Origin of the sequence: Blastococcus haudaquaticus (assembly GCF_900230285.1) — a bacterium.
Classification (GTDB): domain Bacteria; phylum Actinomycetota; class Actinomycetes; order Mycobacteriales; family Geodermatophilaceae; genus Blastococcus_B; species Blastococcus_B haudaquaticus.
In genome coordinates this window covers 675996-904637 of record NZ_OCNK01000002.1, presented here as the reverse complement: position 1 = coordinate 904637, position 228642 = coordinate 675996, and the positions used below count along the sequence as shown (strand labels likewise).

The window sequence follows — 228642 nt, the reverse complement described above, 5'->3', positions numbered from 1 at the left end:
GACGTGCGCCAGCGGTACGGCACGGCCGGCCGGCCCGAGCGCCGGTTCACCCTCCGCCCGTCCGCCCAGGGGTGACGGGGAGCGGACGCAACGACCGAAACAACCGATAGGCACGTAATGCAGACGTCACCGGGCGGCTCGGCGAAGCTGCCCGCATGACCATCGTCGTGGGCTACGTCCCCACCCCTGAGGGCGAGGCGGCGCTCTCCGCCGCGATCGGCGAGTCGCGCCTGCGCGACGAGCCCCTGCACGTCGTGAACACCTCCCGCGGCGACTCCCTCGTCGACAGCCGCTACGCCTCCGGGGACGCGCTCGCCGCCGTCCGCGCCCGCCTGGAGGAGTCCGGCGTGGTGCACGAGATCGACCAGCACGTCGGCAGCCACGACGCGTCCGACGAGCTCGTGGACATCGCCGACCGGGTTCGCGCCAGCCTCATCGTGATCGGCCTCCGCCGGCGCTCGCCCACGGGGAAGCTGATCACCGGCAGCCAGGCGCAGCGCATCCTGCTGGACGCCCACTGCCCGGTGCTGGCGGTGAAGGCCTCCTACTGAAGGCCTTCTACTGGAGGACGTCGAGGGCGTCGCCGGGGCCGCGGGCCAGGTTGCGGAAGATGGTCTCCAGGCTCCCGGTGAGGTGCTCGGCGATCGCCTCGGCCGCCGCGTCGGCGTCGCCCGCCAGCAGCGCGTCGCACATGCTCAGGTGCTCCTCGACGGACACCTCGATGCGCTGCGGGTCGACGTGCGAGAGGTTGCGCAACCGCGCCGTGTGCGGCCGCAGCTCGGCGATCGTCCGCCGGAGGTGCTCGTTGCGGGTGGCGCCGATGATGGCCCAGTCGAACCGGTCGGCCAGCTCGTAGAACGCCCGGGAACGCGCCTGCGACGGGGCCCGGCGGGCGAGGCGGGCGAACTCGGTCCGCATCGCCGTGAACTCCCGGCGCAGCCCGGCGTCGGCGGCCGCGGCCTCGGTCGCCTGGCGGATCGCGGCGGGCTCGAGCAGCGACCGGAAGTCGAACAGGTCGCGGACGCTCTGCAGGGACACCCGGGAGACGCGCGCCCCCTGGCGGGGGACCAGGTCGACCAGGCCCTCGGCCGCCAGCCGGCGCAACGCCTCGCGGACGGGGGTGCGGGAGGCGCCCGTCCGCTCGACGAGGGACAGCTCCGACAACGGTGTCCCGGGGGCCAGCTCGCCGAGCTCGATCTCCTCCTTGAGCCGGCGGTGGACCAGGTCGGCCTTGCTCACGTCGGTCACGGTGGTCATCGCAGCTCCCCGGCGGGGAACGGGACCCCGGTCGCGGCGCCCAGGTCGTGCAGGTCCGACAGCGACTGGTCGGCCAGGACGACGCCGCCGGCCGCCAGGTTCGCCGCCTCGGCACGGTCCTCCACCTCGCCGGGGTAGAAGACCTCGTCGAAGCCCTGGGCGAGGGGAACCGCCTTGACCTCCTCGATCAGCTGGGAGACCCGCGCCTCGTACCCGGCGCGGTCACCGAAGGCGTCGGGGTCGAGGGCGAGGAACAGGTGCCCGGCGCCGCTGGGGCGGTCGGCCTCGTAGGGCCCGTGCACCCCGGTGCCGACGGCGCTGCCGGTGAGGGCGCCGGAGAGCACGTCCATGAGGAAGGTGATCGCGTACCCCTTGTGGCCGGCCATCGGGAGCACCACGCCCAGGACCCCCTTCGCCGGGTCGGTCGTCGGCGCCCCGTCCGCGTCGAGCGCCCAGCTCTCGGGGATGGCCTCCCCGCGGTTCTTCGCCAGGTATATCTTGCCGCGGGCCACCGCGGTGTTCGCGATGTCGACGGCGACGACGCGGCCGTCGGGGCCGGGTGCCGCGATGGACCACGGGTTGGTGCCGAGCCGCTTCTCCCGGCCGCCCCAGGGAGCCATGGCCGGACTGGCGTTGGTCGTCAGGACGGCGACGTACCCGGCCCGTGCCGCCCGGCGGGTGAAGTACATCGCCGTGCCGAAGTGGTTCGATTTCCGGACGCCGACGACACCGACGCCGTGCGTGCGGGCGCGCTCGACGGCCAGCAGGCGGGCGCGCTCGGTGAGCACCTGGCCGATGCCGTCGCGGCCGTCGAGGAGCACCAGCGGGCCGGTGTCGGAGAGCACCGCCGGGTCGGTGACCGCACGCATCGCCCCGGACCGCAGGCGGGCGGCGTACCAGGGCAACCGCAGGAACCCGTGCGACTGATGCCCCCACAGGTCGGCCTGGACGAGGCTGTCCGCCACCAGTGCGCCGTCGCCTTCGGGTACGCCCAGTGAGGCGAGCACCTGCGTGCCGAACCGGCGCAGGGACGAGGGGGACAGGCGCGACATGGGACCTCCGCTTGACGTGGTGCCGCTAAGTGTATACAGCTTGTATACAGCGACGCGAACAGAGGAGATGGGAATGTTCAGCCTGGTGGTCCAGATGGAGGTCCGGCCGGAGCGGCGGGAGGAATTCCTCGCGGGGATGACGGCGAATGCCGAGGCCTCGGTGCGCGACGAGCCGGGATGCCTGCGCTTCGACGTCTCGGCGGTGACGGCCGACCCGAACCGCTTCTTCCTGTACGAGCTGTACACCGACGCGGCGGCCTTCGAGGCGCACAAGGCGTCCCCCCACTTCGCGCGGTGGCGGACGGTGGCCGAGCAGGTCCTCGTCGGTCAGGTCAACACGCCCGGCGAGCTGCTCGCCACCCACGCTTCCGAGGAGTTCGCATGACCGGTCAGCCCGTCCCGCCGTCCATGGTCCTGCGACCGGAGGAGATCGAGCGCTTCGACCGGGGGAACGGGGTGGTCACGATCCCGTTCGTCGGGAAGTGGAACACCGCGGTCAACCGGGTCACCACCGGGATGACGGTGTTCTCCCCGGGAACGGGCATCCCGCTGCACTCGCACAACGTCGAGGAGACCGTCCTCGTATTCGAGGGCGAGGCCACCGCGGTCGTCGGCGACGAGGAGTTCGAGCTGGTGGCCGGTCAGGCGACGTGGGTCCCCGCCGGCATCCCGCACTGCTTCCGCAACCGCGGCGAGGGCACCATGACCATCTACTGGGTGTACGGCGGCCGGGACGTCACCCGCACCGTCACCGCGACCGGCGAGACGTTCGAGCACCTGTCGGAGAAGGACCGCGGAGCGAGCAGGTCATGAGCGACGTCGTCACCCTCAACCCGGCGACGGGGGAGCGGCTGGCCGAGTACCCCGGCTTCTCGGACGCCGAGGTCGACGCCGCGCTGGGGAAGGCCGACGCCGCCCAGCACGCGTGGGGCGCGCTGCCGCTCGACGAGCGCGCCGTGGTACTCCGCCGGGTGGCGGCGATCCTCCGGGAGGAGATCGACGACCTGGCCCTGTTGGTCACCCGGGAGATGGGTAAGCCGCTGGCCGAGGCGCGGGCCGAGGTCGAGAAGTGCGCGACGACCTGCGACTACTACGCCGACAACGCCGCGACCTTCCTCGCCGACGAGCCGGTGGACACGTCCGCCGACCGCAGCTGGATCTCCTACGAGCCGGTCGGCGTCGTGCTCGCCGTCATGCCGTGGAACTTCCCGCTCTGGCAGGTGCTGCGCTTCGCCGCCCCCGCGCTCATGGCGGGCAACGCGGCTCTGCTCAAGCACTCGCCCAACACCACCGGGTGCGCGCTCGCGGTGCAGCGGATCGTCGCGGCCGCCGGCGCGCCGGAGGGCCTGTTCGGGGCGCTCGTCGTCGCGGAGGCCGACGTCCCCTCCGTGACACAGCGGCTCATCGCCGACCCACGGATCGGCGCCGTGACCATCACCGGCAGCGAGCGGGCCGGCCGGGCGGTCGGCGCCGCGGCCGGGGACGCGATCAAGAAGTCCGTGCTCGAGCTCGGCGGCTCCGACGCGTTCGTCGTCCTCGCCGACGCCGACCTCCCTCGGGTGGCCGTTCTGGCGGCCCGCGGCCGGCTGATGAATGCCGGCCAGAGCTGCATCTCGCCCAAGCGGCTGATCGTCGACGCGTCGGTGGCTGAGGAGTTCACCCGCCTCCTGGTGGCGGAGGTCGAGGCGTTGGTGGTCGGCGATCCCGAGGCGCCCGGGACGCACGTCGGGCCGATGGCCCGCGCCGACCTCCGCGACGGCGTCCACCGTCAGGTGCAGGCCTCGGTCGACGCCGGCGCGCGGCTGCTGACCGGCGGACGCCCGCTCGACGGCGCCGGCGCCTTCTACGCGCCGACTGTCCTCACCGACGTCGCACCCGGTCAGGTCGCCTACGACGAGGAGATCTTCGGTCCGGTGGCCACGGTCATCGTGGCCGACGGGGACGACGACGCGGTCCGGATCGCCAACGACACCCGGTTCGGCCTGGGCGCCAGTGTCTGGACGACCGACCCCGAGCGCGGGATCGAGGTGGCCCGGCGGATCCGCTCCGGCGCGGCCTTCGTCAACGCACTGGTCGCCTCCGATGCGCGGATGCCCTTCGGCGGCACCCGCGCGAGCGGCTACGGCCGCGAGCTGGCCGGCGCGGGGATCCGCGAGTTCGTCAACGTCCGTAGCTGGTGGGTCCTGGACGAGCCCGCCGTCACCGCCCCCGCGTCCGAGTAGGAGAGATGACCACCGAACGCACGTACCGCCTCGGCGTGATGCTCGGCGACGGCATCGGACCGGAGATCGTCCCCGCTTCCGTGCGCGTCCTCGATGCCGCACTGGCCGCCGCCGGCGCCGGACCGGTCGACTGGCACGAACTGCCGCTCGGGGCCTCGGCGATCGAGGAGCACGGCAGCGCCATCCCGGCCGCGACGCTGGCGGCGCTGACCAGGCTGGACGGCTGGCTGCTCGGCCCGCACGACAGCGCCGCCTACCCCGAGCCCTTCCGGTCGCAGCTCAACCCGAGCGGGGCGATCCGCAAGCACTTCGACCTGTACGCCAACATCCGGCCGGCGCGCGGCTTCGAGGGCGGAAAGGCGATCGCCCCCGACACCGATCTGGTGATCGCCCGCGAGAACACCGAGGGCTTCTACGCCGACCGCAACACGTACGCCGGCACCGGGGAGTACATGCCCACGCCGGACGTCGCCGTCTGCATGGGGATCTTCACCCGGCCCGCGGTCGAGCGGATCGCGAGGACCGCCTTCGAGCTGGCGATGCGCCGGCGCCGGAAGCTCACCATCGTCCACAAGGCCAACGTCCTGCAGCTGAGCTCGGGGCTGTTCAAGAAGGTCTGCCTCGAGGTGGGGCAGGCCTATCCCGAGGTGGCGGTGGACGACTTCCACATCGACGCCATGACGGTGCACCTGCTGCGCCGAGCGGCGGACTTCGACGTCCTGGTCGCCGAGAACATGTTCGGCGACATCCTCAGCGACATGACCGGCGAGCTGGCGGGGTCGCTGGGCATCGCGCCCTCGATCAACGCCTCCGACGACCGGTGCATGGCGCAGGCGGCGCACGGCTCCGCTCCCGGCATCGCGGGGAAGGGGCTGGCCAACCCCATCGCCATGATCCTGTCCTCGGGGATGCTGCTCGACTGGCTGGGCACCCGGCACGGCGACGAGCGGCTCACCGCCGCCGCCACGCGGGTGGAGGACGGCGTCAGGGCCGCCGTCCGCGGGGGCGTCGGCACCCGCGATCTGGGTGGCACGGCCTCGACGGCCGAATTCACCGACGCGGTGGTCGCGCAGATCACCACCCGGGCCTAAGGGGTCGGACCGCCGTCGACGGCGAGCCGGCGTGCTGCGACACCGACCACCGCGAGAGCGGCTGCGGTGGCAGCCAGCACGCCGGCCGCGCCGACCCCCGCGGCCACCAGCCCCACCGCGCTCGGGATGAGCACCTGGCCCAGCCGGTTGCCGGTGAGCCGCAACGACATCGCCCGGCCCCGCAGGCCTGCAGGGGCCGTCTCGGCGAGCCACGACATGGTGAGCGGCTGTCCCACGCCCAGCCCGAGACCGAGCACCACGACCAGCGCAGCCATGACGGCCGGGGGCGCCGGGGCGGCGAGGGCCGCCATCGACACCGCGGACATCGCCACGCTGACGATCATCAGCCGCCGTCGGCCGACCAGGCGTACCAGGTGGCCGAGGAAGAACCGCGAGGTCATCGACGAGACGGCCCGTAGCGTGAGCAGGACGCCGATGAAGGCCGCCGCCAGGCCCCGGTCTGCGCCCAGCGCCGGCAGGTAGACGAGCGTGATGTCCACGGCGGCCAGGACGACGCAGCTGATCAGCAAGGCCCGGAGCAGCCCGGGGAGGCGGATCAGCGTCCCCATCCCGCCGGTCTCCGTCGCGCTGCCGGAGTGGTCCCGGGCGGGCATGCGGAGGAACAGCGTGCAGACGACCAGGAGGAGGCCGAGCGCAGTGGCGGTCGCGAAGATGGGCGTGGTGTCGGGCAGCTCGCCGCTCCCGCCGATCACCGTGATCAGCGCCGGGCCCGCGGCCTGCCCCAGGGAGGCGGCGAAGGTGTAGTGGCCGAAAGCGGTGTCGAACCGTCCCGGCCCGGCGGTGTTGGCCACCGCTGCCTGCTGCCCGACCACCGAGAGCAGATGTCCGGTGCCCAGAACGACGCTGCCCAGGACCAGCCCGGCGGCGCCGCCACGCTCGGTCCAGAAGACCGCGCCGGACAGCGCCATGAGCACGGCGCCGACGAGCATCACCCGTCGTTCGCCGAAGCGGTCGGTGGCCTGGCCCGACGGGATCGCCAGCAGCAGCGGGACGACGGCGAACGAGGCGGTCAAGGCCCCGAGCCAGGCCGCCGGGACGTCGAGCTCCAGGGCCCGGTAGGCCGACGTCGGCCGCAGGACGAAGGTGACGACCTGCGTCAGGGTCGAGTGCAGCAACAGGACGGCGAGCAGCTTCCGCCCGGGCCCGCTCACCGGGCGTCCGGCCGGTCCAGGCGCTCCAGCGACCGGGCCCCGAGGCTCGTCTCGACGTGCCGGCGCATCAGGTCGGCGGCAGTGTCGGCATTCCCGTCCCGGACCGCCTCGAACAGCAGCCGGTGCTCGGCGGCGCGCGCCTCGCGTTCCTCGTCGCTGCGACCGGCCTCGAGTCCGTGCCGGCGGTACCGGTCGGTCTTCACCCACAGTCCGTCGAGGGTCTGCGCCAGCAGCGCGTTGTGGGAGGCGAGGTGGATCGCGGCGTGGAACCGGTGGTGGCTCTCCAGCTGGGCGGCCGTGGGACGGCTGTCGAGCGCGTCGAGACCGTCGAGGGCGGTCCTGACACGGGCGAGGTCGGCCTCGGTGCGGCGCTGCGCCGCCAGCCCCGCGGCGAGCGGGTCGAGGCTGCGCCGCAGCTCCAGGAGGTCGCGGGCCTCGGCGGCGTCGAGAGGTCGCACCCGGGCGTCCCGGTGCGCGTCGAGGTCGACCAGGCCCTCCTGCTTCAGCCTGCGCAGGGCCTCGCGCAGCGGAGTCGTGCTGATGCCGATGGTCTGCGCCAGCGACGCCTGGGGGAGCACCGAGCCGGGGGGCAGGTCACCGGACAGAATGAGGTGACGGACGCGGCTGTAGGCCAGGTCGCTCTTCGTGGAGAAGCCGGGTGACCCGGACGGCGGCTCGGACACTGTCCTCCTCGGGTCGCTGCTTATAGGTTATAACCTCCATCTCGACGAGAGCGAGCACCCGTGACGACCTTCGCCACCACCGACCTGTGCGACGAGAACCCGCAGGCCCAGGTCTGCGACCCGGTGTTCCGGATCTTCGGCGGGCGGACGTCCTTCGACGGCCCCGTCACCACGGTCAAGGTGTTCGAGGACAACACGCTGATCAAGCAGGCGGTCGAGAGCCCCGGGAACGGTCGAGTGCTGGTGGTCGACGGCGGCGGCTCGCTGCGCTGCGGTCTGGTCGGCGGCAACCTCGCAGTGTCGGCCGCGACGAACGGCTGGGCCGGCATCGTCGTCAACGGGTGCATCCGGGACGCCGACGAGCTGGCCGAGCAGCCGATCGGCGTGCGTGCGCTGGCCGCCTACCCGCGAAAGAGCGAACGGGGTCTGCACTCCGGCCAGGTCGGCCGCACGGTCGTCTTCGCCGGCGTCACCTTCCGCGAGGGGGAGTGGCTCTGCGCCGACAGCGACGGCATCGTCGTGCTGCCGGAGGCCCCGGCCCCTGCGGGATGACAGACCGCTGCGGGATGACAGCCGCCGCAGGGTGAGACCGCCTAGGCGAGGAACCGGTCCAGGGCCTCCTCGTCGGTGGAGGTGACCCAGAACTCGGCCACGCGACCGTCCTGGAAGTGGGCCAGGTGCCAGCTCATCACCTCGAGGTGGCGGTCGCCCCGATGGGCGGTGACCTTGACCGGCGTCGCGCCGTAGGAGTCGTCGGCCAGGAATGCCAGCGGCTCGATCCGGAGACTGCCCTCGGTGCGCTCCAGCAGCTGGCCGAAGAAGGCGAAGACGGCATCCGGGCCCCGGAACGTCCCGGCCAGCTCGGTGTGACCGCCCTCGTGCCACAGCACGTCATCGGTCCAGAGTCGCCGCAGCGTCTCGAGGTCGCCCTTGCCGAAGGCCTCGTAGCCCTCCCGCATGCGCGCGACGTTCGGGTGCTCGGACATGGGACCTCCTCGGAGCGGCCCCCGTGGGTCCGAGAATTGTCGACCCGTCGTTGGCGGATCCGGAAGCCCTCCCGGCGCCGTCCGCGGTGCGCGCGAGGTCAGCCGCGACGGAGCAGGCGGGCCAGGCGGTGGGTGCGGCCGGCCGTCAGTTCGGGGACCGTCACCGGCTCGGGGGTCTGCGGTGTGGGGGCTGAGGCCGCCGCGGCGCGCTCGTGCAGCCGGACCCGGACGTCCTCGGGGGTGTACGCGCGGCGCTGGCGCTCGTTCCGGGCCAGCACGACGCTCCCGGCCGCGACTCCCGCGAGCCCGGCCACTCCCAGCAGCTTCCAGAGGCGCACGATCCGTAACGTAGCGCCCGTGCCCGACCTCTCGCTCGACGCCGCGGTGGAGCTCACCCGCACCGGCGACGTCTGGGTCTTCCGCGGTCCCTCCCTGGCCGACCGCGCCATCCGCGCCCTGACCAACGCCCCGGTCAACCACGTGGGGATGGCCGTCGTCCTCGAGGACATGCCGCCGCTGCTCTGGCACGCCGAGCTCGGGAGGTCGCTGCCGGACGCCTGGACCGGTGAGCACCAGCGTGGCGTCCAGTTGCACGACCTGCGGGACGCCGTCCTCACCTGGCGCCAGCGGTACGGGCAGAAGGCATGGCTGCGGCAGCTGGTCGGACCGGCCGAGGACGGCGGGGTGACCCCCGCGATGGAGGACGCCGTCCTGCGCACCATCGCCCGCCTGGACGGGCGCCCCTTCCCGACGACGCGCGGCTTGGTGCGCGGCTGGGTCAACGGGCGGCTGCGCAGGCAGACCGCGGCGGAGACCGTGTTCTGCGCGGAGCTGGTCGCCGCCACGTACACCGCGATGGAGCTGCTGCCCGGCGACCGGCCACTCAACTCCTACGACCCGGGCAGCTTCTGGTCCGGTGACGACCTGGAGCTGCTGCAGGGCGCCCGGCTCGGCCCCGAGATCCCGGTCGACGTCCCCGCCGGCTGACCCGGACCGGCCGCAGGCCCGTCGGGGTCAGCCCGGCGCGACGACGCGGTAGGTGGACTGCACCATGCCCCCGGGGAACGTGCGCGTCCCCTCGTGCGCCAGCCGGATGTCGGCGCTCAGCTCGCCGAACGGGGTGTGGCCGGTGCCGATGAGCACCGGTACCCGCGAGAGCGTGAGGTCGGCGACCAGCCCGGCGCGCAGGAACTCGTGCACGGTCCGGCCGCCGTCGACGTAGACGCGGCGGTACCCGGCGGCGGTCACCGCCTCGACCGCCTCGTCGAAGGAGCGGTGCACGGTGATGCGGGGGTCGGCGCCGACCTCGAGCGTCGTGCTGAGCACGTGCACCGGCTTGCCCTGGTACGGCCACTCCCCGAACGGCGCGATGACGTCGTAGGTGGCGCGGCCCATGACCAGCGCGTCGATGCTGCTGACGAACTCACCGAAGCCGAAGTCACCGCCCTCGCCGTCGTCCGGGCCGGCGTTCTCGTCGCCGCCGCCGGTGAGCCAGCCGATGTCGCCGTCGAGCCGGGCGATGAACCCGTCGACGCTCATGCCGAGGAACACATGACCGGTGAAGGAAGCATCCATGCTGCTCAGCGTGCCGGAGGGGTACGACGGTTCAGACCCGTGCGGTCGCGCCGGCGAGCCGGACGACGGTGTCGCCGGGGCGCTCCAGCTCGTCGTGGGTCACGCAGACGACGACCCGGCCGGCGAGGGCGCGGCGCAGGTCGGCCAACAGCGCGGCCGCGGTGGGCGCGTCCAGGTGCGCGGTGGGCTCGTCGAGCAGCACGACGTCGCGGTCGGCGAGCAGCGCCCGGGCGGCCGCGAGCCGGCGTCGCTCACCGCCGGAGAGCGCGGTGCCGCCGGCGCCAACGGCGGTGTCCAGCCCGTCGGGCAGCGTCGCGAGCAGGCCGCCCAGGCCGGTCGCGGTGAGCGCCGCCCGCATCCGCGCCTCGCCGTCGGGGCCGGCCAGCGCTCCGCGCGGGGCCGCGGTCGCCAGGTTGGCCCGGATGGTCGAGGCGAAGACGTGCGCCTCCTGCGGGAGCCAGGCGATGCGCGACCGGAGGTCCTGCCCGGCCAGACGCGCGGTGTCGGTGCCGCCCACCGCGTAGGCCCCGCTGCGGGGGCGGAGCGCCGCCATGAGGACGGCCAGGAAGGTCGACTTCCCCGACCCGGAGGGTCCGCGGACCACGAGCCACCCGTGGCCCGCGCGGGCGACGGCGTCCACCCCGCGGAGCACGTCGGGTCCGCCCGGCCACCCCGCGACGAGGTCGTCGACCGCCACGTCGTCCACCCTCGCCGGGACGGCCAGCGGGGTCGCGGGGTCGACGGGCACCGGTGCGGTGAGGACGGCGTCGATGCGGGCCTCGGCGTCGGCGAGGGCGCCCCGCCGCTGCAGAGCCGTCACCATCCCCGCCAGCGGTTCGGCGAGCGCGAGCGGAGCCAGCGCGACCACGGCCAGCGTCGGGCCGGCGAGGCCCCCCTGCGCGGCGACGGCGGTGGCGAGCACCGCGGCCAGGCCGGTCCCCAGCACCACGAGGCCGGTGCCGAGGGCCGCCGCGCGGGTGCCGGTGCGGGCTGCGGCTGCCTGCCGGTCGGCGAGGAAGTCGAGATCCCCGGCCACGCGATCCGCGAGTCCGTGGGCCCGGAGGTCGGGCACCCCGTGCAGCACCGTCGTCGTCTCGTGGAGCGCCGTCACCCGGAGCGTGCTGTCGGCGCGCGCGGCACCGGCGTCGACCCGGCGGTGCACCAGGACGACGAGGGCGACGGTGCCGGCCAGGACGAGCCCCACCGTCGCGGCCGCCGCCGCGTCGAGCAGGGCCAGCGCCGCGACCGTTCCGACGGTGACCACCCCGGCGACCCGGAGCGGCGGGCGCACGCGGACGGTGAGGTCCTGCAGCACGCCCACGTCGCCGACCACCCGGGCCAGCGCAGAGCCGGGCGTCCGGTCGGCCGCGATGCCCTGGGCGGCGAGCGCCGCCCAGACGCGGACCCGGGTGGCCGCGGCCAGGCGGAGGGCGGCGTCGTGCGCTGTCATCCGCTCCAGCCAGCGCAGCAGCGCCCGGCCGAGGCCGAAGAACCGGACACCGACGATGGCGACCATCAGCGTGAGGACGGGCGGCATCTCCGCGGCGCGGACGATCAGCCAGCCCGACACCGCGGTCAGCGCGATCCCGGCACCCGAGGAGAGGGATCCGGTGAGCACCGCTCGCCGCAGCGCCCCGCGCACCGGCGCCGGGGCGGCCGGGCCATCCTCCGCCGGGACCACCACCGCTCCGCGACCGGCTGACGGCGCCGGGACCGGGGTCGCCACCGTCGGGGACGGGAGCTCGACGGTGCAATCGGCGAGGGCGGCGAGCAGCGGGTCGTGCGTGACCAGCAGGGTGGTCACGGTCCCGCGGAGGGCGAGCAGCAGTTCGGCGACGACGGCACGGGCGTCGTCGTCCAGGTGGGCGGTGGGCTCGTCCAGCAGGAGCAGGCGGGCGCCGCGCCGGATGCGGATCAGCGCGCGGGCGAAGGCCACCTTCTGCAGCTCGCCGGGGGACAGCGACTCCGGGGTCCGCCCGGCCAGCGCCAAGGCGCCCACGCGTCCCAGCGCCTCCACGACGAAGGCCTCGCCGACGATCTCGTCCACGCCGGGGTCCGAGCCCGCGTGTCGGCGCAGCTCGTCGGCGACGGTCGCTCCCGTAGTCCGCGGGAACTGCGGCACGTACGCGACGGCGCCCGGCTGCCCGTGCACCGAGCCCGTGACCCGGGCGTCCGGGTCGGCGAGCCCGGCGAGGACGGCGAGCAGGGTCGACTTCCCGGAACCGCTGGCGCCGCGCAGGGCCACCAGCTCACCCGGGCGGAGGGCGAGGTCGACCGGTGGCAGGGCCGCCGTCGAGCGACCCGGGTAGGCGACGGTCAGTCCCCGGACGTCGACGTCGGCACCGCGCGGGTCGTCGCCGTCGGACGTGCGCGACGGGGGAGGAGCCGGGGCCGCGAGCACCGCCCTGGCCTCGGCGGCGGCGAGCGCGGCATCCTCCGAGGCGTGGTGGGCCGCGCCCAGGGCGCGCAGCGGCGCGAACGCCTCCGGCGCCAGGAGCAGGGCGGTGACGCCGAGGGTCAGCGCCATGTCGCCGTGCACCAGCCGGAGCCCGACGGTTACGGCGACCAGTGCCACCGAGAGCGTGGCGATCAGCTCGAGCACCAGCGCCGAGAGGAAGGCGATGCGCAGGGTCGCGAGGGTCCGGACGCGGTGCGCCTCGCCGAGCCGGGCCAGGGCCGCGGCCTGGTCGGCCGCCCGCCCGAGGCCGACGAGCACCGGCAGGCCACGGACGAGCTCGGCGACGTGGGCGGCGATCCGGTCCAGGGCGCGGGCGGAGTCGGCGGTGGCGGACTGCGTGTACCTCCCGACCAGCACCATGAACACGGGCACCAGCGGCAGGGTGACGGCGACCAGCACCGCCGACAGCAGGTCGGTCCAGGCGAGGACGAGGAGCAGGACCGGGGGGACGACGATCGTCTGCGCCAGCGCCGGCAGGTAGGTGGCCAGCGCCGGGCCGAGCTCGTGCAGCCGCGTCGTCGCCAGGACCGCGGCCGGGCCGGGACCGCCGGCCGCGGCGACGGCGGCGGGGGAGGCGGCCAGCCGGCCGAGCAGGTCACGGCGCAACCGGTCCTCGGCCCGGCGGGCGTCGCGGGCGGCGAGCACGTCGCCGGCCGTGCCGGCGATCGCCCGCAGCGCGGCGCCGGCCGCCGCCAGGACGAGAGGAAGGGCGACCGTGCCCTCGGCGTACCCGGTGGCCCGCGCGACGGCGTGCGCGAGTCCGGCCGCCAGCAGCACCAGCCCGGCGGTCTGCCCGAGCGCCGCGACGGCCGCGCGGACCAGTGCGCCGGTCAGCCCGGGCACCCCCGCCAGCGCTCCGAGCGGGCCCTTCCCGGCCGGCGCGCTCATGCGTGCGCCTCTGCCGGCTCCTCGTGCACGGGCTCGGCGGTCAGCCGCTGGCGGAACACCCAGTAGGTCCAGGCCTGGTAGCCCAGCACCACGGGCAGCCCGATCCCGGCGGCCCAGGTCATCACGGTGAGCGTGTAGTCGCTGACCGACGCGTCCGCGATCGTCACGTCGAACGCCGCGTCGACCGTCGAGGGGACGACGACCGGGTAGGCCGCGCCGAAGATCGTGGCGGCCGCCGAGGCCAGCATCGTGCCCCAGGCGGCGAAGGCCTGCCCCTCGCGCTCCACCCGGATCCGGGCCCAGGCGACGACCACGGCCAGCGCCGCGACCAGCCACAGCACCGCGGTGACCGCCGTCCCATCCCGCAGCTGCACCAGACCGGCCCAGGCCAGCAGCGGCAGCGAGGCCACCGGCGCCCACCGGCGGGCGAACGCGCGGGCGGCCATCCGGATCGGCCCGTCGGTCTTCAGCGCCAGGAACATCGCGCCGTGCACCACGGAGAACGCCAGGACCGCGACCGCGCCCAGCAGCGCCGGCCAGCCCAGTCCGGCGAAGGCACCGCCGACCCGGGTGCCGTCGGCGTCGATGGGCAGGCCGAGGGTGGTCGCCCCGAGCGCGGCGCCGATGCCCAGCGCGGCGATCAGCGATCCGGTCGTGATGACCCAGGTCCAGCTGGAGTCCCAGGCGGGGGTGTGGTGGGAGTGCCGCCACTCGAAGGCGACCGCCCGGATGATCAGGCCGAACAGCACCAGCACGAAGGGCAGGTAGAGCGTGGGCAGCCAGGTGGCGTACCAGCCGGGGAAGGCGGCGAACACCGCGCCGACGGCGGTGATCAGCCACACCTCGTTGCCGTCCCAGAGCGGGCCGATGCTGCGCAGCATCAGGTGCCGGTCCGGGGTGCGCCGGCCGAGCACCGGCAGCAGCGCGGCGACGCCGAAGTCGAAGCCCTCGAGCAGGAGGAAGCCGGTCCAGAGCACCGCCACCGCGGCGAACCAGAGGGTCTGCAGGTCCATGGTCGGGAACTCCTGTGCGGCTCAGTAGGCGAACTGGAGGACGTCGTCGTCGCGGTCGCGACGTGGCGCACCGCGGTCGGGGCCGTCGTCCCCGTCGTCCGGCGGCTCCGGGGTGAACCCGGGGGTGGGGTGGCCGTCGCCGCTGGTCACCCCGCGGCGGACAAAGCGGCTGAGCAGCCACAGCTCGACGACGGCGAGCGCGCCGTAGACGACGGTGAGCGAGATCAGCGACGTCCAGACCTCGCCGGCGGAGATGCCGGGGGAGACGGCCTGGGCGGTGAAGAAGTAGATCTGGTCCTCGACCGGCACGTCCGGGTTCGGGTACACGACGAAGGGCTGGCGGCCCATCTCGGTGAAGATCCAGCCGGTGGCGTTGCCGACGAAGGGCGCGGCGACGGCGAGCAGCGAGCCGTAGACGCCGATCCGCGACGTCGGCACCCGGCCCTTCCGCGTGGCCCACAGCGCGTAGGCCGCGACCGCCGCGGAGACGGCGCCCATGCCGATCATCAGCCGGAAGCTCCAGTAGGTGACCGCGAGGACCGGCGTGTAGTCGATCGGTTCGCCGGCCTTGTCGCCGAACGACGGGTCGTCGGGGTAGGTCTCCCCGTAGGCCGCCGAGTACTCCTCCTGCAGCTCGTTCACGCCGGGGACGGCGGTCGAGAAGTCGCCGTGCGCCAGGTAGCTGAGGATGTACGGGACGGTGATCGAGTGGACGTCGTCGCACTCGTTCGAGCCGAGCTTGCCCCAGGCGAAGATCGAGAAGGACGCCGGCGCCTCGGTCTCGCAGAGCGCTTCGGCGGAGCTCATCTTGAGCGGCTGCTGCTCGTACATGAGCTTGCCCTGCCAGTCGCCGGTGAGCGCCACGAGCGCGAAGGCCGCCAGCGACACCCAGCCGCCGAGCCGGACCGACCGGCGCCACACGGCGTGATCGGTGTCCGTGGTGGGCAGCTGCGCGAGCTTCCGCTTCCGGAGGTGCCACAGGCCGATGCCCACCAGGAGCGCGCCGGCGACCATGAGGGCGGCCACGATCGCGTGGCTGAACGCGGCCAGCGCGGTGTTGTTGGTCAGGACGGCGAGGAAGTCGACCTGGCGCGGGCGCCCGGTGGCGTCGTCGGTGACGACGCCGACCGGGTGCTGCATCCAGGAGTTGGCCGCGATGATGAAGTACGCGCTGACGATCGAGCCGACGACGGCTGCCCACAGTGTCGCGAGGTGCACCTTCTTCGGGATCCGGCCCCAGCCGAAGATCCACAGGCCGAGGAACGTCGACTCGAGGAAGAACGCCAGCAGCGCCTCGAGCGCCAGCAGCGAGCCGAAGACGTCGCCCACGAAGCGGCTGTACTCGCTCCAGGCGAGGCCGAACTGGAACTCCTGCACGAGGCCGGTGGCGACGCCGAGGACGAAGTTGATCAGGTAGACCCGGCCCCAGAAGCGGGTCATGCGCAGCCACTCGGGCTTGTCGGTCCGCACCCACATCGTGTGCATGACCGCGACCAGGATCCCCAGCCCGATGGTCAGCGGGACCATGAGGAAGTGGTAGACGGTCGTGATCCCGAACTGCCAGCGCGCCACGTCCAACGTGTCGAGGTCCAACACGTCAAGGCCTACGACGTCCACGGCCTGTCCCCTCGTCGTCGAGGTCGACGTACTATCGACACGTTCTTTCTACGCCGAGTAGAAGAGTTCTTCTACATCTCGTAGAAGTATCGCGTGTGAGACGGACGACAGGAGGGCGGATGGCCTCGCTCGGGGAGCTGGAGCGCGCCGTCATGGAGCGGCTGTGGGCCGCCGACGGCCCGGTGGCGGCGACCGCGCTGCGCGACGGCCTCGCCGACCGGGGAGTCGCCCTGACCACCGTGCACACGGTGCTGACCCGGCTCGAGCAGAAGGGCTTCGTCGTCCACGACGACGCGCGGCCGCGCGGTTTCTCCGCGCGCAGCACCCGGGCCGACCACGCCGCCGAGCTCATGCACGAGGTGCTCGGTCAGGCAGGGGACCGGGAGGCCGTGCTGGCCCGCTTCGTCGGCAGCGTGAACGCCGACGAGGCGCGCATGCTCCGGGAGCTGCTCGCCGGCGGTCCGGGCACCTCGGCCGACGCCGCCCGCTGACCCGGTAGCCCGTGCTCCCCGCGACCGCGGTCTCGCTGGCCGTGCTCGCGGCGCTGCTCGCGTGGCCGGTGCCGGCGCTGCTCGCCCGTGCGCGCTGGCCACGTCGCGATCCGCTGGTGGCGCTGGTGTGCTGGCAGGCGGTCGGCCTGGCCGGCGGGCTCTCGATCATCGGTGCCCTGCTGGTCCACGGCCTGGCGCCGTGGGGTCACTCGCTGCCCGAAGCGCTCGGGGCGGTGCTCACCGGGCACCCCGCCGGCGACCCCGTCCGCGGTGACCACTGGGTGGCGCTGACGCTCGCCGGTGTGCTGGCGTCGGAGCTGCTCGGGGTGCTCCTGCTGTCCTGGGTCCGCACGACGCGGGCCCGGCGGCGGCACCGGGAACTCCTCGAACTGGTCGTGCAGCCCTCGGCGGACCTGCCGGACACCCGGCTGCTCGAGCACCCCGCACCGGTCGCCTTCTGCATCCCCGGGGCCCGTCCGCTCCTGGTGCTCTCCTCCGGGATGGTCGCGGAGCTGGACGAGGACCAGCTGGCCGCGGTGGTCGCGCACGAGCGGGCCCACCTGCGCGAGCACCACCACCTGCTGCTGTTGCCGTTCGTCGCCTGGGAGGCGGCGCTGCCGGTGCTGCCGGCGGCGGGCCGGGCGCACGCCGCGGTGCGCGAGCTGGTCGAGATGCGGGCCGACGACGTCGCGCTGGCGTCGCTCGCGGGGCGGGTGCCACGCCGCACGCTGGCACGGGCGATCGTGGCCGCCGCCGGTGGACCCGGGGGAGCGGGGGTGCCGGACGGCGCGCTCGCGGTCACCGGCAGCGCGACCGGTGCGCGGGTGATCAGGCTGCTCGAGCCGCCGTCCCCGTTGTCCGCCCCCGCCCGCTGGGCGGCGCTCATCGCTGCGGGGCTGCTCCTGCTCCTGCCGACCGTCCTGTTGCTGGCGCCGGCCTTCTGACTACCGGCGCGGAGCCGCGGCGATGGCGACCGCCGCGTAGGCGGCCGCCAGACCGCCGCTGATCCGCGCGGCTCGTCCGTACCGCGCCGAGGCCACGAAGGGCACCATGCTGGCGGCGTGCAGCAGATCGACCGCCGAGCCCGCCCGCACGAGGCGGGGATCCGGGGCGGCCAGCACCGCGCCGTGCTGCGCGAGCAACCGGGCACCGAGTGCGCGCACCAGCCAGAGGCGTTCCCGCGGGAACGCCGGAGCGACTCTGTCGACGACCTGCAGCGGCCGCGCAGCCAGGAGCACGCCGGTCGCCGCACCCGCGCCGGCCATCAGCCGGGTGACTCTCCGTCGTCCTCGCTCGTCGCCCACCGGTTCCGCCCCTCGTCGTGTCCTCCCCGCACGCTAGTGCTCTGAGTCCGGGGAGACTCAGAGCACTAGCTTCCGGAGAGGGCCTTACGGTCGTCGCGATTCTCGGCCAGCGGGGCGAAGCCGCGCAGCCGCAGGCTGTTGGTCACCACGAACACCGAGCTGAACGCCATGGCGGCGCCGGCGATCATCGGGTTGAGCAGCCCGGCCGCGGCCAGCGGGATCGCCGCGACGTTGTAGGCGAACGCCCAGAACAGGTTGCCCTTGATGGTCGCCAGGGTCCGGCGGGACAGTCGGATCGCGTCGGCGGCCACCCGCAGGTCGCCGCGCACCAGTGTCAGATCGCTCGCCTGGATCGCCACGTCGGTGCCGGTCCCCATCGCCAGCCCGAGATCGGCCTGGGCGAGCGCGGGTGCGTCGTTCACACCGTCGCCGACCATCGCGACCGTCCGGCCCTCGCCCTGCAGCCGCCGGACGACGTCGACCTTGTCCTTGGGCAGGACCTCCGCGATCACGGTCTCGATGCCGACCTCGGCGGCCACCGTCCGCGCCACCGTCTCGTTGTCGCCGGTCAGCAGGATCGGCGTCAGGCCCAGGTCACGCAGCTGCCGGACGGCCGTGGCCGACCCTGGCTTGACCGCGTCGGCGACCACCAGCACCCCGCGGGCGGCACCGTCCCACCCGACGGCGATCGCCGTGCGCCCGGCCGCCTCCGCATCGGCGGCGGCCCGCTCCGAGGCCGGGGAGAGGGTCATCGACCAGTCGGCGAGGAAGCGCCGCCGACCGACGACGACCGCCGAGCCCTCGACGACACCGTGCACGCCGAGACCCTCGGCGTTCGCGAAGCCCTCGACCGGCGGCAGGCTGCCGGTCCGCTCCGCGGCGGCGCGTGCCACCGCCTGCGCGATCGGGTGCTCGGACGCCGCTTCGAGCGCACCGGCCAGCCGCAGCAACCGGTCGGCGTCCTCGCCGTCCGCGGGCACGACGTCGAGCAGGGTCATCCGGCCCGTCGTGACGGTGCCGGTCTTGTCGAGGACCACGGTGTCCACGCGGCGGGTGTTCTCCAGGACCTCCGGACCCTTGATCAGGATACCCAGCTGCGCACCCCGCCCGGTTCCCACCATCAAGGCCGTCGGCGTCGCGAGTCCCAGGGCGCACGGGCAGGCGATGATCAGGACGGCGACCGCGGCGGTGAACGCCGCGGGCAGGCCGGCGCCGGTGCCGATCCAGAAGCCGAGGGTCGCGACGGTCAGGGTCAGCACGATCGGCACGAAGATCCCGGAGATGCGGTCGGCCAGCCGCTGCACCTCCGCCTTGCCGTTCTGCGCGTCCTCGACCAACCGCGCCATCTGCGCCAGCTGCGTCTCCGAGCCGACCCGCGTCGCACGCACGACCAGCCGGCCACCGGCGTTCACCGTCGCGCCGGCCACCGTGTCGCCCGGTCCGACCTCGACGGGCACGGACTCGCCGGTCAGCATCGAGGCGTCGACGGCGGACGAGCCCTCGGTGACCTCGCCGTCGGCGGCGATCTTCTCGCCCGGCCGGACGACGAAGAGATCGCCGACGCCGAGCTGGTCCACCGGGATGCGCCGCTCCGCGCCACCGCGGAGCACCGAGACCTCCTTGGCCCCGAGCTCGAGCAGTGCGCGCAGGGCCGCGCCGGCCTGGCGCTTGGACCGGGCCTCGAAGTACCGACCGGCCAGGATGAACGTGGTGACCCCGGCTGCAGCCTCGAGGTAGATGTTCCCGCTGCCCTCGGTCCGGGCGATCGTGAGCTCGAACGGGTGGGTCATGCCGGGAACGCCTGCGGTGCCCAGGAACAGCGCGTACAGCGACCACCCGAAGGCGGCGAGCGTGCCGAGCGAGACGAGGGTGTCCATCGTCGCGGCGCCGTGCCGCAGGTTGGTCCACGCCGCCCGGTGGAACGGCGCGCCGCCCCAGACGACGACCGGCGCGGCGAGCGTCAGCGACAGCCACTGCCAGTACTCGAACTGCAGCGCCGGCACCATCGCCATCGCGATCACCGGGATGGTCAGGAACGTGGACACCAGGAGTCTGGTGCGCAGTGGCCGCACGGCGTCGCTCTCGGCAGGCTCCTCCGCGCGGACCGGCTGGGGGAGAGCCGCGGTGTAGCCGGTCTTCTCCACGGTGGCGATGAGGTCCTCGGGCGTGACGCCGTCGCCGAAGCTGACCTTCGCCTTCTCCGTCGCGTAGTTCACCGTCGCGGTGACGCCGTCGAGCTTGTTGAGCTTCTTCTCGATCCGGTTCGCGCAGGAGGCGCAGGTCATGCCGCCGATCAGCAGCTCCACGTCGGTGGCGGAGTGGTCGGTGGCGGAGTGGTCGGTCGGGGAGTGGTCGGTGTGGGCGCTCATCCGTGGTCCTCCTCGTGCGCACCGGCGGAGACGGTGAAGGCCGCCGTCCGCACCACGCCGTCGTGCTTGAAGTCCAGGAACAGCCGGTAGTCGCCGGCCGACGGTGCGGTCGTCGTGAACCGGACGTGCGGGCCCGAGGTGGCGGCCGCGCCGTCCGCTTCGTCGACGGGGTGGGCGTGCAGGTAGGCGAGGTCGCCGTCGCGCAGCACCACCAGGTGGCCGAACGCGCCCAGGTAGGGCTGGAGGTCGGTGACCGGCCGGCCGTCGCGGCTGACGCTCAGGGTCAGCTCCGACTCCTGTCCCGGCTCCAGGGAACCGCTGAGGACGACGGTGAAGCCGTCGACCTGTGCCGTGGTGGACTCCGTCGGCAGGGGCGCCGGTGAATACGCGCCGGCGACCGCGAGGTCGGCGCCCAGGGTGAGGTTCTCGCCGAGGGCTGTGGGCGTGAAGTCGGCGAACAGCCGCCAGGCGCCCGGGTCCAGGGCGAGGGGGATCCGCCACACGCCGTCCGGGCCGAGCTCGGGGTGCACGTGCTGGAAGCCGGTGAGGTCGCGGCGGACCGCGATCAGGTGCAGGTCGACGTCGTGCTCGACGTCGTACCGGGTGACGGGCTCGCCGTCCGTGCCGAGGATCCGGAACTCGACGGGGGTCCCCGAACCCGCGGGCAGGGAACGCGCGGCGAGGTCGAGGGTGTAGCCGCGGTCGGACACCGCCAGCCCGGCGGGCAGCGCTGCTGCGTCGGCCTCGTGCCCGCCGTCCTCGTGGGGCCCGGCCGGTTCGGCGCCCATGGCGTGCGCGTCGGCCGGGGCGGCGTCGGCCACCGATCCGACGGGGCCGACGACGTTGCCGACGCCGAGCGCGGCGCCGAAGGCGGCGACCAGCCCGACGGCGAAGCCGACGAGCTTGAGCGGGGTGTTCATGGCATGCCCCTCAGGGAGACCGCGTCAGCGGCCGGCCACCTCGTAGCCGGCCTCCTCGACGGCGGCGCGGACGGCAGCCTCGTCGACCGGGGCGTCGCTGGTGACGGTCAGCCCGCCCGACTCGAGGTCGACGTCGACGCCGGAGACGCCGGGGACCTGGGAGACCTCCTCGGTCACGGCGCTGACGCAGTGGCCGCAGGTCATGCCGACGACGGTGTAGGTGGTGGTGCTCATGGTGGTCCCTCTCGGACGGTTCGAGTAGTGGTCAGGATCGGACGAGCCGCGCGATGGCCTCGGAGGCCTCGCGGATCTTCTCGTCGGCCTCGCGGCCGCCGGCCCGGGCGGCGTCGACGACGCAGTGGCTCATGTGCTCCTCGAGCAGGCCGAGGGCGACCGACTGCAGGGCCTTCGTCATGGCGGAGACCTGCGTGAGGATGTCGATGCAGTACTTCTCGTCCTCGACCATCCGCTGCAGACCGCGGGCCTGACCCTCGATGCGGCGCAGCCGCTTGAGGTAGTCGTCCTTGCGGTGGATGTAGCCGTGCTGGTGGTCGTGGCCGGCGGGTTCCGGGGCGGGCTGCGTCACGCCTGGGAACTATACCCCCCTAGGGTTTATTTGCCCAGTGGTCCGCCGTCCGGGTTCCCGAGGCGCATCCGGGAGACGTCGGTCTGCAACCGGTGCACGTCGGCGCGGGCGGAGGCGAGCTCGTCCTGCAGGCCGACGATCGTCTCCGCCGAGGCCAGGGAGTGGCCGTCGTCGAGGAGGCCGCGCATCCGGGCGGCGAGGTCCAGCTGGGCGCGCGAGTAGCGCCGGTGGCCACCGGGGGAGCGGTAGGGCTGGAGGAAGCCGGCGGAGTCCAGGCTGCGCAGGAACGCCGCCTGCACACCGAGCAGTGCGGCCGCCTGGCTCATCGTGAGCGCCGGGAAGTCGGGGTCGTCCAGCCGGCTCGAGGGGTCGGGTCCGGTCGTCATCGTCGTTCCTCCTGTCGGCCGGTGGAAAGCGCAGGGGCCGGGTCCGCGGACCCGGCCCCTGCGACGCCGTCGATCAGCTCTCGACCGACCTCTGCTCGTGCTGGGAGGACTCACCCTCGATGGTGCGGCCCTCCACCGCGGTGGGTACGTCCGCCCGCGTCACGGTGATCTTCCGGGCCTTCGCCTTCTCGGCGACCGGGATGCTCACCGTCAGCACCCCGTCGTGGTAACTGGCCTCCAGCCGGTCGGTGTCGAGACTGCGGCCGAGCACGAGCTGCCGGGTGTAGCTGCCGAACGGCCGCTCCGCGACGGCCCACTCGGCGTTCTCCAGCTGCGGCACCGAGCGCTCCGCGGTCACGGTCAGCTGGTTGCCCTCGACCGCGAGGTCGATGGAGCCCGGGTCGACGCCGGGCAGGTCGAAGTGGGCGACGAAGTTGTCGCCGACGCGGTAGGCGTCCATCGGCATGCCCGACAAGGGGCGAGCGGTGCTCGAGCCCGTGCGGCCGGTCAGCTGGTCCAGCGCGCGGAAGGCGGCGGACGTGGCGGCGAACGGGTCGTAGGCGGTCAGCATCATGGCTCTCCAACCTCCTGGGTGGGTCTGTCGAGTTCGCTGCCCGAGAGGCGAACCTCTAGTGGCAACTGGAGATTACCTCGATCGGCCGCGGTAGTAAACCCCGCAGTCGTCCGGGCGTGAACTCCCGCCCCGCGGGGCAGTGCCTCTGCGTGGAGGACACCGCCAGCCCAGCCTCGTCCGACGAACCCCAGGTCGGCCACCGCGTCGAGGACGGCATCGCGCGGCTGACGATCGCCGGTGAGCTGATCGACACGGCACGCCGGCCTCTCGTCCGCGTGATCACCGACCTGCTGCTCACCCAGCCGGCGCCGACCCGCGTGGAACTGGACCTCTCCGGCATCACGTTCATGAACTCCGCGGGCATGGCCGTCCTCGTGCAGCTCCAGCGGCTCGCCGCGCCGCGGGGGATCGAGGTCGCGCTGGTGCACCCGACCGCCGCCGTGGTCCGCCCGCTCCAGCTCAGCGGGCTGTGGCACCGCTTCCCCATCGAGGGCGCCCAGTCCTCGTCCGAGGCCGCCGGGTCCTGACCGGTCGGGTGTCGGGCACGCGTCCGGGGCGGGGCCTCCTAGCCTGACCGGGTGCCGCCCAGTTCTCACTCCCACGGTCCCGACCCGGACGCTCCTCCGCCGAGCGCGGAGGCGCTCGCCAGACGGCGGCGTGCCGTCTGGCTGATGTTGCTGGTCCTCGTGCCGGTCGGCCTGGCCACCGTCATCGGGCTGTTCGTCCTCTGGCCCGACGGGGAGCCCACGCGGGCGGAGCAGGTGGCCCAGACCTACTTCCCCCCGGGGACCACCTACCCCGACGGCGAGATCGTGTCGGTGGAGACCTTCGACTGCTCCACCGACCCGACCGCCCCGCCCGCGGAGTGCGCCACCGCCGTGGTGGAGGTGCTGGACGGGGAGGGCGCCGGCGACTTCCAGTCCATCGAGCTCCCGGCCGAGGTGGTCGCCGCCGGGGTCGGGGAGGGCGACGTGCTCGTCCTCACCCGCGACGCCGGCGCCGAGGGCGGCCCGACGTTCTCCTTCTACGACTACCAGCGCGACGCGCCGATCATCGTGCTGGCGGTCGCCTTCGCCGTCGTCGTGGGCCTGGTGGCCCGGTGGCGGGGGCTGGCGTCGCTGCTGGGGCTGGCCTTCGCCTTCGTCGTCCTGCTGAACTTCGTGCTCCCGGGCCTGCTCGCCGACAACTCACCCACGCTCGTCAGCCTGGTGGGGTCGGCGGCGATCATGTTCGTCGTCCTCTACCTCGCGCACGGGTTCTCCGCCCGCACCACCACGGCCCTCATCGGCACCCTGTTCGGGCTCACCCTGGTCGCGGTCATGGGTTCGCTGGCCGTCTCCGCCGCGCGGCTCACCGGCCTGACCAGCGAGGAGACGACCACCCTGCGCACCTACGACCCGACGCTGGACTTCTCGGGACTGGTGCTCGCAGGCATCGTCGTCGCGGGGCTGGGGGTCCTCAACGACGTCACGATCACCCAGGCCTCGGCGATGTGGCAGCTGCACGAGGTGTCGCCGGACATGACCTGGCGCGAGCTCTACGCGCGGGGCATGGCCGTGGGCCGGGACCACATCGCGTCGACCGTCTACACGATCGTCTTCGCCTACGCGGGAGCGGCGCTGCCGCTGCTCCTGCTGTTCGAGGTCTACCCGACGCCGATCTGGACGCTGATCACCAGCACCGCCCTGGCCGAGGAGGTCATCCGCACCCTCGTCGGAGCGATCGCGCTCGTGCTCGCCGTACCCGTCACGACCGCCGCCGGCGCGTTCTTCGCCAAGGCGGCCGACACCGAGGCCGGGGCCGCGACGGAGCGCCGGGTCACCGCCCTGCGCAGCCGCTTCGCGCGATGAGCGAGGCTGTGACCGTGACGACCGATCTCCTGTCCGCCGCCCGAGCAGCCCCGGGGTTCATGCCCGACGACGAAGGCACCGCGCTGTACGACGCCGCCCGCGCCGTCGCCGTCCCGGGGCCGCTGCTCGAGGTCGGCAGCTGGATGGGCCGGTCCGCCCTCTACCTGGCGGCCGCGGCACGCGAGACCGGGCGCCAGGTCGTCACCGTCGACCACCACCGCGGGTCGGAGGAGCACCAGCCCGGGTGGGAGTACCACGACCCGTCGCTGGTCGACCCCGAGGTGGGGCGGATCGACACCCTGCCGCACTTCCGCCGCACCATCGCCGCGGCGGGGGCGGAGGACGTCGTCGTCGCCGTCGTCACCCGGTCGGAGATCCTGGCTCCGCTGTGGACGACCCCGCTCGCGCTGCTCTTCCTCGACGGCAGCCACACCGAGGAGTCCGCCCGCCGCGACCAGGACGCGTGGGTCGCCAAGCTGGCGGTCGGCGGCACGCTCGCCATCCACGACGTCTTCCCCGACCCGGCCGACGGCGGGCAGGCGCCGTTCGGCGTCTACACCCGCGTGGTGGCATCGGGGGATTTCGAGGAGCTGCCGGCCACCGGTTCCCTGCGACTCCTCCGCCGGCTGCGGTGAGCGACCCGCTGGCCGCCGAGCGGGCGGCGGTGCTGGCGCAGATCGCGTCGCTGACCCGCGAGTTCGACGGCGTGGTCGAGGCGTCGAAGGCCTCCAACGCCGACGACGAGCACGACCCCGAGGGCGCGACCATCGCCTTCGAGCGCCAGCAGGTCGTCGCCCTTCTGGACCAGGCGCGACGGCGGCTCGCCGACGTCGAGGCGGCGCTGGCTCACCGGGAGGCGGGGGACTACGGGATCTGCGAGACCTGCGGCCGCCCCATCGCGGCGGAGCGGCTGGCCGCGCGACCGGCGGCGCGCACCTGCATCACGTGCGCTAGCTGACGTACCGGCGCGCGGTCGAGGTGCGCTGCGCGTGCTCGAGCGCGGCGAACCGCGCCTCCGCGTGCGGCGGGAGCACCCGCCGTTCGCGCAGCACCCAGGGGATGCCGCCGATCGCGGCGAGGAGCCCGCGGGCGGTCACCAGGTCCCGCGGCACCGTGCGCAGCAGGTGCAGGGTGCGCCGCAGGGCCGGGCGCAGGGGGCGCCGCAGCCACGTCGTCCACAGCGTGTTGCGGATGCCGTCCCGGCGCCGACGGTGCGGGTCGCGGGCCCGGCTGGCCTGGTGGTGCACCGTGAGCTCCGGCAGGTAGCACAGCTCCCACCCGGTGGCCGCGAGATCGCCGGCCATGAGCTCCTCCTCGCCGCCCAGCCACAGCCGCTCGGAGAAGCCGCCGACCTCGAGGAACGCGTCGCGCCGCAGGACCGAGGCGCCGGCGAGGAAGGAGCCGAGCGCGGGGCCGGGCAGCCAGCCGGCGCCGCGCACGGGCGAGTCGCGCAGCTCGGCGACGATGGGGTCTTCGGTGCCGGCGGGTTCGACGAGGATCCGGGCGGTGACGACGGCGAGCCGCGGATGGGCGTCCAGGACGTCGGCGGCCGCGGTCAGCGAGCCCGGCTCCCACCACGTGTCGTCGTCGCAGAAGGCGACGTAGGGGGTGTCGAGCAGAGCGACTCCGACGTTGCGGCCGACGGCGCCGAGGTTCTCCGGGCTGGCGACCAGCTCGACCTGCGGGAACCGGGTCCGGACGGCGTCGGCGGTGCCGTCGGTCGAGCCGTTGTCGACGACCACGACCCGCGGCTTCTCCGGCAGGGCCAGGAGCCGGTCCAGGGCCTGGACCAGCTCGCCCCGCCGCTGGTGGGTGATGACGACGACGGCGACCCGGTCATCCACCGGAACCTCCGGCGAGGATCCGGAGGTCCGCCCGGACCCGCTGCGGAACGGGGCGCCGGCGCCGGAGCGCGGCCGGGAGCCCGGGGAGCGCCCGGAGGATCCCCTCCCGGCCCGGGCGGCCCGATCGTCCGGCGGCGCGGAGCACAGCCACGACGTCCCGGGCCGGGAGGCGCATGACGGCGGTCAGCAGCCGGCTCCGCCAGATCCCGGCCTGCCGCCGTCCCGGCTGCTGCCGCCGGGTGGAGGGATGGTGGTGCACGGTGACGGAGTCGACGTAGGCCAGGCCCCAGCCCGCTGTTGCCAGGTCCAGCGCGAGGCGCTCCTCCTCGCCGGGGAACCGGATCACGGTGTCGAAGCCGCCGACGGCCTCGAAGGCATCGGTCCGCATGAGTGCTCCGCAGGCGACGAAGCCCAGCAGCGACGGGCCCGGGAGATCCGGAGCCGTGCCCAGGGGGCTGCCGGCCATCTCCGCGCACACCGGGTCGAGGCGCTCCTCCGGTCCGACCAGGATGCGGGCGTTCAGCACCGCCAGTCGGGGATGGGCCCGCATGATCCCCACCGCGCGGGCCAGGTCGCCCGGCGCCCACCACGAGTCGTCGTCGGCGAAGGCCACGAAGGGGGTGCCGGCCCGTGCCACGCCCCGCGTGCGGCCGTGGGCCCCCTCGTTCCGGGGCAGCGCCAGCACGTCGACGGCGGGATGCGCCGCCCGGACGGCGTCCACCGTCCCGTCCGTGGAGGCGTTGTCCACCAGGACCACCGGCGCCTCGTGGCGGGGGAGCGAGGCGAGGAGATCGACCCGTCGGTTCTGGCTGGCGACGACCACGGTGAGGTCGGAGGCGAGGGTCACGGGAGGACCGTGCCCGCTCCTTCCGTCAGCGAACCCGCCACGGGCATGCCGGCCGCCGGGAGGGCGCCCGGATCGGCGAAGAGCCCCGCGGCCGGGGTGGCGCCGGAGAGCGCGTCCGCGGCCAGGACGACGGCGGCGGCGGTCCAGGTGGTCCGCTCCACCGGCCAGCGCGCGTCGTCGGCGAAGACGTACCCCGTCCAGTAGGAGCCGTCGTCGGCGCGCAGGTGCTGCATGGCCGCCACCTGCTCCAGGGCCGCGTCCGGCTGGTCGGCCACGGCGAGGGCCAGCGCCAGCTCGCACGTCTCGGCGCCGGTCACCCACGGCCGGTCGGACACGCACCGCGCGCCCAGCCCGGGCACCACGAACCGGTCCCAGTCCACGGCCAGCCGGTCGCGGGCCGCGGCGCCGGTGACCGCGCCGCCCAGGACGGGGTAGTACCAGTCCATCGAGTAGCGGGCGCGGTCGGCGAAGGCGGCCGGACGAGTCCGCAGCGCCGCCCCGAGGTCGGCGACCGCGACCTCCCAGTCGGGCTGGACCTCGCCCCGGAGGCCGGCCAGTGCGATGCCGCAGCGCAGCGCCTGGAAGAGGCTGGCGTTCCCGGTCAGCAGCGCGGTGTCGTCGGCCGTGCCGTCCGGGCGCAGTGCCCAGCCGATCGCGCCACCGGGCAGCTGCATGCGGGTGACCAGGTCCAGCCCGCGCCTGACCGCCGGCCACAGCTCGGTGACGAGCTGCTCGTCACCCGTGGCCAGCCACGTGTGCCAGGCGCCGACGGCAAGGTAGCCGGCGTGGTTGCTCTCCGCGGCCGGCGCCGTCTCGGTGCCGCCGCGGTACTCCGAGGCCCAGGAGCCGTCCGGCCGCTGCCGCGCGGCCAGCCACCGGTACGCGGCCGCCGCGCGGTCGTGCGCACCGCCGACGTCCAGGGCCATGGCGGCCTCGACCGAGTCCCAGGGGTCCAGCTGCTCGCCGTGCGACCACGGCAGCGCGCCGTCGGCGTCCTGCTGGCCGGCGATCCACGCGACGGTGTCGCGCACCTGGTTCCCGGTCAGGACGCCCGGCAGCTCCGGGAGGGTCCCGATCCGGTCAGCGCGCGGCAGCGGTCTCCCCCCGCTCCGCGGAGGCGGCACCGCCGGCGCCGCTCAGCCCGATCGACGTCGCGGGCTTGTCGGCGTACACGACGAGGCTCTTCCCGATCAGCGGGTCGAGGAACCGCTCGGCCGTCCGGGTGAGCCACGGGCGCTTCGTGAGGTCCCAGACGAGCAGCCGGTGGTAGGCCCGGACCAGGGCGGAGTCGCGGTTCACGCCGACGGCACACTTCAGCCACCAGAACGGCGCGTGCAGGGCGTGGGCGTGGTGGCTCGCGCCGGGGGTCAGCCCGACCGACGCGAGCCGGGTCCGGACGACCGGCGCGGTGTAGATGCGGATGTGGCCGCCCTCGTTGGCGTGGTACTCGTCCGACAGCGCCCAGCAGATCCGCTCGGGCCCGTACCGCGGCACCGTGACGACCGCCCGGCCGCCGGGCTTGAGCACGCGGAAGATCTCGGCCATCGCCGTCACGTCGTCCGGGATGTGCTCGAGCACCTCCGACGCCATCACCCGGTCGACGCTGGCGTCGGGGAAGGGCAGGTGCAGCAGATCCCCGCGGACGACCTCGTACGCGGCGCCCTCCGGGGCCTCGCCGGCCTCGGCGATCGCACCCAGCCAGCGCTTGGTCGTCTCCACCTCGGGGACACCCCAGTCCACGGCCACGACCTTCGCGCCGCGGCGGTAGGCCTCGAAGGCGTGCCGGCCCTCGCCGCAACCCAGATCGAGGACGGTCATCCCCGGGCCCAGGTCGAGGAGGTCGTAGTCCACGGTCAGCACTCTGCGGTCCCCATGCGGTCGGATGTCCCCTTGCGGTCGAGCGTCTCGAGGTACCAGTCGGCCGTGCGCTGGGCCGTCGACCGCCAGGTGAAGGAGTCCAGCACGCGCCGTCGCCCCGCCCGGCCCAGCTGCTCGGCCAGCGACGGGGAGTCGAGCACCTGCTCGAGGGCGGCGGTCAGCTCGCCGACGTCGCCGGCCCTGACCCGGAGCCCGGCCTTCGTGCCGACCACCTCGGGCAGTGCGCCGGCGTCGGTGGTGACCAGCGGCGTCGCGCAGGCCATCGCCTCGATCGCCGGGAGGGAGAAGCCCTCGTACAGCGACGGGATGGCGACCACGGTCGCCCGCTGGAGCAGGTCGACCAGCTCGGCCTCCGGCACGGAGCCGGTGAAGCGGACGGCGTCGCGCAGGCCCAGCCGGTCCAGCGCCGCCTCGGCCGGCCCGCCGGGGCGCGCCGACCCGACCACGGTGAGCCGCACCGGGCGCTCCGTGCGCAGCTTGGCCAGCGCCTCCAGCAGGTGCACGAGGCCCTTCAGCGCCACGTCGGCGCTGGTGATCACCAGGATCGAGTCGGCGTCCCGGGGCTGCCCGGGCGGCGGCGGCCGGAACTCGTCGGGGTCGATCCCCACCGGGATGACGTCGATGCCGTCGGCCGGCAGCCCCATGTGGGTGGCGATGTCGCGACGCGAGTTCTCCGAGACGGTGGTGACGGCGTCCAGCCGCCGGGCCACCCGGGCCTGCATTCCGGTGAACCCGTACCACCGGCGCAGCGTCAGCCGGCGGCGCAGCGAGCGGGTGGCTGCCAGCTCCAGCTCGCGGTCGATGGCGATCGGGTGGTGGATGGTCGCGACGGTCGGGATGCCGGCGCCGGTGAGCCGCAGCAGTCCCCAGCCGAGCGACTGGTTGTCGTGGACGATGTCGAACTCGCGCCGACCGGACTCGTCGGCCCGGGTAAGCAGGTGGCGGGCCGCCCGCAGGCTGAAGGTCATCGGCTCGGGGAAGCCGGCGGTGCACATGGTCGCCCACTCGGCGACGTCGATCCAGTCCCGGAACTCCGAGGGCCGGGGCGTGCGGAACGGGTCGGGCTCCCGGTAGAGGTCCAGGCTGGGCAGCGGGGTCAGGGGCACCCCGTCGTCCAGCTCCGGGTAGGGCTGTCCGCTCAGGACCTGGACCCGGTGGCCCAGCTCGGTGAGCTCGCGGGAGAGGGCCCGGACGTAGATGCCCTGGCCGCCGCTGTGCGGCTTGCTCCGGTAGGACAGCAGTGCGATGCGCAGCGACCGTCCCATGCGCGGGACTCTAGCCAGCGCGGCTCACCGGCCCGGTACCCGCCGGTAACCTGGGCGGCCCGCCACCCGGGCGGGGGAATGGCATGGTGCGGACATGATCCGACACGTCGTGGTGTTCACCTGGTCCCCGACGGCCGACGCGGAGCGCCGGGCGACCACCCTCGAGGCGTTGCGCCGGCTGCGTCAGGACGTCGGCGGGATGACCTCCCTCGTCGTCGCGGACGACGCCGGGCTGTCCGACGGGAACTCGGACACTGTCCTCATCGCCGACTTCCCGGACGTGGAGGCGTACTACCGCTACGCCCAGGACCCGGTGCACCTCGCGGTGATCGCCGAGCACGTGCGGCCGTGGCTGGCCGCACGCAGCGCGGTGCAGTACCGCTTCTGAGCATCGGTCGGGCTCCTGGTGACGGCTGCCCGGGGCGTGGTCGGCCCGGGGATCGCGGCGTGGCCGCACGTCGCTCCTGGCGGAGCTACGTTCGGGGCATGCGCCTGAACTCCCGCACCGTCCGCAGCGCCCTCGCGCTCACCGCCGTCCTCGCCCTCGGTACCGCCTGCGGCGGAGGCGACGAGCAGGGGGAGGAGGCGGCCGCGACCACGGCGAGCTCGTCCAGCGCCGAGGAGACGCCCGCGCCCGACCTCGCCTCCGGCCTCCTGCCCGCCGAGGCGTTCGGCGCCGACGCCACGGTCGTGGCGATCTCGCCCGAGCAGCTGGCCCAGGGAGCGGGGCTGGCTGCGTCCGGCGCGGAGGGCCTGCAGGTCACTCCCGAGGAGTGCGCCGTCGCCGTGGAGGGCACCCAGCCGAAGTTCGAGGACTTCGACGACGTGGCGGCACAGAGCGCCACCGGAGCGTCCGCCACCACCGTCGAGATGCTGGTGCGCGGCGGGCCCACCAAGGACGCCGTCGCCCAGCTGGCCACGGCCGGCGAACGCTGCCCGCAGGCACAGGTCACCTCCCCGTCGTTCGGGCAGGCAATCATCACCTTCGAGCAGCTCCCGGTCGACGATCTCGGGGACGGGGCGGCGCTGTTGCGCTACACGACGGCGGTGAGCGCCCCCGACGGCAGCTCGGTGACCGTCCCGGCGCTCATCGGCGCCGTCGAGGACGGCGACCGGCTGCTCCTCATGATGAGCCTGGAGACCTCCGCACTCAGCGGCGGAGCGGCCGCGGCGCCGGCCGACCCGGCAGCTTTCGCCGACCTGCTCGCGCAGGCCTACGAGGCCCAGGCCGAAGCGCTCGACTGACCCCGCGCGGGCCGTCCACAACCGGGGAGCGCGTCCACAGATCGCCGGGACGCCACCTGCCAGCGCCTCCGCGGGCCGAGGGTCCCGGCATGGACGCACGCACCGGCCCCCCTGCTCCGCCCGGACGCATCGCCGTCCGGCTGTCCGATCTCGGGGAGCTGGCGGCGGCCCTCCCGCACCTGCTGGGCTTCCGGCCGGCCGAGTCGGTCGTGCTGGTCGGCCTCGTCGGCCCGGGCGCGCGCCGGCTCGGGATGACCGCGCGGGCCGACATCCCGCCCGTCGAGGCCGGACGGGCGATGGCCCGGCTGCTGGCCGCCAAGGTGGTCACCGGCCGCCCGGCCGGCGTGGTGGCCGTCGTGGTCTCGGAGGCCGGAGACGCCGAGGTCGGAGACGCCGAGGACGGAGACGCCGAGCAGGGACTGCCGCACCGGGGCTTGATGGGGCACCTGTGCGCCGCGCTGGCCGAGCACGCGGTGCCGGTCCGCGACGTCCTGCTCGTCCGCGGTGGGCGGTGGTGGTCCTACGACTGCCCGGAACGGTGCTGCGCTCCCGGCGTCGGGACGGCCCTCCCGGACGGCGTGACGGAGCTGGAGGTGGCGGCCGTGGCGGCCGGGGTGGTGGTGGAGCCGGACCGCGCGACGCTCGCCGCGCGCGTCGCGCCGCCGGAGGGGCTCGACCGGTCGGCGATGGCCGCGGTGTGCGCGCAGGTCGCCCTCGAGTGCGCCGAGCGCATCCTCGACGGGGGCTGGGACACGGTGACCGGGGAGTCGTGGGCGGCGGTCCTGGAGGCTCTGGCCCGTTGCCGTCCCGGTGCGGTGGTGCGGCTGACCGATCGCGAGGTCGCCCGTGTCGTGTGGGGGCTGCGCGACCGCAGCGTCCGCGACCTTGCGCTGCAGCTCGCGCTGGGGGAGGACGCCCCCGCCGCGGAGCAGCTGTGGACCGAGTGCACGCGGCGGGCGCCGGTTCCGCTCGACGCCGCGGCGGCGACCTTGCTGGCGGTCAGCGCGTGGGTGCGCGGCGACGGGGCGACGGCCGGCATCGCGCTCGACCGCGCCCTGGCCGGGGAGCCCGGCTACGCGCTGGCCCGGCTGCTGTCCGAGGCGCTGGACGCGTGCCTGTCGCCGGACGAGCTGCGCCGGCTCATCCGCTCGGCGGCCGCGGCCGGGCGGTGATGGCCTCAGAGCAGCTCGGGCCGCCGCCACTCCGCACCGAGGACGTGCTGGTCGAGGAACGCCAGCACGGTCGAGTACCAGACCTGGCTGTTGCCCGGGGTCAGCACCCAGTGGTTCTCGTCGGGGAAGTACAGGAACTTCGACGGGACGCCGCGCTTCTGCAGGTCGTACCAGAGGCGCAGGGCCTCGCCGATCGGCACGCGGTAGTCCTTGTCGCCGTGGATGACCAGCATCGGCGTGCGGATGCCGTCGGCGAAGCGGTGCGGGGAGTGCTGCTCGTAGCGCTCCGGCCGGCGCAGCGGGTCGCCCCACTCCTTCTCCCAGAAGTACGCCGCGTCGGTCGTCCCCGTGAACGAGTCGAGATCCCAGAGGCTGGCGTGGGTGACGACCGCCCGGAACCGGTCGGTCTGAGTCGCGATCCAGTTGGCCATGTAGCCGCCGAACGATCCGCCCATGGCCGCCGTGCGGGACTCGTCGATGTCCGGGCGCTCCTCGGCCGCGTCCACCGCGGCCATCAGGTCGGTGTACGGGGCGCCGCCCCACTGGCCCCACCCCCGCCGGACGAACTCCTGCCCGAAGCCCTGCGACAGCGCCGGGTTCGGCAGCAGGACGGCGTAGCCGCGGGCCGCGAGCACCCACGGGCACCAGCGCCACGACCAGGAGTTCCAGCTCATCAGCGGGCCGCCGTGGATCCAGAGGACCAGGGGTGCCGGGTTCTCCGCCGAGGCACTCTCGGGGAGGACCAGCCAGGACTGCACCCGGCTGCCGTCGGCCGCGGTCGCCCGCACCTCGGTCAGGGTGCCGGGCAGCCCGGCCGGCGTGCCCGGGTTGGGCAGCACCGGCGGGTCCTGCAGCGGTGCCTCGGGGTCGAGCCGGACGGGCACCGCGGGGGAGTCGTACGCCGAGCGCAGGGCGTAGAGCGCGCTGCCGTCCGGGGCCACCTGCAGGTCGCTGTAGGCGCCGTCCGCGGTGAGCCGCACCGGCGTCCCGCCGTCGGTGGGGACGCGGAAGACGGCGTGCCGTCCGTCGTCGTCGGCGAGGAAGTACACCGCCGAGCCGTCCGCGCTGAACCGCGGGGCGCTGGGCCAGCGGTCGAAGCCCTCGGTGAGCTCGCGGATCGTCCCGTCGGCGACGTCGACCAGCAGCAGGGTGTAGTCCGGCGGCTCGGCATAGGTGGACAGTCGCTCGCGGACGCACACCAGGGCGCGGCCGTCGGGGGAGAAGCGGATGGAGTGGACGTCGGCCAGCGGGTCGTCGACCAGAGGCCGGGTCCGGTCGTCCACCGTGTCGGTGAGCACGATCCGGCTGCGGCGACCGGCCGGTCCGTCCGGGACGTCCTCCGTGCGCGCCAGCAGCCGGCCGTCGGGGGACAGGGTGAACTCGTCCCCGGCGCCGCTCGGCGGCACGGCGTCCGGAGTGAGGTCCCGGAGCTCGACGGGGTCGGCGCCCGGCTCGTCGGCGGGCAGCCTGCCGGCCCAGAACAGGTGCGCCGAGGCGGGGCCGAGGTCGTGGTCCCAGTAGCGCACCGGATAGGCCTCGTGCAGGACGGCGGACACCCCGGCCTCGCTGCGCTTCTTCCGCCGTTCCTCGTCGGCGTCGGCGGCCGAGCCGCCCGGCAGCGTCGCGGCCGCGACCACCACGTCGCCGCTCCCGGACGCGACCGCCACCCCGGAGATCCCGCCGGGCCGCGTCAGCACCAGGCGCGCCTCCCCACCGTCGGCGGGCAGGCTCCACAGGGCCGGCGTGGGCTCGCCGTCCCCGGTCGCCTCCGGGTCGGGACGGGCGGAGGTGAACAGCAGCGAGCCGTCCGGGGCCCACGTGGGCGAGGACTCGCCGGGGGCGCTGCGGGTGAGCCGCCGCGCCGGACGGACGCCGGCCGGGTCGACCTCCCAGAGCGCGGACTGCCACTTCTTCCGCTGGGCGTCCAGCGTCTGCACCGAGACCGCGAGTCGGGAGCCGTCCACCGAGAGGGCCAGCCCGCCGATGCGGGGGAGGGCCACGAACTGCGCCAGGTCGGCGAACGGGTGGGAACCCTCGTCGACGGGGTCTCCGGGGCGGGGAGCGGACGTGCTCACGGGGCCTACTTCCACGGGGAGGGGAGAGTGCGGCGCGCGGCGGCGGGCCCGCGTCGGCACGGGCGGCCGGCCGCGGGCGGATCGCGGCCGATCAGGGCGTCGGCGGGAGCGGCTCCGACCATGCGGCGAGGAAGGTGGCGGGGTCGACCCGCTCGAGCTCGTCCCGGATGCGGCCCAGCAGATCTCCGGCCAGCAGGGGCTCGCCCGCCGGCACCCGCAGGACCTCGGAGCCGTCCGACCGGCGGGTGACCACGACGTCGTGCACGGACGGCGAGGGGATCAGCTGCAGGAACAGCTCGGAGACCGCGGCACCCGCGAGCCGCGCACCCTGCAGCAGCCGTCCACCGGGTCGGGGCCGGAGGTCGGCGAGGAAGACGTCCGCCGCACGGGGGTCGCCCCCCGCGCGGTCGTCCGGCGGCGTTCGGTCCATCGGTCGGTGCCGCTCAGAGCATCGGCGCCGCTTCGAGCGGCGTCAGCTCCTCGTCGACGGCGCTGACGAAGAGGTGGTGTGCGACCCCCACGGGCAGGGCCTGCCCGTCCAGGCTGACCGTGCCCTCGACGACGCGCGCGGTCATGGTGGCGCCCGGACGGACGCCCAGGTCCGCCAGCACGCGGAGCAGGTCGGTGTTCTCCTGCAGCTGCTCGCTGATCCGGCGGATCACCACCGGGCGGCCCTCCACCGTGGCCGTCGTGCTGAGCAGGGTGAGCGCGTCCAGGACCGGCGACGTCTCCCCGCCCAGCGACTCCTCCCCGCGCAGCGCCTCGAGGCCGGGGATCGGGTTGCCGAACGGGGACACCGACGGGTTGCCGAGAAGCGTGAGGAGCTTGCGCTCGACGGCCTCGCTCATCACGTGCTCCCAGCGGCAGGCCTCCTCGTGGACGTCGGCGTAGTCCAGGCCGATGACGTCGACGAGCAGGCACTCGGCCAGCCGGTGCTTGCGCATGACGGCCGTAGCCAGCTGGCGGCCCTCGTCGGACAGCTGCAGGTGCCGGTCGCCCTCGACCGTCAGCAGCCCGTCCCGCTCCATCCGCGCGACCGTCTGGCTGACCGTGGGGCCGCTCTGGTGCAGCCGTTCGGCGATCCGTGCGCGGAGGGGGGTGATCCCCTCCTCCTCCAGCTCGAAGATCGTGCGGAGGTACATCTCGGTGGTGTCGATGAGGTCGTTCACAGGTACTCCTCCGGGTCGCGGCAAGTCTACGGGGCCGGAGCGTCCGCGCCGGTCAGCCGGACGGGTGGCCGGGGAACCGGCCCGCCCACGGGGCACCCGGTAGCGTCCGGATCTGGGTGGGTGTGGGCTCACGTCCGGCGCAAGTGCTGAGGAGGGGCCGTGAGCGACTCGATCACCGTGGTCTGGGACGACGCACTGCTCGGCTACACGATGGGCGGCGACCACCCGCTCCACCCGGTGCGTCTGGACCTGACCATGCGGCTCGCCGACGGGCTCGGCGTCCTGGCGACCGACCGGCTCGAGGTGCTGAAGCCGGCGCCGGCCGGCCCGGAGCTGCTCACCCTCGTCCACGACCCGGCCTACCTCGACGCCGTCCGGCGGGCGCCCACGGAACCGGGCATCGGCCACGGCCTGGGCACCGCGGACAACCCGATCTTCGAGGGCATGTACGACGCGGCCGCGCTGATCACCGGCGGCAGCGTGCTGGCCGCCCAGCGGGTCCACGAGGGGCACGCCCAGCACGCGGTCAACATCTCCGGCGGCCTGCACCACGCCATGCGCGACTCCGCCGCGGGGTTCTGCGTCTTCAACGACGCCGCCATCGCCATCGCCTGGCTGCTGGGTCAGGGCTACGAGCGCATCGCCTACGTCGACCTCGACGTCCACCACGGGGACGGCGTCCAGGCCGCCTTCTACGAGGACCCCCGCGTGCTCACGGTGAGCATCCACCAGACCCCGCTGACGCTCTTCCCGGGCACCGGCTACCCCGAGGAGACCGGCGACGCGGACACGGCGCTGGGCAGCGCCGTCAACCTCGCCCTGCCCAACGGCACCGACGACTCCGCCTGGCTGCGCGCCTTCACCGCCGTGGTCCCCAGCGTGCTCAAGGCGTTCCAGCCGCAGATCATCGTCACCCAGTGCGGCTGCGACGCCCACCACGAGGACCCGCTGGCCGATCTCGCGCTCACCGTCGACGGGCAGCGCGCGAGCTACCGGGCGATGCACGAGCTGGCCCACCAGCTGTGCGACGGGAAGTGGGTGGTGCTCGGCGGGGGCGGGTACGGGCTGGTGCGCTGCGTGCCCCGGGCCTGGACCCACCTGCTCGCGGAGGTGGCCGGCAGCCCGCTGGACCCGGCGACGGAGATCCCGGCGTCGTGGCGCGAGGACGTCGCGGCGCGCGGACTGCGCGCCCGGCCGCCGACGCACATGACCGAGGGCGGGTACACCGGCTTCTCGCGCTGGGACCCCTTCACCGAGTCGCGCGTCGACCGGGCGATCATGCGCACCCGGCGCGCGTCCTTCCCCTACTTCGGCCTCGACCCGGACGACCCCCGTGATTGATAAAGGACCCCTCTCCCCCCAACCGCTCGCGGGCTCGCAGCGGGCCCCTGACGAGGGGCCGACGGCCGGCGACGAGCGGCCCACCCCACCGCCGCACTGGGAGGCCGACATCGTGGCCGCCGACGGCGGGACGGTGCACCTGCGCCCGATCTGCCCGGAGGACGACGACGGCATCAACGGGCTGATGGAGCGCAGCAGCGACCAGACCCGCTACTACCGCTTCTTCGGGCCCATGAAGCGGCTGTCGGAGAAGGACCTGCACCGGTTCACCCACGTCGACCACGTCGACCGGGTGGCCTTCGTGGTCCTCCTCGGCGAGCAGATCATCGCCGTTGGCCGCTACGACCGGTATCCGGGCACCGACGACGCCGAGGTCGCCTTCCTCGTCGAGGACGCCCACCAGGGCCGGGGCCTGGGCTCCGTCCTGCTCGAGCACCTCGCCGCCGCGGCCCGGGAGCGGGGCATCAAGAACTTCGTGGCCGAGGTGCTCGCCCAGAACAGCCGGATGGTGCGGGTCTTCCAGGACGCCGGCTACAAGTCCGAGCGCTCCTACGAGGACGGCGTCGTCCACCTCACCTTCCCCATCGAGCAGACCGAGGACGCGCTCGCCGTCGCCTACGAACGGGAGCAGCGCAGCGAGTCGCGCTCCATCGCCCGGCTCCTGAAGCCGTCCTCCGTCGCGGTCGTGGGGGCCAGCAACGACGACGGCAAGATCGGCAACGCGCTGCTGCGGCACCTGCTCGACTACGGCTTCGCCGGACCCGTGTACCCGGTCAACCCCGGCGCCCGGCACGTGCGCGGCGTCCCGGCCTACGCCGACATCGAGTCCATCCCCGAGGACCTCGACCTGGCGGTCCTCGCGGTGCCGGCGGACGAGGTGGCCGGCGTCGTGGAGGCCTGCCGCCGCAAGCGGGTGCGCGGCCTCGTCGTCGTCTCCGGGGGGTTCGGGGAGACCGGACCCGAGGGGCGGGACGCCGAACGCCGGCTGGTCGCGGCCGCCCGGGCGTCCGGCATGCGCGTGGTGGGTCCCAACTGCCTGGGCATGGTGAACACCGACCCCGAGGTGCGGCTCAACGCCAGCCTCGCGCCGATGGTCCCGGGCCGGGGGCGGGTGGGCTTCTTCGCCCAGTCCGGAGCGCTGGGCGTCGCGCTGCTCGAGCGCGCCCGCAGCCGCCAGCTGGGTCTGTCCACCTTCGTCTCGGCGGGCAACCGCGCCGACGTCAGCGGCAACGACCTGCTGCAGTACTGGGCCACCGACCCCGGCACCGAGGTCGTGCTGCTGCACCTGGAGAGCTTCGGAAACCCCCGCAAGTTCGCCCGCCTCGCCCGCAGCGTCGGCCGCACCAAGCCGGTCGTCGCGGTCAAGAGCGGGCGGCACGTGAACGTCACGCCGGGCCTGGCCGGCACGTCGGTCGCGGTCCCCGAGCAGTCGGTGGCGGCCCTCTTCGCCTCGGCCGGGGTCATCCGGGTGGAGACCGTGGCGCAGATGTTCGACGTCGGCACCCTGCTGGCCCACCAGCCGCTGCCCGAGGGGCCGCGGGTGGCCATCGTCGGCAACTCCACGGCGATCGGGGTGCTGGTCGCCGACGCCGTCCTCGAGGAGGGGCTGGAGCTCTCGCACGAGGCGCCCGTCGACATCGGGGTCACCGGCAGCCCGGAGGCGTTCCGGGACGCGCTGCAGGCGGCCGTCGACGACGAGACGGTGGATGCGGTCGTCGCCGTCTTCCTGCCGCCCCTGATGGCCGGCTCGCAGGAGTACGGGCCCGCGCTGCGGGACGTCGCCCGCGCGTCGTCGAAGCCGGTCGTGGCGAGCTTCCTGTCCACCGAGGGCATCCCGGACGAGCTGGCCGTGCTCGACGAGGACGGCATGCCGGGGCGCGGGTCGGTGCCCTCGTACTCCACGCCCGAGCGGGCCGTCATCGCGCTGGCCAAGGTCGCCGAGTACGCCCGCTGGCGGCGTCGGCCGGTGGGCGACCTGCCCGAGCTGCCCGACGTCCAGGAGTCCGTGGCGAAGGACCTGGTGCGCTCGGTTCTCGCCGGTGCCCCGTCCGGCCGCGAGCTGACCGACGACGAGCTGATGACCCTGCTCGCCGCCTACGGCGTGCCGCTCCTCGGCACGCGCACCGTCACCGACGCCGAGCAGGCCGTCGCCGCGGCGCGGGACATCGGCCACCCGGTGGTGCTGAAGTCGACCGCACCGTGGCTGCGGCACCGGTCCGACCTGGGCGGCGTCCGGCTGGACCTGGCCGACGACGACGCCGTGCGCACCGCGTTCGCCGCCATCCCGTCCGGTGACCCGGTGATCGTCCAGGAGATGGCGGCGCCCGGCGTCGCCACGGTCGTCGAGATCGTCGACGACCCCTCGTTCGGCGCCCTGGTCAGCTTCGGGCTCGGGGGAGTGGCGACCGACCTGCTGGGCGACCGCGCCTACCGCACGCTCCCGCTGACCGACCTGGACGCCGCCGAGCTCGTCCGGGCGCCACGGGCGTTCCCGCTGCTGGACGGCTACCGCGGCTCCGAGCCGGTGGACCTGGAGGCGCTGGAGAACCTGCTGCTGCGGGTCGCACGCCTGGCCGACGACCTCCCCGAGGTGCTGCGGCTGACGCTGGAGCCGGTGATCGTCGGTCCGCCCAACCCCTGGCACGGTGGTCGGTCGCTGGTGGTCGCCGGCGGCAGCGCCCACGTGGGGCCGCCCACGGCGCGGGTCGACCCGGGCCCCCGCCGGATGCGCAGCCCCGTCTGAACGCGAGAAGGGCCGGTCACCCGCAGGTGACCGGCCCTTCTGTCGTCGTGCCTAGGCGAGATAGTCGCGCAGGGCGTCGGCGCGCTGCGGGTCGCGCAGCTTGGCCATCGTCTCGCGCTCGATCTGCCGGACCCGCTCCCGGGACAGACCGAACTGCTTGCCGATCTGCTCGAGCGTCCTGGGCTGACCGCCGTCCAGACCGAAGCGCATCATGACGACGTCGCGCTCCCGGTCCTCGAGCGTCTCGAGGACGTTGCGGACGTCGCCCTTCATCATCTGGAAGGCGACGGCGTCCTCGGCCACCGCGGCGTCGGCGTCCTCGATGAAGTCACCGAGCCGGGACTCCTCGTCGGCGCCGACGGTCTGGTCGAGGCTGACCAGGTCGCGGCTGTACTCGAGCAGTTCGGTGATCCGCGCCTCGGGCAGGTCGAGCTCGAGGCCCAGCTCCTCGGCGGTGGGCTCGCGCTCGAGCTCCTGGTGCATGCGGCGCCGGGTGCGGACCACCTTGTTGACCTGCTCGGCCAGGTGGACGGGCAGCCTGATCGTGCGACCGGAGTCGGCCATCGCCCGGGTGATCGCCTGACGGATCCACCAGGTGGCGTAGGTCGAGAACTTGAAGCCCTTGGTGTAGTCGAACTTCTCGACGGCGCGGATCAGGCCGACGTTCCCCTCCTGGATGAGGTCCAGGAACGTCATGCCGTGGCCGGTGTAGCGCTTGGCCACGGACACGACGAGCCGGAGGTTGGCCTCCAGCAGGTGCGCCTTGGCGGCCTTGCCGTCGACGGCGAGGATCTTGTAGTCCCGCTTCTTCGCGGGGGTGAGGTCGGGCTTCTCGGCAAGCAGGCGGTCGGCGTAGAGGCCGGCCTCGATCCGCTTGGCGAGCTCGACCTCCTGCTCGGCGGTCAGCAGCGCGGTCTTGCCGATGGTGTTGAGGTAGACGCGCACGAGGTCGGTCGACACCAGTCCGCTGGTGTCGGGCTCCCGGCGCGGTGAGCGCACCCCGAGGGTGTCGTTGGGGGAAGACTGCAGCAGCGTCACGATGGGTCTTCGTCCTTGCCTTCGGTTCGGATGCATCCGCGGCGTCGTCGGTGGCGGCCGTGGGGCACCTAGGCGTGAATGCGGGCGGTTTCCGGCTCGTCCGGACCGGTCCCTGCTTCTTCTGTCCGATGTGGTACGCCCTGCACAACGGTCCCGACCGGCTTCCGTGTTCCGCGATCCGGTCGTTCACAGCAAACCGACAGGGAGTGTCTTCGGTCACTGCGGCATACCCGGGACCGGTCGTCCTCAGACCTCCAGCAGCAGGGTCATCGGGCCCTCGTTGACCGACGACACCTGCATCCGCGCACCGAAGACGCCGGTCGCCACGGTGCACCCGCGCCGGCGCAGCTCGGCGACGACCTCGTCGACCAGCGGCTCGGCCACCTCGCCAGGAGCCGCGTCCTGCCACGATGGGCGACGGCCCTTGCGGGTGTCTGCGTAGAGGGTGAACTGGCTGATCACCAGGACGGGAAGGCCCAGGTCGGCCACGGACACCTCACCGTCCGGCCCCGGGAAGATCCGCAGCTCGTGGACCTTGCGGGCCAGCGCCCGCGCGGCCGCCACGTCGTCGGCGTGACCCACTCCGACCAGTGACAGCAGTCCCGGTCCGATCTCGCCCACGACCGCGCCGTGGACCGTTACAGCCGCTGTACTCACCCTGCTCACCACCGCACGCACCGGACCATTCTCCCTGCGTGAGGCCGGGATCGCGGGGTGCAGGCGCAGCCGCGGGCGGCGTACCGTTTCGGTGGAGGAACCCGCGTGTCGAGCCATCGGCGGCGGCTCCGCCCGCGCCGGCCCCAGTCGGCGGGGAAGAGGGCTCATGGACGTGGATCGGGAGCAGCGAGCTCCGGCAGGCGCCATCACGGTCGAGGACGAGGCCGCCGACCGGCGGGTGCTGTGCCTGCGCGGGGACGTCGACACCGCGGTGGCGACGCGGTTCACCAGCGCCCGGGGGCGGGAGCGGGTCGTGGTCGATGCGATCGACGCCGGTGGCGTGACCTTCATCAGCTCCTCCGGGTTGGCGCTCATGCTGCTCTGCGCGGAGGCGTCCGCGGCCGCGGGGCGCAGACCGGTGCTGCGCAGGTCCTCGCGGCCGATCGACCGGGCTCTGCAACTCGCGGGGATAGACACCGTGTTCCTGCGGCCGGAGGCCGAGGAACCGCCGCGCTGATGGCCCGCCGGGCGGGGACGCGCAGACGCCCCGGCCCGCACGAGGCGGGCCGGGGCGTCTGAGGGCCCAGCGACTACCGCAGGTCGTAGCGGTCGAGCTCCATCACCTTGACCCAGGCGGCGACGAAGTCCCGCACGAACAGCTCCTGGGCGTCGTCGGCCGAGTAGACCTCGACGATCCCGCGCAGGATCGAGTTCGAGTTGAACACCAGGTCGGCCGCGGTCGCCGTCCGCACGACGGTGCCGTCGGCGTCGAGCCCCTCGTACACGCCGTCGGTGTGGGTCGACGTGCGCCACGAGATGCCCAGGTCGAGCAGGTTGCGGAAGAAGTCCTGCGAGAGGACTCCCGGCCGGTCGGTGAACACGCCGTGCGGCGTGCCCCCCGTGTTGGCGCCGAGCACCCGCAGGCCGCCGACGAGCAGCGTCATCTCCTTCGCGGTCAGCTCGAGCATGTACGCCTTGTCGACCAGCAGCGTCTCCGGCGCCAGCTTGCTCCCGGGCGCGATCCAGTTGCGGAAGCCGTCGGCCCGCGTCTCCAACCACCGGAAGTTGTCGACGTCCGTCTGCTCCTGCGTGGCGTCGGTCCGCCCCGGGGAGAAGGGCACCGTCACCTGCACACCGGCGTCGGCCGCGGCCTTCTCGACGGCCGCGCTCCCGCCGAGCACGATCAGGTCGGCGAGCGAGACCCGCTTGCCGGTCTGCTGCTCGAACTCGCCCTTGACCCGCTCGAGCACCGGCAGCACGTCCTGGACGCCCTGGTTGGCCGCCCAGTTGATCTGCGGCTCGAGCCGGATCCGGGCGCCGTTGGCCCCACCGCGCTTGTCCGTGCCGCGGTAGGACGCGGCCGCCGACCAGGCGGTGTGCACCAGCTGCGGGACGGTCAGCCCGGAGGAGAGCAGGCGCTGCTTGAGGTCGGCGATCTCCGCCTCGCCCACGAGCTCGTGGTCGACCGGCGGGACCGGGTCCTGCCAGATGAGGTCCTCTGCCGGTACGTCCGGGCCCAGGTAGCGGACCTTCGGGCCCATGTCGCGGTGCAGCAGCTTGAACCAGGCACGGGCGTACTGGTCGGCGAAGTACTCCGGGTCGTCCCGGAATCGCTCGGCGTAGGCGCGGAGCTCCGGGTCGACCGCGAGGGCCATGTCGGCCGTCGACATCATCGGCGGGTTCTTCTTGCCCTCGATGTGCGCGTCGGGGACGAGCTCCTGCGCCTCGGGGTTCTTCGGCTGCCACTGCTTGGCGCCCGCCGGGCTCTCGACGAGCTCCCACTCGAAGCCGAACAGCATCTCCCAGTAGGTGTTGTCCCAGGTCGTCGGCGTGGGGGTCCAGGCGCCCTCGAGGCCGCTGGTGATGGTGTCCGCGCCCTTGCCGGTGCCGTGCTGGCTGATCCAGCCGAGGCCGTTGCCGTGCACCGGGCAGCCCTCGGGCTCCGGGCCGACCAGCTCGGGGTTGCCCGCGCCGTGCGTCTTGCCGAAGGTGTGGCCGCCGGCGATGAGGGCGACGGTCTCCTCGTCGGTCATGCCCATGCGGCGGAAGGTCTGCTTGATGTCGTGCCCGGAGCCCAGCGGGTCGGGCTTGCCCTTGGGGCCCTCGGGGTTGACGTAGATCAGCCCCATGGTGACGTTGGCCAGCGGGCCCTCGTCGAGGTCCAGCGGGTCGTCGCCGGCGTAGCGCTCGTCGCCGAGCCAGGTGTCCTCCGGGCCCCAGAAGACCTCGCCCGGCTGCCAGTTGTCCTCGCGGCCGAAGGCGAAGCCGAAGGTCGGCAGGCCCATGTCGTCGTGCGCCACGTTGCCGGCGAGCACCAGCAGGTCGGCCCAGGAGAGCTTGCGGCCGTACTTCTGCTTGATCGGCAGGAGCAGGCGGCGGGCCTTGTCGAGGTTGGCGTTGTCCGGCCAGCTGTTGAGCGGCGCGAAGCGCTGCCCGCCCTCGCCACCGCCCCCGCGCCCGTCGGCGATGCGGTACGTGCCGGCCGCGTGCCACGACATGCGGATGAACAGGGGGCCGTAGTGGCCCCAGTCGGCGGGCCACCAGTCCTGCGAGGTCCGCATGACCTGGACGAGGTCGCGCTTGACCGCTTCGACGTCCAGCGTCGCGAACGCGGCCTTGTAGTCGAAGTCCGCGCCCAGCGGGTCGGAGTCCCTGGAGGGCTTGTTCAGCACCGACAGCTCGACCTGGTTGGGCCACCAGTCCCGGTTCGTGCGCGGCCGCTGGTCGGTGTGCGCCTCCGGCGACGGGATCGCCGGGTTCTCGCTCTCGCTGGTGCTGTCGGTCTGGACCTTGTTGGTCTCGTCCTTCACGGGGGGCCTCTCTCAGCGTCGGGGTCGGAGGGCGGATGGGTCAGGCGGGGGTCAGGCGGTGGCGCAGGCGGGGCAGCGGCCCCAGTAGACGACCTCGGCCTCGTCGACCACGAAGCCGGCGTCGTCGGACGGGGTGAGGCAGGGAGCGGCGCCGACGGAGCAGTCGACGTCGACGATGGCGCCGCAGTCGCGGCAGACCAGGTGGTGGTGGTTGTCGCCGACGCGCGCCTCGTAGCGGGCCACCGACCCCTGCGGCTGGATGCGCCGCACGAGGCCGGTGTCGGTGAGCACCCGCAGGACGTCGTAGACGGCCTGGTGGGAGATGGCGTCCAGGCGCGTGCGGGCCGCGCCGATGAGCGCCTCGGTGTCGAGGTGGGGGTGCGCGTGGACGGCGTCCAGCACCGCCAGACGCGGACGCGTGACGCGCAGCCCCACGGCGCGCAGATCGCGTTCCAGTTCTGCCGAGTCGGGCACGAGGGCATCCTCACGCGCCAACCTTGACCTGGTCAAGAATGGTGCTGGGCGAGGAACGGGCTGGTCCGAGGCACGGCCGGGCGTCGTCCCCCGCGTGGTGCTGCGGCACACTTCCCCCGTGCCCGACCTCCGCATCGCCCAGGATCCTGCGGCCGACGCCCTGCTCGGCCGCGACCCGCTCGCCCTGCTCGTCGGGATGCTGCTCGACCAGCAGTTCCCGATGGAACGTGCCTTCGGGGCGCCCCGGCTGCTGGCCGACCGGCTCGGGGTCGACTCCCTGGACGCCGCGCACCTCGCCGGCGCCGACCCGGACGAGCTGACCCGCGTGTTCCAGGGACCGCCGGCCCTGCACCGCTACCCCGGCTCCATGGCCGGACGGACGCAGGAGCTGTGCCGGCTGCTGGTCGAGCGCTACGGCGGCCGGCCGGAGAACCTCTGGGCCGATGCTGCCGACGGACCCACCCTGCTCCGGCGCCTGAACGAGCTGCCGGGCTTCGGTGCCCAGAAGTCGAAGATCTTCCTCGCCCTGCTCGGCAAGCAGTACGGCGTCACGCCGCCGGGCTGGCGCGAGGCCGCCGGCGACTACGGGCAGGAGGGCTCCCGCCGCTCCGTCGCCGACATCACCGGGCCCGAGTCGCTGACCGAGGTCCGCGCGTTCAAGCAGGAGCAGAAGCAGGCGGCCAAGAAGTCCGCGAAGTAGCGGGAGGCAGCAGCGTCGGACCCATCTCGGTGGCACGATGGGTTGTGCACCGTGCACCGCTCCGGGAGTACCCGGGGCGCACGGTCGTGGAGGGATGGAGCCCGTGGCCTCGAGCCAGCAGTTCCCACGTCAGCGCCGGTCGGAGCCCCTGCTCATCACCGAGGCCGAGCCGAGCCTGGCCGAGCAGCACGCGTTCCGGAAGAAGCGGTACGCCATCACCATGGGGATCCGCGCTGTCTTCATCGTTCTGGCCGCGGCCTTCTACCAGGTCGTCTGGCTGATGCTGATCTTCGCCTTCCTCGGGACGGTCCTGCCCTGGATCGCCGTCCTCATGGCCAACGACCGGCCCCCGAAGAAGCGGGTCGACGTGCACCGTTACGACGCCCGGCCCGACCGTGTCCTGGAGAGCCGCCCGACCCGCGTCATCGACGGCTGACACCCCTTCTGCAGATCAGGAGATCGGTTCGCCGGCCGCGAGCGCCTCGGCAGGCGCGGTCATGTGGTGCCGGCCGATCGGGAGCATCAGCGGCCGACCGGACGTGGGGTCCACCACGACCCGGCACTCCAGCCCGAACACCGCGCGCACCGTCTCCTCGGTGAGGACGTGGTCGGGTGCGCCGGCGGCGTGCACCCGACCGCCGGCCAGCGCGACGAGGTGGTCGGCGTAGCGGGCGGCCATGTTCAGGTCGTGCAGGACCATCACGACGGTCGTGCCGCGTGTGCGGTTGAGGTCGGTCAGCAGGTCCAGGACCTCGATCTGGTGGCTCACGTCCAGGAACGTCGTCGGCTCGTCCAGCAGCAGGACGTCGGTCTGCTGGGCCAGGGCCATCGCGATCCACACCCGCTGGCGCTGACCACCGGAGAGCTCGTCGACGGCGCGTTCGGCCAGCTCCGTCGTCTGCGTCGCCTCCAGGGCCGCCGCCACGGCCACGTCGTCCTCCCGCTTCCAGCGCGAGAACATCCCCTGGTGCGGGTGCCGGCCGCGACCGACCAGGTCGGCCACGGTGATGCCCTCGGGGGCGATCGGCGACTGGGGCAGCAGACCCAGCGTCCGGGCCAGCTCCTTGGCCGGCAGCCGGTGCACCGAGCGGCCGTCCAGCACCACCTGGCCGCCGCGGGGGGCGAGCAGGCGCGACATCGACCGAAGCAGCGTCGACTTGCCGCACGCGTTCGCGCCGACGATCGCCGTGATGCGTCCGTGGGGCACGGCCAGGTCCAGGTCCTCGATGACGGCGCGCTCGCCGTACGCGAGCGTGAGGCCCTCGGCGGCGAGCCTGTGCGTGGCGCTCACAGTGCCCCCCGTTCGCGCGTGTGCGGCGGAGCCGCCAGGTCAGCAGAGCCGCTCACAGTGATCCTCCTGCGCGGTTCGTCCGCACGATCAGGTAGATGAGGTACGGCGCCCCGAGCACGCCGGTGACGACGCCGACGGGGAACCGGCTGCCGAGGGCGAACTGGCCGACGAGGTCGGCGACGAGCACCAGCAGCGCGCCGACGAGGGCGGCGGGGACGAGCAGCGAACCGTTCGGCCCGACGATCCGGGCGGCGATGGGACCGGCGAGGAAGGACACGAAGGCGATCGGACCACACGCCGCGGTGGCGAAGGCCAGCAGCCCGACCGCGGCGACGATCGCGAGGACGCGGGTGCGGTCGACGCGGATGCCGAGCGCGGACGCGGTGTCGTCACCGAGCTGCAGCGCGGAGAGCTGCCGCGTCAGCGCGAGCAGCACGGGTGCCAGCACCACGAGCGCGACCAGCGCCGGGACGGTGGCCTCCCACGTGCTGCCGTTGAGGCTGCCGGTCAGCCACCGCAACGCCTCGGCGAAGTCCCACGCCCCGGCCTCGGACAGGACGTAGGAGGTGACGCTCCTCCCCATCGCGGCGATGCCGATGCCGATGAGGATCAGGCGCGTGCCGACCACGCCGTCGGTGAACGCGAGCCCGTACATCACCAGTGCCACACCCAGGGCGGCGAGGATGGCGGTCACCGACACGGCGGTCCCGCTCCAGCCCAGGAAGACGATCGCGAACACCGCCGCCGCGCCCGCTCCCGAGGTGATGCCGATGACGTCGGGGCTGGCCAGGGCGTTGCGCAGCATCGTCTGGAAGGTGACGCCGGCCAGGCCGAAGCTGAGCCCGGCCACGACCGCGAGGACCGCGCGGGGCAGCCGCAGCCGGCCGACGGTGAAGGTGGCACCCGGCACCTCCTGGCCGAGCACCACCCGGATCACGTCGCCGGGCGGGTAGAAGGTCCGGCCGATCATCAGGGAGGCCGCGAACACGACCACGACGAGCACGGCCAGGACGGTGATCACCAGACGCCGGCGGGCGGCCCGGCGCACGCGGTACCGGGCGACCGCGTCGACCGACGACGGCGGCGGGGTGACGACGGCGGTCACAGCTCCCGCACCTTCTGCCGGCGGACGATGTAGATGAAGAACGGGGCGCCGATCAGCGCGGTGATGATGCCGACGTCGATCTCGTCCGGGCGGGCGACGATGCGCCCGAGCACGTCGGAGGCGATGAGCAGGCACGCGCCGGTGAGGGCCGTGAACGGCAGCAGCCACCGGTGGTCGACTCCCACGAGCAGCCGGCAGACGTGCGGGACGACGAGCCCGACGAACCCGATGGGACCGGCGATCGCGGTGGCGGCGCCGCAGAGCAGGACGGAGCCCAGGGCCGCGACACCCCGCGCGAGGACGACGCGCTCGCCGAGGCCGGCGGCGAGCTCGTCACCGAGGGCCAGGGAGTTCAGCGCCCGGGCGGACAGCAGGCTGACGGCGAACCCGACGACGAGGAACGGCGCGACGGACCCCAGGCCGCGGAAGCTGGCGCCGCCGACACCACCGATCTCCCACGACTGGATGCTCTCGGCGATGTCGCCGCGGGGGAGGGCGACGGCGGTGACGAACGAGACGAGGGCGGCCGACGTCGCAGTCCCGGCCAGCGCGAGCTTGAGCGGCGTGGGACCGCCCCGGCCCAGGGACCCGACCGCGTAGACGAACACCGCCGCAAGGGCGGCGCCGAGGATCGCCGTCCAGACGATGGCCGTGGCCGAGGACAGCCCGAGCCACGCCAGGCCGACGACGACGGCGAGCGAGGCGCCCATGTTGATCCCCAGGACGCCCGGGTCGGCCAGCGGGTTGCGGGTGACGCCCTGCATGACGGCCCCGGAGAGCCCGAGCGCCGCGCCGACGACCGCCGCCAGCACCGTGCGCGGGATCCGCTTGGTCACGGCGGCCTCGCCGATGGTCTCCTGCGAGCCGCCCAGGGCGGCGAGGATCTCCGACCACCCCACCGCGCGCGAGCCCACGGCCACCGAGGCGGCCAGGAGCGCGGCCAGGACCGCGACGACGACCAGGAGCCACAGCACGCGGACCGACCCCGGGCGCCGCACCGGCCCCGGGCGCTGCGCGGGGGCGGCGCCCGGGGCCGGGACGGTGTCGACCTGCGTCACCGGGTGGCCGTCATGCAGCCTTGTCAGCTGCCTCGGCGAGCAGGGTGACGTAGTCCTCGAGCACCCACGAGATGGCCAGCGGCGTGGGGTTGGCAGCGGTGCCCAGCGGGGTGTCGGGGAGCAGCACGATCGCGCCGTTGCGGACGGCGGGCATCTGCGACAGCAGCGGGTCCGCCGAGAGCGCGTCGACCAGCTCCTGGTCGCCGTACGTCACGATGATCTGCACGTCGTCCAGCGTGTCGATCTGCTCGGCGCTGATCTCGCCCGAGAACTGCTCCGGGTCGGTCGAGGCCGCCTCGATGCTCGCCGGGGTGGCCAGACCGAGGTCCTCGAAGAAGGCGCTCCGGGTGTCGAACGGCGTGTAGTAGCTGACCTCGCTGAGGTCGGCGGTGTCCACGTGCGTCAGGAACATCGTCGACGCGCCGGCGAGCTGCGGGTGCTCGGCGACGGTGTCCGCGATCTCCTGCTCCAGGTCGGCGACGAGCTCCTCGCCCTCCGCCGCCATGCCCATGCCCTCGGCGTTGATCTGGATCATCTCGCGCCACGGGGTCGCCCAGGGCGCCTCCGGGTAGGCCACGACGGGCGCGATCTCGCTCAGCGTGTCGTAGTCCTCCTGGGTCAGCCCGGAGTACCCGGCCAGGATGACGTCGGGCTCGGTGTCCGCGACCGCCTCGAAGTCGATCCCGTCGGTCTCGTCGAACAGCACCGGCGTCTCGGCGTCCAGCTCCTCGAGCCGCTCGCTCACCCAGGGCAGCAGCCCGTCGCCGTCGTCGTCGCCGAAGTTGGCCGCGGCCATGCCGACCGGGACGACGCCGAGGGCCAGCGGGACCTCGTGGTTGGCCCACTGCACCGTCGCCACGCGCTCGGGCTTGGCGTCGATCGTCGTGGTGCCGAAGGCGTGCTCGATGGTCACCGGGGCGAAGTCGCCGGAGCCGGCCGCCTCGTCGTCGGAGGCCGCGGAGTCCGACCCGCAGGCGGCAAGCCCTCCGGCCAGGAGCGCGGCCGTCGAGAGAGCGACCAGTCGTGATGCGCGGCGCATGGTGTCCTTCCAGGTTCCGGGCGGCGCTGTCCGGGACAGCCCGCCCTGGGCGGCGGACGCCCGCAGGCGTCGCCGTCGCCGTTCGAGTGATTGAGGTGAGGCTTGCCTAACCTAGATCGTCAACGACGCCGGGAACAATCACGATCACGTCACGATGGGAGATGTGGCCCGGATCTCAGCGGGCGCCCGGCCGACGCACGACCTCGGCGGCGCACGCGAGCCCGGCGTCCAGCGCGTCCGCCGGGTCGACCTGCGGATCGGGGAGCCATGCCGCCAGCAGTCCCGCGGCGAAGGCGTCGCCCGCCCCGGTGGTGTCGACGACCTCGGTCGGATGCGCGGGCCGGTGCACCAGGACGTCCCCGGATGCCCACAGCGCGCCGTCGGCCCCGAGGCTCACCGCGACGACGGGGTGCCGCGCGGCCAGCGTCCGCGCCGCGGCCTCCGCATCGGCGCACCCGGTCAGCAGTAGCGCCTCGTCCTCGTTGGGCAGCAGGACGGTGGCGCGGGCCGTGTCGGCCAGCCAGCGGTCCACCCCGTACGCGGTCAGCGGACCGGTCGAGGCCGGGTCCAGCGAGACGGTGCACCCCGCGTCGGCAGCCGCGACCAGCGCCGTGAGGCCGGCGGTCCGGGGGCCCGGGTCCAGCAGCGTGTAGCCGGACAGGTGCAGGTGCTGACCATCCACCGGAGGCGGGACGTCGTCCGGTCGCAGCTGCAGGTTCGCCCCCCGGTCGGCCAGCATGCTGCGCTGCCCGCCGGGCTCGACCAGGCTGACGATCGTGCCGGTGGCAGCACCCGGGACAGTGCGCAGCAGCAGCCCGACCCCGGCGGCGGACAGCTCCGCGGCCAGGCCGAGCGCCGCCGCGTCGTCGCCGACGCACCCGACGAGGGCCACCGGCACGCCCTGCCGGGCGAGGTGCGCCGCGACGTTCGCGCCGGCGCCACCCCCGCGGGTCCGGATCGCCGCCGGCCGGTCCGAGCCCGGTGCCGGCTGCCCGGACAGGACCACGACGACGTCGGTCGCGACGTCCCCGACGACGACGACCCACGGGCGGTCGCTCAGCGGGCCACCCCCGCCAGGGCCGCCGCGATCTGCCCGGCGAGCTCGGCGTTGCGCAGCACCAGCCGCACGTTGACCGCCAGGGTGGCCCCCTCGCTGGCCCGGTGCAGGTGGTCGAGCACGAACGGCGTCACGTCCTTGCCCCGCACACCGGCCTCGTCGGCGGCGGTGAGCGCGCCGGCGATCACGCGGTCGTGCAGCGCGGGGTCGAGCTGCTCGTCCAGCGGCAGCGGGTTGGCGACCACCACAGCGCCGGGGGCGAGCTCGCGACGGGCGGCGAAGACCCGGGCGGCCTCGGCGGCATCGGCGACCGACCAGTCGAGGGTCGACCCGGAGTCCGCCACGTAGAACCCGGGGAAGGTCGTCGTCCGGTAGCCGATCACGGTGACCGACAGCGACTCCAGCCGCTCCAGGGTCGCCGGCACGTCGAGGATCGACTTGACCCCGGCGCAGACGACGACCAGCGACGTGCGCGAGAGCGCCGTCAGGTCCGCCGACTCGTCGAAGGTGTCGACCGACTGCCGGTGGACGCCACCGAGGCCGCCCGTGGCGAAGACGCCGATGCCGGCGGCGGCGGCGAGCAGTGCGGTGCTGGAGACGGTGGTGGCGCCGCTGAGCCCGAGCGCGGCGGCGACGGGCAGGTCGCGGACACCGAGCTTGGCCAGGTCGGGGTCGGCGCAGACGCGGTCGACCTCGGCGGCCGTCAGCCCGACGTGCGGGACACCGTCCAGGACGGCGATGGTCGCGGGCACCGCGCCGCCCGCACGGACGGCCGCCTCGACGTCGTCGGCGGCGGCCCGGTTGTCCGGCCGGGGCAGCCCGTGGGCGAGCAGTGTGCTCTCCAGCGCCACGACGGGCCGGCCACCGCCCAGCGCGTCGGCGACCTCGGGGGAGAGGACGGTTCCGGCGGAAAGATCACGGGGGGAGGGATGCACCCTGTCATCATGGTGGGCGCACTGAAGCCGCCGAGCACGGGAGTGGACCCATGAGCAGCAGCGACATCCTCGAGCGCCCGGACGTCCGCGACGCCGACACCGGCAGCGCCAACGAGGTCTTCCACTACGTGCGGAAGAACAAGATCGCCGAAAGTGCCGTCATGGGCACGATGGTCGAGGCCCTGTGCGGCGAGGTCTTCCCGGTGACCAAGACACCGAAGCCCGGCAGCCCGGTGTGCCCGGCCTGCAAGGAGATCTACAACCAGATGAAGAAGGGGTAAGGACCCCACTGCCCCCACCACTCGCAAGCTCGCGGCGGGCCCCTGCAGCGGGGCCGGCGGTCCGGAGGATCGCAATGTCACAGCAGGCCGAGGCGGCGGGCTTCCCGCTCGAGCTTGGCGGCCCGCCGCTCGCGACGGCGCCGGTCGTGGCGCCGCAGCGGAGCCGGCCAGCGGGCCTGGATGGTGGCGTTCAGCTCCGCCCCGAGCAGCACCGCCATGCCGAAGAAGAAGCAGAACAGCAGCGCCCCGATGGGTGCCGCCAGGGCGCCGTACGGCAGCGCGGTGATCAGGACGTCGGCGACGTAGCTCCGCAGCAGCAGGGCCGCGATCAGGAAGAACCCGGTGGCCAGCAGCGTGCCCGGCAGGTGCCGTCGCCACGGCAGCCGGTTCGGCAGCACCACGTGGTAGAAGCTCGTGAGCGCGAGGAGCAGCCCGATCACGACCACGGGCCAGTAGACGGCGTTGACGAGCGTCGTGCCGGTCGACTGCCAGTCGGCGGGCATGAGGCCCACCAGGACCTCGCGGCCGAGCACCAGCAGCGGCAGCGTGAGCACGGCCATGAACATGCCGACGACGAACAGCCAGAGGGCCTTGAGGCGGGTCCGGATGGGACCGCGCACGTCGCGCTGGTCGTAGGCGATGACGATCGTGTTCATGAAGGTCGCCGTGGCCGACGAGCCGGCCCAGAGCGCTACCAGGAAACCGACGCTGACCACCTCCAGCCGCCCCGAGCCGAGGATGTCCGACAGCGTCGGGGCGACGAGGTCGTCGACGACGTCGTCGGTGAGCACCTGAGCCGAGGCGGCGAGCAGCTGCTCCTCGATCTCGCGGACCGCCTCGCCGCCGATCAGCGAGCCGAGGTAGCCCAGCGAGCCGAGCAGCCCGATCAGCAACGGCGGGACCGAGAGGATCTGCCAGAACGCGGCCTCCGCCGACAGCCCCAGGATCCGGTCCTGCCACGCCTTCGCCAGCGTCCGGCCCAGGACCTCGAGGGGGACGCGCACCGCGGCCGGCCAGCGCGCCAACCGGCCGCCCGGACCCTCGTCGCCGCCGTCGTCCGTGGCCCCGGAGCCCCTGCCCGGGACATGTACGGGCGCGGGCACCACCGGAGGTGCGGCGTCGTCCTCGTCCGTGCCCGGCTCCCCGGCGCGCGCCGGAATGCCACTGGGCAGGACGGTGCTCATCCGCCCAGTGTGCACGTCCGGTACCCCTCGGGCCGTTCTCCCGCGGCCGGAACGGTCGGCCGGTCGCTCGGTCGGGGGACGGGTCAGCCGCCCGGCGTCGCCGGGGGCGCCTCGGGTTCCGGCGCCGCGATGCACCGGATCACCGGCTCGGCGGCGTAGCGGGTCTGGAAGTTCTCCCGCTTCACCTCCGCGCCCGAGGAGAGGTCACGGAAGATCCGGGTCACGGTGATGTCGAAGCCCGTGGACCCGCCCTGGGCCTTGCAGGTGCCGTCGTCCGGCTTCTCCTGGACGACCGGGCTGCGCTGGTTGAACCGGTCGCTGCTGACCGACTCGATCTCGTACCGCTTGGTCCCGTAGAACGTGACGGTGATCGTGCCGGGCGTCCACGCGGTGTCGATGTAGACGCCGGTGTCGCTGTCGTTGCGCCACTTCAGGTCGATCGAGTCGTAGTAGACCGTCGCCTCGCGGCCGGCCGGATACCGGCTGATGTAGTAGCTGTGCGGCTTGTGGAACACGTCCTCCATGCCGGAGAAGAAGACGGCGTTGAACATCGTGGTGGCGAACTGGCTGATCCCGCCGCCCACCGCGGTCGTGAACGTGCCGTTGTTGATGACGCCGGCCTCGACGTAGCCCTGCGCCAGCCCGCGGGGCCCGGTGAAGCCGTTGAGGCTGAACGTCTCGCCCGGCATGACGACCGCGCCGTCGACCTCCTCGGCGACCACCCGGATGTTGGTGCCACTGGCCGCGTTGCCGATGTTGGTGGTGAAGCTGCCGATCTCCTCCTTGATGCCCAGCGCCTGGGCCTCCTCGGTGGTGAAGTCGGCGGGCACCGGTCCGAGCTGGGCGGTGACCGTCCGCGGCTCCGGCTGGGTGAGGACGGGCAGGAGCTGCTCGGCCAGCGTCGTCGGGGCGACGCCCGTGCCGTCGACGGACGGGACGATGGTCACCGCACCGCCGGAGACGTCGAAGCGGGCGTCCTCGGCTCCGCTGCCGAAGACCGCGAGCTCGTCGCCCAGGGCCGTCTGCAGCGCGACGGGGTCCACGGCCACCGCGAGGACGCCGTCCTCCTGCGGGGTGAAGGTCAGCGACGCGGCGATGGCCTCCACCGACACCTCGGCGGTGTCGCTGCTCTCCTGGGTGGACACGGTGACCGGCGCCGAGAGGGCGGGCGTCACGGTCTCGTCCAGGACGCGCTGTGCCTCCGCCCGGTCGACGTTCACAGGCGTCACGTCGACGGGCACGTCGATCGGGGTGCTGGGGTCGGCGCCGGAGCGGAGGGCGGCGAACACGGCCTCGGCGGTGCCGTCGCGGTCCAGCGCGCGGCCGTCGGCCGGCTCCGTCACCGCAGGGGTCGCGTCCTCGATGACGATGGACGCGTCGACGGGCGCCCGGTCGACCTGCTCGGCCAGCGCGTCGATCTGCGCGCCCAGCGCGGTCTCCTCGCCGGTGAAGGTCGGCTCGACGTCGCGGTCGCTGAACAGCGTCGTCACCCGCGTCCACGGGTTGAGCGGCTGGTCGTCGGCGGAGTCGATGGTCGCACCCACGTCGAGCGTGATCCCGGCCGTCAGCGGCGAGAACGGCGCAGTCACGTCGCCGGCGCGCACCTGGTGCTCGGCGTTCACCCGGGGGGCGAGCTCCTCCTCGAGGACCTCGGAGGCAGCGGCGGGGGAGAGGCCCCCGATGTCCACGCCGGCCACCGTGGTCGACCGCGGGATGTCGCCGGAGGCGATGAGCAGGTCCGCGCCGTAGGCGGCGGCGAGGACGACGACCGCGCCAGCCGGGACCAACACCGCCCGACGGCGCCACCAGGGGCCGCGCGGGCCGTCAGCCGGCGGCTCGTCGCCCGGGGGAGGGCCGCTGGGGGTCTGGGGGCCGGACGCGCCGTCCTCGCGGAGGAGCGTCTCCACCGGTGTGGTCGGCAGGGAGGTCTCGTCGTCGGGACGCCCGGCCCCGGACCAGTCGAGTGCCTGGGTGCTGCGGTCCTCGTCGGGGCGCCCGGGGTCGGAGTAGTCGAGCGCCTGGGTGCTGCGGTCCTCCTCCTGGGCGGGCCCCGCGACCGGCTGCGAGCCCGTGTCGGGGGCGCCGAGCAGCCAGTCCCGGGTGACCGGGCGGGTGTCCTCGTGGTCCTCGACCGGTACCGACCGGGTCTGCTGATGCAACGGCTCGGGCGACGGCTCGGGCGACGGCTCGAGGGGCGGCTCGGGCGACGGCTCGGGCGTGGGCCGTCCGCCCGCTCCGTCGGGGCGCATGCGCACGGTCGCGTCGTGCACGTCGTGCACGTCGTGCACCGTGTCGTCGTGCAGCGCGTCGTCGTGCAGCGCGTCGTCGTGCACCGTGTCGTCCGGTGTCGCGGGGTGCTGGGGCATGGGGGATTCCTCCGGTGTCCGTCGACCGGTGGTCCCCGGGAACGACGAAGCCGCCGGCCCTCCCTCCGCGCGAGGCGGGGTGGAGGACGCGGCGGCGTCGTCGTCGTATGAGGCGGTCATCGCGGGCGCGACGATATCCCCTTACTCATGCAGTAACGCGCTGCTCGCCATCCGTGTCGATGATGTCGACGGCAATGTCACGCAGCTTGCTCTCGTACTCACGGGCGTGGTGCCCGCAGAAAACCAGGTCGCTACCGCTCGCGAGAACGACACGAACCTTTGCCAGGGCTCCACAGCGGTCGCAGTGGAACGGGACGACGAGGTCATCGGTGGGCGGGGTCGACGTCAGCGTCTGGGTCATCTGGCTCATCACTCGCTCTCTACCGCACGGACCCGCGGCTGCGGATCGGCCTCCTGCACAGCGCCAGGATGGCCCCTCGGATTCCCGTTCCGACCCGGATCGTCGCGGACTCGCCGAAAGAGATGAGTCCGTAACACGCCGGGCCTGGCGGAGCGGGTTCAGCAGGGGACGTCACTGGGGTGGACTGTGGTGCTGGTCGATCTGCCGGACGGCTGGGTGCCGACCGACCGTGGGTCCGCTGCTGTTCTGACGTGTCCCACGCTACGCCGTCTACCCGACACGTGTCGGCATACACCGGCGCCCGCCCCTCCGGGTGACGTCCGCGACCGAACTGTGACCCGCACGAGTGGGCAGTCGAGGTCGCCGACACGCGCCGACCCGCCGAGGCGGGCGACCACGACTGCTCATCCGGCCGGCGGAGCGGGCGACCGGGACGACGGCGAGGGCCCGGACCGCTGTCGCGATCCGGGCCCTCGTGCGGCCCCGTCCGGAGGCTCGCCCCGAGCGTGCGAGGGGTGAGAGGGACGGGGTCCTTTTTCAGTCCAGGTAGTCGCGCAGGACCTGGGAGCGGCTGGGGTGGCGCAGCTTGCTCATCGTCTTCGACTCGATCTGGCGGATCCGCTCACGGGTCACCCCGTAGACCTGCCCGATCTCGTCGAGGGTGCGCGGCTGACCGTCGGTGAGGCCGAAGCGCAGGCGCACGACGCCGGCTTCCCGCTCCGACAGCGTCTGCAGCACGCTGGTCAGCTGGTCCTGCATGAGGGTGAAGCTGACCGCGTCGACCGCGACGACGGCTTCGGAGTCCTCGATGAAGTCACCGAGCTGGCTGTCGCCCTCGTCGCCGATGGTCTGGTCGAGGCTGATCGGCTCCCGGGCGTACTGCTGGATCTCCAGCACCTTGTCCGGGGTGATGTCCATCTCCTTGGCGAGCTCCTCCGGGGTGGGCTCGCGGCCCAGGTCCTGGAGCAGCTCCCGCTGGATGCGCCCGAGCTTGTTGATGACCTCGACCATGTGCACCGGGATGCGGATGGTGCGGGCCTGGTCGGCCATGGCGCGGGTGATGGCCTGGCGGATCCACCACGTCGCGTAGGTCGAGAACTTGTAGCCCTTGGTGTAGTCGAACTTCTCCACCGCGCGGATCAGACCGAGGTTGCCCTCCTGGATCAGGTCCAGGAACGCCATGCCGCGACCGGTGTAGCGCTTGGCGAGGGAGACCACGAGGCGGAGGTTGGCCTCGAGCAGGTGGTTCTTGGCGCGCTCGCCGTCACGGACGATCCAGTTGAGGTCCCGGCGCATCTGCGGCGAGATCTTCTGGCCCTCCTCCTCGACCTGGCGCAGCCGCTCGGAGCCGTAGAGCCCGGCCTCGATGCGCTTGGCGAGGTCGACCTCCTCCTCGGCGTTGAGCAGCGCGACCTTGCCGATCTGCTTGAGGTAGGCGCGGACGGAGTCGGCCGAGGCGGTGAGCTCGGCGTCCTTGCGGGCCTGCCGGAGCGCCTCGGACTCCTCCTCGTCGTCCCACTCGAAGCCGGCCTCGGCCTCGGGGGCATCCTCCTCGACGGGAGCGACGACGACGCCGTCCTTGCCGGTCACGACCGTCTCGTCGAGCTTGAGGCCCTCGGGGCCGGCATCGACCACGGCGACGGTCGAGCCGTCGGCCGCGACGGCGGTCAGCACGGTGCCCTCACCGCTCCCGGGGGAGGGGACGACGGCCGGCTTGGCCTTGGCGCCGGCGGTCTTCGCCGGGGCCCTCTTCCGGGGCGCCGGCTTCTCGGCCGGATCCGCGGCGGCCGTGACCGTCGTCTTCGCCGTCTTGGCTGCCGCGGCGCTGGTCCGCGGCGCCCGGGTACCGGTGGCGGCTACGGAGCGCTTCGAGGTGCTCGCGTCGGCTGCTTCCGGTGCTGGCTGGTCGGCGGGCACTCAGGTTCCTTCCCGTGCTGGGTTCGTTCCCCGGGGGGCCTTCTGGTCCCTGGGCAGCGGCTCCGGTCGACGCACATGTGCAGCGGTAGAGGTCCCGGCAGACCGGCGCGGCGTTTGGCCGACGGACGGGCAGGGGATCCCTCCCGGCTGGAGGGCGACGGGGTGGGGCTCTCTCATTGTAACGGCGTGTCCGGCGTTCTCCACCGTCCTGGATCCCGCAGCCTCGCTCCGACGAGCTGTTCCGAGGGTTCCCGGTCGGTCACCGGTCCACGGAGTGCATCGACCGCGAGGCGAGCCGACTGAAGGGGCGGGCCCCTCCCGCCACTCGGGCATCACCCGTTCGGGCACGCACGCGCGGCCGTTCTCAGCGATCGGTGCGCTCGTGGGCGGCGAGGGCGGCGCCGACGATGCCGGCGTCGTTCTGCAGCTGGGCGGGCACCACCGGCGTCCGCGTGGACAGCAGCGGCACCCACTTGTGCGCCTTCTTGCTGACGCCGCCGCCGACGATGATCAGGTCCGGCCAGAGCCCGGCCTCCAGCACGTCGAGGTAGCGGTCCACGCGCTGGGCCCACTCGGGGTAGCCGAGCTCCTCGCGCTCCCGCGCGGCGGCCGAGGCGCGGCGCTCGCCGTCCTCGCCGTCCACCTGGATGTGGCCGAACTCGGTGTTGGGCACCAGGTGACCGTCGACGAAGAGGGCGCTGCCGATGCCGGTGCCGAACGTGAGCATCAGGACGACGCCCTTGCGGTCCCGGCCGGCGCCGTACCGCATCTCGGCGATCCCCGCGGCGTCGGCGTCGTTCAGCGTCTCGACGGTGCCCGGGATGAGCTCGTCGAGACCGGCGTCGACGTCGGTGCCGATCCAGCTCTTGTCGACGTTGGCCGCGGTGTGGGCCACGCCGTTCTTCATGACGCCGGGAAAGGTGACTCCCATCCGCCCGGTCCAGCCGAAGTGGTCCACGATCCGGGCCACGGCGGCGTACACCGGGTCGGGCAGCGAGGGCTGGGGCGTCTCGATCCGCAGCCGTTCGCCGAGCAGCTTTCCCTGCTCGAGGTCGACCAGGCATCCCTTGATGCCGCTGCCGCCGATGTCCACTCCGAAGCCCTGCACGCCGACAGGGTAGTCAGAGGACCAGCCTTCCCCCCCACGCCTCGCACGCTCGCCGCGGGCCCCTGAAGGGCTGCCGTTCCAGTACGTCACCGGTCCGGGGTGCGGCAGGATCCACCCGTGAGCGTTCCTCCCGCAGACCCCGCCCACCTGCTGGACCTGGCCGTCGACGTCGCCCAGGAGGCGGCCGCGCTGGTCGCGGAGGGCCGTTCGACGGCCGTCACCGTCGACGTGAAGTCCAGCCCCGTCGACGTCGTCACCGCGGTGGACCGCGCGAGCGAGGAGCTGATCACCGCCCGGCTGCTCGGGGCCCGCCCGGGGGACGGACTGCTGGGGGAGGAGGGCGCCGAGCGGACCGGCACCAGCGGGGTCCGCTGGATCGTCGACCCGATCGACGGAACGGTGAACTTCCTCTACGACCTGCCCGCCTACGCGATCTCCATCGCCGCCGAGGTGGACGGCGAGGTGCGTGCCGGGGTCGTGCTGAACGTGGCGACCGGCGAGCTCTTCACGGCGACCGCCGGTGGCGGGGCCGAGGTGTCCTCACCGGCGCTGGCGCATCCGGTGCGGCTCACCGGCAGCCGGCCGGACTCCCTCGAGCAGACGCTGGTGGCCACCGGCTTCGGGTACCGGGTCGAGCAGCGCCGGGCGCAGGGCGCGGTTGTCGCCCGGCTCCTGCCGAGGGTGCGCGACATCCGCCGCCACGGCAGCGCGGCGCTCGACCTCTGCGCCGCGGCCGCCGGTCGCGTCGACGCCTACTACGAGCTGGACCTCAAGCCCTGGGACCACGCGGCCGGCGCGCTGGTGGCGACCGAGGCCGGGCTCGTCGTCACCGGCCTGGGCGGCCGTCCCTTCGCGGAGCCGATGGCGGTGGCCGCGGCCCCGTCCATCGCCGGTCCGCTGCTGGAGCTCCTGGAGGAGCTCTCCTAGCGGGCCGGGCCGGTCAGCAGTCGGCGGCGGCGGTCGGCGGGGCGAGCGCCGCCGCCACCTCCTCCTCGGAGGCGAGGGTGGTGAAGTCCGGCCCGATGACCACGTCGACCTGGGCGGTGGCGCGGGTGTCGAGGTAGTCGCCGGACTGGGGGACGTAGAGGCGCACGTACTCGGCCGCCTCGTTGCCCCGGGCGCCGTGCCGGAGCTCGCCCACGCCGGTGACCTCGCGACCGCTGGAGTCGTTGGCCACCTCGTCGACGACGAAGCCCCGGGCGCGGAGTGCCTCGGCCACGGTGGTGGCCAGGCCGGAGGTGTCGGTGGCGTTCAGGACCCGCAGGTTGATGGCCGCCGGGTCCAGCCCCGTCGGCGGGGCCGCCTCGGACGCCGAGGAGCAGGCCGCCGCCTCTTCCTCGACCTCCTGTTTCTCCTGGCGCAGCACGTTCCACCACACGCCCAGCGCGGCGAGGGCCAGCACCAGCAGGAAGATCAGCGGCGGGAGGGGGCGCCTGCCGCTACGTGGGCGCACCGGCGGTCGTTCGGTACGCAGCGTCACGGGCACTCCTCGGCGGGACCCGGCGCGTGCCGGGCCAAGAATCGGTCGCCTGGAGTTTAGGGCTGGGAAGGGGCCCTAGATCGCACCGTCGTCCAGCGCGGCGCGTCCCAGCTCCACGCACGGGTCGATGCGTTCCGCGTAGCCGGAGGTGTCCTTGCCCGCCATCGCGCCGGCCGCCGACCGGGCGACGATGCCGGCGATGATCGCGGCGAACTTGAAGAAGGCGAAGCCGACGTACCAGTTGAGGTCGGAGAGGTCGGCCCCGGTCCGCTGCGCGTAGCGCTCGGCGACCTCGGCGCGGGTGGGGAAACCGGGCAGGGTGGTCACCGGGCTCATCGTCGAGGCGCGCTCCTCGCCGGCCTGCGGCCAGTAGACGAACATCATCCCGATGTCGGTGAGCGGGTCGCCGAGCGTCGACATCTCCCAGTCGAGCACGGCCTTGATGCGGCCGGGCTCGGTCGGGTCGAGGAGGCAGTTGTCCAGCCGGTAGTCGCCGTGCACGACGCTGGACCGCTGCGTCGTCGGCACCGTCTCGGCGAGCCGGGCCGCCAGGGCGTCCAGGCCCGGCCGGTCCCGGTCACGGGTGGCGTCCCACTGCTTGGTCCAGCGGCGGACCTGGCGGGCCGCGAAACCCTCCGGCCGGCCGAACTCGCCCAGCCCCACGGCGGCGTAGTCGACCGAGTGCAGGTCGGCCAGCACGTCGACGAGGTTCTCGCCGACGGCGCGCCGCTGCGACGGTTCGTCGGCGTATCCCGCGGGGAACTCCCGGACGACGTGAATACCGACCACGCGCTCCATCACGTAGAAGGGCGCGCCCAGGACCGACTCGTCGGTGCACAGGTGCAGCGTGCGAGGTACCGGGACAGCGGTCGGGCCGAGCGCGGAGATGACGCGGTGCTCGCGCGCCATGTCGTGCGCGGTGGCGAGCACGGCCCCCGTCGGCGGGCGCCGCAGGATCACCGCGTCGTCCGCGCTGCCGTCGGTCGGCGTGACCACGTAGGTGAGGTTCGACATTCCTGCGGCGATGAGTTCGACCCCCACCGAGCGCCAGCGCTCGTCGTCCAGGGCGGAGGCCAGGTACGGCCCGACGACGGCAGGATCAGCACCCACGGGAGTCGACACGGCGGCAGGGTAACCTCTGGCGCTCCGCGGCCCGGGGGCCCGCACGGAACTGGTTTCCGGAGGCGGGCACAAACCGGGGTCGCGCTGCGTTGGGGGGCTCGCCGGACCTTCCCGATCGCCGTCCCCGGACGGCGGACCGGGTCGGACACGGACGGGACGGCCCCCCACCGCGGGAACCGGTACCGGCCCTGTCCGGAGCACCACCGGTCCCGGGAGTCCAACAGCGGCTCCCGGTCACGAACCACCGGTCGCCACCGCGACCGGCCACGACGACGGCGCACACCCCGTGCCGTCGGATGAGCGGGCACGACGCCCGTGCGAACCCCAAGGGAGGGGCACCCCATGGCCACCGACTACGACGCCCCGCGCCGCAACGAGGCCGACGAGCTGGGTGAGGACTCGCTCGAGGAGCTCAAGGCACGACGGGCCGAGGCGCAGTCCGCCTCGGTCGACGTCGACGAGACCGACTTCAACGAGAACCTCGAGCTCCCGGGCGCCGACCTCTCGGGCGAGGAGCTCACCGTCCGCGTCCTGCCCAAGCAGGAGGACGAGTTCACCTGCTCCCGGTGCTTCCTCGTGCAGCACCGCAGCCGCCTCGCCTCGACGCGCGGCGACCAGCTGTTCTGCCGGGACTGCGCATAACGCAACGGCACTCCCGCTGACCAGGCGGGCGACGGAGGGGATCCGATGACGTCGAACGGCCCTCGGACGGGCGCCGCGCGGGACGTCCCGCCGCCACGCCCGGTCGCTCCTGCGCCCGCTGCCGCCGAGGAGACCGGGCTGGGCCGGGCCGCCCGTGCGGTGGCCGATGCCGTCGCCGGACTCGTCGGCGGCACCGGCGCCGGCCCGACGACCGCCGGCCGGACGCCCCACCCGGCGGCGTCGGGCCTGCGCGACGTCGTCGGCGCGCTGGCGTCGGCGGTCGGTGCGGCTCTGGGCGACGCCCGCCGCCCGTCCGCCCCGGCGGACGCACCGGTGGACGGCCGGGCTACGGGCAGCGCCACGCCCGGCGCCCTCCGGGAGGTGCTGGCGGCGGCCGCACCGAGGCTCCCCATCCGCACCGGTACGGAGCTGCGGCGGGCCTACCCCGGGCTCTCCGACGAGGAGATCGCCGATGCCCTCGTCGCGCGGGCTGCGCGGGCCACCTCCGGGATCGGCGCGGGCACCGGCGGCCTCGCCGCCACGCGCTGGTTCGCACCGGCGTCCCTGCTGACGCTGCCGATCGCGCTCGGCGGGGAGACCCTGCTGGTCGCGGGTGTGGAGGTCGTCCTCGTGGGGGAGCTGCACGAGCTGTACGGCCGGCCGGCCGGCGGAGACGCCCGCGCGCGAGCGGCGGCGTACGTGGCGAGCTGGTCGGAGCAGCGCCCGTTCGACGGCCCGTCGACGGCGGGCCTCGGCACCGTGCTCGGTGCCGCCGGGATGCGGGCGCTGCGGACGCAGATCCCGCGGAAGCTGAAGGGCGTCATGCCGTCCGGAGCACCGTTCGTGCTCGGCGCGGCACTCGCCGGACGCTCCAACCGCAGGGCGACGGAGACGCTCGCCGAGCGGATGCGGTCGGAGCTCCGCCCGGGTCGCTCCGACCGCCCCTGAGGGTGCCCCGTGCACGGCCCACCCGGCCCCGTCCAGAGGCCCGCGCCGAGCCTGCGAGCGGTGGCGGGCGAGGGGGTCCCTTATAGGGTCGCTGACGTGCCCGAGCTCCCCCCTCCGACGCTCGACGTGCCGGTCCGCCGGACGTCGCCGCAGGACGCCGTCCCGGCCTACGCCCTCCCCGGTGACGCCGGCGCGGACCTCACGCTCGCCGAGGACGTCGACCTCGCCCCGTTCGAGCGCGCACTGGTCGGGACCGGCGTCGCCGTGGCCATCCCGGAGGGGTACGCCGGGTTCGTGCACCCGCGCTCGGGGCTGGCCCACCGGCTCGGGCTCAGTCTGGTCAACGCTCCCGGCACCATCGACGCCGGCTACCGCGGCGAGATCAAGGTGAACCTCATCAACCTGGACCCCACCACCCCGCTCACGCTGCGCCGGGGCGATCGCATCGCCCAGCTGGTCGTGCAGCCGGTGGTCCGCGCCCGCTTCGTCCCGGTCGACGACCTCCCGGAGACCGAGCGCGGGGACGGCGGGCACGGCTCGACCGGCGGGCACGGGGACACCCCGCCGGCCGGCACCTCAGCGACTCGGGAAGGGCAGGCCTGACATGCCGTTCGGACGGCGGCGCAACCGGATCGACCGCAGCCTGCGCGAGCGCGGGGTGCCCCCGGAGCCGCAGCAGCGCGAACGCGAGGTGGCCGAGACCTCGGGACCGTGGGACTCCGCGGACGCGCCCGAGGACGGCGTTCAGCGCATCGACCTCGGGGCCATCCGGCTGCCCGGCCTCCCCGGCACCGATCTCCGGGTGGAGCTGAACCAGCAGCAGAAGGTGATCGGCGCGACGCTGCGTTCGGGGGAGTCGCTGCTGCAGGTGTCGGCGTTCGCCGCGCCCCGGGCGGGGGGCATCTGGGACAGCGTCCGCGAGGACCTGGCGACGAGCGCGTCCGGGCAGGGCGGCTCCCTGCGCGAGGTGGAGGGGCCGTTCGGTCCCGAGCTGGCCGGCACGATCGTCACCGCTCCTCCGGCCCAGCCCGGGCAGACGACCCCGCCCCAGCCGGTGCGCCGGGCCGCCCGGTTCCTCGGCGTCGACGGCCCGCGGTGGTTCCTGCGCGGCCTGATCACCGGGCCGGCCGCCGAGAGCCCGGAGGCGGCATCGGTGCTGGAGTCGGCCTTCCGGGGCATCGTGGTCGTCCGCGGCGCGGAGCCGATGCCGGTCCGCGAGCAGCTGACGCTGACGCTGCCCCCGCAGGCGGCCGCCCAGCTGGCCGCCCGGCAGCAGGAGGCGGGCCGGCAGGAGGCGGGCCAGCGGGATACGGGGCAGCAGGGCAGCCCCCGGCCGCCCTCGGCGGACTGACCTGACCCGGTGGGGCGACCCGGTGGGATGTCACGGCCCGCACGGCCGACGGCGCCGTACGCTGGGCCCGTGACCGAGCTTGCGAGGTCACGCGAGGACAGAGCACGTCGGCACGTGCCGACGAGCGCCAGCGAGGAGTGCACGTGACGGAGACCCGATCGCCCGGCTGGCTGTCGCGCACGCTGCAACGGCTGGCCGCCGACGACCAGACCATCGACGCGGAGGAACTGCGCGCCGAGTCGGCGAACGCCGGCTGCGAGCCCCTGGTCTCGTGTCGCAAGGGCGTCGTCGTCACGGTGACCGGCCGGTTGAAGTCGGTCGTCTACACGCCCCGGGAGACGGTTCCCACCCTCGAGGCCGAGCTCTTCGACGGCTCCGGCTCGGTCACGCTCGTCTGGCTCGGGCGCCGGCGGATCCCCGGCATCGAGCCGGGACGCACCCTCACCGCCCGCGGCCGGTTCGCCGCCTTCGACGGCAAGCGGGTCATCTACAACCCCTGGTACGAACTCGGTGCCGGCTGACCCCGCTGACGTCGTGGACAGCGCGCCGGGGGAGTCCCCGGCCACCGAGCGATCAGGGGAACCGTCGATGAGCGCACCGGAGGGCCGGGCCGACCGGCCGGCACCCGCCCGCGGGGACGAAGCCGGCGAGCAGGCCGACGCGGCACCGGTCTTCGACCGCCACCTCGTGCTCGAACAGCTCGGCGGCTGGCGCGGGATGGTGGACGCCACCCTGCCGACGATCGCCTTCATCGTCGCCAACTCGCTCGACGGGCTGCGCACCGGCATCTGGGCGGCGCTGGCGGCGGCGCTGCTGGTGTTCCTCCTCCGGCTGGTGCGCCGCGAGAGCGTGCAGCAGGCGATCAGCGGGTTGTTCGCGGTCGGCATCGCGGTCGCCATCGCCGCGTTCACCGGGCAGGCGCGCGACTTCTACGTGCCGGGCATCATCCGCAACGCCGGGCTGGCCGTCGTGCTGCTCGGCTCGGTCGCCCTGCGGCGGCCGCTGGTGGGCGTCATCGCGGAGTTCCTGGCGCCGAGCCACCTCGGTTCCATGGCCTCGCACCGCCACTCCGTCCCGGGTCTGCGCGGCCGGGTGGACCGCGCCCGTGCGGTGCTCAACCCCAGCGCTCGCGACCCCGAGACCGGCCGGGCCACGCCGGACCCGGATCCCGAGCTGCCGTGGCGCGAGGACCCGCGGCTGCTGCGCGCCTACGGCTGGCTGACGGTCCTCTGGGGCGTGGTGTTCCTCGTCCGGGCCGCCGTCCAGTGGTACCTCTACCTGGGCAGCGAGAACAGCGACGCCACCGACCTCGGCGTGGTGTCCCTGCTGCTCGGCCTGCCGGTCACCGCGGTCGAGATCGTCGTGACGCTGTGGGTCGTGTCGCGCCTGCACCGCCACCGCGTCGAGAAGCCCGGCGCCGCCCGGGCCTGACGGGGCCCTACGCCGGGCCGGTGACGTCGGGCGACAGCACCGTCTTGAGCTGCTCCTCGACGTCGGCGTGGGTGACGAACAGCAGCTCGTCACCGGCCTCCAGGGGCTCGTCGGGTGTGGGAGTGATCACGCGCTCGCCCCGCAGGATCGCGGTCAGCACGGTCTCGCGGGGGAGGGGGACCTCGCGCAGCGGCTTGCCGACCCACGGGGTGTCCTCGGCCAGGGTGATCTCGACCAGGTTGGCCGCGCCCTTGCGGAAGCTCATGAGCCGGACGACGTCGCCCACGGTCACCGCCTCCTCGACGAGGGCCGCCAGCACGCGCGGGGTGGAGACGGCGACGTCGACCCCCCACGCCTCGGTGTAGAGCCACTCGTTGCGCGGGTCCTTCACCCGGGCGACCACGCGGTCGACCGCGAACTCGGTCTTGGCCAGCAGCGAGACGACGAGGTTCGCCTTGTCGTCACCGGTCGCGGCGACGACGACGTCGCAGGTGGCCAGCTGCGCCTCCTCGAGCGAGGACACCTCGCACGCGTCGGCCTGCACCCACTCCGCGCCGGGCACCGCACGGGTGCGCACCTTGCGGGGGTCCTTCTCGATCAGCATGACGGTGTGCCCGTTGCCGAGGAGCTCCCCAGCGATCGACCGGCCCACGGCGCCGGCGCCCACGATGGCGACGCGCATCAGCGCTGCCCTCCCTCGGCCGGGCGCTCGACGACCTGGTGCACGCGGTCGGTGATGTCGTCGGTGACGGCGACGACGAGCTGGTCGCCGTCCTGGAGCACCGTGGTGGCCGTCGGGAGCTGGGCCTCGCCGAAGCGGACCAGCCACGCGGCCCGCGCGCCCGAGGCCGCCTCGAGGTCGGCGAGCTTCCGGCCGATCCAGCCCTCGGTGACGGTGATCCGCATCAGCAGGACCTTGCCGGTGGGCTCCCGCCACAGCTCGCTGACCTTGACCGACAGGAGCTCGCGCAGCAGGCGGTTCACCGTCCACGGGACGGTCGCCACGCTGGGGATGCCCATGCGCTCGTAGACCTCGGCCCGCTTGGAGTCGTAGATGCGGGCGACGACGTGCTGGACGCCGAACGTCTCGCGGGCCACCCGGGCGCTGATGATGTTGGAGTTGTCGCCGCTGCTGACCGCGGCGAACGCGCCCGCCGAGTCCACCCCCGCGTCGAGCAGGGTCTGGCGGTCGAAGCCGAGGCCGGTCACCTGGCGGCCGGCGAAGTCCGGCCCGAGGCGACGGAACGCGGCGGGGTCCTGATCGATCACCGCGACGCTGTGCCCGACCTCCTCGAGGCGGCGGGCGATGGCGGAACCGACGCGTCCGCAGCCCATCACGACCACGTGCACGAAGTTCTCCTGTGGTGCTCGTCGCGCGGGCGCCGTCCGCCGCGCGTACCGGCGCGAAGCTACACCTCGCCGACGCCCTCCACGGGGCCGTGCGGGGTGACGTCCCCCTCCCGGGCGGCACGCGGCCTTCCGCTGCGGCCCAGGGCCTGCCGCGTCCGTACCATCGCCGCCGTGCCACGCCTGTCCGACCTCGGACACCTCCCGAAGCGGCTCGTCCTCGGACGCGCCGTGCGCAGCGACCGCCTCGGCGAGTCGCTGCTGCCCAAGCGACTCGCGCTGCCCATCTTCGCCAGCGACCCGCTCTCCTCCGTGGCCTATGCCACGCAGGAGATCCTGATCGTGCTGACACTGGCCGGGACGGCGTTCCTCTACCTGGCGCCCTGGTTGGCCGTCGGAGTGGTGCTGCTGCTGGCCACGGTGGTGCTCTCCTACCGGCAGGTGGTGCGGGCCTACCCGTCGGGCGGTGGTGACTACGAGGTCGCCATGAAGAACCACGGGCAGTTCGCGGGCCTGACGGTGGCCAGCGCGCTGCTCGTCGACTACGTGCTCACCGTCGCGGTGTCCGTGGCGGCGGGCACCGACAACATCATCTCGGCGTTCCCCACTCTCAACGAGCACCGCGTGGCGATCGCGGTGGGGCTGGTGGCGCTGCTGGCGGCGGCCAACCTGCGCGGCCTGCGGGAGTCGGGACGGACGTTCGCCGCGCCGACGTACCTGTTCATCAGCGGCATCCTGGTGCTGATCGCGACGGCGCTGGTGCGCGACTTCCTCACCGACTCCCCGGTGATCGCCGAGAGCGCCGGCTGGACGATCGTCCCGGAGGACGGGTACGGGCAGCTCACCGGTCTGGCGCTGCTGTTCTTCGTGCTGCGCGCGTTCGCCTCCGGGTGCACGGCGCTGACCGGGGTGGAGGCGATCGCCAACGGCGTCCCCGCGTTCAAGCCGCCGAAGAGCAGGAACGCGGCCACCACGCTCGCCCTGATGGGGGGCATTGCGGCCACCATGTTCGCCGGGGTGACCGCGGTCGCGCTGCTGGCCGACGTGAAGTACGCGGAGAACACCTGCGACCTGGTCGGCTTCGCCGGGAACTGCGAGACCGACCCCCAGCGGACCGTCATCGCCCAGATCGCGGCGGCGACCTTCGGCGGGGACACGTCGGTGGGCTTCTTCTACATCCAGGCCGCGACCGCGCTGGTGCTCGTCCTCGCGGCGAACACCGCCTTCAACGGCTTCCCCCTGCTGGGCTCGGTGCTCGCGCAGGACCGTTTCCTGCCCCGCCAGCTGCACACCCGTGGCGACAAGCTGGTCTACAGCAACGGCATCCTGCTGCTGGCCGGCTTCGCGGCCCTGCTGATCGCGGCCTTCGACGCCGACGTCAACAGGCTGATCCAGATGTACATCGTGGGCGTCTTCACCAGCTTCTCGATCGGCCAGTGGGGCATGGTGCGGCACTGGAACCGGGAGCTGCGCCAGGAGACCGATGCGGCGGCACGCGGCCGGATGCGCCGGTCCCAGGCGATCAACGCGGTGGGTGGCAGCCTCACCACCATCGTGCTGGTGATCATCGTGCTGACGAAGTTCACCCGCGGTGCCTGGCTGGTGCTGCTCGTGATGCCGGTGCTCTTCCTGCTCATGCGGGCCATCAACCGCCACTACTCCAACGTCTCCGACCAGCTGACCCCGGACACGGACTCGCGGATGCTGCCCAGCAAGGTGCACGCGATCGTGCTGGTCTCGAAGGTGCACAAGCCGACGCTGCGGGCCCTCGCCTTCGCCCGCGCCACGCGGCCCGACGTCCTCACCGCGCTCACCGTCAACGTCGACGACGCCGACACCCGCTCGCTGCAGGGGGACTGGGAGCGCTACGACATCCCGGTCCCGCTGACCGTCGTGGAGTCGCCGTACCGGGAGATCACCCGGCCGGTGCTCGACTACGTGAAGGCGATCCGGCGGGACAGCCCGCGCGAGCTCGTCGTGGTCTTCGTGCCCCAGTACGTCGTCGGCCACTGGTGGGAGAACGTGCTGCACAACCAGAGCGCGCTGCGGCTGCGGGCCCGCCTGCAGTTCATGCCGGGCGTCATGATCACCACCGTGCCATGGCAGCTGGAGAGCTCGGTCGGCCGGGACGACCTCGACGGACTCGGGTCGGGCCCCGCGCCGGGCGACGTCCGGCGGGGGCTGACCGCCGACGAGGTCGACACCTCCCCGTACGGCTGATCCCGTGACCGACAAGGGACTGGGGTGGTCCGGCAGGGAGTTCGAGGTGACCGTCGGGCCGGTGGCCCACGGCGGTCACTTCGTGGCGCGGCACGAGGGTCGGGTCGTCTTCGTCCGGCACAGCCTTCCCGGTGAGCGGGTGGTGGTGCGGGTGACCGAGGACCGGCATCCCGGGTTCTGCCGTGCCGACGCGATCGAGGTCCTCGAGGCCGCACCCGCGCGCGTGGAGCGGCCCTGTCCCTACAGCGGCCCCGGGCGGTGCGGTGGCTGCGACTGGCAGCACGTCGCCCCGGCCGAGCAGCGGCGGCTCAAGGCCGCCGTGGTGCGGGAGCAGCTGGCCCGGCTGGCGGGGCTCGACGACGTCGAGGTGACGGTCGAGGAACTCGCGGGCGGACCGCTGCGCTGGCGGTCGCGAGCCCGGTTCGCCGTCGACCGGTCCGGCGCCCCCGGGCTGCGGCGGCACCGCTCGCACGACGTCGTCCTCCTCGACGACTGCCCGATCACGGTGGAGCCGGCGGCCGCCGCGGTCCTGCAGCGGCGCTGGCCCGGCGCTGGGGCGGTGGACGTCGCGATCGACTCCACCGGCGCGGTGACGACCACCCGGCTGGACCGGCGGGGGCACCCGACGTCGAGCCGGGTCGTCCGGCCCGGCGGCGAGCTGCCCGAGGAGCCGGTCGGCCGCGCCGAGCGTCGGGCGGGCGGGCGCGACTGGGAGGTCGAGGGCACCGGCTTCTGGCAGGTGCACCCCGCCGCCGCGGACGCGCTCGTCGGCGCCGTCGCGGAGTACGCCGCGGTGCGGGCAGGGGAGACGGTGCTGGACCTCTACGCCGGGGCCGGCCTGTTCGGCGGCGCGCTGGCTCCCGGGGTGGGCACGGAGGGGCGCGTGGTGTGCGTGGAGGCCGATCCCGGCGCCTGCGCCGCGGCGGACGCCAATCTGGCCGACCTCCCGCAGGCGGAGGTGTGGCAGGGCGATGTCGACGCCGAGGGGCTGGGCGAGCTCCTGGACGAGCTGGGCACCCCCGATGTCGTCGTCCTGGACCCGCCGCGGTCGGGAGCCGGGCCCGCGGTCAGCCGGCTGCTGGCCGGCGCGGGTGCGCGTGCCGTCGTCTACGTCGCCTGCGATCCGGCGGCGCTGGCCCGCGACGTCGCTGCGTTCGGCGAGGCGGGGTACCGACTGGCCGGCATCCGCGGCTTCGACGCGTTCCCCATGACGGCGCACGTGGAGGCCGTCGCGCTGCTCGTCCCGGAGCAGCCGACGTCTGTGTGAACGGGTTACATGAACCGGCGAGCGCTGGGTACGGTGCGCGCCATGGCCCGTACCACCGCCTTCGTCGGGGCTGCCGCCATCCTCGCGCTGGGTGGCTTCGCCGCCCTCCCCGATGACGAGCCGAAGTACCTCGGGGACATGCCCTCCTCGCTGGAGCAGCCGGCCGCCGAGCGCCCGCCGGCACCCCGGTCGGATCCCGGCCCCGCGGCCGGCGGGCCCCCGGATCCGGTGCAGGGCCCGACCCCGGTCGTCCCGGAGGCACCGGCAGGGGTCGGCGGTGTGCCGGGGGAGCGGGTGCCCGCCCCGGCCGCCGACACCTCGCTCGACATCCAGGCCGGCAGCAGCGGCAACGGCAGCGGCGCCCCGACGCCGGGCCTGCCCCCGTTCTTCGACGACATCATCGACACCGTCGAGGAGATCGCGAACTGCGCCGTTGACCTGATCCTCGACCTCCCCGACGGGGTCCGGATCGACTGCCTCACAGGGCTGGAGCTGCCCCCGCTCCCCGCCCTCCCCGGAGGCCCGCTGCTGGGCGGGACGACCCCCTGACGACGGGGGCGCTCCACCCGCCGTGGGCGCCCCGATAGATTCGGGGCGTGCCCACATGGGAATACGCCTCCGTCATCACTGCCAACGACGCCGAGTCACAGCGGGCCGGCGTCAGCATCAAGCTCCCCGGCGGACAGTCCGAACGCCAGCAGGGTGACACCAGCTCCGTCCTCAACCGTCTCGGTGCCGAGGGCTGGGAACTGGTGAGCTACCACTCCAGCGGCGCGGGCACGTGGGGTTTCGAGCAGTTCTGGCTCAAGCGGCAATCCAGTTCCTGACCGGGTCGCCGAACGCCGAACCGCCACTCAGAGGCTGCGGACCAGGCCGCCGTCGCAGCGCACCGCGGTGCCGGTGACGTAGCCGGCAGCCGCGCTGCACAGGAAGGCCGCCACCGCACCGAACTCCTCCGGGCGGCCGTAGCGCCCGGCCGGGATGGTGGCCAGGGACGCCGTCCGGACCTGCTTCACCGACGTCCCGGAGCGTTCGGCGGCTGCCTCGTCGAGCTCGGCCACCCGGCCGGTCGCGATCCGGCCGGGCAGCAGCAGGTTCGCCGTCACCCCGTCGGCGGCCACCTCAGCGGCCAGTGTCTTCAGCCACCCGGCGAGCGCCGCCCGCCCCAGATTGGAGGCCGCCAGGTTCGGCAGTGGCGCGGCCACTCCGCTGGAGCCGACCGCGAGCAGCCGGCCCCAACCGCGGTCCCGCATACCGGGCAGCACCGCCGCGACCAGCCGCCGGTGGGGCCGCAGCAGCGCCGCGATCGCGCCGTCGACGTCCTGATCGGTCAGGCCGGCGGCCGTCCCGGGGCGTGGCCCCGGCCCGTTCAGCACCGCGACGTCGACCGGCCCGAACTCCGACTCGGCCGCGGCAACCAGCGACGCCGGCCCGTCGCCGGCGGTGAGGTCGATCTCGACCCCGACGGCCCGCGGCAGCTCCGCGGCGATCCGCCGAGCCTCCGCCCCGCGGCGGCCGGACACCACGACTGCGGCCCCCTCGGCGGCCAGCGCACGGGCCACCGCCTCACCCAGGCCGCCGGTGGAGGCGGCGACCACCGCCGTCCGGCCGGTCAACCCCAGGTCCATCAGGCGGTCCCGGTCGTGGGGTCGTCGAGGGCATCGACCTGGGCGACCAGCTGCTCGCGCAGCGCTGGGGGCATCCCCGGGGACGGCGGTCGCACCGCCGCATCCGCGATCAGCCCGCGGCGCAGCAGGCACTCCTTGCGGATGGCCAGTCCGATGCCCGGCTGCTGTTCAAAGGCGATCAGCGGCAGGTAGGGCGCGAACGCCGTCCGGGCCGCCGCGAAGCCGCCCTCCTCCCAGGCACGGATGCACGCCACCAGTCCCTCCGGGAAGGAGAACCCCGTCATCGCTCCGGCAGCCCCCATGGCCAGCTCGTCGAGCAGGCCGAGGCCGCCGAGCCCGCCGAACACCGGGACGTCCAGCCGCCTGGTGAGCGCGGCGACGGCCGCCGCGGTGGGTGGCGACTCGGCCTTGACCGCCGCGACGAAATCCAGCCCGGTGAGCGCCGAGACCAGGTCCTCACCGCCGATCCGCACGCCACTGGCCACCGGGTAGTCCTGGACCACCACGGCGGCGCCGGTGACGTCGTGCACCTCCTGCAGGTGTGCGCGCAGCACGTCGGCGCCGGCGGAGTGCACCTGCACCATCACGGCCGACAGCCGGTCGCCCGCGACCTCCTGGGCCGCCAGGACCTCGTCCAGCAACGGGGCGGTGGCCAGTGACGTGGCGCCCACGACGAGCGGCAGGCCGACGGCGTCCACCACCGCGGCCAGGACCGCACGTCGCTCGGCCGTGGACAGCCGGGCCGCCTCACCGAACACCCCGAGCACGGTCAGTCCGGTGGCGCCGGCGGCCTCGAGGTGGCCGGCCAGCCGGGCCAGGCTGTCGAGGTCCAGCTCCTGCTGCCGGCCGGTGAAGGGGGTGGCCAGCACCCCCCACACACCCGGCGCGAGTGCGGCGTCCGCCATCGGGGATCAGCCCTCCGCGTCGAAGTACGCCTGGGCGCCCGGGTGCATCGGCACGTCACCGGTGTCCGTCGCGGTCTCGGCGGAGATGTTCTCCGCCTCCGGGTGCACCTGCGCCAGGGCGTCCAGGTTCTCGAAGAGCGCCCGGGTCACCTCCTCGGCGACGTCCTCGGGCATCGCGTCGCTGACCACCAGCAGGTTGGGCACGGCGATCGTGGCGACGTCCTCGGGCAGGCCGTAGGTGTCGGCCGGGATGGTCCCCTCGGTGTAGGCCTCGCCGAAGGTGTCCTGCATCTTGGGCAGCTCCTCGTCCAGCGGCAGCATCTTCACGTCGCCGCCCATCGAGGTGACCAGGTCGGTGATGCCGCCCGTCGGCAGCCCGCCCGACCAGACCAGCGCGTCGATGGAGCCGTCCTTCATGCCCTGCACGCTCTCCGGCAGGCCCAGGCGGAGCTGCTCGATGTCCGAGGCGGCGAGGTCGTTGACCTCCAGCAGCCGCAGCGCGATGTTCTCGGTGCCGGAGTTCGGCGAGCCGGTGGACACCGCCTTGCCCGCCATGTCGGCGATGGAGTCGATGCCGGCGTCGGCGCGGACGAACACCTGGGTGTAGTTGTCGTAGATGCGGGCCAGCGCCTGGACCGACTGATCCTCGCCCTCGAAACCTCCCGCGCCGTTGACCGCGTCGGCGGCGGTGTCGGCCAGGGTGAACCCGATGTCGCTGTCTCCGGCGCAGACCAGGCGGATGTTCTCCGCGGATGCGTTGGTCGCCTCGGCCGTGGCCTCCGTGCCCTCGACGTTCTCCGTCAGCAGGTTGGCCATGCCGCCGCCCAGGATGTAGTACACGCCGGTGGTATTGCCGGTGGCGATCGACAGCCGACCGCCGCCGGCGGGCTCCGCGCAGCCGGGACCCCCGCCCTCGGCGGAGCCACCCCCACCTCCTCCGCCGCCGCCGGCTTCACCGCAACCGGCGAGCGCGAGGAGAGTGGCGGAAGCCAGGGCCAGCAGGGCGGTGGGGCGGGATTTCCTCACGGGGTGACCTCCGAGGTCGGGGTGGATGGGGTGGAGCCGGATGGGCGGGTGGTCTGGTCCGTCCCGTCGTCGGGACCCTGCGACTCGGGCGGCGAGCCGCCCACCCCCCGGCGCCGACGACCGAGCAGGTGCACCACGACCGCCAGCACCAGGGCACCCAGGCCGATGAGCACGGTCGTCGTCTCCAGGTAGAGCAGCAGGACGGCGGCGACGGCGGCCAGCACCCGCTCCGGCAGGCCGGCCGGGCCGAGCAGCCACTTGCCGGTGACGACGGCCAGGGCGGCGACTGCGAGCGCCGACACGGCGGTGGCCAGCAGGACGGTGCCCGCCCCGCCCTGGCCGAGCAGGCCTTGGCCGTTGGTGGTGAGCACGAACGCCAGCGGCACGAGGAAGGCGGGCAGCGTGTACTTGAAGGTCATGATCATCGTCTTGAAGGCGTTGCCGCCGGTGATGGCGGCCGCGGCCACCGCGGCCAGCGCGGTCGGCGGGCTGACCTCGGAGAGCACCGCGTAGTAGAAGACGAACATGTAGGCCTCGGGCGTGGACACGCCCAGCGTGGTGAGCGCCGGGGCGATGATCACCGCCGCGATGATGAACGACGCCGTGACCGGCACCGCCAGTCCGAGCAGGAGGACCGCGATGGCGGCCAGGACGCAGGTGATCAGCAACTGGGCCGTCGGGTTGTCGGCGATCAGTCCGGCCAGGTCCACGATGATCGCGGACAGGTCCAGGCCCAGACCGGTGAGGGTCAGCACCGCCACGATCAGGCCGGCCGCGGCCGTGGTCGCCGCCACGGGCAGCACGCCGGCGGCGCCCTTCGCCAGCGCGTCGAACACGCGGGGCGGTGTCATCCGTCGCCTGCGGTCCAGGAAGGACAGCGCGAACGCGAGCGCCGTGGCGTAGACGACGGCCTTGAACGCCGACTGGTCCAATGCCAGGAGGACGACGATGACGATGAGCGAGCTGAAGTGGTAGCCGAAGCGGCCGAGCAGCCGCCAGAAGCTCTGCCGCTCCATCTGCACCGCCTGCACCCCGAACCGGCGGGCGTCGAACTCCACCGCCAGGAAGATGCCCAGGTAGTAGAGCAGCGTGGGGATGAGCGCGTAGCCGAGGACCTGCAGGTAGGAGACGCGCAGCAGCTCGGCGATGATGAACGCGGCGGCGCCCAGGGTCGGCGGCGACAGGATCGCGCCGATGCCCGCGGCGGCCAGCACGCCACCGGCGGACTCCCGGGGGTACCCGGCCCGCTTGAGGATCGGCCAGGACACGCTGCCCAGGCTGACCGCGGTCGCCGTCCCCGAGCCCGACACCGTGCCGAGCAGGAAGCCGGCCAGGGTGACCGTGCGCCCGGGCGCCGACCGCGAGCGGCGGAACGCGGCGAAGCTGATGTCGAGGAAGAACTGCCCGGCGCCGGAGTACTCCAGCACCGCGCCGTAGATCGTGAACAGGATGATGTACGTGGCCGCGACGTCCAGCGGGACGCCGTAGATGCCTTCGGTGCCCATCACGAAGGCCGAGGTCAGCCGGGGGTAGTCGTAGCCGCGGTGGCCGATCAGCCAGCCGTTGGGGATCAGGTTGCCCAAGAAGGCGTACGCGATGAACAGCAGGCAGATGACCGGGAGGACCGGTCCCACCGTGCGCCAGGTCGCGACGAGCACCAGCGCGCAGAGGGCCAGCCCGCAGATGGCATCGATGTACAGCGGCCGGAACCCGCGGGAGATGTACTCGTCGAAGCCGGCCAGCAGCGGCCAGAGGGTCACGAACAGCGAGACGGCTGCCAGCACCCAGTCCACCGGCCCGGGTCGGTCCGGGCCCTCGCTCCGGCCGCGCAGCACGCGCACGGCCGGGCGGTACAGCAGGAAGGTGAGGGGCAGGACGACGGCCAGGAAGACGATCCGGTACTGCAACGCGGGCACCGGGAAGAACACGTTCCACAGCGCGTAGACCGACAGCAGGGCGGCCACCACGCTGAGGCCGAGCCGCAGCCGTCCGTCGAGGACCCGCGCCGGCCGCTCCGCATCGGCCTCGGCGGGCACGTCCCCGAGCGCGCCCGGGCGCTCCGGCTCCTCGCCCACCGGGGCGGTCGCGGCTGTGGCCGGCCGGCTCTCCCGGTCGGCGGTCGAGCCGGTGGCCCGCTCGCCCGGGCTCGCGGCGTCTGCTCCCTGCGCAGTCACGGTGTGGCCTCCCTCACGTTCTCACCAGGGACCGTGACAGGATCCGTCGTTAGAGCCCAGTGCCGGGCGAGGACTTGACGTTCTCCTAACGTCGCCGGGCCGACCGGACCGGGATCGGAGGTGGGACGTGCGGGTGCTGGTGGTCGAGGACGACGACCGCGTGGCGGCGGCCCTGGGCGACGTGCTGCGCCGCCACGGCGTGCTCGTGCACCGCGTCTCCTCCGGGCAGGCGGCGCTAAGTTCGCACCGGGTCGACCTGGTGCTGCTGGACCTCGGGCTGCCCGACATGGACGGCCTGGCGGTCTGCCGGGCGCTGCGCCGGGTCGTCGACGTGCCCATCATCGCGGTCACCGCCCGGGCCGAGGAGCACGAACGGATCGCGGGACTGCGTGCCGGCGCCGACGACTACGTGGTCAAGCCCTACAGCAGCGCCGAGCTGCTGGCCCGGATGGAGGCGGTGCTGCGCCGCAGCCATCGGGCCGGTTCGGGCGGAGCTCCGGTTGCGGCCACCGCTCCCGATACCGTGGCGCCCGTGCCGGTCATCCGGCTGGGGGCGCTCGAGGTCGATCCGGATGCCCGGCGGGCCACGCTGTCCGGCGCGGAGCTGAAGCTGTCCCGCAAGGAGTTCGACCTGCTCGCCGTCCTGGCCGCCGCGAACGGCGCCGTGTGCGCTCGGGAGGCACTGCTGGACCGCGTCTGGGGAGCCACCCTCTTCGGCTCCACCCGGACGCTGGACGTGCACGTCGCCACCCTGCGCGCCAAGCTCGGCGTCCCCGACCTCGTGGAGACCGTCCGCGGCGTGGGCTACCGGATGCGCTCCGCCGTCCCGCTGCCGTGAGCGGGGGGCTCCTGTGAGGCGCCGCCTCATCGCCCTGTTCCTCGGCCTGGTCGCCCTGGTGCTGCTGGCGGTCGAGGTGCCGCTGGCGGCCGGCTACGCGCAGGCGCGCACCCAGGAGCTGCTGATCGACCGCACCGGCGACACCGCGCGGCTGGCCCGGCTCGCTGCGCCCGCCCTGGCGCGGGACGCGGTGGAGACCCTCGAGCCGGAGGTCCAGGCGTACGCCCGGCTCTACGGGATCCGGGTCGAGGTGCACGGCATCGACGGCGAGGTCCTGCTCAGCTCCGCACCCGGCCGGGCATCGTCGGCGACCGAGAGCCAGGAGCAGGCTCTCGCCCAGGCCCTGGCCGGCCGCCGGTCCAGCCCGCCGCAAACGGTGCTGCCCTGGCGGGCGTCCCCGGTGGCGGTCGCCGAGCCCGTCCTGCGCGGCAGCGAGGTCGCCGGCGCGGTCGTCACCGTCTCACCGGCCGGGCAGGTGGTCCGGGACGTCGTCCTCTACTGGGCGCTGCTGGTCGGGGCCGGGCTGCTCGTACTCGGCCTGGTGGCAGTGGCCACCTGGCCGCTGTCCCGGTGGATCCTGCGTCCCGTGCGCCGGCTGGACGACGCAGTGCACACGTTGACAACCGGCGACCTGGACGCCCGGGCCGAGGTGGGCCACGGCCCCCCGGAGCTGCGCCGGCTGATCACCGACTTCAACCGGATGGCCGAGGGGATCCGCACGTCGAGCGCACAGCAGCGAGCCCTCGTCGCCGACGTCTCCCACCAGCTGCGCAACCCCCTGACTGCTCTGCAGCTCCGGGTGGACGCGCTGGAGACCGGGCTGGTCCCCGAGGCCCGCGCCGACCACCGGCTGGCGATGGAGGAGATCCAGCGGCTCACCCAGGTGCTCGACGACACCCTGGCGATGGCCCGCGCACAGGAGGACCGCAGCGCCATGGTGGCCGTCGACGTGCGCGAATGCGTCCGCGAGCGGTTGCGGATGTGGAGCGACGCGGCCGAGGCCGGCGGCACCGAGATGCAACTGGCCGGCGACGGTTCGTCCTGGGTGCTCGCTCCCGCGGGCGTGCTGGAGCAGGTCCTGGACGCCGTGCTGCACAACGCGCTGCGGTTCACCCCCGGCGGCACCGTCGGGGTCTCGGTCGACCTCGTGGCCGGCGGGCAGGTCGAGCTGCGCGTGGCGGACGACGGGCCCGGTCTTCCGCCGGAGCAGTGTGCCGCGGCGACCCGGCGCTTCTGGCGGGGGGCCGACCAGCAGAACGTGCCCGGCTCCGGGCTCGGCCTGGCGATCGCCAGCACGCTGGTCGAACGCTGCGGCGGCGCGCTCGCCGTCCGCCCGGCCCGGCCGCACGGGTTGCAGGTGGTGATCCGCCTGCCCCGGCTCGAGATGGCAGCTCCGGCACCGGCCGATCGGACCGTGGGGCAGCCGGTGTCCGGCACGTCCGCTCATCCACCGCGGACGCCCGGTTTGGCCGCCCGGTAGTAGGCGGCCGCCCCCGGGTGCAGCGACACCGGCGTCGTGGTGATGGCGCTGCGCTCGTCGAGGTGCCGGGCCTCCGGGTGTGCAGCCACCAGGTCCGCCTGGTGGCCGAACAACGTGGCCGTGACCGCCTCGGCCAGATCGTCGGGCATGTCGGCCCGGACCAGGAGCAGGTTCGGCACGCCGACGCCGCTCACGTCGGCCGACAGCCCGTAGACGCTGGCCCGGATGGTCTGCTCCACGACGTAGGGGGCATGGTCGGACCGCATGCCCACGAGCAGGTCGTCGGTAGGGAGCAGTCGCACGGGCACGGCGTCGACCAGCTCCTGGATGCCCTCCGTGGGCAGCCCGCCGGACCAGAAGAAGGCGTCCAGCCGGCCGCCGGCCAGGGCTTCGGCCGATCTGCCGACACCGAGTCGCTGGGTCAGCGCCGTGCGGTCGTCGGTGACCCCGGCCACCGCCAGCATCCGCAGCGCGGTGAGCTCGGTCCCGGAACCGGGGGCGCCGATCGAGACGCGCAGGCCGGCCAAGTCGGCGACTCGCTGGGCAGGGGAGTCGGCAGGGACGACGACGTGCACCGCGTTCGTGTACAGGCGGGCGATGGCCCGGACCGGGACCGGCGCGTCGAACGGCCCGGTGCCCGCGACCGCCTCGGCGGCGGTGTCGGCGAGCGCGAAGGCGATGTGAGCCCGGCCGTCGGCCAGTTGCCGGATGTTGTCGACGGAGCCGCTGGTGATCGCGGTGGTGACGGAGGTGCCGGGCAGTTCGGCGCCGAGCGCCTCGGCCAGGCCGCGGCCGTAGCGGTAGTAGACACCGGAGGACTCGCCGGCGGCGACGACGAGCGCACCGGGGGGATCGGCGACCTCCGGCCCGGAGGCACAGCCGTTGAGCAGCGCACCGAGCAGCCAGCAGGTGACCAGCACCGCGACCGTTCCAGGGCTGCGCCGCACACAGACCTCCCTGCCGCGCTGCCGGCGTCGTCGCCGACCGGCGACGACCCTAGTCGTGTCGCGGCCTCCTGCGGAGCTCAGCACGCGCATGACGATTCGAACACATGTGCGGCCCGGCGGTCGATCGTCCGGGCGGCGGGCCCACACTGAGCGGGTGGACGTCGCACTGCCCCCGGGCTGGCCGCCGGAGGTCCGGCCGCCGGGAGCCCCGGACTGGGAGCGGACGGCCGTCGCCTGGCTCTTCGACCTGGTCCCGCCCGACTACCGGGCGCACGAGGTGCTGCGCCGCTACCCGGTGCTGCTCGCGCGTTTCGCCGCCGACCACGTCGACGCCGGTCTCGAGGCTGCCCGCAAGGGCTGGCGCACGGTGCGCGTGGAGCTGGCCGACCAGTTGCCCGTCGAGGCCATCGAGGCGGCGATGACCGCCTACGAGCGAGAGGGCACCCGACTGGTGGCAGCAGCCCGCGGGGTCGAGGTCGTGGGTGGGGCGTTGCGCGGCGAGCGCTGGGTACCGCGACTGTGACGTGCATCCGGACGCGCTCCTCGATCCGAAGTGTCGGGAAAGCGCAGTTACAGTTGATCGGCGCCTGCTGAGCAGTGCGCTGCCGACCGAGAGGACACCGCGAGCCGTGCCGCTCCTGCGATCGCTCAAGGGTCCCGAGGACCTCAGGGGCCTGCCCGCCGACCAGCTCCCCGCCCTGGCGGCGGAGATCCGCGACGCCCTCGTCTCCAGCGTCGCCAAGACCGGCGGCCACCTCGGTCCCAACCTCGGTTGCGTCGAGTTGACCATCGCGCTGCACCGGGTGTTCGAGTCCCCGCGCGAGCCGATCGTCTTCGACACCGGGCACCAGTCCTACGTGCACAAGATGCTCACCGGCCGGACCGACGGCTTCGAGCGGCTCCGCCAGCGCGGCGGGCTCTCCGGTTACCCGAGCCGGGCCGAGAGCGAGCACGACTGGGTGGAGAACAGTCACGCGTCGACCTCGCTGTCCTACGCCGACGGGCTGGCCAAGGCCTTCGCCGTCCGCGGTGACTCGCGGCCCGTGGTGGCGGTCGTCGGCGACGGCGCCCTCACCGGCGGCATGGCCTGGGAGGCGCTGAACAACATCGCCGCCGCGCAGGACCGGCCGGTCATCATCGTCGTGAACGACAACGGCAGGTCGTACTCGCCGACCATCGGGGGCGTGGCTGACGCGCTGGCCACCCTCCGCCTGCGCCCCGGCTACGAGGACGCGCTGAACGCCGTCCGGCAGGCCCTGCACCGTGCGCCGGTCGTCGGCACCGCCCTGTACGACGCGCTGCACGCGATCAAGAAGGGCCTCAAGGACGTCCTCTCGCCGCAGGGCATGTTCGAGGACCTCGGCCTCAAGTACGTCGGGCCGGTCGACGGCCACGACATCAAGGCCATGGAGTCGGCGCTGCGCCGCGCCCGCTCGTTCGGCGGGCCGGTGATCGTCCACGCGGTCACCACCAAGGGCTTCGGCTACGCACCCGCCGAGACCGACCAGATCGACGCCTGGCACGCGACCGGGATCTTCGATCCGGACAGCGGCACCAGCACGGTCGCGGCCCGCGACTGGACGACGGCGTTCTCCGACGAGCTGGTGCGCATCGGCGCCGAGCGGTCCGACGTCGTGGCCATCACCGCGGCGATGCTGCACCCGACGGGGCTCGCCGCCTTCGCCGAGCGGTTCCCCGACCGGACCTTCGACGTCGGCATCGCCGAGCAGCACGCGCTGACCTCGGCGGCCGGCCTCGCCATGGGCGGCCTGCACCCCGTCGTGGCCGTCTACTCCACGTTCCTCAACCGGGCCTTCGACCAGCTGCTCATGGACGTGGCGCTGCACAAGCAGCCGGTCACCGTCGTCCTCGACCGGGCCGGGGTGACCGGGACCGACGGGGCCTCGCACAACGGCATGTGGGACATGTCGATCCTGTCGGTGGTCCCGGGCGTGCGGCTGGCCGCGCCGCGCGACGAGTCGACGCTGCGGGAGGCGCTGCGCGAGGCGGTCGCCGTCACCGACGGGCCGACCGTCGTCCGGTTCCCGAAGGGGCCGCCGCCGGTCGACATCCCGGCGCTCGAGCGGCGCGGACCGGTCGACGTGCTGCGCCGGGGGGATCGACCGGACGTGCTGCTCGTGGCCGTCGGCTCGATGGTGCCGATGTGCCTGGCCGTGGCCGAGCGCGCCGCCGACCACGGCATCGAGGTGACGGTGGTCGACCCGCGCTGGGTGCTGCCGGTCGCGCCCGAGCTCGTCGAGCTGGCCGCCGGCCACCGCCTGGCCGTCACCGTCGAGGACGGCGGGCGGGCCGGGGGAGTGGGCACCACGCTGACCCAGGCCCTGCAGGACCGCGAGTGCGACGTTCCGGTGCGGGCGGTGGGCCTGCCGCAGCAGTTCTTCGACCACGGCAGTCGGGGTCAGGTGCTGGCCGAGGCCGGGCTGACCGAGCAGGACGTCGCCCGCCGGATCGCGGAGTGGTCGGCGAAGCTCGGCGAGCGGACCGACGACCACGTCGCCGAGCCCGTGGACGGCGGCCGGTCATGACCATGATCGCCGAGATCCAGGTCGCGCCGTCCCCGCCGGGCACCGCGGAGAACCCGCACGCGCACGTGGAGGCCGCGATCGCGGTGATCCAGGCGTCCGGGCTCCGGTACGAGGTGGGTGCGCTGGGCACGACGCTGGAGGGCGAGGACGACGAGGTCTGGGCGACGCTTCGGGCCGCGCACGAGGCGATGCTCGCCGCGGGTGCCCAGGCCGGGCTGTCGCACGTGAAGGTCGCCTCGGTGAACCGCACCATGGACAGCCTGACGTCCAAGTTCCGCTAGGACACCCACCTGACGAGCGCCGCATCCCCTCGGGGGTGCGGCGCTCGCGTCGTCCTGGCGGGGACTGTTCGCCGTCCTCGTCTTCGGGTCGCCGTCCTCCTGTTGCAACGCGAGGACAGCGGCCTCTCTGTGAGGTCGCCGCCGTTGACATGTGACCATATGGTCACCTATCTTCGCCGCATGGACGACGACCGCGTGTTCAAGGCGCTCGCCGATCCGACCCGCCGTTTCCTGCTCGATCTGCTCTTCGCCCGCGACGGGCGGACGTTGAGCGAGCTCGAGTCGGCGGTGGAGATGACGCGCTACGGCGTGATGAAGCACCTCAGGGTGTTGGAGGACGCCGGCCTCGTCGTCACCCGACGGTCCGGGCGGGAGAAGTTCCACTTCCTCAACCCGGTGCCGATCCGGGAGGTCCACGACCGGTGGATCGACAAGTACACCGAGCGCCAGGTCACGGCGCTCATGAATCTCAAGAAGGAACTGGAGAGCGACCATGACCAGCACTGAGACGGTCCCCGCCGAGCGCGCCACCGCGACGCAGGTGCACCGCATCTTCATCAAGGCGGCGCCGGAACGGATCTGGCAGGCGATCATCGATCCGGAGTGGAACGGCCGGTACGGGTACGGCGCGCCCGCCGAGTACGACCTCAGCCCGGGCGGTGCGTACCGCTCGTTCGCGTCCGAGGCCATGAAGAAGGCGTCGACCGAGATGGGCTACCCGCAGCCGCCCGACGTGGTGGTCGACGGCGAGGTGATCCTGGCCGACCCACCGCACAAGCTGGTGCAGACCTGGCGGATGCTCATGGACCCCACCACCGCTGCCGAGGGCTTCAGCCGGCTCACCTACGACATCGCCGGTCCCGGTCCGGACGGCGTCTGCCGGTTGACCGTCACGCACGAGGTCGGGGGCATGCCGGCGCTGGAGGCGCTGGTCCGCGGCAGCGAGGAGCTGGGTGCGCCCGGTGGCGGCGGCTGGGACTGGGTGCTCAGCGACCTCAAGAGCCTGCTGGAGACCGGGTCCGGCTTCGCGGCCTGAGGGGCGGTGCCGCCGCGACAGCCACCGTGTGGCTGTCGCGGCCGCACGCCGGCTCTCGTCCGCGCCGCACGGCAGCGGACCTCGCGGTCGACCGCGAGGTCCGCTGAGACACCGCGTGGACGACGACGGCCCGGCTCCTTCGACGCTGAGGGGGCCGGGCCGTCGGGCTCTGCGGGCTCCCGGCTAGGCGGGCAGCGAGGCCACGCCGCGCGGCAGGAACCGCTCGCCGGTGACCTTCTCCGAGACGCCGGCCCGGTCCAGGTGGGCGGAGATGCCACCCAGCCAGAAGGGCCAGCCGGCGCCCAGCAGCATGCACAGGTCGATGTCCTGCACCGCCTGCACGACGCCCTCGTCCAGCATCAGCCGGATCTCCTGAGCCAGCGCCTCGACCGCCCGCTGGCGCACCTCGGCCTCGGTCTGGGGTGAGTCGCCGGCATCGATGCCCTCGAGCTCGGGGTCGACGACGCCCGGCTCGCTGTAGACCGAGGACTTGCCCAGCTCGACCATCTTCTTGAGGCCCTCGCCGACGGAGAACCGGTCGGGGAAGGCCTCGTGCATGCGCTCGGCCACGTGCAGCGCCACCGGCGGGCCGACGAGCGTGAGCAGCTCGAACGGCGTCATCGGCAGGCCCAGGGGGTCGAGCGCGCGATCGGCCACGGCGACCGGGGTGCCCTGCTCCACGGATGCGGTGACCTCGCCGAGGAACCGGGTGAGCAGCCGGTTCACGACGAACGCCGGGGCGTCGGCCACCAGCACGCAGCTCTTCTTCAGCGACTTGCCGACCGAGAACGCCGTGGCCAGCGTGGCGTCGTCGGTCTGCTCGGCGCGCACGACCTCCAGCAGCGGGAGTACCGCCACCGGGTTGAAGAAGTGCAGGCCGACGACCCGCTCCGGATGCTCGAGCTTGGACGCCATCTCGGTGACCGACAGGGCCGAGGTGTTGGTCGCGAGCACGCACTCGGGCGAGACGATCGCCTCGACCTCGGCGAACACCTGCTGCTTGACCGACATCTCCTCGAAGACGGCCTCGATGACGAGGTCGGCGTCGGCGAAGACGTCCTTGGACAGCGACCCGGTGACCAGGCCCTTGAGCTGGTTGAGCTTGTCCTGGTTCAGTCGCCCGCGCAGGGCGAGCTTGTCCAGCTCGCCGTGCACGTAGGCCACGCCCTTGTCCACGCGCGCCTGGTCGATGTCGGTCAGCACGACCGGCACCTTGAGCTGCCGCACGAACAGCATCGCCAGCTGCGAGGCCATGAGCCCGGCGCCGACGACGCCGACCTTCGTGACCTTGCGAGCCAGCGACTTGTCCGGCGCGCCGGCCGGCCGCTTGGCCCGCTTGTTCACCAGGTCGAACGAGTAGAGCGAGGCCCGCAGCGGGTCGCTCATCAGCAGGTCGGTGAGGGCGTCGTCCTCGGCCGCGGTTCCGGCGGTGAACGCGTCCGCACCCACTCCGTTGCGGGCGAGGTCGAGCAGCTCCACGGCCCGGACGGCGCCGGGGGAGGCGTTGCGCGTGCGGCCGGCCACGATGGCGCGAGCGCGGCCGATCGCCTCGTCCCAGGCAGCGGTGTCGACCTCGGGCCGGGAGATGGCGACGTCGCCGCCGACGACGCCGACGGCCCACTCGAGCGAGCGCTCCAGGAAGTCGGCCGGCTCGAGGACGGCGTCGGCGATGCCGAGCTTCGCCGCCTTCGGGGCCGGCGTCATCTTGTTCTGCGCCAGGGCGTTCTCGACGATCACCGTGACGGCGGGGTCGATCCCGATCAGGTTCGGCAGCAGTTGCGTGCCGCCCCAGCCGGGCACCAGGCCGAGGAAGACCTCGGGGAAGGCGACCATGGCCGTCGACGAGATGGTCCGGTAGTCGCAGTGCAGCGCCAGCTCCAGGCCGCCGCCGAGCGCGACGCCGTTGACGAAGGCGAACGTCGGCACCGGGGAGTCCTTCAGCCGACGGAACACCCGGTGCCCGGTCTCGGCGATCTCCCGCGCCATCGCGGCGTCGGTGATCGTCGGGACGCCGGAGAGGTCCGCGCCGACGGCGAAGATGAACGGCTTGCCGGTCACGCCGATCGCCACCGGGGCGGGGGAGCGGGCGGCGATCTCGTCGAGGGCGGCGTCCAGCGACGCGAGCCCGCCCGGGCCGAACGTCGACGGGCGGGTGTGGTCGTGCCCGTTGTCGATGGTGATCAGGGCGAACTCGCCCGACAGGCTGGGCAGGGTCAGGAACCGGACCAAGGCCTGCGTGACGACCTCGTTCTCGAAGACTGCGGTGGTCATGGGGTGTTGCCCTCCCAGTTCGGGTTCTCCCAGATCACGGTGGCGCCCATGCCGAGACCCACGCACATGGCGGTGAGGCCGTAGCGGACGTCGGGCCGCTCGGCGAACTGCCGCGACAGCTGGGTCATGAGCCGGACGCCGGAGGACGCCAGCGGGTGGCCGACGGCGATCGCGCCGCCCCACGGGTTGACCCGCTCGTCGTCGTCGGCGATGCCGAAGTGGTCGAGGAAGGCGAGGACCTGGACGGCGAAGGCCTCGTTGAGCTCGAACAGCCCGATGTCGTCGATGGTCAGGCCGGTGCGGGCCAGCGCACGCTCGGTCGAGGGGACCGGGCCGATGCCCATGACCTCGGGCTCGACACCCACGTAGCCGTAGCCGACGAGGCGCATGCCGACGTCCAGACCGAGCTCGAGCGCGACGTCCTCGGCGGCCAGCAGGCAGCCGGTCGCGCCGTCGTTGAGGCCGGCGGCGTTGCCCGCGGTGACGTGGCCGTGCGGGCGGAACGGCGTCTTGAGCGAGCCCAGGCCCTCGAGGGTGGTCTGGGGCCGCGGCGGCTCGTCGACGGTGGCGACGCCCCAGCCGTGCTCGGCCGACCGGGTGGCCATGGTGACCAGCTCCGGCCCGATCTGGCCGTTGGCAACGGCCTTGGCGTACTTCTGCTGGCTGGCCAGCGCGAACGCGTCGGCCCGCTCCTTGGTCAGGTGCGGGAAGCGGTCGTGCAGGTTCTCCGCGGTGGAGCCCATGACCAGCGCGGAGGGGTCGACCAGCTTCTCGCTGATGATCCGCGGGTTGGGGTCGACGCCCTCGCCCATGGGGTGGTTGCCCATGTGCTCGACACCGCCGGCGATGGCGACGTCGTAGGCGCCGAAGGCGATGCCGCTCGCCGTGGTGGTCACCGCGGTCATGGCACCGGCGCACATGCGGTCGATCGAGTAGCCGGGCACCGACTTCGGCAGACCGGCCAGCAGGGCGGCGGTCCGGCCCAGCGTCAGGCCCTGGTCGCCGATCTGCGTGGTGGCGGCGATGGCCACCTCGTCCACGCGGTCGGCCGGCAGCGCGGGGTTGCGGCGCAGGAGCTCGCGGATGACGCGGACGACGAGGTCGTCGGCGCGGGTCTCGGCGTAGATGCCCTTCGGGCCGGCCTTGCCGAACGGGGTGCGCACGCCGTCGACGAAGACGACCTCGCGCAGCGACCGTGGCCGCCGCTCTTCCACTGACAACTGGACCTCCGGAGCAGTTCGGGTCCGGCCCGGAGACGGGTCGGCAGGAGTGAAGTTACCCGTCGGTAACGTCGCGGCCAAGCGCGACCCGACCCCCACGGGTCACGGGCCAGGTCACGGTCCGGCAACGGTGACCAGCTGTGCTTGCGGTCACAGCCGATCAATGGAAAAGATGTGCCGCCGGAATTTCGATGTAACCCCAACAAAAAGGCAGGTCCCCTCTCATGGCGCGACGGAGCACCCTGACGACGGCGATCGCAGCCGCCCTCGTCTTCGGCTTGGCCGCATGTGGCAGCGACGACGGCGGCGACAGCGGCAGCGGCGGAGGCGGCGGTGGCGGCGAGGCCGCCGGCAAGGTCGGCGTGATCCTTCCCGACACCGAGTCCTCGGTCCGCTGGGAGAACTTCGACCGTCCCTACCTCGAGGCCGCGTTCGAGGACGCCGGGGTCGAGTACGACATCCAGAACGCCGAGGGCGACGCCCAGCGGCAGGCCACCATCGCCGAGCAGATGATCACCGAGGGCGCCACCGTCCTGGCGATCGTGAACCTGGACTCCGCCTCGGGCGCGCAGATCCAGGAGCAGGCGGCAGCCGAGGGCGTGCAGACCATCGACTACGACCGGCTCACCCTCGGCGGTTCGGCGGAGTACTACGTCTCCTTCGACAACACCGAGGTCGGTCGCCTGCAGGGCCAGGGCCTGGCCCAGTGCCTCGAGGAGAACGGCGTCACCCAGGGCAACATCGCGTTCCTCAACGGCTCGCCGGACGACAACAACGCCACGCTGTTCTCGGCGGGCGCGCACGAGGAGCTCGACCCCCTGACCCAGTACACCCAGGTGGCCGAACAGGCCGTGCCGGGCTGGGACAACCAGGAGGCCGCGACCATCTTCGAGCAGATGTACACGCAGGCCGGCGGCAACATCCAGGGTGTCCTGGCCGCCAACGACGGCCTGGCCAACTCGGTCATCCAGATCCTGGGGCGGAACAACGCCGCGGGTGCGAACAACGTGACCGGCCAGGACGCCACGGTCGAGGGTCTGCAGAACATCCTCGCCGGTGACCAGTGCATGACGGTCTACAAGTCGATCCGCGAGGAGGCCGGCGCGCTGGCCGAGCTGGCCGTCGCGCTGATCAACGGCGAGGAGGCCGAGACCACCGGCACGGTCGAGGACAGCGAGGGTGGTCGCGACGTCCCGTCGATCCTGCTGACGCCGGTCTCGATCTTCCGGGACAACGTCAAGGACGTCGTCGACGACGAGTTCGTGACGGCCGAGGACCTGTGCACCGGTGAGTTCGCCGACGCGTGCACGGAGCTGGGCATCGAGTAATGGTCAGCGGCTGCCGGGGCGCCCATCATGGGCGCCCCGGCAGTCATCGCTGCGCCCGAACCAGCTCGACCGAGAGGCCCTGTCGTGTCCGCACCGACCGACCGTCCCGAGGACGGCACACCCACCCCGGAACTGACGCCCACCCTGGAACTGCGGGGCGTCGACAAGAGCTTCGGCGCCATCCAGGTCCTGCACGGCGTCAACCTCAAGGTCTACCCCGGCCAGGTCACCGCCCTGGTGGGTGACAACGGCGCCGGCAAGAGCACGCTGATCAAGTCGATCGCCGGCATCCACTCCATCGACGCGGGCGAGATCCTCTTCGAGGGCCGGCCCGTCTCCGTCTCCGGTCCCCGGGACGCCGCCGCCCTCGGCATCGAGATCGTGTACCAGGACCTCGCGCTCGCCGACAACCTCGACGTCGTGCAGAACATGTTCCTCGGGCGGGAGCGCAAGAACGGCTTCGTGCTCGACGAGGTCTCCATGGAGGAGGCCGCCCGCGACACCCTCAGCAAGCTGTCGGTGCGCACCCTCAAGTCCGTCCGCCAGCTCGTCTCCAGCCTCTCGGGTGGTCAGCGGCAGACCGTGGCGATCGCCAAGGCGGTGCTCTGGGAGTCCAAGCTGGTCGTCCTCGACGAGCCGACCGCGGCCCTCGGCGTGGCCCAGACGCGTCAGGTGCTCGACCTGGTCCGCCGGCTCGCCGACACCGGCCACGCGGTCGTCTTCATCTCCCACAACATGGTCGACGTGTTCGAGATCGCCGACCGCGTCGCGGCGCTCTACCTGGGCCGCATGGCCGCGGACATCCCCATCTCCGAGGTCAACCGCAGTCAGGTCATCGAGCTCATCACTGCGGGCCGCTCGGGCACGATCGGCATCGCGCCCGCCGAAGCCGCGGCCGTGGAGGTCTGAGCCATGTCGAGCAACACCATCTCCCAGTCCACCAGCGCCCAGGAGCCCGGCGGCGCGCCGTCCGGCTTCGAGGCCGACCGCTCCGCCGACTCCGTCGGCGGCGCGGCGCGCGCCTACGTCGACCGCGTGCGCGGAGGTGACCTGGGAGCGCTGCCCGCGATCCTCGGCATCGTCGCCCTGGGCCTGCTCTTCTTCGCGCTGCGCCCGGAGACCTTCCTGACGCCGCGCAACATGGCCAACCTGGCCGACCAGGCGGCGCCGATCATCATCCTGGCGATGGGCCTGGTCTTCATCCTGCTGCTCGGGGAGATCGACCTCTCCGCGGGCGTGGTCAGCGGGGTGTGCGCGGCGGTCATGGCCAAGCTGCTCGCCGACGCCGGGGCACCCTGGTACGTGTCCGTGGCGGCGGCGATCCTGACCGGCGTCGTCATCGGCCTGTTCACCGGCAGCCTCGTCGGGCTGGTGGGGATCCCGTCGTTCGTCGTCACCCTCGCGCTGTTCCTGGGCTGGCAGGGCTTCACCCTGCGGCTCATCGGCGAGGGCGGCACCGTGGCGGTGCGCGACCCGGTCATCTCCGCGATCAGCGACAAGAACCTGCCGGTGGTGCTCGGCTGGATCCTCGCCCTGGTGGTCATCGCGCTCTACGCCGCGCTGCAGCTGAATCGGTGGCGCACCCAGAAGGCGAAGGGGCTGGCGCACCAGCCGCTCGCCGTGGTGCTCATCCGCATCGGGGTGATCGCCGCGGTCGTCGTCCTCGTGACGGCGGTGCTCAGCGTCGACCGGGCTCCGGCACCGGGCGTCGTGCTCGCCGGCATCCCGTACGCCATCCCGCTGGTGGTCATCCTGCTCCTGGCGCTGACCTTCCTCCTGGGCCGGACCGGCTTCGGCCGGCACGTGTACGCCGTCGGCGGCAACGCCGAGGCGGCCCGGCGCGCGGGCATCAACGTCACGAAGATCAAGGTGACGGTCTTCGTGATCGGGTCGAGCCTGGCCGCGATCAGCGGCATCGTCGCCGCTGCCCGGCTCGGGTCGGTGGCGCCGGGCTCCGGTGGCGGAAACACGCTGCTGTACGCGGTCGGCGCGGCCGTCATCGGTGGCACCAGCCTCTTCGGTGGCCGGGGGCGTGCCCGCGACGCCGTGCTGGGTGGCCTGGTCGTGGCGATCATCGCCAACGGACTGGGGCTGCTCGGCACCGAGGCGTACCTGAACTTCATCATCACCGGTGGGGTGCTGCTGCTGGCGGCGAGCGTCGACGCGCTGGCGCGTCGGCGTGCGGCGGCGACCGGTCACTGAGGGGGATCGGCCCCTGCCGCCCGCCGTGTCAGTCGCCGGCGGGCGGCAGGACGACCGTCTCCTCCGCTTCTCGGGAGTAGACGAGCCGGACCGTCAGGTCGTCGTCGGCCCGCACACCCTCCGGACGGTCGACCGCGGTCGTCCTCGGGGCCATGTCGGCCGTGCAGGGGTCCCGGTCCGGGAACAGGGGCTCGATCTCGATGCGGATCTCCTGCTCGCCGACGACCGTGACCGTGGTGGGGCCGCTCGGGCAGCTCGAGCTCCCGTAGGTCGTGACGGCCAGGTCGCCGTCGTCGCCCCACGTCACCGGCGGCGGGAGGGGCGCCACCTCGAAGGTCTGCTCGACGCCGGTCGTCGGGCCGGGAAGGCCCACCGGAGGCGGGTCGCCCGCCGGCCCGGCGCAGGCGCACAGCGCGAGCGCGGCGGCCACCGGCACGGCGTACCGGCGGTCAGTCACCGAAGTCCACCGTCTGCCCCATCAGGTCCACCCGGCCCAGTGTGACGCCGCCCGCCGTCACCGCCTCGACCTGGTCGGTGCCGAGCGGGAGGGGAGCGACCACGACGCCGTCCTGGGCGGTGTGCTCGCCGAGGAACACGCGGTCGTCGTCGTAGGTGCGGATCAGCGCCACCTCCGGCGGTCCGACGACCACCAGGTGCGTCGACACCGGATGCCCGCTGGTGGTGTCGAACACCTCGCACGCCACGGCGTGCACCCGCCGCTCGACGGGCGGGCCGGCCGGGAGGATCGCCCGGCCGCAGTACGTGCCCATGCTCGAGCCGTCGGGGTCCTCGGGCATGAGCCACTGCGCCTGCACCACGATCGCGCCGCTGGGCAGCGTGACCGTGACCAGCGCTGCCACGCCCGGCCCGTCCGTGGGGACCGGGCCCACCCACTGTGCGGCGACCGTGGTCTGCATGCCCGAGAGCCCGAGCTCGGCCAGGACGTACTCCGCCGAGTACTCGGCGGCCTGTTGCCCGAGCTCCGCCGGGCGGCCCCGGGGATAGGCGATGGCGGGCGGCTCGCCGGCACCCTCGACGACCACCGACCACGGCATGTCCCGTGCTTCGAGGCGCCCGCCGCGCAGCACCCGGTAGGACGTCGATCCGTCGGCGGCCCGCGGGAACGGGGGGACGCGCGCGATCGCGACGCCGTTCTCCGTGTCCACCTCCCGCCACTCCCGGCTGGTGCTGCCATCGGCGCCGATCAGCGGGCGGGTCGACACCTCGACGACGTCGCCGGGCGCCGCCACGACCACGACCACCCCGGTCCGCGGATCGGTGAGGGCGACCGGCCAGTCACCCGCGATGCCGTTCGGGCCGCTCGCCAGCACCATCTGCTCCGGGGCGGCCCCCGGCGGGCCGGTGAACCAGGCCGCCACCAGCTCGTCGTGCGGAACGACGTCCTCGGGGACGTTCGCCCCGACCGGGGACGTGCGGCCGGCCACCAGCGCCCACCGGCCCCCGGGGACGTCGCCGGCGAAGACCACCTCCCGGGCCTCGACCGGGGGATCGGGCTGGTAGTAGAGGATCGTGCCGTCGGCGGCGCGGACCGGTGCCTCCTCGGTCCAGTCCAGGGCGCGGACGCCGTCGAGGAATGCCTGGTCGTCGGACAGGGAACCGCGGGTCGTCAGGTCGGCGATGTCCACCGTCGGCACACGCGTGAACGGCGGCCCGCCGGGTGCGGCGGACGACGAGACACCCGACGACGCACCACCGGATGACGCACCACCGGACGACGCATCACCGGACGACACATCACCGGACGACACCGCCTTCTCCGGGGAGAGATCGCCGAGCCGCGGGACGGCGATCCCGACGAGCACCAGGCAGCCGGCGGCAGCGAGCAGGTTCCTGCGGGTGCGCCGTCGGCTCTCGCTGCGCTCGGCCACTGCACGGGCGAGTCCGGGTCCGTCCGCCGTCGGCGGCCCGGCGCGGTCGGCGAGGGAGCGGAGCCGGTCGCCCAGCTCCTCCTCGGGCGCCGTCACCGACGATCCCGCTGGTCGCCCGGCACGGGCGCCGCCGCACCGGACAGGGTGCCGCGCAGGCGGGCCAGCCCGCGGGCGGCCTGGGTGTTCACGGTGCTCTCCGAGCAGCCCATGAGCTGCGCCGTCTGCAGCTCGGAGAGGTCCTCGTAGTAGCGGAGCACCACCGTGGCGCGCATCCGCGGCGGCAGGGCGGCCAGCGCCCGGCGCAGCTGGTCCCCGGCGTCGAGCCGGTCGGCCGGTTCGGGAGCGGCGACGTCGGGGAGGCGGCCGGTGGGGTGTTCCCGGCGCCAGGCCCGGCGGCGCCAGCTCGTGTGGGTGGTCACCAGCGCGCGCCGGACGTAGGCCGTGGGCTCCCCACGCCGGCTGATCCGGTCCCAGTGCCGGTAGGTCTTCATCAGCGCCGTCTGCACGAGGTCCTCCGCATGCCCGCGGTCACCGGCGAGGAGGAACGCCAGGCGCAGCAGGCTCGCCTGCTGCCGGCCGACGAAGTCGGGGAAGGACTCCCTGCCCTCGCCCTCGCCGTCCACGCCCGTCCTCTCGCCACCCGCGCCCTCTACACGCAGCAGCGTGCCGGGCGGACCCACAGGTGACCGTCACGATCGGGTAACGACGGTCGAGCGCCGGGCAGCGTGCGAACCAGGAGTCCGGACCGGGCGCCGGCCTAGGCGCGCGAGACGGCGTCGGCGAGGACGGCGAGGGTGAGCTCGACCTGCCAGGCACGCGCCCCGCCGGCCCGGAGCGCCTCGGCGACGGCCGCGCTGTCGCGGTCACCGGGAGGGCTCCACATGATCCGGCGGACCAGGTCGGGGGAGAGGAGGTTCTCCACCGGGACGGAGTGCTTCTCCGAGATCTCGGCCAGACCGGCGCGCGCGACCTGCAGCCGGGTCGCCGCGGCCGGGTCGCGGTCGGCCCAGCGGTTCACCGGCGGCGGCCCGTCCCCGGACTTGCTGTGCGGCGGCAGCTCCGCCTCCGGCACGTCCCGGCCGCGGGTGATGGCCCCGAACCAGGTGGCCACCAGCTTCCGGTTGGCCCGCCCGCGGAAGACGGGGAGTTCCAGCAGCGCGCCCTCGTTCGACGGGTCGGCCTGGACGGCGGCGACCATGGCGGAGTCGGGGAGCACGCGCCCCGGCGCGACGTCCCGCCGACGCGCCATGTCGTCGCGGGCCTGCCACAGCGACCTCAGGATGCCCAGCTGGCGGCGGCTGCGCAGGCCGTGCACACCCGACGTGCGCCGCCACGGATCGGCCTTCGGCGCCGGCGGACCGGCGGCGAGGACGGCCTCGAACTCCTGCCGGGCCCACTCGGTCTTGCCCTGCTCCTCGAGGATCGCGGCCAGCGCGTCGCGGAGGTCGACGAGCACCTCGACGTCCAGGGCGGCGTAGACCAGCCACTCCTCGGGCAGGGGCCGGGTGCTCCAGTCGGCCGCGGAGTGGCCCTTCTGCAACGAGAACCCGAGCAGCGACTCGACGACGGCGCCGAGGCCCACCCGCGGCAGGCCCGCCAGCCGGGCGGCCAGCTCCGTGTCGAAGATGCGCCGGGGCACGAGACCGATCTCGGCGAGGCACGGCAGGTCCTGGTTGGCCGCGTGCAGCACCCATTCGGCATCGGCCACGGCGTCCTGGATGACCGAGAGGTCCGGCAGGGGGACCGGGTCGATGAGGCCGGTGCCCGACCCGTTGCGGCGCATCTGCACCAGGTAGGCCTTCTGGCCGTACCGGTAGCCGGAGGCGCGCTCGGCGTCGACGGCGACCGGACCGGTGCCGGCGCGGAGCGCCTCGGCGTACTCCACCAGCCGGGTGGACGTCTCGATGACCGGGGGAAGACCGTCGCGCGGAGCGAGGAGCGGTTCCGGCGGGGGCCCCTCGGGAACGGCGTCCTCCGCCGGGGAGGGAGTGGGCTCGGTGCTCAGTTGCCGTCCACCTTCTTGCCGGTCCTCGTCGTCGGTCGGGCCGCCGGCCCCGGACAGCTCCGCAGTTCACGGAGCGAGGGGAGGGGCGCCGGCGCAGGGCGCACCGGCTGACGCCACCGATGTTAGAGAGTCTCGCCGCCGATGCGGTCGGAGGGACCCAGGAGGCGCACTCCGGGCGGCGGGAGGCCCGCCGCGTTGCCCAGCACGTCCAGCCATGCCTGCAGGTGCCGGTCGAGCGCGGCGTCCTCCGCCGTCCAGGACGCCCGCATCTCGACGTCGACGCTGTGCTCGGGCCCGGCGAGGTCCCCGAAGCGGGTCGACGCGGTGCGGGTGACGGTGCCGCCCACGGCGTGGTGCCCGGCGCCGGCCTCGGCCAGCGCCTCGGTCAGCCAGCTCCAGGCGACCTCGGAGAACATGGTGTCGTCGACCAGTTCCTCGTCGGTCGCCGCGGACAGGTATCCCACGCAGCGGGTGGTGCCCTTCCACGCGTCGTGACCCTCGGGGTCGTACAGCACGATGAACCGCGCGTTGGCGATCTCGAAGTCGTCGTCGCCGTCCGGGTCCGGCTCGCCCACCCGCGCGGCGACCGCGTGCGCGAACGGCGCCAGCCGCTGGGGGGCCGGGATCTGCTCCAGCACGATCTCGGGGCGGACACGGACGGAGGCGAGCGCGTCCAGGGCGGCACGGAACTCGGCCGGGGGTTCGTCCCCACCCGTGTCCCTGCCTCGGTTCCCGGCGTTCGCCAGGCTGGTCGGCTCCACGCAGGCAGGGTAGGCCGCCGGATAGCACACCGCGCCCGACGCGCCGCAGACGTCCCGGACCGGCGCTCGCGGACGGCACGACGGCGACGCCCCGTCGTCTGGGAGGATCGGCGGTCGTGAGTGCCGCTACCGACCCCATCCGGTCGGCCGTCCCGTCCGACTCCGACCTCGTGCGGGCCGCCCGGGGGCTGCCGGTCAGCCGCACCCCGGTGTGGTTCATGCGCCAGGCCGGCCGCTCCCTGCCGGAGTACCGGGCGCTGCGGGCGGGCACCGGGATGCTCGCCGCCTGCCAGGATCCCGACCTGGTCACCGAGATCACCCTCCAGCCGGTCCGCCGGCACGGCGTGGACGCGGCGATCCTGTTCTCCGACATCGTGCTGCCGCTCGTGGTGGCCGGGGTCGACCTCGACATCAAGCCCGGCGTGGGGCCGGTGATCGCCCAGCCGGTGCGCACGGCGGCCGACGTGGACGCGCTGCCGCTGCTCGACCCGTCGCACCTCGACTTCCTGACCACGGCCGTGCGGTCGCTGGTGGGCGAGCTGGGGCCGACTCCGCTGATCGGGTTCGCCGGAGCGCCGTTCACGCTGGCCACCTACCTGATCGAGGGCGGTCCGTCGAAGGAGCACGCTCGCACCAAGGCGTTCATGTACGCCGAACCGGCTGCCTGGTCGCGGCTGATGGAGCGACTGGCGCTCTCGGCGGCGACCTTCCTGCGGGTCCAGATGGACGCCGGCGTCTCCGCCGTGCAGCTGTTCGACTCGTGGGCCGGCGTGCTGTCGGCCGCCGACTACGAGGCGCGGGTGCTGCCGTACTCGCGCGAGGTGTTCGAGGCGATCGGCTTCCGGGACGTGCCCCGCATCCACTTCGGTGTCGGCACCGGCGAGCTCCTGCCCCTGATCGGGGACGCCGGCGCCGACGTCGTCGGGGTCGACTGGCGGATCCCGCTGGACGAGGCGGCCCGCCGGGTCGGCCCCGGCCGCTCGCTGCAGGGCAACCTCGACCCCGCCGTCCTGCTGGCCGACCGGGCGACCGTCGACCGCGAGGTGCGCCGCGTCGTGGAGCAGGGTCGTGCCGCCCGCGGGCACGTCTTCAACCTCGGCCACGGCGTGCTGCCCGACACCGACCCGGGCGTGCTGACCCACGTCGTGGAGCTGGTGCACGAGCTCTCGGCTCGATGAGCCGCCCCCGTCGGCTGGTCCTCGTCGGTGCCGGGATCACCGGTCTGGCCGCCGCCTTCGAGTGGCGGCGCCGTCGACCCGACGACGAGATCGTCGTCCTGGAGGCCGGCGACCGGATCGGCGGCAAGCTGCACCGGGTCGAGCTGGCCGGGCACTGGTACGACACCGGTCCCGAGGCGGTCCTGGCCCGGGTGCCCGAGGCCGTCCGGCTGGTCGAGGACCTCGGGCTCGCCGACCGACTGGTCGCGCCGGCGACCACGCAGGCGTCGGTGGTGCTCGCCGACGGCCGACACCGGCTGCCCGCCGGGACGGTCCTCGGGGTGCCCGCCGCGGCCGACGGCCTGGAGGGCTTCCTCTCGCCCGCGGGGGTGGCCCGCGTCCGGGCCGAGGCCGATCTGCCGCCGCTGGTCCTGCACGGCGACGTCGCGGTGGGCACCCTGCTCCGCGAGCGGCTCGGCGACGAGATCGTGGACCGGCTGGTGGAACCGCTGCTGGGTGGGGTCTACGCGGGCCGGGCGGACGAGCTGAGCCTCCAGGCGACGATGCCGGCCCTCGCCGCCGCCCTGCCCGCCGCCCGCTCGGTCCTCGCCGCCGCGGCCGCGTCCCGCGACGCGGGCGCGCGCAGCCGGGGGGACGCCGACGGGCCGGTGTTCGCGACGGTGGCCGACGGGATCGGCTCCCTGCCCGAGGCGCTGGTCGTCGCGTCGGGCGCAACCGTCCGGCTGCGGACCCCGGCGCACGGGCTGCGGCGCACGGCGGCGGGCTTCGAGCTCTCGATCGGACCGGCGGCGGACCCTGAGCTGCTGACCGCGGACGCCGTCCTGGTGACCGCCCCGGCGCAGAAGGCCGCCCGGCTGCTGACCGACGCGGCGCCCGGCGCCGTCGAGCCGTTGCAGGGCATCCCGTACGCGTCGATGGCCGTGGTGGCCATGGCCTTCCCGGCCCAGGACGTCGACGCGGGCTCCGGGCTGCTCGTGCCGCCGGTCGCCGGGCGGCTGGTGAAGGGGGTGACCGTCTCGTCGGCCAAGTGGCCGCACCTGGCCGCCGAGGGCGGCCCCGTGCTGGTGCGCTCGTCGGTCGGCCGGTTCCGGGACGAGTCCGAGCTCCAGCGCTCCGACGACGACCTCACCGCGGCCGTCGTCGCCGACGTCGCCGAGCTGCTCGGGCTGGACCGGCCCGAGCCGCTGCAGACCCGGCTGGTGCGCTGGGGCGGCGGGCTGCCGCAGTACCTGGTGGGGCACCAGGGCCGGGTCGACGCCGTCCGCGCCGCCGTCAGCGAGGTCCCCGGGCTGGCGATCGCCGGTGCGGCCTTCCGCGGTGTCGGCGTGCCCGCCTGCATCCGCGACGCGCAGCACGCGGTCGAATCCCTGCTCTAGCCCGGCGGCCCGGACGCGACCGTGCGCGTGGCGATCTGGGTGCGGTTGGCCAGCCCGAGCTTCGTCAGGATGTTCCGCACGTGGGTCTCCACGGTGCGCGCCGAGAGGAACAGCCGCCCGGCGATCTCGCGGTTGGTGAGCCCGGCGGCCACCAGCGACGCGATCTCGCGCTCGCGGACGGTCAGCGGGTCGGCCGCACGCGCCGCCCGGCCGGCCCCCTCGATCAGGAGGGCCGCCCGCCGTGCGGGGCCGGGCATCCCGAGCCGGCGGGCCTCGGCCTGCGCCGAGCGCGCCAGCTCGACCGCCCGCGGCAGGTCGGCGGTGCGGCCGCGCTCCACCAGCGCGGCCGCCAGCCCGACGGAGTCGTTGACGGCAGCCGGCCGCGCACCGGTCCGTGTGTCGACCCGCAGCGCCTCCTCGAAGTGCCCGACCGCCTCGGTCCAGTCACCGCGGACGGCGGCCAGCCGGCCGAGCAGGACCTCCAACGAGCCGCAGCAGTAGACGCCCGCACCGCCGGCGTCCATGGCGAGGGTGGCGACGATCCGCGTCAGTGCTCCGGCCGCCTCCGCGTCGCCGAACTCCTCGACCAGCGGCACGAGCGTCTCGGCCACCCCGGCCGACTCCACGAAGTCCGGCTCGGTCATCCGCGGGCGCAGCTGCGCGTACCGGACCGATGCCTCCTCGCGGCGGCCGCCGACCAGGGCGACGACCGCGCGGCTCGCCTGGACGATCGGTACGTCGTCGGCGAGGTCCATCAGGAGGACCGCCTCGCCGTCCAGGTCCAGCGCTCGCCCCGTGACCAGCGCGTACTGGTAGAGGAACGCACCGGACATGCCTGCGGCGGACAGGTCCTGGGCGAGCTCGGTGGCCCCGACGACCCGGGCCTGCTCGTTGAGTGCGAGCGCCTCCTCGAACCGGCCGTAGAGGGCGGCGACCGACGCCCGCAGCCGCAGGTCGTGCCACCGCACCAGCGGCAGCCGGGTGCGCCGCGCCAGGGCGGTGATGCGGGCGAGCTCGTCCTCGGCCGTCGCCGTGTCGCCGCCCTCCAGCGCCGCGTCGATCCGCCACTTGGCGCCCCACAGCTCGGCCAGCGGCTGCCCGGTGGCGGCCGCGTGGTCGATCGCCAGGCGGCCGAGCCGGAGCCGTTCCTCCCGCGGCAGCGCCGTCGGATGGGCCTTCATGCGGGCACGGACCGCGTCGATGACCGCCAGCGGGTCGCCGCTCTCCTCGGCGAGGGCCAGCGCCTCCGCGGCGTGCGCCGTCGAGGCGCCGACCCGCCCCGCGTCGGCCAGCACCGAGGCCGACTGGGCGAGGAGCCGGGCCCGCAGCGCCGGTCGCGCCGCCGTGTCCGGGTCCGCCAGCGCCCGCTCGCACATGCGCAGGACCGCCGGGGGGAACCCGGGCGCGGCGACGTCCTGCACGGTGAGCGCGGCCGGCGCGAGCAGGTCGGGCCGGCCGCAGGCGGCTGCGGCCTCGGACGCAGCCGAGGCGTGCTCGAGGCTCTCGCCGGACCGGCCCGCCCGGAACTCCGCCGTCGCCAGTTGCAGCAACAGCTCGGCCCGCTCGCCGGGGTCGGGGCCGGCACGGTCGGCGGCGTCCAGCGCCATGGCGAGGAAGCGCGCGGCCTCGTCGAACGCCAGCGAGCGGGTGGCCCACTCGCCGGCACGGCGCGCCCACCGGGCCGCCCGCAGCAGGGTGGCCCGCTCCGAGGCGGCCCGCAGCCAGTGCCCGGCCACGCGCCCTGCCGCCGTCGGGTCGTCGCCGGCCACCTGCTCCAGCGCCTCGGCGGCCCTGCGGTGCCACTCCTCACGGGCGCTCGGGGAGAGATCGGCGTAGATCGCGTCCCGCACCACCGCGTGGGCGAACCTGCGCCGGCCGGGAGCGTCCGGCACCGCCGTCAGGACGCCGGCCCGCACCGCGGCGTCCAGCCCCGCGCGCACCTCGCCCGCCGGCCGGCCGGTCACGGCCGCCACCCGGCCGGCGTCGACCTCCTCGCCGAGGACCGCGGCGATGTCGAGCAGGTCGAGGACGCCGGGCGGCAGGGCCGTGAGCGTCGTCCGGACGAGGTGCCGCAGCTCCGTCGAGCCCTGCTCCGCGGCGCCCTCCCCGGACGCCGCCGCGGGCGCCCGCGCGACCGCCCGCAGGTAGAGCGGGTTGCCGCCGCTGCGCCGGTGGGCGACCCGTACCGCCTCGGCCGGCGCCCGAGGGAGGTACCGCCGGACGTCGTCCTCGGTGAGCGGCGCCAGGGGCACGGCAACGGTGCCGGGCGAGCGCAACAGCTCCGGCAGGATCCGGTCCAGCGGGCGGGCGCCGGGCCCGCCCGACGGATCGCGATAGGTGCCGACGACCAGCAACCGGGAGCGCTGCAGGTCACCGGCCAGGTGCCGCAGCAGCCGCAACGAGGTCTCGTCGGCCCAGTGCAGGTCCTCCAGGACGACGACCAGGCCGTCCGGCTCGGCGGCGTCCAGCAGCGCCTCGGTCGCGGTCGCCACCAGCGCGAAGCGGGCGGCCTCGGGGTCGGCCGACCCCTCGCCGAGCAGGTCGATGCCCGACAGCGCGTGCGCCACGGCGGACCGGACCTCGGGGAGCATGCGGGCGACCCGGCGCCAGGGCCACAGCGGCGGGGCCCCGGGATCGTCGACGCAGCGCCCCCACGCGACGGCGGGCAGGGCGGCCGTCGCCTCCTCGACCGTGCGGGTCTTGCCGATCCCGGCGGGGCCGGAGAGCAGCAGGAGGCCGCCCCGGCCGGCCGAGGCCGCGACGATGCAGGCCGACAGCTGCCCGAGCTCGGCTGCACGGCCGACGAAGGCATCGCCGTCGGCGGGCGGGGTGGCGGTGGCCACGGCGCGGAGTATCCACGCGCACGGGCGTCCTGCGTACCGCCTTTCAGTACCGCACCTCAGTAGCAGCGACCCGTGGTCGTACGGATGTCCGTGCGTCGCCGCCGCCGGATCGTCTCCCGTGCCGGGACCGGGACCGCCGGTCCCCGATCGAGGAGGCATCCCGTGCACGCCACCGTCCATCCCTACCGACGTCCGTCGGACGCCGGGACCGATCCGCAGGACGTCGTCCGCACCGCGCTCGCCGGGAGCCCGGAGCCGGCCGGTGCGATCGTCGTCGACCACCGGGACGGCGACGAGGGCACCCTCGTCGCGCTGTGGCGAGACGAGGCGCAGGCGCCGACCGGCACCCGCACCTACGGAATGGTCGACCGCCTCGACGGCGTCGCCGCCGGTCGCACCCCGCTGTTCGCCATGCTGACCTGGGTCAACTCGGCCGGGGACCCGGCCGTCGCGCGGGCCGCGGAGCGCGGCGGGCGCGAGCGGATCCACCCGGCCGTCCGCGACGTCGACGGCCTGGTCGGCGTGCTGGTGTTCCGGTCGGCCGACGACCGCATCCTGGTCGTCGGGCTGGCGACCGGCATGGAGACCCACACCGAGGTCCAGGCCCGGATCATGCGCGCGCCGCTGCTGCCCGGCGAGGACCCCACCCTGCTGCCCGGCCCCGACCGGGTGGAACTCGGTCGCATCCTGCGGGCCGACATCCCGGCGGAGGTGCCGTCGTGACCGCCACCGTGCGGGCGCCCGCCCCGACGGCCGGTGTGTGGACGGTCTCCGACAGCCGGACGCAGGTCGCCTTCGCCGTCCGCAACCTCGGCCGGCCGGTGCACGGCTCGGTGACCTGCCGGTGGGGCGAGCTGGAGACGGACGGGACCGGCGCGCCCGTGCGGGTCGTGGGGGAGCTGGACCTGGGAACCGTCGACACGGGCATCGCGAAGCGGGACGCCGACCTGCGGAAGCCGTGGCTGCTCGACATCGAGCGGCACCCGACGATGACCTGGGGCGCCGACCGGTTCACCCGGCACGACGACGGCCGGTGGACGGCGGAGGGTGTCCTGCACGTGCGGGGGACCTCCGCGCCGCTGGCTGTGACGGGGGTGGCGGAGGTCCTGCCCGACGGGTGGGTCCGGGTCCGGGCCACCGCGGCGCTCGACCGCAGGTCGGTGGGCATCCGCGCCCCGCGGTTCCTCATCGGGAGCACGGTGGAGATCGACGTCGACGCCTGGCTGAGCTGCCCCTGCCCCGGGTGAGCCGAGGGCACGGCCCGGCGGGTGGTGCAGCCCACCACCCGCCGGGGCATCGCGGCGGCCCGTCCGGTGTTCAGGTGGGTGTGAGTTCCCAGCACGAGTTCCATTCCCACCCGATCGAGTCCTCATCTCCCGTCCGATGCCTGCGGCACCACGTGTCGATGGCTGCCTGTGAGGGCTGCCGCGATGCGCGGACCGCTCGTCTCGAGCGGGAGAAGGAGCTGAGCCGGACGGCGCGCTGACGCTCGTCGTCCGATGAACCCCGCCCCGCATGGTCACCGTTGACCATCGGGGCGGGATCCCCACCCCGCACACCGGGAACGGCCGGGCGGCGGGGGACAATGGCCCCATGAGTGAGCAGGGGACCGATCCGACCGGTGAGCAGACCGAGGAACGCAGCATCGGCAAGCGGGCCAACGAGCTGAACGCCAGCATCCGCTACACGATGTGGTCGGTGTTCCGGCTGGCCCGCCCGCTCGCCGACGAGCAGCGGTCCGCCGCCGCCGACGAGGCCGTCGCCCTGGTCGAGGAGCTCGCCGGCAAGGGCGTCGTCGTCCGCGGCACCTACGACGTCGCGGGCCTGCGCGCCGACGCCGACGTCATGGTGTGGTGGCACGCCGAGACCCCGGACGCGCTGCAGGAGGCCTACACGCGCCTGCGTCGCACCACGGTCGGCCGGCACCTGGACCCCGTCTGGTCGCAGATGGCGCTGCACCGTCCGGCGGAGTTCAACCGCAGCCACATCCCCGCGTTCCTCGCCGACGAGGAGCCGCGGCGCTACGTCTGCGTCTACCCCTTCGTGCGGTCCTACGAGTGGTACCTGCTGCCCGACGAGGAGCGGCGGGACATGCTCAAGGAGCACGGCATGCAGGCCCGCCCCTACCCGGACGTGCGGGCGAACACCGTCGCCTCGTTCGGTCTCGGGGACTACGAGTGGATGCTGGCCTTCGAGGCCGACGAGCTGCACCGCATCGTCGACCTGATGCGCGACCTGCGGGCCAGCCGGGCCCGCCGGCACGTCCGCGAGGAGATCCCCTTCTACACCGGCGTCCGCAAGCCGATCGCGGAGCTCGTCCGCGACCTCGCGTAGCGGCGCCCTCCTGACGGCGCGGCCCTCCTGACGGCGGTGCCGGGGCCGCGTGCTAGCTTCGCCGACGGTCTCGAGTGCCAGCGTCAAGCCCCGGCTCGCTGGCCGGCAACCCTCTCCGTCGCGGGGTGCTCCCGGGTGATGACCTGACCTGGACGAGACGTGTCCCGGTAAGGACGAAGCGGAGGGAAGCCCGGTGGAACCAGCACCGTCCCGCCCGTCCTCTCCAGCGCGTGCCGCCCGGGTGTCCGTTCCTCGTGCCGCGGACCTCGTGGCGCACGCCGTCAAGGAGAGCTCATGAACGACGTCCCCCGCCGCACCGTCCGCCGTTCCGGACCGGTTGCCGCAGCCCTGCTCGCGACGGTGCTGGGGCTGACGGCCTGCGCCGACTCCGGCTCCTCCGGGGGCGGTGAGGGTGGCGAGGAGAGCGCCGGCTCGATCATCGTCATCACGCCGAACCCCGTCGGCGGCAACAACTTCCTCGAGCTCGCCGTCCAGGGCGCGGAGGACGTGGCGGAGGAGAAGGGCCTCGAGCTGGACGTGTTCGAGAGCACCGACCCCACCTCGATCCAGCAGAACGTCGAGGCCGCGGTCCGCGAGAAGCCGGACATCGTCGTGGGTCTGTCGTTCTCCCTGCAGGACGCCTTCGCGACCGTGCCGCTGGACAACCCCGACCAGCAGTTCCTGCTCGTCGACGGCTGCCCCGATCCGCAGCCGGAGAACGTCACCTGCGCCGCCTTCCGTGAGCACGAGGCCGCCTACCTCGCCGGGGTCGAGGCCGGCCTGCTCAGCGAGACCAAGCAGATCGGCGTCGTCGCCGCGCTGGACACGCCCTTCATCCGCCGCTGGGTCGACCCATTCGCCGCCGGCGCGGCCAGCGTCGACGCGACGGTCACCTCCACCCCGCTGTTCGTCGGCGGTGACAACCCCTTCGGCGACCCGGCGCGCGGCAAGGCGCAGGCCCAGGTGCTCGCCGACCAGGGGGCGGACCAGGTGCTGCTCGCGGCGTCCGGCAGCAACGTGGGCGCCTTCGAGGTCGCCACGGCCGGCGGCTTCCAGGCGTACGGCGTCGACGTCAACGAGTGCGCATCCGCGCCCGGGCAGGTCGTGGACAACGTGCTGAAGAACGTGGACGTCGCGCTCGCCGGCGCGGTGACCGAGATCCTCGACGGCAACACCGGCGGCTTCCAGGTCTACGGCCTCGCCGAGGACGGCGTGGGCCTCACCGCCCTGGAGGACGACGTGGACTCCTCCGGCTGCCTCATCGCCGACCGCCCGGACGTCATCGAGCAGGTCCGCGAGGTCCAGGAGCAGATCATCGACGGCACCGTGACCGTGGACGACCCGGCCGCTGGATGACCGACCTGCACCCGGACGACGCGCGCCCGGCCGCGGGGGCGGACACCCCCGCGGCCGAGCTGCGTGGCATCACCAAGCGGTTCGGTCCGGTGCTCGCCGTCGACGGCGTGGATCTCGTCCTCGAGCGGGGGACCGTCCACGCCGTCGTCGGCGAGAACGGCGCCGGCAAGTCGACCCTGATGTCGGTCCTCTACGGGCTGCAGCGTCCCGACGCCGGTGCGGTCCTGCGGAACGGGCGCGAGCTGCGGCTGCGTTCCCCGCTGGACGCGATCGACGCCGGCCTCGGCATGGTCCACCAGCACTTCCGGCTGTTCGGCTCGCTGACCGTGGCCGAGAACGTCGTCTACCGAGCGGAGCCCGGCCGGTGGGGCGTGTACGACCGCCGGGCGGCCGAGCAGCGGGTCACCGAGCTCGCCGGGCGCTTCGGCCTGGACGTCGACCCGTCGGCGCGGGTGGACACGCTGCCGCTCGGGGTGCGCCAGCGCGTGGAGATCCTCAAGGCGCTGCACCGGCAGGCGGAGGTGCTCATCCTCGACGAGCCGACCGCCGTCCTGACCCCGGGCGAGGTGGACTCCCTCTTCGCGGTCGTGCGGTCGATGGCAGCCCAGGGGACCACCGTCGCGCTGGTCACCCACAAGGTCCGCGAGGTGCTCGAGGCGACCGACCGCGTGACGGTGCTCCGCGACGGCGTGGTGTCCGCCCGGCTGGAGACGGCCCGGACGACGGCCGGCGAGATCGTCGAGGCGATGATCGGCCGCGGCCTGAAGCCCGCCGTCAACCCGCGCGGCGCCGTCAGCGGGGAACCGGTGCTCGAGGTGAGCGACCTCCGCCTGGCGGCGGCGCCGGGTGCGGCCGGGGTGCACGGGGTGTCGCTGCAGGTGCGACCCGGCGAGGTCGTCGGCATCGCGGGTGTCTCCGGCAACGGGCAGCGCGAGGTGGTCGAGTCCGTGCTCGGGCTGCGCTCCCCGGACGGCGGCAGCGTGCTGCTGCACGGGCAGGACCTCGCCGGCCTCGGGGTGCGCGAGCGCCGCGGGCGGGGGATCGCCTACGTGCCGGAGGACCGGCCCGGGATGGGTACCGCGGCGAGCCTCTCCGTCGCCGACAACCTGGCGCTGGGCCACCACCGCACCCCTCCGCTCGGGAGCCGGGCGCGGCTCTCGCCCCGCGCGGTGCGCGCCCAGGCCGGTGAGCTGGTCCGCCGGCTCGGGGTGAAGACGGCCGGGGTGAACGCGCCGCTCGCGTCGCTGTCGGGCGGCAACGCGCAGAAGGTGGTCCTGGCCCGCGAGCTGCACCACGAGGCGCCGCTCCTGGTGGTCGAGCAGCCGACGCAGGGTGTCGATGTCGGCGCGGGGGAGGAGATCCACCGGCTGCTTCTGGACTACCGCGCCCGCGGCGGCGCGGTGCTCCTGGTCTCCTACGAGATCAGCGAGCTGCGCGCGCTGGCCGACCGCGTGCTCGTCATGCTGGACGGCGTGGTGACCGCGGACCTCGACGCGGCCGACGCGACCGAGGAGGTGCTGGGCGCGGCGATGGTGCACGCGACCCGGCCCGACGACGGCTCTTCCCGGGCGGGCTCGTGAGCGGGCTCGTCGCCCGGCTCCGGCTGGCCGCACCGGCGGCGCTGGTCCCGCTGGGTGCGGTGGTGGTGGCGCTGCTGGTCGGCGCCGTCGTCATGGCCGTGGCGGGGGTGGACCCGCTGCGCGGCTACGACGCGATGGTCCGCGGCGCCCTGAGCGTCAGCAACATCGACTTCGCCGTCGCCTCGTTCACGGCCATCCTCGCGATGTCCCTCGCCTTCGCCGTCCCCGCGCGCATGGGCGAGTACAACCTCGGCGGGGACGGGCAGCTCGCACTGGGCGGCATCTCCGCCGCCGTCGTCGCGCTCTACCTGCCGGCCCCGGCGATCGTGCTGCTCCCGGTCTGCCTGGTCGCCGGTGCACTGGGCGGTGCCGCGCTCGCCTCGGTCTCCGCGCCGCTGTCCACCCGCGCGGGCGTGCCGGTGATCATCTCGACGCTGCTGCTGAGCGCGCCGGCGGTGGCCCTGACCTCCTACCTCGTCCGCTTCCCGCTGGCCGAGCGCGGCTCGGCGGTGCCGCAGACGTCCCGACTCCCCGATGCCGCGCACCTGCCGTCCTTTCCGGGGACGAGCTACACGAACGCGGGCCTCGTGGTCGTGGTCCTGGTGCTCCTGCTGGCGGTGCGCGTCGACTCCCGCACCCCGGTCGGCTACGAGATCCGGGTGGCGGGCGCCAACCGCGGGTTCGCCGCGTACGGCGGCCTGTCGGTGCCGCGGCTGACCCTGGGCACGCTCGTCGCCGCCGGGGCCGTCGCCGGCCTCGCCGGGGCGATCATCGTGATGAGCCAGCCGTTCCGGTTCATCGACGACGCGCTCACCGCACCCGGCTACACCTTCGCCGGGATCGCGGCCGCGCTGCTGGCCGGCGGGCGGCCGGCGCTGCTGCCGCTGACCGCGGCGCTGTTCACCGTGCTGACCGTCGGTTCGGCCGGCATGGAACGCGACGTCGACGTGCCCCGGCAGCTCGGCCAGGTCCTGCAGGCGGTGGTCATCCTCGTGCTCGCGCTGCGGGTGCTCGCCGCCCGCTGGGTCGCCCGGCGCGCACGCGACGCCGTCGGCGGAAAGGTCTGACCCATGGACGTCTTCACCCTCGCGTTCGTCGCCGCCGTCCTGACGTCGTCCGCGCCCGTGCTGTTCGCCGCGCTGGGCAGTGCCCTGTGCGGGCGGGCCGGCGTCTTCAACATCGCGTTGGAGGGGCAGCTGCTCTGCGGCGCGTTCACCGCGGTGGCGGTCAGCTGGTGGACCGGCAGCGCCTGGGCCGGGGTCGCGGCGGCCGTCGTCACCACGACCGTGTTCAGCGGCGTGCTGGCGCTCGGCGCTGTCAGCTGGCGGGCCGACCCGATCATCGTCGCCGTCGGCATGAACCTGCTGGCTCTGGGCCTGACCGGCTTCCTGCTCCGCGAGCTCCTGGACGCGACCGGCACCTTCGCGCCGACCGGTCTGGCGGGGCTGCCCGACCTCGACGTGTTCGACGGCATCCCGGTGCTCGGCGCGTTGCTGGGTGGGCAGACACTCCTCGTGCCACTGGCACTGCTCCTCGCCGTCGCGGCGTCCCTGTGGCTCAACCGCACCTCGACCGGGCTGCGGCTGCGCGGGGTGGGGGAGCACCCCGAGGCCGCCGCCAGCCTCGGTGTCTCGGTGACCCGCTACCAGCACGTCACCGTGCTGCTGGCCGGTGCGCTGTGCGGGCTGGGCGGCGCGCAGCTGTCGCTGGGCAACGTCACGGCCTTCACCGAGAACATGACCGCCGGGCGCGGCTGGGTCGCCGTCGCCGCCGTCATGCTCGCCGCGAACCGGCCGCTGCTCGTGCTGGGGGCGTGCCTGCTGTTCGGCGCCGCGGAGGCGTGGGGCTTCCGGCTGCAGGGAGTCGGCCTGCCGCAGCAGCTCACCGACGCCGCGCCGTACCTGGTCACGCTGATCGTCCTGGTCGCCTCCCGGCTGCGCGTGCGCCGCCGGCTCCGCGACGTCGATCCCGTGGCGGCCGTCAGCGCCGCCCATCCCGAAGCCGTGGTCCACCCCGAGGAGACTCGTTGACCGGCTCTACCGCACCGCTGCAGGTGGTCGTCGACACCGACACCGGGATCGACGACGCCCTGGCGCTGCTCTACCTGGCCGGACGGCCCGACGTGGAGGTCGCCGCGGTCACCTCGGTCTTCGGCAACTGCAGCGTGGACGACGCCCTGCTCAACATCGGGCTGGTCATGCGCCTGGCCGGTCTCGAGGACGTGCCGGTGGCGGCGGGCGCGGCCGGCCCGGTCGACGGGCGTCCGGCCAGCCTGGCGCCCTACGTCCACGGCGCGGACGGGCTCGGCGACCTCGGACTGGAGCGTCCGTCGCCGGCCGTGGTGGACCGCTCGTCGGCCGAGTACCTCGTCGAGCTGGCGAACTCCGCGCCCGGACGGTACGACCTTCTGCCGCTGGGTCCGCTGACCAACGTCGCGCTGGCGCTGGAGCTGGACCCGCTGGTGCTGACCAAGTTCCGCTCGACCGTGCTCATGGGCGGCTCCGGGCCGTTCCCGCCGCTGGGCGTGGCGCAGATCGTGGACGCGAACGTGAGCAACGATCCCGAGGCGGCGCGCGCGGTGTTCGCCGCGCCCCGCAGCCGGCTGGTCATGGTTGGGGTCAACGTGGGCGTCACGACGGTCGTCGACGAGGCCGCCGTGCAGCTGCTGCACCGCAGCGGGACGCCGGGCGGGGAGTTCACCGCGGCGGTGCTGGAGTCCTACATGGACTTCTACCAGTACGCGTGGGGACGGCGGGTCTCGCCGGCCTGGGACGGACTCGCCGCCGGCCTGCTGGTCGAGCCGCGGTGGATCACCTCCTTCCTCGAGGGGCCGGTAGCGGTGGTCCCCGACGGCCGGCTGTCGCGGGCGCACCTGCTGCGCACCGCCGAAGGACTGCCGGTGCCCTTCGCGCAGGAAGAGGCCCGCACCGCGCCGCGGACGACCGTGGTGACCGGGGTGGACGCCGCCGGCTTCCTGGGCGACTTCCTCGCCGTCCTGGCGGGCACCCGTGGCTGACGCCGGGGTGGTGCTCGAGGCCGCCGACGTCTGGGAGTACCTGCTGTCCCGGGGGCTGGTCGCCCCCGGCAGCAGCGGCACCGTGCGCGAGGTCGGCGACGGCAACATGAACCGGGTCTTCGTCGCCGTCCCCGACGACGGCGGTACCGGTCTGGCGGTCAAGCAGGCGCCCCCGTGGATCCGCGTGCTCGGACCGTCCGCGCCGATGAGCCCCGAGCGAGCGATGGTGGAGGCGCGGGCGCTGGCCACGTTCGCCCGCTTCGCGCCGGAGCAGACGCCCGTGGTCGTCGACGTCGACCCGGAGCGCTTCGCGTTCACGATGGAGGACCTCTCCGACCTCGTCGTGCTGCGCGGCGCCCTCACCCGGGGCGCCCGCTTCGGCGACACCTCCACGCAGGTGGGCGACCTGATCGGGCGGGTCACCTTCGCGACCAGCGTGGCCGGGGCGTCGGCCGCCGACCGGGCCGCCCTGCTCGCCGCGTCGGTGAACCCGGTGCTGGCCGAGGTCACCGAGCAGTACTTGCTGTCGGAGCCCTTCCTCGAGCACGAGCACAACAGCGCGCACCCGTCGTTGACCGACGACGTGGCGGCGCTGCGGGCGGATCGCGCGGTGCGCACCGAGGTCTCGGCGCTGCGCGCGGCGTTCGCCACCCGCGCGGAGGCCTTGGTGCACGGCGACCTGCACTCCGGCAGCGTGATGGTGGGGGAGCGGGACGGCGTCGCGGTGGTCCGGGTCATCGACCCCGAGTTCGCCGTCGTCGGGCCGATCGGGCTCGACCTGGGCCTGTACCTGGCCAACGCGCTGATCGCGGCCGCCCGGGCCTCCGCGCTCGATGACGGGGAGTTGGCCGCCGAGCACGCCGGGCAGGCCCGCGTCCTCTGGACGGCGTTCACCGCCGCCTGGCACGCGGGCTGGCCCGACCGGGTCGACGGCTTCCTCGACGAGGGCTGGCTGCGTCGCCACCTCGCGTCGGTGTGGGACGACACCCTGGGGTTCGCCGCCGTGGAACTGGTCCGCCGGGTCGCCGGCTACTCGCACGCCGAGGACCTGGAGACGCTGCCCGACCCTGGCCCGGCGAGCGCGGTCGTGCTGCGGGCCGCGCGGGCGCTGCTGCTGGACCGGGGGGCGTTCCGCGGCCCGGGCGGCGAGCCCGATCCCGCGGTGGTTGCGGCGCTGGTGACCGGCCGCTGACTTTCGACTTTGCGGGTCCTTTCCGCCTCTGACCTGCGGTTTCTGTCGTACCCCCTGCCTACTGTCGGGGTGTCGGTAGGAGCCGTGGGGAGAGGGGGTCGGACGTGTCGGAGTTGCGTTCGGCCCTGGATGAGCTGGCCGGGATCGACCTCGCTGAACTGTCCGCCGAGGCGCTGCTGGACCTGACGGCTGAGCTGGTCACGGCGAGCAACCGGATCGCCGCGGCGCTGACGTCCGTGGTCCGGGCGGCCGACACGCGGGAGGCCTATCAGCGGGACGGGGCCGTGTCGATGAAGGCCTGGCTGCGCGGCAGCTGCCGGATGGCCCCGGAGGTGGCGACGGCGACGGTGTCCACCGGTCGGCGGCTGGAGCAGCTGCCGGCGACGTCGGCGGCGTTCGCCGCCGGTGAGATCGGCGCCGCGCACGCCCGGGTGATCACACGGGCCATGACGCCCGACCGGTTGGCGAAGGCCGCCGACGCCGGCATCGACCTGGCCGAGACCGACGGCATCCTGGCCGACCTGGCCCGGGCGACGGCGCCGCACGAGACCGCCCGCGGGGTGAAGGCCTGGGTCGCCGGGGTGGATCCCGACGGGACGCTGGACGACGCCGCCGACACCCGCCGCCGCTTCACCATGGCGACCGGCCTGGACGGTCGGGTGCACCTGCGCGGCGAACTCGACGCCGCCGGTGGGGAGTACCTGCACACCGCCCTCGGGGCGCTGATGAACGGCGACCGCCCGGCCGGCGACCTGCGCTCGCACGCCGAACGACAGGGTGAGGCGCTGGTGGCGCTCGCCCGCGGCGCCCTGGACGCCGGCGGGCTGCCGACCGTCCGCGGGGAACGCCCGCACGTGCGGGTCACCATCGACCTGATGGCGCTGTGCGCGGAGCGTGGCGCGGCCGGGTTCTGGGGCGGGTCCCTGGGATGGGCCGGTCCGATCAACCCGGAGACGGCGCGGCGGCTGGCGTGCGATGCCGGCGTCTCGCGCATCATCACCGGCCCGAGCGGCCTGCCGCTGGACTCCGGCCGTGAGCAGCGCGCACCCAGCGCAGGGATCCGGCGGGCGGTCGAGGTCCGCGACGAGCACTGCGTGTTCGCCGGCTGCGACGCCCTGCCCGAGTGGTGCGATTTCCACCATGTCGTCCACTGGGCACACGGTGGCCCGACGAACTGCGACAACGGTGCGCTGCTCTGCGAACGCCACCACACCTCTGTGCACGAAGGGCGGTTCGGCATCCGGCGGGATCCCGGCACCGACCGATGGCACACCTACCGCCCCGACGGCACCGAGATCCTCACCCGCGCCGGGCCCTAAATCACAGCCGCCTCGGTGCGGCCGGACCTGATGCGAGCACGCGCGGGCCTCGTTGAATGACTGGTAGTGCCAGGACCACCGCAGGAACGCGTCTTGCGATGTCTCGAGCTCGAGAGACCCGCGCGGACCGAGACGTGCCGGATGCCGCCCTTGGTTCCTGAGCGGCCCATTCAGAGTCACGGCCGAATGCGGTCAGGGCGCTTGCAGAGGAGCTGTCTCGTGAGTGGCTGTGGCCTGCTGTGGCGACAGCGCCCCGACGTCGGCGAGGTCGTGAGCGATGGCGCTCGAGCAGGCCCAAACCCCGCTGCAGGGCGAAAGTGGGGCACTGTGCTCCCGGCAGATCGGCCAGCGCAGGCCCCAGGTGCCCAACGCGTCTTGAACGGCCTCGGCGATTGCCTCGTTTGCGTCTTCGTCGATGGTGAAGTCGTGGTACTCCGCTGTCCAGGCCTCCTCAGGCCAGTTGTCCCGGTCGACGTCCTCGGCGATGGCGAGCTCGGCCACTCCCTGTTCGGAGCCGATGACGAGGACGTAATCCGACCGCAAGTCGCACTTCCAGGTGCCCGGCATGGTCGCCCGCAGGTCGTCCTCCACGAGCTGCGCCATCCGGCGCAGGCGCTCGATATCGCGCTGCATCGCTGAAGGGTAGGTCGGGCAAGGCCTGACGTCGTGCCGCTTGTCAGGGGTGGCGTGTCCCTGATCGCCCATCGGGCGAGCCGGCCGGCTGTCCCTGAGCGGCCCACTATGGGACACCTCAGGAGGTTGCGTCGGGCCGTCCTTTGCGCCAGCGGAGGAGGAGGGGGCCGGTCATCAGCACGTTCGCAGCTGCTGCAGACAGGAATAGCAGGACTGCGAGCATCGTCAGGGCCACCTGCCCTGGTCCGCTGTCCGCTCCCGGCCCAGCGAGCACGGCGAGGGCTGCCACCATGAGAAGTGAGTAGGCGGCAAGACTCCACGGCAGGGTCAGAAGCAGAGTGATGATCAGGGCCGTCGAATACGCGCCCTGAACCATCCACGTCGTGACTGATCCGGCGACAGCAAGGAGGTATACGACCGCCAGCACGCGGCCGTGACGCGACGACGGCATCCGGGTCCTCCTTTCGGTGGCTCATCTCGCAGCGTTCTCCACTGCTGTATCGGCGTGGACCGCTTGTCCCTAAAGCTGCCTTCACGGCGACGTCGTCGCTCTACCCAGCCGGACGTGATCCTCGTCGGCCGGACCCGGGGAGCACCGACGACGGAGGATGATGGCGGCATGACAGTGACCACCGGCCTGCCCCGGCCCGTGCTGGACGACAGCGTCCGGCTCACCGACGACGGCGTCGCGATCCTCGACCGGCGGACCTTTCCGGCCCGTGAGGAGTGGGTGCTGGCCCGCGACGCGCAAGAGGTCGCCGAGGCGATCCGCGCGATGGTGACGCAGAGCTCCGGCCCACTGTTCGCCGCCGCCGCCGGCCTGGCCCTGACCGGCCGCCAGATCGCCGACCGGCGGGTCGACGACGCCCGCGCCACCCTGGCGTCCGCCGGCACCGCCCTGACCATCGCCCGCCCCACGAACAACCACGTCCGCGACGCCGTGACCGCGGTGCTCACCGCTCCCGACGTCGTCCGCGCTGCGTCGTCCGCGCAGCTCGCCGAGGCGGTCGAAGCCGCCGCCGCCGCCGTCGCCGCGGACTACCGGGCCCGCAGCGCGGCACTGGGCGCCGCGACGGTCGAGCTGCTGCCCGAGGGCGCCCGGGTCCTGACCCACTGCTGGATGGACACCTATCTCGTCGAGTTGGTGCGCGCCGCGGCCGCAGCCGGCCGGCAGTACACCTGGATCGCGACCGAGACCCGTCCCTACCTCCAGGGCGCCCGGCTGACCGCCCACACGCTGGCCGAGATGGGCCAGGACGTCACCCTGGTGACCGACGGCATGGTGGCCGCCGCGCTCGCACCCGGCTCCTCGCTCGGACCGGTCGACGCCCTCGTGACGGCCGCCGACCGCGTGACCATGGACGGCCACGTCATCAACAAGGTCGGCACCCTCGGCCACGCCGTCGCGGCCGCGGCCTTCGACGTCCCGTTCCTGGCGCTGGTCCAGGCACCCGACCCGCAGGCCGCGACCGTTGCCGACGTGGTGGTCGAGGAGCGCGACGGCCTGGAGGTGCTCTCGGTGCTCGGCGCCCGGTCGGCGTCGCCGCTGGTCGAGCGGGGCTGGTACCCGGCGTTCGACGTCACCCCGCCGCGCTGGGTGACCACCATCGTCACCGACCGGGGCCCGTTCGCACCTGACCGCGTGGCCCAGTACCACCAGGACGAGGCCCACCGGAGCTCTCGGTAGGCTGACCGCCCGTGACCCTGCACCTCACGGCCCGGACGGTGGTCCTCGACATCGAGGGCACGACCGGAGCGGCCGGCTACGTCCACGGCGAGCTCTACGACTACGCCCGCCCCCGGCTCGGCCCGTGGATCGACGCCCACCCCGACGACACCGACGTCGCCGGCGCCGTCGCCCAGACCAAGGCCGACGCCGGCCTCGCCGACGACGCCGGCACCGCCGAGGTCGTCGCACTGCTGCACGCCTGGATGGACGGCGACGTCAAGGCGACCCCGTTGAAGACCCTGCAGGGGCAGATCTGGGCGGCCGGCTACGCCGCAGGGGAGCTGTCGTCCCACTTCTTCGACGACGTCGTCCCGCAGCTGCGGGCGTGGCACGGTCGCGGCGTCCACCTGGCGGTGTTCTCGTCCGGCTCGGTGGCCAGCCAGGTGCCGTGGTTCCGGCACGCCCCCGCCGGCGATCTCACGCCGCTGATCGACGCCTACTTCGACACGGTCAACGCCGGGCCGAAGCGCGACGCGGGCTCCTACGACACCATCGCCGCCGCCCTCGGCCGCGCGCCGGGCGAGCTGCTCTTCCTGTCCGACCTGCCGGCCGAGCTGCACGCCGCCCGGGAGGCCGGCTGGCAGGTGGTGGGTGTGCGCCGCGCGGGCGAGCCCAACGCCGGCGCCGACTTCGGCGACCTGCCGATCATCGAGTCCTTCGACGGGGTCGAGGTCGACTCGTGAGCGGGACGTCCGCAGGCCGGCGCATCGGCACCGGAGAGCTCGAGGCGGCCGGCCGCGCGCTCGCCGCGGAGGCGGCCCGCTTCGCCGGCATGGGCTGGATGCGCGGCACCTCGGGCAACCTCTCCGTCGTCCTCGACCGCGACCCCCTGCGGCTCGCCGTCACCGTCAGCGGCCTGGACAAGGGCGAGCTCACCAGCTCGGACGTCGTCGTCGTCGACGGGCGCGGTGCCGCGGTCACCGACCAGCCGCGCCCGGACCTCGTGCCGTCGGCCGAGGCCGCCCTCCACGCGCGCATCGCCGAGGTCACCGGGGCCGACGCCGTCGTCCACGTGCACGCCATGGCAGCGGTCCTCGCCGGGCACTGGTTCCCGGACGGCGTCCCGCTGCGGGACCTGGAGATGCTCAAGGGCATCGGGCGGGCCGCGCACGACGAGACGGTGGTCGTCCCCGTCGTCCCGAACAGCCAGGACATGGACGAGATCGCAGGCGCGTTCGAGCCGCAGTGGGACGGGCGGACGCCGGGGTTCGTCGTCGCGCGGCACGGGATGTACGCCTGGGGACAGGACCTGGCCCAGGCCCGTCACCACACCGAGATCCTCGAGTTCCTGCTGACCTTCGCCACGGAGACCCGCGCCCTCCGCTGATCCCTGCGGAATAGTGGGGAGCTGCCCCGCGCTGCCCCAGGTAGACCCCATCAGAGAACGAGGTGCGACATGACGCTGCTGACCGTCTGGCGCGAGGACGCTCCGGAGACCCCCGCCCTCCGCACGGAGGACGCCGAGGAGATCGCCGTCGTCCTCAAGGAGCTCGGGGTCCGCTTCGAGCAGTGGCCGCTGCGGGACCTCCCGGACAAGGTGACCCAGGACGAGGTCCTTGATGCCTACCGCGAGCGCATCGACGCCGTCTCCTCCTCCGAGGGCTACGTCCTGGTCGACGTCGTGCAGATGCAGCCCAGCGACGACCCGTCGTGGCCGGAGACGGTGCGGGCCAGCCGGGAGAAGTTCCTCGACGAGCACACCCACGACGACGACGAGGACCGCTTTTTCGCGAAGGGCTCCGGCGTCTTCTACCTGCACGTCGACGGCAAGGTGCACGCCGTGTTCTGCGAGGCCGGCGACCTGCTCTCCGTGCCCGGCGGCACCACCCACTGGTTCGACATGGGCACCGCCCCCGACTACGTCTCCGTGCGGTTCTTCCACGACGACGACGGCTGGGTCGGCAATTTCACCGGCAGTGGCATCTCCCGCTCGTTCCCCACGTACGACCAGCTGGCCGCCGGGCGCTGACCCGGCTCAGCTGTAGGCGCTGGGCACCGGCGCGGTCCCGCTGAGGAGGCGGTCACCGACCTCGACGGCCTTGTGCGCCGCCGGGTCGTGCAGCGTGAGCGTGCGGGCGTCCCGCCAGTAGCGGTCCAGTCCCGTGCCGGTCTTCGTGGCCCGGGCGCCGGTCAGCTCGAACACCGTCGAGGTGACCTCGAGGGCGGCCTCGGTGGTCACGACCTTGGCGGCGGCCAGCTCGACGGCGACGTCGGCCCGCTCCTGCGCCTCGAGGTCCCAGCCCCGCTCCGCGGCCCTGGTCAGCGATGCGGCCGCCCGGTCGGCGAGGGCGGCGGCGGCCCGCAGCCGTGCGTCGAGCTGGCCGTAGCGCTGCCGCACGAGCGGGTCGTCGACCGCCTCCTCGACGCCCGAGGTGGCCCAGGCGCGGGACTTCGTGCGGGTGTACTCCGCGCCGGCGGCCAGGGCCCCCTCGGCGATGCCGACGTAGAGCTGGGCGAGCATCGCCTGGAAGCTCAGAACGTGCAGCGTGGCGAACGCCGGCGCGCCCGGGTCGGCCTGCTCGTTCGGCCCCAGGACGTCGTCCTCGGAGACGAAGGCACCGTCGAAGGTGACCGAGCCCGACGCCGAGAGCCGCTGGCCGAGCGCGTCCCAGTCGCCACCGTGCCGGACGCCGTCCTGGTGCGCGTCGACGGCCAGCGCGAGCTTCTCCCCGGTGCCGGTCCGGGTCCCGCTGGCGTTGATCCGGTCGGCCACCTCGGCGCCGGTGGCGAAGTGCTTGGTGCCGCTCAGCAGGAACCCGCCGCGGACCGGCTCGAGCTGCAGGCCGGCGTCCCGGGGGTTGCCCGCGCCGCCCCAGAACCAGGCACCGGCGGCGCCGGCCGCGTCCAGCCGGGCGACCGCGTCGGCACGGCGGTTGAGCCGGATCCGCCAGGAGTGCAGGTAGTGGTAGCCGAGGAGCTGCCCGATGGACGGGTCGACGGCGGTGATGGTCCGGACGACGGCCCACGCGGTCGGCCAGCCCGCGCCGCTGCCGCCGTGCTCGGCCGGGAGCAGCAGGGGGAGGAGGCCGGACTCCCGCAGCAGCTCCACCTCGCGGAGCGGGGCCTTGCCGGCGGCCTCGCGCTCGACCACGTCGGCGGCCAGCGTCTGCGTGACTGCTCGCGCGCGGGCCAGGGCCTCGTCGTGCACGACCGACACCTGCGGGTTCGACATACCGGTGAGTCTGGCAAGTCGTCCGCCCCCATGGACGACGGGGGCGGACGACGGGCTCAGCCCTCGGCGGGCTGGAGCCGGATGCTCACGGAGTTGATGCAGTAGCGGTCGCCGGTCGGCGTCTGCGGGGCGTCGTCGAAGAGGTGCCCGAGGTGGCTGTGGCAGGTGCCGCACAGCACCTCGGTGCGGACCATCCCGTGGCTGCGGTCCTCGCGCAGGACCACGTTGTCCTCGGCGGCCGCCTCGTAGAAGGACGGCCAGCCGCAGTGGGAGTCGAACTTGGTCTCGGAGCGGAACAGCTCGGCGCCACAGGCGCGGCACTCGTAGACGCCGACGGTCTTCGTGTCGACGTACTCGCCGGTCCAGGGGCGCTCCGTGCCCGCCTGACGGAGCACCGCGTACTCCTCGGGGGACAGCTGCGCGCGCCACTCCTCGTCGGTCTTCGTCACCTGGGGCTGGTGGGAGGAGGTCGTCATGCCAGGGGCAACGAGCCGGGGAGGGCCAGGATTCCCCGCCTCAGCGGCCCAGCCCGGCCTCACGTGCGCGGATGATCGCCTGCGCGCGGTCGGTCACCTGCAGCTTGGTCAGCACGTTGGACACGTTGTTGCGGACGGTCTTCGGCGACAGGTAGAGGGCTGCGGCGATCTGGGCGTTCGAGCGGCCGGCCGCCACCAGGTCGAGCACCTCCCGCTCGCGGGCGGTCAGCTGCGGGAAGGCCGTCTCAGGTCCGGTCGGCGCCGCCGCGAAGAACTCCGTGATCCGCCGGGCCAGCGCCGCCCCGAACACCGCGCCACCGGCGGCCACCGTGGTGATCGCGCGGACCACCTCCTCCTGGTCGGCGCCCTTCAGCAGGTAGCCGCGGGCGCCGGCGCGGATGGCGGCGAAGACGGTGCCGTCGTCCTCCGACATGGTCAGGACGACGACGCCGACCGACGGGGAGGCGGAGGTGACCCGCCGGGTCGCCTCGATGCCGTCGATGCCCGGCATCTGCACGTCCATCACGACGACGTCGGGCTGCTCCTCGAGCGCCACGGCGACGGCGGCCTCCCCGTCGGCCGCGGTGCCGACGACGGCGAGCCCCGGGACCGACCCCAGCAGCATCGCCAGCCCGTCCCGGTAGACCGGGTGGTCGTCGGCGACGACGACGCGCAGCGGCTCGCCCGGATCAGCCACGGGCCGACCCTCCCTCCGCGGGGAGGACGGCCCGCACCACCGTCCCGCCGTCGGGCGGGCACTCCACCGTGCAGCGGCCACCGAGTTCGGCCGCGCGCTCGCGCAGGGACACCAGGCCGACGCCCGCGGGGGCGTCCGGGGCGATGCCCGCGCCGTCGTCGGTCACCGTGACGACCAGGGCCCGCTCGTCGTCGCGCTGCAGGTCCACGCGGCAGGTCGTCGCACGGGCGTGTCGGGCCACGTTGGCCAGCGCCTCGGAGGCGATCCGGTAGGCGGCGACCTCGACCGCGGCCGGCAGGTCGTCGGCGCCTGCCCCGGCGGTCACGGCGACGGCGGTCCCCCGGGGGAGCAGCCGCTCGGCCTGCTGCCGCACCGCCCCGGCCAGCCCGAGGTCGTCCAGGGCCGGCGGGCGGAGGTCGTGCACGAGCCGCCGGACGTCGGCCAGGGCGGCGGCGACGTCGTCCCGGGCCTGGCGCAGCACGGAGTCGGCGTCGTCGGACCGTCCGGCGGCGGTGAGGTTGCGGGCGGTGTCGATGCGCAGGACGACCGCGCCGAGGCTGGGGCCGAGGCCGTCGTGCAGGTCGCGCCGCAGCCGCCGGCGCTCCTCCTCGCGGGCGGCGACCAGCTCCTCGCGGCTCTGCTGCAGCTGGGCGGCCAGCGAGCCGGCGTGCGCGGCCGCCGCGGCCTGCCGGACGACGTCGGCCAGCAGCCGCTCGTCGCGGCTGACCAGCTGGGCGCGGACGCCGTCCCGGGGGAGGAGCAGCCGGCCGACCGGCTCGCCGCGGTAGGCGATCGGCAGCGACTGGACGGCGGTCGGGCGGCGCCCGTGCTCGGCGAGCAGCCGGCGGCCGCCTCCCGACGCCACCTCCACGCCGACGTAGGGGGAGCGGAACGCCTCGGCGACGGCCGCGGCCACTGCCTCCAGTTGCTCGTCGGCGCCGTCGGAGCGTTCCAGTCGCTCGGCCAGGCCGGAGACGACGCGGTAGGGGTCTTCCCGCTCGCCCAGCACCCAGCGGCGGACCAGCCGCCACAGCGGCGCGCGCAGGGGCGCGTAGACGCCGGCGACGAGCAGCAGGGTCAGCAGGGTGGCGTTCTCCTCGCCGAAGCCCTCGCCGAGCAGCGCGTTGGCTGCGGCCAGGACGGCCAGGTCGAGGACGACGATGCCCACCGCGAGGCCGCCGTAGACGAGGGTGCCGCCGAGCAGCCGGTCGATGTCGACGGCACGCGGGCGCAGGATGCCCAGGGTCACGGCCAGACCGGTGAGCCCGACGGCGACGGCCAGGTCGAGGCTGACCGCGGTCGTGGGGAAGAGCAGCGCGCCCACCATGACCAGCGCGTCGACGACGCCGGCCCAGAGCAGCCAGCGCATCCGCCGCCGGTCCTCGCCCGTCGACCGGCGCAGCCGGTGCACGACCACCGCCAGGGGGCCCAGGATGCCCACCGCCCCGAGCGGGAAGGCCAGGTGCAGCAGCGGGAGGAGGAGGCCCTCCGGCAGCGGCAGGCTGGTCGGGTCGAGGTCGAGACCCCGGTAGACCTCGGGCACCGGGACCCCGGTCCGGCTGTCGGCGATGTCCGAGGGCGTGAACAGGAGCAGCACCGGCAGCGTGGCGGTGCAGGCGAGGCTGGCGATGGACACCGTGCGCCAGCGGCCGCCGGGCAGCCGGCCGTCGGGGTAGAGCAGCAGGAGCAACGGCAGGCCGAGCAGCAGCCAGGCACCGAACCGCGAGACGAACCAGAACGCGGCCGACGCGCCGGGCAGCGCCGGGTCCTCCTGCACGGCGTAGGTCAGCCAGGAGGAGGCCAGCCCGTCGACGGCCCAGAACACGGCCGTGCCGGCCACCACCCAGGACACGGCGTTCCGGGGAGCCCGCTGCATCAGCAGGGCGCCGGGGAGCGCCAGCAGCAGCCCCGGCAGGCCGATCTCCCATCCCGGGCCGGACACGGCGGCGACCCGCGCGGCCTCCGGTGTGACGGCGTCGAGCACCGCCGTGAGGGCCACGGCGACGACGGTGACGACCGCCGCGACCCAGCCCAGGGCCGGGACGACCCGACCGGCGGGGACGGGCGCCGGAGGCGGCGCCGCCGCCGTCCCGATGCCCCGCTCCTCGACCTGCACGCGCGGATCATGCCGGTCCAGACGTCCCGCCCGACAGGGGCACGGTGTCCCGTCCGGGGCGGGACGGACCCCGGGGGAGATCGACCGCAGCGGCCCTGGCCGCCCGGGACGCGGTCTCTGCACGGTGGGTCCAGCGGTGCCACGGGGCGCCGCACGACGCCTTCCGGAGGACCGATGTCCCTGAACGCCACCCCCGCTCCCGCCCGCACGGACGCGCCGCCCCCCGGGACCGTGGCGGCCCCGCCGACGACGCTCGTCCGGGCCGGGGGTCTGGCCATGGCGGCCGGTGCGGCGGCGTGGGCGGCCGGCACGCTGGTCTACGACCTCGACCCGGTCACCGACGACTTCTCCTGGGTCTACAAGCTGAGCTCGCTGCTGTTCCAGCTCGGCCTGGTCGCGCTGGTCGCCGTCCAGTTGCGGACCCGGGCCACCGGGACCGGCCGGCTGGCTCGAGGCTTCCTGCACGTCGAGCACGGGATGCTGGCCCTGGCGATCGCCTCGTCGCTGCAGTGGCTACTGGCCCCCGACCTGTCGGAGAACGCTTTCTTCCTCGCGCTGGACTTCTTCTGGCCGCTGTCCATGCTCGGCATGGCAGCCATCGGCATCCGGATCGCGATCGCCGGCCGGTGGCGCGGCGCCGCGCGGGTCTGGCCGGCCATCGCGGAGACGTGGGCGCTGGTGATGTTCCCGGCCATGGCGCTGGTGGGCGAGCAGGCGACCGCCTACATCTCGGCCGGCCACCTGTTCCTCGGCTACACGACGCTCGGTCTGATCCTGGCCGTCCGGCCCGACCTGACCGCCGCCCGCCGCTGACCGGGGGAGGAGACTGGGGGAGTGACCTCCCCCGATCCCGCCGCGCCGGGCGACCTGCTGCCCGACGTCTGGTTCACCCGCGACCTGCCGGTCCTGCGGGCCATCGCCCGGCTCGTCGACTCCTCCGACCACGGCAGCTCGCCCTACCTGCTGGGCGCGGTGGTCCCCGCCAGCGGTCTGCCGAAGGGCGAGGTGATCGCCGCGGCCAAGGCGCTGGCGGACACCGGCTACATCGAGCCGCTGACCAACCACGCCGGGGAGATCGTCCGCGTCACCGGGATCTCCGCCGAGGCCCGGCGGCTGACCGGCCTGTGGCCGACCCCGCAGAGCGAGTGGCAGCGGCTGACCGAGCAGCTGGCCGCGCGGGCCGAGCATGCGCCCACCGACGTCGAGCGGCAGCGCTGGCGGGCCTTCGCCGACGCAGCGGCCGCCGTCGGGGAGCACGACGGCGCGCTGCTGATGTCCGCGCTGATCGGCGGGTACGTGCCGCGCAACCGCTGAGGACCCACCGCACGAACGACAGCGCCCCCGCCCGGAGGACCGGACGGGGGCGCTGTGCTGATCAGGTGATCAGAGCGGGGTGACGTTCGCAGCCTGCGGGCCCTTCTGGCCCTGCTCGATGTCGAACGCGATCCGCTGGCCTTCATCGAGCGAGCGGTACCCGCTGGACTGGATGGCCGAGTAGTGGACGAAGACGTCCGGTCCGCCACCGTCGGGGGTGGCGAAGCCGAACCCCTTCTCAGCGTTGAACCACTTCACTGTTCCTTCGGGCATTGCTCGCTCCTAGCTGAGGTGGTGCATCGGGGTCCTGCCATAGCGCAGGGCCTTCCCGATTCGCCAACACTAGTCGTAGATCACCGGATGGGAACAGGTGGAGGCATCAATGTGACCTGCGGTTCGTCGGCACGGTGACCGGACCGGGTGCGCGTCCGGCCGCGGCCAGCCGCCTCCGGAGGCCGTCCCGGACCGTGGGCCACTCCGCGGCGAGGATCGAGTAGTAGGCGCTGTCGCGGACGGTGCCGTCGCTCGCGGTGGTGTGCGCGCGGCGGATGCCCTCCGAGCGGGCGCCGAGCCGCTCGATCGCGGCGCGCGACCGCCGGTTGCGGGCGTCGGTCTTCAGCGTCACGCGGAGGGCCTGCCAGACCTCGAAGGCATGGGCGAGCAGGAGCAGCTTCACCTCGGTGTTGACGGCCGTCCGCTGCGCCGAGGCGGCGTACCAGGTGCTGCCGATCTCGACGCCGTCCGGCGGTACCGCGTCGGACGGCAGGATCACCCCCGGCCGGCCGAGCACCTCCAGGTCGAGGAAGCGGGTGGAGCCCACGACGACGTCGTCGGAGGAACGGACGACGGCGAAGGGGAGGACCTGCCCGCCGGCCTGCTCGGTGAGCGCCGCCCGGACGTACTCGGCTGCCTCGACGAGGCCGTCGGGGACCCGGGTGAAGGCGTAGCTGCTCCGGTCCTCGGCAGCGGCCGCGGCCAGGCCGGGCACGTGCTCGGTGCTCAGGGGCTCCAGCCGGACGTGCCGGCCGGTCAGCGAGAACGGGCGCAGCACCGTGCTCCTCTCGCGGGGATCCCGGTGATCCCGTCGGCACCCATCGAAGCACCGGGCATCGGACCGGGTCTTGCGGAATTCCTGCGGCTCCCTCGGGGAGCGCCTGCGGCGCGGCCCGCAGAGTCGTTCCCAGCCGGGAGAACCCGGCGCCCGACCGAGCCAGGAGATGCCGTCATGGAGACCGCCGTCGCCCCCCGCACCGTTCCCGCCCTGCTGCCGATGGTGGACCTGGACGATCTGCACGACGCCGACCGGGACGCCGTGCTCGCGGAGCAGCTGGACGAGGCCGTCGGGTCCGTCGGCGAGCTGACCGAGCTGGTGGCCCGGCGTGGCGCGGACGCCCTGTCGGCCCATGCGCTGCGGGCACACGTCCTGCTCCTCGCGGTGTTCTGACCTACAGGAGCCTGCCGCGATCCCTCGGGAACCGGTGGCCGGCGAACGAGTACGGATTGCCCCGGTACCGGGGCTGCTGCGGCGGTTCGTCGACGCGCTCGGCGGTGATCGCCAGCGGTGCCGGCCGCCACGATCGGACCTCGATCGGCTCGTCCCAGATCTCTGCCTGGTGCTCGCCCCGCTCGGAGTGCCACGCCGCGACCGACGTCCCCCAGCGCTTGCGGCCGAGGTCGAGCGCGAGGAGGACGGCGGCGCAGACGGCCACCGTGAGGAGCGCGTCGGTCACCGCGGTGGCCACGTCCAGCGGCGAGATGTCGGCCCACCCGACCTGCTCGAGGTGGTATCCGACCATCTCGACGACGACGTACAGTACGCCGTACACCAGGAACGAGACCCTCACCCGTCCCGGATCGTCCGCGGCGACGCAATGCTGGACCGCGGCTCACCCCTCCGGGTGAGCGATCGGTCCTCGGCCGACTCCTTCTCCCGGCTGGGCTGCACGCGCATCGGCTCGCCCGGCGTGGTCGGACGCACTGCCGGCAGGGGCGTAGCGGCCGCTCGTCGGATGACGCCGGGACGGTACGACCAGTTGCGAGCGGCCTGGCCGCGGTGCGCGCCGGACCCACCTCGGCAGTCCGGCGGCGCATGTCCTCGACGGATGTGACTACCGACTACGGCGAGCCGGGCGGACTACCAGGGCCGCTGTTCGACTGCGCTGATCCGGGCGATACCAGCACCCGCCTGGCACAGCTCCTCGATCGTGCTCGCGACCAGGGCGGCGCATATGCCGACCGCCCGGACGGCATCGGACGGCAGAGCGACCTGCCCGGCGCAGATGTAGACGGGGCGACCCTGAGCCCGACGCAGAACCCCTGACACGACCTTGCCCTGAGTGCTCTGGTCGTCCAAGCGTCCCTCACCCGTGATGACGGCGTCGACCTCGCCGACGGCGGCGTCGAACTGCACGGCGTCCATGACGGTGTCGATCCCGGACGTGAGGTTCGCGTCGAAGAACGCCCACAGGGCACCGGCGAGTCCGCCGGCCGCACCGGTTCGGGCATGGCCGCGCGGATCCCGGGGATAGCTACCGGCGAGCTGGTGCAGGCGGTGGGTGAGCCGATCGACGGCGGCAGGGCTTGCGCCCTTCTGCGGCCCGAAGACGACGGCCGCCTCCTCGAAGACGGTCGTGACGTCGCTGAGCACCAGGAGGTGTGCTCCTCGGAGCCCGCCGGCGTCCGCGATCGCCCGGACGGCACCCTCCCCGCCGTCCGTGGTGGCGCTCCCGCCGCAGGCGACGTACACCGTGCGGGCACCCTCGGCGACGGCAGCCGCGATCAGCTGTCCCGTGCCGTAGCTGCTGGCCCTCTCGGCGTCGCGATCCTGCTCGGCCACCAGGGGGAGCCCGCTCGCGGCGGCGACATCGACCACGGCCGTGTCCCCGCCGGCCAGCAACGCCAGCCGCGCCTGCACCGGAGCGCCCAGGGGCCCGCGGACGGTCAGCCCGATCCACCGTCCGCCGACGGCGTCCAGCAGCGTTTCCGCCGTGCCCTCTCCGCCGTCGGCGAGGGGGAGGACCGTCGGGCGGCCACCGGCCGCCTGGACACCGTCGGCCACGGCCGTGGCGACCTCCTGGGCGGAGAAGGTCCCCTTAAAGGAGTCGGGGCAGACGAGGATCCGGGGCGACGGGTCGTCGTCGCCGCCGGCGGGTGTCGAGTCGGGCATGGCGTGGGCCTCCGCGGAGCCGGCTGAGGTCAGGGGAGCGGGGTCTCAGCTCTTCCGGCGGGCGAGCTTCCCCGACCCCGCCTGATCGGTGGGGTACACGAGGACGTCGGCGATCACGACGTGCGGCGGCCGGCTCGCGATCCAGGTCACGACCTCGGCGATGTCGCTGGGCAGCAGTGGCGTCACGCCGTCGTAGACGGCGTCGGCGGCAGACGAGTCCCCGTCGAACCGGACGAGCGAGAACTCCGTCTGCACCATGCCGGGGTCCACCTGGCTGATCCGGACGCCGCTGCCCAGCACGTCCATGCGCATCCCGCGGGTGATCCGTTCGACCGCTGCCTTCGTCGCGCAGTACACGGTGCCGCCGGGATAGACCTCCCGCCCGGCGTTCGACCCGATGTTGATGACGTGCCCGGAGCCGCGCTCGACCATGCGGGGGAGGACGCAGGAGGAGACGTTGAGCAGGCCGCGGACGTTGGTGTCGAGCATCCGGTCCCAGTTGTCGGGATCATCGGTGTGGACCGGTCCGCGGCCGGCGGCAAGCCCGGCGTTGTTGACCAGGATGTCGATCGTGTTCCACGCCTCGGGAAGGGCGGCCAGAGCGGCCGTCACGCCGGCGCGGTCGCGGACGTCCATGGCGACGGGCAGCACGGTGTTCGGGTTCTCGTCATGGAGCAGCTCGAGCCGGTCGACGCGACGAGCCGCCGCGATGACCCGGGCACCCTGAGCAAGGAAAGCGTCGACGCACGCGCGTCCGATGCCGCTCGATGCACCGGTGACCAGCACTACCGGAAGGGTGGTCATGCGTCCTCGTCTCTCGTGCTGCTCGTGGCCGCTGCCAGCCGTGGGCGGGAACACCGCCGTAGCGCCGGTGGAGCGGACGGTGACGTCCACCAGCGCCCGCCGATTCGTATCGGTATACCGTACACCAACTCCGGCCGTGGAGGCGCTGATGCGGTCCGCTGACCGATGCCGGACGACGGGCCCCGAACGCCTTCGCGAGAGGCCCACGGTGATTCTCGGAGGGCTCATCGGGCAGCCGTGGGCGCTCCAGGCGGTGGACGCGACCGCAGCCGCCGACGACCGACCGCGGCCGATCTGCCCAGGTGAGGGTCGCCTGGCCCGTCGAGGGGGCTCAGGTGTGGCGCGCCTTCCGGCGCTGCCGGCGCGCGGCCGCGAGCTGGGGTCGCGTGCGCATGAGCATCCGGCGGCCCTGGACGACGACCGCCCCGCCCGCCGCCGACAGGGCGGCGGTCGCGTACCAGGCGACCGAGTAGGACGTCGCAGAGACGACGATGCCGAACAGGAGGGGCCCCAGTGCCGCGCCCGCCCCGGTCCCGACCTGGGTGATCGAGGTGGCGCGCGCGGCCATGCCCGGATGCATCCTGGCGACCGAGAAGTTGGTGAGGCCGGCCCACGCCCACCCGGTGCAGTAACCGATCAGCGCCCCGACGGCGATGAGCAGCTCGATCCCGGTGCCGAGCAGTGCGTAGGAGAGACCGCCGATGGCCATCTGGGCGGCGACGACCAGCAGCCACCTGGTCCGGAACCGGTCGGCCAGCCAGCCGAACCCGATCCGGGCCGCCGCACCCAGCCCGCTCGCCACGGCGGCGAGCACGCCGGCCGTGGCCGGCGCGATGCCGCCCTCGACGGCCGTGGCGACGAAGAAGGACCCGAGCGCGTTCCCCGTCGCCGCGCCCAGCATCAGCCCCAGCGACAGGACGAGCAACGGCCCCCTGCGGAACGGTCCTGCCGCCTCGGACCGTTCCTCGGATCCAGGAGCCCGGAGCTGTCCGGCTCCCGGCACGGTCAGCACGACGAGCAGGGCCAGCGCGGCACCGACGGCGAAGGCGGTCCGCCAGCCCAGCGGGATGGCCAGGGCCGGGACCGCGACGCCGGCGATCATCGTGGACAACGGGATCGCCGCCTGCTTGGTCCCGTACGCCAGACCGTGCCGGGACGGTGCCACCGCGCGGGCGATGAGGTCGTTGCTGGCCGGCTGCCCGATGCCGTTGCCCCAGCCGGCGAACACCAGCGCGGCCACCAGGACGGCCGTGTGCTGCGCTGCCAGGGCGATGACCAGCATCGAGGCGGCTCCGACCAGCGCCGACAGCCGCACGATCGGCGACGTCCCGAACCGGCCCACGATGGCGCCCGCGGTGAGAGCGGAGACCGCCGAGGTCAGGAAGAACGACGCGACCAGGGTGCCGAGCAGCTGGGGGCCGAAGCCGAGGTCCTCCTGCAGCTGGACCCACAGCACGCCGACCATGTAGACGGGCAGCACGCCGACCGTCGTGACGGTCACCGCGGCCGCGCCGGCCCTGGTCGAGCCCGTGGGCGGCCGGGGCCGGCGCGGACGCGTCATGCGGTCAGGGCGCCCGGGACGGCCAGCACCTGCTCCGCGGCTAGGACGGCGGCGCGGCGCTCGGCGAGCGACCCGATCCGGACGACCGTGGTCACGACCGCGGGGTGCGACCGAGCAGGGTGTCGACGATGTGCTCGGCGATGGCCAGGGAGGAGGTGGCAGCGGGGGAGGGGGCGTTGCGGACGGCGATGACCGCTCCCGTCTGGGTGATGCGGAAGTCGTCGACGAGGCTGCCGTCGGCTTCCAGTGCCTGGGCGCGGATGCCGGCAGCAGCGGGGACGAGGTCGCGGGTGGTGAGCTGGGGGACGTAGCGCTGGGCGGCGGCGGTGAAGGCGCGCTTGCTCAGCGAGCCCCGCATCTCGTTGATGCCGGTCTTCCAGTGCTGGCGGGCGAAGCGGCGGAAACCGGTGTAGCGGACGATCTCGGCGAGTTCCCTGGCGGAGAAGTCCCGGCGCCGGTAGCCCTCGCGGGCCAGGGCGAGGACGGCGTTGGGGCCGACGAGGACCTCACCGTCGAACCGTGGGGTCAGGTGGACACCGAGGAAGGGGTAGCGCGGGTCGGGGACGGGATAGACCAGCCCGTTGACCAGCGAGCGCTTCTCCGGGATCAAGGCGAAGTACTCGCCGCGGAACGGGACGATGCGCGGGGCGTGGACGTCGCCGGCGAGCTCGGCGAGCCGGTCGACGTGCAGGCCGGCGCAGAGGATCACCTGGTCGACGACGACCTCCTCGCCGGCGGCGCTGCGGATGACGACCTCTTCGGCGGCGGTCCCGGTGGTGTGCTGGAGGCCGGCGACGGTGAAGCCCGTGCGGATGGTGGCGCCGCGCGACTCGGCGTCGGCCGCGAGCCGGCGGGTGATCTCGGCGTAGTCGACGATCGCGGTGGTGGGGGAGTGCAGCCCGGCGATGCCCGAGACGTTGGGCTCGATCTCGCGCAGCTGGGCCTGGTCCAGGATTCGGATGCCGGGGACGCCGTTGGCCCGAGCGCGGTCGGCGATGGCCTGGAGGCGCTGCTCCTCGGCGTGGTCCAGCGCCACCAGGACCTTGCCGATCTCGTTGTAGGCCAGACCTTGCTCGGCGCAGAAGTCCTTGAGCAGGCCGACGCCGCGGCGGCAGAGCAGGGCCTTGAGCGAGCCGGGCTCGTAGTAGAGGCCGGCGTGCACGACGCCGCTGTTGCGCCCGGTCTGGTGCGCGGCGAGCCGGTCCTCCTTCTCCAGGACGGTGACCTGCGCGTCGGGCCGCAGCTCCAGCAACCGGCGGGCCACCGCGGCGCCGATGATTCCTCCACCGACCACGGCATAGCGGGTTCCGGACATGGTCCTCCGATCGTCGGGCTGTCCGGACGAGCGTCGTCCGGCTCGATGTGGCAGCGGGTCCACGCGGGGTTCGTGCATGCGGTCAGGCCTTGACTGCCAGGACCGGGCGATCGGCCTCGAGCAGGATGCGCTGCGCCGTGCTCCCCATGATCAGCTTGCCGACGGGGGACCGGTGGCGGAGGCCGATCACGATGACCGAGGCGTCGGTCTCCTGCGCGACGCGCACCACGGTGTCCGCCAGTTCGCCGGTGTAGGGCTCCTGGCGCACCTCGAGGTCGACGCCGGCGGTGGAGGCCTCGGACCTCAACCGGTCGATCGCGGAGTCGGCAGCCATGGCAGCGTGCATGGGGGTGTTCTCCCGGGGCGAGTTGATCACCACGAGCGCCTCCCCGCGACGGCGGGCCTCTGCAAGGCCTGCTGCGTAGGCGGCTTCGCCTTCCGGGGTGGGGATGTAGCCGACAAGGACCGTCATGGGAGCTCCTCAGGAATGCGACTCGCGTGGCGGGGAACGACGAGCTGCCGCCGCGCGGAACGGGGTGTAGTGGACGTGGAGGTCGGGCGGACGTGGTCGTCCGCGGTGGTCGTCCGCGGCGCTCGCGTCAGCCCGCGGACGAGGGCATGGAGATGATGACCTTGACGACGTCCAGCCCGGAATGCGCGGTCTCGACGCCGGACGCGGTGTCCTCGAGGGGGATCACGTGCCCGAGGTGGTGGTCGATGTCGATCTCGCCGGACCGGATGAGCCTGAGTCCTTCGCGGAAGGACTGCAGGCCGGGTTCGGACTGGGTGTCGCGGACCCATGCGACGGTCGCCGCCTTGCGGAACGCCATGTGCACGGGGAACGGCGAGAGGCCGGTGCGCTCCGCGTAGCCGAAGCAACCGACGTACCCGTGAGTTCGCACCGCTGCGACGGCCTCGGCCCGGCCGATGTCCAGACCGGACGTCTCGATGACCAGGTCGGCGCCCTTCCCGCCAGTCGCCCGGAGCACCTCCTCGGCCAGGGAGGCGTCCGGCGCGAGCACACCCGTGGCGCCGAGCGCCTGCGCGGCTCGCAGCCGCGTCTCGTTCACGTCGGAGACGACGACCTGCGTGCAGCCCTTCGCGAGCAGGAGCTGCACGAAGAAGAGGCCGGCCGAGCCGACGCCGACGACCGCGGCCGTCTCCGCGTCCGGCTGCCAGAACTTCTTCATGGCAAACACGGCCGTTCCCAGCTGCTGCGCCATGAGGAGGCGAAGGGGGTCTCCGTCCGGAGGCAGTGGGATGACCTGCTGCTCCGCCACCGCCTGGTACTCCGCGAAGCATCCACCCTCGTGCCCGTGGGGCACGGTGAGGACCGGTGTGCCCGGGGCGAACAGCTCGGATCGGCTCTCCACCACCACCCCCACGCCCTCGTGGCCCGGATATCCCGGGATGCCGATCGAGTCGGGGTTGTGGAAGCCGTCGTGGACGATGTGCACGTCCGATCCGCAGATCGACGCGTACTGCATCTGCACGAGGACCTGTCCGTCGGCGATCTCCGGGAGCGGGAAATCGCTCACCTCGATCCGGCCGGGGGCCGGCATGTGGGCCGCTCTCATGACGCGTCTGGCGAGGGGTCGTGCGGTGCTGTCGTGGATCACCTGGGGGGTCCGCTTCTCTCAACCGTTCGCGGGTCGGCACGGGGTCGGGACATGGCTGGACGGGTGCCGGTCAGAACGGACCGGGGAGCGGCACCCCGAGCAGCTCACCGAAGATCAGGTAGCCCAGGAGCGACGTCGCTGCCGCGACGACGAGGGAGAGGCGCCAGGTCTCCCTTCCCAGGAACCGGACCCAGAAGGCCATGAGGAGGAAGCCGGCGACGAGGAAACCGACATACGTGTAGATCACGATGAAGATCGCGGTGGCGATGGCTCCGAGCGGCACCAGCTTCGATCTGCTCGTGAACGGTTCGTACTCGGTGTCGTCCCGTTCCGTGAGCCACAGGTTCAGCGAGATCAACGCGGTGAAGATGCCGACGATCACCGGCCACAGCGCGGGCCCAGGCTCCCGCAGGTCCCCCAGCGGGAAGGAGGAGTAGGCGAAGTAGACCCAGAGCAGCCCGAGGAGGAGGGGCAGCAGGGCGCCGACGTGGTGGGCCGGCCCCTGCCGCGGAACGCGCTCGATGATCGGCGGGAGGTCCTCGTCGTCCACCGGGCCTCGGGCGGCGGCGGGGGGAGTGGTGTCCGACGGCTTCGATGTGTCCATGGGGTGCACCTATTCCACGGGAGCGGTCTGGGCGGCGGATGCGGCGGCGCGCCGCCGGCGGCTGCGGACGTGGCCGAACACCGCGGCGGCGACTGCGAGGACGATCAGCGCGAACAGCGTTCCCGACACCGGGCGCGTCACGAACACGCTGAGGTCCCCGTCGGAGATCGCGAGGGACGTCCGGAACGAGTTCTCCAGGAGAGATCCCAGGAGGAAGGCGAGCACGAGGGGTCCCGGCTCGAATCCGCCCTTCATCATGAAGTAGCCGACGATCCCGGCGGCGAGGGCGATCCACATGTCGAAGACGTTGTTGTTGATGCTGAACGTCCCCAGCATGGTGACGATGATCGCGATCGGCCCCAGGATCGTCAGCCGGATCCGCAGGATCTGGATGAAGATCCCGACCAGCGGCACGCTGAGCACGAGCAGCATCAGGTTGCCGATGTACATCGAGTCGATGACGCCCCAGAACACGTCTGGTTCTTCGCTGATCAGGAACGGGCCGGGGGTGATCCCCTGGAGCAGCAGGGCGCCGAAGAGGATCGCCGTCGCGCTGTTGGCCGGGATGCCGAGGGTCAGCAGCGGGATGAATGCAGACGTCGCCCCCGCGTTGTTCGCCGTCTCCGGCCCGGCGACCCCCTCGATCGCCCCGCGGCCGAACCGCGTCGGGTCCTTCGCGATGCGCTTCTCCACCCCGTAGGAGGCCAGTGACGAGAGGACGCCGCCGCCACCGGGGAGGATCCCGACGAAGAAGCCGATGACCGATCCGCGCGCGATCGCGCCCTTCGACTGGGAGACCTCCTTTCTTGAGGGCCAGACGCGCTTGAGCTTGGTGGCGAGCGGATTGCTCCGCACTTCCTCCTCGAGGTGGTAGAGCACGTCCGCGATGCCGAACAGGCCGACCGCCAGCACCAGGAAGTCCAGGCCGCCCAGCAGTTCGAGGCTGCCCATGGTGAACCGCGGCGACCCGGTGACCGGGTCCTGGCCGATCGTGGCCAGCAACAGGCCGAGGCCGGCTGCCACGAGGCTCTTCGTCAGGGACTTCGTGCCCAGGAACGACACCATCAGGATGCCGAAGATCGCCAGAGCGGTGTACTCCGGTGCGCCGAAACCGATCGCGAAGTCCGCGAGCGGTGGCGCGAGGAACGACAGGCCGATGATCCCCACCGTCCCGCCGACGAAGGAACCGACGGCGGCGATGCCCAGCGCGGAGCCGGCGCGTCCCTGCCTGGCCATCTGGTAGCCGTCGAAGGTGGTGACGACCGAGGCGGCCTCGCCGGGCAGACGCAGCAGCACCGAGGTGATCGTGCCGCCGTACATGGACCCGTAGTAGATGCCCGCCAGCATGATGAGAGCTCCCTCGGCGGGGAGCTGGAAGGAGAACGGCAGGACGAGGGCCATGGTCGCCGACGAACCCAGGCCGGGCAGTACGCCGATGATCATCCCGACGAAGACGCCGATGAAGACGTACAGGAGGTTCTCGGGGGTAAGGACGACGGAGAAGCCCGAGACGATCGAATCCAGTGTTTCCACTACTACCCTTCCCGGGTTGGGTGGCGGTTCGCGGGCTCGGTCACCGTCGAGACGGTGACCGAGCCCGGGAACTCGTGGGGGTTGCGGTGCGAGGGCCGCGTCTCGGCCGGGGCAGGTGGTGGACCCGTCCAGGCGTTCAGCCGTTCACCGGGTCAGGGCGCGAACCGCGTGGCGGCTGCTCCTACCAGATGAACTGCCCTCCGAGGTCCTCGACCATCGCCTCCTCCTCCTCGAGCATCTGCCGGTACTCCTCCGGGTCCCGGTAGTCCACGAGCAGGGACTGCTCCGCCATCGCGGCGACGAACTCCTCGTTCTGGATGGCGGCGGCAGCGGCGTCGGCGATGCACTGCTGCAGGCCCTCGTCCATGCCGCCGGGACCCCCGAGGCCGCGGGCCGACCAGGACCGGATGTCCTCGACCCCCTCCAGGCCGGTCTCGGCCAGGGTCGGGACGTCGGACAGGAGTTCTCCGCGGTTCTCCGGGTCGCCGAGCACCGCCAGCACCTTCAGCTGGCCGTTCTCGTGCGGGGTCGCCACCTCGCCGACGTTGGCGAACATCACGTCGACGTTGCCGCCGACGACCGCGGTGAGGCTGTCAGCCGCGCCGCCGCCGTGGATGCCCTCGAACTGGGTGCCGAGCGCGTCGTTGAGACTCAGCGATGCCAGCTGGTCGTCGCTGCCGACGCCGGTGCTGGTGGCGGTGAGCCGGTTCTCCTGCGCGTACTCGATGAGCTCCTCGATCGTCCCGAACCGGTCGTCGTCGGGACGGACGGCTATCGCGCCGTAGTCCGTGACCACGTTGCCGATCAGCGTGAAGTCGTCCAGCGAGCTTTCGATGCCCTGCTCCGGGTTCAGGTATCCGCTGATCAGGTTGGGGGTGTTGAGGCTGGCGAGCGTGTAGCCGTCGGGCTCGGCGGCGCGCAACGCGTTCCAGCCGATCCAGCCGCCACCGCCCTCGCGGTTGACGACGTTGATCGTGGCCCCGCCCAGCTCCTCCTCGATGTAGGGCGCCAGGAGGCGGACGCCCACGTCGGTGCCGCCGCCGGCGGCGAAGGGGACGATCAGTTCGATGGGCCGTTCGGGGTACCCCTCCGGGCAGCCGTCCGCGCTCGCGGAGTTGCCGCCACCGCCACCGCCGTTGCCGCCGCACGCCGCCAGGAGCGTGAGCGCGAGAGCGCCGCCGCCGACGCGCAGGAAGCGCTTCCCAGGACGGTGACCGAGGGATGTCTGGAGCTTTCGCAATGAACTGGTCCTTCCATGGGGGTGGTTGTCAGGGCCCTTGCGGCGCCAGCGCCCTGGTCACACGTGCTGGCTGAGCGCGGCGAACCCAGCCCTTCTGGGTGCTGCACATCACGTGGCGTGCTGTGTATCACATACGGAATACCAATGTAAGTGGACTCGTGCGGGGGCCGAGTTTCCGCGGGACGAGCGGGCACTCGCATCTCGGCCAGTAGGCCGCCGGCGGCATCGGTGGGCGCGGCTCTCGGCGGGGCGCTCGGCGGTGCTGTTCGCGAACATGTGACGTGCACCGCATATGGCGCGAGCTCGGTGGCACCGAGAGGGCGCCGGAGCCCGCTCCGGTGCGGAGCGTCGAGCCGTCGCGCTGCCCCGTGCGACGGTCCCATTCAATGCTGGCGCCGGCGCGGCCGATGGTGTTATGTATACCAACAGGGGCGTCGGCTACGGGCGATGCAGTCGGTCCGTGACGGAGGCGCAGTGTGTCCGAGCGAGTGAGTGAGGGAGACGTGGAACCAGCGATCCCTGTCCGCAGGGGCGCCCCGGCGGGCGCCTCCACCGCTGCGTTCTCCGGCGTCCTGGTCGGTCCCCGTTGACCGAGGACGTTCCCGGACGCCGTGACGCCGGCCCGTCGGACGGGGGCGGGTCGGCGACGCCCGTCAGGTCACCGGTCCACGGTTTACAGCCGGTCGAGACGGTCGCACTGGGTGACCGGACGCTCGACGCCATCCGCCGGGCGATCATCAGCGGAGAACTCCCTTCCGGGGAGCCCCTGCGCGACCGCCAGCTCGCCGAGGCCCTCGGAGTGAGCCGCACGCCGGTCCGCGAGGCCCTGCACAAGCTGGAAGCGGCCGGCCTGGTGCAGCCGCGGGGGCGTACCGGGTGGGAGGTGGCCGCCTTCACCGAACAGGACGTCCACGAGCTGTTCCAGATTCGCAGGCTCATCGAGCCCCTGGGCCTTGACCAGCTGGCGAAGAACCCGGACCACCCCGCCGTCGCCCGGCTGAGCTCGTTCTTCGACGGGTATTCCCATCCCGTCGAGCCCTCGGTGTTCCCGTCCTACTTCCGGCGGGACAACGACTTCCACCTCCTCATCGTGCATTGCACCGGCAACACCCGGCTGGAGCGCTTCTACGCGGTGCTGGAGAAGCAGATCGACCGCGGGCGCCACTTCCTCTCGCCGGCGAACGGCCGAGCTGACGAGACCCTCGATGAGCACGTGGCCGTCACGCGCGCCGTCGCGGACGGGGACTTCCAGCGCGCGCGGACCGCTCTGCTGAGGCACCTGGACACCGGCGAGGAGTTGATGATCAAACACCTGCGCTCGCGGGCCGCAGGCGCCTGAGCGGCTGCACGTCCTGCCGGCCAGTGGCGTCCAGCCGGAACTCCATGGCGCCTCGTGGCCTCTCCTGCGGCCGTCGCGCCGTCCCGGTCCACCGTTCTGCCCGCGGCGATGCCCGGCGCGTCCGCGCCTCCGTCGCCGGCCACCCCCTCGGGGTCTCGACGGTCATCCCTGTCCGCCTGCCGCCGGTCGACCCCTCGCCATCGTTCGCCACCGTCCACCACCCGAACAGGAGCACCCATGCCCGCCGACTGCCTGATGTACCCCGCGAGCCCGCTTCCGCCCGCCGAACTCGTCGGTCGTCTCGAGCGCCTGGCCAGTGCCCTGGTCTCGGACGGCTCCGGCCGCTGGGCAGGCGCCACCGGGCTGGGGCCCATCGCGGGGCTCAAGCCCGGCCAGGTCGTGGTCGGCCCGGCCTTCACCGTCCGCACCCGCCCGGGCGACAACCTCGTGGTCCACAAGGCGATGGACATCGCCCGCCCCGGTGAGGTCCTCGTGGTGGCGGCGGGTGGCCACACGGACCGAGCGCTGCTGGGCGGGCTCATGGGTCAGTACGCCGCGACGAAGGGGATCGTGGCGCTCGTCGTCGACGGTGCCGTGCGTGATCGGAGCGACCTGGACCGGGTGTCGCCGCCCGTCTTCGCGACCGGCCTCACCCATCTCGGGCCCTACAAGAACGGACCGGGGGAGCTCCGCGGTCCGGTCTCGGTCGGCGGGGTGGTGATCCGCGACGGGGACCTCCTCGTCTGCGACGAGGACGGGGTCGCCGTCATCCCCCGTCATCGCGCCGAGGAGATCACCAGCGCAGCGGAGGCGAAGTTCGACAGCGAGGCCGCGGAGCGCCGTGCCATTGCCGAGGGCACGTGGGACCGCAGCTGGATCGACGCTGCGCTGGCGGTGCGCGAGGTCTCCTGACCTCCCGGCCGGCGGACCGGCCCCGCGCGAGGACGCCCGCCCTCGCGGAGCAACAGACGAGTGCAGCGGAGGAGAGCGTCTCCGGACGCTCGTGGAAGGCCGGTCCCGCGAGCCCGACCGGCGCGGAACGGTCAGGAAAGGTGTGCGGAGGACATGACGAATACACTTCAGGCGCTCTGGGATGCTGGCGGCGCCGTTCGCGGGGCCTGGTGCGCTGCACCGAGCTCCGTGACCGCCGAGGCCGTCGCATCGGTGGGATACGACTACGTCTGCCTGGACATGCAGCACGGCGCCATCGGCTATGCCGACGCCGTGCCGATGCTCCAGGCGGTCAGTGGCCGGGGCGCCACGCCGATCGTGCGGGTCGGGGCGAACGATCCCGCGGAGATCGGCAAGGTGCTGGACGCAGGCGCACTCGGGGTCGTCGTGCCCATGGTGGGGTCGGCGGAGGAGGCGGCGCGGGCGGTCGCAGCATGCCGGTACCCGCCTCGCGGGAGGCGCTCCTACGGTCCCGTGCGTGCCGCCACGGTCTTCGGGTCACGCGCGGTGGCCGATCTCGAGCAGGTCGTGTGCGCCGTGATGGTGGAGACCGAGGAGGGCCTCGACCGCGTCGACGAGATCGCCGGCACGGAGGGCGTGAGCGCCATCTACGTCGGTCCTTCCGACCTCGCCCTCGCTCTCGGTCTGCCCCCCGCGTACGAGCACGACGACCCGGCGCACCAGCAGGCGATCGAACGGATCCGCGAGGCCTGCGACCGCCACGGAGTCATCGCCGGCATCCACTGCGACGGCGGCGCCATGGCCTCCCGACGGCTGCAGCAGGGCTTCCGGATGGTCACCGTGGTGAACGACCTCGTGACCTTGCGGAACGGCGTCGCGGCTGAACTCGCTGCCGTGACGGCCGGATCCGGGGCTTCCTGACCCCGGTCGGACACGGGCGGTCGCAGCCCGGCGGGCCGAAGGCCCCGTCCCTCCGGCCGACTCCCCAGGTGCGCCCGGTCGAGCCGGCGCGCCGTTGACCCTCGACATCCTCGGAGGAGCAGTTCTGTGGCCGGTCATTCGCTCCGCTACGCCGTGAACCTGTCCCTGTTGTTCCGCGAGCTCCCGCTGCGCGAGCGCCCCGCTGCCGCCCGGGATGCCGGATTCGACGCGGCGGAGTTCTGGTGGCCGTTCAGCGAGGCCGTGCCCTCGGACGGGGACGTGGACGCATTCGTCCGGGCGGTCGCCGACAGCGGGCTGCAACTCGTGGGGCTGAACTTCTTTGCCGGCGACATGGCCGGCGGAGACCGCGGCATCGTCTCCGTGCCCGGCCGCTCGGCCGAGTTCCGGGACAACGTCGACGTCGCGGTGGGCATCGGGGAGCGACTCGGTTGCCGGGCCTTCAACGCCCTGTACGGCAACCGCCTGGGTGGCGACGACGCCGCGCAGGACGAGGCCGCGGTGGAGAACCTGGCGGGTGCCGCCGAGGCCGCTGCTCGCATGGGCGGCACCGTCCTGGTGGAGCCGGTGAGCGGAGCGCCGCACTACCCGCTGCGAACCGCGGCGGAGGCGGTCGGCGTCCTCGATCGCGTCCGGACGGCGACCGGGGTCACCAACCTCGGTCTGCTCGCCGACCTCTATCACCTGGCGGTCAACGGGGAGGACCTGGACCGCGTCATCGACACCCACGCCGATCGCATCGCCCACGTGCAGATCGCCGACGCGCCGGGACGTCACGAGCCCGGGACCGGGACGCTCGACCTGGACGGGTGCCTGCGCTCGCTGCAGGACGGTGGCTACACCGGGTGGGTGGCGCTCGAGTACCACCCCAGCGGCAGCACGTCCGACGGTCTCCGCTGGCTGCCCCGGGAACGACGTGCGAGCGCCTGAGCCGGCCGGCCGGACCATTCCGGGAGAGGAAGTCCCATGAGCACGATCGCGGTCATCGGTCTCGGGATCATGGGTGGCCCGATGGCCGCCAATCTCCTCGAGGCCGGTCACGACGTCATCGGCTGCAACCGCAGCCCCCACAAGGTGCAGGCGCTGATCTCCCGAGGGGGTCGCGGCGCGGAGACCGTCGCCGAGGCGGTGGCCCAGGCGGACGTCGTCCTCACCGTGCTGCCCGACTCTCCCGACGTGGAGGCGGTCGTGCTCGGGGCTGCGGGTGTCCTGGCATCGGCCCGGCCCGGCACCCTGCTCATCGATTCCAGCACCATCCGGCCCGACGTGTCCGTCCGCGTGGCCGGAGCGGCCCGGGCCGCGGGCGTCCGCGCGGTGGATGCACCGGTATCCGGAGGGGAGGCCGGCGCGATCGAGGGGACCCTGTCGATCATGGTCGGTGGCGAGGTGGCCGACGTGGCGGCGGCCCGCCCGGTCCTGGAGGCGGTCGGCTCCACCATCGTCCACGTCGGTCCCGCCGGCTCCGGCCAGATCGTCAAGGCCGCCAACCAGCTCATCGTCGCCGGCACGATCCAGCTGGTGGCCGAGGCGCTGGTGTTCCTGGAGGCCCACGGGGTCGACACCGACGCGGCGGTCGAGGTGCTGGCGGGTGGGCTGGCCGGCAGCCGGGTCCTCGACCGCAAGAGCGGCGGCATGCTCGCGCGCCAGTTCGCCCCTGGCTTCCGCGTCGATCTGCACCACAAGGACCTCGGCATCGTGACCTCCGCGGCCCGGGAGGTGGGCGTCGCCATCCCGGTGGGGGCTCTCGTGGCACAGCTGATGGGGGCCCTGCGAGCCGACGGCCACGGCGAACTCGATCACTCCGCCCTGCTGCTCCTGGTGGAACAGCTCTCCGGACGCCGGCGCGACTGACACGGCGTCACTCACCCAGCTCACCAGCGACGGACGAAAGGTTTTCGATGAGGGTTCCGGCCGAGCAGGTCAGGAAGCAGATCCTGAGTGTGTTCTCCGCATGGGGGATGGACGAGCAATTGGCCGACACGACGGCGGACGTCATGGTCGACACCGACCTCGCGGGCATCGACTCGCACGGTCTGTCGATGCTGATGTTCTACGAGGGGATCCGCGACCGGGGCGAGCTGGTGCTCGACATCGCTCCGGTGGTGGTCCGGGAGCACGGCGCGACGGCGCTCATCGATGCACAGGCTGGGCTGGGCCATCCGGCCGCCGTCATGGGCATGCAGCTGGCCGTGGACAAGGCGGAGACCTTCGGCGTCGGCGTGGTGACCGTGGTCAACTCCCACCACTTCGGCGCCCTCGGCTACTACGCCTCCATGGCGGCCGAGCGCGGGGTGACCGGCATGGTGGCCACCACGGCGCGGACCGTGGCGGCACTGCCCACGCGCGGCACGGTGCCGATGCTGCCTACCAACCCCATTGCCTTCGCCGCGCCCGCACGGCGGAACCGGCCGTTCCTGCTGGACATGTCCACCTGCACCGTGGCGGCCAACAAGGTGAAGGTGTACGAGTTCGAGGGCAAGCCCCTGCCGGCCGGGTGGGTGCTGGACGCGAAGGGGCAGCCGGTACTCGACGCCGCCGAGGCGATGAAATACATCTTCGAGCGGCCCGACGGCGGGATCAGCCCCCTGGGTGGCACGGCCGAGATGCGCAGCCACAAGGGTTACGGGCTGGCACTGATGGTGCAGTTCCTGTCGGGCGCTCTTCCGGGCGGTTCGTTCGCGCCGGTGCGCGAGCAGCAGCCCGGCGCTCCGGACAACATCGGCCACTTCTTCCTGGCGATCGACCCGAAGGCCTTCCGGGCACCGGGGGAGTTCGAGGACGACGTGGACGTCGTCATCGACATGCTGCACGCGACCCCGCCGATCGACCCGGAGCTCCCCGTGCTGGTGCCGGGTGACCCGGAGGCGGCCATGCGGGAGGAGCGCCGGCGGGACGGCATTCCGATCAGCCAGGCTCTGCGGGAGAAGATCCGAGGCGTCTGCGAGCGCTCGGGCGCGGAGTACCTCCTGGAGCCCTCGCAGGGCAGCGGTCGATGACCGCCCTCCGGGGGGTCCTTCCCATCACGCTGACGCCGTTCACCGACGACGGGTCGGTGGACGAGAGCAGCATCGACACGTTGGTCGAGGACTACCTCGCCGCGGGTGCTCATGGTCTGACGATCCTGGGGATCATGGGTGAGGCGGCGCGTCTGCTCGACGACGAGCGGGATGCCGTGCTCCGCCGATACCTGCGGGCGGTCGACTCGCGGGTGCCGGTGGTCGCCGGGGTGTCGGCGCGGGCCACCCGGGTGGCGCAGGAGTACGCGCGGCGGGCGGAGGACGCCGGGGCCGCTGCGGTGATGCTGGCGCCGCCGGACAACGTGAAGAACCTCGAGCTGGTCTTCGAGCACTTCCGCCGGGTCGCCGAGTCCGTCTCGGTCCCGGTCGTCGTCCAGGACGAGCCGGTCAACACCGGCGTGACCATGCCAGCGCCCTTCCTGGTTCGGCTGCTCGACGAGATCGAGGGCTGCCGGTACCTGAAGCTCGAGGAGACGCCGACGCTCCCGAAGATCACGGCGGTCCGCGAGCGGGCGCAGTCGCAGGTGGGCATCTTCGGTGGCCTCGGTGGGCTGTACCTCTACGAGGAGCTGCTCCGCGGAGCCGACGGCATCATGACCGGGTTCGGCTTCCCCTCGGTGTTGGTGCGCACGTACGAGCTGTTCACGGCCGGCGAGCGCGGGGCGGCGCAGGAGTTCTTCTTCCGCCACCTGCCGCTCATCCGTTACGAGGCCCAGCTCGGGGTCGGCGGGGTGACCATCCGGAAGCACGTCTTCGCCCGGCGCGGCGTGATCGCCTCCCCGCACGCCCGCTTCCCCGCGCCGCCGGTCGACCAGCGGACCCTCGCCGAACTCGACGACATCATCCGCGCGCTCGGTCTCTGAGCCGGCGCCCTCTCGGAAGGACGAACTGTGCGACTCACATCCCTGCGCATCGACGGCGCCGAGCCGGCCGCCCTCGTGCGGCCCGGCGGCGCGGTGCTGCTGAGCCAGGTCAACGACGCGTTCGGCACCGGCTGGGCGACGACCGTCCAGGGCCTGCTCGAGGCCGGTGAGGTCGAGACGCTGCGCAACTGGGTAGCCGGCGCCGACGCCGCGCGCCTCGACGGGCTGGCCATCCCGCAGGACGACCTCGCGTACGCGCCGCTGTACCGGCGGCCCCGCAAGGTCTGGGGTATCGGCCTGAACTACGTCGAGCACGCCGCCGACCTGTCGGAGAAGGCGCCCTCGACAGAGCCGGCGTCGTTCATGAAGCCCGACACCGCAATCATCGGCCCGGGCGATCCGATCCGGATTCCGCCGCAGTCGCAGCGCACCACGGCCGAGGGGGAGCTCGGGGTGATCATCGGCCGGGAGTGCAAGGACGTGTCCGAGGCCGACGCGCCGTCGGTCGTGGCCGGTTTCACCACGATCGTGGACATGACGGCCGAGGACATCCTGGAGAAGAACCCGCGTTACCTGACGCGGTCCAAGAGCTTCGACACCTTCTTCTCCTTCGGGCCCGAGCTGGTCACCGTCGACGAGGTGCCCGACGTCGATGCCCTGCAGGTGTCGACCCTCCACAACGGCTCGGTGTACCGGCGCAACATCGTGTCCAACATGACCTTCCGGCCGTGGTGGCTGGTCTCCTTCCACTCGAAGGTGATGACCCTCCTGCCCGGCGACATCATCTCGACCGGCACCCCCGGCGCCGTGCACATCCGGCCCGGCGACACCGCCGGCGTCGCGATCGACGGCTTCCGCGACCTCGTCAACCCCGTGGAGTGAACTGACATGGATCTCGAACTGACCGGACGGGTCGCCCTCGTCACCGCCGCCTCGAAAGGGCTCGGCCGGGCGACCGCCACCCAGCTCGCTGCGGACGGGGCGCGGGTGATGATCTCCAGCCGGGGCGAGGAGGAGCTGGCCAGCACCGCAGCGGAGATCGCCCAGGCCACCGGCGCGCAGGTGGAGTACTGCGCGGCCGACGTGTCCGACGCCGCCGACCTGGCGCGGCTGCTCGAGGAGACGCAGCGCCGGCTCGGCCCCGTGGACGTGCTGGTCGCCAACGCCGGTGGTCCGCCGCCCGGCGGGTTCACCGCGCTGGACGACGACGACAAGTGGTATCTGGCGCACGAGCTGAACCTGATGAGCACCGTGCGGCTGATCCGCGGCGTGCTCCCGCACATGCGCGAGCAGAAGTGGGGCCGGATCGCCGTCGTCACGTCGTCGTCGATCAAGCAGCCGATCGAGAACCTGCTGCTGTCCAACACCTACCGCGTCGCGGTCGTCGGCCTGGCCAAGTCCCTGGCGATCGAGTTCGCGCCCGACGGCGTGCTGATCAACACCGTCGGCCCCGGCCGGATCGCCACCGATCGGGTCGCCGCCCTCGACGCCAACAAGGCCGAGCAGACCGGCGCGTCGGTCGAGCAGGTGCGGGCCGCGTCGGAGAAGGGCATCCCCATGGGCCGCTACGGCGACCCGGCGGAGTTCGGACGGGTGGCCGCGTTCCTCGTCTCGGGGGCGAACACCTACACCACGGGCCAGAACCTGCTGGTCGATGGCGGCATGGTGCGGGCCATCTGACGTGCCGTCCCTCATCCCCATCCCCTCCCACAAACCCCAAGGAGCCAACACGTGCGCATCGCCCGTTACATCCCCGCCGCCGGCGGAGATCCCGCCTACGGACTCGTCGAGGGGGAGGGGCCCGATGCGGTGATCGTCCGGCTCGACGGCACACCGTTCGACGGCATCCAGCCGACCGACGAGCGCGCCGCCCTCGCCGACGTGACGCTCTTGGCGCCGGTGGAGCCGAGCAAGGTGCTGTGCATGGGGCGCAACTACGCCGAGCACGCGAAGGAACTGGGCAACGAGGTCCCGGACATCCCCGTCGTGTTCGCCAAGTTCTCCACCTCCGTCACCGGTCCTGACAGCGACCTGCTTTACCCGGCGCTCACCGAGAACCTGCATTTCGAGGGCGAACTGGCCATCGTGATCGGTCGCCGCTGCAGCAAGGTGTCGCCCGAGAAGGCGGCGGACGTGATCCTGGGGTACACCGTGGCGAACGATCTCACCCTGCGCGACATGCAGCGGGCCGAGAAGCAGTGGACCCGGGCCAAGGGGTTCGACGGCTCGTGCCCCCTCGGGCCGTGGGTGGAGACCGACATCGACCCGTCGTCGCTGTCGCTGCGCACCACGGTCAACGGCGAGGTGCGCCAGGACGGCACGACGGCTGACATGCTGCTCGACGTCGCGGGCTGCGTGTCGTGGGTGAGTCAGACGATCACGCTGCTGCCGGGCGACGTCGTGCTGACCGGCACGCCTGCCGGGGTCGGGTCGCTGCAGGTGGGTGACGAGGTGGCCGTGACCGTCGAGGGCATCGGCACGGTGACCACTCGCATCATCGCGGGGTGAGGGTGATGGGGCACGTCTACCTCAGTCGCCAGTTGACGCCTGCCGCCATGGCGGCGGCCAACGATCTCGGGGTGCCGCTGGTGGTGCACGACGATCCTGATCGGCCTCCTTCGCGAGAGCAGTTGTTGTCGGGGGTCACGGGCGCCTCCGCGCTCATCACGTTGTTGACCGACCGGGTGGACGGCGAGGTTCTCGACGCCGCGGGCGCCGACCTGAAGATCGTCGCGAACGTCGCCGTCGGCTACGACAACATCGATGTCGCCGCGGCCCGGTCCCGGGGCGTGGCAGTGAGCAACACGCCAGGAGTCCTGGACGAGGCGAGCGCCGATTGTGCCTTCGCGCTGCTGCTGGCCACGGCACGGCGGATCGTCGAGGCCGATCGATTCCTGCGCACCGGCAAGGACTGGATCTGGGGCCCCCAGTCCTTCGTCGGCCTCGACGTGAGTGGTGGAGCCACGCTGGGCATCGTCGGCCTCGGCCGGATCGGCATGGCCGTCGCACGGCGCGCCGCCGCCTTCGACATGCGGATCCTCGCAACGGGCAGCCGCGCGTCGAGCGAGGAAGCGGCCGCGTACGGCGTCGAGCCCGTGGGTCTGCAGCGACTGCTCGCCGAGAGCGACGTCGTGTCGCTGCACTGCCCTCTCACCCCCGATACCCACCACTTGATCGACGCCGAGAAGTTGGCGGCCATGAAGCCGACCGCTGTCCTCGTCAACACCGCCCGCGGTTCCGTCGTGGACGAGGCTGCACTCGTGGCGGCGCTGCAGAACGGCGTCATCGCCGCGGCCGGCCTCGACGTCTACGAGAACGAGCCCCAGCTGCACCCGGGGTTGCGCTCGCTGGAGAACGTCGTGCTGCTGCCGCACATCGCCAGCGCCGGGCGAGCCACCCGCGAAGCGATGGGAGCGCTCGCCGTCGACAACGTCCGGGCAGTGCTGGCCGGCGAGGGTCCGCGCACCCCCGTACCGGAGACGGCCCACAGTGCTCGGCCCGGGAAGGAGCTCTGACCCCTGGGCCTCGGCAGCACAGTGCACGCATGTGGAGCTGTCGGGCGCGGTGCTGCAGTCGGAGGACGGCGGCGGGGTCGTCGGCACCCGCGCGTCATGACAAGAGGCGGGGACCTCGCCAGGGGCTCGAGCAGTGACGGCCCCTGGCCGGTCGTCGCGAACGGTCCCGCAGGGCCCGGGGCCCGGCTACCTCCGGAATGCCAGCGGCCGCCTGCCCGCGGGCAGCCGGTCGGGCGTGGCCGCGACCGACGGCCCACGACCGGCCAGTCACCGCGAGAAGAACCGTAGCCCTGGCTGTGCAGCTCCCTCGTCCGCGGTGCCCTGGCGGCGGCCCGCAGGTGCCGTCGGAAGGACGCCAGCGGGTCGTCGATTTGGTGGCCACCGGGGCGGGCCGTCGGGGCGAGTGAGCGCTGTGCTCACTTCATCCACAGGCTAGTTGGCGGCATCTTCGCCGGTGGGACGCTTCGCCCGGCTGGGCTGCACGCGCATCGGCTCGCCCGGCATCTTCGGGTAGTCCGGCGGATAGGGGAGGTCGCCGAGCCCGGCGTCGGTGGCCTGCTTCTCGAACAGCTCCAGCAGCGGCTCGATGCCGTAGGCGTGGCCGGCGAGCCCGGCGTGCTTGTCGCCGACCTGCCGGAAGCGCCCGGGCATGGTGAGGACGTCGAAGTCGAAGGGCGTGACGTCGGGCAGCTCGTCCCAGTCGACGGGTGCGGACACGGGCGCGTGCGGCTTGGGCCGGATCGAGTACGCCGAGGCGATCGTGCGGTCCCGGGCCATCTGGTTGTAGTCGATGAAGATCTTCTCGCCGCGCTCCTCCTTCCACCACGACATGGTCACCAGGTCGGGCAGCCGGCGTTCGAGTTCCCGGCCGAAGGCGATGACCGCGTGCCGGACCTCGGTGAACGTCCAGCGCGGGTGGATGGGCACGTAGATGTGCACCCCGCGCCCACCGGACGTCTTCGGCCAGCCCTCCATCCCGAACTCGTGCAGCAGCTCGCGCACGTGCGGGGCGACCCGGACGGCGTCGGAGAAGTCGGTGCCCGGCTGCGGGTCGAGGTCGATCCGGATCTGGTTGGGCGACTCGACGTCGGCCTTGTCCACCGGCCAGGGGTGGAACGTCAGCGTGCCCAGGTTCGCGCACCACGCCACCACCGCGACCGAGTCCGGCGCGATCTCGTCCGCCGTCCGCCCGCTGGGGAAGGTGATGTGCGCCGTCGGCACCCACGGCGGGGCGTTCTTGGGCACCCGCTTCTGGTAGAACGCGTCGCCGGTGTTGTCCACGCGGGTGGAGATGCGGGCGCCCTCGAAGACGCCGCCGGGCCAGCGCTCCAGCGTCGTCGGGCGGTCCTTGAGGGCGAACAGGATGCCCTCGCCGACGGAGACGAAGTACTGGACGACGTCGATCTTCCGGATCCCCTTGTCGCCGAAGTACGGCTTCTCGGGGTTGGAGACGCGGACCTCGAGCCCGTCGACGTCCAGGACGACGGCGTCCTTGCTGCTGGCCATGGCTCAGTTCCTACCGCAGCCCGGCCTCCGGCGAGGCGTCCCTACGCCGGACAGGTGAGTCCGTCCATGGGCGCCGTCAGGTCGATGAGGTAGGCGTTCACCGCGGCGGTCACGCAGTCGGTCTTGGGATAGGCGGTGTGTCCCTGCCCCTGCCACGTCAGCAGGACGCCCGAGTCCAGGTCCTCCGCCAGGTCGACGGCGCCCGGCAGCGGGGTGACCGGGTCCCCGGAGTTGCCGACCACCAGGATGGGCGCGCTGCCCTCGGCGTCGCGCTCCGGCAGCGGCGTGCGCTCGGCGTCCCACACCGAGCAGGTGTACAGCCCTGCGGCGGAACCGGCACCGAACAGCGGGTACTTCGCGTTCCACTCGCCGACGAGCCGGCGGACCTCGCTCGCCTCGAACCGTTCCTCGCGGTCGGCGCAGTTGATCGCCAGGTTCGCGTCGAGGAGGTTGGAGTAGGTCCCGTCCTCGAGCCGGCCGGTGTAGCTGTCGGCGAGGGAGAACAGACCCTTGGAGTCGCCGGTCTGCGCCGCGGCCAGCGCCTGGGCCAGCTGCGGCCAGGACTGGGTGTCGTAGAGGGCCGCCTGGATCGCGGTCATCACCACGCCCGGCGTGGCCAGCCGTGCCTGGCCGTCGGGGTCGGGCTCGCTGTTGGGGATCGGCGTCGCGTCGGCCTGTGCCAGCACCTGCTCGACGAACTGCCGCGGCTCGGCGCCGAGCGGGCAGCCGGCGAGCAGGCCGGTGCAGTTCGTGGCGAACGCGTCGAACCCGGCCTCGAACGCGGCGGCGCTCTGCTCGGCGTCCTCCTGCGCGGCGACGTCGGGGTCGACGGCGGCGTCGAGGACCAGGGCGCGCACCTTGTCCGGGAACATCTCGGCGTAGGTGGAACCGAGGGTCGTCCCGTAGGAGTAACCGAGGTAGGTCAGCTGCTCGTCACCGAGCGCCTCGCGCAGCCGGTCCATGTCGCGTGCGGTGTCGACGGTGTTGAAGGTGCCCAGCGCGTCGCCGTACTCCTCGGCGCAGTCGTCGGCCACCTCCTGGGCCAGCGCGAACGCGGCGTCCAGGTCCTCGTCGCTGACCGGGCGCGGCTCGGCGGCGAGGATCTCCTCCTTGCGCTCGTCCGGGATGCACTCCACCGGGGTCGAGAGGCCCACGCCCCGGGGGTCGAAGCCGACGATGTCGAACCGGCCGACGACCTCCTCGGGGAGGGAGAGCGCGAGGCCGATCGCGGCGTCGGCGCCCGAGCCGCCGGGGCCGCCCGGGTTGACGACGAGGGAGCCGATCCGGTCGGTCTGGGTGCCGCTCACCACGCGGACGAGGAACAGCGGCAGCGTCGCGCCGTCGGGCTCCTCGTAGCTGATCGGCACCTCGGTGCGGCCGCACTCGAAGCCGAGGTCGCGCTCGCTGCCGGGCTGACCGGCGACGAGGGCCTGGATCTCCTCGTTGCAGTCGGTCCACTCGATGGGGGCGGCCTCGGGCTCGGGCGGGGCCGTCGGGGTGCTGGCGGCCTCCTCGCCGACCGAGTCGGCGAAGGAGGTGCAGCCGGCCAGGACCATGCTCAGGGCGAGCAGGGTCGTCGGGACGGCCAGCCGGCCGTTGTGCAGACGCATGATCACGAGCCTAGGAGCCGTGTGGGCCCCGTGCAGGCGATCACTCCCGATCGGGCGACGTACCGCCCGTCAGGACCTCCCCGAGGTCGTAGCGCACCGGCACCTCGAGTTGGTCGTACGTGCAGCTCAGCGCGTCCCGGTCGGGGCGCCAGCGGAGGAACTGACCGGTGTGACGAAGTCGACGGCCCTCGAGCTGGTCGTACTTGATCTCCACGACCAGTTCCGGGCGCAGCGGCACCCACGACAGGTCCTTCTTCGCGTTCCACCGGCTCACGGCACCGGGCATGCGGTTCTCGCCGTCCTCCTGCACCTGTGCATTGGCCCAGTCCTGCCACGGGTGCCCGTCCAGCGCCTCGGCGCGGTAGGGCGCGAGCTCCTCGACCAGCTCGGCCCGGCGGGCCATCGGGAAGGACGCGGCGACGCCGATGTGCTGCAGCTTCCCCTCGTCGTAGAGCCCCAGCAGCAGTGAGCCGACGATGGGTCCGCTCTTGTGCCAGCGGAAGCCGGCGACCACACAGTCCGCCGTCCGCACGTGCTTGATCTTGGTCATCAGCCGCTGGTCGGGTCCGTAGGGGAGGCCGGCGGACTTGGCGACGACGCCGTCCAGCCCCGCCCCCTCGAACGTCTCGAACCAGCGCTCCGCCGTGGCAGGGTCCCGGGTGACGCTGGTCAGGTAGATCGGTGGCTCGGCCGCGCCGAGCGCGGTCTCGAGCCTCGCCCGACGCTCGGCGAACGGCGTCTCGAGCAGCGACTCGTCACCGAGGGCCAGCAGGTCGAAGGCGACGAAGGACGCGGGGGTCTGCTCGGCGAGCAGGGTGACCCGCGACTCGGCCGGGTGGATGCGTTGCAGCAGCGCCTCGAAGTGCAGGCGGTCGCCGGCGGGGACGACGATCTCGCCGTCGACGACGCACCGCTCGGGCAGGTTCTCCTTCACCGCGGCCACCACCTCGGGGAAGTAGCGGGTGAGCGGGCGCTCGTTGCGGCTGCCCAGCTCCACCTCGTCGCCGTCGCGGAAGACGATGCACCGGAAGCCGTCCCACTTCGGCTCGTAGTACATGTCGTCGCCGGTCGGCACCTTCGTCGCGGCCTTGGCCAGCATCGGCTTCACCGGCGGCTGCACGGGGAGATCCATGCAGGTCAGTCAACCAGCACGCAGCGACCGGATGGACGGGGAAGCCACCGCGCGCTGCGGTCGCCCACTTCGCGGTGGACCGCGCGTCCGGCATCTCCGCGGCGTGGAGGAGACGTGACAGGGTGGGGCATGGCCACCGTCCACGCCACGACCATGGCTCCCACCAAGCTCGAGCTCCTCACCGGCTGGCTGCCCCGGCAGCCCTGGTACCGCGGGTTCGGGACGCCGGCGCTGTCCCGGGCGGGGGGCTTCCGCCTGGACGACCCGGCCGGCGAGGTCGGCATCGAGCTCATGCTGGTCAGCGACGGCACCGGGGCGGGGGCGACCACCTACTTCGTGCCGCTCACCTACCGCGGTGCGGCCCTCGACGGAGCGGACGCCGGGCTGGTCGGGACCTCCGAGCACGGTGTCCTCGGTACCCGATGGCTCTACGACGCCGAACACGACCCGGTGGCGTCGGCGCAGCTGCTCGCATTCGTGGCCGGCGCGGTCGAGGCGCAGCACCAGAGCGAGAGCGACACCCTCGACCCCACGGTCGGCCGCTCGTGGACCGGCGACGGGCAGCCGCGCGCCGTCGAGCTCGTGCGGGTGCCCGAGCCGGGCGTGCCCACCGCGGGTCGCGGGGCGGTCGAGGTGGACTGGACGCGTCCCGACGGGAGCACCGCCCGCGGCGTCGTCGCCGTCGCCCGGTAGCCCCTCCGGCGTCACGCCGGGGGGTCTCGACGCCGTCCGGCCCGCCTCCTAGCGTCGGCCCGCGGGGGGACGACCGGAAGGCACGACCATGCCCATGTACCTCACCCTCTTCCGTTACACCCCGGAGACCTGGGCGATGCTCATCGCCCATCCCGAGGACCGCCGCAGAGCGGCGACCGCGTACATCGAGTCGGTCGGCGGGAAGCTGCACGGCTTCTGGTACGCCTTCGGCGAGCACGACGGCGTCACCCTCTGGGAGGCACCCGACGACGTCGCGATGGCCGCCGTGGCGCTCGCGATCGGCGGGGGCGGTGCGCTCGCGTCGATCGAGACGACGGTTCTGCTCACCGTGGAGGAGACGCTGGAGGCGTTGGAGCGCGCCTCGTCCGTCGGCTACCGGGCCCCCGGGGCCTAGCGGGCGGCCCGGACGCCGTACCGGGTGAGGAGGAACCCGTCCTCCTGGAGCACCTGGCGCAGCTCGAGCGGGATGCGGTCGGCCAGTTCCTCGCCGAGCAGCCGCGTCCCGGCCGCCCCCACCAGGGTCGGTGACACCGTGAGCGCGAGCTCGTCGACCACCCCGGCCCGGAGCGCGGCGCGCAGCAGCTGCGGTCCGCCCTCGCACAGCACCTGCTCCAGCCCGCGCTCGGCCAGCCGGTCCAGGGCCAGCGGGAGGTCGACGTCGTCGTCCCCGCAGACGAGCACCTGGACCCCGGCGTCGGCGAGGGCGGAGCGGCGGTCGGCGTCGGCCGCGGCACAGGTCACCAGGAGCGTGGGCGAGACGGCGCCGCCGACGAGCCGGCTGCCCGGATCCAGGGACGCCCGGCGGGAGACGACGACCACCGGTGCGGTCGCCGGCCTCCCCAGCGAGCTGCGCAGCCGGCCGACGCGCGAGTCCGCGATGATCGGCCGGTACCCCTCGGCGGCCGCCGTCCCGTGGCCGACGAGGACGCCGTCGGACAGCGCCCTCAGCAGCTCGAAGACCCGCCGGTCGGCCGGGGAGCCGAGCGCCTCGCTGCGGCCACCGACCGTGACGGCGCCGTCGAGGGAGACGACGAAGTTGACCCGCAGCGACCGCCCCGCCGGCAGCCGGTAGGCCTCGACGAGGCCGGCGTCGTCGACATCGCCGGTCCCGGGGAGGAGCCGGCGCACGTCAGCGCGTGCTGAGCACGGCCGCGCTCTCGGCCGGCAGCGTCACGGTGGCGCCGTCCACGGCGGGCAGCTCGTCGGTGCTGAACAGGACGTCGGCGACCGGGCGGTCGAGGTCGACCTCCCGGGGCTCCCCGGCCAGGTTGACCGCCACCCGGAGGCTGCCGCGGTGCACGACCAGCCACCGGTCGGCGTCGTCCCAGGTCACCTGCACCGCGGCCAGGTCGGGGTCGACCAAGTCCGGGTGCGCCCGGCGCAGGGCCAGGAGCGAGCGGTGGACGGCGAGCAGCCGCTCGTGCGGCTCCTTCGACAGCTCCGACCAGTCGAGCTTGGACCGGGTGAAGGTCTCCGGGTCCTGGGGGTCGGGGACGACGTCGGCGTCCCACCCGTGCTCGGCGAACTCGCCGATCCGGCCCTCGGCGGTGGCCTTGCCGAGTTCGGGCTCCGGGTGGCTGGTGAAGAACTGCCAGGGCGTGGTCGCGCCCCACTCCTCGCCCATGAACAGCATCGGCGTGAAGGGGCTGGTCAGCGTCACGGTCGCGCCCACGGCGAGGAGGCCGGGGGAGAGGGTGGCGGAGATCCGGTCGCCGACGGCGCGGTTGCCGATCTGGTCGTGGTCCTGCAGGTAGCCGAGGAACTTCCAGCCCGACAGCGTCGCGGTGTCGACCGGGCGACCGTGGTGCCGGCGCCGGAAGCTCGACCAGGCGCCGTCGTGGAAGTAGGCACCGGTGAGCACCTTGGCCAGGCCGCCGAGCCCCGCTTCGGCGAAGTCGGCGTAGTAGCCCTGGCCCTCGCCGGTCAGGGTGGCGTGCAGCGAGTGGTGGAAGTCGTCGCTCCACTGCGCGGTCAGACCGAGGCCGCCGGCCACGCGCGGGGTGACCATGCGCGGGTCGTTCAGGTCGGACTCGGCGATCAGGGTCAGCGGCCGGCCGACGGCGACGGACAACCGGTCGACCTCCTGCGCCATCTCCTCGAGCACGTGGGTGGCGCGCTCGTCGACCAGCGCGTGCACGGCGTCCAGCCGCAACCCGTCGACGTGCATGTCGCGCAGCCACATGAGCGCGTTGTCGATGATGTAGCGGCGGACCTCGTCGGAGTCTGGGCCGCTGAGGTTGACGGAGTTGCCCCAGGTGTTGGCGCCGCCCTCGGCGAAGATCGGGAAGAACTCCGGCAGGTAGTTCCCCGACGGGCCGAGGTGGTTGTAGACGACGTCCTGGATGACGCCGAGACCCTGCTGGTGGCAGGCGTCGACGAAGCGCTGGTAGGCGGCCGGGCCGCCGTACTCCTCCTGCACCGCGTACCAGAGGACGCCGTCGTAGCCCCAGTTGTGCGTGCCGTTGAACCCGTTCACCGGGAGCAGTTCGACGAAGTCCACGCCCAGCCGGACGAGGTGACCCAGCCGTCCGATCGCCGCGTCGAGGGTGCCCTCGGGAGTGAACGTGCCGACGTGCAGCTCGTAGACGACGCCTCCGGCGAGCGGGCGCCCGGTCCAGGCGCCGTCGCCCCACTCGTGGGCCGCGGGCTCGAACCGGCGGGAGAGCCCGTGCACGCCCTCGGGCTGACGGCGGGAGCGCGGGTCCGGGCGGGGCGTCGCGTTGTCGTCCAGGAGGTAGCCGTAGTCGGCCTCCGGCGCGGCCTCGACCTCGGCGCGCCACCAGCCTCCGTCGTCCCGGGTCATGTCGTGGACGGCGCCGTCGACCTGGACCCGCACCCGCTCGGGCAGGGGCGCCCAGACGGCGAATTCGACGGGAGCGGACATGCGGGGGCCTCCTGATAAGGCGGTCGTGCGGAAGGGGGCGGACCGATCATGCCCGCCCCGCCGCAGGTCAACCCCTGGTAGTACCGGCGGGTCCGCCCGCAGGATGACGACGTAGAGCGACCGGGCCGTTACGTTTCGCCGTACCGGTACCGATCGGTGCCCGAGCGCGCAAGGAGCGTGCATGTCCGTCGTCCGCACCGTCGTCTTCCCGGCCCTCCGCCTCCTGGTCTGGGCCGTCATCGCCGTCGCCCTCGTCGTGCTCGCCTTCCGCGGGGGAACAGGCGACTCCGCGGACTCCGGACCGGGCGCACCGGCGCTCGACCTGGGCTCGCCGGCCGTCCCCGTCACCCGCGGGACCGTCACCAACACCGTGTCGGTCACCGGCACCGTCGTGGCCGACCCCGCCGTCCCGGTGAAGGCCACCGCGGCCGGCACCGTCCGCCGGCTGCTCGTCGCCGAGGGCGCGACGGTGACGGCGGGTCAGGCGCTGCTGGAGATCCGCTTCGAGGAGGAGCTGGCGCCCGTCGTAGGCACCGATCCCGAGGGCAACCCGACGTCGACCCCGCGGCCGCCGCGCGTGCGGACCGCGACGGTCCCGGCACCCGCGGCCGGCACGCTGGACGAGCTCGACGTGCTCGTCGACCAGGTCGTCGCCGTGGGGGACGAGGTCGGCTCCGTGAGCCCCGGGACCCTCTCGGTCACCGCGACGCTCACCCAGGCCGAGCAGTTCCGGCTGCTCGCCCCGCCCGCCACCGCGGAGGTGGAGGTGCAGGGCGGCCCGGCCCCCTTCACCTGCACCGGGCTCACGCTCGGGGCGGCGCCGACCTCGGGCGGGGCGGCGCCCGAGGGCGAGGCGCCGCCGGTGCAGGGCGGGACCGGCGGCGGGACGACGGCCCGCTGCGCGGTACCGGCCGGCGTGTCCGTGTTCCCCGGCATGGGCGCCACCGTCGGCGTGCAGGCGGGGACGGCGGAGAACGTCCTCGTCGTGCCGATCACCGCCGTCCAGGGCTCGGTGCAGACCGGGAACGTCTGGGTGGTCGGCGACGACGGTGCCGAGGAGCAGCGCGCGGTCACCCTCGGGCTCACCGACGGCGACCAGATCGAGATCCGCGACGGGCTCAGCGAGGGCGAGCAGGTGCTGCAGTTCGTGCCCGTGCCCGACGACACCCCGGTGCAGGACCCGATGATGGGCGGGCCGTACGGATGAGCCTGCTCGAGCTGCGCGGGATCAGCCGGGAGGTGCTGCTCCCGGACGAGAGCGTCCTGCCGATCCTGACCGGTGTCGACCTCGACGTCGCGCCGGGCGAGCACGTGTCCATCGTCGGCCGCTCCGGGTCGGGGAAGTCGACGCTGCTCAACCTCCTCGGCCTGCTGGACACCCCCACCTCGGGCAGCTACCTCCTGGACGGTGAGCCGACCGACGGCCTCTCGGCCCGCCGTCGCTCGCGCCTGCGCGGTGAGGTGTTCGGCTTCGTGTTCCAGCAGTTCAACCTGCTGCCGCGGCGCACCGCCGCGGAGAACGTCGCCGCGCCGCTGCTCTACGCCCGGGGCCGGGACTACCTGCGCCGCCGGAGCACGGCCCGGGAGATGCTCGACCGGGTCGGCCTGGGCGCCCGCGCGGACCAGGTGCCGGAGCGCCTGTCGGGCGGTGAGCAGCAGCGGGTGGCGATCGCCCGCGCGCTGGTGCGCAGCCCCCGTGTCGTGCTGGCCGACGAACCCACGGGCGCCCTCGACGTCGAGACCGGCGCGCAGGTCATGGCCCTCCTCGCGCAGGCCACGGCCGAGAACGGCGCCGCGCTGGTGACCATCACCCACGACCTCTCGGTCGCCGCCCTGGCGGGCCGCCGCTTCCGGCTGGACCGTGGCCGCCTCTCGCCGCTGCTCGAGGCCGGAGCGCTCGGTGCCGCCACGTCGGACCGGGGCCCGGCATGACCGGGATCCTCGGCACGCTGGCGGAGGCCTGGGACGAGGTCCGCGTGCACAAGGCCCGCGTGCTGCTGTCGCTCGTCGGCGTCTTCCTGGCGGTCTTCGCCATGACGACCGTGACCGCGCTGGGGCTCATGGTCGCCCAGGTGCAGCAGGAGGTCGGCGAGCGGTCCGGCGGCCGGGCGGCGACGGTCGCCGTCAGCGCCTGGGACCCGAACACCGGGATGCCACCCGACGGTGCGGAGTGGGACGCCGCGGTCGCGGACCTGGTCGAGCGGTACGACATCGCGACGGCGGCCACGATCGCGTGGGGCGAGACGCGGTTCCGGATGCCCGGGGGGACGATGGCCGTCCAGACCCGCCGGGTGTCGCCGAACTACGGCGACCTGCACCGCATCGAGCCGATCGAGGGACGCTGGCTCCGGGAGGGCGACCGGGAGAGCCTCTCGCCGTCGGTCGTCGTCAACGAGGCGTTCATGACGGCGCTGGGCGTGCCGGACCTCTCCAGCCGGCCGACGGTGGTCATCGGTGGTGCGGACCCGGTGCGGGCGACCGTCGTCGGGGTCGTGCGCGAGGGCTACGGCGACGAGCTGGTGGCCTATCGCATCGACCGGTCGGCGGGGCCGTGGGACGCCACGACGGCGCTGGACCCGGCGGCGGCGATGTACGCCGGACCGAGCACCCTCGAGCTCTGGGTGCCGGCCGACCAGACCGACCAGGTGATGGAGACGGTGCGGCACGACCTCGCCCTCGCGCTGCCCGGCCTGCAGGTCGACACCTACCGCTCCGATCCCCAGGGCGCGGAGGAAACCATCGCGATGCTCCGGCTGGCGATCCGGGGTGCCGGCACCGTGGTGCTGATACTCGGCGGGCTGGGGGTCCTCAACATCGGCCTGGTCACCGTGCGGCAACGGATCCGGGAGATCGGCGTGCGGCGCAGCTTCGGGGCGACGTCCGGCCGGATCTTCGCCGCGGTGATGCTGGAGAGCGTCTGCGCGACCGCACTGGCCGGGCTGCTCGCCGTCGGGGCCGCGATCGTGCTCGTGCGGAACCTGCCGCTGGACCAGCTGCTGAACGACGGGATCCCGATCGCGGACATGCCCGGCTTCCCGGTGGCCGCCGCGGTCGAGGGTCTGATCGCCGCCACCGCGGTGGGGGCGCTGGCCGGGTTGCTGCCCGCGACCATCGCCGTCCGCGCGAAGGTGATCGACGCCATCCGGTTCTGACGTCCGGCGAGATCGGCGATCTCGCCCCCATCAAGCCGCTGATGGGGGCGAGATCGCCGATCTCGCCGCGGTTCAGTCGCGTGTCAGGAGCGCCACGGGGAGCTTCGCCAGCAGGGCGTCCGCGGCCACACCGGCGACGTCGGAGACGATCCGCTCGCCGGTGAGCAGGTCTCGCCAGGCACCGTTGGGCAGCTGGAGCGCGGTGTCGCCCCAGCCCTTCGCGGCCAGCCCGGCCGGCAGCCGCGTGGCAACGACTACGACCCCGCCGCGGTCGTAGGCGACCAGGTGCTCCGCCGCCGAGCCGGTGACCTCCACCGGCTCGTACCCGGCGAACCACTCCGGGTGGTCGCGCCGGGCCCGCAGGACGCGCGACGTGACCAGCAGCTTCGCCGCACCGGTCGCGTCGACGGCCGGCACCTCGCCGGCGTCGAGGAAGGCCAGCAGCTGCCGCCGCTGCCCGTAGTCCACCGGACGGCGGTTGTCCGGGTCGACCAGCGAGAAGTCCCAGAGCTCGGTGCCCTGGTAGACGTCCGGGACGCCGGGCATCGTCAGCTGCAGCAGCTTCTGGGTCAGCGAGTTCGACCAGCCGAGGGGAGCGATCCGGCCCACGAAGTCCTCGATCGCACCGTGCGTCTGCTCGTCGTCGAAGGCGGCGTCGACCAGGGCGTGCAGCTGCCCCTCGAACTCCTCGTCCGGCGCCGTCCACGTCGTTGAGGTGCCGGCCTCGCGGGCGGCCTTCTCCGCGTAGGCGTGCGCCCGCTCGCGGGACAGCGGCCAGGCGCCGACCAGGTTCTGCCACACCAGGTGGGCGAGGGGCCGGTCGGTCAACGGGTGCCGCTGGAGCAGCTGACGGACCAGCTGCGCCCACGCGTCCGGCATCTCGGCGAGCACGGCCAGCCGGGCGCGCACGTCCTCGCTGCGCTTGGTGTCGTGCGTCGACAGCGTCGTCATCGACTCCGGGTAGCGCTCGGCCCGGCGCAGCTGTGCGGCGTGGAACTCCTCGACCGTGCTGCCGAAGCGGGACGGGTCTCCGCCGACCTCGTTGAGCGACACGAACCGCGCCCACCGGTAGTAGGCCATGTCCTCGACGCCCTTGGCCATGACCGGCCCGCTGGTCTGCTCGAACCGCGTCGCGGCCTCCGAACCCGCGGACGACAGCACCGAGTGCAGCGCGTCGAGCGCCGCGGTCAGGTCCGGCCGTCGCCCGCGGACGGCGGCCACGGTGGCGTCCAGGTGCTCGCGGCCGTCGGGCAGGTAGCTGCGGTACACCGGGAAGCTGGCCAGCAGCTCGGCCAGCGCCTCGGTCTGCTGCGTGGCGTCGACGCCGGACAGCTCGCCGATCACCCGGACCAGGCGCGCCACCTCCGACCCGAGCATGCCGTCGGTGACCTCGCGCTTGCAGTCGTGCACCAGCCGCTCGTAGTCGACGGCCGAGCCGGTCAGCTCGGTGTCCAGCGCGGTGAGCGCGCCCTCGCCGGACGGGTCGACGAGCAGCTGGTCGACCTCGGTCAGCGCGTCGTAGCCCGTCGTCCCCGCCGTCCGCCACGACTCCGGCAGGTCCTCGCCGGGCTCCAGGATCTTCTCCACGACGGTCCACCGGTTCCCGGAGGCGTCGGCCAGGCGGTCCAGGTAGCCCTTGGGGTCGGCGAGGCCGTCCGGGTGGTCGATGCGCAGGCCGTCGACGGCGCCGTCGCCCACCAGCTGCAGGACCAGCTCGTGGGTGGCGTCGAAGATGGCCGGGTCCTCGACGCGCAGGCCGGCCAGGGTGTTGATCGCGAAGAACCGCCGGTAGTTCAGCTCGTCGTCGGCGCGGCGCCAGTCGACCAGCTCGTAGTTCTGACGGGCGTGCACCTCCTGCGGGGTGCCGTCCCCGGTGCCGGGAGCGATCGGGAAGCGGTTGTCGTAGTACCGCAGCTCGCCGTCTCCGTCACCCCCACCCTCCCGACCGACCACCTCGAGCTTCTCGACGTCGTCCGCCGAACCCAGGACCGGGATGCGGACCTTGCCGTCCCCGAAGTCCCAGTCGATGTCGAACGCTCCCGCGTGGGCGCTCTGCCGACCGTGCTGCAGCACGTCCCACCACCACGGCGCGGCCGCCGGGTCGTCGACGCCCATGTGGTTCGGCACCAGGTCGAGCACCAGGCCGAGGCCGTGCTCGTGCAGCGCGGCGACGAACCGGTCGAAGCCCTCGCGACCGCCCCGGGCCTCGTCGATGTGCGCGTGGTCGACGGTGTCGTATCCGTGGTTGCTGCCCTCGGCCGAGCGCAGCAGGGGAGAGGAGTAGGCGTGCGTGACCCCCAGGTCGGCCAGGTACCCGGCGACGTCCGCGGCGTCCTGCAGCCGGAACCCCGCGTGCACCTGCAGCCGGTAGGTGGCCGCCGGGACCGACCGGCGGCGTTCGCCGTTCTCGGTCACTGCGCGGGACCGGTGAGGACGACGATCGACCGTCCCTGCACCGTCACGGTGTCGCCCGGCTTGAACTCCACCGGCTCGACCTCGTCCATCTCGGCGGTGTCGAGCACCGTCGTCCACACCTGCGAGTAGTCGTCGCTGGGCAGCGTGAACTCGATCGCCTCGTGCGAGGCGTTGTAGGCCAGGTAGAAGTGGTCGTCGGTGAGGTACTCGCCGCGCTCGTCGGTCTCGCGGATGCCGACGCCGTTGAGGTAGACGGCCAGCGACTTGGCGTACGCGGCGTCCCAGTCCTCGTCGGTCATCTGCTCGCCGGCCGGGGTCAGCCAGTCGATGTCCGGCACCGGGTCGCCCAGACCGCGGCGGACAGGGCGGCCGTGGAAGAACCGGCGACGGCGGAACGTCGGGTGGTCGGTGCGGAGCCGGGTGACCTTCTTCGTGAACTCCAGCAGGCCCTCGTCGACGTTCTCCCAGTCGATCCAGGTCAGCTCGGAGTCCTGGCAGTAGCCGTTGTTGTTGCCGCCCTGGCTGCGGCCCAGCTCGTCGCCGTGCAGCAGCATCGGGACGCCCTGGCTCAGCATCATCGTGGCGATGAAGTTGCGCCGCTGCTGGCCGCGCAGCTGCAGGATCTCCGGGTCGTCGGTGGGGCCCTCGACGCCGCAGTTCCAGCTGCTGTTGTGGCTCTCCCCGTCGTTGTTGCCCTCGCCGTTGGCCTCGTTGTGCTTCTCGTTGTAGGAGACGAGGTCGTTGAGGGTGAAGCCGTCGTGCGCCGTCACGAAGTTGATGCTCGCGAAGGGGCGGCGGCCGGAGTGCTGGTAGAGGTCGGCGGAGCCGGTGATCCGGCTGGCGAACTCGCCGACGGTGGCGTCCTCGCCCCGCCAGAAGTCGCGGACGGTGTCGCGGTACTTGCCGTTCCACTCCGTCCACAGGGCCGGGAAGTTGCCGACCTGATAGCCGCCCTCGCCGACGTCCCAGGGCTCGGCGATCAGCTTCACCTGGCTGACGACCGGGTCCTGGTGCACCAGGTCGAAGAACGTGGCCAGCCGGTCGACGGCGTGCAGCTCGCGGGCCAGCGCGGAGGCGAGGTCGAAGCGGAAGCCGTCGACGTGCATCTCGGTGACCCAGTAGCGCAGTGAGTCCATGATCAGCTGCAGCGACTGCGGCGTCCGGACGTTCAGGGTGTTCCCGGTGCCGGTGAAGTCCATGTAGTACCGCTCGTCGCCCTCGACGAGCTTGTAGTACGTGCGGTTGTCGATGCCGCGGAAGGACAGCGTCGGGCCGTTGTGGTTGCCCTCGGCGGTGTGGTTGTAGACGACGTCGAGGATGACCTCGATGCCCGCCTCGTGCAGGGCCCGGACCATGCCCTTGAACTCCTGCACGTGCTGCCCGGCGGCGGTGTCGCTGGCGTACTCGTTGTGCGGGGCGAAGAAGCCGATCGTGTTGTAGCCCCAGTAGTTGCGCAGGCCCTTCTGCTGGAGGGTGTCGTCCTGCACGAACTGGTGCACCGGGAGGAGCTCGATCGCGGTGATGCCGAGCTCGGTGAGGTGCTCGATGGTCGCCGGGTGCGCGACGCCGGCGTACGTGCCGCGCAGCTCCTCGGGGATGCGCGGGTTGGTCATGGTCAGGCCCTTGACGTGGGCCTCGTAGATGACCGTCTTGTTGTACGGCGTCTTGGGTGGGCGGTCGACGCCCCAGTCGAAGAACGGGTTGACGACGACGGACTTCGGCATGTGCGCCGCGGAGTCGCCGTCGTTGCGCTCCTTGGTCTCGAAGTCGTAGCCGAAGACCGACGGGTCCCAGTTGATCTGGCCGTCGATGGCCTTTGCGTACGGGTCGAGCAGCAGCTTGTTCGGGTTGCACCGCAGCCCCTGGGCCGGGTCGTACGGCCCATGCACCCGGAAGCCGTACTTCTGCCCGGGGTGGACCCCGGGCAGGAAGGCGTGCCAGACGTAGCCGTCCATCTCGGGGAGCCGGATCCGCTCCTCGTTGCCGGCGTCGTCGAAGAGGCACAGCTCGACCTTCTCGGCGACCTCGCTGAAGATCGCGAAGTTCGTGCCGGTGCCGTCGTACGTGGCCCCGAGGGGGTAGGCACTGCCGGGCCAGACCTGCGTCATCCTGGGATTTCCTCCTGCGCTGTGCCCCGAACCCCGGGGCAGGGGATGTATCTCCGGCGATCTTCGCGGAGGAAGTCGTCTGCTGCGACCGTGCCGGGGTGCCCCTGCGACGCCCCCCGCACACCTGCATCTTGTGTGAGTCGCGCCGCTGCCGGTCGGCCGGGTGGGCGGGCACGACGACGCCCCCCGTGGCAGGGCCGCGGAGGGCGTCGTGCGCAGGCCCCGGCACGGGCCGCTGACGGCTGCCCGGTGCCGGGGCGGCGCGCGGAGGACGACCCCGGTGGAGGCCGGACGCCGCCGTTCCGGGGGCCGACCTCGCCCGGCTGACGCCGGGTGGCGCTGGTCCCCGGTCCGGAACCGTTCCTGCGACCAGGCACGCTAGGGGGGCGTCGGCGTGGAGGACAAGTAGCGGATGCGTCCCGTTCTCCCCGGGTTCACCAGCCGGCCCGCTCGCCCGCTCGGACCCGTTCTGTCACACCCGCGTCGTACCGTTCTCCCCGTGCCCACCATGACGGATCTCCGGCCTACGCAGGGGCGCTTCCGCGTCGTCAGCGAGTTCCAGCCCTCCGGTGACCAGCCGGCGGCCATCAAGGCGCTCGCCGAGAAGGTCAACGCCGGGGAGAAGGACGTCGTCCTGCTCGGCGCCACCGGTACCGGCAAGTCGGCGACCACGGCCTGGCTGATCGAGCAGGTGCAGCGCCCGACCCTCGTCATCGCACCCAACAAGACGCTCGCCGCGCAGCTGGCCAACGAGTTCAAGGAACTGCTGCCGAACAACGCCGTCGAGTACTTCGTCTCGTACTACGACTACTACCAGCCCGAGGCGTACGTCCCGCAGACGGACACCTACATCGAGAAGGACTCCTCGGTGAACGACGAGGTCGAGCGGCTCCGCCACTCGGCTACGCAGAGCCTGCTCACCCGTCGCGACGTCGTGGTCGTGGCCACCGTCTCCTGCATCTACGGCCTGGGCACCCCGCAGGAGTACGTGGAGCGGGCGCTGAAGATCAGGCTGGGCGAGTCCCGCGACCGCGACGACCTGCTGCGCACCCTGGTCACCGAGCAGTACACCCGGAACGACCTCTCCTTCACCCGCGGCACGTTCCGCGTGCGCGGGGACACGATCGAGGTCTTCCCGGTCTACGAGGAGCTCGCCGTCCGGATCGAGATGTTCGGTGACGAGGTCGAGCGGCTCTACTACCTGCACCCGCTCACCGGTGAGGTCGTGCGGGAGGTCGAGGAGCTGTTCGTCTTCCCGGCGACCCACTACGTCGCGGGCCCCGAGCGGATGGAGCGGGCCATCCGCGGCATCGAGGCCGAGCTCGAGACCCGGCTCGCCGAGCTGGAGCGGCAGGGCAAGCTGCTGGAGGCGCAGCGGCTGCGCATGCGCACGACCTACGACATCGAGATGATGCGCCAGGTCGGCTTCTGCTCCGGCATCGAGAACTACTCACGGCACATCGACGGCCGCATGCCCGGCAGCGCCGGCAGCTGCCTCGTCGACTACTTCCCGGACGACTTCCTGCTGGTCATCGACGAGTCGCACGTGAGCGTCCCGCAGATCGGCGGCATGTACGAGGGCGACATGAGCCGCAAGCGGACGCTCGTCGAGCACGGGTTCCGGCTGCCGTCGGCCATGGACAACCGCCCGCTGAAGTGGGAGGAGTTCACCGACCGGATCGGCCAGACGGTGTACCTGTCGGCGACGCCCGGGAAGTACGAGCTGGGCCGCACAGGCGGTGAGTTCGTGGAGCAGGTCATCCGCCCGACGGGTCTGGTCGACCCGGAGGTCGTGGTCAAGCCGACCAAGGGGCAGATCGACGACCTGGTCCACGAGATCCGGATCCGCACCGAGAAGGACGAGCGGATCCTGGTCACCACGCTGACCAAGAAGATGGCCGAGGACCTCACCGACTACCTGCTCGAGCTCGGCATCAAGGTGCGTTACCTGCACTCGGAGGTCGACACCCTGCGCCGGGTGGAGTTGCTGCGCGAGCTGCGCCAGGGCGAGTACGACGTGCTCGTCGGCATCAACCTCCTGCGCGAAGGTCTCGACCTGCCCGAGGTCTCCCTCGTGGCCATCCTCGACGCCGACAAGGAGGGCTTCCTCCGGTCGGGCACGTCGCTGATCCAGACGATCGGCCGGGCGGCGCGCAACGTCTCCGGCCAGGTGCACATGTACGCGGACAAGATCACCCCGTCGATGGCGCAGGCGATCGAGGAGACCGACCGGCGCCGCGAGAAGCAGGTCGCCTACAACCTCGAGCGGGGGGTCGACCCGCAGCCGCTGCGCAAGAAGATCGTCGACATCCTCGAGGGCATCTACCGGGAGGCGGAGGACTCGGAGTCCTCGGCGGAGCTCATCGGTGGCTCCGGCCGGCAGCAGTCCCGCGGGAAGGCGCCGGTGCCCGGGCTGTCCTCGAAGAACAAGAAGGCCAAGGCCGGGGCGATCGACACGCAGGGCCTGCCGCGCAACGAGCTGGCCGACCTCATCTCGCAGATGAACGACCAGATGCTCGCCGCCGCGCGGGAGCTGCAGTTCGAGGTCGCGGCGCGCCTGCGGGACGAGCTGACCGAGCTGAAGAAGGAGCTCCGGCAGCTCGACGCCGCCCACGCCTAGAACCGGGCGGCGATGTGCATCCATGGCGACGTCCGGCCGGGGAGGCGCCACGGTTGCACATCGCTCCGGCTCGACGCGGGCTCGCCGTCACCTCGTGCGACGTCGAGCCGGTCCCGGTGCCGGGAGCGGGGGCTCCGTGTGCTGACAGCCCCGTGTGACCCGGCTCTCAGCGGAAGATCGCCCGTGGCGGAACTGTCGGGCGCCCGTCACCGTTGCAGAGAACGGACCACACGGAGTGCGGGCGCTGATGCGCGCGCTCGTCCCGGTGGTTCGTGGAGGGGAGTATCCCCACGCGGCAGGGCCGTCAGTACGAGATCCCGTGATCTCCGGTCCCGTCGGTCGCCGGCCCTGGCCTGCGGCGGGAGAGACCTCCGGTACTGACTGCTGCCAGTTGCCGGAGGAACTGCTCTATGGATGTCCCTGTCTGGGTGTGGGCTCTCACGATCGGTCTGATCGTCGGGATGCTGATCTTCGACCTCGTCGGCCACGTGCGGACCCCGCACGCGCCGACCCTGCGTGAGTCCGCGATCTGGTCCGGCGTCTACGTCGGCATCGCGGTCGTGTTCGGACTGCTGATCTTCTGGTTCTACGGTGCCCAGTTCGGTGGCGAGTACTTCGCCGGCTACATCACCGAGAAGAGCCTGTCCATCGACAACCTCTTCGTCTTCGTCCTGATCATGGCCAGCTTCGGGGTCCCGCGGGAACTGCAGCAGAAGGTGCTGCTCTACGGCATCACGTTCGCGCTCGTGCTGCGCACCGTCTTCATCGTCGTCGGCGCCGCCGCCATCGAGAACTTCAGCTGGGTCTTCTACCTCTTCGGCGCGATCCTGATCTACACCGCGTGGGCGCAGGCCCGCAGTGGCGGTCACAACGGCGACGAGGACTACAAGGAGAACATCCTCCTGCGGGCCGCCCGGAAGGTCTTCCCGACCACGGACGAGTACCACTCGGACAAGATGGCGGTGCGGATCGATGGCAAGCGGTACATCACCCCGCTGGCCATCGCGCTCATCGCCATCGGCAGCGCCGACATCCTCTTTGCGGTCGACTCCATCCCGGCGATCTTCGGGCTCACCCAGGAGACCTACCTGGTCTTCGCCGCGAACGCCTTCTCGCTGCTGGGCCTGCGTCAGCTGTTCTTCCTCATCGACGGACTGCTCGACCGGCTGGTCTACCTGTCCTACGGCCTCGCGGTCATCCTCGGGTTCATCGGCGTCAAGCTCGTCATCCACGCCCTGCACACGAACGAGCTGGGCTTCATCAACGGCGGTGAGCACGTGACCGCCATCCCGGAGATCCCGACCTGGCTGTCGCTGTCGGTCATCCTGCTGACCCTCGTCGTGACGACGGTCGCGAGCCTGGCCAGGAACCGGCGCGACCGCGCCGAGCACCTGCCGGCCGGGGCCGAGGGTGCCGAGCAGCGCGGCGCCGTCGTCACGCCCGAGCCCGTCGAGGTGGACGCCGACGTCGACCGCACCACCGCTGTCCCGGTGAACGATCCGGTGCACCGCTGAGTGACCGCGTCGCTGCGGAGCCGGACCGGCTCCGCAGCGACGCGCCCGACCATCCGAAGTGCCCGACCGGCCGACAGCGGCAGCGGGGGCCCGCCCGTAGAGTGAGGCCCCGTGGAACTTCCCGTCTGGTTCGAGATCACGACGTTCGTGGGGCTGACGGTCCTGCTGCTCGCGGACCTCGCCATCGTCGCCCGTCGCCCGCACGAGCCCTCACTCAAGGAGGCCGGCCTCTGGGTGACCTTCTACGTCAGCCTGGCGCTGGTCTTCGGCCTGCTGATGCTGGCGTTCACCAACGGCACCTACGCGACGGAGTTCTACGCGGGCTGGCTCACCGAGTACTCGCTCTCGGTGGACAACCTGTTCGTCTTCGTGATCATCATGGCGCGCTTCCAGGTGCCACGGAAGTTCCAGCAGGAAGCGCTGATGATCGGCATCATCATCGCGCTCGTCCTGCGCGGGATCTTCATCCTGCTGGGCGCCGTGGTCATCGAGCGGTTCGTGTGGGTCTTCTACATCTTCGGCATCTTCCTGATCTACACGGCGTTCAACCTCGTCCGGCACCGCGGTGAGGACGAGGACTACGAGGAGAACGCGTTCATCCGGCGGATGCGCAAGATCCTGCCGATCACCAAGGACTTCCACGGCGCGAAGATCCGGGTGAGCGAGAACGGCAAGAAGATGTGGACGCCGATGATCGTGGTCATCCTGGCGCTCGGCACGACCGACCTGATCTTCGCGCTCGACAGCATCCCGGCCATCTTCGGTCTCACCCGCGAGCCGTTCATCGTCTTCACGGCCAACGTCTTCGCTCTCATGGGCCTGCGCCAGCTGTACTTCCTGCTCGGCGGTCTGCTGAAGCGGCTCGTCTACCTGTCGCTCGGGCTGGCGGTCATCCTGGCCTTCATCGGCGTCAAGCTGATCCTGGAGGCCGTGCACGAGAACCAGCTGCCGTTCGCCGGTGAGCGCGAGCCGATCGAGGCGGTGCCGCACATCCCGATCTGGCTCTCGCTCTCGATCATCCTGGGCGTGCTGGTCATCGCGACGGTCGCCAGCCTGCTCAAGACGCGCGGTCAGCTGATCGGCGCCGACGAGCCGGTGGTCGACCCGGAGACGGCGAAGTCCGTACCGACCGGCGGCCCCGAGGCCGCGGCCGCCGCGGAGGCCCGCATCGCCGACGAGACCGACGAGGACCGCGCCCGACGCTGACGGCAGCGGAACAGACGGGGCCGCCGACCGGTTGAGGCCGCTTCGTGGGGGATCAGACGGACGCCGGCCGCGTCGCCGGGCTCGTCGGTCTGCTGTTCGGCCTCGCCGGGATGGGCAGCGCGGCGGTAGCGGTCACGCTGCCGGCGATCGCGGCGGACCTCGACCTCACGACCGGTGGGGTCTCGTGGGTCATCAGTCTCTACGCGTTGATGCTCGCGGTGGCGACCGCCGTCTACGGACGGGTCGCCGACCTCGCCGGCATCCGGCTCCCCCTGCTCGTCGGGGTCGGCCTGATGGCCGGCAGCGCGGTCCTCGGCGGCTTCGCGCCGAACATCGAGGTGCTCCTGGCTGCACGGATCCTGCAGGGCATGGGTGCCGCCGCGGTGCCCGTCCTCGGCATGGCCATCGTCAGCGCCCGCTACGACGGCGCCGTCCGGACCACCGCGCTCGGGCAGGTCGCCGGGATGGCGGCGGCCGTCAGCGCGCTCGGCCCGCTCGCGGGTGGTCTCGTCGCCGATGTGGCCGGCTGGCGGGCGGTCGTCGCGCTCCCGGCGCTGGGTCTGCTCGTCGTCCCTGCCCTGTGGCGCGCCCTGCCGACCCAGGGGAGCGGCGCCCGGCTCGACGTCCTGGGGGCGGTGCTCGTGGCCGCCACCGCCGCCGGTCTGGTCCTGCTCGTGCAGTCGCCCGCCTCGGGGGTCCTCATCGCGACGGTGGGCGCCGTGCTCGTCGCCGTGGGCGTTCCCGCCGTCGCGGCGCGGGTGCGGCGCCGACCGGAGGGCTTCCTCCCGCGGCGGGTCGTGCGTGAGCCCGTCGTGGTCCGCAGCTCCCTGGCCGCCTCCGCGGTCCCGGCCGCGTGGTTCGCCCTGCTGATCGCGGTGCCCGCCGTGCTCGCGGCGCGCGGGTGGACCCCCCTGCAGGTGGGTCTCGCGCTGCTGCCCAGCGCCCTCACCGGCTTCGTCGCCCCGCGTCTCGCGGGCCCGCTGCTGACACGACTGGGCCCGAGCTGGTCCCTGATCGTCTCCGACGCGACCGCGGCGCTGGCGCTGGTCGTCGCTGCCGTCGGTGCGGCGCGCGGCTCCGCGGCGGTGCTCGTGACGGCGGTGATCCTGGTGACGCTCGCCTTCGGTCTCGGCCAGCCGTCCCTCATGGCTGCCGTGGGCGGCGCTGTGCCGGCCGACGTCCGCGGCGTGGCCCTGGGCATCGCGACACTGGTCTTCCTCGTCGGCGGCGGTGTGGGCTCCGCCGTCGTCGGGGGAGCCGGGGAGGCACTGGGCGTCGACCGCAGTCTGCTGCTGCTCGCGCTGCTGCCCCTGCTCGGCGGCACGCTGCTCGTGAGCACCGCCCGCGCGCGCCGTGTGCCGTCCTGAGTCCCTCGGCTAGCGTCCCGGGCCATGCGGCCTGACGATCTCGCGCTCCTGCGCACGCCGGGCGTCCCGACCGTCTCCCCGGACGGACGGATGGCCGTCGTCGCCGTCGCGCGGCCCGACCTCGAGGCCGACGAGTACCGCAGCCAGCTCTGGGCGGTGCCTACCGACGGGTCCGCGCCGGCGCGGCCGGTGACCTCCGGGCACCTCGACAGCTCCCCGGCGTTCTCCCCGGACGGGCGCTGGCTGGCCTTCCTCAGTGCCGAGGCCGGTGGGCGCCCCCAGATCTGGCTGATGCCGACCGCCGGTGGGGAGCCCCGCCGGCTCACCGGGCACCACCTCGGCGCAGGAGCACCGGTCTGGTCGCCGGACTCGCGGCGGCTGGCCTACGTCGCCCGCGTTCCGGAGCACGGCCGGTACGGCACGGTGGACGGCGTTCCGCCGGCGGCCGAGCCACCCCGCCTGATCACGTCGCTGACGTACCGGCTCGACGGGATCGGCTTCCTCGCCGACCGGCGCAGCCAGGTCTTCGTCCTCGACCTCCCGGTCGACTTCGCCGACGACACCGCGCCGCTGTCCGAGCCGGTCCAGGTCACCACCGGCGACGCCGACTGCGAGGACGTCACCTGGCGTCCGGACGGCGGTGAGCTCGCCTTCGTCTCCGCGCGCCACCCGCGCGCCGACCGGGACCTCGTGCGTGACGTCCACGGGATCGCTCCGGACGGCTCCGGCCTGCGGCGGCTGACAGCCGGGACCGGCGACTGCGCCGCACCGGCCTACGCAGGGGAGCAACTGGTCGTCACTGCCGTTCCCGACCTCGGCCCGGACGGGCTGGACTTCGTCGCCCGTCAGGCGGTGCCGTGCGGCGTGCGGGACGACGGCACGCTGCAGCCGCTGCTCGATCCGGAACGGCACCACCGCGGTGACGAGACGCCGACGACCGTGGTCGTCGACGGTGCCGTCCTGGTGGGCGTGCAGCGCCGCGGCAGCGTGGAGCTGCTCCGGGTCCCGCTGGACGGCGGCCCGGCCGAGACCCTGGTGGACGGTCCCTTCACCGTCCGCGGCGTGGCGGCGGGCGGGGGAGTGGTCGTCGCCGTCGTCGCGCACGACGGGTCCGCCGGCGAGCTCGTCGCGCTGACGCCGGGCAGACGCAGGCTGCTCACCGCCTTCGGCCGGCCCCTGACCGAGACCGGCCGGGTGCACCGGGTGGCGGAACGCACCGCGGCCGCCCCGGACGGCTACCCCGTGCACGGCTGGGTCACCGTCCCGCCCGGGCCCGGCCCGCACCCCGTGCTGCTGACCATCCACGGCGGACCCTTCACGCAGTACAGCTGGAAGCTCTTCGACGAGACCCAGACCTACGTCTCGGCGGGCTACGCGGTCGTGCAGTGCAACCCGCGGGGCTCCGCCGGGTACGGCGCCGCGCACGGCCGCGCGATCCGCGGCGGGTGGGGCGGTCTGGACGCCGACGACGTCCTCGCGTTCCTCGACGCCGCGCTCGAGGACCCGGCGCTCGACGCCGAGCGGGTCGGCATCATGGGCGGCTCGTACGGCGGCTACCTGACGGCGCTGCTCATCGGGCGGACCGGCCGTTTCGCCGGCGCCGTCGTCGAGCGGGCGTTCCTCGACCCGGTGAGCTTCGTCGGGTCCTCCGACATCGGGTGGTACTTCCCCGACCAGTACCTCGGCAGCGACCCCGAGCGCATCGCGGGGCAGAGCGCTCTGGCCGCCGCGCACGCGATCACCACACCGACGCTGGTCGTCCACTCCGAGGAGGACTGGCGCTGCCCGGTGGAGCAGGGGGCCCGGCTCTTCGTGGAACTGCAGCGACGCGGCGTCCCGTCGGAGTTCCTGCTATTTCCGGGCGAGGGGCACGAGCTGAGCCGCTCGGGCCGGCCGAAGCACCGGCTGGCGCGGTTCGAGCACATCCTCCGCTGGTGGGCACGCTGGCTGCCGACGCCCCTGAACGACGCCGCCGGAGCCGCGGAAGCGGCCGCCCCCGTCACCGCCGCTCCAGCGGCGAACGGCACGGTCCCTGCGGCGGCCCAGCCCATGACGGTGCCCACCACCCGGGTCGACTGAGGGAGCAGTGGGTGCCCGAGGTCCTCGGCCGCCGCGCCCTCGGCCGCGCCACGCCGGCACTACGAGCCCGGCGAGCTCGCGACGGCGACGCCACGGTGCTGACGGTGCGACCGTCCGGGCCGCTGTCGGCCGGTGAGCGCGACGACGTCCTCGCGGAGGGCCGCCGGCTGCTGGGCTTCCTCGCGGACGGGCGTGTGCACGACGCGCGGTTCGGCGGCGACTGAGGCCGGGTGTGGCGGGACCGGCCCGGAGGCCGGCCCCGCCACGACCGGTGCTACGCGGTCACGTCGTGCGCGTGCAGGCCGCCACCTCCTGCGACCGACTCGTCCTGGAAGGTGCCCTGCGGACCTGCCGGGGCCGGCAGCTCGAACGGCTTGCCCGGGACGTCCTTGCCCGGTACCCCGTTCACCGTCTCCGTCGAGTAGGCGAACGTCAGCATGGCGAAGGCGATGAGATCGCTGTTCACCTCGAGCGCCCGCGGGTCGACGTTGCCGATCGTGTCCCCGGCGGCGTGGTAGTCGGGGTCGAACGCCTCCCCGGCCGTGCCGCCCCAGATCGCGGCCTGTTCCTCCGTCTTGATCTCCTCCGCGCCGGTGAACAGCCCGCTCGACGGGATGCCGGCGAGGATGAAGGCCTCGTAGTCGCTGCGTCCGGAGAACTCGGTGTCGTCGTAGGGCTCAGCGATCGCCGTGTAGTACGACTCGTAGAGGTCCTCGATGGCCGTCGAGCCCTCGGGGATCGCCACCGGCGCGGGGAAGGTCGACTGGTCGGCGTCGTAGACCATCTGGATGTAGTTCGGCGAACCGACCATGTCGTAGTTCATGTAGAGCGCGATGCGGTTCCGCTCGGCCTCCGGCAGGCCGGCCACGTAGTCGGCGGAGCCGACCAGGCCCTGCTCCTCGGCGGCCCACCAGCCGAAGCGCAGCGTGTTCTCCGGCTTGGAGTTGGCCATCATCAGGGCCGTCTCGAGGATCGCCGCCGACCCGGATCCGTTGTCGTTGATGCCGGGTCCCTCGTTGACGCTGTCGAGGTGCGCACCGGCCATGACGACGTTGTCAGGGTTGGAGCCGGGCAGCTCAGCGATCACGTTGTGATCGGTGCGGGTCTCCGCCGGGAGGACCTCGACGAACGCGGTGGATCCCGCCTGGGACAGAGCGAGGCCGTCGGCGTAGGCGGCCCCCACCACCGGGATGCCGTGCGTGACCGGCCCGGGGGCGCCGGGGATCGGCTCGTCGACGCTGGTCGCGTCAGCGACCAGCAGTTCCTCGCGGTCCGGGGTGTTGCCCTGGTTCATGATCACCACGGCCTCCGCGCCGGCCTGCTCGGCGTAGTACGCCTTCGTCCCGAAGAAGCACGTGCCGCGCTGCACGAGCGCGATGTCGGCGTCGCCGGACCAGTCGATGCCGGCGAAGTCCGCCGCCTCGCAACCGCTGGTCGACACCACGTCGGCCCCCTGGGCGAGCTCGAGGTCCACCGCGGTCACGTCGCCCTGGACGGTGCCGTCACCGCTGCCGGTGAAGGGCCCGCTCTCGTAGGCGGCCTCGACGGGAGCGAGCTGGCGCAGCACGGCCGGGAAGTTGAAGGTGATCTCGACCGGGTCGAGGGTGACCTGGTAACCCGCATCCTCCAGCAGGCCGGCGACGTACTCGACGCTGTCCGCGTAACCCTGCGTGCCGGCTGCGCGGCTGCCCGGGTAGACCGGGTCGGTGCTGTTGTCGGCGATCTTCTGGAAGGCGTCGAGGTGCTCCTGCACTCCTTCGAGCGTCACGCAGTCCAGCAGCTTGTCGTAGGTGTTGTTGTTGCGGTGCTCGCACCCGTTGCCGCCGCCGGCGTCTGCCGCCGTCGGCACGCCGACGGCCAGCAGCAGCCCACCGGTGGTGACGGCCAGCGCGCGCTGCACGTGCCGCCGCGCTGACCTCGTCCGTGGATCGTTCATCCCGTTCCCCTTCGTCGCGCCCGGCGGTTCGCCGGAGCTGGGCGGTTCCCGATTCGGGCGACGATCGTCGCGCCGGGACCACCTGACAACGCGGGAAGTGAGGGAACGGTCACGGAACGGTGGGGGCGGGCGCACGGGCCGAGCGGTGGAAGCCCCCGCATCCCGGGCCAGACTTGGCGTTACCGGGAGTGAACCCGCAACGACTCACCGAGGTCGTCGGTCTGACCGTGCGTGAGTGGCCGACTCCGCGGCGTCGGTGTCACCAGCCCCGGGAACGCCACTCGGCGAGATGGGGCCGCTCCGTGCCGATCGTCGTGTCCGCGCCGTGACCGGGATAGACCCAGGCCTCGTCCGGCAGGGTGCCGAACAGCCGCTCCTCGACGTCGTCGATGAGGCTGCTGAACCGGGCCGGGTCCTCCTGCGTGTTCCCCACACCACCGGGGAAGAGGCTGTCGCCGGTGAACACGTGCACCCCGGCCGCGGCGGGACCCCGCCAGACCAGCGCGATGCTCCCCGGGGTGTGGCCGCGCAGGTGCACGACCTCCAGCGTCTGCCGGCCCACCGCCACCGCGTCCCCGTGCTCGACCGTGCGCTGCACCGGCACCGGCAGGTCGCCGGCGTCCGCGGTGCCCGCGACCGTCTCGGCGCCGGTCGCCTCGACCACCTCCGGCAGCGCACGGTGGTGGTCCCAGTGCCCGTGCGTCGTGACGACGGTCCGCACGCCGGAGTCCCCGATCAGGGCACGGAGGGCGTCGGGCTCGGCCGCGGCGTCGATCAGCAGGCCCTCGCCGGTCTCCGTGCAGCGCAGCAGGTAGACGTTGTTGGCCATCTCGCTGACGGCCAGCTTGGTGATCGTGAGCCCGGGCAGCTCGCGGACCTGGGCCGGGGCGCCGACCTCGACGTCCCCGGTGTACGCGTGGTCGCCGGGTGGGGGAGCGGTGGTCATCGGGGACTCCGATCGGAAACTGTCAGCGGCCGCCGTTACGGTCCTGGCATGGACGCTAGCGGAGCTCTCGACAGTGCCGGTCCTGCTGCGCCGAGCGCATCCGGCACCGTCGGCCTGCCGGCGACGGAGATCGCCCGCCTCGTGCGCTCCGGTGAGGTGACGGCGGTCGACGTCGTCCGGGCCCACCTCGCGCACATCGACGCGGTCGAGGCCCGCATCGGCGCGTTCCGGGTGGTGCGACGCGAGGCCGCGCTCGCCGAGGCCCACGCGATCGACACGGCGCTCACCCGCTTCGCCCTCCCGCTGGCCGGCGTGCCGATCGCGGTGAAGGACAACGTCGCCGTCGCGGGCGAGGTGTGCACCGACGGCTCGCCCGCCTGCTCCCCGGCTCCTGCCACGCGCGACCACCCGGTCGTCGCCCGCCTCCGCAAGGCCGGCGCGATCGTCGTGGGCATCACGCGCGCCCCGGAGCTGTGCCTCTACGGGTCCACCGACGGGCCTGGGGCGGTCAGCCGGAACCCCTGGGACACCGCGCGCTCACCCGCGGGCAGCTCCGGCGGGAGTGCGGCGGCGGTGGCCTCCGGGTCGGTGCCCCTGGCCCACGGCAACGACGGCATGGGCTCCCTCCGGCTCCCGGCCGCGGCGTGCGGGCTGGTGACGCTGAAGCCGGGCCGTGGGGTGGTCCCGGCCGAGATCGGCGCGAACAGCTGGTCGGGCATGGCCGAGAACGGTGCGCTCGCGACGACGGCGGCCGATCTCGCCGTGGCCCACGCCGTCCTGGCGGGTCAGGAGCCGGTGTCCCCGGAGGCGCCGGGCCGGCCGCTGCGCGTCGCGCTCTCGACCAGATCCCCCGTCCCGGGTCTCCGGGCGGACGCAGCCACACGGGCCGCGGTCGACGCCGTCGTCGAACTGCTCACCGCTGCCGGACACACGGTGGTCCGCCGGGAGCCGCCGATCACGCTGGGCGCTGCCACGGGCGCGTTGACCCGCTGGATGGTCGGTGCCGAGGACGACGCCGAGCACCTCGGCATCGACCGCGATGCCCTGCAGCCGCGGAGCCGCACGCACGCGCGCCTCGGCCGCCTGGTCAGGCGGGCGCACCTGGTGCGGCCCCGCACGGCCGAACGTTTCCGCGACCGCATGGTCGGCTTCTTCGCCGACGCCGACGTGCTGCTGAGCCCCGTCACCACCGGGCCACCGCTCCCCGCCCGTCCGTGGCACGAGCGCTCCTTCCTGGCCAACGTCACGGCGAACGCGCGGTGGGCGCCGTGGACGGCGGCCTGGAACCTGGCCGGGCTCCCGGCCGCTGTGGTTCCCGCCGGCGTCCGCCCCGACGGGCTGCCGGCGGCCGTCCAGTTCGTCGGCCCCCCGGGCGCCGAGGGACGACTACTCTGGCTCGCCGGAGAGCTGGAGCGTCTGCAGCCGTGGCGGCGGTACGCACCCGTCTTCGACCCCACCGCGTCCGCCGCCCAGGCCCCTGCCTGAGTACGCGGCATGGCGCCTCGCCGCCCCGACGCGTGACGGGGGCGACAGGCGGGCGCGCCGGGTGACGGGAACAGCTCTCCAGGTCGGGGCCTTGCCCTCGACTGATGCATCCAGCCACAGCGACTGACAGGAAGCACATGGACCGGCTCGTCGTCCGCGGCGCCCGCGAGCACAACCTCAAGGACGTCCATCTCGACCTGCCCCGTGACGCACTGATCGTCTTCACGGGTCTCTCCGGCTCGGGCAAGTCCAGCCTCGCCTTCGACACCATCTTCGCCGAGGGACAGCGCCGCTACGTCGAGTCGCTGTCGGCCTACGCCCGCCAGTTCCTCGGCCAGATGGACAAGCCGGACGTCGACTTCATCGAGGGCCTGTCCCCGGCGGTCTCGATCGACCAGAAGTCGACCAACCGCAACCCGCGGTCGACGGTCGGCACCATCACCGAGGTCTACGACTACCTGCGGCTGCTCTACGCGCGCGCGGGCCAGCCGCACTGCCCCAACTGCGGCAAGCCCATCTCCCGTCAGACGCCGCAGCAGATCGTCGACCAGGTCCTCGGCATGGAGGAGGGCACCCGCTTCCAGGTCCTCGCGCCCGTCGTGCGCGCCCGCAAGGGCGAGTACGTCGACCTGTTCAGCTCCCTGCAGACCCAGGGCTTCTCCCGCGTCCGGGTCGACGGGGTGGTCCACCCGCTGACCGAGCCCCCGAAGCTCAAGAAGCAGGAGAAGCACACGATCGAGGTGATCGTGGACCGCCTGACCGTCAAGGAGAGCGCCAAGCGCCGGCTCACCGACTCGGTGGAGACCGCGCTGGGCCTGGCCGGCGGCCTCGTCGTCCTCGACTTCGTCGACCTCACCGAGGACGACCCCCAGCGGGAGCGCACGTTCTCCGAGCACCTGGCATGCGTCGACGACGGCCTGTCGTTCGAGGCCCTCGAGCCGCGGTCCTTCTCCTTCAACTCCCCGTTCGGGGCCTGTCCCGAGTGCACCGGCATCGGCACCCGCAAGGAGGTCGACCCGGAGCTGGTCATCCCCGACCCGGAGAAGAGCCTCGGCGAGGGCGCGGTGGCTCCGTGGGCGGGATCGATGAGCAACGAGTACTTCACCCGGCTGCTCACCGGCCTGTCGCAGATGCTCGGCTTCTCGATGGACACCCCGTGGGAGGACCTGCCGGCCAAGGTCCAGAAGGCGGTCCTGCACGGGTCGCCGGACCAGGTGCACGTCCGGTACAAGAACCGGTACGGCCGCGAGCGCAGCTACTACGCCGCGTTCGAGGGCGTCCTGCCGTTCCTGGAGCGGCGCCACGAGGACACCGACAGCGACTACATGCGGGACAAGTACGAGGGCTACATGCGCGACGTGCCCTGTCCCGTCTGCCACGGCACGCGGCTCAAGCCGGAGATCCTGGCCGTCAAGCTCAACAGCCGGTCCATCGCCGAGGTCACCAACCTGTCGATCGGCGACGCCTCCGAGTGGCTGAACGGCCTCGAGCTCGGCGAGCGCGAGCGCGCCATCGCCGACCGCGTGCTCAAGGAGATCCAGGCGCGCCTCTCGTTCCTCGTCGACGTCGGTCTGGACTACCTCTCCCTCGACCGGCCGGCGGCGACCCTCGCCGGTGGTGAGGCGCAGCGGATCCGGCTCGCCACCCAGATCGGCTCCGGGCTGGTCGGCGTGCTCTACGTCCTGGACGAGCCGTCCATCGGCCTGCACCAGCGCGACAACTCCCGGCTGATCGAGACCCTCGTCCGCCTCCGGGACATGGGGAACACGCTCATCGTCGTCGAGCACGACGAGGACACCATCAAGATCGCCGACTGGATCGTCGACATCGGCCCCGGTGCCGGTGAGCACGGTGGCGAGGTCGTGGTCAGCGGCAGCCTCGACGACCTCATGACGAGCGAGCGCTCGCTGACCGGTCAGTACCTCTCGGGCCGCCGGTCGATCGAGATCCCGAAGGTCCGGCGTGAGCTGACCCCGGGCCGCGAGCTGGTCGTGAAGGGCGCCCGCGAGCACAATCTCAAGGGCGTCGACGTCACCTTCCCGCTGGGCGCCCTGGTCGCGGTCACCGGCGTGTCCGGGTCGGGCAAGTCCAGCCTGGTCAACGACATCCTCTACACGGTGCTGGCCAACCAGCTCAACCGAGCCCGCATGGTCCCCGGCCGGCACCGGACCATCACCGGCCTCGAGCACCTCGACAAGGTGGTGCACGTCGACCAGTCGCCGATCGGCCGCACGCCGCGCTCGAACCCGGCCACCTACACCGGCGTCTGGGACCAGGTCCGCAAGCTCTTCGCGCAGACCACCGAGGCGAAGATGCGCGGGTACCTGCCGGGCCGCTTCTCGTTCAACGTCAAGGGCGGGCGCTGCGAGGCGTGCTCCGGCGACGGCACGCTCAAGATCGAGATGAACTTCCTGCCGGACGTCTACGTCCCGTGCGAGGTGTGCAAGGGCGCCCGCTTCAACCGCGAGACGCTCGAGGTGCACTACAAGGGCAAGACGGTCGCCGAGGTCCTCGACATGCCGATCGAGGAGGCCGCCGACTTCTTCGCGGCCATCCCCGCGATCGCCCGGTACCTGCGCACGCTCACCGAGGTGGGGCTCGGCTACGTCCGGCTCGGGCAGCCCGCGACCACGCTGTCCGGTGGTGAGGCACAGCGGGTGAAGCTGGCCAGCGAGCTGCAGAAGCGGTCCAACGGCCGCAGCATCTACGTCCTCGACGAGCCGACCACCGGCCTGCACTTCGAGGACATCCGCAAGCTGCTGCTCGTGCTCCAGGGGCTGGTCGACAAGGGCAACTCGGTCATCGTCATCGAGCACAACCTGGACGTGATCAAGAGCGCCGACTGGCTGATCGACATGGGGCCCGAGGGTGGCTTCCGCGGCGGGACGGTGGTGGCCGAGGGGCCGCCGGAGTTCCTGGCCACGGTGCCGGAGAGCCACACCGGTCGCTACCTGGCGAAGATCCTCGACCCGGAAGCCGTCGCGGCGGCCGCGGCGCCGAAGAAGCGGACGCGCAAGAAGGCCAGCTGACCGCGGGGCCGGGCACTGCCCGGCCCCGCGGTGTCACACCCCCTCGTTAGCGTCCCCGGCACCGGGGCCGAGAGGGGTGCGACGTGACCGATCAGAGGACCTATCCGCACGGAGTCACGTGCTGGATCGACACCGAGCAACCCGACCCTGCCGAGGCCGCCCGCTTCTACGCCGGCCTCTTCGGCTGGACCCTGACGGATGTGGTGCCGCCGGATGCCCCCGGCAGCTACCTGCTCGCGACCCTGGACGGACAGGATGTCGCGGCCATCGGCCCCGGGGCGGGCACGCCGACCTGGAACACCTACGTCGCCGTGGACGACGCCGACGCCACGTCCGCGCGGGTACCGGGCCTGGGGGGAGCCGTGACCGCCGGACCGGAGGACGCCGGGCCCGGTGGCCGCGCGGCCTCCTGCATCGACCCGGCGGGAGCAGCTTTCCGCCTGTGGCAGCCCCGTCGGCGGCTGGGCGCCCAGCTCACCAACGCTCCGGGCGCCTGGAACTTCAGCGACCTTCACACGCCCGACCGAGAGGGCGCACTCGCTTTCTACGGGGCGCTGTTCGGCTGGGTCACCATGGACCTCGGGCAGGACGCCGGAACGATGATCCAGGTGCCCGGGTACGGCGACCACCTCGCGGCGACCGTCGACCCGGGCATCCACGAACGGCAGGCCTCGGCGCCGCCCGGCTTCGCCGACGTCATCGGCGGTCTGGTCGGTCTGGAGTCGGGGGAGTCGGCCCGTTGGACCGTCACCTTCACGGTGGCCGACCGCGACGACAGCGCGGCGACGGCCGAACGCCTGGGGGCGACGGTGCTGACGCGGCCCGACGACGAGTGGACCCGAAATGCGCTCGTGCGGGACCCGCAGGGCGCCGAGTTCACCATCAGCCAGTTCACCCCGCCCGAGGCGTGGTGAACGACCGTCGGGGTCGGTGCAGCGCGCGGCGGCTTCCCGTCCGGTGGGATTTCTCCGCCAGCCATTGGCCTGGGCGCTCGAGCCACCTATGGTCCGTGTGACCAGCGTCACCCCGTATCGACGGAGGGTGGCCGCGAGGAGGCAGTGGATGACCGTGCTCACGCCCGGCTGCGACCCGGACATGTCCGTCAGTGGCGCGCCTTTCGGAGCCGCCCCCGGCCCGCGCCTGCGGTCGGGAGCCGTGCTGCTGGCGCTCACGGCGCTGTGCGCGTACCTGGTCATGGGGGACGCCGCGCCGGGAGTGGTCGCCGTGCCTGCCGCCGTCGTAGGCCTGTGCAGTGCGTCCGCGCTGGTCATGCGCGGGGTCCGGCTGACCCAGCACAGAGGAACGGCGGCCGCCGCCGCCGTCGCCCGGGCAGCGCACCGCGGCTCCCCGGTTCCCGCAGCGCCCTGACCGACGGCCGGCGGGACCGCCCGGCCTCACGACGTGCGGGTCCCGGGGTCGTCGGCCTGTCGCACCCGCGACCTAATGTGGGGGCATGCCCGATCCGTCCACGTACCGCCCGGCGGTCGGCAGCATCCCGGAGTCCCCGGGCGTGTACCGGTTCCGCGACCCCGGTGGCCGGGTCATCTACGTCGGGAAGGCCAAGAGCCTCCGGCAGCGCCTGAACAGCTACTTCGCCGACGTCGCCGGGCTGCACCCGCGCACGCGGCAGATGGTGACGACGGCGGCGAGCGTCGACTGGACGGTCGTCGGCACCGAGGTCGAGGCGCTCCAGCTCGAGTACAACTGGATCAAGGAGTTCGACCCGCGGTTCAACGTCCGCTACCGCGACGACAAGAGCTACCCGTCGCTCGCCGTGACGCTGAACGAGGAGTACCCGCGCCTCCAGGTCATGCGGGGCCCCAAGCGCAAGGGCGTGCGCTACTTCGGGCCGTACGCCCACGCGTGGGCGATCCGCGAGACGCTTGACACCCTGACCCGCGTCTTTCCCGCCCGCACCTGCTCCAACGGGGTCTTCAAGCGGGCCGGGCAGATCGGCCGGCCCTGCCTGCTGGGCTACATCGGCAAGTGCGCGGCCCCCTGCGTGGGCCGGGTCAGCGCCGAGGAGCACCGCGAGATCGTCGACGACTTCTGCGACTTCATGGCCGGGAAGACCGAGTCGATGATCAAGCGGCTCGAGCGCGAGATGGCGGCCGCGGCCGAGGCGATGGAGTACGAGAAGGCGGCCCGGCTGCGGGACGACCTCGGCGCCCTGAAGCGGGCGCTGGAGAAGCAGGCCGTCGTCCTCGGTGACGGCACGGACGCCGACGTGGTGGCCTTCGCCCAGGACGAGCTGGAGGCCGCGGTCCAGGTCTTCCACGTCCGCGGTGGCCGGGTCCGCGGTCAGCGGGGCTGGATCGTCGACAAGGTCGAGGCCGTCACCACGGGCGAGCTGGTCGAGCAGTTCCTCCTGCAGGTCTACGGCGGCGTCGACGAGCAGACAGGCGTCGGGGAGGCGGGGGAGGCCGTGCCCCGCGAGGTGCTCGTGCCCGAGCTGCCGGACGACGCCGACGTCTACACCGAGCTGCTCGAGGAGCTCCGTGGCGGCCGGGTCTCCCTGCGGGTGCCGCAGCGCGGCGACAAGCGGAGCCTGCTCGAGACCGTCGAGCGGAACGCCAAGGAGGCGTTCGCCCGGCACCGCGTCAAGCGGGCCAGCGACCTGACCGCCCGCTCCCTGGCGCTGTCGGAGCTGCAGGAGGCCCTCGAGCTGCCCGACGCGCCGCTGCGGATCGAGTGCATCGACATCTCGCACGTCCAGGGCACCAACGTGGTGGCCAGCATGGTCGTGTTCGAGGACGGCCTGGCCAAGAAGTCCGACTACCGCCGGTTCTCGGTGGCCCAGGGCACCGACGACACCGCCGCCATGGCCGAGGTCGTCCGACGCCGGTTCGCCCGCCACCTCAAGGAGGAGGCGGACCGCCGGGACGAGCAGGGCGTCGCCGCCGAGGAGGGCCGTCCCCGCCGGTTCGCCTACCCGCCGAATCTGCTGGTGGTGGATGGCGGTGCACCCCAGGTGGCCGCCGCCGGCCGGTCACTGACGGAACTGGGCATCGTCGACGTCGCGGTGTGCGGGCTGGCCAAGCGCATGGAGGAGGTGTGGCTGCCCGGTGACAGCGACCCGGTCATCCTGCCCCGCACGTCCGAGGCGCTCTACCTCCTCCAGCGGGTGCGGGACGAGGCCCACCGCTTCGCGATCACCTATCACCGGCAGAAGCGGTCCACCGGCATGCTGGTCTCGATGTTGGACGACGTCCCCGGCCTCGGGGAGTCGCGGCGGAAGGCGCTGATGAAGCAGTTCGGATCGCTCAAGCGGCTGCGGGCCGCCTCGATCGAGGAGCTGACCACCGTGCCGGGGATCGGCCGGCGGACCGCGGAGGCCGTCCTGGCGGCGATCGCGGTCCCGGCTGTCGAGGACGCGGGGGACGGGTCGCCGGAGGCGGTCGAGTCGACCACCGCTCCGCAGGGCCCGGCCGAGCGCGGCACCCCTCGGGACGGCGCCGGTGAGACCGCCGAGGTCGGCCGGGTGGCCTCGTGACCACCGACACCGGACTGGACGGGGGCGTACCGCCGTCCGGCGCCAAGGGCGGGTCCGCAGGGCCCCAGTCCGACGTCGAACCGGCGCTCGACCCGACGACGACGGAGGTCCAGCCGCTCGAGATCGTCGTCGTCACCGGGCTGTCGGGGGCCGGGAAGCTCAGCGCCGGCCGGGTCCTGGAGGACCTGGGCTGGTTCGTCGTCGACAACCTGCCCCCGGCGCTCCTCCAGCCGATGGTGGAGCTGGGCGCGCGGGGGGACATCCGCCGTTTCGCCGCGGTCGTGGACGTGCGGAGCCGCGCCTTCTCCAGCGACCTGCAGGAAGCGATCCGCGTACTCGCCGAGGCCGGCAACCGTCCCCGGGTCATCTACGTCCATGCGCGGGACGAGGTGCTGGTGCGGCGCTACGAGTCCGTGCGCCGCGAGCACCCGCTGCAGGGCAACGGCACGCTGATCGACGGGATCTCGGCCGAGCGGGCGCTGCTCACCGGGATCGCGGGGGACGCCGACCTGTGGGTGGACACCAGCGACCTGAACGTCCACCAGCTGCGCGCGACGCTGGAGAACGCCTTCGCGCGCGAGGGCCGGACGCAGCCGCTCACCGCGACCGTCATGAGCTTCGGCTTCAAGTACGGGCTGCCCCTGGACGCCGACCTGGTGATCGACGCCCGGTTCCTGCCCAACCCCCACTGGATCCCCGAGCTGCGGCCCAAGACCGGACAGGACCCCGACGTGAGCGCCTACGTCCTCGGGCAGGACGACGCGGCCGAGTTCCTGGACCGCTACACCGACGTGCTGCGCCTGCTCATCCCCGGATACCGCCGGGAGGGCAAGCGGTACCTGACGCTCGCGGTCGGCTGCACCGGCGGGAAGCACCGCAGCGTGGCGATCGCCGAGGAGTTCGCGCGCCGACTCACCGCGGAGGGGCTGACGGCAGCAGCCCGGCACCGCGACCTGGGCCGCGAGTAGTGGGCGCCGAGCACCCGCGGCTGGAGCCCCCCCGCGTCGTGGCCTTCGGCGGCGGGCACGGGCTCGCGGCGGCGCTGAGCGCGTGGCGACGGATCACGCCCGAGCTGACGGCGGTCGTCACCGTCGCCGACGACGGCGGCTCGTCGGGCCGCATCCGCCGTGAGATGCCCGTCCTGCCTCCCGGCGACCTCCGGATGGCCCTGGCCGCCCTGGCCGGCGCCGATCCCCGTGGGCAGGAGCTCGCGGCCCTCCTGCAGCACCGGCTCGGTGGCTCCGGCGTCCTCGCCGGCCACCCGGTCGGCAACCTCATGCTGACCGGCCTGACCGAGATGCACGGTGGGGACACCACCCGCGCGCTCGACGACCTCGCCGCGCTGCTCGGTTGCTGCGGGCGGGTGCTGCCGATGGCCGACGTCCCGCTCGACCTCGTCGCGCAGGTGGACACCACCGATCCGGACGACCCGGAGCGCAGCCGCACCATCCGCGGTCAGGTGGCCATCGCGGCCACCCCGGGCCACGTCCGGGAGATCCTCGTCTCCCCGGCGGACCCGCCGGTGCATCCCGCCGTCCTCGAGGCGATCGCCGCGGCCGACGTCATCTCGCTGGGTCCCGGGTCCTGGTACACCTCCGTCCTGCCGCACCTGCTGGTCCCACGGCTGCGGGCGGCGCTGGCGTCCGCGCAGGCCCGCGTGGTGGTGGTGCTCAACCTGGTACCGCAGCCCGGCGAGACCGACGGCTTCTCCCCGGAGGAGCACCTGAGCGTGCTGCAGGCGCATCTGGGCGGGGTGGCGTTGCACACGGTGATCGCCGATGCTGATTCGGTGGTTGACCGTCGTGGTCTCCTGTCTGCGGTGCGCGAGTGCGGCGCCGAGCTGGTCCTGGCTCCGGTCGCCGAGCTCGACGGCGCACCACGGCACGATCCCGTGCGACTGTCCGCCGCGCTGGCCTCCGTGGTCGGCGCGCGCTGAGAGGGGTACGGGTGTCCGATCAGGTGTCGGAACTGACGACAGCTTTCGATCCTGAGCGGTCGGTACAAGGGGGAAGGGGACGCCGCACATGGCGATGACCGCAATGGTCAAGGACGAGCTCTCACGGGTCGAGTGCACGAAGACCTCGGAGCGCAAGGCAGAGGTCACGGCGCTGCTGCGCTTCTCGGGCGGTCTGCACATCGTGGGCGGACGAGTGGTCATCGAAGCGGAGCTGGACACGGGCTCGGTGGCCAGGCGCCTGCGCCGCGACATCAGCGAGGTGTACGGCTACACGAGCGGGGTGAGCGTGCTCGCCGGCGGCAACATCCGTCGCGGCGTGCGCTACCTGGTCCGGATCGCGAAGCACGGCGAGGGCCTGGCCCGGCAGACCGGGCTGGTCGACCAGCGCGGGCGGCCGGTCCGCGGGCTGCCGCCGGCGGTGGTCTCCGGTGGCATCAACGACGCCGAGGCCGCCTGGCGCGGCGCCTTCCTGGCGCACGGGTCGCTCACCGAGCCGGGGCGGTCCTCCTCGCTGGAGGTGACCTGCCCCGGGCCCGAGGCGGCCATGGCGCTGGTGGGTGCCGCGCGGCGCCTGGGCATCCCGGCGAAGGCGCGCGAGGTCCGTGGCGCGGACCGGGTGGTCATCCGGGACGGCGACGCCATCAGCGCCCTGCTCACCCGCATGGGCGCCCACGACGCGGTCCTGGCCTGGGAGGAGCGGCGGATGCGCCGCGAGGTCCGGGCGACCGCGAACCGGCTGGCGAACTTCGACGACGCGAACCTGCGCCGCTCGGCCCGCGCCGCGGTGGCCGCCAGCGCCCGCGTGGAGCGTGCGCTCGAGATCCTGGCCGACGACGCACCCGAGCACCTGCTCGTGGCGGGCCGGCTGCGGCTGGAGTTCGGTCAGGCGTCCCTGGAGGAGCTCGGCCAGCGCGCCGACCCGCCCATGACCAAGGACGCTGTTGCCGGACGCATACGGCGTCTTCTGGCGATGGCGGACAAGCGGGCCAAGGACCTCGGCATCCCGGACACGGAATCCGTCGTCACCGACGACATGCTGGCCCAGTAGCAGGACCCCTCGCCCCCACCGCTGGCACGCCCGCGGCGGGAGCCTGCAGAAGGGTCGCTCCAGCGCATCACCAGTGACAGGCTCGTCGCCCTCCGGGGTGGCGGGCCTGTCGCCGTGCGGGGCCTCGGCATGCTCCGGTCCCGGCGCCCGGGGGCGACGTCCTCCCTCGCGGTTCGGGGTCCTCCCTCGTGGTCGACCGCGGGGAAGGACCCATGGTGATCAGGAGACGTGATCACCCTGGGGCGTCCGGGCGGCAGAGGACCCTCCTGGCGCGGACCGATAGGGTTTCCGTGAGCGAGGCCGCACTCCCGACGCGCGGCCCTGACGACGTGGAGGCTGCAGTGACGGTCCGGGTGGGCATCAACGGATTCGGCCGGATCGGCCGCAACTTCTGGCGGGCCGTGGCGGCCAGTGGTCAGGACATCGAGATCGTGGCGGTCAACGACCTGACCAGCAACGAGGCCCTGGCGCACCTGCTGAAGTACGACAGCATCCTGGGCGTCCTCAAGGAGGACGTCGCCGCCGACGGCGAGGGCATCAAGATCGGCGGGACGACCATGAAGGTCCTCTCCGAGCGCGACCCCGCGAACCTGCCCTGGGCCGACCTCGGCGTCGACGTCGTCGTCGAGTCCACCGGGTTCTTCACCAAGGCCGCGGACGCCCGCAAGCACGTCGACGCCGGTGGCGCCAAGAAGGTCATCATCTCCGCGCCCGCGAGCGACGACGACATCACGATCGTCATGGGCGTCAACGACGAGCTCTACGACGGCTCCCAGACGATCATCAGCAACGCCTCCTGCACGACCAACTGCCTCGCGCCCCTGGCGAAGGTCCTCAACGACGCGTTCGGCATCGAGCGCGGCCTGATGACGACGATCCACGCCTACACCGCCGACCAGAACCTGCAGGACGGCCCGCACAAGGACCTGCGCCGCGCCCGCGCCGCCGCCCTCAACATGGTGCCGACCTCGACCGGCGCCGCGAAGGCGATCGGGCTGGTCCTGCCGGAGCTCAAGGGCAAGCTGGACGGTTACGCCATCCGCGTCCCGGTGCCCACCGGCTCGGCGACCGACCTGACGGTGCAGCTGAGCCGGGAGGCGTCGGCCGACGAGATCGACGCCGCCTACCGCGAGGCCGCCGCCGGCCCGCTCGGCAAGTACCTGACCTACACCGACGCGCCGATCGTGTCCTCCGACATCGTCACCGACCCGTCGTCCTGCATCTACGACGCGGGGCTGACCAAGGTCTTCGGCAACATGGCCAAGGTCCTCGGCTGGTACGACAACGAGTGGGGCTACTCCAACCGGCTCGTCGACCTCACCACGCTGGTCGGTTCGAAGCTCTGATGCGCTCTCTGGACGACCTCCTCGCCGAGGGCGTCTCCGGTCGGCGCGTGCTCCTGCGCGCCGACCTGAACGTCCCGCTCGACAAGCAGACCCGAGAGATCACCGACGACGGCCGGATCCGCGCCAGCTTGCCCACCCTGCAGGCCCTGCGGGACGGCGGCGCGCGGGTGGTCGTCGCCGCCCACCTCGGCCGGCCCAAGGGTGCGCCGGACCCGCAGTTCTCCCTCGCACCGGTCGCGGCGCGGCTGGGCGAGCTCCTGGGCTCGACGGTTCCCCTGGCCACCGACGTCGCCGGCGAGGACGCGAAGGCGAAGGTGGCGGCGCTCGCCGACGGCGACGTCCTGCTGCTGGAGAACGTCCGGTTCGAGGCGGCCGAGACGTCGAAGGACGACGCCGAGCGCCGGGAGCTGGCCGACCGGCTGGCTGCCCTGGCCGACCTCTACGTCGACGACGCCTTCGGTGCGGTGCACCGCAAGCACGCCTCGGTGTTCGACGTCGCGGAGCGGCTGCCGCACGCCGCCGGTCGGCTCGTCGCCCGGGAGCTCGAGGTGCTCACCCGGCTGACCACCGACCCCGAGCGGCCCTACGTGGTCGTGCTCGGCGGATCGAAGGTCAGCGACAAGCTGGCGGTCATCGAGGCCCTGCTGCCGAAGGTCGATCGCCTGCTGGTCGGCGGGGGCATGTGCTTCACCTTCCTCGCCGCGCAGGGCCACGGTGTCGGGAAGTCGCTGCTGGAGGCCGATCAGGTCGACACCTGCCGTCGGCTCCTGGCCGAGGCCGGCGACCGCATCGTGCTCCCGGTCGACGTGGTCTGCTCGCCCGAGTTCAGCGCCGACGTCGAGACCACCGTCGTCCCGGTCGACGCCATCCCGGACGACCAGATGGGCCTGGACGTCGGTCCGCGCACCGTCGAGCTGTTCGGCACCACGCTCGGCAACGCCGGCACCGTCTTCTGGAACGGCCCGATGGGCGTCTTCGAGCTGGCGCCGTTCCAGGACGGCACCCGCGGCGTGGCGCGGGCAGTCAGCGCCGTCGCCGGGCTCTCGGTGGTCGGCGGCGGCGACTCCGCCGCCGCGGTCCGCGTGCTCGGTCTCGACGAGGACGCCTACGGGCACATCAGCACCGGCGGCGGCGCGTCGCTGGAGTACCTCGAGGGTCGGGAGCTCCCCGGCCTCCAGGTGCTGGCCGACGGATCGGGGCTGTGATGGCGCGCAAGGAGTCCACCCCCAGGCGGGGCGCCTTTCAGGGCGGTGACCGGCGGACGCTGATCGCCGGCAACTGGAAGATGCACATGACCCACCTGGACGCGATCGGCCTGGTGCAGAAGCTGGCGTTCACGGTGCCCGGACCGGTCCTCGACACCGCCGAGGTCGTCGTCCTGCCGCCGTTCACGGCGCTGCGCAGCGTGCAGACCCTGGTGACCGGCGACAAGCTGTCCGTCGGGTTCGGCGCGCAGGACCTCTCGGCCCACGACTCGGGCGCCTACACCGGCGAGGTCAGCGGAGCGATGCTCGCCGCACTGGCCTGCCAGTACGTCACCGTCGGCCACTCCGAGCGGCGCGCGCTGCACGCCGAGGACGACGCGGTCGTGGCGGCCAAGGCGCAGGCGGCGCTCCGGCACGGGGTCGTCCCGATCGTGTGCGTGGGGGAGGGGCTCGACGTCCGCAAGGCTGAGGCGCACGTCGCGTTCTGCACCGACCAGCTCGACGCCTCGCTGGAGGGGCTCACGGCCGAGCAGGTGGGCGGGGTCGGCCATGGCGGGGGTGCCGGGTTCGGCGGCGGAATCGTCATCGCCTACGAGCCGGTCTGGGCGATCGGCACCGGCGAGGTCGCGACGCCGGAGGACGCACAGGAGGTCTGCGGGGCACTCCGGTCGCGGCTCGCCGAGCGCTTCGGCCCGGAGACGGCCGCCTCCGTCCGTATCCTCTACGGCGGGTCGGTGAAGGCCGCGAGCACGGCCGGGATCCTGGCCGGGCCGGACATCGACGGTGCCCTTGTCGGCGGCGCCAGCCTGGACGCCGACGAGTTCGCACAGATCTGTCGGATAGCCGCCGACGGCAGCTGAGCCCCGCTGCCGCCGCCGGCCGCATGGGGTGGGGGCGGCAGCAGCCAGTGGAGAAGATCCAGGAACGGCGGGGCGACCGCCTGCCCGCATGGGCCAGGGCACTGCCCCGCCGCCGGATCCTGGCGGCGGTCGCCGTGGTGGTGCTGGTCGTCGTCATCGCGGTCAGCTGCGGTGGCGGCGCCGGCGGACGGGCCGACGTCCCCGTGGTCGAGGGCGCGCCGGACGCCGGCGTCTCCGGTGTCCGGGCGCCCTCCACCACGACCGGCGAGACGCTGCGCGTCGTGTCCGCCGAGATCGACAGCCTCGACCCGCAGCGGTCCTACCTGCCCGGCGTCTGGAACCTGATGCGGCTCTACACCCGCACCCTGGTCACCTACTCGTCGGAGCCCGGGCGCACCGACGAACTCGTCCCCGACCTCGCGACCGACCTCGGGACGCCGTCGGAGGACGGGCTGAGCTGGACGTTCACGCTCCGCGAGGGCGTGCGCTTCGAGACGGGCCGACCCATCACCAGCCGCGACGTGAAGTACGGCATCGAGCGGTCCTTCGCCTCCGACGTCATCGTCGGCGGCCCGACCTACGTCGTCGACCTCTTCGACGTCCCGGGGAACGAGTACGCCGGTCCCTACCAGGACGAGGCGGCCGACAAGCTCGGCCTGCCGACGATCGAGACCCCCGACGACCGGACCATCGTCTTCCGGCTCCGGGCTCCGCAGCGGGACCTCCCGTTCGTGCTGGCCCTGCCGTCGAGCAGTCCGGTGCCCATCGGGAACGACAGCGGCGCCGGGTACGGCGCCGACCCGGTGTCCTCCGGCCCGTACGCCGTCACCTCGGTCGACCAGGCAGCCGGGATCCTGCTCGAACGGAACCCCCAGTGGGACCCCGCCACGGACGACGTCCGCACGGCGCTGCCCGACCGCGTCGTGGTGCGGACCGGCCTCAACGCGGTGGAGCGGGACCAGGCGCTGCTCGCCGGGTCCGCCGACGTCGACATCACCGGGGCCGGTGTCCACTCGGCGACCACCGCCCGCCTGGACGCCGACGACGATCGCCCGCTCCGCGACCGCATCGACGACACCACGACCGGTTCGCTCCGGCTGCTGGCCCTGCCGACCGACGTCGCGCCGATGACCGATCCGCACTGCCGGGCGGCCGTGGCGGCCTCCGTCGACCGTGCCGCGGTGCAGGAGCAGCTCGGTGGGGGCGTGAACGCGGTGCGTCGCTCGGTGCTGTGGCCACGCAGCCTCGACGGTGGCCCCGAGGATCCCGATCCGGGTCCCGATCTGTCGGCCGCGCGCGCCTCGCTGGAGGCCTGCGGGATGCCCGACGGCTTCAGCACCGTCCTCGCGGTCGCCGACACGCCGGCCGGGGTGCGGGTGGCCGAGGAGATCGCCGCGCAGCTCGCGGAGGTGGGCATCCAGGCGGACGTGCGGCCGCTCGACGCGACCAGCTTCTACGCGACCGACGTCGGCAACCCCGACAGCGTGGCGGCGAACGGCTACGGCATCATCCTCGCCACCTCGACGGCGGACTTCCCGACCCCGGGGTCCTTCCTGGCGCCGCTCGTCGACGGCCGCAGCATCCGGTCGGTGGGGAACACCAACTACGCACGGTTCGACGACCCGGCCGTCAGCGGCCTGGTGGACGCCGCCCGGGCCGCCGGGGAGACGGCCGCCTGGCGGGAGGTCGTCTCCGCCGTGGACGCAGCCGCGGCGTACGTGCCGCTGGCCGAGACGCGCATCCAGCTGCTGGCCGGCCAGCGGCTGCGCAACGCCGTGGTGATGCAGCCCTACAGCGGCTACGACCTGGCCACCGCGGGCGTCCGTTAGGCTCGTGGACCAGAGCCCGGTGTCGTCAGCCGGCCGCCTAGCCTGGAGAAGTCGTCATGGAGCTCGTCCTCAACGCGCTGCTCGTCCTGACCAGCGTGATCCTCATCGTGCTGATCCTGCTGCACCGCGGCAAGGGCGGCGGTCTGTCCTCCATGTTCGGCGGCGCCGTGTCCTCCTCCCTGAGCGGCTCCTCCGTCGTCGAGAAGAACCTCAACCGGCTGACGGTGTTCTGCGCGCTGATCTGGACCGTGTGCATCGTCGGACTGGGGATCCTGCTCAAGGTCGGCTGAACAAGGACCCTCCTGCCCCCACCACTCGCACGCTCGCGGCGGGCCCCTGCAGGAGGGCCGTTCCAGCACGTCACGCTTCCGGCGCGAAAACGTGACCGGAAATCGCCTGTTCAGCCCCTAGACTGCCGGGGCGGCCGTGATCTGCCGCACGATCCCGAAGACGCAGGGGGCACTCGTGGCTGGTGGAAACGCGATCCGGGGAAGCCGGGTCGGTGCAGGTCCGATGGGAGAGGCCGAGCGCGGCGAGGCGGCGCCTCGGAACCGGATCCCGTTCTGGTGCGCGAACCGGCACGAGACCCGGGTGGCCTTCGCCTCCGACGCCGACGTGCCCGAGCACTGGGACTGTCCGCGCTGCGGTCTCCCGGCCGGCCAGGACGAGCGGAACCCCCCGGCGGCCCCCCGCACCGAGCCCTACAAGACCCACCTGGCGTACGTCCGTGAGCGGCGCAGTGACGCCGACGGCGACGCTCTTCTGCAGGAAGCCCTGACCCGGCTGCACCAGCGCCGCGGGGCCTGAGGGTCCGCCCGTCCCCCTCGCGGGGGACGGGCGACCACTTCACGCGCCGCGACGGGGCGCGGGCAGTGGTGGGCGCCGGACCCAGCGGGCCGTCGTGACGTCCCAGTACTCCGACCTCGGACGGCTCCCGTGCCTGGCCGGCCACGCGTCCGGCGAGAGGATCTCCCGGTCGGTCCGCGGCTCGGGGACCCCATCGGTCAGGTCGCGGTCGAGGGTCGTGTCGTCGCGGGCCATGTCGTCGCGGGCCATGGGGCGCTCCTCACTGCTTCGGCTGGACGGCAGCGTGCCGTCTCCGCCGGGGGAGTGGCTGCCCGGCTCCGCGGATACGCCAGGCACGGGGCGTCCGGCGGCCGGTCGCTACCGCGTGCGACCGGTGAGCGCGACGCGGGCGAGGTGGTCTGTGGTGAGGAACACCCGCCGCAGGTCGGGGCTGAGGCCGTCGAACGGGGAGACCTGGGAGCGGTGCTCGGCGATGGCGGCCTCCCGGCGGTCGAGCACCCGCGCCGTGTCGAGCACGTCGGTGATGTCGGCGTCGTCCCGGCCCAGTGCCGCCGGGTCGAGGGAGTGGTAGACGGTGTCCGGCCGCACCGCCCGCATCTCGTCCAGCCAGCGGCGCAGCAGGCTGACCGGCAAGCAGTGCTCGGCCAGCAGGGGACCGGCGCTGTCACCCAGGGCCCGGCGGGCCGCAGCGCCGACGCGCAGGTGGTCGCGGTGCCCATCGCTGCCGTCCAGCGTGAGCACCACCTGCGGCCGAATCTCCGCGATCAGCCCGCCGAGGGCGCCGGCGACCTCGTCCAACGGCGCGGCGCAGAGCGATCCGGCGGGGAGGTCGCCGTCGAAGCCGGAGTCCCGGTAGCCCAGCAGCTCCACGCGCCGGACGCCCAGCCGCTCGGCAGCGCGGCGCAGCTCGTCCTCCCGGACGGCCCCGAGGTCCGCGCCGTCGGCGGATCCGGGAACGGGTTCCCCCGCCTCGCCCCGGGTCGCGCAGACGACGGTGACCTCCGCGCCGCACACCGAGGCCAGGGCGATCACCGAGCCGCAGCCGAACGTCTCGTCGTCCGGATGTGCCACAGCGATCAGCCAGCGGTCACCGGGCCGGATGTCGAGCAGCGGGTCGCGCACTCCGGTCAACCCCCGTCGTCGGGAGACCGGCCGCCGGGCGGCCGGTCGGTGCCGGAAGCTTGCCCGCGGGCGCGTGGTGGAGCAACCACCTCGTCAGCGGGTGCAGTACCGCGTGCGGACGTGACCCCGTCCAGGAGGAGGAGGAGTGGGCCGCCCTCATGGGCACGGACCCGGGGCGCCGAGCCCGTTGACCTGGGAGTTCCTCGTCGGGGGGCGGCTAGCCGGGTGGTGCGGGCAGTTCGCGCGCGGCGGCGCGATCCAGCAACCACCTCGTGGCCCGCACACCGCGGACACCGGCAGCGGGCAGCTGCGCCGGCTCGGCGCCGGCCAGGGCCTCGGCCACCGCGGGGGCCTTGCCCTCCCCGGAGACGAGCAGCCACACCTCCTCGGCGGCGTTGATCGCGGCGAAGCCGAGGCTGACCCGCGTCGGCGGTGGCTTGGGGCAGTCGCGGACCGCCACGACCGGCCGCTCGTCGCGGACGGCCGGGGAGTCCGGGAAGATCGACGCGACGTGGCCCTCGGGGCCCATCCCCAGCAGGAGCACGTCGATCCGCGGGAGGACATGCCCCTCAGGGGCAGCGGCGGCGAGCTCCGCGGCGTACCAGGCAGCGGCGTCCTCCGGATCGGCGAACTCCCCGTCGGACGGCGGCATGGCATGCACCCGCCCGGCGGGCACGCCGACCACGTCGAGGAGTGCGCGGCGGGCGCCCCGCTCGTTCCGTTCGTCGTCGTCGGCGGGGACGAAGCGCTCGTCGCCCCACCAGACGTCGACCGCCGTCCAGTCCACGGTCTCGCGGACCGGCTCCGCGGCCAGGCGGGCGACCTGCTGGAGGACGGCGGTGCCGATCCCGCCGCCGGTGAGCACGACCGACGCCGTCCCGTGCACCGCCTGGGCGGCGGCCAGCCGGGCGACCAACGCCTCCCCGACGGCCCGCGCCAGCGCGTCGGCGTCGGCCTCGACGACGACGTCCGGCACCTGGCCTCCCGGCAGGGGCGCAGAGAGGTCCTCCGTCACGCGTCGGCCGTCTTCGCCGCCGCGCGCTTCCGGGAGGAGGAACCGTTGTCCGCCGGGTCGAACCAGACGTGCTCGCGCTCGGGGGAGCGGCCGGCCAGCCCGCTCACGCCCGTGGCCGCCTCGAGGGCCTCGCTGTAGGGCTCGTCGCGGTCCAGCCGGCGCAGCTCCTCGCTCAGCAGGTCACCGAGCGGCCGGTCGACCAGGGCCACGGTGGCATCCGGGCGGTTGGGCTGGGAGATGACCGCGCCACCCCGGCGGTCGGCCTGAATGCGCACCTCCTCGTCCTGGTCCAGCTGCAGGGCGACGGAGTCGACGCCGCTGGAGTTCGGCTTGCGGCCGCCGTCCTCGACGGACACCGGGCAACCGCACCGGGAGGAGATCCAGCCGGCGAGCAGCTGGGCGGTCGGGTTGGCGGCGTCCCCCTCGACCCTGGCGCCCTGGACGGCCACCGGCTCGCCACGCCGCCCGGAGACCGAGTCGAGCGTGGAGGCCAGCGTCGACCGCCAGGCGGTGCTGCGGGTCCACGCGAGGTCGGTGTCACCCGGGGCGTAGTCGGCCGCACGGGTCCTGAGGGCTGCCAACGGGTCCTCGGCGATCGAGCTGTCGGTGATCCGCCGGTGGGCGAAGACCGCGAGCGCGTCGGTGGCCAGCTTCTCCGGAGGAGCGGCGTGCCACCACGCGACCACCGGGGCGTCGGCGGCCAGCAGCGGCAGGACGACGGACTCGGCGTGCAGGCCCAGCCGTCCGTACATCCGCATGACGACGGCCTCGCCCGGACCGAGGCGCCCGCCGATGAGCACTTCGGCGTCCAGGCGGGGAGCCGGTGCCTCCAGCTGCCGGCGGACGACCACGAGGATGCGGCAGGGGTGCGACTCCGCGGCGTGCGTCGCCGCCTCCTCGGCCTCGGCCACGCGGCTCTCGTCGGCGACCACGACCAGGGTGAGCGCCACCCCGGAGAGCACGGCGCCGCCGGTGCGCCGCTGCGCGGCCAGTTCCTTCACGACGGCCGAGCCGGTGGTGTCCCAGAGCGTCGTCATGGCGTCTCCTCGGATCGGGCGGTCGGCGGGGGAGCGGAGGTGCGGCTCATGGACGGCGCCACCGGCGGTTCTCGGCGGCCAGCATCTCGTCGGCGGCGCGAGGGCCCCACTCACCGGCGCGGTACGGGTGCGGGGTGGTCCCGGCCCAGAACTCCTCGAGGGGGTCGATCACGGCCCAGGAGGCCTCCACCTCGGCGTTGCGCGGGAACAGCGTCGCGTCGCCGAGCAGCACGTCGAGCAGCAGGCGCTCGTAGGCCTCCGGACTGGCCTCGGTGAACTGCTCGCCGTAGAGGAAGTCCATCGAGACGTCGCGGACCTCCATCACGCTGCCGGGAACCTTCGACCCGAACTTCAGGGTGACCCCTTCGTCCGGCTGCACGCGCACGACGAGCTGGTTGTTGCCCAGCTCCTCGGTGTCGGTGTCGGCGAACGGCAGGTGGGGTGCGCGCTTGAAAACCAGCGCGATCTCGGTGACCCGGCGGGGGAGCCGCTTGCCGGTGCGGAGGTAGAACGGGACCCCGGCCCACCGGCGGGTCTCGACGCCGAGGCGCACGGCGGCGAAGGTCTCGGTCGTCGACTCGGGATCGACGCCCTCCTCCTGCTGGTAACCGTTGGCGCGCTGCCCGGCCAGCCAGCCCTGCTCGTACTGACCCCGGATGGCGAAGGTCTCCAGGTCGTCCGGCAGCGAGACCGCGCGCAGCACCTTGAGCTTCTCGGTGCGGATCTCCTCGGCGGAGAACTCGACCGGCTCCTCCATCGCGGTGAGGGCCAGCAGCTGGAGGAGGTGGTTCTGCAGGACGTCACGGGCGGCGCCGGTCTTCTCGTAGAACTGCGCCCGGCCCCCGATCCCGACGTCCTCGGCCATGGTGATCTGCACCGAGTCGACGTTCTGCGCGTTCCAGATCGGCTCGAACAGGCTGTTCGCGAAGCGCAGCGCCAGCAGGTTCTGGACCGTCTCCTTGCCCAGGTAGTGGTCGATGCGGAAGACGTCCTGCGCGCTGAAGACCGAGTCGACCAGCTCGTTGAGCTCGCGGCTCGAGGGCAGGTCCTCGCCGAACGGCTTCTCGACGACGACCCGCCGCCAGCGGTCCGGAGTGCTGTCGGCCATCCCCGTGCGCTCCATCTGCTTGAGCACCGTGGGGAACATGGCCGGCGGGATGGAGAGGTAGAAGGCGGCGTTGCCACCGATGCCGTGCGAGCCCTCGAGGTCCTGCAGGGTCGCCGCGAGCTGGTCGAACGCGTCGTCGTCGTCGAACGAGCCCTGGACGAAGTGGACGTTGCCGGCCAGCCGCTCCCAGACCTCCTCGCGCCACGGGGTGCGAGCGTGCTGACGGGCGGCCTCGCGGGACAGCTCCGCGAAGTCCTGGTCCTCCCAGTCGCGGCGGGCGAAGCCGAGCAGGGCGAAGTTGGTGGGCAGCAGGCCGCGGTTGGCCAGGTCGTAGACCGCGGGCAGCAGCTTCTTGCGCGCGAGGTCGCCGGTGATGCCGAAGACGACGAGCGCGCAGGGCTCGGGTACCCGGGGGAGCCGCCGGTCCCGCGGATCGCGCAGCGGGTTGGGGATCATGCTTCGTCCTCGATGTCGGGGGTGTCCCGTCGTCCGGCCTGGGGGGCCGGACGACGGGACCGGATCGGTCAGGTCAGCGCTGAGAGGAGCTGGCCGAGCCCGGCGGCGCGGTCGGTCAGGTGCAGGTGCAGCACCGGACGGTCGCGGTCGGCAAGCGCCTTCCGGTCACCGCCGGCCTGGGCCGCCTGCAGGGTGGCGAAGCTGTACGCCTGGTCGGGTACCGGGAGGTCCTGGGCGATCGCACCGGTGAGCTGCAGGTACGCGCCGACCTGGGGGCCGCCCTTGTGGTACTGCCCGGTGGAGTGCAGGAAGCGCGGGCCCCAGCCGAAGGTGACCGCCTTCTCCGCCCGGCGGGCGAGTGCCGCGCGGAGGTTCTCGGCGGTCGCGTCCTTCTCCCGGTCGAGGTAGGCCATGACGGCCAGATAGCCGCGCGGTGGGATCGAGGCCAGCAGCGCGTCGACCGCGAGGACCACGCCGTCGTGGGAGGAGAGGTCCACACCGTCGAGCACGCCGCCGCTGCCGTAGACCTCGATCGCGCCGATCGTCGCGGCCGGCCGCTCGTCCGGGAGCCCCTCGGACAGGATCCGCTGGGTGTTCTCCTTGCTCTCGGTCACGTTGGGCTGGTCGAAGGGGTTGATCCCCAGCACCCGCCCGGCGACCGCGGTGGCGTACTCCCACCCGAGGAACTGGGCACCCAGCGGGCCGGTGACACCGATCGCCGGCTCCGTGGCGGGGGCGTCGGGCCCGACCACCGCGAGCAGGACGTCGGAGCCGGACGCGCCGGGGGCGTCGACCGACTCGAGGACGACGGGCAGGATCCCGCGGCCCTGCTTGCCGGTCGACTCGGCGATGAGCTGCTCGGCCCAGTCGCCGAAGCCGACGATCCCGCTCCCTCCATCGGCGAGGGCGAGCTTGTCGCGGCCGGCGCGGAAGGCCGCACCCATGGCGACGCCGAGCTCGAGGGCGGAGTTGTCCGGCTGGGCGAGCGTGCCGGCCAGCTCCTCCGCCTCGTCGAGCAGCGTGCCGACGTCGGCGCCGGCGAGCGCGGACGGCACCAGGCCGAAGGCCGACAGCGCGCTGTAGCGGCCTCCGACGTTCGGGTCGGCGAGGAACACCGCCCGGGCGCCCATGGCCGCCGCGGTCTCCGACAGCGGCGATCCGGGGTCGGTGACGACGACGAAGCGCCGGCCGATCTCCTTCTCGTCGAGTCCGGCGTCGGCGAACGCCTGGACGAAGGCGCGCCGCTGGCTGTCGGTCTCGACCGTTCCGCCGGACTTCGAGCTGACGACGACGACGGTGCGGTCGAGGTCGGCCATCGCCGCGGCCACCTGGCCGGGGTCGGTGGTGTCGAGCACGACGAGGGGCACACCGGCCGTGCGGCAGATGACCTCGGGCGCGAGGGAGGACCCACCCATGCCGCACAGCACGACCCGGTCGAGACCCTCGCCGGTGAGCTCCGCGCGCAGGTCGGCCAGCTGGGAGACCAGCTCGCGCGATGACGCGGGGAGGTCCAGCCAGCCGAGCCGGATCGCGGACTCGCTCTCGGCGTCCGGGCCCCACAGCGTGGCGTCCTTGCCGACCAGCCGGGCGGCGACGTCGTCCTCGGTGAGGGGCGCGCGGACGGAGTCGGGGATGTCCAGTCCTCGGACGGTGATGCCGAGGCTCATGCCTTGTCCTCGAGCTCGCTGCGCACCGACGCGGTCAGCTCGTCCCAGGAGTCGACGAACTTCTGCACGGCCTCGACCTCGAGGACCTGGAAGACGTCGTCCAGGTCGATCCCGGCGTCGCTGACGGCACGCATCACTGCTGCGGCGTCGTCGTAGGACTTCTGGATCGGCGTGCCCGCGGTGCCGTGGTCGGCGTAGGCCATCATCGTCTTCTCGGGCATCGTGTTGACCGTGCCGGGGGCGATGAGCTCGCTGATGTACATCGTGTCGGAGTACTCGGGGTTCTTGACCCCGGTCGAGGCCCACAGCGGTCGCTGGGCCACCGCGCCCTGCGCCTCGAGCGCCCGCCAGCGGTCGGAGGAGAAGACCTCCTCGTAGGCCTGGTATGCGAGCTGGGCGTTCGCGACGCCGGCCTTGCCCTTGAGCGACGGGTCGGCACCGGCCTTGTCGAGGCGCTTGTCGATCTCGGTGTCCACGCGCGAGACGAAGAAGGACGCCACGGAGGCGATGCCCTCGAGCGACCCGCCCTCCGCGACCCGCTTCTCCAGGCCGGAGAGGTAGGCGTCCATGACCGCGCGGTAGCGCTCGAGGCTGAAGATCAAGGTGACGTTGACACTGATGCCGTTGGCGATCGTCTCGGTGATCGCGGGCAGGCCCGCCTCGGTCGCCGGAATCTTGATGAACAGGTTCTTCCGGTCGACCAGCCACCACAGGTGCCCGGCCTCCGCGGCCGTCGCGTCGGTGTCGTGCGCCAGACCGGGTGCGACCTCGAGCGACACCCGGCCGTCGCCGGGGGAGGCCGCAGCCACGGGCGCGAGCAGGTCGCAGGCGTCCCGGACGTCGGCGGCGGTGATGGTCCGCAGGGCCTCCTCGACGCTCACCTTGCGGACGGCGAGGGCGTGCAGCTGGTCGTCGTAGGACTCCGACCCGCTGATCGCCGCGGCGAAGATGGTCGGGTTCGTGGTGACGCCGACGACGGAGTGACCGTCGACCAGCGACTGCAGGTTGCCGCTGCGGATGCGGTCACGGGAGAGGTCGTCGAGCCAGACGGCGACGCCTGCCTCGGAGAGTTCGGCCAGATTCTCGTTCTGTGCCATGTCACATGCCCTTCAGGCGGTGGTGGTGTGACGCCCGCGTTCAGCGGTCGCCGGTGGGGTGGGGGAGGCCGCCGGTGGCCCGCACGGGGCCGGCCGGGACGCCGGGGCCGGACGCGGCGGCTTCGATGCTCTCGCGCGCGGCGGCCACGACGGCCTCGTCGGTGAGGCCGAACTTCTCGTAGAGGACGGAGTAGGCGGCGCTCGCGCCGTAGTGGGTGAGGCCGACGATCCGGCCCGCGTCACCCACGAACTCGCGCCAGCCCAGCGGCACGCCGGCCTCGATGCTCACCCGGGCGCGGACGGCCGGCGGGAACAGCTCGTTCTTGTAGGCGTCGTCCTGCTCGGCGAACCACTCGACGCAGGGCACCGAGACCACGCGGGTCGGGACGCCGTCGGCCTCCAGCCGCTCGCGGGCGGCGACGGCGATCTGCACCTCCGAGCCGGTGCCCATGAGGATCACCTCGGGGGTGCCGCCGGACGCCTCGTTCGATGCCGGGGCCAGGACGTAGGCGCCGCGGGCGGTGCCCTCCGCGGAGCCGAACTCCCCGCGGTCGACGACCGGCAGGTTCTGCCGGGACAGGAGGAGACCGGCCGGGCGGTCGTTGTTCTCCAGGATCGTCCGCCAGGCGACGGCCACCTCGTTGGCGTCCGCGGGACGGACGACGTCCAGGCCCGGAATCGCCCGAAGGGCGGCGAAGTGCTCGATCGGCTGGTGGGTCGGGCCGTCCTCGCCGAGGCCGATCGAGTCGTGCGTCCAGACGTAGATGACCGGCAGCTGCATGAGCGCGGCCAGGCGCACGGCACCGCGCATGTAGTCGGAAAAGGTGAGGAAGGTGCCGCCGTAGACGCGGGTGCCGCCGTGCAGCGCGATGCCGTTCATGATCGCGCCCATGGCGTGCTCGCGGACCCCGAAGTGCAGCGTGCGGCCGTAGGGGCCGCCGCTCCACATCTTGGTCTGGCGGCTGGCGGGCAGGAACGACGGTTCGCCCTTGACCGCGGTGTTGTTGCTCTCGGCCAGGTCGGCCGACCCGCCCCAGAGCTCGGGGATCTCCGGGTAGAGCGCGGCGAGCACCTCGCCGGAGGCCTTGCGGGTCGCTACGCCCTTCGGGTCGGCGTCCCAGCTCGGCAGCTTCTCGGCCCAGCCCTCGGGGAGGGTCCGCGTGCGCATGCGCTCGAGCAGGGCGGCGCCGTCGGGGTTGCCCTGCTTCCAGGCGTCGAAGCCCTTCTGCCAGGCGGCGTGCGCCTCCTGGCCGCGGGCGACGACCTTGCGGGCGTGCTCGATGACCTCGGGCGCGACCTCGAAGGACTGCTCGGGGTCGAACCCGAGGATCTCCTTGGTGGCCCTGGCCTCGTCGTCGCCGAGCGCCGAGCCGTGCGCGGCGCCGGTGTTCTGCTTGTTCGGCGCGGGCCAGCCGATGATCGTCTTCAGCACGATGATCGACGGGCGGGTCGTCTCCGCCTTGGCGGCGGCGAAGGCGGCGTCGAGGGCGGCGAGGTCCTCGCCGTCGTCGACGTGCTGGACGTGCCAGCCGTAGGCCTCGTAGCGCTTGCCGACGTCCTCGGTGAAGGCGACGGTCGTGTCGTCCTCGATGGAGATCTTGTTGTCGTCGTAGACGAGCACGAGGTTGCCGAGCTGCTGCGTGCCGGCCAGGGACGACGCCTCGCCGCTGACGCCCTCCTCCAGGTCACCGTCGGAGGCGAAGGCCCAGATGGTGTGGTCGAACAGGCTCTCGCGCTCGGCGGCGTCGGCGTCGAACAGGCCGCGCTCGCGGCGGGCGGCCATCGCCATGCCGACGGCGTTGCCGACACCCTGGCCCAGCGGGCCGGTCGTCGTCTCCACGCCGGGGGTGTGGTTGACCTCGGGGTGGCCGGGGGTCTGCGAGCCCCAGGTCCGCAGCGCCTTGAGATCGTCGAGCTCGAGGCCGTAGCCCGAGAGGTAGAGCTGGACGTAGAGGGTGAGGCTCGAGTGCCCCATCGACAGGATGAACCGGTCGCGGCCGACCCAGTTCGGGTCGCTCGGGTCGTGGCGGAGCCACTTCTGGAAGAGCAGGTAGGCGGTCGGCGCCATGCTCATCGCCGTCCCCGGGTGGCCGTTGCCGACCTTCTGGACGGCGTCCATGGCGAGGATGCGGGCGGTGTCGATCGCACGGCGGTCGAGCTCGCCGAAGCCGTCGGGGAGGGTCGGGTTCGGCTGGTTCGGGCTGCCGGTCGGGCTGTCCGTGGCGGCCTCGGCCGGGGCTTCGGACCGGGTGCTCTGCGTCATGTGCTGGGGACTCCCTCGAGAAGTGGCGCTCTGTGGTGCAGCCGGCGTCGTGGTGCGGTCGGCGTCCGCCCCGGGCCCGCGCTGGCCCGGGGGTCGCATCGTCGTCGTCGACGTCGGCCCTACCCGCTGCACACGCAGCAACAACGCGATCAACCCTAGTCATCCGCGCTCCTGCCGCGACGGTGCCGGTGCGCCCTCCGGCTAGAGTGGCGCGCGTTCCCCGTCCTCGTTCCGAAGAGGCACCTCTTGCTGTTCAGCTGGCCGGCAGTGACCCGGTGACGGCGCTCTCGACGCGCCGGGCCGATCCCGAACGCCGTCCGCCCAGCGCCCTCCGCCTCCGGATCGGCGCCTACGTCGCGCTGACGAAGCCGCGCATCATCGAGCTGCTGCTGGTGACGACGGTGCCGGCGATGATGCTGGCCGCGCGCGGCTGGCCGTCGCTGTCGCTGCTGCTGTCCACCCTGGTCGGCGGAACGCTCGCCGCAGGCGCGGCCAACGTCTTCAACTGCTACTTCGACCGCGACATCGACCGGCTGATGCAGCGCACCCAGAAGCGGCCGCTGGTGACCGGCGCGGTGACGCCCCGGGCGGCGCTGATCTTCGGGTTCGTGCTGACGGTCAGCTCGGTCGTGCTCCTGGCGCTGACGACCACGCTGCTGGCCGCCTCGCTGGCCGCGGCGGCGATCTTCTACTACGCCGTCCTCTACACGATGGTGTTCAAGCGGCACACCCGGCGGAGCACCGAGTTCGGCGGGGTCCCCGGGGCGGCGCCGGTGCTGATCGGCTGGGCCGCGGTCACCGGATCGCTGGACTGGCCCGCCGTCGTCGTGTTCGGCGTCGTCTTCTGCTGGCAGATGCCCCACTTCTGGGCGCTGGCCATGCGCTTCAAGGACGACTACGCGCGGGCCGACGTCCCGATGCTGCCCGTGGTCGCTTCCGCGCTCTCGGTGGGCCGGCAGTCGGTGTTCTGGGCGTGGCTCACCGTCGCGGTCTCGCTCCTGCTGTGGCCGGTGGCTGCCGGCTACGGCATCGGCCTCGGCTACACGATCCCGGCGGTGCTCCTCGGCGGCTGGTTCGTCGTGGAGTCGCACCGGTTGCTCGCGCGGATCAAGCGCGGCGGCGAGACCAAGCCGATGCAGCTGTTCCACGTCTCGATCTCGTACCTGGCGCTGCTGATGGTCGCGATCGTCGTCGACGCCATCGTCTGAGGCGCCCGGCCCGTGGAGGACTCCAAGGGGGACGCTGGGCAGCCGGCTGTCGATCGTCTGCCTCTGGGCGAGGAGGCCTGGCTCACCGAGGTATGGAACGGCAAGGCGGCCGACGGGTACCCCGTCCGCCTCGCCGAAGTGCTTCCGACGGGTTTCCCCTGCTACCTACGGCTCTTCCACCCGTACGTCGCGTGGGGGACGGCGGACGGCGATCCCGCAGCTGCTCCGCGGACGACGTGGGAGGAGTTGGCCGCGCTCGCCGGGGTGCCATTCAGTCGGCATCTCACCGAGGCGGACCTCGATCCAGCTCTGCCGCTGCGCAACGGCGAGCACGAATACGAGCTTTGGGAAGGGGAGTTTCATCCGGTCCCGCGAAGGTCGTTGTTCGAGCATCTCTCTGTCCGCGCAGCAGGACCGGTCTTCTTCTACTTCGGGCTAGGCGCGATGGTGAGCGGCCCACTCCTGTACCGCGCTGCATGCGACGCGGTGGATTCGGTCAAGGGTGTGGCTGCTTCCGACACCAGCGATCCCGACCTCAAGGGACCGGAGCTGGTCTGGCCGCCCGACAGGTCCTGGTTCATGTACACCGATTACGACTGCGTCTCCACGTATGTCGGTTGTGACGAGGAGCTTGCTGGCTTCGTCATGGACGATCCGGAGATCGAGGCTCTGGGCGCTGACCTGGGCGACAGACTCGTGTGAGGCGCGACCTCGCGAACGCGCGGATGGGGCAGCTGGTCGGGGCCGACTGGCGGACGTACTCGCTGCAGGCCAACCGCATCGACGCCGCGGAGGTCGAGGCGCTCATCGAGGCCGGCTGGCCCGTCGTAACCTATCTCGCCGGCGGTCGCCTGATCTGGCACGACGAGGAGGACGCCTGGCCGGCGTGGGCCGATGCCCGCAGCGCCAAGGAGAAGGTGACCAACGGCCGCTGGGAGTCACCCGACGGCTCGCTCGCCGTCGTCCTCGTCTGGCACGAGTGAGCCGGAGGCGTTGTCCCTGAGCCGGTCAGTTCGCGCCCCGAAATGGCAGGCTGGAGGACAACGCTCGCGGGCTACCGCGTGGCGGCGGCCGGCTCCGAGGACGTGCTGAGAGGCAACTCGGACGACGGGCCGCGTACCGACCAGACCAGGCGCGCGGTGAACGCGGTGATCAGGACAGCGCCGAGCATGTGCAGCAGAACCAGGGCGATCGGCAGGTCGGTGAAGTACTGGACGTAGCCGATGACGCCCTGCGCGAGCTGCACGATCAACAGGTCGCGAGCGGCCCGCCGGACCCGGCCGGGGGAGTCGGTGGCGTAGAGCGCCACGAGCAGTGCGACCGTCAGGCCGAGGAGCAGGAAGACGACGTCGGCGTGCAGCTGGCTGACCAGTTCCGGGTCGAAGCCCATCCGGTCGACCGTGGTGACGCCGGCCTCCTCGTCGAGGTCGCCGCTGTGCGGCCCGCTGCCGGTGACGACGGTGCCGAACACGAGCACGACGGCGGTGACCGCCGCGATCCCGGCGACCAGCAGCACGAAGGGACGGCGGAGCAGCGGCTGACCGACCCCGGGCTCGCGGGATCGCAGCCAGAGCGTCGTCGCCAGGGCGACCAGGACGGCGGACACCAGGAAGTGCGCGGCGACCGTCCACGGGTTGAGCCCGGTGAGCACGGTGACGCCGCCCAGCGCCGCCTGCGCGGGGATGCCGAGGAACGTGAGCGCCGCCAGCAGGCGCAGGTCGCGCCGCGGGGAGCGCCAGACGGCCACCACCGTCGCGATGGCGACTGCGGCGAGCACGAAGGTGAGCAGCCGGTTGCCGAACTCGATGACGCCGTGGCCGGCCAGCTCCGGGGTCGTCACGAAACTCTCGTCGGTGCAGCGCGGCCACGTCGGACACCCCAGCCCGGAGCCGGTCAGCCGGACCAGACCACCGGTCACCACGATCAGGCCGTTGGCGACGGCGTTCGCCAGCGCGAGGCGCGAGACGGTCGCGGGAGAGAAGGAGGTGGGCAGGGCCGGCACGCCCCGATGCTATGCGGTGGGACGCCCGTAGCGGGCCGTCGGCGGGTGCTCGCAGACCGGCTGGAGTGAGGCTGCTCACGACCGGGGTCGATCGGTCCACTTCTTAGGTGGACCTTGCTTGCGAGGCTCCTGAAATAGGACACACTCGTGTTGTGGAAAGCGTTGCGGCACACCCGCGCTCGTCGGCGACGGCCGACGACGGGCGTACCCGCGACCGCGTCGGCGCGCTGCTCCTCGAGCACGGCCCGCAGACCGCCACCGAACTGGCCACCCGGCTGGGCATCTCCCCGGCCGCCGTCCGCCGGCACCTGGACTCGCTCGTCACCGCCGGCCGGCTCGAGGAGCGGCTGACGCGGGACGCCCACCGGGGCCGTGGCCGGCCGGCCCGTCGCTTCCACCTCACCGACGCCGGCCGGTCCGCCTTCCCGCACGCCTACGACGACCTCGCGCTGACCGCCCTGCGGTACGTCGCCGCCTCCGGTGGCCCGGACGCCGTCCGCGCGGTCGCCGAGCAGCAGTTGTCGGGGCTCGAGGCCCGTGCCTCGAGCGCCGTCGAGAGCGCTGTGCGGGCGGCCGACGGTGCCCCGGTCGACCGGGCCCAGGCGCTCGCCGTCGCGCTCACGGCCGAGGGCTACGCTGCCACGGCCTCGGCGATCTCCGGCGGGGGGCAGCTCTGCCAGCACCACTGCCCGGTGGCGCATGTGGCCGCGGAGTTCCCCCAGCTGTGCGAGGCCGAGACCGCGGTGATCGGCCGGCTCGTGGGCACCCACGTCCAGCGGCTGGCCACGATCGCCCACGGCGACGGAATCTGCACCACACACATCCCGGGGCCCTTGCAGCCCGGGTCACAGCGCGCGGGGAACAGAACGGCCCCCGCACGCCCTGTACCAGGTGAGCGAGCAGCGCCCGCGAGCGCGCCCACCAGCACCACCCCCACGAACCACCGGGAGAGGACGCCCGCATGACCAGCACCCAGCAGCCCGCCGTGCCCTTGACGCAGGACGAGCAGATCGACGCGCTCGGCCGTTACGAGTACGGCTGGGCTGACGCCGACGTCGCCGGTGCCTCCGCCCGTCGCGGCATCGACGAGGACGTCGTCCGCGACATCTCCCGCCGCAAGAACGAGCCCGAGTGGATGCTCGAGCGCCGCCTCAAGGCGCTCAAGCTGTTCGGGCGCAAGCCGATGCCCGACTGGGGCTCGGACCTCTCCGGCATCGACTTCCAGAACATCAAGTACTTCGTGCGGTCCACCGAGGCGCAGGCCGCCTCGTGGGAGGACCTGCCCGAGGACATCAAGAACACCTACGACCGGCTGGGCATCCCCGAGGCGGAGAAGCAGCGGCTCGTCTCCGGTGTGGCCGCGCAGTACGAGTCCGAGGTCGTCTACCACCAGATCCAGAAGGAGCTCGAGGACCAGGGCGTCATCTTCCTGGACACCGACTCCGCCCTGAAGGAGCACCCGGAGATCTTCCAGGAGTACTTCGGCTCGGTGATCCCGTCCGGCGACAACAAGTTCGCCGCGCTGAACACCGCGACCTGGTCGGGCGGCTCGTTCATCTACGTGCCGAAGGGCGTGCACGTCGACATCCCGCTCCAGGCCTACTTCCGGATCAACACCGAGAACATGGGCCAGTTCGAGCGCACGCTGATCATCGTCGACGAGGGCGCCTACGTGCACTACGTCGAGGGCTGCACCGCGCCGATCTACAAGAGCGACTCGCTGCACTCCGCGGTCGTCGAGATCATCGTCAAGAAGAACGCGCGCTGCCGGTACACGACCATCCAGAACTGGTCGAACAACGTCTACAACCTGGTCACCAAGCGGGCCGTGGCCCACGAGGGCGCGACCATGGAGTGGGTCGACGGAAACCTGGGCTCCAAGGTGACGATGAAGTACCCGGCCGTCTGGATGACCGGAGAGCACGCCAAGGGCGAGGTCCTCTCCATCGCCTTCGCGGGCGAGGGTCAGCACCAGGACGCCGGCGCCAAGATGGTGCACGCCGCACCGCACACCTCCTCGACCATCGTGTCGAAGTCGGTCGCCCGTGGCGGCGGCCGCACGTCCTATCGCGGTCTGGTGCAGATCGACGAGGGCGCCTACGGCTCCAAGTCGACGGTCAAGTGCGACGCCCTGCTCGTCGACACGATCAGCCGCTCGGACACCTACCCCTACGTCGACGTCCGTGAGGACGACGTGGCCATGGGCCACGAGGCGACGGTCTCCCGCGTCAGCGACGACCAGCTCTTCTACCTGATGAGCCGCGGTCTCTCCGAGGACGAGGCCATGGCCATGGTGGTGCGCGGGTTCGTCGAGCCGATCGCCCGCGAGCTGCCCATGGAGTACGCCCTCGAGCTCAACCGGCTCATCGAGCTGCAGATGGAAGGTGCCGTCGGCTGATGGCTGCCAGCTCTCTCCCGTCCCAGCCCAGCCCCCCCACCGGTACGACCGACCTCACCACCCAGCCGAGCACCCTCGCCTCGGAGCTCTTCGCTCCGGGCGTGGGTGCGCAGGCCGGCCCGCCGACCACCCCGGCCGAAGGCACCGGTACCGCCGGTCAGGCGACCCCCGGGGCGCACTCGCACGGTGGCCCGGCGCCGACGGGTTCCCCGGCGGAGCGGTTCACCTCCACCGATCCGGACGCCTTCGGCGTGCCGACCGGTCGCGAGGAGACGTGGCGCTTCACGCCGATGAAGCGGGTCGGGCTCCTGCTGAACGGCGCCGCCTCCGACGCACACCTCACCTGGACGTCCGACCTGCCCGAGGGCGTCGAGCTGACCAGCGTCGAGGCCGGTGACCCGCTGCTCAAGGGCCTGCCCGAGCCGGCCGACCGGCTCGCCGCGCTGACCCGTCAGCGCAGTGGCGGCGCCGCTGTCGTCCGCGTCCCGCAGGAGGCCCAGCTCGACCGCCCGGTCGTGCTCGGTCTCGCGGGGACCGGCGGTGACGACGTCGTGTGGGGCCAGCTGGTCATCGAGGTGGGTGCCTTCGCGAAGGCCACCGTCGTCCTGGACCACACCGGCCTCGCCCGCTACTCCGGCGGCGTCTCCGTGCTCGTCGGTGACAGCGCGCAGGTCACGCTCGTCTCCGTCCAGGACTGGGCCCCCGGCGCGCTGCACGGCGGTCAGTACGACGCCGTCGTCGGCCGCGACGCCACCTTCAAGCAGGTCGTGGTCACCCTCGGCGGCGACCTCGTCCGCCTGGTCAGCAACGTGCAGTACACCGGACCCGGCGGCACCGCGGAGCTCTTCGGCGTCTACTTCGCCGACGAGACCCAGCACCAGGAGCACCGGCTCTGGGTCGACCACGCGGTTCCGAACTGCCGCAGCAACGTCCTCTACAAGGGCGCGCTGCAGGGCGAGGAGGCGCGCACGGTCTGGATCGGCGACGTCCGCATCCGGCCGACCGCGACCGGCACCGAGACCTACGAGCTGAACCGCAACCTGGTGCTCACCGACGGCGCTCGGGCCGACTCCGTCCCGAACCTGGAGATCGAGACCGGCGAGATCGTCGGCGCCGGCCACGCCAGCGCCACCGGCCGGTTCGACGACGAGCAGCTGTTCTACCTCTGCTCGCGCGGCATCGACGCCGAGACCGCGCGTCGTCTGGTCGTCCGCGGCTTCTTCGCCGACGTCGTCCAGCACATCGGGATCGACGCCCTGCAGGACCGGCTGATGCGCACCATCGAGACCCGTCTCGGCGCGCTCCCCGGCCTGGAGGAGCAGGAGGTCCCCGCGTGACGTTCGAGAAGGTCTGTTCGCTGAAGGACGTCCAGGAGCCCGGTTCGCTCCGGGTGGAGCTGGACGACGTCGACATCGCCGTCGTCCGGTTCGAGGGGAACGTCTACGCGATCGAGGACCTCTGCTCGCACGCCGAGGTCCCGCTGTCGGAGGGTGACGTGGAGGAGTTCCGCGGCGCCCCGACCATCGAGTGCTGGCTGCACGGGTCGTGCTTCGACCTGCGCACCGGCGAGCCCACCAACCTGCCGGCCACCGACCCGGTGTCCGTCTACCCGGTCCGCGTCGAGGGGGAGGACGTGTTCGTCGACGTTGCGATCGACGACTCCCTCCCCGCCGCGGCCAGCAACTGAGGAGCGAAAGTGTCCGTCCTGGAGATCCGCGACCTGCACGTCACCGTCGGGGAGGGTGACGACGCGAAGGAGATCCTCCGCGGCGTCGACCTGACCGTCCGGTCCGGCGAGACCCACGCGATCATGGGCCCGAACGGCTCGGGGAAGTCGACCCTGGCCTACTCGATCGCCGGCCACCCGAAGTACACCATCACCGGCGGCACGGTGACCCTCGACGGCGAGGACGTCCTCGCGATGACCGTCGACGAGCGCGCCCGCGCCGGCCTCTTCCTCGCCATGCAGTACCCGGTCGAGGTCCCCGGCGTCTCGGTGTCGAACTTCCTGCGCACCGCCGCCACCGCGATCAAGGGCGAGGCGCCGAAGCTGCGCACCTGGGTCAAGGACGTCAAGACCGAGATGGCCGGCCTGGAGATGGACCCGGCGTTCGCCGAGCGCAACGTCAACGAGGGCTTCTCCGGTGGCGAGAAGAAGCGCCACGAGATCCTGCAGATGCGGCTGCTCAAGCCGAAGGTCGCGATCCTCGACGAGACCGACTCCGGCCTCGACGTCGACGCGCTGCGGATCGTCTCCGAGGGCGTCAACCGGACCCGCGAGGAAGGTGACGTCGGCGTCCTGCTGATCACCCACTACACGCGGATCCTCAAGTACATCAAGCCCGACTTCGTGCACGTGTTCGTCGCCGGCCGCGTCGTCGACGAGGGTGGCCCGGAGCTGGCCGCCAAGCTCGAGGACGAGGGTTACGCGGCCTACGTCAAGGATTCCAACGAGCAGGCGAGCGCCGAGAAGGCCGCCTCGGAGGTCGTGACGGCATGACCCAGACCGTCTCGCGTCCTTCTGAGTCATCAGGCGTGGCGCGCAACGCCCCCCTGCCTCTGGACGTCGAGGCGATCCGGGCGGACTTCCCGATCCTGACCCGCACCGTGCGGGACGGGAAGCGGCTGGTCTACCTCGACTCGGGGGCGACCTCGCAGAAGCCGCGCCAGGTGCTGGACGCCGAGCGCTGGTTCTACGAGAACGTCAACGCCGCGCCGCACCGGGGCGCGCACCAGCTCGCCGAGGAGGCGACGGGCGCCTACGAGGCCGCCCGCGCCACCATCGGCGGGTTCATCGGGGCGCCCGAGCAGGAGATCGTCTTCACCCGGAACACCACCGAGGCGATCAACCTGGTGGCCTACGCGCTGTCGAACGCCGCGACCGCCAAGGAGCCGGAGTTCCGCACCTACGCGGTGGGCCAGGGCGACGAGATCGTGGTCACCGAGATGGAGCACCACGCCAACCTGGTGCCCTGGCAGCAGCTCTGCGAGCGCACCGGGGCGACCCTGCGCTGGCTCGGGCTCACCGACGACGGCCGCCTCGAGCTCTCGAACCTCGACACGGTGATCAACGAGCGCACCAAGCTCGTCGCGATCACCCAGCAGTCGAACATCCTGGGCACGATCAACCCGCTGGGCGACATCGTCGCGCGGGCCCACGAGGTCGGCGCCCTGGTGCTGGTCGACGGCGCCCAGTCGGTGCCGCACCAGCCGGTCGACGTCACCGAGCTGGGTGCGGACTTCCTCGTCTTCTCCGGGCACAAGATGCTGGGCCCGACCGGCGTCGGCGTGCTGTGGGGGAAGTACGACGTCCTCGACAAGCTGCCGCCGTTCCTCACGGGCGGCTCGATGATCGAGGTCGTGCGGATGGAGGGCAGCACCTTCGCCGCCCCGCCGCAGCGCTTCGAGGCCGGCGTCCCGATGAGCGCGCAGGTGATCGGCCTGGCGGCGGCCGTCGAGTACCTGCAGGCACTCGGCATGGACGCCGTCGAGGCGCACGAGAAGGCGCTGACCGGCTACGCGCTGGAGAAGCTCGCCGAGATCCCGGGCGTCACCGTCATCGGCCCGCCCGACACCGTGGCCCGCGGGGGAGCGGTCTCCTTCACCGTCGAGGACATCCACCCGCACGACGTCGGCCAGGTCCTCGACGACCACGGCATCGCCGTCCGCGTCGGGCACCACTGCGCGTGGCCGGTCGTGCGGCGTTACGGGGTCCCGGCGACCACCCGCGCGACGTTCTACGTGCACACCGGCTACGACGACATCGACGCGCTCGCCGACGGAATTCGCGCGGCCCAGAAGTTCTTCGGAACTGTGTGAGGTCGAGCCGCTGATGCAGCTGGAGAACATGTACCAGGAGATCATCCTGGACCACTACAAGAACCCGCACGGCCGCGGTCTGCGCGAGCCGTTCGAGGCCGAGGTGCACCACGTCAACCCGACCTGCGGTGACGAGGTGACGCTGCGCCTGCACCTGGAGGGCGACACGATCGCCGACGTCTCCTACGAGGGCATGGGCTGCTCGATCAGCCAGGCCTCGGTGTCGGCGATGTACGACCTGGTGCTCGGCAAGACGGTGCCGCAGGCGCTGGAGGCCGGCGAGCACTTCATGACCCTGATGCAGGCCAAGGGCGACCCGTCGGTCGCCGAGAAGCTCGAGGACGAGCTGGAGGACGCCGTCGCGTTCGCCGGTGTGTCGAAGTACCCCGCGCGCATCAAGTGCGCGCTGATGAGCTGGATGGCGTTGAAGGACGCGTCCGCCCGAGCCTGGGGAGGCCCCGCATGACCGAGAACCAGACCACCACCGACGAGACCCCCGCCGAGCTGCCCGCCTACAAGTCGGCGCTCATCGAGGACCTCGAAGAGGCCATGCGCGACGTGGTCGACCCCGAGCTGGGCGTCAACGTCGTCGACCTGGGCCTCGTCTACGGCCTCGACGTCGACGACAGCAACGTCGCGATCATCGACATGACGCTGACGTCGGCGGCCTGCCCGCTCACCGACGTCATCGAGGACCAGGCCCGCCAGGCGCTCACCGGCGGCCCCGGGCCCGGCCTCGTCGACGACATCCGGATCAACTGGGTCTGGATGCCGCCGTGGGGCCCGGACAAGATCACCGACGACGGTCGCGAGCAGCTCCGCGCACTCGGCTTCCGCGTCTGACAGAGGACCCCTGGCCCCCCACCGCTCGCAAGCTCGCGGTGGGCCCCTGCAAGGGGCCGAACTGCCCGCGCCCCTCGGGGCGCGGGCAGTCGTCGTCGGCGGGAGGGCGTGGCACGTGGTCGCGGGCGACGTCGACCCGGCGTGGGTGATCGAGGCCGTCGCGCCCGATCCGATCGCGGGACCCCTCGGCGCGCGTTTCCTGGCTGCGCTGGCCGACCGGATCGGCCACGAGCCCGGAGTGCTGGACTCCGTCCTCGTCGCATCGCCCCTCCACGACGTCCCCCACGCGGACATTCCGGTGCGCGAGATGTCCGCTGCAGGGCCATCGCACCCCGGGGGTGGAGCGGGCTCGGCACCGCGCTGGGCCCATCAGGCCAGGCGGCCGCGCAACGTCGGTACGCCGTCGCCGCTGAGGTGGTCGAGTGCGGCCGTCCGGCCGGTGATCGCCAGCAGCAGCGCCTCGGCGGTGCCGCTCACGGTGGGACCGCTGCCGTGAGCCCAGCCGATGTCCGTCGCCGCCAGTCGCAAGCCGTCGAGTGCGCCCTTCGGGACGACGCCACCGACCGGAGCGGCGGTCAGGTACGCCAGCGACGCCTGCAGCCGCTGCTCGGGAATCTCACGCGGCAGCCCCAGTGGCCAGCGGATGTCCAGGCCGTGCACGAGCAGGTCGGTCAGCGGCGCCTCGGGGCCTGAGCCGGGCGGGGTGAACCGCGAGTCGGCCTTCCGGCGCAGCACCTCGAGCAGGTCGCCGAAGGGGCGGCGCGCCTGCTCGCGGGCCAGCCGGACGTTCGCCCGGTCGAAGTTGCCGCGGCACACGAGCATGGCCACCGCGAACCTCGGCATGCCCACTTCCAGCGGCACGACGAGGTGCGCGACCACGTCGTGCACGCTCCATGCGCTGCACAGGCTCCGCGTCGCCTGCTGTTCGCCCGTCAGTCCCGAGAGCGCGTCAGCGAGACTGCGACGCTCGTCGGCGATCTCCGCGTAAGTGTCCACGCGGGCATCGTGGCAGCCGACCTAGCCCCCGGCCGGGTCCTGGCCGCTCGCGTCGAGCATCCGGTCGAGCACGGCGGCGGCGCGCACGAGGGCGCGGGATCGGCGGTCGATGTCGGTGGCGCGGGAGCTCAGCACGTCCAGGAGGTCGTCCCGCCGTCCGGGGTCCCGGAGCTGCGGCACGAGCGCGCGCAGGGGCTCGATGCGGTACCCCGCCCTCCGCAGCTGGTGGACGAGCCGCGCGTCCCGGACGTCGGCCGGTGAGTACGTGCGGGTGCTCCGGGCGGCCGATCGGCGGGGCGTCACCAATCCCTCGGCATCCCAGTGGCGCAACGTGGACGGCCGGATGCCCAGTGCCGCCGCCAGCTCCGAGATGGTCATCGAGTCCGACGGGCGTGGGTCGTCGATCGGTTCGGTGGCGATCGCCCCGGCGGCCGCACGGGCGAGTGCCAGCTCGCGCCGCTCGACGTGCAGCCGGGCGTGGACGTCGTCCAGCGCAGCCAGCAGCCCGATCGGGTCGCAGTGGGCGGTGCGCATCAGCCGCTTGGCGTCGGCTGTGCCCGCCCCGACGGCCAGTACCCGGTAGGCCAGTGCCGCGTCGACGTGCCGGCCGGAGTAGGCCCGGTAGCCCGCCGGCGTGCGCTCGGCCGGCGGCAGGACACCGTCGTGCTCCAGGTCCCGGATCTGCTGGACCGAGTAGCCGGCCTGCCGTGCGACGTCCACGGTCCGGAGGGGCGACTTGCGACTTCGGGCGCCCCTCACGCGGGCCTCGGCCGCAGAAGTCTCCACAAGCACATGAATGTAACGCTGGAACCCATGCGGTTCGACGAGATCATCGAGTTCCTCGAGGACCTGGGCAGCGTGCTCACCCTTCGGCCGGTCGCCGGCGACGGGTCGCCGGAGATCAGCTGGGGCGACGTCTTCTTCTACTACGCGCCTGACGGCGTCGTCCCGCCCGGTCAGCCCTTCGCGACCATCGTGACCAAGGACTATCCCGACGACCGGGAGTCACGACTGGACCGGCCCGGTGCCTTCCGCCTGAACGTCGCCGCCGGCACGGCCGAGTTCCGCCGCTGGACCGGCCGCGGACCGCGCGATCATCCCGACACGGAGCCGGTCGACCGGAGCGAGGTCGACGTCCTGTTCGCGCACCCGGTGTACGGGGAGCTCGGCTGGCTCTCGGTCGTCGAGCCCGCGCCACGGACCGGGGCAGCCGTGCAGGAGGTCCTCCGCGCCGCCCACGCTCTCGCCCGCGGGCGCCACGAGCGTCGCGCGGCGACGGAGTGACCGTCAGCGCAGGTCGGCCAGGCGGGCGCCGAAGCCGTCGACGGGGGACCGCTCCCGCCGCATGCCGAGGGCCAACAGCGCCGCGCCCACGACCAGCGCGGTGGCCAGGGGCCAGGGGAGCGCCCGCACGGTGAAGCCCAGCCCGAGGGCCAGGGCCGTTCCCGCGCCGACCATCAGCGGAGCACGGACGCCGGTCCGCGCGCCGATGACGAGGACGGCCGCGGCGGCGATCAGCACGGCAGCCGCGCGTTCGCCGTCCGACGTGGTGATCGCCAGGACGGCGGACGGCAGCGCCGCGGTCAGCAGCCCCGGCCCCCACGAGGGCCATGACGGCCCGTCCACCAGCCGCGGGCCGGCGGCGATCAGCAGGCCGGCGGCGGCGGGGAGCGAGTACCACTCGACGGCAGCGAGGTCGGCGGCGGCGGCGAAGAACCAGGCAGCGGCCACGAGCTGCACGGCACCGCCCCGCCAGGCCGGCGACGAGGTCGCGTCGAGCGGCTCCCCGGGCACGTGCGTCCGCCACGCCCAGCTGATGGTGAGGACGCCCTGGACGGCGAGCAGGACGGCGAGCGTCGTCCGCTCGTCGGCGGCGCGCAGGAGCACCGCGACCGCGAGCGAGCAGACGGCGGCGGCCCGGGCCGTCGCGCCGCGGGAGGCGGCGTCCAGCCCCGCGCCCGCCGTCATCGCCACGCCGTAGAGGACGGTCAGCAGCACGGCCGCCACCACCGGCCCGAACCACCCGTCGGGCAGCGCGAGCAGCGCCGCCCCGGCCAGGCAGCCGATGGCCACCGGCAGCGCGACGGGCCGGTCGTCGCGACGGCTCGCCGCGACGAGCACCGTCGGCAGCGCGGTGAGGAGCAGCAGCAGGCTGATTTCCGACCACCGCTCGAGGGCGACCAGCTGGCCGATGCTGAGCAGCGCCATGACGATGCCGGCGGACAGGGCGACGGGGAGGAACAGCTCGCGACGACGGTCGGTCAGCGTGGCCGCCGCGGCGTTCGCGATGAGCACGCCCGCGTAGCCGGTCAACGTCATGGTCAGCGGTCCGAGCGAGGAGAAGGCGCCGGTGACCCCCGCCCCCGCGACGACGCCCGCCAACACCGGTACCGCGACCCGGGGCCCCATCAGCGGCTGCAGCTCCCGACGCCGCCGCGCCAGCAGCAGCCCGGCGGCGGCAGCGACCATCAACCCGGCGGAGAGCCACCGCTCGGCGCCGGTGTCGGTCCAGGCGCTGGCGGACCCGCCCGCGACGCCGACCAGCCACCACGGCACCGTGGTGAGCAGCGCGATGCGGGCGACGACCCGCCGTCCGCGCAGCGCGACACCCAGACCCACCAGGGCCACGCCCAGGTGGACGGCGGTGTGCAGACCGTCCGCCACGCCGTCCAGCGAGCGCAGGACGGCCAGCTGGCCGGCGCCCCACGCGGCGAGCGGCCAGCAGGCCGTCGTGCGCGCGACCCGGTGCAGGACCAGGAACCCGACGGCGAGCAGCGCGGCGGAGCCGGGTGCGGCGCCCAGCAGGGGTCCGCCCAGGTCGGTGCCGACGAGGGCGAGCGCCGCGGCCGAGGCGGCGAGGGTCTCCTCGGAGCTGCGCAGCCGCGAGCGGGCCGCCCGCAGTGACGCACCGGCGGCGACCGCGGCGAGGGCGAGGAGCAGCACCCGGACGGGGCCGCCGCCGTACGCCGAGGCGACGGTCGCGGCCGCGCTCACCAACAGGACGGCGCCGACACCGAGCAGCACCTGCGGTGGGCGGGCGCGGTAGGGCAGGGGAGGAGCCGGTGCCGTGCCGACCGAACGCGTCATGACCGCCTCCCTCCCGATCCCCCGAGGCGCTCCCACCGTAGGGCGGGCGGCCCGGCGGGGCACCCGGTCAGCGCATCTGCGCGACCCAGGCCACTGCCTCCCGCGCCTGCTGGCGCCGGCGCTCGTAGGTCGCGCCGACCACCAGGAGCAGCAATCCGGCGGTGCCGAGGGTGACCCAGCGGGGGAGGAGCGGTGCATAGGGGGCCAGCCGGCCGACGGTCACGAGCAGCAGGACGCCGGCGCCGACGACGAACGGGGCCTGCCGGTGCCGCACGGCGCCGAAGACGGTGAGCAGCGCGGCGGCGGCGATGACGAGGACGAGGCGGAGCGCGGTCGGCTCGGCGACGACCACGAGCGCCGACGGCACGAGGGCGACCCCGGCGGCGGCGCCCTCGGCCGCCCACGACGGAGCGCCGCTCCGCAGCTGCGGGAGGGCGACCACCAGCAGACCGAGGGCTGCCGGGAGCGTGTACGCCTCGGGGGTCTCGATGCCCGCTCCGCCGACCGCGATCCAGGAGGCCACCACCAGGTCGGCCACGGCGACGACCCCCACCCAGCGGCGGGAGGCCGCGACGGCGTAGCCGCCCGCTGCGACGCCGACGATCGCCAGCTGGATCGCCATCTGGCCCCAGGCCTCGACCGACCCGCTGGTGACCGCCGCGGCGAGTCCGGCGACCGGCGCCGCGGCCGCCGCCGTCCACTCCTCGGGCCGCCCGGCCCGGAGGGTCGCCACGGCGAAGGCCACGGCGGCGAGCAGCGCGAGCAGCAGCCCGGCCACCCAGGCCACGAGCACGTCGTCGGCCCGGGCGAGCAGCACGGCCGCCGCGGGGAGCAGCAGCGCCAGAGCGGTGGCCGGCGGGCGCAGCAGCGCGATCCGCACCGCAGCCAGCGCCGCGGGGATCGTCGCGGCCAGCGCGACCACCGCCAGCGTCCCGAACCGCTGCTCCTCGGCGAGCAGCGACCCGTGGACGAGGAGGAGCGCCGCACCGGCGGTCGTGAGCCCCGCCGTGAGAGCCGTGCGGCCAACGGTCAGCACGGCGGCGGTGAGCGCCGCGAGTCCGATGCCGGCGGCGATCCAGGAGCCCTCGTCCCCGGTCGTCCGCAGGGAGAAGGCGAGCGCCAGGCCGACGACGGCGCCGACCGCGCCGGGGACCAGCTCGGGGAACCGGGACCTGAGTCCTCCCCGTCTCTCGAGCGCGAGCGCGCCCGTCCCGGCGATCACCAGCACTCCCGCCGCCGTCCACGACTCGCCTACGTCGGACGTCGCCGCGGTGGCCAGTCCGCCGAGGACACCGGCAGCCGCCAGGACGCCCGCCAGCACGGTCGCGACGGGGCTCAGCATCGGCCGGAGGCGGCCCGCCGCCACGACGTCGACCACCGCCATCCCGAGCGCCACGGCGACCCCTGCCGGACCGGTGAGCAGCTCGCCGGTCAGGAACAGGAAGGGCAGGGGCTGGGCGGCCAGCAGCGCCGCGAGCGGCCAGGTGGCCGTCGTCCGGGTGAGGCGGCCGAGCAGGAGCGTCACGACGACGACGACGGCACAGGACACCGCCCACCACGTGCGGAGGGGGACGTCCTCCAGCCGGAACAACCCGAGGGCGCGGGCCGCACCGAGGTCGATCGCGAGCAGCGCCGCTCCGGCCGCGGCCAGCGCCTCCTCGGTGGCACGCAGGCCGCGGCGGGCCGCCCAGGCCGAGACGGCGCAGGCGAGCGCGGTGACCGTGACCATCACGCCCGCCTGGAACGCCAGCCCGAACCTGCTCCACGCGACGGCGACGAAGGTGAGGGCGGCGGCCACCACGAGCAGGGCGCCCAGCCCCAGCAGGACCTGCTGCGGGCTGAGCCGGGGCCGCGGCGGGCGCGGCGGGGTCGGTGCCCCTCCCGTCGCTGCCGGCCACGTCGGCGCGGGCGGTGCCCACGGCGGGGGAGCGGACGGTGGCGGGACGGGCGGCGCAGCAGGCGCCGGTGGCGGACCCGCCGGCCGCGCACCGGGTGCGGCGGCCCGCAGGGTGGCCAGCAACGCGTCCCGGTCGCGGGCCAGGTCGCTGAGCGTCGTCCCGATCCGGGCGACCACGAGCGCGGCCTGCGCGGCAGCGGGCAGCCCGCAGGACGGGCACGGACCGGTGCCGATGTCGCCGACCGGTCGTCCGCAGACCGGACAGGTCGGCAGCCAGGGCGCCCCGTGCGGATTCATGGCCGCATCCTGGCGCCACCCGGGCGCGGTGGGGCCGATGTCCCGGTAACACGCCCGAGCGGGGGATGCCGCCGATGTCACCTTCCATCCGTTCGTGGTATCCGCCTCTGAGCGCCTACCCTGGGATCAGTGATCACGACGACCGGCCTGGAGCTGCGCGCCGGCGCCCGCATCCTCATCAGCGAAGCCAACCTCCGCGTGCAGCCCGGCGACCGGATCGGCCTCGTCGGCCGCAACGGCGCGGGCAAGACCACCACCCTCACCACCCTGGCCGGCGAGCGCATCGCCCACGCCGGGAAGGTCGACGTCTCCGGCGAGATCGGCTACCTCCCGCAGGACCCGCGCAGCGGGGACCTCGACATCACCGCCAGCGACCGCGTCCTCTCCGGCCGCGGCCTGGACGTCCTGAAGAACCAGCTCACCAAGGCGCAGGTCGCCATGGCAGAGCCGGCCGACGACGCCGAGCGCGACAAGGCCGTCCGCCGCTACGGCCGGCTCGAGGACCAGTTCGCCGCGATGGGTGGTTACGCCGCCGAGAGCGACGCCGCGCGCATCTGCACCAACCTGGGCCTGCCCGACCGCGTCCTCGGGCAGCCGCTGCGCACCCTGTCCGGCGGTCAGCGCCGTCGCGTCGAGCTGGCCCGCATCCTGTTCTCCGACGCCGAGACGCTGCTGCTCGACGAACCGACCAACCACCTGGACGGCGACTCGATCACCTGGCTCAAGGGCTTCCTGTCCGGCCACAAGGGCGGGCTGATCGTGATCAGCCACGACGTCGAGCTGCTCGAGGCGGTCGTCAACAAGGTCTGGCACCTCGACGCCAACCGCGCCACGGTCGACATCTACAACCTCGGCTGGAAGCGCTACCTGGCCCAGCGCGAGACCGACGAGCGCCGTCGCAAGCAGGAGCGCGCCAACACCGAGCGGAAGATCGACACGCTCAACGCGCAGGCCGACAAGATGCGGGCCAAGGCCACCAAGGCCAAGGCCGCGAAGAGCATGGACAAGCGGGCCGAGCGGCTGGCCGCGGGTCTCGCCGACGTCCGCGTGCACGACAAGGTCGCCAAGCTGCGCTTCCCGACGCCGGTCGCCTGCGGCCGCACGCCCCTGTACGCCGAGGGCCTGTCGAAGAGCTACGGCTCGCTGGAGATCTTCACCGACGTCGACCTGGCCGTGGACAAGGGCACGCGCGTCGTCGTCCTCGGGCTCAACGGCGCCGGGAAGACGACCCTGCTGCGGATGCTGGCCGGCACCGAGAGCCCGGACACCGGCGAGGTCAAGGCCGGCCACGGGTTGCGGATCGGCTACTACGCGCAGGAGCACGAGACCATCGACATGGACCGCAGCCTGCTCGAGGTCATGCGGTCCGCGGCGCCCGACAGCACCGACACCGAGCTCCGCCGGATCCTCGGCGCCTTCCTCTTCTCCGGTGAGACCGTCGACCAGCGCGCCGGCACCCTGTCCGGCGGCGAGCGCACCCGGCTCGCGATGGCCACGCTGGTCATCTCCGGCGCCAACGTGCTGCTGCTCGACGAGCCCACCAACAACCTGGACCCGGCCAGCCGTGAGCAGGTGCTCGAGGCGCTGCGCACCTATGCCGGCGCCATCGTGCTGGTCACCCACGACGAGGGCGCCGTCCGCGCGCTGAACCCCGACAAGGTGATCCTGCTGCCCGACGGCACCGAGGACGCCTGGAGCGAGGACCTGGCCGACCTGGTCGAACTGGCCTGAGCCCGCCTGACCTCCTCGGGTGCCCCGGACCTGGCTGCGCCGCCCCACGCGGCGGGCGTCCCGCACGCTCTGGCTCGCCTTCTGGCTGGCGGTCGCCGGGATCTGGCTGGTCGCCCTCGTCGTCAGGATCGCGACCGGGCACGACGGGTGGGACATCGCCGTGGCCGCCGCGTGGGTGGGCATCGCCGGCGTGTGGATCGTCCGCATCCTGCGCACCCCTCCCGCGCGGGAGCACGAGGACGTCGAGCACCGGTCGGCGTAGGTCGGCACGCGGGTCCGCGCTCGTTCCGGTTCGCGTGGCCGACATGCCACGGCTGGGTGATCATGGCTGCAGGGATGCCGTGGTCAGTGGGACGGCGGCACTCGGTGGACGGACTGCCAGCACCGGGACCGGGAGCGGCCGGTCGTGCCGGTGCTGACATGGGCCGGGCAGTTGACACGGAGGGGAGTCATGGCCGACTCGAGCATCACGGATCTTGGCAAGGGCAAGCGCATCACCGGAGGTGACCGGTCCTCGATGGCCGACGATCTCCGCAAGCGCTACGACGGTGGCGAGAGCATCCGTTCCCTGGCCACCTCCACGAACCGTTCCTACGGGTTCGTCCACCGCCTCCTCTCGGAGTCCGGGGCCACGCTGCGCAGCCGCGGCGGGGCCAACCGGAATAGTAAGAAGGCGTGACCTCCTCCTCTCCCTCTGCTGACAACGGCTGGATCCGGACGAGCCGGGACGGCGCGGTCCTCACCGTCACCCTCGACCGGGCCGACCAGCTCAACGCCCAGACGCCGGCGACCTGGCTGACGCTGGCCGATGTCGGCGCCTCCCTCGACGACGACGTCCGCGTCGTCGTGCTCCGGGGTGAGGGGCGCTCGTTCTCCGCGGGCCTGGACCGCAGCCTGTTCAGCGCCCAGCCCTCCACCGACGGGGGGCTCGGCGAGCTCGGCCGGATGCCGGCCGAGCAGGCGCAGGAGCGGATCCGCGCGTACCAGGCCGGCTTCCGGTGGCTGCGGTCGCCGGGCATCGTCTCGGTCGCGGCGGTGCAGGGGCACGCGATCGGCGCGGGCGCGCAGCTGGCGCTCGCCTGCGACCTCCGCGTCCTGGCCGACGACGCGTCGCTGCGGCTGCCGGAGGCGACCCTGGGCCTGGTGCCCGACCTGACCGGGACCAGCACGCTGATGGAGCTGGTCGGCTACTCGCGGGCCATGGAGATCTGCCTGACCGGGCGCGCCGTCAAGGCACCCGAGGCCCAGGCGCTCGGGCTCGCGAACGTCGTCGTCGGTGCCGCTGACCTGGACGCCACGGTCGCCGACCTGGTGGCCGCGCTGACCGCCCCACCGGTCGAGGCCAGCCGGGCGACGGCGGCGCTGATCCGGTCGGCGGTGCGGAACGACTTCGCCGCCCAGGACGCCGCGGAGCGAGCGGCACAGGTACAGCGACTGCACGCACTGGTCACCGGCTCCTGAGCCGGTTTCCTGACAGGGGTCGCTGAGAGACTGCCTCCGGAACAGCCCGGCCACCGACGGTGTTGGCCGGGCTGACGAGAGGTGGCGGTGTGGACGTGAGCAACCCGATGACGTCGATGGCCGCGATGCGGTCGTTCCGGCGCGATCCCTCCGTGACCGCGCGCGAGCTGCCGAAGGGCACCGTCCGCAGGATCCTCGGCATCGCCCGCCCGTACCGCCGCGAGCTGACGTTCTTCCTGGCCCTGGTCGTGGGGTCCTCTCTCATCGGCGTCGTCACCCCGCTGCTGGCCGGTGACATCGTCAACCGGATCGCCTCCCTCGACGGCACGACCGGCGACATCGTCCGCATCGCGCTGTTCATCGCCGGGCTCGCGGTGCTGGACGCCGTCATCTCCCTGGGCACCCGCTGGTACTCCGCCCGCATCGGCGAAGGGGTCATCTACGACCTGCGCAGCCGGGTGTTCGAGCACGTCCAGCGGATGCCGGTCGCGTTCTTCACCCGCACGCAGACCGGTGCGCTGGTCAGCCGGCTGAACAACGACGTGATCGGCGCCCAGCAGGCCTTCACCTCGACGCTGTCCGGGGTGGTCTCCAACGTCATCGGTCTGGTCCTCACCGCGGGCGTGATGCTGACGCTCTCCTGGCAGATCACGTTGCTGTCGCTGGTCCTCGTGCCGCTGTTCGTCCTCCCGGCGCGGCGCATCGGCAAGCGGCTGCAGGAGATCACCCGGGAGTCCTACGGGCTGAACGCGTCGATGAACGCCACGATGACGGAGCGGTTCAACGTCGCCGGCGCCCTGCTGGTCAAGCTCTTCGGCCGGCCCACGACCGAGGCGGAGTCCTTCCGGGGGCGGGCCGCCCGGGTCCGCGACATCGGTGTCCTCTCGGCCATGTACGGCCGCTTCTTCTTCACCGCCCTCACGCTCGTCGCCGCGCTGGCGACGGCGCTGGTCTACGGCCTCGGCGGCTGGCTGGCCTTCACCGGTTCCCTGAGCGCGGGCGACGTCGTCGCCCTCGCGCTGCTGCTGTCCCGGCTGTACGGGCCGCTCACGGCCCTGGCCAACGTCCGCGTCGACGTCATGAGCGCCATGGTGAGCTTCGACCGCGTCTTCGAGGTGCTCGACCTGGCACCGATGATCGCCGAGGCACCCGACGCCGTCCCGGTGCCGGCCGGCGACCGGTCCATCGAGTTCGACGCGGTCTCCTTCAGCTACCCGTCGGCCACCGACGTCTCGCTGCCGTCACTGGAAGAGGTGTCCCTCCCCGAGCACGGCGGGCCGGTCGACGTCCTGCACGACGTCTCCTTCCGCGTGGAGCCCGGGCAGCTGGTGGCGCTGGTCGGGCACTCCGGAGCGGGGAAGTCCACGATCGCCAACCTGGTGCCGCGTCTCTACGACGTCACCGGTGGGACGGTCCGGGTCGGCGGCATCGACGTCCGTACGGCGACGCTGGACTCGCTGCGCGACGCGATCGGCGTGGTCAGCCAGGATGCGCACCTGTTCCACGACTCCATCCGGGCCAACCTGCTCTACGCGCGCCCCGACGCGACCGAGGAGCAGTTGTGGTCGGCTCTCGAAGGCGCCCGCATCGCCGCCCTCGTCCGGTCGCTGCCCGAGGGCATGGAGACCGTGGTCGGCGACCGCGGCTACCGCATGTCGGGCGGTGAGAAGCAGCGGCTGGCCATCGCCCGGGTGCTGCTCAAGGCTCCCGGGATCGTCATCCTCGACGAGGCGACCGCACACCTGGACAGCGAGAGCGAGGCCGCCGTCCAGCACGCGCTCGACGCCGCGCTGAGCGGGCGCACATCGCTGGTCATCGCGCACCGGCTGTCCACGATCCGCAGCCCCGACCAGATCCTGGTGATCGAGGACGGTCGGGTGGCCGAGTCGGGGACGCACGAGGAGCTGCTGGCGCTCGGCGGCCGGTACGCCGACCTCTACCGGACCCAGTTCGCCGACGTCGACCGGTCGGCGGTCGAGGTCGGCTGACGGGGGCCGGCCTCCGGCCGGCCCGTGCTCCCTCGCCGTCGGCAGTCGTCCGGACACGCACCGTCGTCGGCGCTCGGTCGGAGGTCCGCCGACCTCCGTCGCACCCCGGTGGTGAACGGCGAGCGTCGAACGGTCGCGCTCACCGGAGCACTACCGTCACTCCTGTCCCAGTACGCGTAGAGGAGTTCGAACCAGCGTGACCGCAGCCCATCCGCACGACGCCCAGATCCGTGCGCTGTACCACTCCTTCCTCGATGGGTGGAACCGGCGCAGCGGTGCGTCCGTGGCGGCCGGCTTCGCCGACGACGGCGACATCATCGGGTTCGACGGCACCCACCACCGCGGCCGGCTGTCGATCGCCGCCGATCTGCGGGCGATCTTCGGCAGCCACCAGACGCAGTCCTACGTCGGGATCGTGCGCTCCGTACGGCCGATCGCGCCGGGCGTGGCCGTCCTGCTCGCGCACGCCGGGATGATCCCGCCCGGCGAGAGCGACCTCGACCCGGACCTGCACACCGTGCACACCCTGGTCGCGGTCGACGAGGGTGGTGGCCGCTGGCGCATCTCCCTGTTCCAGTCGACGCCGGCGGCCTTCCACGGCTTCCCCGACGAACGCGAGGCGCTCACCCAGGAACTGCGCGGCCTGCTCGCCCCCCAGTGAGCGGAGCCCGCCGCGGGGGCGGTTGCCGCCGAGATGCGCATCAGGGCGGTCATACGGTCGCCGATGACCGCCGCCTGACGCATCGCGGCGCCATCGCATCACCGCGATGAGTGTCCTGATCTCGGCCGACGACCTGCGGCGGGGCGGTCGGGCGGTGCTGCTGGACGTCCGCTGGGCACTCGGCGACCCGCACGGGCGCGAGCACTACCTGGGAGCGCACCTTCCCGGTGCCGTCTTCGTCGACCTGGAGACCGAGCTCGCCGATCCGCCGTCCACCGCGCAGGGACGCCACCCGCTGCCCTCGTTACAGCGGCTGCAAGCGTGTGCGCGGCGGTGGGGGATCGGCCGGGACGACGCCGTCGTCGTCTACGACGCGACGGGCGGCCTGGCGGCGGCCCGCGCGTGGTGGCTGCTGCGCTGGGGTGGCCTGAACGACGTCCGGCTGCTGGACGGCGGACTCGACGCCTGGCGCCGCGCCGGGGGACCGGTGGAAGCGGGCGACGTCGTCCCCACGCCGGGGGACGTGGTGCTGAGCGGCGGCGGCATGCCGGTGCTGTCCATCGACGACGCGGCGGCGCTGCCGACGTCCGGGGTGCTGCTCGACGCCCGCGCGGGTGAGCGCTTCCGGGGCGAGGTCGAGCCGATCGACCCCCGGGCCGGCCACGTGCCCGGCGCGGTGAGCGCGCCGACGACGGACAACCTGGCGCCGGAGGGCACCTTCCTCCCGCCGGGTGCCTTGCGGGAGCGGTTCGCGGCGCTCGGTGTCGGCGACGGCGGTCCGGTCGGCGTCTACTGCGGCTCCGGGGTCACCGCGGCGCACGAGGTGGCCGCGCTGGCATCGGCCGGCATCGAGGCGGCGCTGTGGCCGGGTTCCTGGTCCCAGTGGTCGGCCGACCTCGATCGTCCCGCCGACACCGGCCCCTGACCCGCGTCGTCGACACGGGTCAGGGGCGCGACCTCAGCCGGTCGCGGCGACGTCGCGGACGAACTGGGCGGACCGCTCGCGCAGCCCGGCGATCCGCTCGGCCACGACCTGGTCGGCAACAGCCTCGATACCGGTTCCCGACTCCGCGCTCGTCGGGGGCCGCCGCGCGTTCCGCGAGCAGGTGAAGTCCTCGCAGATCAGCGTGCCGATGGTGTTGCCGGCTCGCCCGGACGCGCCGCCTCGGCGGGCAACGTACAGCGTCGCCTCGACCGTCGCCACGTCTCGGCACCAGACGCACATCGCCTTGCGCCGCCTCCCGCTGGACGGCGCCGGGCTGGCCCTCAGCAGGACTCCGGTCGGGTCGCCGTCCAGTTCGACGACGACGTAGCCGGTGAGCGGTGCCCTGCGGTCGCGCCAGCCCAGGTAGTCCAGCCGCTCCCAGGGCAGCTCTGCCAGGTCGGGGAGGACCGCCGAGGCGGCCTCGCGACGGCTGGCGTTGACGAGCGACGCGCGGATCTGCTTCTCGGTCAGGGAATTCATCGGGTTCAGCTCTCGGTCAGCAGGAAGCCCGCCGGCCACGGGCGCGCGCATTGGCGGCGCCGCGGCGGTCGGCGAGGAGGGGACGAGCGAGATCGCGTCCGCCCGCGCCCTCACGGCACGTCCCCGTCCGGGGACGGAGGCGTGCATCAGGTGAGGGGATTCAGGGGCGCCGGACGCAGGTCCGGCGCGCGGTCGAGCAGGCCATGGTGGCCACCTCGCATCCCGCGGCGGCGCTGCGCACCCGCCCGCTCCTCGAATCTGCTGCCGATCCGCTGACCGACCCTCCCGATGCTACGACGTGGCGTCGAGTGGCTTGGCGACGACGGCGTCGTAGCGGTTGAGCAGCACGGCCGCGATGCGGTCGTCGGGCAGCAGGGGTGCGGTGACGACGTCGGCGCCCGCCCCGCCCAGCTTGTCGTGGAAGTGCCCGGGCGCCAGCAGGTAGGCGGCGACCACGACGCGGTCCGCCCCGCCCGTGCGGGCGGCAGCCACGGCGTCGGGCACCGGCGGCTGGGCTGCGGAGCCGTAGCCGGTGGTCACCGGGCCGGCCCACGAGCGCTGCAGCAACGCGGCGGTGTCCTCCACGTCCGCGACGGAGCGCGGGTCGCTGGAGCCTGCGGCGGCCAGCACGACGGCGGTGCGCGGGTCCTGAGGGTCGGCACCCGCCTCGACCAGCCGGTCGTGCAACACCTCGGCGAGTCGCGGGTCGGGCCCCAGCGGGCGCGCCGCGACCGCGGACTCGGCGTCGGCCACGGCGCCGGCGATGTCCACGTGCACGTGGTAGCCGCCGGACAGCAGGAGCGGCACGACGACGGCGGGCCGACCCTCGGCCGAGAGCCCGGCGACCACGTCGACGACGGTCGGCGGCTGCACGTCGACGAAGGCAGCGGTGGTGACCAGGCCGGGGCGCTGCGCGCGGGCGGCGAGGGCCAGCTCGGCGATCAGCCGACGGCCGGTGGGATTGCGGGTGCCGTGCGCGCAGGCGACCAGGACGGGTGCGAGGCCGGCTGAGTTCACAGCGCGCGGGTGACGCCGCCGTCGACGGCGATCATCGTTCCCGTCAGGTAGGACGCGGCGGGGGAGAGCGCGAAGGCGGCGACCCGGCCGAACTCCTCGGGACGGCCGACCCTCCGGAGCGGGATGCCGGCCTCGGTTCGGGCCCGCATGGCGCCGGCGTCGCCGGAGGCCGCCTCGATCTCGGCGATCCGGTCGGTGGCGATCGTGCCGGGAAGCAGGCCGAGCACCCGGATGCCCTTCGGCCCGAGTTCGTCGGCGAGCGCCTTCGCGGTCATGGCCAGCCCCGGGCGCAGGCCGTTGGAGATGGCCAGGTGGCCGATCGGCTGCCGCACCGAGGTGGACAGCACGAAGGCGATCACGGCGCCGTCGGACAGGTGCGGGACGAGCGCCCGGACCAGCCGCAGCGGGCCGAGGAGCACGTTCTCCACGCCGGCCCGCCAGTCGTCCTCGACGGTCTCCAGCACGGTGCCGGGCGCGGGCCCGCCGACGGAGACGAGCGCGCCGTCCACCTGGCCCAGCCGCTCGCGGGCCTCGGCGACCAGCCGTTCAGCAGCCTCCGGGTCGGCGAGGTCGGCCGGAACGCCCGACGCCGCCGTCCCCAGGGAGGAGACGGCGGCGTCGAGGGAGCCGGCGCTCCGGGAGCTGATCAGCACCCGGGCGCCGTCGTCGACCAGGGCCCGGGCGGTCGCGAATCCCAGCCCGCGGCTCGCGCCGGTGAGCAGGTATCCGCGACCGCCCAGACCCAGATCCATGACAGAGCCCTGATCAGGCGGCGGTGCCGCGCAGCGAGCGCAGGACGTACTGCATGATGCCGCCGTTGCGGTAGTAGTTCGCCTCACCGGGGGTGTCGATGCGGACGCGGGCGTCGAACTCGACGTCCCCGGCCTTGACCTTCACGGTCCGGGGCACCGAGCCGTCGTTCAGCGCGGTGATCCCGGTGATCGTGAACTCCTCGTCGCCGGTCAGGCCGAGCGACTCCCGGTTCTGGCCCTCGGGGTACTGCAGCGGCAGCACCCCCATCCCGATGAGGTTCGAGCGGTGGATGCGCTCGTAGCTCTCGGCGATGACGGCCTTGACGCCCAGCAGCGCGGTGCCCTTGGCGGCCCAGTCACGCGAGGACCCGGAGCCGTACTCCTTGCCGGCCAGCACGACCAGCGGGACGCCGGCGTCGATGTAGGCGCGCGAGGCGTCGTAGATCGTCGTCGTCTCGCCGGTCAGGTGGTTCTTGGTGACGCCACCCTCGGTGCCGGGCACCAGCTGGTTGCGCAGCCGGATGTTGGCGAACGTGCCACGGATCATGACCTCGTGGTTCCCGCGGCGCGAGCCGTAGGAGTTGAAGTCGCGACGGTCCACGCCGTGCTCGCGCAGGTACTTGCCCGCCGGGCTGTCGGCCTTGATCGAGCCGGCCGGGGAGATGTGGTCGGTGGTCACCGAGTCGCCGAGCACCGCGAGGGTGCGGGCGCCCGCGATGTCCTCGACGGGGGACGGTTCGGCCGGCATGCCCTCGAAGTACGGAGGACGCCGGACGTAGGTGCTGTCCTCGGCCCACTCGAAGGTGTCACCGGTCGGGGTGGGCAGGTTCTGCCACTGCTCGGTGCCGGCGAAGACGTCCTCGTAGCTGCGACCGAACTGCTCCGCGGAGACGGCGTGGTCGATGACCCGCTGGACCTCCTGCGGAGACGGCCACAGGTCGCGCAGGTAGACGTCGTTGCCGTCGGGGTCCTGGCCCAGGGGGTCGTTGTTCAGGTCGACGTCCATGGAGCCGGCCAGGGCGTAGGCGATGACCAGGGGCGGCGACGCCAGGTAGTTCATCTTGACGTCGGGGTTGATCCGGCCCTCGAAGTTGCGGTTGCCCGAGAGCACCGAGACGACGGCGAGGTCGGCCTCGTTGACCGCGTTCGACACCGGCTCCGGCAGCGGGCCGGAGTTGCCGATGCAGGTCGTGCAGCCGTAACCGACCAGGTAGAAGCCGAGCTTCTCCAGGTACGGGGTGAGCTCGGCCTTCTCGTAGTAGTCCATGACGACCTTGGACCCGGGGGCCAGCGTCGTCTTGACCCACGGCTTGCTGGTCAGGCCCCGCTCGACGGCGTTCTTCGCCAGCAGCGCGGCGCCGATCATCACCTGCGGGTTGGAGGTGTTGGTGCAGGAGGTGATGGCGGCGATGACGACGTGGCCGTGATCGATCTCGGTCTCCGTGCCGTCCTCCATGACCACGCGGGTCGGCTTGGAGGCCCGGCCGGTGTCGTGACCGTTGACGGCGGTGCGCGGCTTCCCGGCCTCGCCGTTCCCGTACGCCGACGGGGTGGCCGGGTCGGAGGCGGGGAAGGTCTCCTCGATCGACTCGTCGACGGCGGACTCGGCCTCGGGGGCGACGTCGGGGTCGTGGGTGACCTCGTCGACCTGCGCGTAGGTGGGCAGCGCCTCGCGGAACGCCTCCTTCGCCTCGGTGATCGCGACGCGGTCCTGCGGGCGCTTCGGGCCGGCGATGGACGGGACGACGCTGCCGAGGTCCAGCTCCAGGTACTCGGAGAACGCCGGCTCGCGGGACGCGTCGTGCCAGAGGCCCTGCTCCTTGGCGTAGGCCTCGACGAGCGCGACCTGCTCGGCGGAACGGCCGGTGAGCTTCAGGTAGGTGATGGTCTCCTCGTCGATGGGGAACATCGCCGCGGTGGAGCCGAACTCCGGGCTCATGTTGCCGATCGTGGCGCGGTTGGCCAGCGGCACAGCGGAGACGCCCTCGCCGTAGAACTCGACGAACTTCCCGACGACGCCGTGCTCGCGGAGCATCTCGGTGATCGTCAGGACCAGGTCGGTGGCGGTGGCGCCGTCCGGCAGCTGGCCGAACAGCTTGAAGCCCACGACGCGGGGGATGAGCATCGAGACCGGCTGGCCGAGCATCGCGGCCTCGGCCTCGATGCCGCCGACGCCCCAGCCCAGCACGCCCAGGCCGTTGACCATCGTGGTGTGGCTGTCGGTGCCCACGCAGGTGTCGGGGTAGGCGACGACGCGGTCACCCTCCTGCCGCGGGAAGATCACGCGGGCCAGGTGCTCGATGTTGACCTGGTGGACGATGCCGGTGCCCGGGGGGACGACCTTGAAGTCGCTGAACGCGCCCTGGCCCCAGCGCAGGAACTGATAGCGCTCGCCGTTGCGCTCGTACTCGATCTCGACGTTGCGCTGGAACGAGTCCTCGGTGCCGAAGATGTCGGCGATGACCGAGTGGTCGATGACCAGCTCGGCCGGTGCGAGCGGGTTGATCTTCTGCGGGTCGCCGCCGAGCTCGGCCATGGCCTCGCGCATCGTGGCGAGGTCGACGATGCAGGGGACGCCGGTGAAGTCCTGCATGACCACGCGGGCCGGGGTGAACTGGATCTCCTGGTCGGGCTCGGCCGACGGGTCCCAGTTGGCGATCGCCCGGATGTGGTCGGCGGTGATGTCCGCGCCGTCCTCGGTCCGGAGGAGGTTCTCGAGGAGGACCTTGAGGCTGAAGGGCAGCTTCTCGGAGCCCTCCACCGCGTCGAGTCGGTAGATGTCGTAGTCGGTTCCGTCGACGCTGAGCGTCGACCGGGCTCCGAAGCTGTCCTTGCTGGCTGCCACTCTTCTGCGCCTACCCCTCGCTGGTTCGTCGCGTGCTGGTTCCTCGCGGCTGGTACACGCGCTCGTGTCCACCCCCGATCATCCCAGTTCGGCGCCAGGAGCACCGGGTCAGGCCACCCTTCCTTCACCCGGTGACCTCCGTCACCGGCCGGTCACCACGGGGCCCACCGGTCACTGTCGCCCCGCAGGTCGGCGCCGCAGGGTGAACCGCGGCCGAATTCCTGGGAACGGGACGCCGAGCCCCATAGCGTGCCCCGCCATGACGGTGGTCGAGTCACCAGCGGTCGCCGCGGCGATCCCTGCGCCGCGCACGCCCCTCCCCGTGGAGATACTGCCCGCCCCGCCGGCGGGAACCAGGGGGAACCTGCGCCGGACGGTGCGCCGGCTCCTGGGCGTGGCCCTCCTCGCGTCCTTCGCCGGCACCTGCGTGCTCGAGGGGCTGCCGACCGACCGCATCGTCCTGCTGGGTTGGGTGGTCGCCGGGCTGGCCGTCCTCGCGGTGGTCGACGGCGTGCGTCGCCTCGGCCGCCTGCTCGCGGACTGGCTGCCGCTGGTGGCCCTGCTCCTGGCCTACGACGCGAGCCGCGGGCTTGCCGACGGGTTCGGCGCTCCGGTGCACGTGACCGAACCGGCCGCGGCCGACCGGTGGCTGGGCGCGGGCAACCTGCCCACCGTCGTGCTGCAGGCCCACTGGGACGCCGCCTGGTGGGAGGCCGTGGCGACGCTCGTCTACGCCAGCCACTTCGTGGTGACGCCGGTGGTCCTGGCGGTTCTGTGGATCCGCGACCGGCAGCGCTGGGTGCGGTACGCGCGACTGGTCATCGCCCTGTCCGCGGCCGGCCTCCTCACCTATGTGCTCTACCCGGCGGCGCCGCCGTGGCTGGCCGCCAAGGACGGCGTCATCGAGCCGGTGCGCCGGCTGAGCGGTGCGGGCTGGGAGGTGCTGGGCCTGCCCCGCGCGGGTGCCCTGCTCGCCGACAGCCAGGGGCAGGTGAACCAGGTGGCCGCGGTGCCCTCCCTGCACACCGCCTTCGCCGTCCTGACCTGTCTGGTGCTCCTGCCGATGGCGCGGCGCAGGTGGCAGCGGCTGATCCTGCTCGCCTACGGGCCGACGATGGCGCTGGTGCTCGTGTGGTCGGGGGAGCACTACGTCGTCGACACGCTGCTGGGCGCTGCCTACGCCGGCGGGGTCGTCCTCCTCGCCGCCCGTACCCGGCCGCTGGTCCAGCGGCTCCGAGGGCGGGTCGCGGCTCCTACCGTGGAGGCGTGACCGGAGCCGTTCCCCATGACCTGCCCGACTGGCTGACCGAGGCGCGGCGGATCGTCGTCCTCACCGGCGCCGGCATCTCCACGGAGAGCGGCATCCCGGACTACCGCGGCCCGGACGGCGTCTGGACCAAGGACCCGGACGCCGAGAAGCTCGTGACGCTGTCGTACTACCTGGCCGATCCGGAGATCCGGCGGCGGTCCTGGCTCCTGCGCCAGGCGATGCAGGAGGCCGACCCGCAGCCCAACGCCGGCCACCGGGCACTGGTCGACCTGGAGCGGCAGGGGCGCCTGCAGGCACTGGTCACCCAGAACATCGACGGCCTCCACCAGGCGGCC

At 73.3% G+C, this 228642-nt stretch carries 221 protein-coding genes and 1 riboswitch (2 of these 222 running past the window's edge); of the genes, 120 read left to right on the top strand and 101 right to left on the bottom strand.

Annotated elements, in window-relative coordinates; translation table 11 throughout:
- Positions 1-75 carry the final stretch of a response regulator gene (locus CRP30_RS11005; RefSeq protein WP_097183938.1) on the top strand. It extends 618 nt beyond the left edge of the window, so the window shows 75 of its 693 coding nt (coding positions 619-693); the start codon falls outside the window, past its left edge; its stop codon occupies positions 73-75.
- Between the two features lie 80 nt (positions 76-155).
- Positions 156-551, top strand: a complete 396-nt coding sequence (locus tag CRP30_RS11000) for a universal stress protein (RefSeq protein ID WP_097183937.1) — start codon at positions 156-158, stop codon at positions 549-551.
- A gap of 7 nt (positions 552-558) precedes the next feature.
- Here the strand turns inward: CRP30_RS11000 and CRP30_RS10995 are convergent, their stop codons facing one another.
- Entirely contained in the window at positions 559-1257 is a 699-nt protein-coding gene (locus CRP30_RS10995; RefSeq protein WP_097183936.1) for a GntR family transcriptional regulator, read from the bottom strand.
- A complete protein-coding gene (locus tag CRP30_RS10990; RefSeq protein WP_097183935.1) occupies positions 1254-2309 on the bottom strand; it encodes an Ldh family oxidoreductase in 1056 nt (351 codons plus the stop codon). The genes CRP30_RS10995 and CRP30_RS10990 overlap by 4 nt, the downstream gene beginning before the upstream one ends.
- A gap of 73 nt (positions 2310-2382) precedes the next feature.
- On the opposite strand from CRP30_RS10990, the gene CRP30_RS10985 reads away from it, so the two are divergent.
- From CRP30_RS10985 to CRP30_RS10970, 4 genes are read left to right on the top strand one after another with little or no spacing between them, the layout of a single operon-like run.
- Positions 2383-2694: a putative quinol monooxygenase gene (locus tag CRP30_RS10985; protein WP_097183934.1), complete on the top strand. Its 312-nt coding sequence runs from the start codon at positions 2383-2385 to the stop codon at positions 2692-2694.
- On the top strand, positions 2691-3122 hold the full coding sequence (locus CRP30_RS10980; RefSeq protein WP_097183933.1) for a cupin domain-containing protein: 432 nt from the start codon (positions 2691-2693) through the stop codon (positions 3120-3122). Before CRP30_RS10985 ends, CRP30_RS10980 begins: the two co-directional genes overlap by 4 nt.
- On the top strand, positions 3119-4531 hold the full coding sequence (locus CRP30_RS10975) for an NAD-dependent succinate-semialdehyde dehydrogenase (protein ID WP_097183932.1): 1413 nt from the start codon (positions 3119-3121) through the stop codon (positions 4529-4531). Before CRP30_RS10980 ends, CRP30_RS10975 begins: the two co-directional genes overlap by 4 nt.
- A 5-nt stretch (positions 4532-4536) precedes the next feature.
- Positions 4537-5622 (top strand): isocitrate/isopropylmalate dehydrogenase family protein, encoded by a 1086-nt coding sequence (locus CRP30_RS10970; protein ID WP_097183931.1) that lies wholly within the window; start codon positions 4537-4539, stop codon positions 5620-5622.
- Here CRP30_RS10970 and CRP30_RS10965 read toward each other — a convergent pair.
- The gene (locus CRP30_RS10965) at positions 5619-6794 is read right to left on the bottom strand and encodes an MFS transporter (RefSeq protein WP_097183930.1); all 1176 of its coding nucleotides are present in this window, start codon (positions 6792-6794) and stop codon (positions 5619-5621) included. The genes CRP30_RS10970 and CRP30_RS10965 overlap by 4 nt on opposite strands.
- A complete protein-coding gene (locus CRP30_RS10960; RefSeq protein WP_097183929.1) occupies positions 6791-7477 on the bottom strand; it encodes a GntR family transcriptional regulator in 687 nt (228 codons plus the stop codon). The genes CRP30_RS10965 and CRP30_RS10960 overlap by 4 nt, the downstream gene beginning before the upstream one ends.
- Before the next feature lie 60 nt (positions 7478-7537).
- Here CRP30_RS10960 and rraA point away from each other — a divergent pair, with 60 nt between their 5' ends.
- A complete protein-coding gene (gene rraA / locus CRP30_RS10955; protein ID WP_097183928.1) occupies positions 7538-8029 on the top strand; it encodes a ribonuclease E activity regulator RraA in 492 nt (163 codons plus the stop codon).
- Positions 8030-8070: 41 nt separating this feature from the next.
- Here the strand turns inward: rraA and CRP30_RS10950 are convergent, their stop codons facing one another.
- Positions 8071-8463: a nuclear transport factor 2 family protein gene (locus CRP30_RS10950; protein ID WP_097183927.1), complete on the bottom strand. Its 393-nt coding sequence runs from the start codon at positions 8461-8463 to the stop codon at positions 8071-8073.
- A gap of 98 nt (positions 8464-8561) precedes the next feature.
- Positions 8562-8801 carry a hypothetical protein gene (locus CRP30_RS10945; RefSeq protein WP_097183926.1) on the bottom strand — a complete coding sequence of 80 codons (240 nt, stop codon included), beginning with the start codon at positions 8799-8801 and terminating at the stop codon, positions 8562-8564.
- Positions 8802-8820: 19 nt separating this feature from the next.
- On the opposite strand from CRP30_RS10945, the gene CRP30_RS10940 reads away from it, so the two are divergent.
- Entirely contained in the window at positions 8821-9450 is a 630-nt protein-coding gene (locus tag CRP30_RS10940; RefSeq protein ID WP_097183925.1) for a hypothetical protein, read from the top strand.
- Between the two features lie 27 nt (positions 9451-9477).
- Here the strand turns inward: CRP30_RS10940 and CRP30_RS10935 are convergent, their stop codons facing one another.
- From CRP30_RS10935 to CRP30_RS10920, 4 genes are read right to left on the bottom strand one after another with little or no spacing between them, the layout of a single operon-like run.
- Positions 9478-10038 carry a dihydrofolate reductase family protein gene (locus CRP30_RS10935; RefSeq protein ID WP_097183924.1) on the bottom strand — a complete coding sequence of 187 codons (561 nt, stop codon included), beginning with the start codon at positions 10036-10038 and terminating at the stop codon, positions 9478-9480.
- A gap of 31 nt (positions 10039-10069) precedes the next feature.
- On the bottom strand, positions 10070-13384 hold the full coding sequence (cydC, locus tag CRP30_RS10930) for a thiol reductant ABC exporter subunit CydC (RefSeq protein WP_097183923.1): 3315 nt from the start codon (positions 13382-13384) through the stop codon (positions 10070-10072).
- Positions 13381-14397: a cytochrome d ubiquinol oxidase subunit II gene (gene cydB, locus CRP30_RS10925; protein ID WP_097183922.1), complete on the bottom strand. Its 1017-nt coding sequence runs from the start codon at positions 14395-14397 to the stop codon at positions 13381-13383. The genes cydC and cydB overlap by 4 nt, the downstream gene beginning before the upstream one ends.
- A 21-nt stretch (positions 14398-14418) precedes the next feature.
- Entirely contained in the window at positions 14419-15969 is a 1551-nt protein-coding gene (locus CRP30_RS10920) for a cytochrome ubiquinol oxidase subunit I (protein WP_235003323.1), read from the bottom strand.
- A gap of 164 nt (positions 15970-16133) precedes the next feature.
- On the opposite strand from CRP30_RS10920, the gene CRP30_RS10915 reads away from it, so the two are divergent.
- Positions 16134-16505, top strand: coding sequence for a BlaI/MecI/CopY family transcriptional regulator (locus CRP30_RS10915; protein ID WP_097183920.1), 372 nt, complete (start codon positions 16134-16136; stop codon positions 16503-16505).
- 11 nt (positions 16506-16516) lie between these two features.
- Positions 16517-17449 (top strand): M56 family metallopeptidase, encoded by a 933-nt coding sequence (locus tag CRP30_RS10910; protein ID WP_097183919.1) that lies wholly within the window; start codon positions 16517-16519, stop codon positions 17447-17449.
- Here the strand turns inward: CRP30_RS10910 and CRP30_RS10905 are convergent, their stop codons facing one another.
- The 7 genes from CRP30_RS10905 to CRP30_RS10875 all read right to left on the bottom strand — a co-directional run bounded on the left by CRP30_RS10905 (position 17450) and on the right by CRP30_RS10875 (position 22644).
- Positions 17450-17809 (bottom strand): hypothetical protein, encoded by a 360-nt coding sequence (locus CRP30_RS10905; protein ID WP_143278442.1) that lies wholly within the window; start codon positions 17807-17809, stop codon positions 17450-17452.
- A gap of 65 nt (positions 17810-17874) precedes the next feature.
- Positions 17875-20094, bottom strand: coding sequence for a heavy metal translocating P-type ATPase (locus tag CRP30_RS10900; RefSeq protein WP_200814703.1), 2220 nt, complete (start codon positions 20092-20094; stop codon positions 17875-17877).
- 80 nt (positions 20095-20174) lie between these two features.
- Complete coding sequence (locus CRP30_RS10895; protein ID WP_097183916.1) at positions 20175-21098, bottom strand: DUF8832 domain-containing protein; 924 nt, start codon at positions 21096-21098, stop codon at positions 20175-20177.
- A 24-nt stretch (positions 21099-21122) separates the two neighbouring features.
- Positions 21123-21332, bottom strand: coding sequence for a heavy-metal-associated domain-containing protein (locus tag CRP30_RS10890; protein ID WP_097183915.1), 210 nt, complete (start codon positions 21330-21332; stop codon positions 21123-21125).
- 31 nt (positions 21333-21363) lie between these two features.
- On the bottom strand, positions 21364-21684 hold the full coding sequence (locus CRP30_RS10885; RefSeq protein ID WP_097183914.1) for a metal-sensitive transcriptional regulator: 321 nt from the start codon (positions 21682-21684) through the stop codon (positions 21364-21366).
- A gap of 26 nt (positions 21685-21710) precedes the next feature.
- Positions 21711-22070: a MerR family transcriptional regulator gene (locus CRP30_RS10880; RefSeq protein WP_097183913.1), complete on the bottom strand. Its 360-nt coding sequence runs from the start codon at positions 22068-22070 to the stop codon at positions 21711-21713.
- 73 nt (positions 22071-22143) lie between these two features.
- Positions 22144-22644, bottom strand: coding sequence for an Hsp20/alpha crystallin family protein (locus CRP30_RS10875; protein ID WP_097183912.1), 501 nt, complete (start codon positions 22642-22644; stop codon positions 22144-22146).
- A 116-nt stretch (positions 22645-22760) separates the two neighbouring features.
- Here CRP30_RS10875 and CRP30_RS10870 point away from each other — a divergent pair, with 116 nt between their 5' ends.
- The 4 genes from CRP30_RS10870 to CRP30_RS10855 all read left to right on the top strand — a co-directional run bounded on the left by CRP30_RS10870 (position 22761) and on the right by CRP30_RS10855 (position 25452).
- Positions 22761-23171, top strand: coding sequence for an STAS domain-containing protein (locus CRP30_RS10870; protein WP_235003322.1), 411 nt, complete (start codon positions 22761-22763; stop codon positions 23169-23171).
- A gap of 144 nt (positions 23172-23315) precedes the next feature.
- Entirely contained in the window at positions 23316-24494 is a 1179-nt protein-coding gene (locus tag CRP30_RS10865) for a YibE/F family protein (RefSeq protein WP_235003321.1), read from the top strand.
- 14 nt (positions 24495-24508) lie between these two features.
- Entirely contained in the window at positions 24509-25129 is a 621-nt protein-coding gene (locus CRP30_RS10860; RefSeq protein WP_235003320.1) for a class I SAM-dependent methyltransferase, read from the top strand.
- Positions 25126-25452 (top strand): TraR/DksA family transcriptional regulator, encoded by a 327-nt coding sequence (locus CRP30_RS10855; protein ID WP_097183908.1) that lies wholly within the window; start codon positions 25126-25128, stop codon positions 25450-25452. The genes CRP30_RS10860 and CRP30_RS10855 overlap by 4 nt, the downstream gene beginning before the upstream one ends.
- Here the strand turns inward: CRP30_RS10855 and CRP30_RS10850 are convergent.
- From CRP30_RS10850 to CRP30_RS10830, 5 genes are read right to left on the bottom strand one after another with little or no spacing between them, the layout of a single operon-like run.
- Complete coding sequence (locus CRP30_RS10850; protein WP_097183907.1) at positions 25445-26338, bottom strand: glycosyltransferase family 2 protein; 894 nt, start codon at positions 26336-26338, stop codon at positions 25445-25447. The genes CRP30_RS10855 and CRP30_RS10850 overlap by 8 nt on opposite strands.
- Positions 26331-27185, bottom strand: a complete 855-nt coding sequence (locus tag CRP30_RS10845) for a glycosyltransferase family 2 protein (protein WP_097183906.1) — start codon at positions 27183-27185, stop codon at positions 26331-26333. Before CRP30_RS10845 ends, CRP30_RS10850 begins: the two co-directional genes overlap by 8 nt.
- Positions 27182-28216: a prenyltransferase gene (locus CRP30_RS10840; RefSeq protein ID WP_235003319.1), complete on the bottom strand. Its 1035-nt coding sequence runs from the start codon at positions 28214-28216 to the stop codon at positions 27182-27184. The genes CRP30_RS10845 and CRP30_RS10840 overlap by 4 nt, the downstream gene beginning before the upstream one ends.
- Positions 28217-28265: 49 nt before the next feature.
- Positions 28266-29036 (bottom strand): class I SAM-dependent methyltransferase, encoded by a 771-nt coding sequence (locus tag CRP30_RS10835; RefSeq protein ID WP_235003318.1) that lies wholly within the window; start codon positions 29034-29036, stop codon positions 28266-28268.
- A 2-nt stretch (positions 29037-29038) separates the two neighbouring features.
- Positions 29039-30328 carry a glycosyltransferase family 4 protein gene (locus CRP30_RS10830; RefSeq protein WP_097183904.1) on the bottom strand — a complete coding sequence of 430 codons (1290 nt, stop codon included), beginning with the start codon at positions 30326-30328 and terminating at the stop codon, positions 29039-29041.
- A 94-nt stretch (positions 30329-30422) separates the two neighbouring features.
- On the opposite strand from CRP30_RS10830, the gene CRP30_RS10825 reads away from it, so the two are divergent.
- From CRP30_RS10825 to CRP30_RS10815, 3 genes are all read left to right on the top strand, one after another.
- Positions 30423-30716 carry a Dabb family protein gene (locus tag CRP30_RS10825; RefSeq protein WP_097183903.1) on the top strand — a complete coding sequence of 98 codons (294 nt, stop codon included), beginning with the start codon at positions 30423-30425 and terminating at the stop codon, positions 30714-30716.
- A 98-nt stretch (positions 30717-30814) separates the two neighbouring features.
- Positions 30815-31573, top strand: a complete 759-nt coding sequence (locus CRP30_RS10820; protein WP_097183902.1) for a hypothetical protein — start codon at positions 30815-30817, stop codon at positions 31571-31573.
- 89 nt (positions 31574-31662) lie between these two features.
- Positions 31663-32745, top strand: a complete 1083-nt coding sequence (locus CRP30_RS10815; RefSeq protein ID WP_097183901.1) for a DUF4192 domain-containing protein — start codon at positions 31663-31665, stop codon at positions 32743-32745.
- Positions 32746-32750: 5 nt separating this feature from the next.
- On the opposite strand, the gene CRP30_RS10810 is transcribed toward CRP30_RS10815, so the two are convergent.
- The 3 genes from CRP30_RS10810 to CRP30_RS10800 all read right to left on the bottom strand — a co-directional run bounded on the left by CRP30_RS10810 (position 32751) and on the right by CRP30_RS10800 (position 35989).
- Positions 32751-34820 carry a S9 family peptidase gene (locus tag CRP30_RS10810; protein WP_097183900.1) on the bottom strand — a complete coding sequence of 690 codons (2070 nt, stop codon included), beginning with the start codon at positions 34818-34820 and terminating at the stop codon, positions 32751-32753.
- A 91-nt stretch (positions 34821-34911) separates the two neighbouring features.
- Complete coding sequence (locus tag CRP30_RS10805; protein WP_097183899.1) at positions 34912-35250, bottom strand: hypothetical protein; 339 nt, start codon at positions 35248-35250, stop codon at positions 34912-34914.
- Between the two features lie 13 nt (positions 35251-35263).
- Positions 35264-35989 carry an iron-dependent transcriptional repressor DtxR gene (locus CRP30_RS10800; RefSeq protein WP_097183898.1) on the bottom strand — a complete coding sequence of 242 codons (726 nt, stop codon included), beginning with the start codon at positions 35987-35989 and terminating at the stop codon, positions 35264-35266.
- Positions 35990-36148: 159 nt separating this feature from the next.
- Between CRP30_RS10800 and CRP30_RS10795 the strand changes: the two genes are divergently transcribed.
- Both CRP30_RS10795 and CRP30_RS10790 read left to right on the top strand, forming a co-directional pair.
- Positions 36149-37330 carry an acetoin utilization protein AcuC gene (locus CRP30_RS10795; RefSeq protein ID WP_097183897.1) on the top strand — a complete coding sequence of 394 codons (1182 nt, stop codon included), beginning with the start codon at positions 36149-36151 and terminating at the stop codon, positions 37328-37330.
- Entirely contained in the window at positions 37323-40073 is a 2751-nt protein-coding gene (locus CRP30_RS10790; protein WP_235003317.1) for a bifunctional acetate--CoA ligase family protein/GNAT family N-acetyltransferase, read from the top strand. Before CRP30_RS10795 ends, CRP30_RS10790 begins: the two co-directional genes overlap by 8 nt.
- A 51-nt stretch (positions 40074-40124) precedes the next feature.
- Here CRP30_RS10790 and sigB read toward each other — a convergent pair whose 3' ends face one another.
- Together sigB and dtd are read right to left on the bottom strand one after the other, a co-directional pair.
- Complete coding sequence (sigB, locus tag CRP30_RS10785) at positions 40125-41111, bottom strand: RNA polymerase sigma factor SigB (protein WP_097183896.1); 987 nt, start codon at positions 41109-41111, stop codon at positions 40125-40127.
- Positions 41112-41357: 246 nt separating this feature from the next.
- Positions 41358-41777 carry a D-aminoacyl-tRNA deacylase gene (gene dtd / locus CRP30_RS10780; protein ID WP_369406762.1) on the bottom strand — a complete coding sequence of 140 codons (420 nt, stop codon included), beginning with the start codon at positions 41775-41777 and terminating at the stop codon, positions 41358-41360.
- A 157-nt stretch (positions 41778-41934) separates the two neighbouring features.
- Between dtd and CRP30_RS10775 the strand changes: the two genes are divergently transcribed.
- Positions 41935-42285, top strand: coding sequence for an STAS domain-containing protein (locus CRP30_RS10775; protein WP_097183894.1), 351 nt, complete (start codon positions 41935-41937; stop codon positions 42283-42285).
- 73 nt (positions 42286-42358) lie between these two features.
- Here the strand turns inward: CRP30_RS10775 and katG are convergent, their stop codons facing one another.
- Both katG and CRP30_RS10765 read right to left on the bottom strand, forming a co-directional pair.
- On the bottom strand, positions 42359-44578 hold the full coding sequence (gene katG, locus CRP30_RS10770) for a catalase/peroxidase HPI (RefSeq protein WP_097183893.1): 2220 nt from the start codon (positions 44576-44578) through the stop codon (positions 42359-42361).
- A gap of 51 nt (positions 44579-44629) precedes the next feature.
- Positions 44630-45052, bottom strand: coding sequence for a Fur family transcriptional regulator (locus CRP30_RS10765; protein WP_235003316.1), 423 nt, complete (start codon positions 45050-45052; stop codon positions 44630-44632).
- A gap of 118 nt (positions 45053-45170) precedes the next feature.
- On the opposite strand from CRP30_RS10765, the gene CRP30_RS10760 reads away from it, so the two are divergent.
- Both CRP30_RS10760 and CRP30_RS10755 read left to right on the top strand, forming a co-directional pair.
- A complete protein-coding gene (locus tag CRP30_RS10760) occupies positions 45171-45752 on the top strand; it encodes an HhH-GPD-type base excision DNA repair protein (protein WP_097183891.1) in 582 nt (193 codons plus the stop codon).
- Between the two features lie 103 nt (positions 45753-45855).
- Positions 45856-46188 (top strand): DUF3099 domain-containing protein, encoded by a 333-nt coding sequence (locus tag CRP30_RS10755; protein WP_200814659.1) that lies wholly within the window; start codon positions 45856-45858, stop codon positions 46186-46188.
- A gap of 15 nt (positions 46189-46203) precedes the next feature.
- Here CRP30_RS10755 and CRP30_RS10750 read toward each other — a convergent pair whose 3' ends face one another.
- From CRP30_RS10750 to CRP30_RS10725, 6 genes are all read right to left on the bottom strand, one after another.
- A complete protein-coding gene (locus CRP30_RS10750) occupies positions 46204-47043 on the bottom strand; it encodes an ABC transporter ATP-binding protein (RefSeq protein WP_097183889.1) in 840 nt (279 codons plus the stop codon).
- 52 nt (positions 47044-47095) lie between these two features.
- Positions 47096-48148: a FecCD family ABC transporter permease gene (locus CRP30_RS10745; RefSeq protein ID WP_097183888.1), complete on the bottom strand. Its 1053-nt coding sequence runs from the start codon at positions 48146-48148 to the stop codon at positions 47096-47098.
- Positions 48145-49206 carry a FecCD family ABC transporter permease gene (locus CRP30_RS10740; RefSeq protein ID WP_097183887.1) on the bottom strand — a complete coding sequence of 354 codons (1062 nt, stop codon included), beginning with the start codon at positions 49204-49206 and terminating at the stop codon, positions 48145-48147. Before CRP30_RS10740 ends, CRP30_RS10745 begins: the two co-directional genes overlap by 4 nt.
- A gap of 10 nt (positions 49207-49216) precedes the next feature.
- Complete coding sequence (locus CRP30_RS10735; protein ID WP_097183886.1) at positions 49217-50245, bottom strand: iron-siderophore ABC transporter substrate-binding protein; 1029 nt, start codon at positions 50243-50245, stop codon at positions 49217-49219.
- A gap of 175 nt (positions 50246-50420) precedes the next feature.
- On the bottom strand, positions 50421-51305 hold the full coding sequence (locus CRP30_RS10730) for a carbohydrate kinase family protein (protein WP_097183885.1): 885 nt from the start codon (positions 51303-51305) through the stop codon (positions 50421-50423).
- Positions 51302-52237 (bottom strand): pseudouridine-5'-phosphate glycosidase, encoded by a 936-nt coding sequence (locus CRP30_RS10725; protein ID WP_097183884.1) that lies wholly within the window; start codon positions 52235-52237, stop codon positions 51302-51304. The genes CRP30_RS10730 and CRP30_RS10725 overlap by 4 nt, the downstream gene beginning before the upstream one ends.
- A gap of 50 nt (positions 52238-52287) precedes the next feature.
- Between CRP30_RS10725 and CRP30_RS10720 the strand changes: the two genes are divergently transcribed.
- Positions 52288-52518, top strand: coding sequence for a DUF3039 domain-containing protein (locus CRP30_RS10720; RefSeq protein ID WP_097183883.1), 231 nt, complete (start codon positions 52288-52290; stop codon positions 52516-52518).
- A gap of 77 nt (positions 52519-52595) precedes the next feature.
- Here the strand turns inward: CRP30_RS10720 and CRP30_RS10715 are convergent, their stop codons facing one another.
- The 5 genes from CRP30_RS10715 to ppgK form a co-directional block, all read right to left on the bottom strand.
- On the bottom strand, positions 52596-53702 hold the full coding sequence (locus CRP30_RS10715) for a YihY/virulence factor BrkB family protein (RefSeq protein WP_097183882.1): 1107 nt from the start codon (positions 53700-53702) through the stop codon (positions 52596-52598).
- Positions 53703-53785: 83 nt separating this feature from the next.
- Complete coding sequence (locus CRP30_RS10710; protein WP_235003314.1) at positions 53786-56068, bottom strand: VanW family protein; 2283 nt, start codon at positions 56066-56068, stop codon at positions 53786-53788.
- Positions 56069-56213: 145 nt separating this feature from the next.
- Positions 56214-56438, bottom strand: a complete 225-nt coding sequence (locus tag CRP30_RS10705) for a DUF7455 domain-containing protein (protein ID WP_092201296.1) — start codon at positions 56436-56438, stop codon at positions 56214-56216.
- A 528-nt stretch (positions 56439-56966) separates the two neighbouring features.
- On the bottom strand, positions 56967-58346 hold the full coding sequence (locus tag CRP30_RS10700; protein WP_097183881.1) for an RNA polymerase sigma factor: 1380 nt from the start codon (positions 58344-58346) through the stop codon (positions 56967-56969).
- A 364-nt stretch (positions 58347-58710) separates the two neighbouring features.
- On the bottom strand, positions 58711-59454 hold the full coding sequence (ppgK, locus tag CRP30_RS10695; RefSeq protein WP_097183880.1) for a polyphosphate--glucose phosphotransferase: 744 nt from the start codon (positions 59452-59454) through the stop codon (positions 58711-58713).
- Between the two features lie 117 nt (positions 59455-59571).
- On the opposite strand from ppgK, the gene CRP30_RS10690 reads away from it, so the two are divergent.
- A complete protein-coding gene (locus tag CRP30_RS10690; RefSeq protein WP_097183879.1) occupies positions 59572-60381 on the top strand; it encodes an inositol monophosphatase family protein in 810 nt (269 codons plus the stop codon).
- A gap of 13 nt (positions 60382-60394) precedes the next feature.
- On the opposite strand, the gene CRP30_RS10685 is transcribed toward CRP30_RS10690, so the two are convergent.
- Both CRP30_RS10685 and CRP30_RS10680 read right to left on the bottom strand, forming a co-directional pair.
- A complete protein-coding gene (locus tag CRP30_RS10685; protein ID WP_097183878.1) occupies positions 60395-60934 on the bottom strand; it encodes a LytR C-terminal domain-containing protein in 540 nt (179 codons plus the stop codon).
- Positions 60935-61009: 75 nt separating this feature from the next.
- Positions 61010-62056 (bottom strand): phosphotransferase family protein, encoded by a 1047-nt coding sequence (locus tag CRP30_RS10680; RefSeq protein ID WP_097183877.1) that lies wholly within the window; start codon positions 62054-62056, stop codon positions 61010-61012.
- A gap of 342 nt (positions 62057-62398) precedes the next feature.
- On the opposite strand from CRP30_RS10680, the gene CRP30_RS10675 reads away from it, so the two are divergent.
- The 6 genes from CRP30_RS10675 (at position 62399) to CRP30_RS10650 (ending at position 66428) form a co-directional block, all read left to right on the top strand.
- Complete coding sequence (locus CRP30_RS10675) at positions 62399-62698, top strand: DUF4193 domain-containing protein (RefSeq protein WP_026855473.1); 300 nt, start codon at positions 62399-62401, stop codon at positions 62696-62698.
- 45 nt (positions 62699-62743) lie between these two features.
- Positions 62744-63646, top strand: coding sequence for a hypothetical protein (locus CRP30_RS10670; RefSeq protein WP_097183876.1), 903 nt, complete (start codon positions 62744-62746; stop codon positions 63644-63646).
- 96 nt (positions 63647-63742) lie between these two features.
- Positions 63743-64249, top strand: coding sequence for a dUTP diphosphatase (gene dut / locus CRP30_RS10665; RefSeq protein WP_097183875.1), 507 nt, complete (start codon positions 63743-63745; stop codon positions 64247-64249).
- Between the two features lies 1 nt (position 64250).
- On the top strand, positions 64251-64997 hold the full coding sequence (locus CRP30_RS10660) for a DUF3710 domain-containing protein (RefSeq protein WP_097183874.1): 747 nt from the start codon (positions 64251-64253) through the stop codon (positions 64995-64997).
- Between the two features lie 143 nt (positions 64998-65140).
- A complete protein-coding gene (locus tag CRP30_RS10655; RefSeq protein WP_097183873.1) occupies positions 65141-65518 on the top strand; it encodes an OB-fold nucleic acid binding domain-containing protein in 378 nt (125 codons plus the stop codon).
- A 67-nt stretch (positions 65519-65585) separates the two neighbouring features.
- A complete protein-coding gene (locus tag CRP30_RS10650) occupies positions 65586-66428 on the top strand; it encodes a DUF3159 domain-containing protein (protein WP_097183872.1) in 843 nt (280 codons plus the stop codon).
- A 7-nt stretch (positions 66429-66435) separates the two neighbouring features.
- Here the strand turns inward: CRP30_RS10650 and CRP30_RS10645 are convergent, their stop codons facing one another.
- Positions 66436-67110, bottom strand: coding sequence for a potassium channel family protein (locus CRP30_RS10645; RefSeq protein ID WP_097183871.1), 675 nt, complete (start codon positions 67108-67110; stop codon positions 66436-66438).
- A complete protein-coding gene (locus CRP30_RS10640; RefSeq protein WP_097183870.1) occupies positions 67110-67778 on the bottom strand; it encodes a potassium channel family protein in 669 nt (222 codons plus the stop codon). Before CRP30_RS10640 ends, CRP30_RS10645 begins: the two co-directional genes overlap by 1 nt.
- Positions 67779-67949: 171 nt before the next feature.
- Here CRP30_RS10640 and CRP30_RS10635 point away from each other — a divergent pair, with 171 nt between their 5' ends.
- The 4 genes from CRP30_RS10635 to CRP30_RS10620 are packed head-to-tail and all read left to right on the top strand — an operon-like array spanning position 67950 to position 72089.
- On the top strand, positions 67950-69995 hold the full coding sequence (locus tag CRP30_RS10635) for an APC family permease (protein WP_097183869.1): 2046 nt from the start codon (positions 67950-67952) through the stop codon (positions 69993-69995).
- 4 nt (positions 69996-69999) lie between these two features.
- Positions 70000-71262, top strand: coding sequence for a class I SAM-dependent RNA methyltransferase (locus tag CRP30_RS10630; RefSeq protein WP_235003313.1), 1263 nt, complete (start codon positions 70000-70002; stop codon positions 71260-71262).
- 42 nt (positions 71263-71304) lie between these two features.
- Complete coding sequence (locus CRP30_RS22270) at positions 71305-71811, top strand: hypothetical protein (protein ID WP_143278441.1); 507 nt, start codon at positions 71305-71307, stop codon at positions 71809-71811.
- Positions 71812-71858: 47 nt separating this feature from the next.
- Positions 71859-72089 (top strand): DUF4177 domain-containing protein, encoded by a 231-nt coding sequence (locus CRP30_RS10620; protein WP_097183867.1) that lies wholly within the window; start codon positions 71859-71861, stop codon positions 72087-72089.
- Between the two features lie 27 nt (positions 72090-72116).
- Here CRP30_RS10620 and CRP30_RS10615 read toward each other — a convergent pair whose 3' ends face one another.
- Genes CRP30_RS10615 through CRP30_RS10600 form a run of 4 tightly spaced genes read right to left on the bottom strand, consistent with a single transcriptional unit; the run spans position 72117 to position 76995 of the window.
- Entirely contained in the window at positions 72117-72890 is a 774-nt protein-coding gene (locus CRP30_RS10615; protein WP_097183866.1) for an SDR family oxidoreductase, read from the bottom strand.
- A complete protein-coding gene (locus tag CRP30_RS10610; protein ID WP_097183865.1) occupies positions 72890-73795 on the bottom strand; it encodes a dihydrodipicolinate synthase family protein in 906 nt (301 codons plus the stop codon). Before CRP30_RS10610 ends, CRP30_RS10615 begins: the two co-directional genes overlap by 1 nt.
- A gap of 6 nt (positions 73796-73801) precedes the next feature.
- A complete protein-coding gene (locus CRP30_RS10605; RefSeq protein WP_200814658.1) occupies positions 73802-74821 on the bottom strand; it encodes a TAXI family TRAP transporter solute-binding subunit in 1020 nt (339 codons plus the stop codon).
- A complete protein-coding gene (locus CRP30_RS10600; RefSeq protein ID WP_200814657.1) occupies positions 74818-76995 on the bottom strand; it encodes a TRAP transporter permease in 2178 nt (725 codons plus the stop codon). The genes CRP30_RS10605 and CRP30_RS10600 overlap by 4 nt, the downstream gene beginning before the upstream one ends.
- Before the next feature lie 127 nt (positions 76996-77122).
- Here CRP30_RS10600 and CRP30_RS10595 point away from each other — a divergent pair, with 127 nt between their 5' ends.
- Positions 77123-77833, top strand: a complete 711-nt coding sequence (locus CRP30_RS10595; protein ID WP_097183864.1) for a response regulator transcription factor — start codon at positions 77123-77125, stop codon at positions 77831-77833.
- 13 nt (positions 77834-77846) lie between these two features.
- A complete protein-coding gene (locus CRP30_RS10590; RefSeq protein ID WP_097183863.1) occupies positions 77847-79313 on the top strand; it encodes a sensor histidine kinase in 1467 nt (488 codons plus the stop codon).
- Here the strand turns inward: CRP30_RS10590 and CRP30_RS10585 are convergent.
- On the bottom strand, positions 79277-80260 hold the full coding sequence (locus tag CRP30_RS10585) for a TAXI family TRAP transporter solute-binding subunit (protein WP_159961680.1): 984 nt from the start codon (positions 80258-80260) through the stop codon (positions 79277-79279). The genes CRP30_RS10590 and CRP30_RS10585 overlap by 37 nt on opposite strands.
- A gap of 154 nt (positions 80261-80414) precedes the next feature.
- Between CRP30_RS10585 and CRP30_RS10580 the strand changes: the two genes are divergently transcribed.
- The 5 genes from CRP30_RS10580 (at position 80415) to CRP30_RS23010 (ending at position 84123) form a co-directional block, all read left to right on the top strand.
- Entirely contained in the window at positions 80415-80783 is a 369-nt protein-coding gene (locus CRP30_RS10580; RefSeq protein WP_097183861.1) for a hypothetical protein, read from the top strand.
- A 106-nt stretch (positions 80784-80889) separates the two neighbouring features.
- Entirely contained in the window at positions 80890-82806 is a 1917-nt protein-coding gene (gene dxs, locus CRP30_RS10575; protein ID WP_097183860.1) for a 1-deoxy-D-xylulose-5-phosphate synthase, read from the top strand.
- Positions 82803-83087, top strand: a complete 285-nt coding sequence (locus tag CRP30_RS10570; protein ID WP_097183859.1) for a thiamine-binding protein — start codon at positions 82803-82805, stop codon at positions 83085-83087. Before dxs ends, CRP30_RS10570 begins: the two co-directional genes overlap by 4 nt.
- Before the next feature lie 180 nt (positions 83088-83267).
- Positions 83268-83594, top strand: a complete 327-nt coding sequence (locus CRP30_RS23015; RefSeq protein WP_235003312.1) for an ArsR/SmtB family transcription factor — start codon at positions 83268-83270, stop codon at positions 83592-83594.
- Positions 83581-84123 (top strand): SRPBCC domain-containing protein, encoded by a 543-nt coding sequence (locus CRP30_RS23010; protein ID WP_097183857.1) that lies wholly within the window; start codon positions 83581-83583, stop codon positions 84121-84123. Before CRP30_RS23015 ends, CRP30_RS23010 begins: the two co-directional genes overlap by 14 nt.
- A gap of 183 nt (positions 84124-84306) precedes the next feature.
- Here the strand turns inward: CRP30_RS23010 and CRP30_RS10555 are convergent, their stop codons facing one another.
- Positions 84307-86394: a 3-hydroxyacyl-CoA dehydrogenase NAD-binding domain-containing protein gene (locus CRP30_RS10555; protein WP_097183856.1), complete on the bottom strand. Its 2088-nt coding sequence runs from the start codon at positions 86392-86394 to the stop codon at positions 84307-84309.
- Positions 86391-87608 carry a thiolase family protein gene (locus CRP30_RS10550; protein WP_235003311.1) on the bottom strand — a complete coding sequence of 406 codons (1218 nt, stop codon included), beginning with the start codon at positions 87606-87608 and terminating at the stop codon, positions 86391-86393. The genes CRP30_RS10555 and CRP30_RS10550 overlap by 4 nt, the downstream gene beginning before the upstream one ends.
- A 230-nt stretch (positions 87609-87838) precedes the next feature.
- Here CRP30_RS10550 and CRP30_RS10545 point away from each other — a divergent pair, with 230 nt between their 5' ends.
- The 3 genes from CRP30_RS10545 to CRP30_RS10535 all read left to right on the top strand — a co-directional run bounded on the left by CRP30_RS10545 (position 87839) and on the right by CRP30_RS10535 (position 91144).
- A complete protein-coding gene (locus CRP30_RS10545; RefSeq protein WP_097183854.1) occupies positions 87839-88942 on the top strand; it encodes a sugar ABC transporter substrate-binding protein in 1104 nt (367 codons plus the stop codon).
- 84 nt (positions 88943-89026) lie between these two features.
- Positions 89027-89851, top strand: coding sequence for an ATP-binding cassette domain-containing protein (locus tag CRP30_RS10540; RefSeq protein WP_235003310.1), 825 nt, complete (start codon positions 89027-89029; stop codon positions 89849-89851).
- 3 nt (positions 89852-89854) lie between these two features.
- Positions 89855-91144, top strand: coding sequence for a sugar ABC transporter permease (locus tag CRP30_RS10535; protein WP_097183852.1), 1290 nt, complete (start codon positions 89855-89857; stop codon positions 91142-91144).
- A 28-nt stretch (positions 91145-91172) separates the two neighbouring features.
- Here the strand turns inward: CRP30_RS10535 and CRP30_RS10530 are convergent, their stop codons facing one another.
- From CRP30_RS10530 to CRP30_RS10510, 5 genes are all read right to left on the bottom strand, one after another.
- Positions 91173-91601, bottom strand: a complete 429-nt coding sequence (locus tag CRP30_RS10530; protein WP_097183851.1) for a hypothetical protein — start codon at positions 91599-91601, stop codon at positions 91173-91175.
- On the bottom strand, positions 91594-93129 hold the full coding sequence (locus CRP30_RS10525; RefSeq protein WP_097183850.1) for a hypothetical protein: 1536 nt from the start codon (positions 93127-93129) through the stop codon (positions 91594-91596). Before CRP30_RS10525 ends, CRP30_RS10530 begins: the two co-directional genes overlap by 8 nt.
- The gene (locus CRP30_RS10520) at positions 93126-93656 is read right to left on the bottom strand and encodes a SigE family RNA polymerase sigma factor (protein ID WP_097183849.1); all 531 of its coding nucleotides are present in this window, start codon (positions 93654-93656) and stop codon (positions 93126-93128) included. Before CRP30_RS10520 ends, CRP30_RS10525 begins: the two co-directional genes overlap by 4 nt.
- Positions 93657-93790: 134 nt before the next feature.
- A complete protein-coding gene (locus CRP30_RS10515; RefSeq protein WP_097183848.1) occupies positions 93791-95038 on the bottom strand; it encodes a ribonuclease D in 1248 nt (415 codons plus the stop codon).
- Positions 95039-95160: 122 nt separating this feature from the next.
- Positions 95161-95799 carry a DUF3000 domain-containing protein gene (locus CRP30_RS10510; protein ID WP_097183847.1) on the bottom strand — a complete coding sequence of 213 codons (639 nt, stop codon included), beginning with the start codon at positions 95797-95799 and terminating at the stop codon, positions 95161-95163.
- A 116-nt stretch (positions 95800-95915) separates the two neighbouring features.
- On the opposite strand from CRP30_RS10510, the gene hemE reads away from it, so the two are divergent.
- Positions 95916-96977: a uroporphyrinogen decarboxylase gene (gene hemE / locus CRP30_RS10505; RefSeq protein ID WP_200814656.1), complete on the top strand. Its 1062-nt coding sequence runs from the start codon at positions 95916-95918 to the stop codon at positions 96975-96977.
- Entirely contained in the window at positions 96974-98353 is a 1380-nt protein-coding gene (gene hemG, locus CRP30_RS10500; protein ID WP_097183845.1) for a protoporphyrinogen oxidase, read from the top strand. Before hemE ends, hemG begins: the two co-directional genes overlap by 4 nt.
- Here hemG and CRP30_RS10495 read toward each other — a convergent pair.
- Entirely contained in the window at positions 98350-101196 is a 2847-nt protein-coding gene (locus CRP30_RS10495) for an ATP-binding protein (RefSeq protein ID WP_200814655.1), read from the bottom strand. The genes hemG and CRP30_RS10495 overlap by 4 nt on opposite strands.
- A gap of 162 nt (positions 101197-101358) precedes the next feature.
- Here CRP30_RS10495 and CRP30_RS10490 point away from each other — a divergent pair, with 162 nt between their 5' ends.
- The 10 genes from CRP30_RS10490 (at position 101359) to CRP30_RS10445 (ending at position 111993) form a co-directional block, all read left to right on the top strand.
- A complete protein-coding gene (locus tag CRP30_RS10490; RefSeq protein ID WP_097183844.1) occupies positions 101359-101919 on the top strand; it encodes a hypothetical protein in 561 nt (186 codons plus the stop codon).
- Positions 101916-102443: a YceI family protein gene (locus CRP30_RS10485; RefSeq protein ID WP_200814654.1), complete on the top strand. Its 528-nt coding sequence runs from the start codon at positions 101916-101918 to the stop codon at positions 102441-102443. Before CRP30_RS10490 ends, CRP30_RS10485 begins: the two co-directional genes overlap by 4 nt.
- A 346-nt stretch (positions 102444-102789) precedes the next feature.
- Complete coding sequence (hemQ, locus tag CRP30_RS10480; RefSeq protein ID WP_097183843.1) at positions 102790-103530, top strand: hydrogen peroxide-dependent heme synthase; 741 nt, start codon at positions 102790-102792, stop codon at positions 103528-103530.
- 66 nt (positions 103531-103596) lie between these two features.
- Positions 103597-103710, top strand: a riboswitch (SAM riboswitch).
- 114 nt (positions 103711-103824) lie between these two features.
- On the top strand, positions 103825-104886 hold the full coding sequence (locus tag CRP30_RS10475) for a BMP family ABC transporter substrate-binding protein (RefSeq protein WP_097183842.1): 1062 nt from the start codon (positions 103825-103827) through the stop codon (positions 104884-104886).
- Positions 104883-106466 carry an ABC transporter ATP-binding protein gene (locus CRP30_RS10470; RefSeq protein ID WP_097183841.1) on the top strand — a complete coding sequence of 528 codons (1584 nt, stop codon included), beginning with the start codon at positions 104883-104885 and terminating at the stop codon, positions 106464-106466. The genes CRP30_RS10475 and CRP30_RS10470 overlap by 4 nt, the downstream gene beginning before the upstream one ends.
- Entirely contained in the window at positions 106463-107533 is a 1071-nt protein-coding gene (locus CRP30_RS10465; RefSeq protein WP_097183840.1) for an ABC transporter permease, read from the top strand. The genes CRP30_RS10470 and CRP30_RS10465 overlap by 4 nt, the downstream gene beginning before the upstream one ends.
- A gap of 3 nt (positions 107534-107536) precedes the next feature.
- The gene (locus CRP30_RS10460; RefSeq protein ID WP_097183839.1) at positions 107537-108496 is read left to right on the top strand and encodes an ABC transporter permease; all 960 of its coding nucleotides are present in this window, start codon (positions 107537-107539) and stop codon (positions 108494-108496) included.
- The gene (locus CRP30_RS10455) at positions 108493-109482 is read left to right on the top strand and encodes a nucleoside hydrolase (protein ID WP_097183838.1); all 990 of its coding nucleotides are present in this window, start codon (positions 108493-108495) and stop codon (positions 109480-109482) included. Before CRP30_RS10460 ends, CRP30_RS10455 begins: the two co-directional genes overlap by 4 nt.
- On the top strand, positions 109475-110674 hold the full coding sequence (gene mtnK, locus CRP30_RS10450) for an S-methyl-5-thioribose kinase (RefSeq protein WP_143278439.1): 1200 nt from the start codon (positions 109475-109477) through the stop codon (positions 110672-110674). Before CRP30_RS10455 ends, mtnK begins: the two co-directional genes overlap by 8 nt.
- Before the next feature lie 104 nt (positions 110675-110778).
- Positions 110779-111993: an HNH endonuclease signature motif containing protein gene (locus CRP30_RS10445; protein ID WP_097183836.1), complete on the top strand. Its 1215-nt coding sequence runs from the start codon at positions 110779-110781 to the stop codon at positions 111991-111993.
- Positions 111994-112185: 192 nt separating this feature from the next.
- Here CRP30_RS10445 and CRP30_RS10440 read toward each other — a convergent pair whose 3' ends face one another.
- Together CRP30_RS10440 and CRP30_RS10435 are read right to left on the bottom strand one after the other, a co-directional pair.
- Positions 112186-112626: a hypothetical protein gene (locus CRP30_RS10440; protein ID WP_097183835.1), complete on the bottom strand. Its 441-nt coding sequence runs from the start codon at positions 112624-112626 to the stop codon at positions 112186-112188.
- 118 nt (positions 112627-112744) lie between these two features.
- Positions 112745-113077 carry a hypothetical protein gene (locus tag CRP30_RS10435; RefSeq protein ID WP_097183834.1) on the bottom strand — a complete coding sequence of 111 codons (333 nt, stop codon included), beginning with the start codon at positions 113075-113077 and terminating at the stop codon, positions 112745-112747.
- A gap of 168 nt (positions 113078-113245) precedes the next feature.
- On the opposite strand from CRP30_RS10435, the gene CRP30_RS10430 reads away from it, so the two are divergent.
- The 4 genes from CRP30_RS10430 (at position 113246) to CRP30_RS10415 (ending at position 116324) form a co-directional block, all read left to right on the top strand.
- Complete coding sequence (locus CRP30_RS10430; RefSeq protein ID WP_097183833.1) at positions 113246-114313, top strand: translation initiation factor eIF-2B alpha/beta/delta subunit family protein; 1068 nt, start codon at positions 113246-113248, stop codon at positions 114311-114313.
- An 11-nt stretch (positions 114314-114324) separates the two neighbouring features.
- Positions 114325-115038, top strand: a complete 714-nt coding sequence (gene mtnC / locus CRP30_RS10425) for an acireductone synthase (protein WP_097183832.1) — start codon at positions 114325-114327, stop codon at positions 115036-115038.
- The gene (mtnB, locus tag CRP30_RS10420; protein ID WP_200814653.1) at positions 115035-115682 is read left to right on the top strand and encodes a methylthioribulose 1-phosphate dehydratase; all 648 of its coding nucleotides are present in this window, start codon (positions 115035-115037) and stop codon (positions 115680-115682) included. The genes mtnC and mtnB overlap by 4 nt, the downstream gene beginning before the upstream one ends.
- Before the next feature lie 69 nt (positions 115683-115751).
- The gene (locus CRP30_RS10415; protein WP_097183831.1) at positions 115752-116324 is read left to right on the top strand and encodes a 1,2-dihydroxy-3-keto-5-methylthiopentene dioxygenase; all 573 of its coding nucleotides are present in this window, start codon (positions 115752-115754) and stop codon (positions 116322-116324) included.
- 6 nt (positions 116325-116330) lie between these two features.
- Here CRP30_RS10415 and CRP30_RS10410 read toward each other — a convergent pair whose 3' ends face one another.
- The 4 genes from CRP30_RS10410 to CRP30_RS10395 all read right to left on the bottom strand — a co-directional run bounded on the left by CRP30_RS10410 (position 116331) and on the right by CRP30_RS10395 (position 120816).
- Positions 116331-117527 (bottom strand): acyl-CoA dehydrogenase family protein, encoded by a 1197-nt coding sequence (locus CRP30_RS10410; RefSeq protein ID WP_097183830.1) that lies wholly within the window; start codon positions 117525-117527, stop codon positions 116331-116333.
- Between the two features lie 56 nt (positions 117528-117583).
- Positions 117584-117976, bottom strand: a complete 393-nt coding sequence (msrB, locus tag CRP30_RS10405; protein ID WP_235003308.1) for a peptide-methionine (R)-S-oxide reductase MsrB — start codon at positions 117974-117976, stop codon at positions 117584-117586.
- A gap of 67 nt (positions 117977-118043) precedes the next feature.
- Positions 118044-118700 carry a response regulator transcription factor gene (locus tag CRP30_RS10400; protein ID WP_235003307.1) on the bottom strand — a complete coding sequence of 219 codons (657 nt, stop codon included), beginning with the start codon at positions 118698-118700 and terminating at the stop codon, positions 118044-118046.
- The gene (locus CRP30_RS10395; RefSeq protein WP_097183828.1) at positions 118693-120816 is read right to left on the bottom strand and encodes a sensor histidine kinase; all 2124 of its coding nucleotides are present in this window, start codon (positions 120814-120816) and stop codon (positions 118693-118695) included. Before CRP30_RS10395 ends, CRP30_RS10400 begins: the two co-directional genes overlap by 8 nt.
- A 174-nt stretch (positions 120817-120990) precedes the next feature.
- On the opposite strand from CRP30_RS10395, the gene CRP30_RS10390 reads away from it, so the two are divergent.
- Both CRP30_RS10390 and CRP30_RS10385 read left to right on the top strand, forming a co-directional pair.
- Positions 120991-121629, top strand: coding sequence for a hypothetical protein (locus tag CRP30_RS10390; protein ID WP_097183827.1), 639 nt, complete (start codon positions 120991-120993; stop codon positions 121627-121629).
- A 21-nt stretch (positions 121630-121650) separates the two neighbouring features.
- A complete protein-coding gene (locus CRP30_RS10385) occupies positions 121651-122130 on the top strand; it encodes a hypothetical protein (RefSeq protein WP_097183826.1) in 480 nt (159 codons plus the stop codon).
- Positions 122131-122199: 69 nt separating this feature from the next.
- On the opposite strand, the gene CRP30_RS10380 is transcribed toward CRP30_RS10385, so the two are convergent.
- Positions 122200-122403 carry a cold-shock protein gene (locus tag CRP30_RS10380; RefSeq protein WP_014377016.1) on the bottom strand — a complete coding sequence of 68 codons (204 nt, stop codon included), beginning with the start codon at positions 122401-122403 and terminating at the stop codon, positions 122200-122202.
- Positions 122404-122509: 106 nt separating this feature from the next.
- Entirely contained in the window at positions 122510-123181 is a 672-nt protein-coding gene (locus tag CRP30_RS10375) for a GNAT family N-acetyltransferase (protein WP_097183825.1), read from the bottom strand.
- Positions 123182-123355: 174 nt separating this feature from the next.
- Here CRP30_RS10375 and CRP30_RS10370 point away from each other — a divergent pair, with 174 nt between their 5' ends.
- Positions 123356-123574, top strand: coding sequence for a hypothetical protein (locus CRP30_RS10370; RefSeq protein WP_097183824.1), 219 nt, complete (start codon positions 123356-123358; stop codon positions 123572-123574).
- A gap of 1 nt (position 123575) precedes the next feature.
- On the opposite strand, the gene CRP30_RS10365 is transcribed toward CRP30_RS10370, so the two are convergent.
- The 10 genes from CRP30_RS10365 to CRP30_RS10320 form a co-directional block, all read right to left on the bottom strand.
- Positions 123576-123956, bottom strand: coding sequence for a hypothetical protein (locus CRP30_RS10365; protein ID WP_143278438.1), 381 nt, complete (start codon positions 123954-123956; stop codon positions 123576-123578).
- 308 nt (positions 123957-124264) lie between these two features.
- Positions 124265-125296, bottom strand: a complete 1032-nt coding sequence (locus CRP30_RS10360) for a glycerate kinase family protein (RefSeq protein ID WP_097183822.1) — start codon at positions 125294-125296, stop codon at positions 124265-124267.
- 45 nt (positions 125297-125341) lie between these two features.
- Complete coding sequence (locus tag CRP30_RS10355; protein WP_097183821.1) at positions 125342-126100, bottom strand: SDR family NAD(P)-dependent oxidoreductase; 759 nt, start codon at positions 126098-126100, stop codon at positions 125342-125344.
- Between the two features lie 331 nt (positions 126101-126431).
- Positions 126432-127661 (bottom strand): MFS transporter, encoded by a 1230-nt coding sequence (locus CRP30_RS10350; RefSeq protein WP_097183820.1) that lies wholly within the window; start codon positions 127659-127661, stop codon positions 126432-126434.
- Positions 127662-127752: 91 nt separating this feature from the next.
- On the bottom strand, positions 127753-128976 hold the full coding sequence (gene lhgD, locus CRP30_RS10345) for an L-2-hydroxyglutarate dehydrogenase (protein ID WP_097183819.1): 1224 nt from the start codon (positions 128974-128976) through the stop codon (positions 127753-127755).
- Between the two features lie 82 nt (positions 128977-129058).
- The gene (locus CRP30_RS10340) at positions 129059-129448 is read right to left on the bottom strand and encodes a universal stress protein (RefSeq protein ID WP_097183818.1); all 390 of its coding nucleotides are present in this window, start codon (positions 129446-129448) and stop codon (positions 129059-129061) included.
- Positions 129449-129575: 127 nt separating this feature from the next.
- On the bottom strand, positions 129576-130514 hold the full coding sequence (locus tag CRP30_RS10335) for a zinc-binding dehydrogenase (protein ID WP_159961677.1): 939 nt from the start codon (positions 130512-130514) through the stop codon (positions 129576-129578).
- Positions 130515-130665: 151 nt separating this feature from the next.
- On the bottom strand, positions 130666-131199 hold the full coding sequence (locus tag CRP30_RS10330) for a tripartite tricarboxylate transporter TctB family protein (protein WP_097183816.1): 534 nt from the start codon (positions 131197-131199) through the stop codon (positions 130666-130668).
- Positions 131200-131208: 9 nt separating this feature from the next.
- The gene (locus CRP30_RS10325; RefSeq protein WP_097183815.1) at positions 131209-132732 is read right to left on the bottom strand and encodes a tripartite tricarboxylate transporter permease; all 1524 of its coding nucleotides are present in this window, start codon (positions 132730-132732) and stop codon (positions 131209-131211) included.
- Between the two features lie 181 nt (positions 132733-132913).
- Positions 132914-133972, bottom strand: a complete 1059-nt coding sequence (locus CRP30_RS10320) for a tripartite tricarboxylate transporter substrate binding protein (protein WP_097183814.1) — start codon at positions 133970-133972, stop codon at positions 132914-132916.
- Between the two features lie 586 nt (positions 133973-134558).
- On the opposite strand from CRP30_RS10320, the gene CRP30_RS23225 reads away from it, so the two are divergent.
- The 11 genes from CRP30_RS23225 to CRP30_RS10265 all read left to right on the top strand — a co-directional run bounded on the left by CRP30_RS23225 (position 134559) and on the right by CRP30_RS10265 (position 144557).
- Complete coding sequence (locus CRP30_RS23225; RefSeq protein ID WP_097183813.1) at positions 134559-135311, top strand: GntR family transcriptional regulator; 753 nt, start codon at positions 134559-134561, stop codon at positions 135309-135311.
- Between the two features lie 237 nt (positions 135312-135548).
- On the top strand, positions 135549-136223 hold the full coding sequence (locus CRP30_RS10310; RefSeq protein ID WP_097183812.1) for an RraA family protein: 675 nt from the start codon (positions 135549-135551) through the stop codon (positions 136221-136223).
- 153 nt (positions 136224-136376) lie between these two features.
- A complete protein-coding gene (locus CRP30_RS10305) occupies positions 136377-137144 on the top strand; it encodes an HpcH/HpaI aldolase family protein (protein WP_097183811.1) in 768 nt (255 codons plus the stop codon).
- A gap of 126 nt (positions 137145-137270) precedes the next feature.
- Positions 137271-138092 carry a hydroxypyruvate isomerase family protein gene (locus CRP30_RS10300; protein WP_097183810.1) on the top strand — a complete coding sequence of 274 codons (822 nt, stop codon included), beginning with the start codon at positions 137271-137273 and terminating at the stop codon, positions 138090-138092.
- A 36-nt stretch (positions 138093-138128) separates the two neighbouring features.
- Positions 138129-139013 (top strand): 2-hydroxy-3-oxopropionate reductase, encoded by an 885-nt coding sequence (locus tag CRP30_RS10295; protein WP_097183809.1) that lies wholly within the window; start codon positions 138129-138131, stop codon positions 139011-139013.
- A 47-nt stretch (positions 139014-139060) separates the two neighbouring features.
- Positions 139061-140158 (top strand): Ldh family oxidoreductase, encoded by a 1098-nt coding sequence (locus tag CRP30_RS10290; RefSeq protein WP_097183808.1) that lies wholly within the window; start codon positions 139061-139063, stop codon positions 140156-140158.
- Positions 140155-141042 carry a dihydrodipicolinate synthase family protein gene (locus tag CRP30_RS10285; RefSeq protein ID WP_097183807.1) on the top strand — a complete coding sequence of 296 codons (888 nt, stop codon included), beginning with the start codon at positions 140155-140157 and terminating at the stop codon, positions 141040-141042. The genes CRP30_RS10290 and CRP30_RS10285 overlap by 4 nt, the downstream gene beginning before the upstream one ends.
- A gap of 27 nt (positions 141043-141069) precedes the next feature.
- Positions 141070-141924 (top strand): fumarylacetoacetate hydrolase family protein, encoded by an 855-nt coding sequence (locus CRP30_RS10280; protein WP_097183806.1) that lies wholly within the window; start codon positions 141070-141072, stop codon positions 141922-141924.
- Positions 141925-141930: 6 nt separating this feature from the next.
- Positions 141931-142722: an SDR family oxidoreductase gene (locus CRP30_RS10275; RefSeq protein ID WP_097183805.1), complete on the top strand. Its 792-nt coding sequence runs from the start codon at positions 141931-141933 to the stop codon at positions 142720-142722.
- Positions 142723-142773: 51 nt separating this feature from the next.
- Entirely contained in the window at positions 142774-143550 is a 777-nt protein-coding gene (locus CRP30_RS10270) for a fumarylacetoacetate hydrolase family protein (protein ID WP_097183804.1), read from the top strand.
- A gap of 5 nt (positions 143551-143555) precedes the next feature.
- Positions 143556-144557, top strand: a complete 1002-nt coding sequence (locus CRP30_RS10265) for a 2-hydroxyacid dehydrogenase (RefSeq protein ID WP_097183803.1) — start codon at positions 143556-143558, stop codon at positions 144555-144557.
- A 432-nt stretch (positions 144558-144989) separates the two neighbouring features.
- Here CRP30_RS10265 and CRP30_RS10260 read toward each other — a convergent pair whose 3' ends face one another.
- From CRP30_RS10260 to CRP30_RS10250, 3 genes are read right to left on the bottom strand one after another with little or no spacing between them, the layout of a single operon-like run.
- Positions 144990-146063: a DNA polymerase domain-containing protein gene (locus tag CRP30_RS10260; protein ID WP_097183802.1), complete on the bottom strand. Its 1074-nt coding sequence runs from the start codon at positions 146061-146063 to the stop codon at positions 144990-144992.
- Between the two features lie 41 nt (positions 146064-146104).
- A complete protein-coding gene (locus tag CRP30_RS10255; protein ID WP_097184123.1) occupies positions 146105-147673 on the bottom strand; it encodes an alpha/beta hydrolase in 1569 nt (522 codons plus the stop codon).
- Positions 147674-147713: 40 nt separating this feature from the next.
- A complete protein-coding gene (locus CRP30_RS10250) occupies positions 147714-148805 on the bottom strand; it encodes an ATP-dependent DNA ligase (protein WP_097183801.1) in 1092 nt (363 codons plus the stop codon).
- Positions 148806-148934: 129 nt separating this feature from the next.
- Here CRP30_RS10250 and CRP30_RS10245 point away from each other — a divergent pair, with 129 nt between their 5' ends.
- Both CRP30_RS10245 and CRP30_RS10240 read left to right on the top strand, forming a co-directional pair.
- Positions 148935-149498 carry a maltokinase N-terminal cap-like domain-containing protein gene (locus tag CRP30_RS10245; RefSeq protein WP_097183800.1) on the top strand — a complete coding sequence of 188 codons (564 nt, stop codon included), beginning with the start codon at positions 148935-148937 and terminating at the stop codon, positions 149496-149498.
- Positions 149499-149586: 88 nt separating this feature from the next.
- Entirely contained in the window at positions 149587-149913 is a 327-nt protein-coding gene (locus tag CRP30_RS10240; protein WP_097183799.1) for a GYD domain-containing protein, read from the top strand.
- On the opposite strand, the gene CRP30_RS10235 is transcribed toward CRP30_RS10240, so the two are convergent.
- Both CRP30_RS10235 and treZ read right to left on the bottom strand, forming a co-directional pair.
- Entirely contained in the window at positions 149910-150647 is a 738-nt protein-coding gene (locus CRP30_RS10235; RefSeq protein ID WP_097183798.1) for a dihydrofolate reductase family protein, read from the bottom strand. The two genes, CRP30_RS10240 and CRP30_RS10235, sit on opposite strands and share 4 nt — an antisense overlap.
- Position 150648: 1 nt before the next feature.
- Positions 150649-152403, bottom strand: a complete 1755-nt coding sequence (gene treZ / locus CRP30_RS10230) for a malto-oligosyltrehalose trehalohydrolase (protein ID WP_097183797.1) — start codon at positions 152401-152403, stop codon at positions 150649-150651.
- Between the two features lie 181 nt (positions 152404-152584).
- Between treZ and CRP30_RS10225 the strand changes: the two genes are divergently transcribed.
- Genes CRP30_RS10225 through CRP30_RS10215 form a run of 3 tightly spaced genes read left to right on the top strand, consistent with a single transcriptional unit; the run spans position 152585 to position 155555 of the window.
- A complete protein-coding gene (locus CRP30_RS10225; protein ID WP_097183796.1) occupies positions 152585-153610 on the top strand; it encodes an efflux RND transporter periplasmic adaptor subunit in 1026 nt (341 codons plus the stop codon).
- Positions 153607-154335 carry an ABC transporter ATP-binding protein gene (locus CRP30_RS10220; protein ID WP_097183795.1) on the top strand — a complete coding sequence of 243 codons (729 nt, stop codon included), beginning with the start codon at positions 153607-153609 and terminating at the stop codon, positions 154333-154335. The genes CRP30_RS10225 and CRP30_RS10220 overlap by 4 nt, the downstream gene beginning before the upstream one ends.
- Positions 154332-155555: an ABC transporter permease gene (locus tag CRP30_RS10215; RefSeq protein ID WP_097183794.1), complete on the top strand. Its 1224-nt coding sequence runs from the start codon at positions 154332-154334 to the stop codon at positions 155553-155555. Before CRP30_RS10220 ends, CRP30_RS10215 begins: the two co-directional genes overlap by 4 nt.
- Before the next feature lie 72 nt (positions 155556-155627).
- Here the strand turns inward: CRP30_RS10215 and treY are convergent, their stop codons facing one another.
- A complete protein-coding gene (treY, locus tag CRP30_RS10210; RefSeq protein WP_097183793.1) occupies positions 155628-157970 on the bottom strand; it encodes a malto-oligosyltrehalose synthase in 2343 nt (780 codons plus the stop codon).
- Positions 157967-160078, bottom strand: coding sequence for a glycogen debranching protein GlgX (glgX, locus tag CRP30_RS10205; protein ID WP_097183792.1), 2112 nt, complete (start codon positions 160076-160078; stop codon positions 157967-157969). Before glgX ends, treY begins: the two co-directional genes overlap by 4 nt.
- A 508-nt stretch (positions 160079-160586) precedes the next feature.
- Between glgX and uvrB the strand changes: the two genes are divergently transcribed.
- The 6 genes from uvrB to CRP30_RS10175 all read left to right on the top strand — a co-directional run bounded on the left by uvrB (position 160587) and on the right by CRP30_RS10175 (position 169088).
- Complete coding sequence (uvrB, locus tag CRP30_RS10200) at positions 160587-162698, top strand: excinuclease ABC subunit UvrB (protein WP_097183791.1); 2112 nt, start codon at positions 160587-160589, stop codon at positions 162696-162698.
- Positions 162699-163108: 410 nt separating this feature from the next.
- Complete coding sequence (locus CRP30_RS10195; protein WP_097183790.1) at positions 163109-164212, top strand: TerC family protein; 1104 nt, start codon at positions 163109-163111, stop codon at positions 164210-164212.
- Between the two features lie 111 nt (positions 164213-164323).
- The gene (locus CRP30_RS10190) at positions 164324-165418 is read left to right on the top strand and encodes a TerC family protein (RefSeq protein WP_097183789.1); all 1095 of its coding nucleotides are present in this window, start codon (positions 164324-164326) and stop codon (positions 165416-165418) included.
- A 44-nt stretch (positions 165419-165462) separates the two neighbouring features.
- Positions 165463-166785 carry an MFS transporter gene (locus CRP30_RS10185; protein WP_097183788.1) on the top strand — a complete coding sequence of 441 codons (1323 nt, stop codon included), beginning with the start codon at positions 165463-165465 and terminating at the stop codon, positions 166783-166785.
- A gap of 24 nt (positions 166786-166809) precedes the next feature.
- Complete coding sequence (locus CRP30_RS10180) at positions 166810-168864, top strand: S9 family peptidase (RefSeq protein ID WP_097183787.1); 2055 nt, start codon at positions 166810-166812, stop codon at positions 168862-168864.
- Positions 168865-168875: 11 nt separating this feature from the next.
- Complete coding sequence (locus CRP30_RS10175) at positions 168876-169088, top strand: hypothetical protein (protein ID WP_097183786.1); 213 nt, start codon at positions 168876-168878, stop codon at positions 169086-169088.
- Positions 169089-169138: 50 nt separating this feature from the next.
- On the opposite strand, the gene CRP30_RS10170 is transcribed toward CRP30_RS10175, so the two are convergent.
- Both CRP30_RS10170 and CRP30_RS10165 read right to left on the bottom strand, forming a co-directional pair.
- Entirely contained in the window at positions 169139-170800 is a 1662-nt protein-coding gene (locus CRP30_RS10170; protein WP_097183785.1) for a M28 family peptidase, read from the bottom strand.
- 259 nt (positions 170801-171059) lie between these two features.
- The gene (locus CRP30_RS10165) at positions 171060-171746 is read right to left on the bottom strand and encodes an MBL fold metallo-hydrolase (RefSeq protein ID WP_097183784.1); all 687 of its coding nucleotides are present in this window, start codon (positions 171744-171746) and stop codon (positions 171060-171062) included.
- 48 nt (positions 171747-171794) lie between these two features.
- Here CRP30_RS10165 and CRP30_RS10160 point away from each other — a divergent pair, with 48 nt between their 5' ends.
- The 14 genes from CRP30_RS10160 to CRP30_RS10095 all read left to right on the top strand — a co-directional run bounded on the left by CRP30_RS10160 (position 171795) and on the right by CRP30_RS10095 (position 188805).
- The gene (locus CRP30_RS10160; RefSeq protein ID WP_097183783.1) at positions 171795-173231 is read left to right on the top strand and encodes an amidase; all 1437 of its coding nucleotides are present in this window, start codon (positions 171795-171797) and stop codon (positions 173229-173231) included.
- Positions 173232-173368: 137 nt separating this feature from the next.
- Entirely contained in the window at positions 173369-176260 is a 2892-nt protein-coding gene (gene uvrA, locus CRP30_RS10155; RefSeq protein ID WP_097183782.1) for an excinuclease ABC subunit UvrA, read from the top strand.
- A gap of 83 nt (positions 176261-176343) precedes the next feature.
- Positions 176344-177174 (top strand): VOC family protein, encoded by an 831-nt coding sequence (locus CRP30_RS10150; RefSeq protein WP_097183781.1) that lies wholly within the window; start codon positions 176344-176346, stop codon positions 177172-177174.
- 148 nt (positions 177175-177322) lie between these two features.
- The gene (locus CRP30_RS10145; RefSeq protein ID WP_097183780.1) at positions 177323-177628 is read left to right on the top strand and encodes a hypothetical protein; all 306 of its coding nucleotides are present in this window, start codon (positions 177323-177325) and stop codon (positions 177626-177628) included.
- An 85-nt stretch (positions 177629-177713) separates the two neighbouring features.
- Complete coding sequence (uvrC, locus tag CRP30_RS10140; RefSeq protein ID WP_097183779.1) at positions 177714-179753, top strand: excinuclease ABC subunit UvrC; 2040 nt, start codon at positions 177714-177716, stop codon at positions 179751-179753.
- The gene (gene rapZ / locus CRP30_RS10135) at positions 179750-180721 is read left to right on the top strand and encodes an RNase adapter RapZ (protein ID WP_235003306.1); all 972 of its coding nucleotides are present in this window, start codon (positions 179750-179752) and stop codon (positions 180719-180721) included. Before uvrC ends, rapZ begins: the two co-directional genes overlap by 4 nt.
- Complete coding sequence (locus CRP30_RS10130) at positions 180721-181689, top strand: gluconeogenesis factor YvcK family protein (RefSeq protein ID WP_097183778.1); 969 nt, start codon at positions 180721-180723, stop codon at positions 181687-181689. The genes rapZ and CRP30_RS10130 overlap by 1 nt, the downstream gene beginning before the upstream one ends.
- A gap of 88 nt (positions 181690-181777) precedes the next feature.
- A complete protein-coding gene (gene whiA / locus CRP30_RS10125) occupies positions 181778-182758 on the top strand; it encodes a DNA-binding protein WhiA (protein ID WP_097183777.1) in 981 nt (326 codons plus the stop codon).
- 341 nt (positions 182759-183099) lie between these two features.
- The gene (gene gap, locus CRP30_RS10120; RefSeq protein WP_097183776.1) at positions 183100-184104 is read left to right on the top strand and encodes a type I glyceraldehyde-3-phosphate dehydrogenase; all 1005 of its coding nucleotides are present in this window, start codon (positions 183100-183102) and stop codon (positions 184102-184104) included.
- Positions 184104-185309 (top strand): phosphoglycerate kinase, encoded by a 1206-nt coding sequence (locus CRP30_RS10115; RefSeq protein WP_097183775.1) that lies wholly within the window; start codon positions 184104-184106, stop codon positions 185307-185309. The genes gap and CRP30_RS10115 overlap by 1 nt, the downstream gene beginning before the upstream one ends.
- Entirely contained in the window at positions 185309-186169 is an 861-nt protein-coding gene (tpiA, locus tag CRP30_RS10110) for a triose-phosphate isomerase (protein WP_097184121.1), read from the top strand. The genes CRP30_RS10115 and tpiA overlap by 1 nt, the downstream gene beginning before the upstream one ends.
- Positions 186170-186216: 47 nt before the next feature.
- Entirely contained in the window at positions 186217-187998 is a 1782-nt protein-coding gene (locus CRP30_RS10105; RefSeq protein WP_235003305.1) for an ABC transporter substrate-binding protein, read from the top strand.
- A 56-nt stretch (positions 187999-188054) separates the two neighbouring features.
- Complete coding sequence (gene secG / locus CRP30_RS10100) at positions 188055-188288, top strand: preprotein translocase subunit SecG (RefSeq protein ID WP_097183773.1); 234 nt, start codon at positions 188055-188057, stop codon at positions 188286-188288.
- Positions 188289-188424: 136 nt separating this feature from the next.
- Complete coding sequence (locus tag CRP30_RS10095; RefSeq protein WP_439647022.1) at positions 188425-188805, top strand: RNA polymerase-binding protein RbpA; 381 nt, start codon at positions 188425-188427, stop codon at positions 188803-188805.
- Positions 188806-188844: 39 nt separating this feature from the next.
- Here the strand turns inward: CRP30_RS10095 and CRP30_RS10090 are convergent, their stop codons facing one another.
- The 8 genes from CRP30_RS10090 to tkt form a co-directional block, all read right to left on the bottom strand.
- Positions 188845-189054, bottom strand: a complete 210-nt coding sequence (locus CRP30_RS10090; RefSeq protein ID WP_097183772.1) for a hypothetical protein — start codon at positions 189052-189054, stop codon at positions 188845-188847.
- Positions 189055-189162: 108 nt separating this feature from the next.
- Positions 189163-189927, bottom strand: a complete 765-nt coding sequence (locus CRP30_RS10085) for a PIG-L deacetylase family protein (RefSeq protein WP_235003335.1) — start codon at positions 189925-189927, stop codon at positions 189163-189165.
- Positions 189928-190144: 217 nt separating this feature from the next.
- Positions 190145-190942: a 6-phosphogluconolactonase gene (pgl, locus tag CRP30_RS10080; RefSeq protein ID WP_235003303.1), complete on the bottom strand. Its 798-nt coding sequence runs from the start codon at positions 190940-190942 to the stop codon at positions 190145-190147.
- Positions 190939-191979, bottom strand: a complete 1041-nt coding sequence (locus CRP30_RS10075; protein ID WP_097183770.1) for a glucose-6-phosphate dehydrogenase assembly protein OpcA — start codon at positions 191977-191979, stop codon at positions 190939-190941. The genes pgl and CRP30_RS10075 overlap by 4 nt, the downstream gene beginning before the upstream one ends.
- 46 nt (positions 191980-192025) lie before the next feature.
- On the bottom strand, positions 192026-193543 hold the full coding sequence (zwf, locus tag CRP30_RS10070; RefSeq protein ID WP_097183769.1) for a glucose-6-phosphate dehydrogenase: 1518 nt from the start codon (positions 193541-193543) through the stop codon (positions 192026-192028).
- Between the two features lie 68 nt (positions 193544-193611).
- Positions 193612-195210 carry a phosphoglucose isomerase-related protein gene (locus CRP30_RS10065; RefSeq protein ID WP_097183768.1) on the bottom strand — a complete coding sequence of 533 codons (1599 nt, stop codon included), beginning with the start codon at positions 195208-195210 and terminating at the stop codon, positions 193612-193614.
- Positions 195207-196307 (bottom strand): transaldolase, encoded by a 1101-nt coding sequence (tal, locus tag CRP30_RS10060; RefSeq protein WP_097183767.1) that lies wholly within the window; start codon positions 196305-196307, stop codon positions 195207-195209. Before tal ends, CRP30_RS10065 begins: the two co-directional genes overlap by 4 nt.
- A gap of 40 nt (positions 196308-196347) precedes the next feature.
- Positions 196348-198570, bottom strand: coding sequence for a transketolase (gene tkt, locus CRP30_RS10055; protein WP_097183766.1), 2223 nt, complete (start codon positions 198568-198570; stop codon positions 196348-196350).
- 275 nt (positions 198571-198845) lie between these two features.
- On the opposite strand from tkt, the gene CRP30_RS10050 reads away from it, so the two are divergent.
- Genes CRP30_RS10050 through CRP30_RS10040 form a run of 3 tightly spaced genes read left to right on the top strand, consistent with a single transcriptional unit; the run spans position 198846 to position 200761 of the window.
- Positions 198846-199778, top strand: a complete 933-nt coding sequence (locus CRP30_RS10050) for a heme o synthase (protein ID WP_097183765.1) — start codon at positions 198846-198848, stop codon at positions 199776-199778.
- A 12-nt stretch (positions 199779-199790) separates the two neighbouring features.
- Positions 199791-200480, top strand: a complete 690-nt coding sequence (locus CRP30_RS10045) for a hypothetical protein (RefSeq protein WP_097183764.1) — start codon at positions 199791-199793, stop codon at positions 200478-200480.
- Entirely contained in the window at positions 200477-200761 is a 285-nt protein-coding gene (locus tag CRP30_RS10040; protein WP_097183763.1) for a hypothetical protein, read from the top strand. Before CRP30_RS10045 ends, CRP30_RS10040 begins: the two co-directional genes overlap by 4 nt.
- Before the next feature lie 71 nt (positions 200762-200832).
- Here the strand turns inward: CRP30_RS10040 and CRP30_RS10035 are convergent, their stop codons facing one another.
- Complete coding sequence (locus tag CRP30_RS10035) at positions 200833-201780, bottom strand: COX15/CtaA family protein (protein WP_235003302.1); 948 nt, start codon at positions 201778-201780, stop codon at positions 200833-200835.
- Positions 201781-201932: 152 nt separating this feature from the next.
- On the opposite strand from CRP30_RS10035, the gene CRP30_RS10030 reads away from it, so the two are divergent.
- Genes CRP30_RS10030 through CRP30_RS09995 form a run of 8 tightly spaced genes read left to right on the top strand, consistent with a single transcriptional unit; the run spans position 201933 to position 208840 of the window.
- A complete protein-coding gene (locus tag CRP30_RS10030) occupies positions 201933-202745 on the top strand; it encodes a helix-turn-helix transcriptional regulator (protein WP_200814652.1) in 813 nt (270 codons plus the stop codon).
- Positions 202742-204178 (top strand): Fe-S cluster assembly protein SufB, encoded by a 1437-nt coding sequence (gene sufB, locus CRP30_RS10025; protein WP_097183762.1) that lies wholly within the window; start codon positions 202742-202744, stop codon positions 204176-204178. Before CRP30_RS10030 ends, sufB begins: the two co-directional genes overlap by 4 nt.
- Entirely contained in the window at positions 204178-205515 is a 1338-nt protein-coding gene (gene sufD, locus CRP30_RS10020; RefSeq protein WP_200814651.1) for a Fe-S cluster assembly protein SufD, read from the top strand. The genes sufB and sufD overlap by 1 nt, the downstream gene beginning before the upstream one ends.
- The gene (locus tag CRP30_RS10015) at positions 205512-205865 is read left to right on the top strand and encodes a Rieske (2Fe-2S) protein (protein WP_097183761.1); all 354 of its coding nucleotides are present in this window, start codon (positions 205512-205514) and stop codon (positions 205863-205865) included. Before sufD ends, CRP30_RS10015 begins: the two co-directional genes overlap by 4 nt.
- A 9-nt stretch (positions 205866-205874) precedes the next feature.
- Complete coding sequence (sufC, locus tag CRP30_RS10010) at positions 205875-206678, top strand: Fe-S cluster assembly ATPase SufC (protein ID WP_097183760.1); 804 nt, start codon at positions 205875-205877, stop codon at positions 206676-206678.
- A gap of 35 nt (positions 206679-206713) precedes the next feature.
- Positions 206714-207997, top strand: coding sequence for a cysteine desulfurase (locus CRP30_RS10005; RefSeq protein ID WP_439647021.1), 1284 nt, complete (start codon positions 206714-206716; stop codon positions 207995-207997).
- 13 nt (positions 207998-208010) lie between these two features.
- On the top strand, positions 208011-208463 hold the full coding sequence (gene sufU, locus CRP30_RS10000) for a Fe-S cluster assembly sulfur transfer protein SufU (protein WP_097183758.1): 453 nt from the start codon (positions 208011-208013) through the stop codon (positions 208461-208463).
- Positions 208460-208840 (top strand): metal-sulfur cluster assembly factor, encoded by a 381-nt coding sequence (locus tag CRP30_RS09995; protein ID WP_097183757.1) that lies wholly within the window; start codon positions 208460-208462, stop codon positions 208838-208840. The genes sufU and CRP30_RS09995 overlap by 4 nt, the downstream gene beginning before the upstream one ends.
- Positions 208841-209209: 369 nt before the next feature.
- Here CRP30_RS09995 and CRP30_RS09990 read toward each other — a convergent pair whose 3' ends face one another.
- Together CRP30_RS09990 and CRP30_RS09985 are read right to left on the bottom strand one after the other, a co-directional pair.
- Positions 209210-209836: a maleylpyruvate isomerase family mycothiol-dependent enzyme gene (locus tag CRP30_RS09990; RefSeq protein ID WP_097183756.1), complete on the bottom strand. Its 627-nt coding sequence runs from the start codon at positions 209834-209836 to the stop codon at positions 209210-209212.
- Between the two features lie 21 nt (positions 209837-209857).
- Complete coding sequence (locus CRP30_RS09985) at positions 209858-210556, bottom strand: MerR family transcriptional regulator (protein ID WP_200814650.1); 699 nt, start codon at positions 210554-210556, stop codon at positions 209858-209860.
- 93 nt (positions 210557-210649) lie between these two features.
- Here CRP30_RS09985 and CRP30_RS09980 point away from each other — a divergent pair, with 93 nt between their 5' ends.
- The gene (locus CRP30_RS09980; RefSeq protein ID WP_097183754.1) at positions 210650-211120 is read left to right on the top strand and encodes a DUF6194 family protein; all 471 of its coding nucleotides are present in this window, start codon (positions 210650-210652) and stop codon (positions 211118-211120) included.
- A gap of 3 nt (positions 211121-211123) precedes the next feature.
- Here CRP30_RS09980 and CRP30_RS09975 read toward each other — a convergent pair whose 3' ends face one another.
- Positions 211124-212923, bottom strand: coding sequence for an SCO7613 C-terminal domain-containing membrane protein (locus CRP30_RS09975; RefSeq protein WP_097183753.1), 1800 nt, complete (start codon positions 212921-212923; stop codon positions 211124-211126).
- A gap of 67 nt (positions 212924-212990) precedes the next feature.
- Positions 212991-215117: an SCO7613 C-terminal domain-containing membrane protein gene (locus tag CRP30_RS09970; RefSeq protein WP_097183752.1), complete on the bottom strand. Its 2127-nt coding sequence runs from the start codon at positions 215115-215117 to the stop codon at positions 212991-212993.
- Between the two features lie 129 nt (positions 215118-215246).
- Here CRP30_RS09970 and CRP30_RS09965 point away from each other — a divergent pair, with 129 nt between their 5' ends.
- The 7 genes from CRP30_RS09965 (at position 215247) to CRP30_RS09935 (ending at position 221883) form a co-directional block, all read left to right on the top strand.
- Positions 215247-216848 carry an ABC-F family ATP-binding cassette domain-containing protein gene (locus tag CRP30_RS09965; RefSeq protein ID WP_097183751.1) on the top strand — a complete coding sequence of 534 codons (1602 nt, stop codon included), beginning with the start codon at positions 215247-215249 and terminating at the stop codon, positions 216846-216848.
- 19 nt (positions 216849-216867) lie between these two features.
- A complete protein-coding gene (locus tag CRP30_RS09960) occupies positions 216868-217110 on the top strand; it encodes a hypothetical protein (protein ID WP_097183750.1) in 243 nt (80 codons plus the stop codon).
- A gap of 189 nt (positions 217111-217299) precedes the next feature.
- A complete protein-coding gene (locus tag CRP30_RS09955; protein ID WP_097183749.1) occupies positions 217300-217527 on the top strand; it encodes a helix-turn-helix domain-containing protein in 228 nt (75 codons plus the stop codon).
- Complete coding sequence (locus CRP30_RS09950; RefSeq protein ID WP_235003301.1) at positions 217524-218309, top strand: enoyl-CoA hydratase/isomerase family protein; 786 nt, start codon at positions 217524-217526, stop codon at positions 218307-218309. Before CRP30_RS09955 ends, CRP30_RS09950 begins: the two co-directional genes overlap by 4 nt.
- 95 nt (positions 218310-218404) lie before the next feature.
- Positions 218405-220297: an ABC transporter ATP-binding protein gene (locus CRP30_RS09945; protein ID WP_235003300.1), complete on the top strand. Its 1893-nt coding sequence runs from the start codon at positions 218405-218407 to the stop codon at positions 220295-220297.
- A gap of 196 nt (positions 220298-220493) precedes the next feature.
- The gene (locus tag CRP30_RS09940) at positions 220494-220958 is read left to right on the top strand and encodes an SgcJ/EcaC family oxidoreductase (RefSeq protein WP_097183747.1); all 465 of its coding nucleotides are present in this window, start codon (positions 220494-220496) and stop codon (positions 220956-220958) included.
- A 106-nt stretch (positions 220959-221064) separates the two neighbouring features.
- Entirely contained in the window at positions 221065-221883 is an 819-nt protein-coding gene (locus CRP30_RS09935) for a sulfurtransferase (protein WP_097183746.1), read from the top strand.
- A 33-nt stretch (positions 221884-221916) separates the two neighbouring features.
- On the opposite strand, the gene CRP30_RS09930 is transcribed toward CRP30_RS09935, so the two are convergent.
- The 4 genes from CRP30_RS09930 to CRP30_RS09915 form a co-directional block, all read right to left on the bottom strand.
- Positions 221917-222423: an FBP domain-containing protein gene (locus tag CRP30_RS09930; protein WP_097183745.1), complete on the bottom strand. Its 507-nt coding sequence runs from the start codon at positions 222421-222423 to the stop codon at positions 221917-221919.
- A gap of 291 nt (positions 222424-222714) precedes the next feature.
- Positions 222715-223440 (bottom strand): sirohydrochlorin chelatase, encoded by a 726-nt coding sequence (locus CRP30_RS09925; RefSeq protein WP_097183744.1) that lies wholly within the window; start codon positions 223438-223440, stop codon positions 222715-222717.
- Positions 223437-224192, bottom strand: a complete 756-nt coding sequence (locus tag CRP30_RS09920) for an SDR family oxidoreductase (RefSeq protein ID WP_097183743.1) — start codon at positions 224190-224192, stop codon at positions 223437-223439. The genes CRP30_RS09925 and CRP30_RS09920 overlap by 4 nt, the downstream gene beginning before the upstream one ends.
- A gap of 13 nt (positions 224193-224205) precedes the next feature.
- On the bottom strand, positions 224206-227037 hold the full coding sequence (locus CRP30_RS09915; RefSeq protein WP_097183742.1) for an aconitate hydratase: 2832 nt from the start codon (positions 227035-227037) through the stop codon (positions 224206-224208).
- Positions 227038-227296: 259 nt separating this feature from the next.
- Between CRP30_RS09915 and CRP30_RS09910 the strand changes: the two genes are divergently transcribed.
- Together CRP30_RS09910 and CRP30_RS09905 are read left to right on the top strand one after the other, a co-directional pair.
- Positions 227297-228307 (top strand): phosphatase PAP2 family protein, encoded by a 1011-nt coding sequence (locus CRP30_RS09910; RefSeq protein WP_097183741.1) that lies wholly within the window; start codon positions 227297-227299, stop codon positions 228305-228307.
- Positions 228304-228642, top strand: partial view of an SIR2 family NAD-dependent protein deacylase gene (locus CRP30_RS09905; protein ID WP_097183740.1) — the 5' end (the start) only. Its footprint extends 417 nt past the window's final position; 339 of the gene's 756 nt are visible here — the first part of the coding sequence; the start codon lies at positions 228304-228306; its stop codon lies off the right edge, out of view. The genes CRP30_RS09910 and CRP30_RS09905 overlap by 4 nt, the downstream gene beginning before the upstream one ends.

Coding starts and splice junctions, on each gene's coding strand:
- CRP30_RS10650 (WP_097183872.1), top strand. CDS start 65,586: ATGAGCGCACCGGAGGGCCGGGCCGACCGGCCGGCACCCGCCCGCGGG.
- CRP30_RS10415 (WP_097183831.1), top strand. CDS start 115,752: ATGACGCTGCTGACCGTCTGGCGCGAGGACGCTCCGGAGACCCCCGCC.
- CRP30_RS10470 (WP_097183841.1), top strand. CDS start 104,883: ATGACCGACCTGCACCCGGACGACGCGCGCCCGGCCGCGGGGGCGGAC.
- CRP30_RS10545 (WP_097183854.1), top strand. CDS start 87,839: ATGGCGCGACGGAGCACCCTGACGACGGCGATCGCAGCCGCCCTCGTC.
- CRP30_RS10250 (WP_097183801.1), bottom strand. CDS start 148,805: ATGGATCTCCCCGTGCAGCCGCCGGTGAAGCCGATGCTGGCCAAGGCC.
- CRP30_RS10180 (WP_097183787.1), top strand. CDS start 166,810: ATGCGGCCTGACGATCTCGCGCTCCTGCGCACGCCGGGCGTCCCGACC.
- CRP30_RS10255 (WP_097184123.1), bottom strand. CDS start 147,673: ATGCGTCTGCACAACGGCCGGCTGGCCGTCCCGACGACCCTGCTCGCC.
- CRP30_RS10985 (WP_097183934.1), top strand. CDS start 2,383: ATGTTCAGCCTGGTGGTCCAGATGGAGGTCCGGCCGGAGCGGCGGGAG.
- CRP30_RS09980 (WP_097183754.1), top strand. CDS start 210,650: ATGCGGTTCGACGAGATCATCGAGTTCCTCGAGGACCTGGGCAGCGTG.
- CRP30_RS10165 (WP_097183784.1), bottom strand. CDS start 171,746: ATGACCACCGCTCCCCCACCCGGCGACCACGCGTACACCGGGGACGTC.
- CRP30_RS10290 (WP_097183808.1), top strand. CDS start 139,061: ATGAGGGTTCCGGCCGAGCAGGTCAGGAAGCAGATCCTGAGTGTGTTC.
- CRP30_RS10075 (WP_097183770.1), bottom strand. CDS start 191,979: ATGACGACGCTCTGGGACACCACCGGCTCGGCCGTCGTGAAGGAACTG.
- CRP30_RS10240 (WP_097183799.1), top strand. CDS start 149,587: ATGCCCATGTACCTCACCCTCTTCCGTTACACCCCGGAGACCTGGGCG.
- CRP30_RS10660 (WP_097183874.1), top strand. CDS start 64,251: ATGCCGTTCGGACGGCGGCGCAACCGGATCGACCGCAGCCTGCGCGAG.
- CRP30_RS10735 (WP_097183886.1), bottom strand. CDS start 50,245: ATGCGCCGCGCATCACGACTGGTCGCTCTCTCGACGGCCGCGCTCCTG.
- CRP30_RS10160 (WP_097183783.1), top strand. CDS start 171,795: ATGGACGCTAGCGGAGCTCTCGACAGTGCCGGTCCTGCTGCGCCGAGC.
- CRP30_RS10875 (WP_097183912.1), bottom strand. CDS start 22,644: ATGATGCTGACCGCCTACGACCCGTTCGCCGCCACGTCCGCCGCCTTC.
- CRP30_RS10865 (WP_235003321.1), top strand. CDS start 23,316: ATGTTGCTGGTCCTCGTGCCGGTCGGCCTGGCCACCGTCATCGGGCTG.
- uvrB (WP_097183791.1), top strand. CDS start 160,587: ATGACGGATCTCCGGCCTACGCAGGGGCGCTTCCGCGTCGTCAGCGAG.
- zwf (WP_097183769.1), bottom strand. CDS start 193,543: ATGATCCCCAACCCGCTGCGCGATCCGCGGGACCGGCGGCTCCCCCGG.
- lhgD (WP_097183819.1), bottom strand. CDS start 128,976: ATGTCCGGAACCCGCTATGCCGTGGTCGGTGGAGGAATCATCGGCGCC.
- CRP30_RS10830 (WP_097183904.1), bottom strand. CDS start 30,328: ATGGGACGGTCGCTGCGCATCGCACTGCTGTCCTACCGGAGCAAGCCG.
- CRP30_RS10410 (WP_097183830.1), bottom strand. CDS start 117,527: ATGTCGAACCCGCAGGTGTCGGTCGTGCACGACGAGGCCCTGGCCCGC.
- uvrC (WP_097183779.1), top strand. CDS start 177,714: ATGCCCGATCCGTCCACGTACCGCCCGGCGGTCGGCAGCATCCCGGAG.
- CRP30_RS10370 (WP_097183824.1), top strand. CDS start 123,356: ATGGAGACCGCCGTCGCCCCCCGCACCGTTCCCGCCCTGCTGCCGATG.
- CRP30_RS10975 (WP_097183932.1), top strand. CDS start 3,119: ATGAGCGACGTCGTCACCCTCAACCCGGCGACGGGGGAGCGGCTGGCC.
- CRP30_RS10615 (WP_097183866.1), bottom strand. CDS start 72,890: ATGGACCTGGGGTTGACCGGCCGGACGGCGGTGGTCGCCGCCTCCACC.
- treZ (WP_097183797.1), bottom strand. CDS start 152,403: ATGTCCGCTCCCGTCGAATTCGCCGTCTGGGCGCCCCTGCCCGAGCGG.
- CRP30_RS10895 (WP_097183916.1), bottom strand. CDS start 21,098: ATGAACACCCCGCTCAAGCTCGTCGGCTTCGCCGTCGGGCTGGTCGCC.
- glgX (WP_097183792.1), bottom strand. CDS start 160,078: ATGACGCAGGTCTGGCCCGGCAGTGCCTACCCCCTCGGGGCCACGTAC.
- CRP30_RS10950 (WP_097183927.1), bottom strand. CDS start 8,463: ATGTCCGAGCACCCGAACGTCGCGCGCATGCGGGAGGGCTACGAGGCC.
- CRP30_RS10535 (WP_097183852.1), top strand. CDS start 89,855: ATGTCGAGCAACACCATCTCCCAGTCCACCAGCGCCCAGGAGCCCGGC.
- sufU (WP_097183758.1), top strand. CDS start 208,011: ATGCAGCTGGAGAACATGTACCAGGAGATCATCCTGGACCACTACAAG.
- CRP30_RS10225 (WP_097183796.1), top strand. CDS start 152,585: ATGTCCGTCGTCCGCACCGTCGTCTTCCCGGCCCTCCGCCTCCTGGTC.
- CRP30_RS10555 (WP_097183856.1), bottom strand. CDS start 86,394: ATGACCACCGCAGTCTTCGAGAACGAGGTCGTCACGCAGGCCTTGGTC.
- CRP30_RS09910 (WP_097183741.1), top strand. CDS start 227,297: ATGACGGTGGTCGAGTCACCAGCGGTCGCCGCGGCGATCCCTGCGCCG.
- cydC (WP_097183923.1), bottom strand. CDS start 13,384: ATGAGCGCGCCGGCCGGGAAGGGCCCGCTCGGAGCGCTGGCGGGGGTG.
- CRP30_RS10935 (WP_097183924.1), bottom strand. CDS start 10,038: ATGGATGCTTCCTTCACCGGTCATGTGTTCCTCGGCATGAGCGTCGAC.
- hemQ (WP_097183843.1), top strand. CDS start 102,790: ATGAGTGAGCAGGGGACCGATCCGACCGGTGAGCAGACCGAGGAACGC.
- CRP30_RS10970 (WP_097183931.1), top strand. CDS start 4,537: ATGACCACCGAACGCACGTACCGCCTCGGCGTGATGCTCGGCGACGGC.
- CRP30_RS10775 (WP_097183894.1), top strand. CDS start 41,935: ATGGACGTGGATCGGGAGCAGCGAGCTCCGGCAGGCGCCATCACGGTC.
- CRP30_RS23010 (WP_097183857.1), top strand. CDS start 83,581: ATGACCAGCACTGAGACGGTCCCCGCCGAGCGCGCCACCGCGACGCAG.
- CRP30_RS10295 (WP_097183809.1), top strand. CDS start 138,129: ATGAGCACGATCGCGGTCATCGGTCTCGGGATCATGGGTGGCCCGATG.
- CRP30_RS10090 (WP_097183772.1), bottom strand. CDS start 189,054: ATGGCCCGCGACGACATGGCCCGCGACGACACGACCCTCGACCGCGAC.
- CRP30_RS10195 (WP_097183790.1), top strand. CDS start 163,109: ATGGATGTCCCTGTCTGGGTGTGGGCTCTCACGATCGGTCTGATCGTC.
- CRP30_RS09935 (WP_097183746.1), top strand. CDS start 221,065: ATGAGTGTCCTGATCTCGGCCGACGACCTGCGGCGGGGCGGTCGGGCG.
- CRP30_RS10065 (WP_097183768.1), bottom strand. CDS start 195,210: ATGAGCCTCGGCATCACCGTCCGAGGACTGGACATCCCCGACTCCGTC.
- CRP30_RS10705 (WP_092201296.1), bottom strand. CDS start 56,438: ATGAGCCAGATGACCCAGACGCTGACGTCGACCCCGCCCACCGATGAC.
- CRP30_RS10330 (WP_097183816.1), bottom strand. CDS start 131,199: ATGGACACATCGAAGCCGTCGGACACCACTCCCCCCGCCGCCGCCCGA.
- CRP30_RS10720 (WP_097183883.1), top strand. CDS start 52,288: ATGAGCAGCAGCGACATCCTCGAGCGCCCGGACGTCCGCGACGCCGAC.
- CRP30_RS10215 (WP_097183794.1), top strand. CDS start 154,332: ATGACCGGGATCCTCGGCACGCTGGCGGAGGCCTGGGACGAGGTCCGC.
- CRP30_RS10340 (WP_097183818.1), bottom strand. CDS start 129,448: ATGACGGTCCTTGTCGGCTACATCCCCACCCCGGAAGGCGAAGCCGCC.
- CRP30_RS10350 (WP_097183820.1), bottom strand. CDS start 127,661: ATGACGCGTCCGCGCCGGCCCCGGCCGCCCACGGGCTCGACCAGGGCC.
- CRP30_RS10900 (WP_200814703.1), bottom strand. CDS start 20,094: ATGACCTGCGCCTCCTGCGCGAACCGGATCGAGAAGAAGCTCAACAAG.
- CRP30_RS10670 (WP_097183876.1), top strand. CDS start 62,744: ATGACGTCGAACGGCCCTCGGACGGGCGCCGCGCGGGACGTCCCGCCG.
- CRP30_RS09955 (WP_097183749.1), top strand. CDS start 217,300: ATGGCCGACTCGAGCATCACGGATCTTGGCAAGGGCAAGCGCATCACC.
- CRP30_RS10890 (WP_097183915.1), bottom strand. CDS start 21,332: ATGAGCACCACCACCTACACCGTCGTCGGCATGACCTGCGGCCACTGC.
- CRP30_RS10675 (WP_026855473.1), top strand. CDS start 62,399: ATGGCCACCGACTACGACGCCCCGCGCCGCAACGAGGCCGACGAGCTG.
- tal (WP_097183767.1), bottom strand. CDS start 196,307: ATGGCACAGAACGAGAATCTGGCCGAACTCTCCGAGGCAGGCGTCGCC.
- CRP30_RS10355 (WP_097183821.1), bottom strand. CDS start 126,100: ATGACCACCCTTCCGGTAGTGCTGGTCACCGGTGCATCGAGCGGCATC.
- CRP30_RS10115 (WP_097183775.1), top strand. CDS start 184,104: ATGCGCTCTCTGGACGACCTCCTCGCCGAGGGCGTCTCCGGTCGGCGC.
- CRP30_RS10260 (WP_097183802.1), bottom strand. CDS start 146,063: ATGGCCAGCAGCAAGGACGCCGTCGTCCTGGACGTCGACGGGCTCGAG.
- CRP30_RS10715 (WP_097183882.1), bottom strand. CDS start 53,702: ATGAGCACCGTCCTGCCCAGTGGCATTCCGGCGCGCGCCGGGGAGCCG.
- CRP30_RS11000 (WP_097183937.1), top strand. CDS start 156: ATGACCATCGTCGTGGGCTACGTCCCCACCCCTGAGGGCGAGGCGGCG.
- CRP30_RS10460 (WP_097183839.1), top strand. CDS start 107,537: ATGGACGTCTTCACCCTCGCGTTCGTCGCCGCCGTCCTGACGTCGTCC.
- CRP30_RS10245 (WP_097183800.1), top strand. CDS start 148,935: ATGGCCACCGTCCACGCCACGACCATGGCTCCCACCAAGCTCGAGCTC.
- CRP30_RS10980 (WP_097183933.1), top strand. CDS start 2,691: ATGACCGGTCAGCCCGTCCCGCCGTCCATGGTCCTGCGACCGGAGGAG.
- CRP30_RS09920 (WP_097183743.1), bottom strand. CDS start 224,192: ATGGATCTGGGTCTGGGCGGTCGCGGATACCTGCTCACCGGCGCGAGC.
- CRP30_RS10645 (WP_097183871.1), bottom strand. CDS start 67,110: ATGCGCGTCGCCATCGTGGGCGCCGGCGCCGTGGGCCGGTCGATCGCT.
- CRP30_RS10275 (WP_097183805.1), top strand. CDS start 141,931: ATGGATCTCGAACTGACCGGACGGGTCGCCCTCGTCACCGCCGCCTCG.
- CRP30_RS10305 (WP_097183811.1), top strand. CDS start 136,377: ATGACGAATACACTTCAGGCGCTCTGGGATGCTGGCGGCGCCGTTCGC.
- sufB (WP_097183762.1), top strand. CDS start 202,742: ATGACCAGCACCCAGCAGCCCGCCGTGCCCTTGACGCAGGACGAGCAG.
- CRP30_RS09995 (WP_097183757.1), top strand. CDS start 208,460: ATGACCGAGAACCAGACCACCACCGACGAGACCCCCGCCGAGCTGCCC.
- tpiA (WP_097184121.1), top strand. CDS start 185,309: ATGGCGCGCAAGGAGTCCACCCCCAGGCGGGGCGCCTTTCAGGGCGGT.
- CRP30_RS09975 (WP_097183753.1), bottom strand. CDS start 212,923: ATGACGCGTTCGGTCGGCACGGCACCGGCTCCTCCCCTGCCCTACCGC.
- CRP30_RS10285 (WP_097183807.1), top strand. CDS start 140,155: ATGACCGCCCTCCGGGGGGTCCTTCCCATCACGCTGACGCCGTTCACC.
- CRP30_RS22270 (WP_143278441.1), top strand. CDS start 71,305: ATGGCCCGTACCACCGCCTTCGTCGGGGCTGCCGCCATCCTCGCGCTG.
- cydB (WP_097183922.1), bottom strand. CDS start 14,397: ATGGACCTGCAGACCCTCTGGTTCGCCGCGGTGGCGGTGCTCTGGACC.
- CRP30_RS10265 (WP_097183803.1), top strand. CDS start 143,556: ATGGGGCACGTCTACCTCAGTCGCCAGTTGACGCCTGCCGCCATGGCG.
- sufD (WP_200814651.1), top strand. CDS start 204,178: ATGGCTGCCAGCTCTCTCCCGTCCCAGCCCAGCCCCCCCACCGGTACG.
- CRP30_RS10710 (WP_235003314.1), bottom strand. CDS start 56,068: ATGCCCCAGCACCCCGCGACACCGGACGACACGGTGCACGACGACGCG.
- CRP30_RS10995 (WP_097183936.1), bottom strand. CDS start 1,257: ATGACCACCGTGACCGACGTGAGCAAGGCCGACCTGGTCCACCGCCGG.
- CRP30_RS09930 (WP_097183745.1), bottom strand. CDS start 222,423: ATGAATTCCCTGACCGAGAAGCAGATCCGCGCGTCGCTCGTCAACGCC.
- whiA (WP_097183777.1), top strand. CDS start 181,778: ATGGCGATGACCGCAATGGTCAAGGACGAGCTCTCACGGGTCGAGTGC.
- CRP30_RS10825 (WP_097183903.1), top strand. CDS start 30,423: ATGATCCGACACGTCGTGGTGTTCACCTGGTCCCCGACGGCCGACGCG.
- CRP30_RS10145 (WP_097183780.1), top strand. CDS start 177,323: ATGACCGTGCTCACGCCCGGCTGCGACCCGGACATGTCCGTCAGTGGC.
- CRP30_RS10440 (WP_097183835.1), bottom strand. CDS start 112,626: ATGCAGCGCGATATCGAGCGCCTGCGCCGGATGGCGCAGCTCGTGGAG.
- CRP30_RS10170 (WP_097183785.1), bottom strand. CDS start 170,800: ATGAACGATCCACGGACGAGGTCAGCGCGGCGGCACGTGCAGCGCGCG.
- CRP30_RS10360 (WP_097183822.1), bottom strand. CDS start 125,296: ATGCCCGACTCGACACCCGCCGGCGGCGACGACGACCCGTCGCCCCGG.
- CRP30_RS10880 (WP_097183913.1), bottom strand. CDS start 22,070: ATGACGACCGGACCCGACCCCTCGAGCCGGCTGGACGACCCCGACTTC.
- CRP30_RS10390 (WP_097183827.1), top strand. CDS start 120,991: ATGTCCCTGAACGCCACCCCCGCTCCCGCCCGCACGGACGCGCCGCCC.
- CRP30_RS10820 (WP_097183902.1), top strand. CDS start 30,815: ATGCGCCTGAACTCCCGCACCGTCCGCAGCGCCCTCGCGCTCACCGCC.
- CRP30_RS10220 (WP_097183795.1), top strand. CDS start 153,607: ATGAGCCTGCTCGAGCTGCGCGGGATCAGCCGGGAGGTGCTGCTCCCG.
- CRP30_RS10380 (WP_014377016.1), bottom strand. CDS start 122,403: ATGCCCGAAGGAACAGTGAAGTGGTTCAACGCTGAGAAGGGGTTCGGC.
- CRP30_RS10570 (WP_097183859.1), top strand. CDS start 82,803: ATGACCATGATCGCCGAGATCCAGGTCGCGCCGTCCCCGCCGGGCACC.
- CRP30_RS10475 (WP_097183842.1), top strand. CDS start 103,825: ATGAACGACGTCCCCCGCCGCACCGTCCGCCGTTCCGGACCGGTTGCC.
- CRP30_RS10310 (WP_097183812.1), top strand. CDS start 135,549: ATGCCCGCCGACTGCCTGATGTACCCCGCGAGCCCGCTTCCGCCCGCC.
- CRP30_RS10990 (WP_097183935.1), bottom strand. CDS start 2,309: ATGTCGCGCCTGTCCCCCTCGTCCCTGCGCCGGTTCGGCACGCAGGTG.
- uvrA (WP_097183782.1), top strand. CDS start 173,369: ATGGACCGGCTCGTCGTCCGCGGCGCCCGCGAGCACAACCTCAAGGAC.
- CRP30_RS10815 (WP_097183901.1), top strand. CDS start 31,663: ATGGACGCACGCACCGGCCCCCCTGCTCCGCCCGGACGCATCGCCGTC.
- secG (WP_097183773.1), top strand. CDS start 188,055: ATGGAGCTCGTCCTCAACGCGCTGCTCGTCCTGACCAGCGTGATCCTC.
- CRP30_RS09970 (WP_097183752.1), bottom strand. CDS start 215,117: ATGAATCCGCACGGGGCGCCCTGGCTGCCGACCTGTCCGGTCTGCGGA.
- CRP30_RS10805 (WP_097183899.1), bottom strand. CDS start 35,250: ATGGACCGAACGCCGCCGGACGACCGCGCGGGGGGCGACCCCCGTGCG.
- CRP30_RS10435 (WP_097183834.1), bottom strand. CDS start 113,077: ATGCCGTCGTCGCGTCACGGCCGCGTGCTGGCGGTCGTATACCTCCTT.
- CRP30_RS10610 (WP_097183865.1), bottom strand. CDS start 73,795: ATGGCGGACGCCGCACTCGCGCCGGGTGTGTGGGGGGTGCTGGCCACC.
- tkt (WP_097183766.1), bottom strand. CDS start 198,570: ATGACGCAGAGCACCCGGTCCGAAGCCCCGGCCGAGGCCGCCACGGAC.
- CRP30_RS10915 (WP_097183920.1), top strand. CDS start 16,134: ATGGCCTCGCTCGGGGAGCTGGAGCGCGCCGTCATGGAGCGGCTGTGG.
- hemG (WP_097183845.1), top strand. CDS start 96,974: ATGAGCCGCCCCCGTCGGCTGGTCCTCGTCGGTGCCGGGATCACCGGT.
- CRP30_RS23015 (WP_235003312.1), top strand. CDS start 83,268: ATGGACGACGACCGCGTGTTCAAGGCGCTCGCCGATCCGACCCGCCGT.
- CRP30_RS10430 (WP_097183833.1), top strand. CDS start 113,246: ATGACAGTGACCACCGGCCTGCCCCGGCCCGTGCTGGACGACAGCGTC.